At 71.0% G+C, this 230,686-nt stretch carries 184 protein-coding genes and 9 pseudogenes (1 of these 193 cut by a window edge); 98 read left to right on the top strand and 95 right to left on the bottom strand.

Translation table 11 applies throughout. The annotated features are described in order from the left end of the window. Positions 1-132, bottom strand: partial view of a winged helix-turn-helix transcriptional regulator gene (locus tag ACWCPF_RS11855; RefSeq protein ID WP_451044837.1) — the beginning only. Its footprint begins 330 nt before the window's first position; 132 of the gene's 462 nt are visible here — the first part of the coding sequence; it begins with the start codon at positions 130-132; the stop codon falls past the left edge of the window. Positions 133-234: 102 nt separating this feature from the next. Between ACWCPF_RS11855 and ACWCPF_RS11850 the strand changes: the two genes are divergently transcribed. After that, positions 235-1,686, top strand: coding sequence for an MFS transporter (locus ACWCPF_RS11850; RefSeq protein ID WP_451044836.1), 1,452 nt, complete (start codon positions 235-237; stop codon positions 1,684-1,686). Between the two features lie 150 nt (positions 1,687-1,836). On the opposite strand, the gene ACWCPF_RS11845 is transcribed toward ACWCPF_RS11850, so the two are convergent. From ACWCPF_RS11845 to ACWCPF_RS11805, 9 genes are all read right to left on the bottom strand, one after another. Continuing rightward, complete coding sequence (locus ACWCPF_RS11845) at positions 1,837-3,213, bottom strand: 8-oxoguanine deaminase (protein WP_451044884.1); 1,377 nt, start codon at positions 3,211-3,213, stop codon at positions 1,837-1,839. A 93-nt stretch (positions 3,214-3,306) separates the two neighbouring features. Further along, positions 3,307-4,212: a factor-independent urate hydroxylase gene (gene pucL / locus ACWCPF_RS11840; RefSeq protein WP_451044835.1), complete on the bottom strand. Its 906-nt coding sequence runs from the start codon at positions 4,210-4,212 to the stop codon at positions 3,307-3,309. Between the two features lie 3 nt (positions 4,213-4,215). Next, positions 4,216-4,671 (bottom strand): hydroxyisourate hydrolase, encoded by a 456-nt coding sequence (uraH, locus tag ACWCPF_RS11835; RefSeq protein ID WP_451044834.1) that lies wholly within the window; start codon positions 4,669-4,671, stop codon positions 4,216-4,218. Between the two features lie 7 nt (positions 4,672-4,678). Next, positions 4,679-5,188: a 2-oxo-4-hydroxy-4-carboxy-5-ureidoimidazoline decarboxylase gene (uraD, locus tag ACWCPF_RS11830; protein ID WP_451044833.1), complete on the bottom strand. Its 510-nt coding sequence runs from the start codon at positions 5,186-5,188 to the stop codon at positions 4,679-4,681. Between the two features lie 82 nt (positions 5,189-5,270). Further along, positions 5,271-5,957 carry a hypothetical protein gene (locus ACWCPF_RS11825; RefSeq protein WP_451044832.1) on the bottom strand — a complete coding sequence of 229 codons (687 nt, stop codon included), beginning with the start codon at positions 5,955-5,957 and terminating at the stop codon, positions 5,271-5,273. A 118-nt stretch (positions 5,958-6,075) separates the two neighbouring features. Next, the gene (locus ACWCPF_RS11820) at positions 6,076-6,441 is read right to left on the bottom strand and encodes a helix-turn-helix domain-containing protein (protein WP_451044831.1); all 366 of its coding nucleotides are present in this window, start codon (positions 6,439-6,441) and stop codon (positions 6,076-6,078) included. Then, complete coding sequence (locus tag ACWCPF_RS11815; protein WP_451044830.1) at positions 6,438-6,686, bottom strand: hypothetical protein; 249 nt, start codon at positions 6,684-6,686, stop codon at positions 6,438-6,440. The genes ACWCPF_RS11820 and ACWCPF_RS11815 overlap by 4 nt, the downstream gene beginning before the upstream one ends. Positions 6,687-6,786: 100 nt before the next feature. Continuing rightward, positions 6,787-7,731 carry a hypothetical protein gene (locus ACWCPF_RS11810; protein WP_451044829.1) on the bottom strand — a complete coding sequence of 315 codons (945 nt, stop codon included), beginning with the start codon at positions 7,729-7,731 and terminating at the stop codon, positions 6,787-6,789. A gap of 4 nt (positions 7,732-7,735) precedes the next feature. Continuing rightward, positions 7,736-8,146 (bottom strand): hypothetical protein, encoded by a 411-nt coding sequence (locus ACWCPF_RS11805; RefSeq protein ID WP_451044828.1) that lies wholly within the window; start codon positions 8,144-8,146, stop codon positions 7,736-7,738. A gap of 130 nt (positions 8,147-8,276) precedes the next feature. Here ACWCPF_RS11805 and ACWCPF_RS11800 point away from each other — a divergent pair, with 130 nt between their 5' ends. The 6 genes from ACWCPF_RS11800 to ACWCPF_RS11775 all read left to right on the top strand — a co-directional run bounded on the left by ACWCPF_RS11800 (position 8,277) and on the right by ACWCPF_RS11775 (position 17,229). Beyond that, positions 8,277-12,845, top strand: coding sequence for a CHAT domain-containing protein (locus ACWCPF_RS11800; RefSeq protein ID WP_451044827.1), 4,569 nt, complete (start codon positions 8,277-8,279; stop codon positions 12,843-12,845). A gap of 46 nt (positions 12,846-12,891) precedes the next feature. After that, on the top strand, positions 12,892-13,947 hold the full coding sequence (locus ACWCPF_RS11795) for a hypothetical protein (RefSeq protein WP_451044826.1): 1,056 nt from the start codon (positions 12,892-12,894) through the stop codon (positions 13,945-13,947). Between the two features lie 122 nt (positions 13,948-14,069). Beyond that, positions 14,070-14,891, top strand: a complete 822-nt coding sequence (locus ACWCPF_RS11790; protein ID WP_451044825.1) for a TIM barrel protein — start codon at positions 14,070-14,072, stop codon at positions 14,889-14,891. A gap of 25 nt (positions 14,892-14,916) precedes the next feature. Further along, the gene (locus ACWCPF_RS11785; RefSeq protein ID WP_451044824.1) at positions 14,917-15,819 is read left to right on the top strand and encodes a 2-hydroxy-3-oxopropionate reductase; all 903 of its coding nucleotides are present in this window, start codon (positions 14,917-14,919) and stop codon (positions 15,817-15,819) included. 359 nt (positions 15,820-16,178) lie between these two features. Further along, positions 16,179-16,439: a hypothetical protein gene (locus ACWCPF_RS11780; RefSeq protein WP_451044823.1), complete on the top strand. Its 261-nt coding sequence runs from the start codon at positions 16,179-16,181 to the stop codon at positions 16,437-16,439. 139 nt (positions 16,440-16,578) lie between these two features. Next, positions 16,579-17,229: a TIGR04222 domain-containing membrane protein gene (locus tag ACWCPF_RS11775; protein ID WP_451044822.1), complete on the top strand. Its 651-nt coding sequence runs from the start codon at positions 16,579-16,581 to the stop codon at positions 17,227-17,229. Positions 17,230-17,300: 71 nt separating this feature from the next. Here ACWCPF_RS11775 and gcl read toward each other — a convergent pair whose 3' ends face one another. Then, on the bottom strand, positions 17,301-19,085 hold the full coding sequence (gene gcl / locus ACWCPF_RS11770) for a glyoxylate carboligase (protein WP_451044821.1): 1,785 nt from the start codon (positions 19,083-19,085) through the stop codon (positions 17,301-17,303). A gap of 172 nt (positions 19,086-19,257) precedes the next feature. On the opposite strand from gcl, the gene ACWCPF_RS11765 reads away from it, so the two are divergent. Next, the gene (locus tag ACWCPF_RS11765) at positions 19,258-20,112 is read left to right on the top strand and encodes a hypothetical protein (protein WP_451044820.1); all 855 of its coding nucleotides are present in this window, start codon (positions 19,258-19,260) and stop codon (positions 20,110-20,112) included. Positions 20,113-20,223: 111 nt separating this feature from the next. Here the strand turns inward: ACWCPF_RS11765 and ACWCPF_RS11760 are convergent, their stop codons facing one another. Both ACWCPF_RS11760 and ACWCPF_RS11755 read right to left on the bottom strand, forming a co-directional pair. Continuing rightward, positions 20,224-21,873, bottom strand: coding sequence for an AMP-binding protein (locus ACWCPF_RS11760; protein ID WP_451044819.1), 1,650 nt, complete (start codon positions 21,871-21,873; stop codon positions 20,224-20,226). After that, positions 21,870-23,540: an AMP-binding protein gene (locus ACWCPF_RS11755; RefSeq protein ID WP_451044818.1), complete on the bottom strand. Its 1,671-nt coding sequence runs from the start codon at positions 23,538-23,540 to the stop codon at positions 21,870-21,872. The genes ACWCPF_RS11760 and ACWCPF_RS11755 overlap by 4 nt, the downstream gene beginning before the upstream one ends. Positions 23,541-24,620: 1,080 nt before the next feature. On the opposite strand from ACWCPF_RS11755, the gene ACWCPF_RS11750 reads away from it, so the two are divergent. Next, entirely contained in the window at positions 24,621-27,452 is a 2,832-nt protein-coding gene (locus tag ACWCPF_RS11750; protein ID WP_451044817.1) for a helix-turn-helix transcriptional regulator, read from the top strand. Between the two features lie 330 nt (positions 27,453-27,782). Next, positions 27,783-28,574, top strand: a complete 792-nt coding sequence (locus tag ACWCPF_RS11745; RefSeq protein WP_451044816.1) for a S1 family peptidase — start codon at positions 27,783-27,785, stop codon at positions 28,572-28,574. A 110-nt stretch (positions 28,575-28,684) separates the two neighbouring features. Here ACWCPF_RS11745 and ACWCPF_RS11740 read toward each other — a convergent pair whose 3' ends face one another. From ACWCPF_RS11740 to ACWCPF_RS11720, 5 genes are all read right to left on the bottom strand, one after another. Next, the gene (locus ACWCPF_RS11740; RefSeq protein ID WP_451044815.1) at positions 28,685-29,815 is read right to left on the bottom strand and encodes a winged helix DNA-binding domain-containing protein; all 1,131 of its coding nucleotides are present in this window, start codon (positions 29,813-29,815) and stop codon (positions 28,685-28,687) included. 273 nt (positions 29,816-30,088) lie between these two features. Further along, positions 30,089-30,691 carry a copper resistance CopC family protein gene (locus tag ACWCPF_RS11735; protein ID WP_451044814.1) on the bottom strand — a complete coding sequence of 201 codons (603 nt, stop codon included), beginning with the start codon at positions 30,689-30,691 and terminating at the stop codon, positions 30,089-30,091. After that, positions 30,670-31,338, bottom strand: a complete 669-nt coding sequence (locus ACWCPF_RS11730; protein WP_451044813.1) for a superoxide dismutase family protein — start codon at positions 31,336-31,338, stop codon at positions 30,670-30,672. The genes ACWCPF_RS11735 and ACWCPF_RS11730 overlap by 22 nt, the downstream gene beginning before the upstream one ends. Before the next feature lie 161 nt (positions 31,339-31,499). Continuing rightward, positions 31,500-32,363, bottom strand: a complete 864-nt coding sequence (locus ACWCPF_RS11725; protein ID WP_451044812.1) for a hypothetical protein — start codon at positions 32,361-32,363, stop codon at positions 31,500-31,502. Between the two features lie 200 nt (positions 32,364-32,563). Next, positions 32,564-33,205 carry a superoxide dismutase gene (locus ACWCPF_RS11720; protein WP_451044811.1) on the bottom strand — a complete coding sequence of 214 codons (642 nt, stop codon included), beginning with the start codon at positions 33,203-33,205 and terminating at the stop codon, positions 32,564-32,566. Positions 33,206-33,458: 253 nt separating this feature from the next. Here ACWCPF_RS11720 and ACWCPF_RS11715 point away from each other — a divergent pair. Beyond that, positions 33,459-33,704, top strand: a pseudogene (locus ACWCPF_RS11715) (Fur family transcriptional regulator); the annotation flags it as partial. Here ACWCPF_RS11715 and ACWCPF_RS11710 read toward each other — a convergent pair. Both ACWCPF_RS11710 and ACWCPF_RS11705 read right to left on the bottom strand, forming a co-directional pair. Then, complete coding sequence (locus tag ACWCPF_RS11710) at positions 33,674-34,804, bottom strand: HoxN/HupN/NixA family nickel/cobalt transporter (RefSeq protein WP_451044810.1); 1,131 nt, start codon at positions 34,802-34,804, stop codon at positions 33,674-33,676. The pseudogene ACWCPF_RS11715 and the gene ACWCPF_RS11710 overlap by 31 nt on opposite strands. Before the next feature lie 110 nt (positions 34,805-34,914). Continuing rightward, positions 34,915-35,682: a cobalt-precorrin-6A reductase gene (locus ACWCPF_RS11705; RefSeq protein WP_451044809.1), complete on the bottom strand. Its 768-nt coding sequence runs from the start codon at positions 35,680-35,682 to the stop codon at positions 34,915-34,917. A 219-nt stretch (positions 35,683-35,901) separates the two neighbouring features. Between ACWCPF_RS11705 and ACWCPF_RS11700 the strand changes: the two genes are divergently transcribed. Next, positions 35,902-36,468 (top strand): GNAT family N-acetyltransferase, encoded by a 567-nt coding sequence (locus ACWCPF_RS11700; protein ID WP_451044808.1) that lies wholly within the window; start codon positions 35,902-35,904, stop codon positions 36,466-36,468. 22 nt (positions 36,469-36,490) lie between these two features. Here the strand turns inward: ACWCPF_RS11700 and ACWCPF_RS11695 are convergent, their stop codons facing one another. After that, positions 36,491-38,068 (bottom strand): protein kinase domain-containing protein, encoded by a 1,578-nt coding sequence (locus ACWCPF_RS11695; RefSeq protein WP_451044807.1) that lies wholly within the window; start codon positions 38,066-38,068, stop codon positions 36,491-36,493. Between the two features lie 323 nt (positions 38,069-38,391). Continuing rightward, positions 38,392-39,045: a hypothetical protein gene (locus ACWCPF_RS11690; RefSeq protein ID WP_451044806.1), complete on the bottom strand. Its 654-nt coding sequence runs from the start codon at positions 39,043-39,045 to the stop codon at positions 38,392-38,394. A 179-nt stretch (positions 39,046-39,224) separates the two neighbouring features. Here ACWCPF_RS11690 and ACWCPF_RS11685 point away from each other — a divergent pair, with 179 nt between their 5' ends. Beyond that, the gene (locus ACWCPF_RS11685; protein ID WP_451044805.1) at positions 39,225-40,487 is read left to right on the top strand and encodes an NAD(P)/FAD-dependent oxidoreductase; all 1,263 of its coding nucleotides are present in this window, start codon (positions 39,225-39,227) and stop codon (positions 40,485-40,487) included. Positions 40,488-40,516: 29 nt separating this feature from the next. After that, on the top strand, positions 40,517-41,425 hold the full coding sequence (locus tag ACWCPF_RS11680; protein WP_451044804.1) for an RNA polymerase sigma-70 factor: 909 nt from the start codon (positions 40,517-40,519) through the stop codon (positions 41,423-41,425). Between the two features lie 33 nt (positions 41,426-41,458). On the opposite strand, the gene ACWCPF_RS11675 is transcribed toward ACWCPF_RS11680, so the two are convergent. Beyond that, the gene (locus tag ACWCPF_RS11675) at positions 41,459-43,054 is read right to left on the bottom strand and encodes a bifunctional 3-(3-hydroxy-phenyl)propionate/3-hydroxycinnamic acid hydroxylase (protein ID WP_451044803.1); all 1,596 of its coding nucleotides are present in this window, start codon (positions 43,052-43,054) and stop codon (positions 41,459-41,461) included. Between the two features lie 197 nt (positions 43,055-43,251). Between ACWCPF_RS11675 and ACWCPF_RS11670 the strand changes: the two genes are divergently transcribed. From ACWCPF_RS11670 to ACWCPF_RS11645, 6 genes are all read left to right on the top strand, one after another. After that, entirely contained in the window at positions 43,252-44,460 is a 1,209-nt protein-coding gene (locus ACWCPF_RS11670) for a cysteine desulfurase-like protein (RefSeq protein ID WP_451044802.1), read from the top strand. Between the two features lie 154 nt (positions 44,461-44,614). Then, complete coding sequence (locus tag ACWCPF_RS11665) at positions 44,615-45,076, top strand: Fur family transcriptional regulator (protein ID WP_451044801.1); 462 nt, start codon at positions 44,615-44,617, stop codon at positions 45,074-45,076. A gap of 25 nt (positions 45,077-45,101) precedes the next feature. After that, positions 45,102-47,309: a catalase/peroxidase HPI gene (gene katG, locus ACWCPF_RS11660; RefSeq protein WP_451044800.1), complete on the top strand. Its 2,208-nt coding sequence runs from the start codon at positions 45,102-45,104 to the stop codon at positions 47,307-47,309. Between the two features lie 306 nt (positions 47,310-47,615). Beyond that, positions 47,616-49,106: a family 43 glycosylhydrolase gene (locus ACWCPF_RS11655; RefSeq protein WP_451044799.1), complete on the top strand. Its 1,491-nt coding sequence runs from the start codon at positions 47,616-47,618 to the stop codon at positions 49,104-49,106. 95 nt (positions 49,107-49,201) lie between these two features. Next, positions 49,202-50,650 carry a family 43 glycosylhydrolase gene (locus ACWCPF_RS11650; protein ID WP_451044798.1) on the top strand — a complete coding sequence of 483 codons (1,449 nt, stop codon included), beginning with the start codon at positions 49,202-49,204 and terminating at the stop codon, positions 50,648-50,650. A gap of 66 nt (positions 50,651-50,716) precedes the next feature. Beyond that, on the top strand, positions 50,717-51,505 hold the full coding sequence (locus ACWCPF_RS11645; protein WP_451044797.1) for a polysaccharide deacetylase family protein: 789 nt from the start codon (positions 50,717-50,719) through the stop codon (positions 51,503-51,505). Position 51,506: 1 nt separating this feature from the next. Here ACWCPF_RS11645 and ACWCPF_RS11640 read toward each other — a convergent pair whose 3' ends face one another. Continuing rightward, complete coding sequence (locus ACWCPF_RS11640) at positions 51,507-52,814, bottom strand: cytochrome P450 (RefSeq protein ID WP_451044796.1); 1,308 nt, start codon at positions 52,812-52,814, stop codon at positions 51,507-51,509. 107 nt (positions 52,815-52,921) lie between these two features. Here ACWCPF_RS11640 and ACWCPF_RS11635 point away from each other — a divergent pair, with 107 nt between their 5' ends. Next, positions 52,922-53,362, top strand: coding sequence for an SRPBCC family protein (locus ACWCPF_RS11635; RefSeq protein ID WP_451044795.1), 441 nt, complete (start codon positions 52,922-52,924; stop codon positions 53,360-53,362). Between the two features lie 87 nt (positions 53,363-53,449). Further along, positions 53,450-54,745, top strand: a complete 1,296-nt coding sequence (locus tag ACWCPF_RS11630) for a lanthionine synthetase LanC family protein (protein WP_451044794.1) — start codon at positions 53,450-53,452, stop codon at positions 54,743-54,745. Here ACWCPF_RS11630 and ACWCPF_RS11625 read toward each other — a convergent pair. From ACWCPF_RS11625 to ACWCPF_RS11605, 5 genes are all read right to left on the bottom strand, one after another. Further along, positions 54,697-56,103, bottom strand: a complete 1,407-nt coding sequence (locus tag ACWCPF_RS11625; RefSeq protein ID WP_451044793.1) for an XdhC family protein — start codon at positions 56,101-56,103, stop codon at positions 54,697-54,699. The two genes, ACWCPF_RS11630 and ACWCPF_RS11625, sit on opposite strands and share 49 nt — an antisense overlap. Positions 56,104-56,269: 166 nt before the next feature. Beyond that, positions 56,270-57,754 (bottom strand): NCS2 family permease, encoded by a 1,485-nt coding sequence (locus tag ACWCPF_RS11620; protein WP_451044792.1) that lies wholly within the window; start codon positions 57,752-57,754, stop codon positions 56,270-56,272. Positions 57,755-57,862: 108 nt separating this feature from the next. Then, positions 57,863-60,259 (bottom strand): xanthine dehydrogenase family protein molybdopterin-binding subunit, encoded by a 2,397-nt coding sequence (locus tag ACWCPF_RS11615; RefSeq protein ID WP_451044791.1) that lies wholly within the window; start codon positions 60,257-60,259, stop codon positions 57,863-57,865. A 2-nt stretch (positions 60,260-60,261) separates the two neighbouring features. Beyond that, positions 60,262-60,855: a (2Fe-2S)-binding protein gene (locus tag ACWCPF_RS11610; protein ID WP_451044790.1), complete on the bottom strand. Its 594-nt coding sequence runs from the start codon at positions 60,853-60,855 to the stop codon at positions 60,262-60,264. Then, positions 60,855-61,745: an FAD binding domain-containing protein gene (locus ACWCPF_RS11605; RefSeq protein WP_451044789.1), complete on the bottom strand. Its 891-nt coding sequence runs from the start codon at positions 61,743-61,745 to the stop codon at positions 60,855-60,857. The genes ACWCPF_RS11610 and ACWCPF_RS11605 overlap by 1 nt, the downstream gene beginning before the upstream one ends. A gap of 418 nt (positions 61,746-62,163) precedes the next feature. Here ACWCPF_RS11605 and ACWCPF_RS11600 point away from each other — a divergent pair, with 418 nt between their 5' ends. After that, the gene (locus ACWCPF_RS11600) at positions 62,164-64,020 is read left to right on the top strand and encodes a PucR family transcriptional regulator (RefSeq protein ID WP_451044788.1); all 1,857 of its coding nucleotides are present in this window, start codon (positions 62,164-62,166) and stop codon (positions 64,018-64,020) included. Between the two features lie 318 nt (positions 64,021-64,338). Next, on the top strand, positions 64,339-65,124 hold the full coding sequence (locus ACWCPF_RS11595) for a hypothetical protein (protein WP_451044787.1): 786 nt from the start codon (positions 64,339-64,341) through the stop codon (positions 65,122-65,124). A 411-nt stretch (positions 65,125-65,535) separates the two neighbouring features. Here the strand turns inward: ACWCPF_RS11595 and ACWCPF_RS11590 are convergent, their stop codons facing one another. Continuing rightward, positions 65,536-66,414 carry a GntR family transcriptional regulator gene (locus tag ACWCPF_RS11590; protein ID WP_451044786.1) on the bottom strand — a complete coding sequence of 293 codons (879 nt, stop codon included), beginning with the start codon at positions 66,412-66,414 and terminating at the stop codon, positions 65,536-65,538. A 157-nt stretch (positions 66,415-66,571) separates the two neighbouring features. Between ACWCPF_RS11590 and ACWCPF_RS11585 the strand changes: the two genes are divergently transcribed. Next, the gene (locus ACWCPF_RS11585; protein WP_451044785.1) at positions 66,572-67,441 is read left to right on the top strand and encodes a (2Fe-2S)-binding protein; all 870 of its coding nucleotides are present in this window, start codon (positions 66,572-66,574) and stop codon (positions 67,439-67,441) included. A 333-nt stretch (positions 67,442-67,774) separates the two neighbouring features. Next, a complete protein-coding gene (locus ACWCPF_RS11580; RefSeq protein WP_451044784.1) occupies positions 67,775-68,848 on the top strand; it encodes a DUF2637 domain-containing protein in 1,074 nt (357 codons plus the stop codon). Between the two features lie 101 nt (positions 68,849-68,949). Here ACWCPF_RS11580 and ACWCPF_RS11575 read toward each other — a convergent pair whose 3' ends face one another. The 3 genes from ACWCPF_RS11575 to ACWCPF_RS11565 form a co-directional block, all read right to left on the bottom strand. After that, on the bottom strand, positions 68,950-69,357 hold the full coding sequence (locus ACWCPF_RS11575) for an ATP-binding protein (RefSeq protein WP_451044883.1): 408 nt from the start codon (positions 69,355-69,357) through the stop codon (positions 68,950-68,952). A 1,334-nt stretch (positions 69,358-70,691) separates the two neighbouring features. Continuing rightward, positions 70,692-71,231: a hypothetical protein gene (locus ACWCPF_RS11570; protein ID WP_451044783.1), complete on the bottom strand. Its 540-nt coding sequence runs from the start codon at positions 71,229-71,231 to the stop codon at positions 70,692-70,694. Positions 71,232-71,352: 121 nt separating this feature from the next. Beyond that, complete coding sequence (locus tag ACWCPF_RS11565) at positions 71,353-71,985, bottom strand: hypothetical protein (RefSeq protein WP_451044782.1); 633 nt, start codon at positions 71,983-71,985, stop codon at positions 71,353-71,355. 271 nt (positions 71,986-72,256) lie between these two features. On the opposite strand from ACWCPF_RS11565, the pseudogene ACWCPF_RS11560 reads away from it, so the two are divergent. Together ACWCPF_RS11560 and ACWCPF_RS11555 are read left to right on the top strand one after the other, a co-directional pair. Beyond that, positions 72,257-72,421 (top strand): annotated as a pseudogene (locus ACWCPF_RS11560) (helix-turn-helix domain-containing protein); the annotation flags it as partial. A 228-nt stretch (positions 72,422-72,649) separates the two neighbouring features. Beyond that, positions 72,650-73,621, top strand: a complete 972-nt coding sequence (locus tag ACWCPF_RS11555) for a hypothetical protein (RefSeq protein ID WP_451044882.1) — start codon at positions 72,650-72,652, stop codon at positions 73,619-73,621. 63 nt (positions 73,622-73,684) lie between these two features. On the opposite strand, the gene ACWCPF_RS11550 is transcribed toward ACWCPF_RS11555, so the two are convergent. Both ACWCPF_RS11550 and ACWCPF_RS11545 read right to left on the bottom strand, forming a co-directional pair. Then, positions 73,685-75,427: a pyruvate dehydrogenase gene (locus ACWCPF_RS11550; protein ID WP_451044781.1), complete on the bottom strand. Its 1,743-nt coding sequence runs from the start codon at positions 75,425-75,427 to the stop codon at positions 73,685-73,687. Positions 75,428-75,489: 62 nt separating this feature from the next. Then, positions 75,490-77,769: a protein phosphatase 2C domain-containing protein gene (locus ACWCPF_RS11545; RefSeq protein ID WP_451044780.1), complete on the bottom strand. Its 2,280-nt coding sequence runs from the start codon at positions 77,767-77,769 to the stop codon at positions 75,490-75,492. 467 nt (positions 77,770-78,236) lie between these two features. Between ACWCPF_RS11545 and ACWCPF_RS11540 the strand changes: the two genes are divergently transcribed. Together ACWCPF_RS11540 and ACWCPF_RS11535 are read left to right on the top strand one after the other, a co-directional pair. After that, the gene (locus tag ACWCPF_RS11540; protein WP_451044779.1) at positions 78,237-79,220 is read left to right on the top strand and encodes a helix-turn-helix domain-containing protein; all 984 of its coding nucleotides are present in this window, start codon (positions 78,237-78,239) and stop codon (positions 79,218-79,220) included. 72 nt (positions 79,221-79,292) lie between these two features. Then, positions 79,293-79,775, top strand: a complete 483-nt coding sequence (locus ACWCPF_RS11535; RefSeq protein WP_451044778.1) for a DUF456 domain-containing protein — start codon at positions 79,293-79,295, stop codon at positions 79,773-79,775. Positions 79,776-79,922: 147 nt separating this feature from the next. Here the strand turns inward: ACWCPF_RS11535 and ACWCPF_RS11530 are convergent, their stop codons facing one another. The 5 genes from ACWCPF_RS11530 to ACWCPF_RS11510 all read right to left on the bottom strand — a co-directional run bounded on the left by ACWCPF_RS11530 (position 79,923) and on the right by ACWCPF_RS11510 (position 87,009). Continuing rightward, positions 79,923-80,513 (bottom strand): methylated-DNA--[protein]-cysteine S-methyltransferase, encoded by a 591-nt coding sequence (locus ACWCPF_RS11530; protein ID WP_451044777.1) that lies wholly within the window; start codon positions 80,511-80,513, stop codon positions 79,923-79,925. Beyond that, entirely contained in the window at positions 80,510-81,958 is a 1,449-nt protein-coding gene (locus ACWCPF_RS11525) for a DNA-3-methyladenine glycosylase 2 family protein (protein ID WP_451044881.1), read from the bottom strand. Before ACWCPF_RS11525 ends, ACWCPF_RS11530 begins: the two co-directional genes overlap by 4 nt. A gap of 304 nt (positions 81,959-82,262) precedes the next feature. Continuing rightward, complete coding sequence (rsgA, locus tag ACWCPF_RS11520; RefSeq protein WP_451044776.1) at positions 82,263-83,438, bottom strand: ribosome small subunit-dependent GTPase A; 1,176 nt, start codon at positions 83,436-83,438, stop codon at positions 82,263-82,265. A gap of 403 nt (positions 83,439-83,841) precedes the next feature. After that, entirely contained in the window at positions 83,842-85,341 is a 1,500-nt protein-coding gene (locus tag ACWCPF_RS11515; protein WP_451044775.1) for a cellulose binding domain-containing protein, read from the bottom strand. A gap of 348 nt (positions 85,342-85,689) precedes the next feature. Further along, complete coding sequence (locus tag ACWCPF_RS11510; protein WP_451044774.1) at positions 85,690-87,009, bottom strand: radical SAM protein; 1,320 nt, start codon at positions 87,007-87,009, stop codon at positions 85,690-85,692. A gap of 383 nt (positions 87,010-87,392) precedes the next feature. Between ACWCPF_RS11510 and ACWCPF_RS11505 the strand changes: the two genes are divergently transcribed. The 10 genes from ACWCPF_RS11505 (at position 87,393) to ACWCPF_RS11460 (ending at position 99,794) form a co-directional block, all read left to right on the top strand. After that, a complete protein-coding gene (locus tag ACWCPF_RS11505) occupies positions 87,393-88,643 on the top strand; it encodes an FAD-binding protein (RefSeq protein ID WP_451044773.1) in 1,251 nt (416 codons plus the stop codon). Between the two features lie 173 nt (positions 88,644-88,816). Beyond that, a complete protein-coding gene (locus tag ACWCPF_RS11500; RefSeq protein WP_451044772.1) occupies positions 88,817-90,070 on the top strand; it encodes an ROK family protein in 1,254 nt (417 codons plus the stop codon). A gap of 46 nt (positions 90,071-90,116) precedes the next feature. Next, on the top strand, positions 90,117-90,560 hold the full coding sequence (locus ACWCPF_RS11495; protein WP_451044771.1) for a hypothetical protein: 444 nt from the start codon (positions 90,117-90,119) through the stop codon (positions 90,558-90,560). Positions 90,561-90,865: 305 nt separating this feature from the next. After that, positions 90,866-92,128 carry an ABC transporter substrate-binding protein gene (locus ACWCPF_RS11490; RefSeq protein WP_451044770.1) on the top strand — a complete coding sequence of 421 codons (1,263 nt, stop codon included), beginning with the start codon at positions 90,866-90,868 and terminating at the stop codon, positions 92,126-92,128. A gap of 20 nt (positions 92,129-92,148) precedes the next feature. Beyond that, entirely contained in the window at positions 92,149-93,114 is a 966-nt protein-coding gene (locus ACWCPF_RS11485; protein WP_451044769.1) for a carbohydrate ABC transporter permease, read from the top strand. 77 nt (positions 93,115-93,191) lie between these two features. Further along, entirely contained in the window at positions 93,192-94,007 is an 816-nt protein-coding gene (locus tag ACWCPF_RS11480) for a carbohydrate ABC transporter permease (RefSeq protein ID WP_451044880.1), read from the top strand. A gap of 12 nt (positions 94,008-94,019) precedes the next feature. Beyond that, entirely contained in the window at positions 94,020-96,992 is a 2,973-nt protein-coding gene (locus tag ACWCPF_RS11475) for a glycoside hydrolase family 2 TIM barrel-domain containing protein (protein WP_451044768.1), read from the top strand. Positions 96,993-97,189: 197 nt separating this feature from the next. Then, entirely contained in the window at positions 97,190-98,185 is a 996-nt protein-coding gene (locus ACWCPF_RS11470; RefSeq protein WP_451044767.1) for an ABC transporter ATP-binding protein, read from the top strand. Continuing rightward, the gene (locus ACWCPF_RS11465) at positions 98,185-98,988 is read left to right on the top strand and encodes an ABC transporter permease (protein ID WP_451044766.1); all 804 of its coding nucleotides are present in this window, start codon (positions 98,185-98,187) and stop codon (positions 98,986-98,988) included. Before ACWCPF_RS11470 ends, ACWCPF_RS11465 begins: the two co-directional genes overlap by 1 nt. 5 nt (positions 98,989-98,993) lie before the next feature. Beyond that, positions 98,994-99,794 carry an ABC transporter permease gene (locus tag ACWCPF_RS11460; RefSeq protein WP_451044765.1) on the top strand — a complete coding sequence of 267 codons (801 nt, stop codon included), beginning with the start codon at positions 98,994-98,996 and terminating at the stop codon, positions 99,792-99,794. A 341-nt stretch (positions 99,795-100,135) separates the two neighbouring features. On the opposite strand, the gene ACWCPF_RS11455 is transcribed toward ACWCPF_RS11460, so the two are convergent. Continuing rightward, positions 100,136-101,428 carry an MFS transporter gene (locus ACWCPF_RS11455; RefSeq protein ID WP_451044879.1) on the bottom strand — a complete coding sequence of 431 codons (1,293 nt, stop codon included), beginning with the start codon at positions 101,426-101,428 and terminating at the stop codon, positions 100,136-100,138. A gap of 159 nt (positions 101,429-101,587) precedes the next feature. On the opposite strand from ACWCPF_RS11455, the gene ACWCPF_RS11450 reads away from it, so the two are divergent. The 3 genes from ACWCPF_RS11450 to ACWCPF_RS11440 all read left to right on the top strand — a co-directional run bounded on the left by ACWCPF_RS11450 (position 101,588) and on the right by ACWCPF_RS11440 (position 103,729). After that, complete coding sequence (locus ACWCPF_RS11450; protein WP_451044764.1) at positions 101,588-102,673, top strand: endo-1,4-beta-xylanase; 1,086 nt, start codon at positions 101,588-101,590, stop codon at positions 102,671-102,673. 163 nt (positions 102,674-102,836) lie between these two features. Further along, positions 102,837-103,007 (top strand): hypothetical protein, encoded by a 171-nt coding sequence (locus tag ACWCPF_RS11445; RefSeq protein WP_451044763.1) that lies wholly within the window; start codon positions 102,837-102,839, stop codon positions 103,005-103,007. A gap of 125 nt (positions 103,008-103,132) precedes the next feature. Next, complete coding sequence (locus ACWCPF_RS11440; protein WP_451044762.1) at positions 103,133-103,729, top strand: TetR/AcrR family transcriptional regulator; 597 nt, start codon at positions 103,133-103,135, stop codon at positions 103,727-103,729. 7 nt (positions 103,730-103,736) lie between these two features. Here ACWCPF_RS11440 and ACWCPF_RS11435 read toward each other — a convergent pair whose 3' ends face one another. Together ACWCPF_RS11435 and ACWCPF_RS11430 are read right to left on the bottom strand one after the other, a co-directional pair. Further along, positions 103,737-104,543, bottom strand: a complete 807-nt coding sequence (locus tag ACWCPF_RS11435) for an isocitrate lyase/PEP mutase family protein (protein WP_451044761.1) — start codon at positions 104,541-104,543, stop codon at positions 103,737-103,739. Between the two features lie 157 nt (positions 104,544-104,700). After that, the gene (locus ACWCPF_RS11430; protein WP_451044760.1) at positions 104,701-105,072 is read right to left on the bottom strand and encodes a VOC family protein; all 372 of its coding nucleotides are present in this window, start codon (positions 105,070-105,072) and stop codon (positions 104,701-104,703) included. Between the two features lie 207 nt (positions 105,073-105,279). Here ACWCPF_RS11430 and ACWCPF_RS11425 point away from each other — a divergent pair, with 207 nt between their 5' ends. Beyond that, the gene (locus ACWCPF_RS11425) at positions 105,280-106,665 is read left to right on the top strand and encodes a hypothetical protein (RefSeq protein WP_451044759.1); all 1,386 of its coding nucleotides are present in this window, start codon (positions 105,280-105,282) and stop codon (positions 106,663-106,665) included. Here the strand turns inward: ACWCPF_RS11425 and ACWCPF_RS11420 are convergent. Together ACWCPF_RS11420 and ACWCPF_RS11415 are read right to left on the bottom strand one after the other, a co-directional pair. Continuing rightward, positions 106,610-108,397 carry a DUF2264 domain-containing protein gene (locus ACWCPF_RS11420; protein ID WP_451044758.1) on the bottom strand — a complete coding sequence of 596 codons (1,788 nt, stop codon included), beginning with the start codon at positions 108,395-108,397 and terminating at the stop codon, positions 106,610-106,612. The genes ACWCPF_RS11425 and ACWCPF_RS11420 overlap by 56 nt on opposite strands. A gap of 90 nt (positions 108,398-108,487) precedes the next feature. Then, the gene (locus ACWCPF_RS11415) at positions 108,488-109,537 is read right to left on the bottom strand and encodes a rhamnogalacturonan acetylesterase (RefSeq protein ID WP_451044757.1); all 1,050 of its coding nucleotides are present in this window, start codon (positions 109,535-109,537) and stop codon (positions 108,488-108,490) included. 192 nt (positions 109,538-109,729) lie between these two features. Between ACWCPF_RS11415 and ACWCPF_RS11410 the strand changes: the two genes are divergently transcribed. Further along, a complete protein-coding gene (locus ACWCPF_RS11410; RefSeq protein WP_451044756.1) occupies positions 109,730-111,412 on the top strand; it encodes a rhamnogalacturonan lyase B N-terminal domain-containing protein in 1,683 nt (560 codons plus the stop codon). Between the two features lie 7 nt (positions 111,413-111,419). On the opposite strand, the gene ACWCPF_RS11405 is transcribed toward ACWCPF_RS11410, so the two are convergent. Continuing rightward, positions 111,420-112,832, bottom strand: a complete 1,413-nt coding sequence (locus ACWCPF_RS11405; RefSeq protein WP_451044755.1) for an RICIN domain-containing protein — start codon at positions 112,830-112,832, stop codon at positions 111,420-111,422. 1 nt (position 112,833) lies between these two features. Continuing rightward, positions 112,834-113,055: a family 43 glycosylhydrolase gene (locus tag ACWCPF_RS11400; RefSeq protein ID WP_451044754.1), complete on the bottom strand. Its 222-nt coding sequence runs from the start codon at positions 113,053-113,055 to the stop codon at positions 112,834-112,836. 395 nt (positions 113,056-113,450) lie between these two features. Between ACWCPF_RS11400 and ACWCPF_RS11395 the strand changes: the two genes are divergently transcribed. Further along, a complete protein-coding gene (locus ACWCPF_RS11395; RefSeq protein ID WP_451044753.1) occupies positions 113,451-115,706 on the top strand; it encodes an autotransporter in 2,256 nt (751 codons plus the stop codon). Positions 115,707-116,143: 437 nt separating this feature from the next. Here ACWCPF_RS11395 and ACWCPF_RS11390 read toward each other — a convergent pair whose 3' ends face one another. Next, positions 116,144-116,332: a hypothetical protein gene (locus ACWCPF_RS11390; RefSeq protein ID WP_451044752.1), complete on the bottom strand. Its 189-nt coding sequence runs from the start codon at positions 116,330-116,332 to the stop codon at positions 116,144-116,146. A gap of 205 nt (positions 116,333-116,537) precedes the next feature. Between ACWCPF_RS11390 and mmuM the strand changes: the two genes are divergently transcribed. Next, positions 116,538-117,479 carry a homocysteine S-methyltransferase gene (gene mmuM / locus ACWCPF_RS11385; protein WP_451044751.1) on the top strand — a complete coding sequence of 314 codons (942 nt, stop codon included), beginning with the start codon at positions 116,538-116,540 and terminating at the stop codon, positions 117,477-117,479. Between the two features lie 129 nt (positions 117,480-117,608). Here the strand turns inward: mmuM and ACWCPF_RS11380 are convergent, their stop codons facing one another. From ACWCPF_RS11380 to ACWCPF_RS11360, 5 genes and pseudogenes are all read right to left on the bottom strand, one after another. Continuing rightward, the gene (locus ACWCPF_RS11380) at positions 117,609-119,291 is read right to left on the bottom strand and encodes a carboxylesterase/lipase family protein (RefSeq protein WP_451044750.1); all 1,683 of its coding nucleotides are present in this window, start codon (positions 119,289-119,291) and stop codon (positions 117,609-117,611) included. A gap of 185 nt (positions 119,292-119,476) precedes the next feature. Continuing rightward, a pseudogene (locus ACWCPF_RS11375) lies at positions 119,477-119,736 on the bottom strand (alginate lyase family protein); the annotation flags it as partial. Between the two features lie 48 nt (positions 119,737-119,784). Continuing rightward, a pseudogene (locus tag ACWCPF_RS11370) lies at positions 119,785-122,857 on the bottom strand (alginate lyase family protein). Next, positions 122,854-124,361 (bottom strand): annotated as a pseudogene (locus ACWCPF_RS11365) (glycosyl hydrolase family 28 protein). The pseudogenes ACWCPF_RS11370 and ACWCPF_RS11365 overlap by 4 nt, the downstream one beginning before the upstream one ends. A 135-nt stretch (positions 124,362-124,496) precedes the next feature. Then, positions 124,497-124,748, bottom strand: a complete 252-nt coding sequence (locus ACWCPF_RS11360; protein ID WP_451044749.1) for a hypothetical protein — start codon at positions 124,746-124,748, stop codon at positions 124,497-124,499. An 896-nt stretch (positions 124,749-125,644) separates the two neighbouring features. On the opposite strand from ACWCPF_RS11360, the gene ACWCPF_RS11355 reads away from it, so the two are divergent. The 5 genes and pseudogenes from ACWCPF_RS11355 (at position 125,645) to ACWCPF_RS11335 (ending at position 131,497) form a co-directional block, all read left to right on the top strand. Further along, a complete protein-coding gene (locus ACWCPF_RS11355) occupies positions 125,645-126,658 on the top strand; it encodes a hydroxyacid dehydrogenase (RefSeq protein ID WP_451044748.1) in 1,014 nt (337 codons plus the stop codon). 263 nt (positions 126,659-126,921) lie between these two features. Next, positions 126,922-127,965 (top strand): LacI family DNA-binding transcriptional regulator, encoded by a 1,044-nt coding sequence (locus ACWCPF_RS11350; protein ID WP_451044747.1) that lies wholly within the window; start codon positions 126,922-126,924, stop codon positions 127,963-127,965. A 378-nt stretch (positions 127,966-128,343) separates the two neighbouring features. Next, positions 128,344-129,676 (top strand): annotated as a pseudogene (locus ACWCPF_RS11345) (ABC transporter substrate-binding protein). Between the two features lie 10 nt (positions 129,677-129,686). Then, positions 129,687-129,839: pseudogene (locus ACWCPF_RS11340) on the top strand (sugar ABC transporter permease); the annotation flags it as partial. A gap of 611 nt (positions 129,840-130,450) precedes the next feature. Beyond that, the gene (locus tag ACWCPF_RS11335; protein WP_451044746.1) at positions 130,451-131,497 is read left to right on the top strand and encodes a LacI family DNA-binding transcriptional regulator; all 1,047 of its coding nucleotides are present in this window, start codon (positions 130,451-130,453) and stop codon (positions 131,495-131,497) included. Between the two features lie 71 nt (positions 131,498-131,568). Here the strand turns inward: ACWCPF_RS11335 and ACWCPF_RS11330 are convergent, their stop codons facing one another. Then, entirely contained in the window at positions 131,569-132,219 is a 651-nt protein-coding gene (locus ACWCPF_RS11330; protein ID WP_451044745.1) for a ThuA domain-containing protein, read from the bottom strand. A gap of 263 nt (positions 132,220-132,482) precedes the next feature. On the opposite strand from ACWCPF_RS11330, the gene ACWCPF_RS11325 reads away from it, so the two are divergent. Continuing rightward, positions 132,483-133,115: a VOC family protein gene (locus ACWCPF_RS11325; RefSeq protein ID WP_451044744.1), complete on the top strand. Its 633-nt coding sequence runs from the start codon at positions 132,483-132,485 to the stop codon at positions 133,113-133,115. Here ACWCPF_RS11325 and ACWCPF_RS11320 read toward each other — a convergent pair. Next, positions 133,102-133,641, bottom strand: coding sequence for a DinB family protein (locus ACWCPF_RS11320; RefSeq protein WP_451044743.1), 540 nt, complete (start codon positions 133,639-133,641; stop codon positions 133,102-133,104). The two genes, ACWCPF_RS11325 and ACWCPF_RS11320, sit on opposite strands and share 14 nt — an antisense overlap. A 107-nt stretch (positions 133,642-133,748) precedes the next feature. Here ACWCPF_RS11320 and ACWCPF_RS11315 point away from each other — a divergent pair, with 107 nt between their 5' ends. After that, complete coding sequence (locus ACWCPF_RS11315) at positions 133,749-134,144, top strand: VOC family protein (protein WP_451044742.1); 396 nt, start codon at positions 133,749-133,751, stop codon at positions 134,142-134,144. A 171-nt stretch (positions 134,145-134,315) separates the two neighbouring features. On the opposite strand, the gene ACWCPF_RS11310 is transcribed toward ACWCPF_RS11315, so the two are convergent. After that, positions 134,316-135,002: a helix-turn-helix domain-containing protein gene (locus ACWCPF_RS11310; RefSeq protein WP_451044741.1), complete on the bottom strand. Its 687-nt coding sequence runs from the start codon at positions 135,000-135,002 to the stop codon at positions 134,316-134,318. Between the two features lie 373 nt (positions 135,003-135,375). After that, positions 135,376-136,323 carry an AraC family transcriptional regulator gene (locus ACWCPF_RS11305; protein WP_451044878.1) on the bottom strand — a complete coding sequence of 316 codons (948 nt, stop codon included), beginning with the start codon at positions 136,321-136,323 and terminating at the stop codon, positions 135,376-135,378. Positions 136,324-136,427: 104 nt separating this feature from the next. Here ACWCPF_RS11305 and ACWCPF_RS11300 point away from each other — a divergent pair, with 104 nt between their 5' ends. Further along, a complete protein-coding gene (locus tag ACWCPF_RS11300; RefSeq protein WP_451044740.1) occupies positions 136,428-137,357 on the top strand; it encodes an NmrA family transcriptional regulator in 930 nt (309 codons plus the stop codon). Positions 137,358-137,511: 154 nt separating this feature from the next. Here the strand turns inward: ACWCPF_RS11300 and ACWCPF_RS11295 are convergent, their stop codons facing one another. Further along, a complete protein-coding gene (locus ACWCPF_RS11295) occupies positions 137,512-138,684 on the bottom strand; it encodes a YihY/virulence factor BrkB family protein (RefSeq protein ID WP_451044739.1) in 1,173 nt (390 codons plus the stop codon). 123 nt (positions 138,685-138,807) lie between these two features. On the opposite strand from ACWCPF_RS11295, the gene ACWCPF_RS11290 reads away from it, so the two are divergent. The 15 genes from ACWCPF_RS11290 to ACWCPF_RS11220 all read left to right on the top strand — a co-directional run bounded on the left by ACWCPF_RS11290 (position 138,808) and on the right by ACWCPF_RS11220 (position 153,886). Beyond that, positions 138,808-140,457, top strand: coding sequence for an acyl-CoA dehydrogenase family protein (locus ACWCPF_RS11290; RefSeq protein ID WP_451044738.1), 1,650 nt, complete (start codon positions 138,808-138,810; stop codon positions 140,455-140,457). Positions 140,458-140,799: 342 nt separating this feature from the next. After that, a complete protein-coding gene (locus ACWCPF_RS11285) occupies positions 140,800-142,077 on the top strand; it encodes a GAF domain-containing protein (protein ID WP_451044737.1) in 1,278 nt (425 codons plus the stop codon). 166 nt (positions 142,078-142,243) lie between these two features. After that, positions 142,244-143,572: a hypothetical protein gene (locus ACWCPF_RS11280; RefSeq protein WP_451044736.1), complete on the top strand. Its 1,329-nt coding sequence runs from the start codon at positions 142,244-142,246 to the stop codon at positions 143,570-143,572. Between the two features lie 17 nt (positions 143,573-143,589). Continuing rightward, complete coding sequence (locus ACWCPF_RS11275) at positions 143,590-144,162, top strand: GNAT family N-acetyltransferase (protein ID WP_451044735.1); 573 nt, start codon at positions 143,590-143,592, stop codon at positions 144,160-144,162. A 149-nt stretch (positions 144,163-144,311) separates the two neighbouring features. Then, the gene (locus ACWCPF_RS11270) at positions 144,312-144,395 is read left to right on the top strand and encodes a putative leader peptide (RefSeq protein ID WP_309486338.1); all 84 of its coding nucleotides are present in this window, start codon (positions 144,312-144,314) and stop codon (positions 144,393-144,395) included. Between the two features lie 181 nt (positions 144,396-144,576). Further along, a complete protein-coding gene (locus ACWCPF_RS11265; RefSeq protein ID WP_451044734.1) occupies positions 144,577-146,274 on the top strand; it encodes a nitrite/sulfite reductase in 1,698 nt (565 codons plus the stop codon). Further along, a complete protein-coding gene (locus ACWCPF_RS11260; protein WP_451044733.1) occupies positions 146,271-146,450 on the top strand; it encodes a hypothetical protein in 180 nt (59 codons plus the stop codon). The genes ACWCPF_RS11265 and ACWCPF_RS11260 overlap by 4 nt, the downstream gene beginning before the upstream one ends. Next, positions 146,447-147,157, top strand: a complete 711-nt coding sequence (locus ACWCPF_RS11255; protein ID WP_451044732.1) for a phosphoadenylyl-sulfate reductase — start codon at positions 146,447-146,449, stop codon at positions 147,155-147,157. Before ACWCPF_RS11260 ends, ACWCPF_RS11255 begins: the two co-directional genes overlap by 4 nt. Positions 147,158-147,225: 68 nt before the next feature. Further along, positions 147,226-147,762 (top strand): adenylyl-sulfate kinase, encoded by a 537-nt coding sequence (cysC, locus tag ACWCPF_RS11250; RefSeq protein ID WP_451044731.1) that lies wholly within the window; start codon positions 147,226-147,228, stop codon positions 147,760-147,762. After that, positions 147,759-148,700, top strand: coding sequence for a sulfate adenylyltransferase subunit CysD (cysD, locus tag ACWCPF_RS11245; RefSeq protein ID WP_451044730.1), 942 nt, complete (start codon positions 147,759-147,761; stop codon positions 148,698-148,700). Before cysC ends, cysD begins: the two co-directional genes overlap by 4 nt. A 2-nt stretch (positions 148,701-148,702) precedes the next feature. Further along, positions 148,703-150,037: a sulfate adenylyltransferase subunit 1 gene (locus ACWCPF_RS11240; RefSeq protein WP_451044729.1), complete on the top strand. Its 1,335-nt coding sequence runs from the start codon at positions 148,703-148,705 to the stop codon at positions 150,035-150,037. A gap of 235 nt (positions 150,038-150,272) precedes the next feature. After that, positions 150,273-151,394, top strand: a complete 1,122-nt coding sequence (locus tag ACWCPF_RS11235) for an aliphatic sulfonate ABC transporter substrate-binding protein (protein WP_451044728.1) — start codon at positions 150,273-150,275, stop codon at positions 151,392-151,394. Between the two features lie 10 nt (positions 151,395-151,404). Further along, positions 151,405-152,217 carry an ABC transporter ATP-binding protein gene (locus tag ACWCPF_RS11230; protein WP_451044727.1) on the top strand — a complete coding sequence of 271 codons (813 nt, stop codon included), beginning with the start codon at positions 151,405-151,407 and terminating at the stop codon, positions 152,215-152,217. Further along, entirely contained in the window at positions 152,204-153,127 is a 924-nt protein-coding gene (locus ACWCPF_RS11225; RefSeq protein ID WP_451044726.1) for an ABC transporter permease, read from the top strand. Before ACWCPF_RS11230 ends, ACWCPF_RS11225 begins: the two co-directional genes overlap by 14 nt. 6 nt (positions 153,128-153,133) lie before the next feature. Further along, the gene (locus ACWCPF_RS11220) at positions 153,134-153,886 is read left to right on the top strand and encodes a sirohydrochlorin chelatase (protein WP_451044725.1); all 753 of its coding nucleotides are present in this window, start codon (positions 153,134-153,136) and stop codon (positions 153,884-153,886) included. Positions 153,887-154,165: 279 nt separating this feature from the next. On the opposite strand, the gene ACWCPF_RS11215 is transcribed toward ACWCPF_RS11220, so the two are convergent. The 3 genes from ACWCPF_RS11215 to ACWCPF_RS11205 form a co-directional block, all read right to left on the bottom strand. Further along, positions 154,166-154,774: a TIGR03086 family metal-binding protein gene (locus ACWCPF_RS11215; protein WP_451044724.1), complete on the bottom strand. Its 609-nt coding sequence runs from the start codon at positions 154,772-154,774 to the stop codon at positions 154,166-154,168. 26 nt (positions 154,775-154,800) lie between these two features. Then, a complete protein-coding gene (locus tag ACWCPF_RS11210; RefSeq protein WP_451044723.1) occupies positions 154,801-155,841 on the bottom strand; it encodes a ketopantoate reductase family protein in 1,041 nt (346 codons plus the stop codon). A gap of 71 nt (positions 155,842-155,912) precedes the next feature. Next, the gene (locus ACWCPF_RS11205; protein WP_451044722.1) at positions 155,913-156,461 is read right to left on the bottom strand and encodes a DUF1697 domain-containing protein; all 549 of its coding nucleotides are present in this window, start codon (positions 156,459-156,461) and stop codon (positions 155,913-155,915) included. Between the two features lie 348 nt (positions 156,462-156,809). On the opposite strand from ACWCPF_RS11205, the gene ACWCPF_RS11200 reads away from it, so the two are divergent. Continuing rightward, positions 156,810-159,125: an MMPL family transporter gene (locus ACWCPF_RS11200; RefSeq protein WP_451044721.1), complete on the top strand. Its 2,316-nt coding sequence runs from the start codon at positions 156,810-156,812 to the stop codon at positions 159,123-159,125. A 78-nt stretch (positions 159,126-159,203) separates the two neighbouring features. Here ACWCPF_RS11200 and mgt read toward each other — a convergent pair. The 4 genes and pseudogenes from mgt to ACWCPF_RS11180 all read right to left on the bottom strand — a co-directional run bounded on the left by mgt (position 159,204) and on the right by ACWCPF_RS11180 (position 163,429). After that, positions 159,204-160,443 (bottom strand): annotated as a pseudogene (gene mgt / locus ACWCPF_RS11195) (macrolide-inactivating glycosyltransferase). A 9-nt stretch (positions 160,444-160,452) separates the two neighbouring features. After that, entirely contained in the window at positions 160,453-161,121 is a 669-nt protein-coding gene (locus ACWCPF_RS11190) for a hypothetical protein (protein ID WP_451044720.1), read from the bottom strand. Between the two features lie 89 nt (positions 161,122-161,210). After that, positions 161,211-162,659: a sensor histidine kinase gene (locus ACWCPF_RS11185; RefSeq protein WP_451044719.1), complete on the bottom strand. Its 1,449-nt coding sequence runs from the start codon at positions 162,657-162,659 to the stop codon at positions 161,211-161,213. Positions 162,660-162,733: 74 nt separating this feature from the next. Then, complete coding sequence (locus ACWCPF_RS11180; RefSeq protein ID WP_451044718.1) at positions 162,734-163,429, bottom strand: response regulator; 696 nt, start codon at positions 163,427-163,429, stop codon at positions 162,734-162,736. A 140-nt stretch (positions 163,430-163,569) separates the two neighbouring features. Between ACWCPF_RS11180 and ACWCPF_RS11175 the strand changes: the two genes are divergently transcribed. Beyond that, the gene (locus ACWCPF_RS11175; RefSeq protein WP_451044717.1) at positions 163,570-164,541 is read left to right on the top strand and encodes a DUF3152 domain-containing protein; all 972 of its coding nucleotides are present in this window, start codon (positions 163,570-163,572) and stop codon (positions 164,539-164,541) included. A 120-nt stretch (positions 164,542-164,661) separates the two neighbouring features. Here ACWCPF_RS11175 and ACWCPF_RS11170 read toward each other — a convergent pair whose 3' ends face one another. From ACWCPF_RS11170 to ACWCPF_RS11160, 3 genes are read right to left on the bottom strand one after another with little or no spacing between them, the layout of a single operon-like run. Then, complete coding sequence (locus tag ACWCPF_RS11170) at positions 164,662-165,957, bottom strand: ABC transporter substrate-binding protein (protein WP_451044716.1); 1,296 nt, start codon at positions 165,955-165,957, stop codon at positions 164,662-164,664. A gap of 35 nt (positions 165,958-165,992) precedes the next feature. Beyond that, positions 165,993-166,826, bottom strand: a complete 834-nt coding sequence (locus ACWCPF_RS11165) for a carbohydrate ABC transporter permease (RefSeq protein ID WP_451044715.1) — start codon at positions 166,824-166,826, stop codon at positions 165,993-165,995. Beyond that, a complete protein-coding gene (locus tag ACWCPF_RS11160) occupies positions 166,823-167,758 on the bottom strand; it encodes a carbohydrate ABC transporter permease (protein WP_451044714.1) in 936 nt (311 codons plus the stop codon). Before ACWCPF_RS11160 ends, ACWCPF_RS11165 begins: the two co-directional genes overlap by 4 nt. 176 nt (positions 167,759-167,934) lie before the next feature. Here ACWCPF_RS11160 and ACWCPF_RS11155 point away from each other — a divergent pair, with 176 nt between their 5' ends. Further along, positions 167,935-168,798, top strand: a complete 864-nt coding sequence (locus ACWCPF_RS11155; RefSeq protein WP_451044713.1) for a phosphotransferase enzyme family protein — start codon at positions 167,935-167,937, stop codon at positions 168,796-168,798. A 100-nt stretch (positions 168,799-168,898) separates the two neighbouring features. On the opposite strand, the gene ACWCPF_RS11150 is transcribed toward ACWCPF_RS11155, so the two are convergent. The 4 genes from ACWCPF_RS11150 to ACWCPF_RS11135 form a co-directional block, all read right to left on the bottom strand. Beyond that, positions 168,899-169,621 (bottom strand): exonuclease domain-containing protein, encoded by a 723-nt coding sequence (locus ACWCPF_RS11150; protein WP_451044712.1) that lies wholly within the window; start codon positions 169,619-169,621, stop codon positions 168,899-168,901. 157 nt (positions 169,622-169,778) lie between these two features. After that, positions 169,779-171,017 carry an SAV2148 family HEPN domain-containing protein gene (locus ACWCPF_RS11145; protein ID WP_451044877.1) on the bottom strand — a complete coding sequence of 413 codons (1,239 nt, stop codon included), beginning with the start codon at positions 171,015-171,017 and terminating at the stop codon, positions 169,779-169,781. Positions 171,018-171,119: 102 nt separating this feature from the next. Further along, positions 171,120-172,451: a copper amine oxidase gene (locus tag ACWCPF_RS11140; RefSeq protein WP_451044711.1), complete on the bottom strand. Its 1,332-nt coding sequence runs from the start codon at positions 172,449-172,451 to the stop codon at positions 171,120-171,122. A 79-nt stretch (positions 172,452-172,530) separates the two neighbouring features. Then, a complete protein-coding gene (locus ACWCPF_RS11135; RefSeq protein ID WP_451044710.1) occupies positions 172,531-173,349 on the bottom strand; it encodes a Tat pathway signal sequence domain protein in 819 nt (272 codons plus the stop codon). A gap of 204 nt (positions 173,350-173,553) precedes the next feature. Between ACWCPF_RS11135 and glgX the strand changes: the two genes are divergently transcribed. The 3 genes from glgX (at position 173,554) to ACWCPF_RS11120 (ending at position 179,559) form a co-directional block, all read left to right on the top strand. Next, positions 173,554-175,668: a glycogen debranching protein GlgX gene (gene glgX, locus ACWCPF_RS11130; RefSeq protein ID WP_451044709.1), complete on the top strand. Its 2,115-nt coding sequence runs from the start codon at positions 173,554-173,556 to the stop codon at positions 175,666-175,668. An 82-nt stretch (positions 175,669-175,750) separates the two neighbouring features. After that, complete coding sequence (gene treY / locus ACWCPF_RS11125; protein WP_451044708.1) at positions 175,751-178,141, top strand: malto-oligosyltrehalose synthase; 2,391 nt, start codon at positions 175,751-175,753, stop codon at positions 178,139-178,141. Between the two features lie 167 nt (positions 178,142-178,308). Beyond that, complete coding sequence (locus tag ACWCPF_RS11120) at positions 178,309-179,559, top strand: M14 family zinc carboxypeptidase (RefSeq protein ID WP_451044707.1); 1,251 nt, start codon at positions 178,309-178,311, stop codon at positions 179,557-179,559. A 117-nt stretch (positions 179,560-179,676) separates the two neighbouring features. Here the strand turns inward: ACWCPF_RS11120 and ACWCPF_RS11115 are convergent, their stop codons facing one another. From ACWCPF_RS11115 to ACWCPF_RS11105, 3 genes are all read right to left on the bottom strand, one after another. Further along, complete coding sequence (locus ACWCPF_RS11115) at positions 179,677-180,132, bottom strand: SSI family serine proteinase inhibitor (RefSeq protein ID WP_451044706.1); 456 nt, start codon at positions 180,130-180,132, stop codon at positions 179,677-179,679. After that, complete coding sequence (locus ACWCPF_RS11110) at positions 180,129-181,457, bottom strand: M14 family zinc carboxypeptidase (protein ID WP_451044705.1); 1,329 nt, start codon at positions 181,455-181,457, stop codon at positions 180,129-180,131. Before ACWCPF_RS11110 ends, ACWCPF_RS11115 begins: the two co-directional genes overlap by 4 nt. Before the next feature lie 209 nt (positions 181,458-181,666). Beyond that, positions 181,667-182,218 carry an FHA domain-containing protein gene (locus ACWCPF_RS11105; RefSeq protein ID WP_451044704.1) on the bottom strand — a complete coding sequence of 184 codons (552 nt, stop codon included), beginning with the start codon at positions 182,216-182,218 and terminating at the stop codon, positions 181,667-181,669. A gap of 190 nt (positions 182,219-182,408) precedes the next feature. Between ACWCPF_RS11105 and treZ the strand changes: the two genes are divergently transcribed. Continuing rightward, on the top strand, positions 182,409-184,154 hold the full coding sequence (gene treZ, locus ACWCPF_RS11100; RefSeq protein ID WP_451044703.1) for a malto-oligosyltrehalose trehalohydrolase: 1,746 nt from the start codon (positions 182,409-182,411) through the stop codon (positions 184,152-184,154). 98 nt (positions 184,155-184,252) lie between these two features. Here the strand turns inward: treZ and ACWCPF_RS11095 are convergent, their stop codons facing one another. From ACWCPF_RS11095 to ACWCPF_RS11080, 4 genes are all read right to left on the bottom strand, one after another. After that, entirely contained in the window at positions 184,253-185,248 is a 996-nt protein-coding gene (locus ACWCPF_RS11095) for an aminoglycoside phosphotransferase family protein (RefSeq protein WP_451044702.1), read from the bottom strand. Between the two features lie 52 nt (positions 185,249-185,300). Then, entirely contained in the window at positions 185,301-186,428 is a 1,128-nt protein-coding gene (locus tag ACWCPF_RS11090) for a M24 family metallopeptidase (protein WP_451044701.1), read from the bottom strand. Between the two features lie 521 nt (positions 186,429-186,949). Next, the gene (locus ACWCPF_RS11085) at positions 186,950-187,615 is read right to left on the bottom strand and encodes a PDZ domain-containing protein (protein WP_451044700.1); all 666 of its coding nucleotides are present in this window, start codon (positions 187,613-187,615) and stop codon (positions 186,950-186,952) included. Positions 187,616-187,722: 107 nt separating this feature from the next. Further along, entirely contained in the window at positions 187,723-188,589 is an 867-nt protein-coding gene (locus tag ACWCPF_RS11080) for a LysR family transcriptional regulator (protein WP_451044699.1), read from the bottom strand. A 137-nt stretch (positions 188,590-188,726) separates the two neighbouring features. Between ACWCPF_RS11080 and ACWCPF_RS11075 the strand changes: the two genes are divergently transcribed. After that, complete coding sequence (locus ACWCPF_RS11075; RefSeq protein ID WP_451044698.1) at positions 188,727-189,473, top strand: CTP synthase C-terminal region-related (seleno)protein; 747 nt, start codon at positions 188,727-188,729, stop codon at positions 189,471-189,473. Here the strand turns inward: ACWCPF_RS11075 and cyc2 are convergent. The 4 genes from cyc2 to ACWCPF_RS11055 all read right to left on the bottom strand — a co-directional run bounded on the left by cyc2 (position 189,381) and on the right by ACWCPF_RS11055 (position 196,092). After that, the gene (gene cyc2 / locus ACWCPF_RS11070; protein WP_451044697.1) at positions 189,381-191,648 is read right to left on the bottom strand and encodes a germacradienol/geosmin synthase Cyc2; all 2,268 of its coding nucleotides are present in this window, start codon (positions 191,646-191,648) and stop codon (positions 189,381-189,383) included. The two genes, ACWCPF_RS11075 and cyc2, sit on opposite strands and share 93 nt — an antisense overlap. Before the next feature lie 143 nt (positions 191,649-191,791). Beyond that, a complete protein-coding gene (locus ACWCPF_RS11065; RefSeq protein WP_451044696.1) occupies positions 191,792-193,000 on the bottom strand; it encodes a damage-control phosphatase ARMT1 family protein in 1,209 nt (402 codons plus the stop codon). Positions 193,001-193,093: 93 nt separating this feature from the next. Continuing rightward, the gene (locus tag ACWCPF_RS11060; protein WP_451044695.1) at positions 193,094-193,744 is read right to left on the bottom strand and encodes a ScbR family autoregulator-binding transcription factor; all 651 of its coding nucleotides are present in this window, start codon (positions 193,742-193,744) and stop codon (positions 193,094-193,096) included. Positions 193,745-194,286: 542 nt separating this feature from the next. Then, the gene (locus tag ACWCPF_RS11055) at positions 194,287-196,092 is read right to left on the bottom strand and encodes a S8 family peptidase (RefSeq protein ID WP_451044694.1); all 1,806 of its coding nucleotides are present in this window, start codon (positions 196,090-196,092) and stop codon (positions 194,287-194,289) included. A gap of 389 nt (positions 196,093-196,481) precedes the next feature. Here ACWCPF_RS11055 and ACWCPF_RS11050 point away from each other — a divergent pair, with 389 nt between their 5' ends. Beyond that, positions 196,482-197,435: a lytic polysaccharide monooxygenase gene (locus ACWCPF_RS11050; RefSeq protein WP_451044693.1), complete on the top strand. Its 954-nt coding sequence runs from the start codon at positions 196,482-196,484 to the stop codon at positions 197,433-197,435. Between the two features lie 130 nt (positions 197,436-197,565). Here the strand turns inward: ACWCPF_RS11050 and ACWCPF_RS11045 are convergent, their stop codons facing one another. Continuing rightward, positions 197,566-198,207 carry a Tat pathway signal sequence domain protein gene (locus tag ACWCPF_RS11045; RefSeq protein ID WP_451044692.1) on the bottom strand — a complete coding sequence of 214 codons (642 nt, stop codon included), beginning with the start codon at positions 198,205-198,207 and terminating at the stop codon, positions 197,566-197,568. Between the two features lie 824 nt (positions 198,208-199,031). On the opposite strand from ACWCPF_RS11045, the gene ACWCPF_RS11040 reads away from it, so the two are divergent. The 9 genes from ACWCPF_RS11040 to ACWCPF_RS11000 all read left to right on the top strand — a co-directional run bounded on the left by ACWCPF_RS11040 (position 199,032) and on the right by ACWCPF_RS11000 (position 208,123). Then, positions 199,032-199,691, top strand: coding sequence for a DUF6230 family protein (locus tag ACWCPF_RS11040; RefSeq protein WP_451044691.1), 660 nt, complete (start codon positions 199,032-199,034; stop codon positions 199,689-199,691). Further along, positions 199,688-200,152, top strand: coding sequence for a DUF6114 domain-containing protein (locus tag ACWCPF_RS11035; protein WP_451044690.1), 465 nt, complete (start codon positions 199,688-199,690; stop codon positions 200,150-200,152). The genes ACWCPF_RS11040 and ACWCPF_RS11035 overlap by 4 nt, the downstream gene beginning before the upstream one ends. A gap of 301 nt (positions 200,153-200,453) precedes the next feature. Next, a complete protein-coding gene (locus tag ACWCPF_RS11030) occupies positions 200,454-201,437 on the top strand; it encodes a sporulation protein (RefSeq protein WP_451044689.1) in 984 nt (327 codons plus the stop codon). Between the two features lie 180 nt (positions 201,438-201,617). Then, a complete protein-coding gene (locus ACWCPF_RS11025) occupies positions 201,618-202,442 on the top strand; it encodes an SAM-dependent methyltransferase (protein ID WP_451044688.1) in 825 nt (274 codons plus the stop codon). Positions 202,443-202,781: 339 nt separating this feature from the next. Next, on the top strand, positions 202,782-203,822 hold the full coding sequence (locus ACWCPF_RS11020; protein WP_451044687.1) for a substrate-binding domain-containing protein: 1,041 nt from the start codon (positions 202,782-202,784) through the stop codon (positions 203,820-203,822). Positions 203,823-203,925: 103 nt separating this feature from the next. Next, positions 203,926-206,613: a sensor histidine kinase gene (locus ACWCPF_RS11015; RefSeq protein ID WP_451044686.1), complete on the top strand. Its 2,688-nt coding sequence runs from the start codon at positions 203,926-203,928 to the stop codon at positions 206,611-206,613. Between the two features lie 11 nt (positions 206,614-206,624). After that, on the top strand, positions 206,625-207,059 hold the full coding sequence (locus ACWCPF_RS11010) for a roadblock/LC7 domain-containing protein (RefSeq protein ID WP_451044685.1): 435 nt from the start codon (positions 206,625-206,627) through the stop codon (positions 207,057-207,059). 1 nt (position 207,060) lies between these two features. Continuing rightward, the gene (locus ACWCPF_RS11005) at positions 207,061-207,417 is read left to right on the top strand and encodes a DUF742 domain-containing protein (RefSeq protein WP_451044684.1); all 357 of its coding nucleotides are present in this window, start codon (positions 207,061-207,063) and stop codon (positions 207,415-207,417) included. A 151-nt stretch (positions 207,418-207,568) separates the two neighbouring features. Then, complete coding sequence (locus tag ACWCPF_RS11000; protein ID WP_451044683.1) at positions 207,569-208,123, top strand: GTP-binding protein; 555 nt, start codon at positions 207,569-207,571, stop codon at positions 208,121-208,123. Between the two features lie 107 nt (positions 208,124-208,230). On the opposite strand, the gene ACWCPF_RS10995 is transcribed toward ACWCPF_RS11000, so the two are convergent. The 3 genes from ACWCPF_RS10995 to ACWCPF_RS10985 form a co-directional block, all read right to left on the bottom strand. Next, positions 208,231-209,376, bottom strand: a complete 1,146-nt coding sequence (locus tag ACWCPF_RS10995) for an RNA polymerase sigma factor (RefSeq protein ID WP_451044682.1) — start codon at positions 209,374-209,376, stop codon at positions 208,231-208,233. Positions 209,377-209,384: 8 nt separating this feature from the next. Further along, positions 209,385-209,792: a YciI family protein gene (locus ACWCPF_RS10990; protein WP_388386878.1), complete on the bottom strand. Its 408-nt coding sequence runs from the start codon at positions 209,790-209,792 to the stop codon at positions 209,385-209,387. 220 nt (positions 209,793-210,012) lie between these two features. Continuing rightward, on the bottom strand, positions 210,013-210,621 hold the full coding sequence (locus ACWCPF_RS10985) for an ankyrin repeat domain-containing protein (RefSeq protein ID WP_451044681.1): 609 nt from the start codon (positions 210,619-210,621) through the stop codon (positions 210,013-210,015). A 163-nt stretch (positions 210,622-210,784) separates the two neighbouring features. Here ACWCPF_RS10985 and ACWCPF_RS10980 point away from each other — a divergent pair, with 163 nt between their 5' ends. Next, complete coding sequence (locus ACWCPF_RS10980) at positions 210,785-212,155, top strand: glycoside hydrolase family 43 protein (RefSeq protein ID WP_451044680.1); 1,371 nt, start codon at positions 210,785-210,787, stop codon at positions 212,153-212,155. A 312-nt stretch (positions 212,156-212,467) separates the two neighbouring features. Here the strand turns inward: ACWCPF_RS10980 and ACWCPF_RS10975 are convergent, their stop codons facing one another. Then, positions 212,468-213,427 (bottom strand): ABC transporter substrate-binding protein, encoded by a 960-nt coding sequence (locus ACWCPF_RS10975; RefSeq protein ID WP_451044679.1) that lies wholly within the window; start codon positions 213,425-213,427, stop codon positions 212,468-212,470. A 412-nt stretch (positions 213,428-213,839) separates the two neighbouring features. Here ACWCPF_RS10975 and ACWCPF_RS10970 point away from each other — a divergent pair, with 412 nt between their 5' ends. The 5 genes and pseudogenes from ACWCPF_RS10970 to ACWCPF_RS10950 form a co-directional block, all read left to right on the top strand. Beyond that, positions 213,840-216,839, top strand: coding sequence for an ATP-binding protein (locus ACWCPF_RS10970; RefSeq protein WP_451044678.1), 3,000 nt, complete (start codon positions 213,840-213,842; stop codon positions 216,837-216,839). Continuing rightward, complete coding sequence (locus ACWCPF_RS10965) at positions 216,836-217,312, top strand: roadblock/LC7 domain-containing protein (protein WP_451044677.1); 477 nt, start codon at positions 216,836-216,838, stop codon at positions 217,310-217,312. Before ACWCPF_RS10970 ends, ACWCPF_RS10965 begins: the two co-directional genes overlap by 4 nt. Positions 217,313-217,342: 30 nt before the next feature. Further along, on the top strand, positions 217,343-217,786 hold the full coding sequence (locus tag ACWCPF_RS10960) for a DUF742 domain-containing protein (RefSeq protein WP_451044676.1): 444 nt from the start codon (positions 217,343-217,345) through the stop codon (positions 217,784-217,786). After that, positions 217,773-218,372 (top strand): GTP-binding protein, encoded by a 600-nt coding sequence (locus ACWCPF_RS10955; RefSeq protein ID WP_451044675.1) that lies wholly within the window; start codon positions 217,773-217,775, stop codon positions 218,370-218,372. The genes ACWCPF_RS10960 and ACWCPF_RS10955 overlap by 14 nt, the downstream gene beginning before the upstream one ends. Before the next feature lie 87 nt (positions 218,373-218,459). Next, a pseudogene (locus ACWCPF_RS10950) lies at positions 218,460-218,654 on the top strand (RidA family protein); the annotation flags it as partial. Here ACWCPF_RS10950 and ACWCPF_RS10945 read toward each other — a convergent pair. Genes ACWCPF_RS10945 through ACWCPF_RS10930 form a run of 4 tightly spaced genes read right to left on the bottom strand, consistent with a single transcriptional unit; the run spans position 218,614 to position 221,678 of the window. Continuing rightward, positions 218,614-219,042, bottom strand: coding sequence for a hypothetical protein (locus ACWCPF_RS10945; protein ID WP_451044674.1), 429 nt, complete (start codon positions 219,040-219,042; stop codon positions 218,614-218,616). The pseudogene ACWCPF_RS10950 and the gene ACWCPF_RS10945 sit on opposite strands and share 41 nt — an antisense overlap. Before the next feature lie 46 nt (positions 219,043-219,088). Then, complete coding sequence (locus ACWCPF_RS10940; RefSeq protein WP_451044673.1) at positions 219,089-219,757, bottom strand: ABC transporter permease; 669 nt, start codon at positions 219,755-219,757, stop codon at positions 219,089-219,091. Further along, positions 219,754-220,527, bottom strand: coding sequence for an ABC transporter permease (locus tag ACWCPF_RS10935; protein WP_451044672.1), 774 nt, complete (start codon positions 220,525-220,527; stop codon positions 219,754-219,756). Before ACWCPF_RS10935 ends, ACWCPF_RS10940 begins: the two co-directional genes overlap by 4 nt. Next, a complete protein-coding gene (locus ACWCPF_RS10930) occupies positions 220,524-221,678 on the bottom strand; it encodes an ABC transporter ATP-binding protein (protein ID WP_451044671.1) in 1,155 nt (384 codons plus the stop codon). Before ACWCPF_RS10930 ends, ACWCPF_RS10935 begins: the two co-directional genes overlap by 4 nt. Positions 221,679-221,892: 214 nt before the next feature. Between ACWCPF_RS10930 and ACWCPF_RS10925 the strand changes: the two genes are divergently transcribed. Continuing rightward, on the top strand, positions 221,893-222,750 hold the full coding sequence (locus tag ACWCPF_RS10925; protein ID WP_451044670.1) for a dolichyl-phosphate beta-glucosyltransferase: 858 nt from the start codon (positions 221,893-221,895) through the stop codon (positions 222,748-222,750). Next, complete coding sequence (locus ACWCPF_RS10920; RefSeq protein WP_451044669.1) at positions 222,747-224,909, top strand: ArnT family glycosyltransferase; 2,163 nt, start codon at positions 222,747-222,749, stop codon at positions 224,907-224,909. The genes ACWCPF_RS10925 and ACWCPF_RS10920 overlap by 4 nt, the downstream gene beginning before the upstream one ends. Positions 224,910-225,094: 185 nt before the next feature. Here the strand turns inward: ACWCPF_RS10920 and ACWCPF_RS10915 are convergent, their stop codons facing one another. From ACWCPF_RS10915 to ACWCPF_RS10905, 3 genes are read right to left on the bottom strand one after another with little or no spacing between them, the layout of a single operon-like run. After that, the gene (locus ACWCPF_RS10915; RefSeq protein ID WP_451044668.1) at positions 225,095-225,835 is read right to left on the bottom strand and encodes an FAD:protein FMN transferase; all 741 of its coding nucleotides are present in this window, start codon (positions 225,833-225,835) and stop codon (positions 225,095-225,097) included. A 1-nt stretch (position 225,836) separates the two neighbouring features. Then, positions 225,837-226,550: an FMN-binding protein gene (locus tag ACWCPF_RS10910; protein WP_451044667.1), complete on the bottom strand. Its 714-nt coding sequence runs from the start codon at positions 226,548-226,550 to the stop codon at positions 225,837-225,839. Between the two features lie 10 nt (positions 226,551-226,560). Beyond that, positions 226,561-227,898: a ferredoxin reductase family protein gene (locus ACWCPF_RS10905; RefSeq protein WP_451044666.1), complete on the bottom strand. Its 1,338-nt coding sequence runs from the start codon at positions 227,896-227,898 to the stop codon at positions 226,561-226,563. Between the two features lie 152 nt (positions 227,899-228,050). Here ACWCPF_RS10905 and ACWCPF_RS10900 point away from each other — a divergent pair, with 152 nt between their 5' ends. Both ACWCPF_RS10900 and ACWCPF_RS10895 read left to right on the top strand, forming a co-directional pair. Next, positions 228,051-228,743 (top strand): response regulator transcription factor, encoded by a 693-nt coding sequence (locus tag ACWCPF_RS10900; RefSeq protein ID WP_451044665.1) that lies wholly within the window; start codon positions 228,051-228,053, stop codon positions 228,741-228,743. After that, complete coding sequence (locus ACWCPF_RS10895; RefSeq protein ID WP_451044664.1) at positions 228,740-230,245, top strand: sensor histidine kinase; 1,506 nt, start codon at positions 228,740-228,742, stop codon at positions 230,243-230,245. The genes ACWCPF_RS10900 and ACWCPF_RS10895 overlap by 4 nt, the downstream gene beginning before the upstream one ends. Positions 230,246-230,686 lie beyond the last annotated feature (441 nt).

Here is a 230,686-nt window from a genome sequence, read left to right as displayed (position 1 = left end):
GACGGGTCCGTGCGCGGCGGCGACGAGGATCTGCACGCTCCATTTCCCGGAGACCCTGTCAAGAACTTCGCGAACGGGACAGGCGTGTGCGTTCACAAGCTGTGAGGTAACACCAGTGTTCCTCTGCGACATCGAAGTGCCTCCTTACACCGCTCGCCCATGGTTATCCATGATGGCCTCCGTTACAAGCCATGCACCAAGGGTTGCTGAGAAGAATGTGGAGGCCACACCGTCATGACGGACATCGCCGATTCCTCGACGCGGACACCGCGACGAACGCACTCCCGGCGGGCGGCCCTCGTCGTCCTGTGCGCGGGGACCCTGATGACGATCCTGGACGGCAACATCGTCACCGTGGCGATGCCGGCCGTCCAGAGCGACCTCGGGTTCAGCGGCCCGGGTCTGGCCTGGGTCGTCAACGCCTATCTGATCCCGTTCGGGGGCCTGCTCCTGCTGGTCGGCCGGCTCGGCGACCTGGTGGGCCGCAAGCGGATGTTCACGGCGGGCCTCGCGGTGTTCACCGCGGCCTCGGTGCTGTGCGGGGTGGCCACCGGCCAGGAGATGCTCATCGCGGCGCGGGCCGTGCAGGGCGTCGGCGGGGCGATGACCTCGGCGGTGGTCCTGGGCATGCTGGTGGCGCTGTTCCCCGAGCCGCGCGAACAGGCCCGCGCCATCGCGGTGTTCAGCGCGGTCGGCGCGGCGGGCGGCGCGCTCGGCACCTTCCTCGGCGGGGCGCTGACCCAACTTCTCGACTGGCACTGGATCTTCCTCATCAACCTGCCGATCGGCGTGGCGGCCTGGTTCGCGGCCGTCCGCGTCCTCGCCCCCGAGAACGGCGCGGGGCTCGGCAGGGGCGCCGACTACCCGGGCGCCGCCCTGGTCACGAGCGCGCTCATGCTGACGGTGTACGTCATCGTCGGCGCGGGCGAACGCGACGGCTCCGGCACCGCGCTGCTCGCCCTGCTCGCCGCCGCGCTGTTCACGGGGTTCGTGCTCCGCCAGGCGCGGACCGCGCGCCCGCTGCTGCGGCTGCGGCTGTTCGGCTCCCGGCTGCTCAGCGGGGCGAACGCGGTCCAGGTCCTGATGATCGCGACGATGTTCGGCTTCCAGTTCATCGGCGCGCTGTACGTGCAACGCGTGCTCGGATTCGGGGAGTTGGCGACCGGCACGGCGTTCCTGCCGGCGCCGATCGCGATCGGGCTGCTGATGCTGTTCCTGTCCGCGCGGACCGTCGGCCGCTTCGGCCCGTACCGCGTCCTGCTGGCCGGCCTGGTCCTGATCGCCTTCGGAATGGCGCTGCTGAGCCGCGCCCCCGCGGACGGCTCGTACGCCGCCGATTTCCTGCCCCCGATGCTGCTGATGTCCGCGGGCTTCGCCGCCGCGATGCCCGCACTGACCGGGCTCGCCATGTCGGCGGCACGGGAGGAGGACGGCGGACTCGCCTCCGGGCTCTTCAACACCACGCAGGTGGTGGGCGGTTCGCTCGGCCTCGCGGTCCTGTCGACCCTGGCCGCGAGCCGCACCGACGAACTCCTCGACCGCGGAGCGCAGTTGGTCCCGGCCACCGCGGAGGGCTACCGACTGGCGTTCCGTGTCGCCGCGTCGATCGCGGTGGCGGCGCTGCTGCTCGCGGCGGCGACCCTGCGCACGAGGCGGCCGCAGCGGCAGGAGCAGGCCGGGGACTGAGCAAGCCTCCTGCCGACCGGCCTCAGTCCCCTCCGATCGGCGAGGAGCGCGGTCAGGGGGGTGGAGGAACCGTTCCGGGGCGCGCGGGTGTGCGCGCCCCGGTCACGGCTTCCGGGCGAGGGCCGTCCCCCTCGACCGGAGATCTTCAACTCATCGGCTCTGCCCGGCGATCCGCGCCAGCCGCTGCGCTTCCGCACGGGTGGAGCGGGCGATCGCGTCCTCGTCGGCGTGCAACAGGCGTCCGTCCTCGACGATCTGACGGCCGTTCACGAAGGAGGCGGTGACCGGGGCCGCCGCGCCGAAGACCAGGGCGGTCACCGGGTCGGCGATGGAGGCATGGGCGAGGGTGTCCATCCTCCACAGCACCAGGTCGGCGAGCTTGCCGGGCTCCAGGGAGCCGATCTCCCGTGCCCGGCCGAGGACCTGCGCGCCTCCGAAGGTGCCCAGGCGCAGCGCCTGACGGGCGTTCAGGGCGGCTTCCCGGTGGGCCCCGAGGCGGTTGACGAGCAGGGCGTTGCGCAGCTCGGTGTGGAGTTCGCCGGACTCGTTCGACGCCGTGCCGTCGACCCCGAGGCCGACCGGCACGCCGGCCGCCAGCATGTCGGGGACGCGAGCGATGCCGGCCGCCAGCCGGGCGTTGGAGGACGGACAGTGGGCGACACCGGTCTTCGTCCGGGCGAACGCGTCGATGTCGGAGTCGTTCATATGGACGCAGTGCGCCATCCACACGTCCTCGCCGAGCCAGCCGGTGGACTCGAAGTAGTCGGTCGGGCCCATGCCGAACAGCTCGTGGCAGAACTTCTCCTCCTCGACCGTCTCCGAGCCGTGGGTGTGCAGCCGCACGCCGAGCCGACGCGCCAACTCAGCTCCCTGACTCAGGAGTTCGGTGGAGACGGAGAACGGCGAGCAGGGGGCGACGGCGATCTGGGTCATCGCGTCGAAGGAGGCGTCGTGATGCTCCGCGACGGTCGCCTCGGTGGCGGCCAGGGCGTCTTCGAGCGACTCCACCGCGAAGTCCGGGGGCAGCCCGCCGTCCTTCTCGCTGCGGTCCATGGAACCGCGGGCGAGGGTGAAGCGGACGCCCATGTCGCGGGCCGCGCCGATGATCGCGCCGGACAGGTCGCCGGAGCCCTCGGGGAAGACGTAGTGGTGGTCCATGGCGGTGGTGACGCCGCCGCGGGCCATCATCGCCAGGGAGCCCTGGGCGGCCGCGCGGACCATCGGCTCGTCGATGCGCGCCCAGGTCGGGTAGAGGGCGACGAGCCAGTCGAAGAGGTTGTGGTCGGTGGCCAGGCCCCGGGTGATCCACTGGTAGAAGTGGTGGTGGGCGTTGACCAGGCCGGGGGTCACGAGGTGGCCCGAGGCGTCGATGCGGCGGACGACGTCCGTCAGCCCCTCGGGAGCCCGGCCCGCGCCGAGCAACTCGATGCGGTTTCCGGAGACGACGATGTAACCGTTTGCGTACTCGGTGTCCCGGGCGTCGACGGTCGCGATCGAGCAGTTCTCGATGACGATGCGCTGAGCCATCATGCGTCCTCTTCTTTCCGTGGCCGCTTCAGTTTCTTTCTGCGCCCGCTTCAGTTTCTTTCCGCTTTCTTTCCGCTGCTTTCTGTTTCCGCGTCAGAGGTTGGTGAGGTCCGCCGGGATCCGCGCCTCGCAGCCGTCCCGCAGGACGGTGGCCTCGATCAGGCCGTAGGGGCGGTCGGCGGCGAAGTACACCGCCCCGTCCTCGGTGGCGTTCGCTATCCCGAACGGCTCCAGGTCCACCAGGAAGTGATGCTTGTTCGGGAGGGAGAAGCGGACCTCGTCGATCTCGGCGCGCTGCTCCACGATCCGGGAGCCCATCGCGTAGAGGGTCTGCTGGAGCGAGAGCGAGTACGTCTCGGCGAACGCGGCGAGCAGGTGCCGGCGCGTCTCCTCGTACGAGGACTCCCAGTCGGGCGCGGGCTGCGCGTCGTCCGTCCAATTGAACCGCCAGCGGGCGGAGACCTCGGTGGCGAGGATCCGGTCGTACGCCTCGGGGAGGGTCGTGTACCTGTCCTTGACGTACCCCCAGAACTCGGAGTCCGTCGAGTTCAGCACCACGAGGTCCTTGAGGCCGGAAACGACCTCCCACGCCGTGCCGTCGTAGGTGATCTGGGTCAGCCGGGTCTCCTGGCCCTTGCGGGCGAAGGAGTGCGCGCCCTCGCCGCCGTGCTCGATGCGCTCCCAGCCGTACTCCTCGACCCGGATCCGGGCCGTCCTGATCGGCTCCTGCGAGGTGACGAAGTGGCGGGCGAGGTGGATGCCGAACTGCTCGGCGGACTCGATGCCGTGTTCCTTGGCGAACGCGTACACCGTGTTCTTGGTGGTGTCGGTCGGCAGGACGTTGGCGTTCGAACCGGAGTAGTGGACCTCGTCCATGTCGCCGCTCAGCGACACGGAGACGTTGAGGTCCTTGATGTGGTGGGTGGCGCCGTCCCGCGTGATCTTCACGACTCGGTTCTCGGCCTTGCCGTACTGGTTCTGTCCCAGGATCGTCGGCATGAGCTAGCTCCCTCGGTAAACGGAGTAGCCGAACGGGTTGAGCAGCAGCGGTACGTGGTAGTGCTCGCCGGGCGTGACGGCGAAGGTGATCACCACCTCGGGAAAGAACACACCGCTGTCCCGATTCGCGGGGACGTCCTGCTGCGCATCGGCTTGCTTGTGCTGGAAGTACGGTTCGACGGCGAAGTCGAGCCGGACGTGGGTGGTGCCCGCCGGCAGCGCGGGCAGGTCCTTGCACCGGCCGTCCGGGTCGGTCGCCGAGCCGCCGAGCGCCTGCCACTGCGCGGACCGGCCGCTGCGGGCGAAGAGCCCGACGGCGACGCCCGCGGCGGGGCGGCCGACGCTGGTGTCCAGGATGTGCGTGGACACCGAGGCGGCGGCGCCGGCGCCGGTACCGGTATGCGCGCTGGTACCGGTATGCGCGCCGGTACTCGTACCGGAGCTGCTGTGGGTGCTCATGGCGGGCTCAGTCCTCTTCGACGAGTCGGGCGAGGCGGATACGGTTGATCTTGCCCAGTTCGACGCGCACGATCTCGCGCTCCTGCTCCGGCGTGTTGCCGATCCGCTCCTTGACCGCGTCCCGCAGCTGCTCGCCGGTCCGGCCGGTGGCGCAGACGAGGAAGACCTGGCCGAACCGGTCCTGGTAGGCCAGGTTCAGTTCGAGCATCTCCGCCTTGAGCTCCTCGGAGGCGCCGGACATGCCGCGCTGCTCCCGGGCCGAGATCGGGTCGCCCGGCTTCGGGCGGCCGATCGGCGGGTGCCCGGCCATGGCCTCGGCCAGGTCGGCCGCGGTCAGCGCGGCCGTCGCGGCGTCGTTCAGGGCGTAGAGATCGTCGACGGTGGCGTAGGGACGGGCCGCGAGCAGCCGGTCCGCCCAGGCGCCGGAGGCGCACGTCTCGCGGAGTGCGGCACGGGCGTCGGACTCCCCGAGGCCGTTGAACCGGGCCAGGCCGGGAGGCATGGAAGGCGAAGTCACGGGCCCAGCTAACGCCCCACCACGACCCCACGTCAACACTTTGTTGAAAACCCGGCCCGCCAGACCCCCTACACAGACCCCCCTACACAGGGGACAGGATGTAGCAGCCTTTCGATGCGCCCCTGCCGTTCGTGTTCGGCACGTCGTCACGGAAGTCCCGGTGGGTGAACTGGCCGATCTCCTTGAAGGTCGCCGCGGCCTCTGTTGAGATCATCAGGCAGAAACGGCTGACGAGGGGACTGCGTCCGCTACCGCGTGTCAGCGTCAACGTGCCTTCGTAGCGGCCCGTCACAAAGCCCCACCCGACGGCATTGAACAGCATCACCGGTTGTTGAGGTTTGTCTCGGCTCACCACCAGCGGGCTCGGATCGGCCACGCGCTGATAGTTCAGGCCCTTCGCTTGTGGATCGTACGAGAACGAACCGGTCTCATCCCAGAAGAACGAGGGTTTCGTGCCGTTCAGGTCGGCACGTTCCACCTTGAGCTCCGCTCCGGTGATCACCTCGACCTTCTGCGTCTCCAGCCTCGTCGACAGAGTGGGCTGGAGATACAACCAGACGTCATTTCCCTGAGCCACCCGCACGATGTGCGGGAGGGCAACGTCCACGTCCGGATCCCGTTCGAGCTGAACGAAGTTGTAGGCAGACAGTGCGAGGGCAGCGAGCCCGGCGACCGTGTTGGTCCACGCGTGGGCCAGATCGAAGCGCCTTCGTTCATGCGACGAGGGGAGAGGGTCCGCCCCGGGTTCATCAGGCACCATGATTGCCATGGTGGCTTACGCAAGCATCCATGGCGCGAGACGGTGAGCCAGACGAGGGCGAAATGAGGGCGGGATAAGGGCGGGATGAGGGCGAGAGAGAATCCACCCTATGACCGCCGGTCGCCGCTCAGCCCTTCTCCCGGTTCAGGTAGTTGTAGACCGTGAAGCGGCTCACCCCTAGGGCGTTTGCGACGGTTTCCACGCCGTGTCGTACGGAGAAGGCGCCGCGCGCCTCGAGTATCCGTACGACCTCCTGTTTGGCCTTGCGGTCCAGGTCGGCGAGCGGCTTGCCCTTCTTGCGCTCCATGGCGGCCAGGATGTGGTCCAGGGAGTCGGCGAGCTGGGGCAGCCGTACGGCGACGGTCTCGACGCCGTCCCAGCTCAGGACGACGTCGTCCGAGCCGGCCTCGTCCGGCGGGAGCATCTCCCCGCCCATGGCGTCGACCAGCGGCTTCACCGCCGCGATGAAGGCCTCTTCGCCGACGGTGGTCACTCGCCCTCCCCGAGGACGTTGACCTGCAGCGAGATACGGGTGGCACCCGCGCCGAGGGACTTGCGCAGCAGGGCGTCCACCGCGGCGAGCACCGCTTCGGCGGCGCCCTCCACGGTGTTGCCGAAGGGTCCGACGTCCACCGCGTCCAGGTCGGCCGCCTCGATCACCTCACGGGCGGCCAGCGCGTGCGCGGGCGCCTCGTCGAGGTCGAAGGGCTCGGTGGTGAACTCCACTTTCAGACGCATCGCGCCCCACACCTCTCTGAACGTCGGCCGGGCCGTCGACGCCCCGGACCCCGACCCTAACGGACCCGGCGGACGATCACCCCGGACTCGGGATTCCGGCTCAGTCGCCGGGCAGCAGCAGGTCGGGGGCGGGGTCCCGGCCGTCCGCGAGGTAGGCGCTCAGCGCGGCCCCGTGGGCGAGGGTGAGCGGGCCCCGGCGGCCGATGCCGAGCTGCCGGGCCAGGTCCTGCGCGTGCAGGCGTACGGCGGACTCGACGAGGGTCGCGTAGCCGTCGGTGGCGGCCCGGAACCGGTGCCAGGCCGTGCCCGTGATCGCGCCGCAGAGCAGCACGCCCGGCCACCACAGGGCGGCGACGGCGAGATAGAGCAGGCCCCAGCCCGCGAGGGTGGCGGCGCGGAGCATGCTCTCGCGCGCGGCGGTGATCTCGGCGCGGGTGGTGTCGGGGACGTGCAGCCACAAGTGGGGCCAGACGACCGCCACTTGGACGCCGAGGTCGCCGCGCAGCCGGGTCTCCACGGCGTGCAGCCGGTCTCCCGTCCAGGTGGGCCGGGCGGGCGTCGCGTCGGCGACCCGGCGCAGCCGGCCGCCGGCCACGGCCGCCCGGTGCGCCGCGTCCGCCGCGGCGCCGGCCAGGCCCGCCGCGGCCAGGGCGGCGCCCGCTTCCGCCCGACGCCGCTCGAACAGCCGTGCGCGGCGCGCGATCAGCCGTCGGACGACGGGGTGGGTCGCCGTAGGCCACGCGGGCCAGTCGGCGGCCAGCCACAGCCGCTCCACCAGGGAGCCCAGCGCCTGCGCGGCCAGTCCGCAGGCGGCCGCGGCGAGCAGGAAGGCGACGAGGAGCAGCAGCAGGTCGGCGGTGGAGGCGGCGAGCGATCCGGTGTGCCGGTCGAGGCGGACCGGCAGCGTGCCGAGCGCGTGCCAGTGCGTGTGCCCCAGTTCCCGTGCGGCGGCCAGCGCGCCGAGGAAGAGCGCGCCGGGCAGCACGAGCAGCGTCAGCCACCGTTCGGCGAGCTTCTTGCCGAGTTCGGTCAGGAGGCCGTTCACGGTGTCACAGGCTCGTCAACCGCAGGGGGACGCCGTCGAGTTCGCAGGCGGGCGGGACGTCGGGGGCGTCGTCGGCCCAGTGGTAGCGCAGGCAGCGGCCGTGCGGGCACAGGTAGATCCCCGGCTCGCGGCCGGCGCCGGGTACTCCGGCGAGCCGGGCGCCGGGGCCACGGGTGCCGCCGTGCAGCCCCTTGGCGTCGCCCTCGGCGAGGATCCGCCGGTGCAGCCGCCCGACCAGCGCCTCGACGTCGCCCCCGTCGCGTACGGCGGCCAGCAGAGCGTCGACGGCGTCCCGCGACTCCTGCTCGCGCAGGCGACGCCGGAGGTCCTCCGCGTGGGTGAAGAAGTAGACCAGTGCCTCGGACGTGCGCCGGGCCTTCCGGTCGGGGACGCTGCTCAGGTTCTCTGCGGTCATGTCTTCTCCGGACGGGCCCCGCGGGGGTGCGGGGGATGTGCGGTGGTGTGCACGGGTGTGCGGTGATGATGCGAGTACGGTAGGGCAACTCCCGTTTCGGACCCACCGCGTTGCTCTACTGTGCGCAGCCATGACCACTGAACGGGAGGCGGAGCGCGACCGGCTGCTCGCCTCCGCACGGCTGCGTCTCCGGCGGGTCAAGGCGACCGGGGACACGTCGCCGCTGCGGACGCCGCAGGCGCGGGCCGACCTGCGGGCGCTGCACGAACTGCGGTCCGACGGCCGCCGGGACGCCGAGGCCGGCTACCGGCTCGCCTGGCTGCTGTTCCTGAACCTCCAGCAGCCGGACGCCTCCCCGGACCCACCCCCGGACGAATCCGTCGTGGACGTCATCGGCGACGGGTTCGCCGACGCCCTGCTGGCCGGCATCGACGACCTCCCTGCCCGGTTCCTGGCCCAGATCGCGTCGATCGCCGAACCGGCCGCGATCGACCTGCTCCGGCAGGCGCGGTCGTCGTCGTCCGATCCGGCGCTGCTCGACACGGTCGTGGAGCAGCACCGGCGGATCGTGGCCGCCACGCCCGCCGGTCATCCCGGGCGTCCGCAGCGGCTCGCGAACCTGGGCGTCGCCCTGCACAGCCGGTTCGAGCGGCGGCCGTCCGAGGAGGACCTGACCGCCGCGCTGGACGCCCACGGCGAGGCGGTCCGCGCGACCCGGCCGGACGATCCCGACCTGCCGATGCGGCTCAGCGGGCGGGCGGGCGCGCTGTGGTCCCGCCACCGGCTGCACGGCGACCCCGCCGACCTGGACGCCGCCGTCGAGGGGATGCGGGCGGCTGTCGACGCCGCGCCCGCCGGGTCCGCGGGGCAGGCGCTGTGCCTGTCCAACCTGGGGCTGACGCTGCGGGACCGGTTCGGCCGGTCCGGGGATCCGGCGGACCTCGACGCGGCCGTCGCCGCCGGCCGCGAGGCGTGGCGGGCGACCCCGCCGGACGACCCGAACCGCTCGGCGCGCCTGCACCACCTGGCCCGCGCCCTCCTGATCCGCTATCGCGACGTCGAGGGCATGGCGGCGCTGGAGCAGACCGTCGACCGGCTGCGCACGACGGCCGGCACCCCGGCGGACGCGTACGCGCTGTGCTTCTGGGCGGGCCTGGACGACATCCCGCCCGAGGTGGCCGCCGACGTCGCCGCGTCGGCCGCGCTGCTGCTCCTCGCCCGGCAACAGCGGCTCATGACCGCGTACGACCGGGCCGAGCACGAGTCCGTCATCGCGCTGTGGCGGCGCATCCTCGGCATCACCCCATCGGGGGATCGGCGACGGCACATCTTCCTCGCCAACCTCAGCCATGCACTGCTGATCCGCTACCACCTCACCGGCGCGGCGGACGATCTGGCGGCGGCGCTCGCGGCCGCGCGCCGGGCGATGCGCGCGGCCGCGGAGGACGACCCGGAGCGCGGTCTGGGGGTGCTCAACCTGGCGGCCGGGCTCTCGGAGCGGTTTCGGCGCGAGGGCCGGACCGAGGACCTGGATCTGGCCGTCGACCTGCTGCGGGAGACCTCCGCACGGCTTGCGCACGATCACCGAGACCGGGCCCGCCACCTCTGCGAGCTGGGCGCGGTGCTGGGCATGCGGTTCGAGTGGCACGAGGATCCGGCCGACCTCGACGACGCCATCGCCGTCCTGCGCGAGTCCACCCGGACCGTGCCGGCCGATCCGCTGGGCCCGGGGGCCGCTCTGAACAACCTGGGTGAGGCACTGAGGCGGCGGTACGGCGGCACCGGCGACCCGGCCGACCTGGAGGAGGCCGTCGGTCTGCTGCGGGCCGCCGTGGAGGCCACCCCCGCGGCGCATGCGGGCCGGGTCCAGTACCTGGCCTCGCTCGGCGACGCCCTGACGATGCGGGGCGAACAGCTGGGAGACCAACAGGATCTGGCGGACGGGATCGACCTGTTGCGGGCCGCGCTCCGGACCGCTGCGGCCGGCTCCCCGGTGCGATCGCGGATCCTGCTCAACCTGGCTGTCGCCCGCTACCTGTGGCTCTTCCGGACGGGACTGCGCCGGGCCGACCTGGACGAGGCGGTGACGGCGGCCAGGACGGCCCTCGCGGACCTGTCCCCCACGCACCCCTCGCACACCAGCGGCCTCGGTCTTCTGGCGGACGCCCTGCGCATGCGGTACGAACAGACCGCGAACCCCGACGATCTGACCGAGGCGGTCGCGATCGGCCGGGAGCTGCTCCGGCCCGGCTGCGAACTCTCCCCGGCGCGCCGGGTCGAGCAACTGGTCGCCGGCGCAGGGGTATTGCACACCCAGCACCTGCGGACGGCCTCGACGGCGGACCTCGACGAGACGATCGACGCACTCCGAACGGCGCTGCGGGAGCTGTCCCCCAGGGATGGCACACGGCTGGTGATCCTGAACAACCTGGCGCTGGCGCTCATGGCACGCTGCGTGCACTCCCTCTCCGGGCCGGACCTGGACGCCGCGATCGACGCGCAGCGCACGGCGGTGGAACTGGCCGGCCCCCGGCACCGTGCCCGCGCCGAACTCCTCAGCGCCCTGGGCGGCTTCCTCCACGCCAAGTACAGCCACTCGGGTTCGAGAGCCGCCCTGGACGAGTCGATCGACGTCCTCGCCACGGCGGCCGAGGCGGCGCCCCGCGGCCATCCGACGCGGGCCATGATCCTCCCGAACTGGAGCAACGCCCTGCTGATGCGGTCCGAGGCGACGGGAGACCCAGCCGACCTGGACGCGGCGGTGGCCGTCGCCCGCGAGGCGGCCGTCGTGACGCCCGCCGCCGGCATGAGGCGGGTCTGGGCCCTCAGCCGACTCGGCGACGCGCTGGCGCGCCGCCATCGGTCGGACGGTCCGGCCACCGATCTCGACGAGGCCGTCGCGGTGCTGCGCGAGGCCTGCCGCGACGCCCGGGTCGCACCGATGATGACGCCGGTCCTGCTGTATCGGCTGAGCGGGGCCCTGGGCTCCCGCCATGAACGCGACGGCGACCCCGCCGACCAGGCGGAGGCGGTACGGCTGTGCGCGCAGGCCGCTTCGCTGCCCTTCGCATCGCCCACCGCGCGCATCCCGGCGGCGCTGCGTGCGGGTCAGCTGCTGGCCGCGTCCGGGGACGTGTCGCGCGCGGCCGACTTCACCGAGGACGCCGTCACCCTGCTGCACCGGATCGCCCCGCGCCGACTGCGCAGAGGCGAACAGCAGTACCTGCTCGGCCGGTTCCCCGGACTGGCGGCCACCGCCGCAGCGCTGGCCCTACAGGACCCGGCCGGGCCTCCAGGCCAACGAGCCCTGCGCGCCCTGCGGTTGCTGGAGACCGGGCGGGGCGTGCTGATGGGCCAGGCGCTGGACGCGTGGAGCGAGCCCGCGGCGCTGCGCCGCGGGCACCCCGAACTCGCCGCCCGCTTCGAGAGGTTGCGCGACATCCTGGACCGGCCGGACGACGGCGCGGACGCGCTGCTCGGAGGCATCCCCGACGCCGGGGCCGAGCCGGGCGACCGGCACCGGCTCGACGCCGAGCTGGCCGCCGTGCTCGAACGGATCCGCGCGCAGGACGGGTTCGGCACCTTCGGGCTGCCGCCCTCGGTCGGGGAGCTCCTCGCGGCCGCGCGGGAGGGCGCGGTCGTCGTCCTCAACGCCACGACGTCGCGCTGCGACGCCCTGCTGGTCACCGCGGCCGACGTCACCGCCGTGCCGCTGCCCGGGCTCACCCTGTCGTACGCGACGGAGCTCTCCCACGCCTGTCAGCGCGCCGCGCACGAGGCGACGGACGACGACCCGGACGTACGGACAGAGGCCCAGGCGACGCTGTCGACGGTGCTGGGCGCGCTGTGGGACGTCGTCGCCGATCCCGTCCTCACCGCGCTCGGGCACGACCGGGCGCCCCGGGACGGGAGGTACCCGCGCGTGTGGTGGGTGCCCGGCGGGCCGCTCGCCCGGCTGCCGATCCATGCCGCCGGCCACCACGACGGGTCGGGCCGGGCGGTGCTCGACCGGGTCGTCTCCTCGTACGCGCCGACCGTCCGAGCCCTGCGGCACGCCCGCCGCGCCCTGCCGGAAACCCCCGCCTTCGGCCCGCCGCTGGTCGTGGCCATGCCCACCACGCCCGGCCACGCGCCGCTCGACTTCGCGGCGGACGAGGCCGAGGTGTGCGCGGAGCTGCTGCCCGAGCCGGCGGTCCTGCTCGCCCCGGAGCGGCCGCCGACCCGCGACGAGGTGCTGCGCCGGCTGCCCGGCTGCCCGGTCGTCCACTTCGCCTGCCACGGCGACAGCCTCTCGGCGGACCCCGCACAGCACCGGCTGCTGCTGCACGACCACGCCGAGAGCCCGCTCACGATCGGCGAGCTGGCCACCGTCCGGCTCGACCACGCGCGGCTCGCGTACCTGTCGGCGTGCGGGACGGCCGTCTCCTACGACGGCGTCCTGCTCGACGAGGCCGTGCAGCTGACCTCGGCGTTCCAGCTGTGCGGCTTCCGGCATGTCGTCGGCACGCTGTGGCCCGTCGTCGACGGCACCGCCGTCGAGTTCGCCGAGGCCTTCTACGCCGCCCTGCGGCCCGGGCCCGACGCCGCCCCGGACCCCGACCGCTCGCCGTACGCCCTGCATGCGGCGGTGCGGCGACTGCGCGCCGAACTGCCCCGCACCCCGTCCCTGTGGGCGTCCCACATCCACACGGGCGCCTGACCAGCCCACCCCCCGCCCGCCCGCCCGCCCCCACGAGAAGGACAGCATGAACCGCACACCGTTTCCGCCGCACGCGTTGGTCCGCCGCACATGGCTCCTCAACCTCCTCTCCATGCTCTCCGTCGTCGCGTTCTTCTACGTGGGAAGCCGGTTCGGCGCGGGCGCGCTGGGCGCCGCCTTCGTGCTGTGGTTCGCGGCGCTGTTGTACTTCGGCCATCACGACGGGCAGAAACAGTTTCGCGCCGTCGAGCGGGACCGCGCCCGGGCGCTCAAGGCGCACACCGCCTCGATGGCGGAACGGATGCTGTTCGCCTGGCGGGAGGAGGGGTGGGAGTTCGAGGCGTCCTGCCCCGAGACCGCGATGGGGTTCGGCCGCATCCCGCAGGACATCCCCGACCACGGGCTCATGCCGGAGGAACGGGTCGTCGCCCGGCACGCGGCCGACCTGACGGCGGAGGGCGTCCTGCGCACCCGGATCGACGGTTTTCCCGTCACCGCGTTCGATCTGGAGATGATCAATGAGCCCGATGTGTGCGAGCTGCGCAGGCGCGCCCGCTTCGAGCGGGCCGCGGAGGCGTCCAAGGACTATCTGACCGTGGTCGCCGTGCAGCTGCCGGTGCGGCTGCCGTACCTGGCCTCGGTGCATCCCTTCGGCCCGGGGTCGCAGATCGCGTGCACGGCGGACGACGCCTTCGCGGAGTTCCTGCTGTCGGTGCCGGCGGTGCGCGCGGCGGCGCTGGACGTGGAGCGGCTGTGGTCCGTGCAGGGCGATCTGCTCGTCTCCTGCGCGCTGACCGACTGCGGCCTCGATGTGGCGGACGTGGTGGAGGTCGCCCGGCGGACGGCCCTGCTGGCGGGCGCGTTCCCCTGGTCCGAGCTGGAACGCTTCCGCGTCGAAGCGCCCGAGCCCGGGACCGAGCCCGGGGCCGGGACAGGGGCTGGGCAGCACTCGCTGTGGGTGCACGAGTTCACCGACGGCGTGATCGGTCCGCAGGTGCGGCGCTGGGACGAACAGCGCCTGGGCCGCACGGAGTTGCGGGCCTTCCGGTCCACGGAGGAGTGGATGAGCGAGCCGCTGCCGGCCGAGAACCCCGTCGGCTGAGCCGACGCCCCGACGTGCGCGCACCCCCTTCCCCTTGACAAGCCCCGGGACCGAGCGGCAATCTTCCAGTAAGCAGAAAATAACTTCCACAATACGGAAATATAGAAGGGGGCGCGAGAGCCGTGGGCTTCGAGGACCAGCGCTTCAACGTCAACCTGTCGATCCTCTTCACGGAACTCCCGCTCCTGGAGCGTCCCGCGGCGGCTGCCGCGGCCGGGTTCACCGCGGTCGAGCTGTGGTGGCCCTGGCTGGACTCCCCCACCCCCGAGCGGTCCGAGCTCGACGCACTGAAGAAGGCGATCGACGACGCGGGCGTCCAGCTCACCGGCCTGAACTTCTACGCCGGACGGCTCCCGGGCCCGGACCGCGGCGCGCTCTCGCTGCCCGGCGTGGAGTCGGAGCGGTTCCGCGCCAACCTCGATGTGGCCGCCGACCTCGCGGGCGCCCTGGGCTGCACGGCGCTCAACGCGCTGTACGGCAACCGGGTCGACGGCGTGGACCCGGCCGAACAGGACGCGCTGGCCCTGGAGAACCTCGTGCTCGCGGCCCGCGCGGCGGACCGGATCGGCGCGATCCTGCTGATCGAGGCGCTGAACCGGCCCGAGTCGCCGCGGTATCCGCTGGTGAGCGCACCGGCCGCGGTCGAGGTCGCGGACCGGGTCGACGCGGCCTCCGGGCTCGGCAACGCGCGCTTCCTCATGGACCTCTACCACCTGTCCATGAACGGCGAGGACCTGCCGTCGGTGATCGATCGGTACGCGTCCAGGACCGGTCATGTGCAGATCGCCGACAACCCCGGCCGTGGCGCGCCCGGCACCGGCGCACTGCCCCTCGCCGACCTCCTCGACCGGCTGCGGAAGGCCGGTTACGACGGCTGGGTCGGCCTGGAGTACAAGCCGGGCGACCGCCCGAGCGCCGAGGCCTTCGACTGGCTGCCCCGCTGATCCCCCCGTAACGAGAGGCATCCCGATGAGCAACGCGAGCCACCCGCTTCCCAAGATCGCCTGGATAGGCCTCGGCATCATGGGCTCCCCCATGTCCGAGAACCTGATCAAGGCGGGCTACGCCGTCACCGGCTTCACCCTGGAGCAGGACAAGCTGGACCGGCTCTCCGCCGCCGGCGGCGCCGCGGCCGGGTCCGTCGCCGAGGCGGTCCGGGACGCCGACGTCGTGATCACGATGGTGCCCGCCTCCCCGCAGGTCGAGGCCATCGCCTACGGCCCCGACGGCATCCTGGCGCACGCGCGCACCGGCGCACTCCTGATCGACATGTCCTCGATCACCCCGCAGACCTCGATCGACCTCGCGCGGGCGGCGAAGGACAGGGGCATCCGGGTGCTGGACGCTCCCGTGTCCGGCGGTGAGGCCGGCGCCGTCGAGGCCGTGCTGTCCATCATGGTCGGCGGCGAGCAGGCCGACTTCGACGAGGCAAAGCCCGTCTTCGAGGTGCTCGGCAGGACCGTCGTGCGGTGCGGACCGCACGGCAGCGGGCAGACGGTGAAGGCCGCCAACCAGCTGATCGTCGCCGTGAACATCCAGGCGTGCGCCGAGGCCGTGGTCTTCCTGGAGAAGTCAGGGGTGGATCTGAAGGCCGCGCTGGACGTCCTCAACGGCGGACTGGCCGGCTCGACCGTGCTGACGCGCAAGAAGGACAACTTCCTCGCCCGCGACTTCAAGCCCGGCTTCCGCATCGACCTGCACCACAAGGACATGGGCATCGTGACGGACGCCGCCCGCGGCGTCGGCGCGGCCCTGCCCGTGGGCTCGGTCGTCGCCCAGCTGGTCGCGAGCCTGCGCGCGCAGGGCGACGGCGGGCTGGACCACTCGGCGCTGCTGCGCGCGGTCGAGCGCCTCTCGGGCGCACGGCTCTGAGTCTCCCGCCCCTTCCCCCACCACCTCCCCCCCATCCCCTTTCTCCCCATCCCTTCCCATACTTCCGGGCGGCGCCGCCGCTGACATCTGTCCTGTCGCGCCCAGGCGGTGACGCCGCCCGGAAACCCGGCCCACGTACGGATATTGACGGCACGTCAGGATCCGCACGTGCCGAGGGACCGCGGCGGTGTGCGAGCCAGTGCGGTGGTGAAGGAACGGGGCCCCCTCTCGACCTGAGGGAGGAGGCCCGCGTCTCCGTCGTGACCGCCGCGGTCCCTGCCCACGGGAGAGTGAGCCGCCCGGCTCCGCCCGGCTCTGCCCGGCATGCGGATCCCGCCCGGCCGCAGGAGGCTGAAGGCATGGGCAATCCGACGCAGTATCCGCACATCGTGGTCCACCCCCCGGCGCTGGACGGGTCCCGCCGGGTCACCTCGGGCGACACCGTTCTCGGGGTCGCCGCGCATCTCGACGACGTCGTCGAGATCCTGCGCCTGGCCGACCTGGACCGGATCGAGGTGGAGGAGAGCGATCTCATCGAGTGGCAGGGCGGCGGCCCCGACGACTGGCCGGGCCTGTCGGAACACCATGAGAAGCACCATGAGAAGCACCACGAGGCGTAGCGGCTCGGGGCGCGCCAACTTTAAATCAACCTCTGAACGTCGTCCAGCAGGCTTCAACCGCCCCCAAGACAGGACACATTGTCGTCACGCGGGGTCCGCCGACACGGGGGCGGCGGGCTCCGCTTCCGGGGGTGATGACATGAGTGGGAACACGTCGGTCCGGCTGGAGCCCTACGAGGTCGCGCTGATGCGGGGCGGCACCCGCTCGGCGGTCACGGTGGCCGTGCTCGCTCTGCACCTGCGCGGTCTCGTCGACGCGGGCAGGCAGGGACGGATCCGCAGGACGGGGGCGACCGCGACAACGGTGACGTCGGGGACGGCAGGGACAGCGGCAGGGGCAGCGGCGGACTCGGGGGACGGCCTCCCGCCCCTGCCGACGGCCGTGTACGCGGCGCTCCAACGTCCCGCGAGCATCGCGGAGTTGGAGGCCGCGCCGGGCGTGCGCGGCGCGCTCGCCGAGCTGCGGGCCGGGCTCGTCGCGGCCAGGTTGCTGCGCTCGCTCCCGCCGCGCCGGACCCGCGCCGCCCGCCATGCGCTCCGCGCCCTGCTCGCCGGGCATCCCCTGCCGACCGACCGGAAGGGGCTGGCCCAGGACGACGTCCTGATCGCGGCCGCCCTGTACGGGGCGCCCGCCCTGAGCGTCCTGGCCGGGCGCTTCGCCCTGCGGGCGGGGCTGACCGCCCGGGCCGAGGTGGCGGACAAGGGGTTCCACCACAACGCGCCCCGGGGCGGCGGCACGGGCGGCGCGTACTCCTGCGGGGGCGGAGGCGGGGGCGGCGGCTCGGACTGAGCGCCACGCTGCGCGCCGCATTACGCGCCGCGTTGCGCGCCGCACCGAGCGCCGCAATTGCGCGCCGCCGGTCAGGCCTTCAGCGTCCTGATCGACGTCGGCGCGTGCGCCGGCTCGGTGGCGAGGTCCTCGAACTCCACGACGTTTCCTATGTCGTTGGTGCCGCTCATCGAGATGTTCGTGACGCGTTCGAGGATCGCCTCGACGACGACCGGCACCCGGAACTCGGCGGCGAGCTTCTTCGCCTGCTCGAAGGCGGCGCCGAGTTCGGCGGGGTCCGTCACCCGGACGGCCTTGCAGCCGAGTCCCTCGACGACCTTGACGTGGTCGACGCCGTACACCCCCAGCTCGGGCGAGTTGACGTTCTCAAACTCCAGGTTGACCTGGAAGTCGATGTCGAACGCCCGCTGCGCCTGCCGGATCAGCCCCAAGTAGGCGTTGTTCACGAGGACATGGACGTACGGGATCCTGTGCTGTGCGCCGACGGCCAGCTCCTCGATCATGAACTGGAAGTCGTAGTCCCCGGAGAGGGCCACGACCTGCGCCTCGGGGTCGGCCGCGGCGACGCCGAGCGCCGCCGGGATCGTCCAGCCGAGGGGGCCCGCCTGGCCGCAGTTGATCCAGTGCCGCGGCCGGTAGACGTGCAGCAGCTGCGCGCCGGCGATCTGCGAGAGGCCGATGGTGGTGACGTACCGGGTCTCCGGCCCGAAGGCCTTGTTCATCTCCTCGTAGACGCGCTGCGGCTTGATCGGGATGTCGTCGAAGTGCGTACGGCGTTGGAGAGTCGCCTTCTTCTCCTGCGCGGCGGCCGCCCACGCCGAACGGTCGGGGAGGGCTCCCGCCGCCTTCAACTCCCTTGCCACCGCTACGAACTGCTCCAGGGCCGCCTTCGCGTCCGAGGCGATCCCGTAGTCCGGGGCGAAGATCCTGCCGATCTGGGTGGGCTCGACGTCGACGTGGACGAACGTGCGGCCGGCCGTGTAGACGTCGAGGCGGCCGGTGTGCCGGTTGGCCCAGCGGTTGCCGATGCCGAGGACGAAGTCGGAGGCCAGGAAGGTCGCGTTGCCGTAGCGGTGCGAGGTCTGCAGGCCGACCATGCCGGCGTTGAGCTCATGGTCGTCGGGGATCGCGCCCCAGCCCATCAGGGTCGGGATGACCGGGGTTCCGGTCGACTCGGCGAATTCCACGAGGAGTTCGGCTGCGTCGGCGGTGATGACCCCGCCGCCGGCGACGATCAGCGGGCGCTCGGACGCGTTCAGCATCCGGATCGCCTTCTCGATCTGCGCACGGGTCGCAGTCGGCCGGTGGACCGGCAGCGGTGCGTAGGTGTCCGGGTCGAACTCGATCTCCGTCTGCTGGACGTCGACCGGCAGATCGATCAGGACCGGACCCGGCCGGCCGGACCGCATGAGGTGGAAGGCCTGCTGGAAGACGCCGGGGACCTGCCCCGCCTCCAGGACGGTGACCGCCATCTTGGTCACCGGCCGTGCGATCGAGGCGATGTCGACGGCCTGGAAGTCCTCCTTGTGGATCACGGCGGTCGGGGCCTGACCCGTGATGCACAGGATCGGGATGGAATCCCCGAGGGCGGAGTACAGCCCGGTGATCATGTCGGTGCCGGCCGGGCCCGAGGTGCCGATGCAGACGCCGATGTTGCCCGCGCGTGCACGGGTGTAGCCCTCGGCCATGTGCGAGGCGCCCTCGACATGACGGGCGAGCGTGTGCCGGACGCCGCCGGCGGCCCTGAGCGCCGCGTAGAAGGGGTTGATCGCCGCGCCGGGGACCCCGAACGCGCTGGTGACGCCCTCGCGCTTGAGGATCTCGACTGCCGCGCGGGCAGCGGTCATACGAGCCATGGAGTACTCCTCGGATTCGCTCCCCCGTCGCGCCCCGCGGGTGAGAGCTGAGCTTCCCTGCCGTTTTCCAGCTTTTCCGTAATGCGGAAATTACTTTCTACTATCTGGAAGCAATGTAAGTGGACGGACAAAGGTCGTCAAGAGACGGACAAGCGGGGGTCGAAGGAGGACGATGGGGGCCATGTCCGAGAGCGTGCCGGTGCGCTGCCCGGCCTGTCGGCGCGAGCGCCCCTTCACCGTGCCGTCCTATCCGTGCGCGTGCGGCGCCCCTGTCACGCCGGTGCTCGACCGGCGGACGACGCCGACGGCCGTCGCGCACCGGGCCTGGGACGAGGAGTGGATCGCCCTGTGCTGCCCGGCCTGCGGCCGCCGCGACCAGTGGCCCCACCCGGAACTGGGCTGCGCCTGCGGAACGGTGCTGCGCATCCCGGTGACCGCCGAGCCTTCCGCCCCACCGACCGCGCCGGAGACCGATCCGGCACCAGGCCCGACGCCCGGTCAGGCCCCTGGTCAGGCACCCGGTCCGCAGACATCCGCGTCGCCGCCCCCGCCTCCGCCTCTGCCGCCGCCTGCGTCATCGACGACGGGCCCGGGAGCCGCACCGGAGCCACCGTCGACGGCGACCCCGACGCCGACGCGTCGCCGCGCCTTCCGCCCCGCCGTCGCCATCCGTACCGCACGCGACGCGGTCACGGCCGCCGCGCTCTATCTGAACTGGCTCGGGCACGGCGACATCCGGCGGGCCGACCAGCGGCCCACCTCCGGCATCGGCCTCGCCGCGCGCGGACTGCTGGCCCAGGTGGACCCGAGCGTGCACCCGGCCTCGCTGCGGGACGTGGAGTGCCTGTGGCTGACGGCGATGACGGAGTCCGCGGACTGCGTCTACTTCTCCCTCGCCGGCTACGCGGACGACGCCCGCGCCCGCGCCGACCAGCTCCACGTCCCGCTGTTCGTCCTGGACCTCACGGGCGCCCCGCAGCCGGTCAACTCAACGGCCGACGCCCTGAACGCCCGAGGCGTCCGCTGAGCAGGTCGGGCGAAGTCGGCAGCGCCCCTTAAGGGGCGCGGGGAACTGCGCGACCAGCCACGACGACGCCGCACCCGAACGACGGCACATCGCGGCACCCCAGCGGAGCGCTCAGCCTTGCGCGTACTTCTCGCGCAGTTCGATCTTGCGCACCTTCCCCGAGACCGTCATCGGGAAGACCTCCAGGAGCTGCAGTCTGCTGGGGATCTTGTAGTGCGCCAGCCGGCCCTCGCAGTAGACGCGCAGTTCCTCCAGCGTCAGGGGGTCCGTCCCGTCGCCCGGGATCACACAGGCGAGGACCTCCTCGCCGTAGCGCTCGTGCGGGACGCCGACGACCTGGACGTCCCTGACCTTCGGGTGGCCGTGGAGGAACTCCTCGATCTCGCGCGGGTAGATGTTCTCCCCGCCCCGGATGATCATGTCCTTGATGCGGCCGACGATCTCGACGTAACCGTCTTCGCGCATCACCGCCAGATCCCCGGTGTGCATCCAGCGTCCCGCGTCGATCGCCTCGGCCGTCTTCGCGGGTTCGTTCCAGTAACCGAGCATCACGCTGTATCCGCGGGTGCACAGCTCGCCCGCCGTGCCGCGGGGCCGGGTCGCCCCGGTCGCCGGGTCGACGACCTTCACCTCGACGTGCGGCAGGACGCTGCCGACGGTGCCGGTGCGGTGTTCGAGGTCGTCGTCGCGGCGGGTCTGGGTGGAGACGGGCGAGGTCTCGGTCATGCCGTAGGCGATGGACACCTCCGTCATGTGCATCTCGGCGACCACCCGTTTCATCACCTCCGCCGGGCACGGCGAGCCCGCCATGATGCCGGTGCGCAGCGACGAGAGGTCGTAGGCCGCGAAGTCGGGGAGGTTCAGCTCCGCGATGAACATGGTCGGGACGCCGTACAAGGAGGTGCACCGCTCCTGTTGCACCGTCCTGAGCGTGGCCCCCGGATCGAAGGACGGTGCCGGAATGACCATGCAGGCGCCGTGCGAGGTGGCCGCGAGGTTTCCCATCACCATGCCGAAACAGTGGTAGAAGGGCACCGGGATGCAGATCCGGTCCTGCTCGCTGTAGCCGATCGACTCCCCCACGAAGTAACCGTTGTTGAGAATGTTGTGATGGGAGAGCGTGGCCCCCTTGGGGAAGCCCGTGGTGCCCGAGGTGTACTGGATGTTGATGGGATCGTCGCAGGACAGCTCGTCGGGGCGGGCTTCAGCCGCTTCAGGTGCATCAGGCGCTTCGGGTGCATCAGGCGCTTCCCGCGCTTCGGGTGGCGCGGGTGCCGCCCGGGCGAGCAACGCCTCCCAGCTCGGGTCGCCGAAGTACACCACCTCGCGCAACCGCTCGCACCGGGGCCGGACCTGCTCCACCATCGCCCGGTAGTCGCTGCTCTTGTGGCCGAGGGAGGCGAAGAGCAGACGGACCCCGGCCTGGTCGAGCACGTACTCGACCTCATGGGTGCGGTAGGCCGGGTTGATGTTGACCATGATCGCCCCGATGCGGGCGGTGGCGTACTGGACGAGCACCCACTCCGGGCAGTTGACCGCCCAGATCCCCACCCGGTCGCCCTTGGCGACCCCGGCGCCGAGCAGGGCGCGGGCCAGCCTCCCGACCTCCGCGCCGAAGGCGGCGTAGGTCCAGCGGCGCCCCGAGGGGACGTCGACCAGCGCCTCGCGGTCCGGCCAGGCCGCCACCGCCCGGTCCAGGTTGGCGCCGATGGTGTCCCCGAGCAGCGGGGTGTCACTCGCGCCGTGCGCGTACGAGTTCACCGGAAGTCCTCCTCACGGTACTCGTCCGCCGAGCCCGCGGCCGTCGCCTCGCGCAGCTCGATCCGGCGGATCTTGCCGCTGACGGTCTTGGGCAGCGGGGCGAACTCCAGGCGGCGGATGCGCTGGTAGGCGGCGAGGACCTCGCGGGAGTGCTCGAACAGCACCTTCGCGGTGTCGGGTCCCGGCTCCCAGCCCTCGGCAAGGACGACGTACGCCTTGGGCACGGCGAGGCGCAGTGCGTCCGGGGCGGGGACGACCGCCGCCTCGGCGACCGCCTCGTGCTCCAGCAGCGCGCTCTCCAGCTCGAACGGGCTGATCTTGTAGTCGGAGGCCTTGAAGACGTCGTCGGCCCGCCCGATATATGTGATGTAACCGTTTTCGTCACGGCTGCCGATGTCGCCGGTGCGGTAGTAGCCGCCGGCCATCGCCTCGGCCGTCCGGTCGGGTTCGCCGTGGTAACCGGTCATCAGGCCGACCGGGCGGGCGGACAGGTCCAGCGCGATCTCGCCCTCCCGCGCGCCGGGGGCGCCGGACACCGGGTCGAGGAGTTCCACCCGGTAACCGGGGCCGGGCCGGCCCATCGAGCCCGTCTTCAGTTCCTGTCCGGGGCTGTTGGCGATCTGCACGGCCGTCTCGGTCTGGCCGAAGCCGTCCCGGACCGTCACTCCCCAGGCGCGCCGGACCTGTTCGACGACCTCGGGGTTGAGGGGTTCGCCCGCGGCCACCGCCTCGCGGGGCGGGGTGCGCAGCTGGCTGAGGTCGGCCTGGATGAGCATGCGCCAGACGGTGGGCGGGGCGCAGAACGTGGTCACGCCCGCGCGGTCCATCTCCGCCATGAGCCGGGCCGGGTCAAAGCGGGTGTAGTTGTGGATGAAAACGGTTGCTTCGGCGTTCCAGGGGGCGAAGAGGTTGGACCAGGCGTGCTTGGCCCAGCCGGGCGAGGAGATGTTGAGGTGCACATCGCCGGGCTGGAGCCCGATCCAGTACATCGTCGCCAGGTGTCCGACCGGATACGAGGTGTGCGTGTGCTCCACCAGTTTGGGGCGGGCGGTGGTGCCGGAGGTGAAGTAGAGCATCAGCGGGTCGTCGGCGAGGGTGGGGCCGTCGGGGGTGAAGTCGGCCGGGGCGGCGTAGGCGTCCTCGTACGGCTGCCAGCCGTCCACCGCGCCGCCGACCGTGATGCGGGTGTAGTCGCCGGGGACCTCGTCGAACTTGGCCGCGTCCGCGGACCGGGCGAGGACGTGCCGGACCCGGCCGCGCTCGACGCGGTCGGTCAGGTCGGCGGGGCCGAGCAGCGGGGTCGCCGGGATGACGACGGCGCGCAGCTTCATCGCGGCCAGCGCGGTCTCCCACAGCTCGGCCTGGTTGCCGAGCATGACGAGGATCCGGTCCTCGGCGGCGACCCCGCGGCCGCGCAGCCAGTTCGCCACGCGGTCGGAGCGTTCTGCCAGTTCGGCGAAGGTGAGACGGGTTTCGGAACCGTCTTCTTCCACGATGTGCAGGGCGGTGCGCTCGTTGCCGTCGGCGATGACGTCGAACCAGTCGAGGGCCCAGTTGAAGCGATCCGCGCGGGGCCACTCGAAACGCTCGTAAGCGGTTGTGTAGTCCTCGCGGTGTTCCTGCAGGAAGTCGCGGGCTCGGCGGAAACGCTCCGTCGCCGTCGTCATCTGTCCTCCTCGGTGCCGGACCATTGCCGGGCGGCTCTCCGACATCGTGTAATCCGTGATGCAGGTCTCACTACCCCCGAAGGGGGGTGCGCGGCACCACGCCGCGCGGAAAGGGCGAGAACGTGGCAGCAGACGCGGCCGGAACGGCGGAGATTCGCGGTGCGCTCACGCGTCCGCGACGGACGAAGGGGCGGCCCCTCGCCTGCGGCGGCCCGATGGAGCCGGGGCGGCAACGGACGCGCATCAGCGAGCTCGGCGGCGCGCAGGACCTCCTGCCGGCGAACCCGCCGTCGAACCCTCCGGTGACCTCGGGCAACGGCCTCGGCGCCAGGACGGCCGCCCCGCCCCGTCCACGCACCGCGACCGACTCGCGGGGCGCCGGCCCGGCCCTGCGCGTCGAACTCCTCCGCGTCTGCGGGCCGCCGGCCTCGGGGGCGCAGCCGGCCCAGCCGGGCGGTCCGGGCCCGCGCGAGACGGGCATGCCTGGATGCATGGCGGCGGCCGGGCGGTCGGAGCTGCGGCCGGGGACGGGCAACGGCCGGCTCCGGGCGGCGAGGTGCGGAGGCGGCGCGTGCGCGCGGCGAGGGGCGGTGGTCGTGGCCCGCGGGGCGCCGGCCCGGCCCTGCGCGTCGAACTCCTCGGCGTCTGCGGGCCGCCGGCCTCGGGGGCGCAGCCGGCCCAGCCGGGCGGTCCGGGCCCGCGCGAGACGGGCATGCCTGGATGCATGGCGGCGGCCGGGCGGTCGGGGCTGCGGCCGGGGACGGGCAACGGCCGGCTCCGGGCGGCGAGGTGCGGGGGCGGCGCGTGCGCGCGGCGAGGGGCGGTGGTCGTGGCCCGCGGGGCGGGGGTACTGCCGTAGCGCGGGCGGCGCAACATTCCCGTGACGCGCATCGGGCAGGATGCCGGGAGCAGCGATCACATCAAGCCAGGGAGGCCCCTCACGACAAGCGACCATTCACCCACCGCCACCATGAATTTACATATGCGTCATGTTGTTATATCCCTCACCTCGTCATGTCTCCGGATTTCAAAGAGTCGTTGCCTAGAATTTGGCCCGGACACGACACTCGGAGGGGAGCGGTGACCGTGCGACGGGAGTTCAAGGAGCCTGCCAGATGCCGCCCCGACCTGGTCATCGGCCGGGAGGAGCTGGTCACGGCGGCGCGTGACCAGCTGACCCGCGGCGGCAGTGTGCTGCTGCACGGCCCCGCCGGAATAGGAAAGTCGACCGTGCTGCGGGCATTGGCCGTGGATTACGGCGACGCGGCGCGCACAGTGCTGCGCTGCTCGGCGACGGAGTCCGAATCCCATCTCCCGTTCCTGGCCCTGGCGGATCTCTTCGGCCTCGTGCTGGACGAGATCTCGGACAAGCTGCCGGCCGCCCAGCGCACGGCCCTGGAGTCGGCGCTGACCGGCCGCGGCGAGTCGACTCTGCAACGCGACGGCCTCGCCCTGCGGCTGGCCGTGCTGTCGGCCCTGCGCGCCCTCGCCGCCTCGGGCCCCGTCCTGCTCGTCGCGGACGATCTGCAGTGGCTGGACTCGGCCAGCGCCGAGCTGCTCGGCTTCGCCGCCCGCCGCCTCGGCGACACCCACGTCCAACTGCTGTGCGCGGTGCGCACGGAGGGACAGGAGTACGACCGTCATCTACGCGCGTCCCCGCCGGACACCCTCGCCGTCCGGCTGAACCCGCTCTCGCGCGCCCAGGTCTCCGCGCTGCTCGATCACCGCGGCTACACCGCCCTGCCCCGCTCGACCGTGCGGGAGATCCACCGCACCAGCGGCGGCAACCCCTTGTTCGCGCTGGAGCTGGGCCGCGCCCTCGGCGAGAACCCGACCCCGCCGCGGCCCGGCGAACCCCTGCCGGTGCCGACCTCGCTGCGCGCCCTGGTGCTCAGCCGGCTCGACATGCTCTCCGACGACGCCCGCCGCACCCTGCTCGTGGCCAGCGCCGGCGCCCGTCCCACGCTGGCCCTGCTGCACGCGGCCGGCCGCGAGAACGCCGAGGCGGAGACCGCGCAGGCCGCCGCGCTCGGGCTGCTGACGACGGAACCCGAGGGGCCGGCCGTCCGGTTCGCGCATCCGCTGATCTCGGCCGCGCTCTACGCGGAGGCGCCCGCGCAGGAGCGCCGGGCCGCGCACGCCGCGCTGTCCACGGCCGCCTCCGACCCGATCGAGCGGGCCCGCAACCTCGCGCTGGCCACCACCGGCACCGACCCGGAGGTGGCCGCCCGGCTCGCCGAGGCCGCCGCGCTGGCCCGCGACCGGGGCGCCCCCTCGGTCGCCGCCTCGCTCGGACTGCTCGCCGCCCGCCACACCCCGCCGGACGGCGTGCCCGCCCCGGACGACCGAAGACTGCAGGCCGCCGAGGACGCGATCACGGCCGGCGAGGTGGACCTCGCCCGGGACATCGCGCGCGAGGTGCTTACCCGGGCGACCGTGCCCGCCGAGCGGATCCGGGCCTGGGAGGTGGTGATCGAGGCCGCCGGGCAGTCCCTCGGCGAGGTCGACGCCGTCTTCCCGCAGGCCCTCGCCGACGCCGGCGACGACCCGCGGCTGCTCGCCCTGGTCCACTACCGGCTGGCCTGGCGCAAGCTGGTCGTCGAGGGCGACTTCGCCGAGGCCCGGCAGGAGGCCGCGCACACCGCGGAGCTGGCCGCCCGGGGCGGCGACCGCCGCACCGAGCTGTTCGCGCTCTCCTTCCAGGCGTCGACGGAGATCCTGATGGGCCATCCGCTCGCGCCGACCACCATCAAGCGGGCGTTGAAGGAACCCCAGGACCCGTATGTGGCGTGCCATCACAACGGCGCCGGAATGGCCCGGTACCGCTGGCTGCTGATGAGCGATCAGCTCCCCGAGGCCCGCGCCACCATGACCGCGCTGCTGCGCGAGGTGCGCCGGCGCGGGATGGTCGAGAGCGAGGTGCACTTCCAGCGGTTCCTCGCCGACACCGAACTGCGCTCCGGGCACTGCGGACGCGCCCTCGACCTGGCCCGCGAGAGCCTGCGGCTGGCTCGGGACTCCGGCATCGGCCTGGGCGCCTCCGCGATGCTCACCTCGCTGGCCGAGGCCTCGGGCGGTGAGGTGGACCGGGCGCTGGTCCTGGCCCGGGAGGCCACCGACCGCGCCGAGGAGGACGGCGACCAGATGTACCTCTCGCGGGCGCTGGCCGCGCTGGGCTACGCCCAGCTGGTGGCCGGGGACGCGGCGGGCGCGGTCGGCTCGCTGCGCCGGGTGCGGGAGCTGGAGCAGGGCCTGGGCATCACCGACCCCGCGCGGGGCCGTTGGCACGGCGATCTCGCCGAGGCGCTGGTCCGGGTCGGCGAGCCGGGCGAGGCGCAGGACGTCATCGACGTGACCCGCGAGCACGCGCTCAGGCTGGGCCGGGAGAGCGTGCTGGCCGTGCTGGACCGGTCGGAGGCGATGGTGCGGGCCGCGCTCGGCGACCACGAGGCGGCGCTGTCCCGGCTGACGTCCGTTCAGGACCGGCTCGCCAAGCTGGGATACGGCCTGGAGGAGGCCCGGGCGGCGTTCGCACAGGCCCGGCTGCGCGCCCTGCAGCCGGGACCGGGGCCGGGGCCGACGTCGTACGACGAGGCGGCGCGGCTGTTCCGGCGGTGCCGGGCGCTGCCCTGGCTGCGTCAGGTGGAGGCGGCCGCCGCCGAGGGCGCGGCGGAGCCGGCCGCCGCCGTCCCCCCGCAGGCGCTGCCGTCCGACGCGCTGGAGGGGCTCGCCTCGATGGAGCGTCAGGTCGCCGCGCTCGTCATGGAGGGCGCGACCAACCGGGAGATCGCCGCGCGCCTGTTCATCAGCGTCAAGACGGTCGAGGCGACCCTGACCCGGGTCTACCGGAAGCTGGGGATCCGCTCGCGGGTGGACATCGTCCGACTGGCGGCGGGGCGTCACGCGAAGTGAGGAATCCGCGGGTTAACTGCCCCTCACGGGCTACCTGTCCATAGCGGGGCGTCCCGGCCGACGCGGTGGCCGCACTGCGCGGACGCTCGCCGGCGGCTGTGCGCCGCCTGGGACGACCGAGGGTTTTCCCTGCCCCAACTCCCTTAGGGGGTTCCCTCATTGGGAGGAGCGGGTTCCGGGTCCTAGCGTAAGGGACGTGCCGCTCGCCCGGGCACACGGGGGTCGGTCCCTCCCCCACTCTCGGCTTCGCTCGAGCGGGAGGGACCCCCATCCCCGTGCACTCCCCCCACACCCGCGCGACCCCCCACCGGCAACACAGCGAGGAGATCCATGTTCGGGCTCAACCGCGTGAAGAAGACCGCCGCCGTCCTCGCGGCGACCGCCGCCGCGGCGGCGACCGCACTGCTCAGCGCCCCCACCGCTGTCGCAGCGCCCCAGCCGATCGTCGGCGGCACGACGACCACGACCACGACGTACCCGTTCATGATGCAGATCACCGACGCCTCGCAGAACCAGTTCTGCGGCGGCACCCTCGTCTCGGCGACCAAGGTGGTCACGGCCGCCCACTGTATGGTCGGCGAGACCACGAGCAGTGTGCGGGTCGTCGGTGGGCGCACGTACCTCAACGGCACCAACGGCACGGTCAGCCGGGTGAGCAAGATCTGGATCAACCCGGACTACACGGACGCCACCAACGGCGACGACGTGGCCGTCCTGACCCTGTCGACGTCGATGCCGTACACCACGGCGTCGTACGTGTCCTCGTCCCAGACCGGGGTGTACGCGACCGGCGCCACCGCCCGCGTCCTCGGCTGGGGCACCACCTCGGAGAACGGCAGCTCCTCCAACCAGCTGCGGACCGCGACCGTCCCGATCGTGTCCGACTCCAGCTGCGCGAGCTCCTACGGTTCCGACTTCGTCGCGACCGACATGGTTTGCGCCGGATACACATCCGGCGGCGTAGACACCTGCCAGGGCGACAGCGGCGGTCCCCTGCTCATCGGGGGCGTCCTGGCAGGGATCACTTCTTGGGGCGAGGGCTGCGCGCAGGCCGGTTACCCGGGTGTGTACACCCGGCTGACCACCTTCTCCAGCCTGGTCACCACGCAGGTCAACTCGTAGCGTCCGAGTCGACCGCGTGACCCGCGAGAACTCCTGAGCACCCCTCAGGGAACGACCAGGGGGCGCTGCGAGCCTCCACGAGCGGCCCGCAGCGCCCCCTCTCCACACCCTCACCGGCCCCCGGTGGGGGCTTGTCGCGCGATCACCGTGCCGAAGCGGATGTCGTGGCTCGCCTGCGGGTGCATCGTGGCCAGCATCCGCTCGCCCTGCGCCAGGACGTCCTTCCGCTGTGCCCGGGTGAGGGCGCCGAAGGGCTCGACGACGACGGCGTCCGGCTCCAGTTTCCAGACGCCCGCCAGGAAGCCGTCGACGAGGAGGGTGCAGTGGGCCTGGTTGCCCTGCCAGGAGCGGCCCCAGTACTCGGGCGGGACGACGCGGGTGCGGTCGGCGTGGGAGAGGAGGAGGTTGTCGAACTCGGGGAGGAAGCGGGGCGGGGCCGGGGTCTCGGGGTCGGGGCGCGGCGCGTCGGGGAGGTCGAACAGTTCGACGCCCCGCTCGTCGCGGAAGACGAGCAGCCGCGGGCGCAGCCGTTCGAAGGCCGCGCGCAGCCGGGTCAGGCCGGCCCAGGTCTGCATGTCCTTGACGGACGCCGGCCCGAAAGCCGCCAGATAGCGCAGGACGACGGAGTCGGCCGTCGGGGCCGGCTCCGCGGCGCGGCCGAGCCAGTGCTCGGCGGTGGTGAGCGCGACCTGTCCGCTGCTGCCCCACAGTCCGCGCGGGGTGACCTGGACGAGCGGCAGCCGGCAGCGCGCGGCGACGGCGAGGGACTGCGGGTCGGCCTCGGGCCACTCGGCCGAGAGGGCCTCGCGCAGCTGCTTCATGGTGCGCGGCTCGTCCTCGACGAGGTCGCGGGCGAGGGCGGCCAGCCGGTCGAGGTCGACGCCGACGAGTCCCTTGCGGAAGTAGGTCAGCTCGCGGTCGCGGGCGGGCTGGACGAGCGGTCGCAGGGTCAGGCAGTCGTCGGCGGTGTGGGTGTGGATGGTGGAACGCATCGTGACGATACGGACGACGTTCCGCTCGGCCATCGACGTCGACAGCGTCTCGGGAACGAAGCCGTCGAGGCGGGCGGCGAGCGCGTAGTAGGGCGGCTTGACGTTCTGCGCCTGCAGCCCGAGCAGGTGCTCGACGGCCGCCTCGGCCGACAGCGAGGAGGGTCGCAGCAGCGACTGCCGGTCCAGGGTGGCGCGGTTGAGGGCGCGCGCGCCGAGCACGGGGGCGGGCGGGGACGTCGTCTTCGTCATGCCCGCCACGCTAGGCGCTTAGGCGCTCCGCTGGAGGTGCGGCGATGTGCCGTCGTTTCTGCTGCGGCGCCGTCGTAGCCGGTCGCGCAGTTCCCCGCGCCCCTTCAGGGCGCTGCCGAACCGCCGGCGACATCGCCCGACCCGCTCAGCGCTCCGCCGGACGCGCCGCGATGCGCCGTCATCGCGCTGCGGCGCCGTCGTGGCCGGTCGCGCAGTTTCTCGCGGGCGGGTCCGTTGGGCCGTTCCCCGCTCGTGCGGGGAACGGGCCGTGGGTCACTCCGTGGTGTTTCCTTGCGTTGGCTCCGGTCGGCGGAGTGTGCGGGTCATGAGGAACCCTCCGCCGGCCAGGACCGCGAGCCCGCCTGCGAGGACGGCCGCCGCCGTGGTGCGGCCCAGGCCCAGAACCGAGTCCGAACCGCTCGTGTCCGGACCGTCCTTGTCCGGAGCTGCGAGGGTGAGTTTCGCGCAGGCGGGCGGGGTGTCGGCCGGTGCGACGCCTTCGACGGCCTCGAACTGGTAGGCGTTGCTCTGGGCGTCGCCGTCACCCGCGGTGATCTTGTAGGTGAGGGTGATGACGCCCGCGGGCAGCGGGGACACGGCCGCGCAGGCGGTGGCGGCACCAGTGACGACCGGTTTGCCGACCGCGATGGCGGTGCCGTCGGGACCGACCATGCCGATCTGCGGCGGGGTGCCGGACATCAGGTCGTCGAAGGTCAGCGCGACCACGCTGGTCCCGGCGCCGACCTTGGCTCCGGGTCCCGGTGTCGCGGTCTTGAGCGCGGTGTGGGCGGCCGCGGGGGTCGCGCCGAGGAGCAGCAGCGCCCCGACGCACCCGAGCGAGCCGGCCACCGCGGTCAGAAGGGGAAGTCGGCGCATGCGATCCGGTTGTCCTGTGCCTCGTTGGGGTGGACGACGATCGCGACCGCGCCCTTGCCTGTCTTGGTGGAGTTGTTCACCGTCGTCATGCCCATGCCGGAGGTGTCGGCGGTGAACATCAGGTGGATCTCGTTCGGGGGTGTCGTCGCACCGCCCTTCTCGAACTGGAAGTGCGCGCCGCCGTTCTCGGCGGAGCACTGCTGGGCGTGCAGATGGGCCATGTAGACGCCGCCCGGCTTGAGACCGGTCAGGGACACGGTGACCGTGGTGCCCTGCGAGCCCTGGGCCAGCCAGGCCGTTCCCGCGACGTCGTCCATCCCCGGCGGGCGGGTGTCCAGCAGTTGGAAGGCGCCCTTGACGACGGTGGCGCCGGGGATCTTGTCGGCGGGCGTGGCCGAGGGGTCCCCCATCGCCATGCCGTCCATGCCCGCCATGTCGTCCGTGCCGTGGGCGGAGGACGACGCGGACTCGGACGCGGCCGACGTGTCGGAGGAGTGGTCGTCGGACTCGCTGCCGCAGCCGGCGAGGAGCGCGGCCAGGGCCGCGGCGGCTGCGGCGGTGGCGGCGAGCCGGGGGCGCCGGCCGGTGCGGTGGGACTCCGACGGGTCGCCGGACAGGGGTGCGGATACCGATGTGTGGTGGTGCATGGGACTCCCGATCGATGGGCGCGGAGCAGGCGACCGCGCCTGCGCTGGGGCGGACGGGCGCGCTCCGGGCCTGGTTGGACATGCCGGCCGCGTGCACGGGCACGTCGGCCGTGAGCCTGTCCCCGGCCGTCACGTCCCGGGACGCCCGCCCCTCTTGGGGTTCAGGGCCGCACCGCGGACGACTGGCCGGGCGACAGCTGAAGGACTGCCGCACCGGCCCACGGTGGCCCCCTGCGCACGACGGCGTGTCTCAGCAGGACGGCGACGCCCGGCGAACCCACCACGGCCGCCGCGGCCACCGCGGCCCGGCCGGCCCCGGCCCGCCGGTCGGACCCGGGAGAGGCGAGCATCCGCCGGACCCGCCGCAGCGGCGCGAGCAGGAGCACGGCCAGGGCCCGGCCCATCCGGTGGACGGCCGCCTCGCCTCGCCACAGCCACAGGCCGCATCCGACAGCGATCACCAGGTGCACCAGCGACATCCCGGCCGAGCTCTGCCCCGCGACGACGGACTCCAGCACCTCGGCGCCGGAGCTTCGCGGCGTTGTTCCGACGTGCTCCATGACCATGCCCGAACCCGAATGCCCCATGTGCAGGGGCACGGGCAGGTGCAGGTGGATGCCGGAGGACGAGATCGGCAGGTCCTGGCCGGGGCCGGACACCGCCGCCGCCTCGCCGTCCGTCCCGCCGTCCGTCCCGCCGTCCGCTCCGCGGACGAGCACATGGGCCGCGTCGAAGAGCACGTGCAGCAATCCCTGGGCCGCGACCGTGGTTCCCACCACCGTCCACGCGCCACGCTCCCGGCCGGTCAGCCACCAGGTGCCCGCGGCGGCACCGGCGAAGGCCGGGCCCAGCACCCACCACGGCAGGAGGTCGCCGGACATCATGGAGTGCCCCAGCGCCGTGATCACCACGCAGACGGCCGCGAAGACCCCCACCCGCGCCAGGCGCAGGGCGGTGACGTTCCCTCCGACCGGTGTCGCACGGGTCGCCCGGCGTGTTCCGCCGCGGCGGCGCCTCCGGGACATGCAGACAACTCCTCGTACCGTTGGACTACCGGTACTTACGGGCGTGATCGCTCCGGCGTTCACCTCCGCACGGCGGATCGCGGTGAACATGCCGAGGACCCCGGCGAGCAGTCTCGCAGGGGTCCTCGGTTGTGCTGCCTGCACGCGTCGGGTGAGAAGACGATCACGAGCAGGACATCGGTGCGGACGCGGCTACGGCGTCACGAAGAGAGCAGCAGGCTGTCGCCGCGCTCCTTGGCGGCGGCGTAGCGCTTCGCCACGTCCTGCCAGTTGACGACGGCCCACATGGCGTCGATGAAGTCGACCTTCTGGTTCCGGTACTGCAGGTAGAAGGCGTGCTCCCAGGCGTCGAAGACGAGGATCGGGGTGGAGCCCTGGCCGACGTTGCCCTGGTGGTCGTAGACCTGCTCGACGATCAGGCGCCCGGAGAGCGGCTCATAGGCCAGGACGCCCCAGCCGGAGCCCTGGGTGGTGGCGGACGCCGTCGTCAGCTGAGCCTTGAAGCCCGCGAACGAGCCGAACGACTCGGCGATCGCGTCCGCGAGCTCGCCGACGCCGTCCGCCTCCAGGGGCTCGCCGCCGCCGTCGCCGGACATGTTGTGCCAGTAGATGGAGTGCAGGATGTGCCCGGAGAGATGAAACGCCAGGTTCTTCTCCAGGCCGTTGATCGAGCCCCAGGACTCCTTGTCCCGCGCTTCGGCCAGCTGCTCCAGGGTGTCGTTCGCGCCCTTCACGTACGCCGCGTGGTGCTTGTCGTGGTGCAGCTCGATGATCTCGGGGCTGATGACCGGGGCGAGCGACGCGTAGTCGTACGGAAGCTCCGGAAGCGTGTAAACCGCCATGTCCAACGTCCTCCGACGTTATTGCCAATGATATGCAGCTGCACGCTAACAGTACTAGCAACCTCTGATCGATGAGTCGTTGGACCTAGGCCTGCGGACGTGTCGCGGCCGGGCGCGAACTCGCCCGTCCGGGAACCCTCTGTTGTTGCAAGACGTTCGCAACAACCTGCACGCAGGATCCAGGGGAAGGGCAACGCCGTGAGCAGGAACCCGCAGTTGGCGCACTACGACCGGACGCCCCACGACGGTCTACCGCACGCTGGAGGTCCTGACGGCCACCGGTCCGACCCACGCGGTCCACGGCCCCCGGGCGACGCGCTACGGCATCACCGGCGCGCCCCACCACCACACCGTGTGCCAGGAGTGCGGGCAGGTCGGCGCGCCGGCGAGCACGCAGCCGACCGAAGCCGTGGGCCGGATCGAGGAGTTGACGGGGCTGCGCCCCGACGCCTCGGGATCGCTGCTCGCCTACGGCCGCTGCACCGACTGCGGCGCATGAGCGACCGGTGACGACGGGGCGGCCAGGCCCGCCGTCCACTTCTCCTCGATGCGGCCGACCTTCCACACCAGCAGGGCCACCGCCCAGGTCGCGAAGAACAGGCCGACGATGACGTAGCCGATGATGTTGAGGTCGAGGCCGGCGACCCGGTCCCAGAACGGGCCGTGCAGATCCGCCTGTTCGGCGATCAGGCCCAGCAGTTCGACCGTGCCGATGATGAGGGCGACGGCGACGGACAGGCCGGTGATGGTGAGGTTGTAGTAGACCTTGCGGACGGGCTTGGAGAAGGCCCAGCCGTAGGCGAAGTTCATGAACGAGCCGTCGATGGTGTCGAGCAGCGACATGCCGGCCGCGAACAGGACCGGCAGGCAGAGGATCGCGTACCAGGGCAGGCCGGAGGCCGCGCCCGAGCCGGCGAGCACGAGCAGCGCGATCTCGGTCGCCGTGTCGAAGCCGAGGCCGAAGAGCACGCCCAGGGGGTACATCTGCCAGGGCTTGGTGATCGACTTCATCAGTCGGCCGAGCAGGCGGTTCATGAAGCCGCGGTTGTCGAGCTGCTCCTCCAGCGCGGCCTCGTCGAAGTGGCCGGTGCGCATGGCACGGAAGACCTTCCAGATACCGACCATGATCACGATGTTGATGATCGCGATGGCGTAGAGGAACGTCCCGGACACCGTCGTGCCGACCCAGCCGGTGACGCTGTGCAGCGAGGAGTCGTCGTTCTCGACCGGCCCCGCCAGCGCCTTCACACCGAGGGAGAGCAGGAAGGCGAGCGCGAAGACGATGGTGGAGTGGCCGAGGGAGAACCAGAAGCCGACGGACAGCGGGCGCTGCCCGTCGTTCATCAGCTTGCGGGTGGTGTTGTCGATGGCGGCGATGTGGTCGGCGTCGAAGGCGTGCCGCATGCCCAGCGTGTACGCCGTGATGCCGATGCCGATGCCGAAGGTCTTCGTCCCGAGGCTGTAGTGCTCGGGGGCGACGATCACCACGAGCGTGAACCAGCCGATGACGTGCAGCGCCAGGATGAACGCGGCCATCCCGCCGACGCTCGCCCACTCCTTGCGGGTCATCGAGGCACGGATGCGACGGACGGGGGTCATGAGGACATGGGCCTTACTGCTGGGCGAGCGACTGTTTTCAGCCGCACCATCCAGCGTTCTGCACGCTATTTGCAACTACAACCGGAGTGCGGCAAAGCCCGGGTCAGGGTTCAGTCAGCGGTGCGAAAAGCGGCCCGGCCGAGGTGTCGGCCGAGCCAGTCGGCCGCCTCCCGCACGTCAGCGGCCTCGGGCACCCCGTCCGGGACCGGGGGCCGCCGTACGACGATCACCGGCAGCCCGGCTTCCCGCGCGGCCGTGAGCTTCGGGGCGGTGGCCGCTCCCCCGCTGTCCTTCGTCACGACGACGTCGATGCCGTGGCGGCGCAGCAGTTCGCGCTCGCCGTCGAGGGTGAACGGGCCCCGGTCGAGCAGCACCTCCATGCGGGCCGGGTGCGGGAGCTGCGGCGCATCGACGGACCGGACGAGGAACCACAGGTCCTCGGGCAGGTCCGCGAAGGCGGCCAGGCCCATCCGGCCGGTGGTGAGGAAGACGCGCCGTCCGAGCCGCGGCAGCAGGGCGGCGGCGGCCTCCAGCGAGTCCGCCCAGTGCCAGCGGTCGCCCTCGACGGCGACCCAGCCGGGGCGGCGCAGGGCCAGCAGGGGGACACCGGCGGTGGCGGCGGCCTGCGCCGCGTGAAAGCCGATCGTCCCGGCGAAGGGGTGGGTGGCGTCGACGAGCGCGTCGACCGCATGCTCGCGCACCCACGCCGTCAGCCCCTCGGCTCCGCCGAAGCCGCCGACGCGGACCTCGCCGGGCGGCAGCCGCGGACCGGCCACCCGCCCGGCGAGCGAGCTGGTCAGCCGCAGGCCGGGGGTGCCGTCCAGCAGCTCGGCGAGACGGCGGGCCTCCGCGGTCCCGCCGAGGATCAGCACGTGCATGGGGGTCAGGGTCCGTTCATGAGCGCCGGTGAGGCGAGGGGCAGCCGCACGGCCTCACTCAAGCACACGCCGCGCACGGCCCCCGGGCACACACCCCTCTTCTTATTGCATATAACTTGCAATAGCATTGTCGACGCAGGAAGTGCAGGAAACGCGGGAAGTGCAGTGCCGTGCAGTGCCGTGCAGTGCCATGAGTGCGGGAAGGGGGGTGGCGGCCCGATGAGCATCCGGATCGTCAAGGACGACGGGCTCCTCGCCCACACCGTCGCCCTGCACTCCGTCTACGTCGACGCGTTCTGCACACCGCCCTGGGACGAGGGCGAGGAGAAGGCCATCGAGTTCGTCGGCCGGCTGCCGGTGAACGTACGGCGACCCGGCTTCACCGCCGCGCTCGCCTTCGCGGGCCGGGAGCTCATCGGCTTCGCGACCGCCTGGACCACCCTCGCCCCCTTCCCCACCGACCGCTGCTACCCGCAGGCCGCCGCCGGCCTCGGCCACGACCGCACGGTGGAGTGGTTGTGCGGGGCCCGCGAGACCGACGAACTGGCCCTGCGCCGGGACGCCCGCGGCACCGGCCTCGCCGCCGAACTCCTCGAAGCCGTCACCGAGGACGCCCCCGACGGCCGCTCCTGGCTGCTCACCTCCGTGCAGTCGGGCCGGGCGATGACCTTCTACCGCCGCCAGGGCTGGACCCAGGCCACCCATCCCTCCCCCGACGGCAAGGGCATCGTCGTCTTCCTCGGCCCCCGCCATCCGGCCCGTTCGCTGGCGCCTCAACCCCGGTAGGGCCCGCGGGGCGCCGGAACGGTCAGTTCTGCGTTCCGGCGGCCCACAGGACGGTGTCGCCGGACTTGATCAGCACGTTTCCGTCGGCCTGGAAGACGAGGACCGCTCCCGGGTGGCCGTGGGTCCGGGAGGCCCACACGGGCTGCCCGGCGCTGTTGTGGACGACCAGGTTGCCGTCCGTCTGGAAGCGGGCGGAATTGCCGTCGCCGCCGGTCATCGCGGCCCAGCGCGGCTTGTGGTCCTGGTCGTAGATCACCAGGTTGCCGTCCTTCTGCATGATCAGGCTCCGGTCGCCCGCCGCCACGGACGCTCCGGTGGCCAGCTCGAACGGGGCCTGGACGACCTTGAGTTGCGTGTCGGGCGCGGGGGCCGCCGGGGCCGTGGCGGACGGCGTCGCGACCGCCGTCGCCGAGGCGGACGCCGCCTTGCTCGCGGTCGCCGAGGCGGACGTCCGTTCCTTCGCGGAGGGAGCGGACTCGGCCGCGGAGCGCTGGGTGCCGAAGTGGACGGCGGCCACCACCGCCGCCACGACCGCGACCGTCGCGACGGCCGTGGGCACCAGCCAGGCGGGCCGGCGGCGTCGGCCGGGCTCGGCCGGGGCGGCGAGGACGGTGTCGGACCGTGCCGTCCCCGGGGCCGTTTCCTGGCCGGCGAGGGCCGCGACGGAGGTGGGTGCGACGGAGGTGGATGCGAGGTCGATCGCGGTGCGCGTGGAGTGCTCGGCCCGGGTCAGCTCCCCGGCGAGAGCCGCCGGGCCTTCCCGCTGCCAGTCCCCGATCCGGCCGCCCCGCTCCGCCAGCCATCCGCTCAACCGGGCCGCCGTCGGGCGCGCGGCCGGGTCCTTGGCCAGACACGCGGTGAGCAGCGGCGCCAACTCCGGGGGGACGCCGACGAGATCGGGCTCCTCGTGGACCACTCGGTACAGCAGGGTGGCCGCGGGGACCTGCTCCCCCGCGCGGGAGAAGGGGCCGCGTCCGGTCGCGGCGTACACGACCACGGAGGCCAGCGAGAACACGTCGGCCGGTTCGGCGGCGACGCTGCCGACGGCCTGGTCCGGTGCGAGAAAGCCGGGGGAGCCCACGGAGACTCCGAGGCGGGTGTGCCGGCTGTCGTCGGCAGCCCGTGCCACCCCGAAGTCGATCAGCCGTGGGCGGTCCCGGGCCAGCAGGACGTTCCCGGGCTTGACGTCGCGGTGCGCGAGGCCGGCCTGGTGGACGGCCTGCACCGCGCCGCACAGTTCGGCGGCGAGCGAGAGCAGCGCGGGCCGGGTCAGCGGACCGTGCTCCGCGACCCATTCGGCGAGCGACGGCGCGGGCACGTATTCGGTGGCCAGCCACTGCGGGGACTGGCCCGGTGCGCTGTAGTCCACGACCGTCACGGTCCACGGCGAGCGGACGCGGTCGCTGTTGCGGATCTCGCGGGCGAACCGCTCCTCGAACCCCGGCTCGGAGCTGAGATCGTCGCGGATCGTCTTCAGCGCGAGCAGTCGGCCCGAAGCCGTACGGGACAGGAACACCTGCCCCATGCCGCCCGCGCCGAGCCGGCCGAGCAACGGATAGCCGCCGATGGACGTCGGGTCCGAAGGCTGAAGGTTTTTCATGACGACTGTTTCCCCGGAGGTGTGCATCGGCGCTCGAACCACGCGCTGTTGCCTGGGCGTGCGCGGTGGTGAGCAGGGCGGCCCGCAGCTCGCAAGTATGCCGGACCGGCAGGCCCGTCGCGCTTGTCTCCCCCGCATCCGAACCGACCGGAAGACGTGTCTGACCTGCGAATTCCCGGAACGGATCGGGTGCGGGGCCCCCGGGGAAGAAAGCCGCGTCCGCAAGGGCAGGAACGGGGAGACCTCGGGGGCACGACGGCGGGCTGCGGGGGCCGAGAAGGGACGACGGGAAGGGACGGGAACGGGCGGGAACGGAGCCGCCGTCAGAAGTCGTAGGCGGTGAAGGCGAGGCAGACGACCGTGCCGTCCGGCTCGACTGCCTCGTAGCCGTTTCTCTCCTCCGCCTCGACCGGGAAGAACAGGGCGTTGCCGCCGCGGTCCGCGTCGATGACCAGCTCGGCGAAGTTGGCCCGACGGCCCTCCCGGTCGCCTTCCGCGATGATGCGCACGGCCTCGCGCAGACAGGCCTGCGGGTCACGGCCGGGGACGTACCCGGGGTCGAAGGGGTCGCTGCACAAAACGGCGTACCCGTCCAGCGGCGCCGGTTCGTAGCCGTTGTACCCGTAGGCCTCCCACTCGGCCGCGAGGATCCTGGCGGGGTCCGCCAGCGGCAGGACGACCATGCCGACCCGGGCCACCGGCGGCCCGTCTTCGGGCCGGTGCCAGTGGTAGCCCGCGTACACCGGACAGCCGCTCAGCCCGGGCGGCAGGCCCTGGTGGCTCCATCGGCCGGCCGTCGCCATCCCGAACCAGGTGATGTTCTCGGCCACGGTCAACTCCCCGACGTGAGCGAACCATTCGGGCCGCCCCGCGCCCAGCGTGCCGTCGCGGTCGATGTGCGCCACCCACCGCCACAACAGGGCGTCCATGCCGTCGACGGCGCTTGCGGAGTCGGTCGAACTCTGGACTGATGCCATGTCAGCCAGCATGGCACGGGGGTCTGACAGTGCCGCCGAGCAAGGCCCTGACCCAAAGGGCAGTGATCTGCGTCACACCTGTCACAGCGGGCGGTCGGCCGGTGTCCTGTGCGCGAAACCGCGAACCGCGAACCGCGAACCGCGAGACACGGACGCGGAACGACACTGAGGGAGACACCATGACCGGGACCACGCAGGTGATCGTGATCGGGGGCGGCTACGCGGGCGTGATGGCGGCCAACCGCCTGACCCTGCGCGACGGGGTGAGCGTGACCCTGATCAACCCGCGCGCGACCTTCGTCGAGCGGATCCGCCTGCACCAGCTGGTCGGCGGGTCCGACGACGCGGTCGTCGCGTACCGGGACGTCCTCGCCGAGGGCGTCCGGCTGGTCGTCGACTCCGTGACGCGGATCGACGCGGGCGGACGCAGCCTGCTCCTGGAGAGCGGCGACGCCGTCGGCTACGACTACCTGGTCTACGCCGTGGGCAGCGGCAGCGCGGACCCGAGCGTGCCCGGCGCGGCGGAGTTCGCCCTCCCGATCGCCACCTTCGAGGAGGCCCGGCGGCTGCGGTCGGTCCTCGCCGGCACGCCCGCCTCGGCGCCGGTGACGGTCGTCGGCGCCGGTCCGACCGGGATCGAGACCGCCGCCGAGCTGGCGGAGGAGGGCCGTGCCGTGACCCTCGTCTGCGGCGGGGTGCTCGGCCCGTACCTGCACCCGCGCGGCCGACGCTCGGTCGCGGGTCGGCTGGCCGCGCTCGGGGTCGAGGTCCTGGCGGGCCCCGGCACCGAGGTGACGGCCGTGACGCGCGACGCCGTGCGGCTGGGCGACGGCCGCGAGGCGGCGAGCACGGTGACCGTCTGGACGGCCGGGTTCGCCGTGCCGGACCTGGCCCGGCGCAGCGGCCTGAGCACCGACGCCTTGGGCCGGCTGCTCACGGACGAGACGCTGACCAGCGTGGACGACGTCCGTATCGTCGCGGCCGGGGATTCGGCGGCGCCCTCGGACCTGCCGCTGCGGATGAGCTGCCAGGCGGCGATACCGCTGGGCGCGCGGGCCGCGGACACGGTGCTCGCCCGGATCGCGGGCGAGCGGGCCCCGGACCTGAACCAGACGTTCGCCGGGCAGTGCATCAGCCTGGGCCGGCAGGGCGGCATCTTCCAGTTCGCCCACCGGTACGACGTCGCGGTGGGCCTCCACATCAGCGGTCGCCCCGGGGCGCGGCTCAAGGAGTTCGTGTGCGCCGGCATCGTCAAGCACCTGGCGGGTGAGGCGCGCAAGCCCGGTTCGTACCGCCTGCACAACGTCTCGGGAGGCGCCCATCGCCGGAAGGCGCTGGAGGCAGTGGAGGCGCTGCGGACCTCGGGGGCCGGGGACGCCGAGCGCGGCAAGGCGCCGGCCGCCACCGCCGAACAGACCGTCCAGACCGTCCAGACCGTCTAGACCGCACAGGAACGGAAAGAGAACGACACATGAGTGATCACGCCGCCGACTCCGGCACAGACGAGGCGACCGGGATGTTCGTCGCGCACCGCAACCTGCTCTTCACCGTCGCCTACGAGCTGCTCGGATCGGCGGCCGACGCCGAGGACGTCCTCCAGGAGACCTGGCTGCGGTGGGTCAAGGTCGACCTGGCGCAGGTCCAGGACCGGCGCGCCTACTTAGTCCGGATCACGACCCGGCAGTCGCTCAACCGACTGCGCACCATGACCCGCCGCAAGGAGGCCTACGTCGGCCCCTGGCTACCCGAGCCGCTGCTCACCACGCCGGACGTGGCCGAGGACGTCGAGCTCGCCGAGAGCGTGTCGATGGCGCTCATGCTCGTCCTCGAGACGCTGTCGCCGACCGAGCGCGCCGTCTTCGTGCTGCGCGAGGTGTTCGGCGTCGGCTACGAGGAGATCGCCGCCGCCGTCGACAAGACCCCCGCGACGGTCCGGCAGATCGCGCACCGCGCCCGCCTGCACGTCGACGCGCGCCGCCCGCGCGCGGCGGTCTCCGCGCGGGCGACCCGGACCGCCCTGGAGTCGTTCCGGCACGCGACCGAGACCGGGGACCTCCAGGGCTTCCTCGACGTGCTCGCCCCCGACGTCGTCCTCCTCGCCGACGGCGGCGGCGTCAAGCAGGCCGCGCTGCGCCCGATCGTCGGCGCGGACAAGGTGGCCCGCTTCCTGATCGGCACCGCCGGCCGGCACACCGCCGAGCTCACCAGCGCGCTCACCGTGGTCAACGGCAACCCGGGGCTCGTCATGCGGCTGAACGGCGAACTCGACGGCGTCCTCGCGGTCCGGGTCGAGGACGGCCGTATCACCGGCCTCTACTTCGTCCGCAACCCGGAGAAACTGACCCGAGTGGAGTCGGAGGTCCCACTCAGCCTGACGTGAGCGGCCGCGGGTTCGGGCGCCGCCGGGGCGCGGTCACCGCCCCGGAGCGGGGCCGCGCAGTCGTCCGCGGGCGGCGGCGAGCAGTTCGCGGATGCCGTCCGTGGAACCGACGCCGCCGAAGACGTAGTGGTCGGGGCGGGCGAGCACCGCCGCGCAGGACCGGTGGCGCAGCCAGGCGTCCAGGACGGGCCGGTCCTCGCGGTACTCCCGTGTCCCGGCGCGCGGAACGCCGTCCACGAGCCGCACGACCTCGACCCGGAAGCCGCCCTCCGCCGCATGCGCGCGCAACGCGGACTCGGCCGCGGACGGATCCGCGTCCTGCCGCAGCACCAGCCGGAACGTGCTCCCGGTGAACGCGTCCAGGAGGCCGGTGCCGCCCCGGGCGTCCGTCACGTCCGGCTGCGGCAGGATGTCGCCGCGCGCGGCGAAGCCCTCCGGCGCGAGGAACCCGGCGCGCAGCCCGGGGATCAGGGACTGCCGGACGGTCCCCTCGGGCGCCGCGGCCAGCTCCGCGAGCAGCTTGGCGTCGCGTTCGGCGGCCGCGGCCTCGTCGCGTTCGCAGATGACGTGCCCGAACTCCTTGGCGGTGAGCGTGACGTGTCGGACGTGCGGCGCCCGCTCCCGCTGGTAGGCGTCCAGGAGCCGGTCGTCGGCGCCGCCGCGCAGGTGCAGGGCGAGCTTCCACATCAGGTTGGACGCGTCCCTGATGCCCTGGCACATGCCCTGCGCGAGGAACGGAGGGGTCATGTGCGCGGCGTCGCCGAGGAAGAACAGCCGCCCCACCCGCCACTGCTCCAGGACGAGGGCGTGGAAACGGTAGGTGGACGCCCGCCACAGGTCGTACGCGTCGGGAGCCAGCCAGCGCGCCAGCAGGCCGCGGATGAAGTCCGGGCCGACGACGTCCGCGGGCCGCTCACCAGGGTTGATCATGAACTCCCAGCGGCGATGGTCCCCCGGCCCCACCACGAACGTGCTGGGCCGGGCCGGCTCGCAGTACTGGACGTTCGTCCGCGGCAGCCCGGCCCCCGCGCCGGGGCGCAGCCGCAGGTCCACCACCAGCCACGGCTGGTCGAACTCCAGGTCCTCCATCCGCAGCCCCGCCCGTCTGCGGGCCGGGCTCGCGCCGCCGTCGCAGGCCAGCGCGTACCGCGCCCGCACCGCGCGCGGGCGGCCCGCCGGGTCGACCACGTCCACGGTGGCGCCGACGTCGTCGAGGCGGACGTCCGTCACCTCCGTGCCGAGGTGCACGTCGACGCCGTCCGCCCGGGCGAGGCGGTGGCGCAGGGCGGCCTCCAACCGCGGCTGGTCGAAGACGTAGTTCGGCTCCCAGCCCAGGAGATGGGGCGGCGGCGCGGCGCCGATGCGCTTGATGACCCGGCCGTCGGCGTTGCGGTACTCGGACGGCCGGTACGGCATGGTGTGGTCCGCGAGGGCGTCGGCGAGCCCGAGGCCGGCGAAGACCCGCATCGCCTCCTGGTCGAAGCCGATGGCCCGGGGCCGCGGCTCGATCTCCGCGGCGCGGTCGAACGCCATGACGCGCAGTCCCAGGTCGTGGGCGAGGTTGGCGGCCGTGGCCCCGACCGGGCCGAGCCCCACGACGACCACGTCGGCATCGAACTCGTCGCTCACGGGCTGCCCCTCTCGACACCGTCCAGCACCGTCCGGCACGGTCCGGCCCGGCCTGACACGGTCCGGCAGTGTCCGACGCCGTCCGACGCCTTCGGACACGACGGACCGTATTGGTCAAAAGTAAGACAGTCAAGGGTCTAACAATCATTTCGCAGATCCACTGGCAGGCGTCGGTCCCGGGTGCCAGAGTCGGGGCCATGGCCATGGACGTCGCCGCACTGCGCACCTGTTTCCCCGCCCTCACCCACGGTCTCGCCTTCTTCGACGGGCCCGGCGGAACCCAGACCCCGCTCCCCGTCGCCGAGGCCGTGACCAGGACCTTGACCGGCCCGCTGTCCAACCGGGGGCGCGTCAGCGCGTCCGAGCTGAACGCCGAGCGGGCGGTCGCCGACTTCCGCGCCGCGTACGCCGACCTGCTCGGCGTGCCCGCCGGCGCCGTCGTGCACGGCCGCAGCGCCACCCAGCTCACCTACGACTTCTCCCGGCACCTGGCCAAGGAGTGGCGGCCCGGCGACGAGATCGTCCTCAGCCGTCTCGATCACGACGCCAACGTCCGCCCCTGGATCCAGGCGGCCGAGCGCGCCGGGGTCGTCGTCCGCTGGACGGAGATCGACCCCGCGACCACGGAACTCGACCTGGACTCCTACGAGCGGGCGCTGTCGCCGCGGACCCGGCTGGTCGCCGTGACGGCGGCTTCGAACGTGCTGGGCACGAAGCCGCCCGTGCGCCGGATCGCCGACCGGGCCCACGAGGTGGGCGCGCTGGTGTATGTGGACGGCGTGCACTACGCGGCGCACCACCTGGTGGACGTCCCCGCACTGGGCGCCGACCTGTTCGTCTGCTCGCCGTACAAGTTCCTCGGACCGCACTGCGGTGTGCTCGCCGGATCCCCCGAGCTCCTCGAATCCCTCGCCCCGGACAAGCTGCTGCCCTCCCCGGACACGGTGCCGGAGCGCTTCGAGTTCGGGACGCTGCCCTACGAGACCCTGGCGGGCGCCACCGCCGCCGTCGACTTCCTGGCGACCTTGGACGGGGCCGAGCCGGACGCGGGGGAATCGCGCAGAGCGCGGCTGAAGCGCTCGCTGGACTCCCTGCACCAACACGAGAACGCGCTGCGCGCCAGGCTGGACGACGGGCTGCGCGCGCTGGGCGACGCCGTCACCGTCCACTCCAGGGCGGCGGACCGCACCCCGACCGTGCTGATGACCCTGGCGGGCCGGGACGCGGCCGCGGCGCAGACGCACCTTTCCGCCCGCGGGGTCGTTGCCCCGGCGGGGTCCTTCTACGCCCACGAGGTCTTCGCCGCGCTGAAGCTCCCCGACCCCGCGCTGCGGGCGGGACTCGCCCCCTACAACGACACGGAGGACGTCGACCGGTTCCTCGACGGGCTCGCCTCGTTTCTCTGAAAGTCTCTTCCCCATCGGTTTTCCCGTCCGTTCCCCCATCCGTCTCCCCGTCCGGTTTCCTCGTCGTCCCACCCGCCCCCGTCTCCTCCTGTTTCCCAGACTTGTACTCTTCGTTTTCTTGAAGCGTTCGTGTTTATGAAGTAGGTTCGGCCCCATGACAGCACCCCGTACACCGACCACCGCCGAGGAGTTGCGCGGTGTCGGACTGCGGGTGACGGCCGCCCGTGTCGCCCTGCTCGAAACCGTCCGCGACGGCGATCACCTCGGTGTCGAGGCCATCGCCGCCGGAGTGCGCGACCGCGTGGGCCACATCTCCCTGCAAGCCGTGTACGAAGCCCTCCACGCGCTGACCACGGCAGGACTCGTGCGCCGCCTCGAACCGCCGGGCAGCCCGGCCCGGTTCGAGGGGCGCGTCGGGGACAACCACCACCACCTCGTGTGCCGGTCGTGCGGCGTCGTCGTCGACGTCGACTGCGCGGTCGGCCACGCCCCCTGCCTCACCGCGGCCGACGATCGGGGCTTCCTGATCGACGAGGCCGAGGTCATCTACTGGGGCCTGTGCCCCGCCTGTTCCACCGCCGGCACCGCTGCCACCAGCGGTACCGCAGCACTCTGAATTCCCCCAGTTCGGAAGGATCCCCATGTCCGAGAACCACGACGCAATCGTCACCGACGCGAAGGAAGAGACGGGCGGCTGCCCGGTCGCCCACGGGCGCGCCGCGCACCCGACGCAGGGCGGCGGCAACCGCCAGTGGTGGCCGGAGCGGCTCAACCTGAAGATCCTCGCCAAGGACCCCGTGGTGGCGAACCCGCTCGGCGCGGAGTTCGACTACGCCGCGGCCTTCGAGGCCCTCGACCTGTCGGCCGTCAAACAGGACATCGCCGAAGTGCTGACCACCTCGCAGGACTGGTGGCCCGCCGACTTCGGCAACTACGGCCCGCTGATGATCCGCATGGCCTGGCACAGCGCCGGCACCTACCGCATCAGCGACGGCCGCGGCGGCGGCGGCCGCGGGCAGCAGCGCTTCGCCCCGCTGAACAGCTGGCCTGACAACGGCAACCTCGACAAGGCCCGCCGGCTGCTGTGGCCGGTCAAGAAGAAGTACGGTCAGTCCATCTCCTGGGCCGACCTCATGATCCTCACCGGCAACGTCGCGCTGGAGAGCATGGGCTTCACGACCTTCGGCTTCGCCGGCGGCCGCGCGGACGTCTGGGAGGCCGACGAGGACGTCTACTGGGGTCCGGAGACCACCTGGCTCGACGACCAGCGCTACACCGGCGACCGTGAGCTGGAGAACCCGCTCGGCGCGGTCCAGATGGGCCTCATCTACGTCAACCCCGAGGGCCCCAACGGCAACCCGGACCCGCTGGCCGCGGCCCGCGACATCCGCGAGACGTTCCACCGCATGGCGATGAACGACGAGGAGACCGTCGCCCTCATCGCCGGTGGCCACACCTTCGGCAAGACCCACGGCGCGGGCCCGGCGGACAACGTCGGCGCCGACCCCGAGGCCGGCTCGATCGAGCAGCAGGGCCTGGGCTGGAAGTCCACCTACGGCACCGGCAAGGGCGGCGACGCGATCACCAGCGGTCTGGAGGTCACCTGGACCACCAAGCCGACCCAGTGGAGCAACGACTTCTTCGACATCCTCTTCGGCTACGAGTGGGAGCTGACCCAGAGCCCCGCCGGCGCCAACCAGTGGGTGGCCAAGGACGCCGAGGCGATCATCCCCGACGCCCACAGCGACTCCAAGAAGCTGCCGACGATGCTCACCACCGACCTCTCGCTGCGCTTCGACCCGGTCTACGGTCCGATCTCCAAGCGCTTCCACGAGAACCCGGCCGAGTTCGCGGACGCCTTCGCCCGCGCCTGGTACAAGCTGACCCACCGTGACCTGGGCCCGAAGTCCCTGTACCTCGGCCCGGAGGTGCCGGCGGAGACCCTGCTGTGGCAGGACCCGCTGCCGGCCGCCGAGGGCGAGGTCATCGACGCCGCGGACATCGCGGCCCTGAAGGCCAAGATCCTCGGCTCGGGGCTCACCGTCTCCCAGTTGGTCTCCACCACCTGGGCGGCCGCCTCCAGCCACCGCGGCAGCGACAAGCGCGGCGGCGCCAACGGCGCCCGCATCCGCCTGGAGCCGCAGCGCGGCTGGGAGGTCAACAACCCGGACGAGCTGGCGCAGGTGCTGCGCACGCTCGAAGGCGTCCAGCAGGAGTTCAACTCCGGCGCCAAGAAGGTCTCCCTGGCCGACCTGATCGTCCTCGGCGGCGCCGCCGGCGTGGAGAAGGCGGCCAAGGACGCCGGTCACGACGTGGAGGTCCCCTTCACGCCGGGCCGCGTGGACGCCTCGCAGGAGCAGACGGACGTCGAGTCGTTCGCCGCGCTCGAGCCGACCGCCGACGGGTTCCGCAACTACCTCGGCAAGGGCAACCGCCTGCCGGCCGAGTACCTGCTGCTCGACAAGGCCAACCTGCTGACCCTGAGCGCCCCCGAGCTGACGGTCCTGGTCGGCGGCCTGCGCGTGCTGGGCGCCAACCACGGCCAGTCCACGCACGGCGTCCTCACCGACGCCCCGGGCACCCTGACGAACGACTTCTTCGTCAACCTGCTCGACCTGGGCACGACCTGGTCGTCGACGTCCTCCGACCAGACCACGTTCGAGGGCCGCGACGCCTCCGGCGAGGTCAAGTGGACCGGCACCCGTGCCGACCTGGTCTTCGGCTCGAACTCCGAGCTGCGCGCGATCGCGGAGGTCTACGCGAGCGACGACGCGAAGGACAAGTTCGTGACGGACTTCGTCGCGGCGTGGGTCAAGGTCTCGAACCTCGACCGGTTCGACCTGGTCTGATCTCCGACGGACGTCAGCGGGGCGTCCGGTTCGGCCACTGCGGCCGAGCCGGGCGCCCCGCCGCGTTGCGCCCCGCCGCGTTGCGTCCCGATGCGTTCCGCGGGTCGGGGTCCGGGTCCGGGTCCGGGTCCGGTCTGGGTCCGGTCTGGGTCCGGTCTGGGTCCGGGAATTTCGACTGCTTTCCGATACCCGTGGTGCTGCTGAAACCATTGACGAGGACATGCCCGCCCCCTATCTTCTGGCCGAAGTTACGAACCATGTCCGAAATCTCGGACGTGCGGCTTCATGGACAAGGGACGGTCCTGTATGCCTCGGAAATCTCGCCGCAGCCCCCTGCTCGTCTGCGTGTTGGCGCTCCTCGTGGCCCTGGTGGCGGCGACGCAGCCGGTGTCCGCGGCCGACGGCCGCCCGTACACCAACCCGGTGAAGTCGGCCAAGGGCGCCGATCCCTGGCTGGAGTACTACGACGGCGACTACTACCTGATCACGACGACGTTCACGGGCGTCCTCGGCATGCGGAAGGCGCCGACCCTGGCGGGGCTCGCCACCGCGCCGACCGTGCAGGTGTGGTCGGACACCACCGCCACCCGCAACACCAACATCTGGGCGCCGGAGATCCACCGCTTCAACGGCCACTGGTACCTCTACTACTCGGCCGGCCAGGGCGGCGCCGCATGCTGCGACTCCCAGCGCACCCATGTCCTGGAGAGCGCCGGCACCGACCCGCTGGGCCCCTACACCTACAAGGGCTCGCTCACCGGTTCCAATCTCACGCCGGGCGGCTGGCTGATCGACGCGAGCGTGCTGCAGGCGAACGGAAACCTGTATCTCGTCGGAAGCGGTTTCATCAACGGCAGCACGCAGAGCCTGGTCATTGCGCCGATGAGCAACCCGTACACGCTGTCCAGCAACACGTTCACGATCATCTCCAGCCCCACGCTGAGCTGGGAGACCTCGGGCGCGCCCGTCAACGAGGGACCCGAGCCGCTTTACCACGACGGACGCACTTTCCTTTCGTTTTCCGCGAGTTACTGCCAGACGGCGGACTACAAGCTCGGCCTGCTGGAACTGACCGGCGCAGATCCGCTCAGTCCGGCGTCCTGGACGAAGAAACAGACGCCGGTCTTCCAGCGCAGTGACGCGAACGGCGTCTACGGTCCGGGCCACAACGGTTTCTTCAGCTCGCCCGACGGCACCGAGAACTGGATCGTCTATCACGCCAACTCCTCCGCGAGCGGCGGCTGCGGCAACGGCCGGACGACCCGTGCGCAGAAGTTCACCTGGAATGCCGACGGCACCCCGAACTTCGGCGCCCCGGTCGCCCTCGGCACGACGCTCCCGGGCCCGTCCGGCGAGACGGCGGCGACGCCGACGGCGTACACCCTCGTCAACCGCAACAGCGGCAAGTGCCTGGACGTCGAGGGCGGCGCGACCGCCAACGGCACGAACATCCTCCAGTGGACCTGCAACGGCGGGGCCAACCAGAAGTGGCGGATCGAGGACCAGGGCGACGACACCGGCCGCTTGGTGAACGTGGCCACCGGCGGGGTCATGGACACCGCCGACTGCTCCACCGCCGACGGCGCCGATCTGCGCCAGTGGTCGTGGCTGAACAACAGGTGCCAGCGTTTCCGTCCCGTCTTCACCGCGACCGGCGACTACGTCCGGCTCGTCAACGAGAACAGCGGCAAGGTCGCCGACGTCGCGAACTGCTCCACCGCCGACGGCGCGGACGTACGGCAGTGGACCTGGCTGAACAACACCTGCCAGCAGTGGCGTCTCGTGCCCACCACCTGAGCCCATCACCCGAGCCCACCCAACTGAGCCCGCCCCGCTGCGCAGCGCCCCTCCCCGTCTCCTCCTCCATCTCCTCCCTCATCTGGAGAACTCCCTTGAGACATAACGCCGTTCGGCTGTTCCTGGCCGTCCTCGTCGCCCTCGCGGCCGTGCTCGCCGGCGTGGGCGCCCCCGCCCAGGCCGCGGTGCCCGACTCCCCCGCGGTGACGTACACCAACCCGATCGCCGAGAAGCGCGCCGACCCGCACATCTACAAGCACACAGACGGTTACTACTACTTCACCGCCACGGTTCCCGAGTACGACCGCATCGTGCTGCGCCGGGCGACGACCGTCCAGGGCCTGTCGACGGCCCAGGAGGTCACCATCTGGACCAAGCACAGCAGCGGGGTCATGGGCGCCCACATCTGGGCGCCGGAGATCCACTTCATCGACGGCAAGTGGTACGTGTACTTCGCGGCCGGGTCCACGACCGACGTGTGGGCGATCCGGATGTACGTCCTGGAGGGCGCCGGCGCCGATCCGCTCACCGCGGCCTGGACCGAGAAGGGCCAGATCAAGACCACGTGGGAGAGTTTCTCGCTCGACTCCACGACCTTCGTCGTGGGCGGTGTCCGCTATCTCGCCTGGGCGCAGCGCAACCCGTCCGAGGACAACAACACCAGCCTGTTCATCGCCAGGATGGCGAACCCCTGGACGATCCAGGGCACTCCGGCGGAGATCTCGCAGCCGACGCTCTCCTGGGAGACCGTCGGCTACAAGGTCAACGAGGGGCCGGCGCTGATCCAGCACGGCGGGAAGGTCTTCATGACCTACTCGGCGAGCGCGACGGACGCCAACTACTGCCTCGGCATGCTGACCGCCTCCGCGACGGCCGACCTGACCGACCCGGCGTCCTGGACCAAGGGGACCCAGCCCGTCTTCACCTCGAACGCCTCGACCTCGCAGTACGGGCCGGGCCACAACTCGTTCACGGTGTCCGAGGACGGCAAGTCCGACCTCCTCGTCTACCACGACCGCAGCTACAAGGACATCACCGGCGACCCGCTGAACGACCCGAACCGCCGCACACGGGTGCAGAAGGTGTACTGGAAGGCCGACGGCTCACCCGACTTCGGCATCCCGGTGGCCGACGGCGTCACCCCGCAGCGCTTCTCCTCCTACAACTACGCGGACCGGTTCATCCGCCACTGGGAGTACCGCGCCCGCATCGAGGCGAACGTCGCTCCGCTCGCCGACTCGCAGTTCCGGGTGGTGACCGGTCTCACAGGGACCGGCACGGTCTCCTTGGAGTCGGCCAATTTCCCCGGCTACTACCTGCGGCACAAGAACTTCGAGGTGCGGCTGGAGAAGAACGACGGCACGTCGACGTTCGCGTCGGACGCGAGTTTCCACCAGCGCACCGGACTCGCCGACTCGGCCGGGGTGTCCTTCGAGTCGTACAACTACGCCGGGCGTTACATCCGGCACTACAACTACCTGCTGAACGTGCAGACCCCGAGCACGGCGACGGACCGGGGAGACGCCACCTTCTACGCCCAGTGAGGTCCTGAAGGGAACGAAGCCGACCCACTATACATAGTGCGTATACGCGCTATGTATAGTCTCGGCATGTTTGCTCTGACCAGGAAGACGAATAAAACGGGGGCCAGGTTGCGTACCGTCGCGATCTCTGCGGCGGCCGCCTGTCTGACCCTCGCGCTGGCCGGCTGCGGCGGCGCCGACCCCACCCAGCCGAGCGCCGTCCGCGCCGACCCGGCGGCGACCGCCCAGGCCGCCCGCTTCGGCGCCGTCGACTGCCGGGAGGCGAAGTGCATCGCGCTCACCTTCGACGCCGGCCCCAGCGAGAACTCCGCCAGGCTGCTGGACATCCTCAAGGAGAAGCACGTCCCGGCGACCTTCTTCCTGCTGGGCAAACGGCACATCGAGAAGTATCCGGAGCTCGTCAGACGCATGGCCGCCGAAGGACACGAGGTGGCCAGCCACACCTGGGAGCACAAGATCCTCACGCAGATCACGCCGGAGGAGATACGCGAGGAACTCGAACGCCCCAACGACGAGATAGAGCGCCTGACCGGCCGACGGCCCACCCTGATGCGGCCGCCGCAGGGCCGCACCGATGAGACCGTGCACGAGATCTGCCGCGAGCTGGGCCTCTCCGAGGTGCTGTGGACGGTGACCGCCAAGGACTACACGACCACCGACTCCGCCCTGATCCAGCGCCGGGTCCTCGATCAGGCCGACCGCGACGGCATCATCCTGCTGCACGACATCTACGACGGAACCGTGCCGGCCGTGCCCGGGATCATCGACGAGCTGAAAGAACGCGGATACGTTTTCGTGACGGTGCCTCAGCTGCTCGCGCCGGGCAAGGCGGAGCCGGGCGAGGTCTACCGCTGACTCACCAGGCCAGGTCCAGTCGGTGCGGAGAGCGGTGGATCATCGTGGGCCGCATCGCGACCGGCCGGTCCGGATCCGCCAGCCGCAGACCCGGCAGTCGACGCGTCAGCTCCCCGAGGGTCAACCGCAGTTGTTCACGGGCAAGTTGAGCGCCGGGGCAGGCGTGCGGGCCGTGTCCGAAGGCCAGATGGCGGCCAGGCCTGCGGGTGATGTCGAAGACGTCCGCTCGCGGATGCCGCAGCGCGTCCCGGTTGGCTCCGCCGAAGGCGACGAACAGGGAGGCCCCGGCGGGGAGTTCGGTGCCGGCGAGGGTGACGGGCCGGGTGGTGACCCGGCGGAAGCCCTGAAGGGCGCCGTCGTAACGGGCGGCCTCCTCGACCGCCGCCGGAATCCGCTCCGGCTCCGCGCACAGCAGCTCCCACTGACGCGGATGACGCAGCAGATGCAGCACCGTGGTGCCGATCAGCGCGGTGGTGGTCAGATGCCCGGCGATCAGCAGGTTCTGGAGGTGGGAGACGGCCTCGTGCCGCTGCTCCAGGGTGAGCTCGCCGGGGACCGGGGCCACCGAGGCGACGATCTCCGAGCAGAGGTCCTCGCGCGGGTCGGCGGCCCGCTCCCGGGCGTACCGGTCGAGAAGGTGTTGCAGGGCGACGACGTCCTCGGCGGCGGCGATCTGCTCGTCCTGCGCCAGCGGCCGGAACAGCAACTCCTCGGCGCGGTGTCCGCCGCGCACGACGGCGGGCACATCGGCCGGGTCGAGCCCGACGATCCGCCCGACGACCTCCCCGGGCAGCCGCCGCGCATACGCCGCCATCAGCTCCACCCGCCCGCCCCCGGCGACCTCCTTGGCGCCTCCATCGGTGCTCCCTCCCGTGCCCCCTCCGGCGAACTCCCCGACGAGGGCGGCGGCGCGCTCGGCGGCGTACGGCAGGACGGCGGCGACGCGGGCCGGCGACAGGCCGCGCACGATCGGCAGGCGCAGCCGCTGGTGCGCCTCCCCGTCGGAGCCGACGATCACCGGCCGCCCGCCGAACCCGCCGCCCAGCACCGCGAGCGCGGCGGGCGAGGGCAGCACGTCCGGCCGTAACGACCCCGCGGACGAGAAGTCCTCCGCGCGGCGCAGCACCTCGCGCACATCGGCGTCCCGGGCGACCAGCCAGGCGTCCAACTCCGGTACGTGGAGCAGACCTTGGGCGCGGTGGGCCCGTGCGTAGAGCGGATACGGGTCGCGCTGCACCTCGTCGAGCCTGCCGAGCCCTGAGCCGTCCACGAGTCCTCCCGGCCGGTGGTGGTGCGGGGTCGCGCTCATGTTCCCGTACGGGCGTACGGGTGGGTAGGGGACATACGGGATGCGCCAAGTGTGTGAGCCGTCGCAGAACGTGCCGCCGGGTGGCCCCGACTCCCTACGATCACAGTGTGGTCACCTTCCGACTCGAACGCACGGCCCCCCTCTCCCTCGACGAGGCGTGGCGCCGGCTCACCGAGTGGCACCGGCACGGCGACGTGGTCCCGTTGACCCGCGTCACCGTGCTCACTCCCCCGCCGACCCGCGAGGGCACGGTCTTCGTGGCGCGCTCGGGCTTCGGTCCGCTCGCCTTCGCCGACCGGATGGAGGTCACCTCCTGGTGTCCGCCGACCGAGGACGAACCCGGTCTGTGCCGACTGGAGAAACGCGGCCGGGTCGTGCTGGGCTGGGCCGAGATCGAGGTCCGCCCGGGCCCCGGCGGCCGGGCCCGAGTGATCTGGCGCGAGGAACTGCGCGTGCGCCTGCTCCCCTCGCTGTGCGACCCGCTCCTGCGCGCGGCCTCCCGCCGGGTCTTCGGCCGCGCCGTCAACCGGCTGCTGCGCCGCCCCTGACGGACCCTTCGGGCCTGAACTCCGGTCGGGGGGCGGTGAGATGGGCGCTCTGTGCAGCCGTCGCACGCGCGTGTCAGGGTGGGTTCCATGGCAGGAACGGGAGAGGTCGAGGCGCTGGCCGTGGACGGGCTGCGGTGGCTGGTCGGGGCCGCACGGGACACCGGCGGCGGTGGGCTCGGCTGGCCGGTCAGACCCTCGGACGGCGACGTCGACCCGATGCTCTACAACGGGACGGCCGGAGTCGTCCCCGTGCTCCTGGAGGCCTGGCGGCACTTCGGCGACGACGCCTACGCCGACACCGCCCTGCGCGCCGCCCGCGGTCTGGCCGACGCCGTCGACGAACACCCCGACGACTCCCTGTACTTCGGCCTCACCGGCCTCGCCCTCGTACTGCGGACGGTGCACCGCGAACTCGGCGCCGAGGAGGCCGGCGCCGCTGCGGACCGGGCCTTGGCACGGGTGCGGTCGCGTTTCGACGGGACGCGCTGGGGCGATCTGTTCGAGCTGATGGGCGGCAACGCGGGCATCGGGCTCGGAGCCTGGTCGGCGGGGGACCCCGACCTCGCCGTACGGGCTTTGGAGCCGTACCTGAGGACCGCCGAGGCGACCGAGAAAGGCGGTGTCACCTGGGAGTCCCGGCGGGGCATGGAGTCCAGGCTGCACCATCTCTCGCACGGCACCCTCGGGGTCGCCTACGCGCTGGTCCGCGTCGGAGCCGCCGCCGGCCGTGCGGATCTCGTCGACCTCGCGCGGGCCGCGGTCGCGGACGTCGTCGCCCGGGACGAGGGCGGCCCCGACGGTTTCCTGGTGCCGCACTCCGACCCGCAGCACGCCCCCGGGCTGACCGAGCGCCACAGCTACGGCTGGTGTCACGGACCGGCCGGCGACGCCCACGTCTTCCGGCTGCTGCGCGACGCCCTCGGCGAGCCCTCCTGGACCGGCCTCGCCGACCGCTGCTGGCACACCGTGACCCGCTCCGGGCTGCCGCACCGGCTGCGGCCCGGCTTCTGGGACAACAACGGCCGCTGCTGCGGCACGGCGGGCGTCCTGGCGCTGGCCTGCGACCGGATCGCCGAACAGGGCGACTCCCCCGACTTCGCCCGGACCCTCGTCGCCGATCTCGTCTCCCGCGCGATCCGGGACGCCGACGGCGCCCGCTGGTCCAACGTCGAGCACCGGGCCACGCCGAGCGACCTCGAACCGCAGACCGGGTGGGCGATGGGCAACGCGGGCATCGTGCGCGAACTGCTGCGCCATGAGGGATTGAGCAGGGGCGGCGACCCTCGCTACGCCTTCGCCTGGCCGGACCAGCCCGTCGTGCGCGCGGCGGCGGCTCAGGCCACCGAGCCGATCCGGCCCGCCGGCGCCGACGTCACGTCGTGATGGATCGGCGTGTGCGCGCCGGTGAGGGACACCCCGCTGCCGCCGCGCCGGTCGGCGACGATCTCCGCGGCGATCGACAGCGCCGTCTCCTCGGGGGTGCGGGCGCCCAGATCGAGGCCGATGGGCGAGCGCAGCCGCGCCAACTCCAGTTCGGTGACGCCGACTTCGCGCAGCCGGTCGTTGCGGTCGAGGTGGGTGCGGCGGGATCCCATGGCGCCGACGTAGGCGACCGGAAGCCGCAGGGCCAACTGAAGCAGGGGGACGTCGAACTTGGCGTCGTGGGTCAGGACGCACAGGACCGTCCGTGCGTCCACCTCCGTGCGCTCCAGGTACCGGTGCGGCCACTCGACGACGATCTCGTCGGCCTCGGGGAAGCGGGCCCGGGTCGCGAACACGGGACGCGCGTCGCACACCGTCACGTGGTAGTTGAGGAACTTGCCGACGCGCACCAGCGCCGACGCGAAGTCGATCGCGCCGAACACGATCATCCGGGGCGCGGGGACGGACGACTCGACGAGCACGGTGAGCGCGGCTCCGCAGCGGGAGCCCTGCTCGCCGATCTCCAGGGTGCCGGTGCGACCGGCGTCGAGGAAAGCGCGGGCCTCGGCTGCGACGGTGCGGTCCAACTCGGGGTGCGCACCGAAGCCACCACGGTAGGAACCGCTGTCGTAACGGCCGTCGCCGAGGGAACCGGTTCCGTAACGTCCTCCTTCGTGGGAACCGGTTCCGTAACGTCCGCCTTCGCGGGAACCGCTGTCGTAACTACCGTCGGCGAGGTAACCGGTTCCGAAACGACCGCCGTCGTGAGAGCCATTTCCGTAATGGCCGCCATCGGGGGAACCGGTTCCGTAAAGACCGCCATCGGGGGAACCGGTTCCGTAACGACCGCCGTCGGGGGAACCGTTGTCGTGACGGCCGTCTGCGCGGACGAGCAGCGCGCGGCCGACGAGGTCCGTCGGGCCGCTGACGATCCGCGCCAGCGCGGCGGCCTCGCCGGAGGCGGCCGCCGCGAGACCGGCCGCGATCACCGGGCGGACAGGGCCGCCGACCCGCACCGGGGTGACGAGGATGTCGATGATCCCGCCGCAGGTGAGCCCGACGGCGAAGGCGTCGTCGTCGCTGTAGCCGAAGCGCTCGACGACCGCCTCGCCGTCGTCGAGCGCCTGTCGGCACAGCTCGTACACCGCGCCCTCCACACAGCCGCCGGAGACCGAGCCGATCGCCGTGCCGTCGGCGTCCACCGCGAGGGCGGCGCCGGGCCGGCGGGGTGCGCTGCCGCCGACGGCCACCACGGTGGCGACGGCGAAGTCGCGGCCCTGCTCGACCCACCGGTTCAGCTCTTCGGCGATGTCCAGCATGTCTCGGTCTCCTTGACTGCGGTGGTGCGACGGACAGTTGCGGGCGTCGGCAACCCCCTGAAGGGGCGCGGGGCGCTGACATGTGCGGCTCCGCCGCGCGGGCGCGACCAGCCACGACGGCGCCGCGGCAGAACAACGGCACATCGCGGCACATCCAGCGGAGCGCTCACCGCACGCCCAGCCAGCTCTCGATCGGATGGAGCGCGAAGTAGACGAGGAAGATCACCGTCAGGCCCCACATGAACGCGCCGACCTCCCGCGCCCTGCCCTGCGCGGCCTTGATGGCGACGTAGGAGATGACGCCCGCGGCGACACCGGTGGTGATGGAGTACGTGAAGGGCATCAGGACGACGGTCAGAAACACCGGGACAGCGGTTGCCCGGTCGGCCCAGTCGACGTGGCGGGCGTTCATCAGCATCATCGCGCCGATGACGACCAGGGCGGCGGAGGCGACCTCCTGCGGGACGATCGCGGTGAGCGGGGTGAGGAACAGACAGGCCGCGAAGAAGGTTCCGGTGACGACGGAGGCGAGGCCGGTGCGCGCTCCCTCGCCCACCCCCGTCGCCGACTCGATGAACACGGTCTGGCCGGAGCCGCCCGCCACGCCGCCGATCGCGCCGCCCGCGCCGTCGATGAACAGCGCCTTGGACAGTCCCGGCATCCGGCCCTTGTCGTCGGCGAGTCCGGCCTCCGTGCCGACCCCGATGATGGTGGCCATGGCGTCGAAGAACCCGGCGAGCACGAGCGTGAAGACGATCACCGCGACGGTCATCGCGCCGACCTCGCCCCAGCCGCCGAACTGCACGTCTCCGAAGAGCGAGAAGTCGGGCATCGAGACGGCGCCGCCGTGCAGTTCGGGGGCGCCGGCCGCCCACTGTTTCGGGTCGACGACCCCGGCGGCGTTGAGGACGGCGGCGACGACCGTGCCGCCGGCGATGCCGATGAGGATGGCGCCGGGGATGTTCCGGGCCTGGAGCATGAAAATCAGCAGGAGTGTGCCGGCGAACAACAGGACCGGCCAGCCCGCGAGTTCGCCCGCCGGACCGAGGGTGACCGGGGTCGCCTCGCCCTGGTGCACGAAGCCTGACTTGTAGAAACCGATGAGCGCGATGAACAGACCGATGCCCATGGTGATGGCGTGCTTGAGCGCGAGCGGGATCGCATTCATGATCATCTCGCGTAGGCCGGTGACGACCAGCAGCATGATGACCACGCCGTACATCACGCACATGCCCATCGCCTGCGGCCAGGTCAGCTGCGGCGCGACCTGGGAGGACAGCACGCCGGAGACGGACAGTCCGGCGGCGAGCGCGAGGGGCGCCTTGCCGAGGAAGCCCATCAGCAGCGTGGTGAGAGCGGCGGCGAAAGCGGTTGCGGTAATCAGCGCCTGCCGGCCGAGGGTGTCCCCGGCCGCGTCCTTGCCGGACAGGATCAGGGGGTTGAGCAGCAGGATGTACGCCATCGCCATGAAGGTGGTGACGCCGCCGCGCACTTCGCGCGCGACCGTGGATCCCCGCCTGGTGATGTGGAAGTACCGGTCGAGCCAGGACCTGCCGGCCGGGACGCGGGTGCCTTCACCCGCGTCTTCGGCCGTGGTCCTCGGCTCCTGGGACTGCTGGGACTGCTGGGACTGCTGGGACTGCTGGGTCATGGGGCCATCTCCCAAGGTTCATAGGTGCACCCGCGCGACGCCTTCGCGAAGGAGCGCGGGATTTGGGAATGGACGACCCGGGGGACGGCCCGAGACGAACGTCGGTTCTTACGCGGTGCCCGTCAGGTGCTCCGGACGCACCGGTGTGCGGTTGAGCTCCAGCCCGGTCGCGTTCCGGATCGCCGCGAGGACGGCCGGGGTCGACGACAGGGTGGGGGCCTCACCGACGCCACGGAGCCCGTAGGGGGCGTGGTCGTCGGCGAGTTCGAGCACGTCGACGGGGATGGTCGGCGTGTCGAGAATCGTGGGGATCAGATAGTCGGTGAAGGACGGGTTGCGGACCTTCGCCGTCTTCGGATCGACGATGATCTCCTCCATGACCGCCACGCCCAGGCCCTGGATCGTGCCGCCCTGGATCTGACCGATCACGGAAAGCGGATTCAGCGCTTTTCCGACGTCCTGTGCGCAGGCCAGCTCGACGACCTTCACCAGGCCGAGCTCGGTGTCGACCTCGACCACGGCACGGTGCGCCGCGAAGCTGTACTGGACGTGTCCGAAGCCCTGTCCGGTGCGCAGGTCGAAGGGTTCGGTCGGCCGGTGCCGCCACTCGGCCTCGACCTCGACGGCCTCGTCGCCGAGCACGTCGACCAGGTCGGCGAGGACCTCACCGCCGTCGGTGACGACCTTGCCGCCCTCCAGGAGCAGTTCGGCGGTGGCCCAGGCGGGATGGTAGGAGCCGAACGCACGGCGCCCGAGCTCCAGGACCTTCTCGCGCACGAGCTCGCAGGAGTTCTTGACGGCGCCGCCAGTGACGTACGTCTGCCGTGAGGCCGAGGTGGAGCCGGCGCTGCCCACCTGCGTGTCGGCCGGATGGATGGTCACCTGCGCGACGCCCAGCTCGGTGCGGGCGATCTGCGCGTGGACGGTGACACCGCCCTGGCCGACCTCCGCCATGGCGGTGTGCACGGTGGCGACGGGCTCGCCCGCGATGACCTCCACCCGGACCTTGGCGGTCGAGTAGTCGTCGAAGCCCTCGGAGAAGCCGACGTTCTTGATGCCGACCGCGTAACCGATTCCCCGGACGACGCTCTCGCCGTGCGTGGTGTTGGACAGGCCGCCGGGCAGCTGCCGTACGTCCGCGCCCTCGCTGCTCTCCCACTGGCGCTCCGGCGGCAGCGGCATCGCCTTGACGCGGCGCAGGAGTTCGGCGACCGGCGCCGGCGAGTCGACCGCCTGCCCCGTCGGCAGGAGAGAGCCCTGTTCCATCGCGTTGAGCTGCCGGAACTCCACCGGGTCCAGGCCCAGTCGCGCCGCCACCTTGTCCATCTGCGCCTCGTAGGCGAAGCACGCCTGGACCGCGCCGAAGCCGCGCATCGCGCCGCAGGGCGGGTTGTTGGTGTAGAGGGCGATGGCCTCGATCTCGACGTCGTCGACGACGTACGGGCCGATGCCCAGCGAGGCGGCGTTGCCGACGACCGCGGGGGAGGCGGAGGCGTAGGCGCCGCCGTCGAGCACGATGCGGCACTTGACGTGCGTCAGTTTTCCGTCGCGGGTGGCGCCGTGCTCGTAGAAGAGCTTCGCGGGGTGGCGGTGGACGTGACCGAAGAAGGACTCGAAACGGTTGTAAACGATTTTGACGGGTTTTCCGGTGCGCAGGGCCAGCAGACAGGCGTGGATCTGCATCGACAGGTCCTCGCGGCCGCCGAACGCGCCGCCGACGCCGGCCAGCGTCATCCGCACCTTGCTCTCGGGCAGGCCGAGCACGGGTGCGATCTGGCGCAGGTCGGAGTGGAGCCACTGGGTGGCGATGTAGAGGTGGACGCCGCCGTCCTCCTCGGGCACGGCGAGGCCGGACTCGGGCCCCAGGAAGGCCTGGTCCTGCATGCCGAACGTGTACTCGCCCCGGACGATCACATCGGCCCGCCCGGCGGCCGCGGTCGCGTCGCCTCGGACGATCGGCTGGCGGTGCAGGATGTTCGGGTGCGCTACGTGAGCACTGTGGTGGTCGTCGCGGCCCTCGTGGACCAGGACGGCGTCCGGGGCGGTCGCGGAGGCCTCGTCCGTGATGACGGGCAGTTCCCGGTACTCCACCTTGATCTTGGCCGCGGCGCGGCGGGCCGTCTCCGGGTGGTCGGCGGCGACGATCGCGACGGGCTCGCCGTGGTGGCGCACCTTGCCGTGGGCGAGGACCGGGGTGTCCTGGATCTCCAGGCCGTAGTTCTTCACATCGGTCGGCAGGTCGTCGTACGTCATCACGGCGTAGACGCCGGGCGTGGCGAGTGCCTCGGACGTGTCGAGGGAAACGATTTCGGCGTGGGCGACCGTGGAGCGCAGGATCTGGCCCCAGAGCATGTCCTCGTGCCACAGGTCGGACGAGTAGGCGAACTCGCCGGTGACCTTGAGGGTGCCGTCGGGGCGGAGGGTGGACTCGCCGATCCCGGCCTTGGTCCGGGCACCCTGGGTGATCTTGGTGGGGGTGCCGAGGGGGGCGCCGTTGGCAGGCATCGTCAGACCGCCTCTTCCTGCCGGGCGGCCGCCAGACGGACCGCGTCCATGATCTTCTCGTAACCGGTGCAGCGGCACAGGTTGCCCGACAGGGCCTCGCGGATGTCCGCGTCGGTGGGGTTCGGGTTGCGTTCGAGCATCTCGTCGGCGGCGACCAGCAGCCCCGGCGTGCAGAAACCGCACTGGACGGCGCCGGCGTCGATGAACGCCTGCTGGACCGGGGAGAGTTCGGTGCCCTCGCCGGTGCGGGAGTCCTGTCCCCGGGCCGCCCAGTGCTGCGCCTCCTGCAGCGACGTGCCACCGGCGGCGCCGGCGCCGTCGGCACAACTGCCGTGCGCGGCACGCTGTTTGGCGTAGTCGGCGAGCCCTTCGACGGTGTCGACGGCACGGCCCTCGACCTGGCCGGCGGCGACCAGACACGAACACACCGGGACGCCGTCCAGCCGGACGGTGCACGAGCCGCACTCGCCCTGTTCGCAGGCGTTCTTGGAGCCCGGCAGGCCGAGCCGCTCGCGCAGCACGTACAGCAGGCTCTCGCCCTCCCACACGTCGTCGGCTTCCTGCGGGCGTCCGTTGACAGTGAAGTTGACGCGCATTACGCAGCTCCCTCCGAGGTGCGGCGGGCGCCGCGGTAGGACTCCCAGGTCCAGGTGAGCGTCCGGCGGGCCATGACGCCGACCGCGTGGCGGCGGTAGCTAGCGGTGCCGCGGACGTCGTCGATCGGGTTGCAGGCGGCGGCGCACAGGTTCGCGAACTGCTTGGCGACCGACGGGGTGATGATTTTCCCGTTGTCCCAGAAACCGTCTTCTTCGAGTGCCGCGTTGAGGAAGTCCTCGGCGGTCTTCGCCCGGACGGGGGTGGGCGCGGCCGAGCCGATGCCGGTGCGGACCGTACGGGTCGCGGGATGCAGCGCGAGGCCGAAGGCGCAGACGGCGATGACCATGGCGTTGCGGGTGCCCACCTTGGAGTACTGCTGCGGGCCGTCGGCCTTCTTGACATGGACGGCGCGGATCAGCTCGTCCGGCGCGAGGGCGTTGCGTTTCACGCCGGTGTAGAAGGCGTCGATGGGGATGCGGCGGGTGCCGCGCACCGACTCGGCCTCGACCTCGGCGCCGGCCGCCAGCAGGGCGGGGTGGGCGTCGCCGGCCGGGGAGGCGGTGCCGAGGTTGCCGCCGACGCCGCCGCGGTTGCGGATCTGCGGGGAGGCCACGGTGTGCGAGGCGAGGGCGAGGCCCGGCAGCTCGGCGCGCAGGTTTTCCATGATCGCGCTGTACGGGACGGAGGCGCCGAGCCGCACGCTCTCCTCGCCGACCTCCCACTCGTAGAGGTCGCCGACGCGGTTGAGGTCGAGCAGGTACTCGGGCCTCCGGTGGTCGAAGTTGATCTCGACCATCACATCCGTGCCACCCGCGATCGGCACGGCGGAGGGGTGCTCGGCCTTGGCGGCGAGCGCCTCCTCCCAGCTTGCGGGGCGAAGGAAGTCCATGACCGGCTCTCTTCTTCGTCTCGTGAGTCGTTCGGTTCGAGCCAGAATCGGGTGCGGCGGGCCCGGCTCGTTCATGTCCTGTTCACGCGCAGTGAGGTCAGTACACAGCGCCTTGCGCCAACCGGGTCAGTCACGGAAACCATGAAGGAGTTGGCTGGTCGGCCCGCCCATCTTGTAGATTCGTATGAACGGAGGTCATCAGTAACCTCCTCGTTTTCCTGTGGAAACGTAGGAAACAGCCTGGCAATCAAAGAATGCGGTTCCACAGCGGTTTCTGACCGGCCGCCGCGGCGCCCCGGGGCCCGGGGCGGGGCCGGCGGCGGACGGGCGGCGGACCGGCGGCAGGACCGGCGGTGGGGCCGCTCCACCACATCCTTCATTCATCGTAGATTTCGAGACAGAGAACGGCGGCGACGAGATGCGGCTGCGCGCACTGCTGGACACCGATGCGCTGGGCCTGAGGCTCCTCGGCGGCGCGGACGAACTGGACCGCACGGTGCGGGGTGTCATGACGACCGACCTGCGGGACCCCAGCCGCTACCTGTCCGGGGGCGAGCTGGTGCTGACGGGCCTCGCCTGGCGCCGGGACGCGGCGGACTCCGACCCGTTCGTGCGCATCCTGGTGCAGGCCGGGGTGACCGCGCTCGCGGCCGGTGAGGCGGAGCTGGGCGACGTCCCGGAGGATCTGGTGGCGGCCTGTGCCCGGCAGCGTCTCCCGCTGTTCGCGGTGCACGAGTCGGTGGCCTTCGCGACGATCACCGAGCATGTGGTGCGGCAGGTCTCCGGCGAGCGCGCCGGAGACCTCGCGGCCGTGGTCGACCGGCACCGGCGGATGATGATCTCGGGGCCGGCGGGCGGTGGCCCGGACGTGGTCCTGGACCTGCTCGGCTCCGACCTGGATCTGCGCGCCTGGGTCCTGTCCCCCACCGGCCGGCTCATCGCGGGCCCGAAGTCGACGAGCGCGAAGCCGACGGGATCGAAGCCGGCCGGGTCCGTGCCGGCCGGGCCGGCGCTGCCGCCCGACGTGTGCGCGAAGCTCGCGGCGGAGCACCTCGCGGCCGTCCGCACGGGTCGGCGCGGACCGCACCGGGTGCTCGTGGGCCAGACGACGTACTCGCTGTTCCCCATCCGCAGCAACGGCGGCCGCTCTCCTCAGACCACGCAGAAGTCACCGGCGTCCCACGGCTCACCGGCATCGCACGGCTCACCGGTCCCGCCGACCTCCGGAGCATCAAGGGCGTCAGGGACATCAGGGGTGTCAGGGGCATCGGGGCCGTCAGGGGTCTCACCGGTTTCGCGGGATGTGCGCGAGAGCGTTCTGTCGGACTGGCTGCTCGCCGTCGAGGCGGACGCCGGTGAGTGGGAGGACGAGCGCCTCGACCTGCTCCAGGGCGTCACCCAGCTCATCGCGGTCGAGCGGGACCGCCGGGACGCGGCGCGCACGGTGCGTCGGCGCCTGGCGCAGGAGGTGCTGGAACTGGTCCAGACGGGCGCGGCCCCGGCGGAGGTCGCGGCCCGCCTGCGGGTGGCCGCGCCGGTGCTCCTGCCGGGCCTGGGAGCCGCCCCGCACTGGCAGGTCGTCGTGGCCCGCGTCGAGTGGGAGGGCGGCCGTCCGGAGCCGGGCCCGGTCGCCCAGTCGCTCCTGGAGGAGATCCTGGTCGACCCGCTCGCCACCGGCCCCGAGCCCTCCGACCGGATCGCCGTGGCGCACACGGGCGAGGAGGCCATCGCGCTGGTCCCGCTGCCGGCGGTGCCCAACGCGCACGACGGCTCCGAGACGGGCGTCCTCGCCGACGCCCTCCTGGCGGCCGTTCGGGAACCGCTTTCCGCCGGACTCGACGGCGACGGACGGCTCACGGTGGGCGTCAGCGCGGCCGTGCACTCGGCGGAGGGGCTGCGCGGGGCCCTGGAGGAGGCACGGCACGCCCGGCGGGTGGCCGCGGCCCGCCCCGGCCGGGTCTGCGCCGCCGGCCATCAGGAGCTGGCCTCGCACGTCCTGCTGCTGCCGTTCGTCCCTGATGATGTGCGCAGAGCGTTTACCGCACGTCTCCTCGACCCCCTGCGCGACTACGACCGACGCCACCGCGCCGAGCTGATCCCGACGCTGGAAGCGTTCCTCGACTGCGACGGTTCCTGGACCCGCTGCGCCTCCCGCCTGCATCTGCACGTCAACACGCTGCGCTACCGGATCGGACGGATCGAGCAGTTGACGAGCCGTGATCTTTCGCGGCTGGAGGACAAGCTGGACTTCTTCCTGGCGCTGCGCATGAGCTGACAGCGGACCGAACGCTGCTCGCCAGCCGACCGATTGCCGACCGATGGCTGAACGATGGCTGACAGATAGCTGACCGACACCGGTTACTACCCCTTGGTCACCAGGCGTTGAAACCTGTGGGGACGGAGATCCCACGACTTTGTGAAATCCTTCACCCGCCCCCTTGGCCCGGTGCCGCCATTCGTGCTGAGATGCGCGCACCACTCATAGCTCGATGGCGCGCTGGGCCTGTCCTTCGGATCAGGTCGGAGTCGGAGGCACGGTGCCTTGTGTCGCGCCCGCGAGCTGATCCGCAGGACAGGACTTGGGGAGGGCAACGTGGCGTACAGCGCCATGTCCGGTACCGGAACGACCTCAGGTGACGATCCCCTCCAGACCGCGGTATGGCGGTTGCGCTCGCGTGCCTGCTGGGCAGACGCGGTGGCGCTGATCCCGCCCGACACCGCGACAGGCTCGATCCAGCGGGCCGCGCTGCTCGTGGAACGGTGCCTGTACACCGAGCAGGGCTGGCAGGACGCCGAGGACGCGCTGCGCACCGCGGAGGCGCTGGCCCACGACGACGAGGAGCGGGGCGCGGCCGCGTGCGAGCGAGGGCAACTCGCCTACGCGGCAACGCTGCACGGGGTGCGCGACCGGGTGGACGAGGCACGGGCCGCGCTCGGCCGGGCCGCGGCGCTGATCCCGCCGGACGCGGCGGGCCGGGCGCTGCTGGACTTCCGCCGGGGCCTGCTCGCCGAGAACATCTCGCGTTCCCCGCAGGCCGCGAGGGCCGCATACCGGCGCGCCCACACGGCGGCCGCGGCGCACTCGGACTCGCTGCTGCTCTCCTTCACCTGGCGGCACCTTGCCGGACTCGCCCTGCGCGACGGCGAGTTGGCGGAGGCCCGGCACGGCTTCGCCGAATCCCTGCGCATCCGGGAGGAGTTGGGCTACCTGGTGGGCACCGCTCCCGCGCTCGCCTCGCTGGCGGACGCGGAAGTCGAGCCGGAGGCCTCACGGTTGCGGGAGGAGGCAGGCCGACTCTTCCGGCTGCTGGGCGGCGTACCCACCTGGCTGGCAAGGCAGCTGGCACCCCCGACGGCCCCGAGCCCGTCCGGAGTATGAGGAGGGGCGCGCTTCTGCGGCTGGGCTCACGGAGGCCAGTGGAGAGAGCCGCGCAGTGCAGAGGGCGAGTCCACGGCAGGGCGCGGCCGACCGGGTCGCGGGGCCGAAGCGACGGCACTCACAGGCGCAGACGCAGGCGTAGACGTAGACGTGGGGAGGGGCAGGCGGAGAACGGGTCTCTGCGGACGAGGGCGGATCACAGGGCGGGCGCCGCGCGCAACGTGGCCCGACAGGGCCGACAGGGCCGACAGGGCCGACAGGGCCGACAGGGCCGACAGGGCCGAGCGTAACGGGGGACGCCGTATCGCGGCCGGGGCGTCGGGACCTCAAGGTCCCGAGGTCTCGGGGCCTCTGGGCCTCTGGGCCTCTGGGCCTCTGGGCCTCTGGGCGGTAGCCCCGGGGCCGGTCTGTTCAGGCGCCCGCGCCCGCGAAGTGCGCGCGCATCAGCGCCTGCACGGCGTCCAGTTCTCCCGCCGTCAGCGCCTCCAGCAGCGCCATGTGCTCGGCCGCGTCGGCGACGAGATCCGCCCGTCCCCGCCGCTTCGGAGCACCGACCAGCGGCCACTGCGAACGCCGGTGCAGATCCTCGGCGATCCCGACCAACTGCTCGTTGCCGGAGAGGGCGAGCAGCGCCCGGTGGAAGACACGGTCGGCCTCCGCGTAGGTGGCCCGGCAGCCGGAGGCCGCCGCGCGCACGCTCGCCTCGGCGAGGGGCCGCAGCTCCGCCCACCGCTCGGCGGGCACCGTACGGGCGAGCCGCAGCATCACGGGAACCTCGATCAGCGCCCGCACCTCGGCCAGCTCGGCCAGTTCCCGCGTGCCTCGTACGATCACCCGGAACCCGCGGTTGGGGACGACCTCGACGGCGCCCTCCAGCGCGAGCTGCTGCATGGCCTCCCGGACCGGCGTCGCAGAAACCCCGAAGCGTTCGCCGAGCACCGGCGCGGAGTACACCTCGCCCGGCTGCAGCTCCCCGCCCACGAGCGCGGTGCGCAGGGCGTCGAGGATCTGGCCGCGCACGGAGGCCCGCTGGACGACCGGCCGGGGACGCGGAATCGGGATCTCGCTGTGCGTGTGCTCACCGCGCGCGGCGCCCGTCGGGCCGCACCGCTCGCGGTCCGCACCGTCGCCGTACCCGGCGGACTCAACGGACTCGACGGACCCGGCAGGCCCGGAGCCCGGTGATCCGAGCGACCCGCTGCGCGACTGCGCCGGCACCCGGGCACGGCCTTCGACCTGTTGCGGAACCGGTTTCCCCGTACCGGTGGAGCCGTGCGCTCTCTGCTCCACGGGGCCTCCTTACGGCCTTGTCGGTACTTGGGGTCATTACGGCGGGTTGTTACTCGTCCGTCAAGCACCTTAGGCGTAGTGGGCCCCAGTTCAAATCCCAAGGACGCCAGGTAAGGTTAGGCTTACCTTTAATCGCACTCGAAACGGCGGTCCCGGCATGCCCACAGCCCCGTCGATCACAGCCCCGTCGGCCACGGCGGAGGCCTACGCCCGTCTCACGGAGGCCTACCCGGGCCTGACCGTCACGGAGCTGGGTCTTGTGGAACCGTTTCCCCGGGGCGGGGGCTGGGTCTCGGCGGCCGAACTCGCGGAGGGCGGAGCCGCCCTGGAGGCCTTCCTCGCATGGGACGACGAACAGGTCGTCCGCGACTACGGCCGACCGGCACGTCCCGACGTGGTCGCCAGCTTCGGACTGCACCGGTACGCCTGGCCCGCCTGCCTGCTGATCACCGTCCCGTGGTTTCTGCAGCGCCGGGTGCCCCGTTTCCCCGTGACGCACGTCTCGTACGACCGCACCGGCGACGGCATGCAGATGGCCGTCCGCCCGCCGACCTCGTTCGCCTGTCTGCCGGGGGACCCGGCGGCGCTGCTGCCCGGCGCGCGGGTGGTCGCGGACGAGGAGGCGCTGCGGGCGGAGGTGCGGGCGGCGGTGGCCGAGCACCACGAGCCGCTGCTCGCCGGCTTCGGACCGCGGGCCCGGCGGCGCGGCCGGGCCCTGTGGGGCATGGTGACCGACGAGATCGTCGAGGGCCTCTGGTACATCGCCGAGCTGCTCGGCGGGGACGAGCCGGAGCGCGCGCGGCGGGAGCTGGAGCTGCTGCTGCCGGGGGCAACGCAGCCCTACGTCGGTTCCGCGGCCTTCCGTGAGTTGACGGGCCCGGACGGCGAGGCCCTGCCCACCCGGGACCGCGCGAGCTGCTGCATGTTCTACACGGTGCGCCCCGAGGACACCTGCGTCACCTGCCCGCGCACCTGCGACGCGGACCGCGTCAGCAGGCTCACCGCGGCGTCGTCCGCAGGCAATTGAGTAACGCTCAGATACCGCTTCCCCGCAAGTTACCGCTCGTGGGCGGAGGGCCGCGGAGAGTCCCGTAGGATCGCCCCCGAACGAGGCTCCCCAACGGTTACAAGCGATTCACAAATTCCTCACTTGTCACGGGAACTTTCCGTGGAACCACTCGTATGGGTAGTCTTATTCGAACTCAACTCCCGCCCCTCAAGCGGCAGTTCGAGCAGAACGTCGCCTTGGGCATCCCCTTGCACCTCCTTGGCGGCCTCTTGCCCCGAAACCCCCTGAGGGACGGCGGGATTGGGCCACTATGGCGGGCGTTACGCCCTATCCCAATGCAAGGGACCCCAGATGAGACTTACCGACATATCGCTGAACTGGTTGCTTCCGGGCGCCGTACTCCTCCTGGGCATGCTGGCGGCGGTTGCGGTGCTGGCGCGCGGCAAGCGCCCCTCGGGGAAGGACACGAGCGGCGAAGACTCGTGGGAGCGCAGCGAGGAGCGCCGCAGGCGCAAGGAGGCCATATACGGCACAGCCTCCTACGTCCTTCTGTTCTGCTGTGCGGCCGTCGCGGCCGCCCTCTCCTTCCACGGCCTGGTCGGGTTCGGCGAGCAGAACCTCGGTCTGACCGGCGGCTGGGAATACCTGGTGCCGTTCGGCCTGGACGGCGCGGCGATGTTCTGCTCCGTGCTCGCGGTGCGCGAGGCCAGCCACGGTGACGCGGCTCTCGGCTCCCGCATACTCGTATGGACTTTCGCGGGCGCCGCGGCCTGGTTCAACTGGGTGCACGCACCCAGGGGCCTGGACCACGCGGGCGCCCCGCACTTCTTCGCCGGCATGTCGCTCTCGGCCGCCGTCCTCTTCGACCGTGCCCTGAAGCAGACCCGCCGCGCCGCACTGCGCGAGCAGGGTCTCGTGCCCCGTCCGCTGCCGCAGATCCGCGTGGTGCGCTGGGTGCGTGCCCCCCGTGAGACGTACAAGGCGTGGTCGCTGATGCTGCTGGAGAACGTGCGCAGCCTGGACGAGGCCGTCGAGGAGGTCCGCGACGACAAGGCCCGCAAGGAGGAGACCAAGCTGCGCCGTCGCGAGCAGCAGCGGGTCGAGCGGGCGCACCTGAAGGCCATCAGCCGAGGCAACGGACGCTTCCCCGGCCGCGGCGGTGGCGGCGGTGGAAGCCGTCAGGTCGAGGCCCAGGCCGCCCTGGAGCGCGCCACGGCCGAGCGAGTTTCCGCGGAGCCTGCCATAGCGAACTCCGCGGAGCAGCTGCCCCTGCGCTCGCGACCCTCCCTGCAGCCCGCTCGCCACGGTTCCGCTTCCTCCGACTCGTTCACCGTTGATCTCACCGCGGAGGACGACACGATGGCGCTGCCGCGCCTCGACTCCCTGGAGCGCAAGCTCAAGGATCTGGAACAGCAATTCGGCTGATGGACCATCAGATGTGATATGCCGTCAGTCCTAGCGGGAAGGGGGCGCGACCGTGGCGGTCGCGCCCCCTTCCCGTCGGTCGTCAATACGGCGTACGACGCTCACGCGGCCCCGGCGTCCAGCTCGAACCAGACGATCTTTCCGGCGCCGTGCGCCCGAACGCCCCAGGTGTCCGCGAGTGACTCCACCAGGACCAGGCCCCGGCCGTGCGTGCCCTCGTCGGCGCTCTGCGCGCTCTGTGTGCTCGGCCGAGGGCGGCGGGGCGCAGAGTCCCGCACCTCCACCCGCAGACCGGACGGTGAGACGGTGGCCGTCAGGACCGCGTCGTCGTCGGTGTGCACGAGCGCGTTGGTGACGAGTTCGCTGGTGAGCAGTTCGGCCGTCTCCGACCGGCCGGGTTTCCCCCAGTCCCGCAGCAGCTCCCGCAGCGCCCGGCGCGCCTCGGGCACCGCCCGCAGATCCGCCCGCCCGAGTCTGCGGCTCAGCCGGGACGCCCGGTCCTGCTCCACCGTATGGTCGGCTGCGTACTCGGCGGCGCCGTCCGTCGCGCCCTCGCCTGTTTCCCCCGCTGCCCTCGCCGCCCCTGCCGCTGTTCCTGCTGCCCCCGTCTGTCTCGTCGCCGAGGCGCCCGCGATCGTCGTCGGACCGCTTCCTCGTGCCTGCCTCTCCATGACCCCCGCCCGCGTGTCGATGTCGGTTCCCCTCCTGCTCGAACACGTTCACGGGGATCCTTGCCCGGTCGACAGCGGGCCAGTCATGTCGAATCATCAACGACCGGGTGTTCGGCCATGTTCGGCCGGTACTCCGAGACGCTTGCGGGGCGGGCCGTCGGGGCGACCGCAGGGCTGAGGGCACCGTCCGAGCCGCGGTGGAGGTCACCGTCCACGACGACCGGGCCCTGGTACAGGCGTGTCCGGAGGGGTCAACACGCCTGTACATGCGTCGTGTGCGTGGAGTGGGGTGTGCGGCGGATGTGCCGGTGGCCGTGTCCGTTCGGCACGGGCCGGCCGAGCCGGTGCCGCTCGATCCGGGCTCGCCGACGGCGCATCATCCGTCCGCGACCGACTGCAGGTGGAGAACGCCCCAGGTGGACGCGCTGGTCGACGATGGGCGGGGCGAATGCCCGGGGAGCGGACGAGCCGACGGAGGGAAGCGGCGAGCGACTCCGGTCGCCACGGTGAGCGGCCCGGTTTCCGGGCGGAGGGGACGCCGCACGACGGCGCGGGCGTACCCGTGCAGGGCGCGCGCCCGCGCACCCGGCCCCTGACGGGCGCTTCCCCCGCGAGCGGTGGTGAGCCGGCGCATCCGCGCTTCGCGGCGGCCCCCGACCTGTCCGTCCCCCACACCTTCGAGCCTACGCGCCCGGGCCGGACACCGACCGCCGGGCATGGGCCAGTTGAACGATTCGCCCCTGTCGATCCGGCCGTACTCGGGTAAGGGGAGGGGCAGTTGGTGCTGGCATAGGGAGGGAACGGGGTGTCCGCGTGATCACGAGGACGACCCGTCCGACGGTGAGTTCGAGGGGAGTGGTCCGGTCCCCCCGACAGCCAACTCTCGTACAACAAAGCCTCTTTCGTCGAGATGTCGAGGCGTCGACACAGAGAGGCGTCGACGGTCGCGGCGGAGGCGAATCCGGCTGCCGGAGACCTCCGCCGCACCGCACGTCGCGTCTGGCCGCGACTTTGGCCGGAATCCGCCGGTCCTCATCCGGGACCGGCCAAACGGGTCGGAGGAGGTCGGCTGCGGTTCGGCAGCGCCCCGAAGGGGCGCGGGGAACTGCGCGACCAGCCACGACGCCGCCGCAGCGAAAAGACGGCACATCGCGGCACATCCAGCGGAGCGCTCAGCTGCCCTCGGCTCCCGTCGTGCCGATGTGGAAGATCTTGTGGCCGCGGGTCATGTCGACGATGAGCCTGGTCGTCTGGTTGCCGCCCCAGGTGAGGGTGACGACGGCCTCCGTGTAGTTCGCCGTGCCGTTGTCCGTGACCTTCCACGCGAGCGGGACGTTCTGGGCCCGCAAAACGCCGTTGGCGTTGTTCTCGTCCTCCCACGCCGTCAGTTCCTTCTGGAAGGCCGGGGTGAGGTAGTGCTTGCGGAGTTCGTCCTCGAGTCCACTGCCGCCCTCGTCCGTTGCCGCGTCGATGTAGGCGCCGTAGAAGTCCGCGATGCGGGTGATGTTGTCGGACGGCTTGCCGCTGACGCTGCGCGGGCTGCCCGCGGACGCCTGGGCCGTCACCCCGAGGCCGAGCGCCAGGGCGAGGCCGGCGGCCAAGGCGCTGCGCCGAGGGGTGGCGCGGAGACGGGCGGTGCGGAGACGGGTCGTGGGCTTACCGGTCTTGCCGGTCCCGCTGGTTATGCCGGTCTCGCTCGTCTTGCTGGTCATGTGCGTGTTCCCCGTGTGTCTCGAATGACTGTCCGGTGGCTGAATGGGCGCGCGGGGTCGCCGCCCTCCCGACCCCCGTGGCGGGAGGGCGGCGACCCCGGCTTTTCTCAGTGGTCGGTCGTCAGTGGAGCTTGTTGACGGCTGTGACGGTCGTCTTCTTGAATGCCTTCACCGGGGCGTCCCCGAAGTCGCCCAGCTGGCCCCAGTCCACGACGGTCACCGTCGTGCCGTCCCGGCCGACGGAGAGGAGGCGGATGTCGGTCGCGCCCCAGGACGTCTCGGTGTGCAGGCCGTAGACGTGCGCGCCCTCTTCGACCTTCAGTTTCCCGTAGTCCTTCAGCGTGGCCTCGACCTCCGGGTCCGCCTCCTCGATCCATCCGGCGCAGGACTTGATGTCCTGGTTGATCCGTGCATACCGGCCCTTCGCCGCGCTGACGCTCGACAACTCGACGCTGACTTGACGGGCGCTGGTGTCGAGATCGGTACGGAAGTCCCGGTACCAGGAGTCCCGGCCGTCGCCCAGCGCCATTCCGAGGCAGGGGTCGACCTCCACCTCGGGCGACGCGCCGGCGGTGATCGCGCCGGCCGTCCAGGACGAGGCGGCGTGCGGTGGCAGGTCGGTGGCCGAGAGGAAGCCGGGCGGCCGCGGGACGGTGGCGCCGGCCGGTGCGGCGAGCACGGTTCCGAGGGCGAGGCCCGCGGCCGTGAGTGCGGTGAGCCCGGTGAGCATGGCGGCTCGGGTGCGCTTGGGCATGGGTGTCCCCCGTGAGTGAGTGCATGAGTGCTCGGTGCGGATTCAGATACGGGTGCAGATGCGGTGCAGCTGCGGATCGTCGCCGTGGGGGCGGTCGGGTGGTCGGTCCGTCCGGCCTGGTCGGTGCGACACCAAGAGCATCGGCCGTCCGCACCGCCCGCTGCAACGGTCTACGCCCGATCGGCCACGGTGGAACCATCCCAGCCCAGCTGACGTGCAGGTATATGGGCGCCTGGGATGACCGCCCGGGCCGGACGAGCACGGGGGAACGGTGTCGACCGACGACGGTGTGGGCGATGTGACGGAGTTCGCGGCGCTGCTGACAGAGCTGAAGGGGCGCACGGAACGCAGCTATGGCTCCCTCGCGCGGCGGCTGGGCATGAACACCTCCACGCTGCATCGGTACTGCGCCGGGGAAGCGGTTCCACAAGATTTCGCGCCCGTGGAACGGCTCGCCGAGTTCTGCGGGGCGACGCCGGAGGAGCGCCTCGAACTGCACCGGCGATGGCTGCGAGCGGTGGCGGCACGACAGCGACCGCGGGCCACGACTACTACCGCTACGGACGCTCCAGAAACATCTGAGACTTCGGAAACCCCGGAAACATCGGAAGCCCCGAAACCGTCGGAAACATCGGAGTCGTCGTCGGAAACTCCGGAACCGGATGTGAAACAAGCACCGCACCGCCGCTGGTACCGGCGTCGGCGCACCACGGTCCTCGTCAGTGTCGCCTGCGCGCTCCTCGCCACACTCGGCACGCTGTCCGCACTGCCCGGCGGCGGCCACCCGACGGGCTCCGACGATGCGTCGCGGTCCGCGGGGCCCTCCGCCGACCCGTCCGGTACGACGGCCCGACGCGCCTCCCCCACGCCCACCGCGTCCCTCAACCCCCGTGCGGGCGCAGACGTGGGCTCAACCTCACCCGGATCCGGCCAGGGCTCCACTCCCGGCAGAACCTCCCCCTCCGCGAACGCCGCCCCGGGCGGCGGCAAGGCCTCGGCCCCCGTCACGGGCGTACCGCTCACCTGGACCGCCGACTCGCAGGTCTGGGCGCAGGGCTGCGGTCACGACTACGTCATCGACAAGCCGCCGGCCCAGGTTCCGCCGCCCCCGGCGGAGCAGGACGCCGGACCCTGGGCATCGGCCCAGGGCGCGGTGCACGGCCGGGAGACCAACGTGGAGATCTCGGTGCAGGGCCGTAGCTCCACGGCCGTCGTCCTGACGGCGTTGCGCGTGCGGGTCGTCGGCCGTACCGCACCGGTATCGGGCACGGCGTACGCCATGGACCAGGGCTGCGGCGGCTCGCTGAGCAAGCGTTACTTCGCGGTCGACCTGGACAAGGACCGCCCCGTCGCGCACTCGGTCGCCGGAAACGACTCGGGCACGCCGATCCCGGCGGTGAGTCTGCCCTACCGCGTGTCCAGCGAGGACCCGGAGGTGCTGCTGGTCACGGCGCGGACCGAGTCGTGCGACTGCAACTGGTATCTCGAACTCGACTGGTCCTCGCAGGGCCGCACCGGCACGGTCCGCATCGACGACCACGGCCGTCCGTTCCGCACGAGCAGTATCAAGGGCCTGCCCCGTTACTGGTACGGCACGGACAACGGGGAGCGCAAGTGGGTCCCGACCACGGGCTGACCCCGAAACTCCCACCACTCCCGCCCCTCCTCCCCCATGCCTGCCACACCCACCACACCCGCCCTACGGCCGGGGCATGTGGCGCAGGTTGGAGCGGGCCATCTGGAGCATGCGTCCTACGCCGCCGTCGAGAACGATCTTCGAGGCGGACAGCGCGAAACCGCTCACCATGTCGGCGCTGATCTTCGGCGGGATGGACAGGGCGTTGGGGTCGGTGACGACGTCGACGAGGGCCGGGCCCTTGTGCCGAAGAGCATCCTTCAGCGCGCCGACCAGTTGCTTGGGCTTCTCGACCCGCACGCCGTAGGCGCCGCAGGCGCGGGCGACGGCGGCGAAGTCAGGGTTCTTGTTGGTGGTGCCGTACGAGGGCAGACCGGCGACCAGCATCTCCAACTCCACCATGCCCAGTGAGGAGTTGTTGAAGAGAATGACCTTCACCGGCAGGTCGTGCTGGACGAGCGTCAGGAAGTCGCCCATCAGCATGGTGAAACCGCCGTCGCCGGACATCGAAACGACCTGTCGGCGACGGTCGGTGAACTGGGCGCCGATCGCCATGGGCAGCGCGTTCGCCATCGAGCCGTGGGAGAAGGAACCGATCACACGACGTCGGCCGTTGGGCGTGAGGTAACGCGCGGCCCAGACGTTGCACATCCCGGTGTCCACCGTGAACACGGCGTCTTCGTCGGCGAGTTCGTCGAGGACGGAAGCGACGTACTCCGGGTGGATGGGAACGTGTTTCTCGACTTTCCGTGTGTACGCCTTCACCACCCCCTCCAACGCGTCGGCGTGTTTCTTCAGCATCCGGTCGAGGAAACGCCGGTTCTCCTTGACCCGCACCCGAGGGATGAGACAGCGCAGGGTCTCGCGTACATCGCCCCACACGGCGAGGTCCAGCTTCGAGCGGCGGCCGAGGTGTTCGGGCCGGACGTCGATCTGGGCGACCTTCACGTCGCCGGGGAGGAAGGCGTTGTACGGGAAATCGGTTCCGAGCAGGATCAGCAGATCGCACTCGTGGGTGGCCTCGTAGGCGGCGCCGTAGCCGAGGAGCCCGCTCATCCCCACGTCGTACGGGTTGTCGTACTGGATGTGTTCCTTGCCGCGCAGCGCATGACCGATCGGGGACTTGATCTTCCCGGCGAACTCCATGACTTCGGCGTGCGCGCCCGCCGTGCCGCTGCCGCAGAAAAGAGTGACCTTGCCGGCCGCGTCGATCATCTCGACGAGTGCCTCGATCTCGGCGTCGCCGGGGCGGATAGTGGGGAGCGTGGTGACGAGAGCGGTTTCGACGGCTTTCGCGGGGGCGGGCCGGTCGGCGATGTCGCCGGGGAGGGACACGACGCTCACGCCGCCGCGCCCGACCGCGTTCTGGATGGCGGTGTGCAGCAGCCGTGGCATCTGATCCGGGCTGGAGATCAGCTCGCTGTAGTGGCTGCACTCGCGGAACAGCTGGTCGGGGTGGGTCTCCTGGAAGTAGCCCAGCCCGATCTCGCCGGAGGGGATGTGCGAGGCGAGGGCGAGCACGGGCGCCATGGAGCGGTGGGCGTCGTAGAGGCCGTTGATGAGGTGGAGGTTGCCGGGTCCGCAGGAACCCGCGCAGGCGGTGAGCTTCCCGGTGATCTGGGCTTCGGCGCCGGCCGCGAAGGCAGCCGTCTCCTCGTGGCGGACGTGGATCCACTCGATGGCCGAGTTTCGCCGCACCGCGTCCACCACAGGGTTGAGACTGTCCCCCACGACTCCGTAGAGGCGCTTCACCCCCGCCCGGACGAGGATGTCGACGAACTGTTCTGCGACGTTCTGCCTGGCCATGGATCGACGCACCCCTTCGGTCTCCTCGGGTCCATCCCTCCACAGTGGCCGCGACGGCGCGTTCACGCCTCCCAGACGGCCGCCGCAGTGCGGTCGTCGGCGTAGCCCTTCACTCTCACCTGGGTGTCGGCGAGGAAGGCCGCGAGTCCTGGCGGGGTGGGCCCGGACCAGCGATCCGTCAGGTGCGCGGACAGGTCGGGCTCGCCGCGCAGGGGTTCGGCGAGACCGCCGGTGCACATGAGGAGCGTGTCACCCGGTCGGGCTACGGAGGCGCGGAAGCGGAAGGGTTCCCGGGGCGGTTCGGGATCGGGGTCGTAGGGGTTGGGGGGTGTGGGGATGCCCAGGTCCATCGTCAGGCGGTCGCCCTCGGGCGTCTCGGCCGGGAGGGAGCCGAACCCGACGACCGGCTCGCCGACGACCTCGCCCACCCGGGGCTCGATGTCCCGCCACACGCCGCCGCGCAGCCGGAACAGTCCGCCGGCGCCGACGCCGAAGAAGACGCGCGTACGGCAGTCGGGGTCGGCGGGCAGGAGCAGGCAGCGCAGGGTCGCCGCGTACTCGTCCGGTTCCAGGCCCTGTTCGGCGGCGCTGGCGCGGAGCCGTCCGAGGCTGCGGTCGGTGAGCCGGTGCAGGCCGGACTTGAGGTCGCCGCGCCGGGCAGCCCTTATGTCCTCGGCGAGCCGGACATGGCTGCGGCCCACCGCCCGCCCGATCCACCGGCACACCTCGGCGGCCGCCCTATGGGCACCCGGGGTCGCCCTGGCGCCGGTGGCCATGGCGACCAGGATCAGCGCGTGCTCGCCCGAGCCGAAGCGGGCGGTGAGGAGCGAGTCGCGGCGCGGCTCCCCGCGGTACCGCGCGGAGTCCCCGCGCACGGACGCGGCCCGCAGCGCGAGGGCCCCGTACCGGGCGCCGTCCAGAACGGTGTCGGCGACCAGATCGTCCAACTCGTTCGGATCGGCGGGCGGAAGAGCGGTGGGCTCGGCGTCGTAGGTGGGCGGCCCGGACCCGACGTAGTCCTTCGGGTTCGAAAGAGGCGGGTGGGCCGGCAGGGCCGGGAGGGAGGGGGAGGAGGGGACGGAAGGGAGAGCGGGGAGGGCCAGGACGGTGGGGGGATGGTCGTACTCGGAGGCGGGAGCGCGTTCGGGGGCGGGCGGGGTGAAGGGGGCCGCCTCGCCGTGCGTGGAGGCCGTGGGGGCGGTCGGGGGCGGCGGCGCATGGGCAGGAGCAGGCGGCGTCACGGGCACGGGCGGCGGCACGAGGGGTGCGGTCGAGGGCCTGGGGGGTGTGGCCGCCGAGACGACGGGCGGGGCGGACGCCGCCGGTGCGGTCGATGGCCCGGATGCGGCCGGTGGCCCGGGTTCGGAGGTCGCCGACGGTCTCTGCGTGAGCGTGCCGTCGCCGGTCGTGGAGCGGACCGGGCCGTGGGGCGCGCGCTCGGCGAACCCCGGCGGCAGCGGACCGGGCGGAAAGTTCGTGGGCCCGGGCGGCGTATCCGACGGCGGCTCCCAGGGAGCGCGGTGCCGGTGCGGCGGACGGGTGCCCGGGGCGGCGTCGCCGTCGCGGTCGCCTTCAACGTCAGCGTCGGCTGGGGCGGCAGCGGCAGACGCAGCGGCCGCACCCGAGCTGACGCCGATGCCGGTACCGATGCCGATGCCAGCGCCGGCGCCGACGGACCGCTCGGCGTCGTCGGGCTCGGCCCTCCGGCCGACGTCCCCGACGTCCCCGACGTCCCGCCCCGGGCCGGAGCCCGCATGGCGCTCTGCGTCGGAACCGGTTTCCGGACCGGCGCCCCACCCGAGATCCCCCCTGACGTCGTGCCAGGCGACGCCTTCGGGGTCGGCGACGGTGTCCTCGATGTCGTCGGACCCGACAGCGAAGCGGCCCCGAGGTTGCGGAACAGCGCTACCCGACGGCTGTGACGCCACCCCCGGCATCGCGTCCTGCGGGGAACCCCACCAGTCGGTCCGCGCGCCGGGACCAAGCCCCGCCTCGCGCGGCGACGGCACCCTGACGGCGGGGCCGACGGCTTCCTCGTCGTCCGGGTCGCCTGCCGAGTCCCTGGTGACGGCCGCGGTGTCCCGCCGTCCCGCCGGATCTCTGGCACCGCCCCCTTCAGGCGCCCCCGCTCCGACGCCGTCCCCCGCGTCCGCGCCCGCGTCTGCATCCGCGCCGACGCCCGCCGTCCCGTCGCCGGAGCGCACCGCTCCCGCGGCCGAGGCGAAACGGTCGTCCAGGGAGTCGGTGGCGGGCGCGGGCCCCGTGTCCTCGGTGGAGTCGTCGTACAACTGCCCCCACCAGTCGTCCTCGTGACCGGTGGCCCTTCCCCCCTGCTGGCTCATGCCCCTAATTGTCCACCGCACGGGCCATATGAAAACGGGGCATCAGGAAAATGCGTCGCGGCACGGGTATCGCACAGCATGTCGAGCGACGCCCGGAACAGCAGTGCGACGCGCGGTGCGAGAGGCGTCGCCGGACGGTTCCACCCCCCACGGGAGAACCGTCCGGCGACACGGGTGACCCCGGCTCAGATCCCCTGCGCCCCTGCGCGTCATGAGCCCGGATCACGTTCTCGACAGACCTCGGCACCTCGACGTCGTGGTCGATCGGCCCGAGTGTCCCCGGCGTTCCTGGAGATCCGCTGTGGATGATCAGTGGATGATCACATGTTCCCGCCGTGGCCACACCTTGGCAGAGTGACCGGCGGTACGGCGATGATGTACGACGGCGGGTTTACGCCGTGGCTGTTTCCCGCCAATCACGGATGTAGAAAACGGATACAGGACGGATACCGGAGGAACGGCAGCCGATGCTGGGAGCGATAGGGCTCGCCGAAACACATGAATCGGCGTACCGCGCACTGGTGTCCGTGGGCGCGGCCGACGTGCCCGATCTCGCCCGCCGACTGACCCTCGGCGAGCACGACACGGAACGCGCGCTGCGTCGGCTGGAGCGGCACGGACTCGCCGCTCAGTCCTCGGGCCGTCCCGGACGCTGGGTCGCCGCGCCGCCGGGCGTCGCGCTGGGCGCGCTGCTCACCCAGCAGCGTCACGAGCTGGAGAAGGCGGAACTGGCGGCGGCCCTGCTCGCCGAGGAGTACCGGGCGGCCGCGGCCGAACCCTCGGTGCACGATCTGGTCGAGGTGGTGACGGGCGCCGCCGCCGTCGCCCAGCGCTTCCTGCAGATCCAGCTCGGGGCGAGCGACGAGGTGTGTGCGCTGGTCACCGGCACGCCGGTGGCCGTGAGCGGGAGCGAGAACGACGCCGAGGAACAGGCCGCGGCCCGCGGGGTGCGCTACCGCGTCGTACTGGAACGGGCGGCGCTCGACCAGCCCGGCGGTATGACGGAGCTGACCGCCGCGCTGGGCCGGGACGAGCAGGTCCGGGTGGTGGACGAGGTGCCGACCAAGCTGGTGGTCGCCGACCGCTCGCTCGCCCTGGTGCCGCTGACCGGGCGCTCGGCGGAGCCGGCCGCGCTGGTGGTGCACGCCAGCGGGCTGCTGGAGTTGCTGTCGGGCCTGTTCGAGTCGGTGTGGCGGGACGCGCTGCCGCTGCGCCTGGGCGCGGCCGGCGTCGCCGAGCAGGAGCCGGACGCCCCCGACGCCGCCGACCTGGAGATCCTGTCCCTGCTGCTGGCCGGGATGACCGACGCGAGCGTCGCCAAACAGCTCGACCTGGGACTGCGGACCGTACAACGCCGGGTGAAGCGGCTGATGGAGTTGACGGGAGTCACGACCCGACTGCAGCTGGGCTGGCACGCCTACGAGCGCGGGTGGGTGACCCGGGACCGCTGACGGCACCGGCGCGACCCTCCCGGCGGTAGGTCTTGACCTGCGTGTTCTCTCCGGCTCAGGCACCCTGGGCAGATGGGAGTGTGGGAACTCCTGCTGGTCGGACTGGTCATTCTGCTCGGCCTGTGCGGAGTGCTGGTGCCCGGTGTGCCGGGATCGTGGCTGGTGTGGGCCGCGGTCCTGTGGTGGGCGCTGGAGGATCCACGGCCGGTCGCCTGGGCCGTGCTGGTCGGCGCCACGGTCGCCCTGCTGCTGTCCCAGGTGGTGCGCTGGGCGCTGCCGCCCCGCCAGTTGCGCACGAGCGGCGCGACCCCTCGGATGGGGGTGTACGCGGGGCTCGGCGCGCTCCTCGGCTTCGTCGTGCTCCCCGTGTTCGGCGCGATCCCCGGCTTCATGGGCGGCATCTACCTCTGCGAACGCCTCCGCCTGGGCAGCCCCGGCGAGGCCCGGGCAGCCCTGCGCACGGCGATGCGCTCGGGCGGCTGGAGCATCCTGGCGGAACTGTTCGCCTGCCTGCTGATCGCGGGGGCGTGGCTGGGGGCGGTGGTGTGGGGCTGACGTCGGCGTGGAGCTGAGCTACGACCGCTGACGCACGACCGCTGAGGTACGACCGCTGACGTAGGACCGCTGACGTAGGACCGTCCCCGCTGACCGTCCCGGCCGAACGAGTCGGTCCGAACGACTCGGCCGGGACATTCGGCCCTGTCACCTCGCAGAATCCTCCGGAAACGCCCCCAGCGCCCCCTCCAGCGTCAGCAGGCTCACCTTGCGGTCCAGGCCGCCCGCGTAGCCCGTCAGGGAGCCGTCCGCGCCGATCACTCGGTGGCAGGGGCGCACGATCAGCAGCGGATTCGCGCCGATCGCCCCACCGACGGCGCGTACGGCCATCCGCGAGGCGCCGATGCGCGCCGCGACCTCGCCGTACGTCGTGGTGACCCCGTAGGGGACGGAGTCGAGGGCGGCCCACACCCGCTCGCGGAAGGCGGTGCCCTCGCTGCGCAGCGGAAGCCGGAACTCCTTCAGGCCGGCGGCGAAATAGGCGTCGAGCTGTTCCTCGACGGAGCGGAAGGGGCCGGGATCGCGCAGCCAGCCGTCCTGGACGGACCGTCCGCCCTTCTGACCAGGCACGGAGAGGGAGGTCAGCGCTCCGTCCGGGTCGGCGGTGAGCAGCAGGGGCCCGAGCGGACTCGCCACGTTGGTCCAATAGGTCAAGCCGTCGGTCGGCGCGTCGGCCCGGTCGCGGGTCAGGTCGTCGGCCCGGTCGCGGGACCGGTCGTCGGTCAGGTCGTCGGTCATCGTTCCTCCGCGGCGCGCAGGTGGTGCAGGGCGTAGGTGCGCCAGGGGCGCCAGGTGTCGGGGACGTCGGTGCCGGGCGGCGCGACGTCGGGGTCGCCGAGGGCGCGGGCGCGGATCGCGGCAACGGTACGCGCGTCCAGGCCGGGCAGCGCGAGCAGCGCCTCCTGGGCGTCGTCCCGGTCGATGCCCGGGTCCAGCCGGACGGTGCCGTCGGCGAGGGCGGCGGCCAGCGCGCCCAGGGGCCCGGCGGGCTCGGACTGCGCCAGGACGGCCGGCTCGGGGAAGAGGTGGGTGAGGGTGCCGCAGGGCGCGTCGAGGGCCTTGCCGTAGGCGCGGACCAGCCGTTCCGCCTCCACCCGCCCCACGAGCGCCCGCACCGCCTGTTCCTCCGGGTCGGCGGTCCCCGGCGCGCGCAGCCCGGGCCGGACGGCGACCAGCGGGGCGAGCCGCGGATCGGCGCCGAGCCGGTCGTCGACGGCGTACGGGTCGGCGTCGAGGTCGAACAGCCGTCGCAGCCGCTGGACGGCGGTGGTGAGGTCGCGGGGGTCGGTGAGGTGCAGCCGGGCGTCGAGCCAGCCGCCGGGATGGACGGCCGAGGCGGGACCCGAGGCCGCCCGGCCCGTGTCGCCCGCCCGTTCGTCGACGGCGACGATGCCCGTGCCGTACGGCAGCCGCAGCGTGCGGCGGTAGGTGCGCCGGCCGTCCGGCCCGCTCACCTCTTCCACCCCGGCCACGGCCTCCCGCCGCAGCAGATCGAACACGGTGCCCGCGTGGTAGGGGCCCCGGTGGGCGAGCCGCAGCGGGATCCCGGCGGACGGGGTGGCGCTGCGGCGGTCGGCGCGCACGGCGGCCCGCAGTTCGGTGGGGGTCGCCGCGTACACGGCCCGTACGGTGTCGTTGAACTGGCGCACACTGGCGAACCCGGACGCGAAGGCGATCTCGGTGACCGGCAGGGCGGTCGTCTGCAGCAGGACCCGCGCGGTGTGCGCACGCTGGGCGCGAGCGAGGGCGACCGGTCCCGCGCCGAGCTCGGCGGTGAGCTGTCGCTGCACCTGACGGGCGCTGTAGCCGAGCCGTACGGCGAGCCCGGCCACACCCTCCCGGTCGACGACTCCGTCGCCGATCAGCCGCATCGCCCGGCCCACGACGTCGGCGCGTACGTTCCACTCCGCCGAGCCCGGCACGGCGTCCGGACGGCACCGCCGACAGGCCCGGAAACCGGAGCCCTGCGCGGCGGCCGCCGTCGCGAAGAAACGCACGTTGTGGCGTTTCGGCGTCACGGCGGGACAGCTGGGCCGGCAGTAGATGCCGGTCGTCTCGACGGCGAAGAAGAACTCGCCGTCGAACCGGGCGTCCCGGCTGCGCACCGCCTCGTAACGGGTTTCCTGGTCCGCCACGAGTCCCGTCGTCGCTCCCGTGATCACCCCTGTCGTCACTCCCGTCATCAGTCCCTTCATGGGTCCCAGTCTTCGCCCACCGGAGAAACCGTGCTAGCGGAAATCGGACGTGACGCTGGCGTCAGCGCTGGCGCTGACCCTGGCGGTGGCGCGGACGTCGGAATCGGCGTCGGCGTCGGCGTCGGCGCGATGTCGATGACGATGACGATGACGAGGGTGTGAGGGCAGCGGGGTGTGAGGGTGAAGGCGGCGGTAACGAGGTAACCGGTTACCTCGTTACCGACGCAAACTGGTTACCGCCGCACTCGCGGAAAGCGGTTACCGAGTTACCGAGTCACCCGGCGAATCCGCGTTACCAGGAACGCTCGTCAGCCCCGCCGAATTGCCGGGGCGGTTCCGGTCGCCACGGACCCCGCCCCCTCTTCGCCTCGCCCGCCGCCCGGCCTTCCGCCTGCTTGCGCTTCCAGTCCTGACGAACGCCGGCGCGCATACGGGCGTCGGACTTGGCGACGATCCACTGGTTCTCCCGGACGAGCTTGCGGTAACTGTCCAGTCGTCGCAGCGGCAACTCCCCCTCCTCGACGGCCGCCAGCACCGCGCATCCCGGCTCGGACTCGTGCGCGCAGTCGTGGAACCGACAGTCCCGGGCGAACTCCTCGATCTCCGAGAAGACCTGTCCGACCCCGCCGCCGGCGTCCCAGAGGCCGACGCCGCGCAGCCCGGGCGTGTCGATGAGGACGCCTCCGCCGGGCAGCGTCAGCAGGTTGCGGGTCGTGGTGGTGTGCCGCCCCTTGCCGTCCATGTCACGGGTGGCCTGCACGCCCATCACGTCCGCGCCGACGAGCGCGTTCGCGAGCGTCGACTTGCCCGCACCGGACGCGCCGAGGAGCACGGAGGTACCGGTCCCGAGGAGCGCGGCGAGTTCCACGACGCCCTCGCGTTCGCCCTCCCGAGCGCACACGGTGAGCACGGGCACGCCGGGTGCGCTGGTCGCGACGTCCTCGACGAGATAGGACAGCGCCACCGGGTCGGGCACCAGGTCGGCCTTGGTGAGCACGACGACGGGCTGTGCTCCGGACTCCCAGGCCAGGGCGAGAAAACGTTCGACACGGCCGAGGTCGAGTTCGACGGCCAGGGACATCGCGACGACGGCGTGATCGACGTTGGCGGCGAGGATCTGTCCCTCGGACCGCTTGGAGGAGGTGGAGCGGACGAACGCGGTACGGCGCGGCAGGAGTGTCCGCACGTATCGCGGGTCGGCGCTCTCGGGGTCGACGGCGACCCAGTCCCCCGTGCACACGACCTTCATCGGGTCCCGGGGCACGACGAACTCGGTGTCGGCCCGGACGATGCCGGCCTCCGTGACGACGTCACACAGGCCGCGGTCGACGCGAACGACACGGCCGGGCAGGAGACCCCGCTCGGCAAAGGAAGCGAAATCGGTTTCCCAGCCCTCGTCCCAGCCATAGGCGGCGAGAGGGTGCGACGAAACCGAAGAGGAGGAGAGAGACGAGGAGGAGAAAGACAAGGAAAACCCTTCACAGGGCGCAGCCCGGCCATTGCTCACGTACTCGAGACACGCGCATGCGCAAGACGCCCAGAAGCGTTTGCGTACGCACAGTCGAAGAAGTGGTCAGCCGGAGACCGCGGAGATGGAGTGAACGAACGTCTGGTCGCTGCGCACAGCGCCCCTCAAGGCGACAGTCATCGGTCACACCTCCCGGTTCCTCATACGGCTGACAGCGGCGGCCGTCGGCCCCGCTCAAGACTCACTCAGAGTACGGACGCCCCAAGCCGGACGCCACCCAATTCCGGCTTCGGGGAAAGGAAGAAACAACGGGAAAGCGGGTGGCAGGGTCGACCGGTGTCGACCCTGCCACCCGCACCTCTGCGGCTTGTTCCGTCCGGCAACCGGTTTCAGCGGCTGTCGCTCAAGAGCCCGTGCACGGCTGCCCGTTGAGGGTGAAATCATCCGGTTCGGAGTTCTTGGACTGCCAGGATGCGAGGAAGCCGAACGAGAGCGTGCCGTTGGCCGCGACGGACCTGTTGTAGTCGGCTGCGGTCGCGGTGACGCGGGAGCCGTTCTGGGCGACGTTCGCGTCCCACATCTGGTCGACCCGTTGGCCGTCGTGGAAGGACCAGGCCACGCGCCAGGCGTCGAGAGCGTCGACGGTGGTGACGGTGACGGTCGCCTGGAAGCCCTCCGGCCACTGGTTGACGAGGTCGTACGTGACCTCGCAGAGCGCCCCGCCCTCGCTGCCCCCGCTTCCGGTGCCGGCGGTGGCGGTGGACGAGGAGGTGCCCTGGGGCTCGGGATCGGGCTTGCCGGAGTCGGCGTTGCCGGTCGACTCCGGGGTGCCGCTGGCGGAGGGCCGCGGCGCGGACGAGGACGGCGTGGCGGAGGCGGCGGGAGTGACGGTCGGCAGGGAGACGCCGGGTCCGGCCACCGGGGTGCTGTCCGTGGGGCCGGTCTGGGCCACGCTGTCACTGCCGCTGCCGCCGGGCATCATCGAGACGCCGAGCGCCAGCCCGGAGACGAGGACGGCGGCGACGAGAAGCCCGTTGCGCAGCGAGCGTGCCCGGCCGGCGGCGGCATGCGCGGCCGCGCTCTCGGGGTCCGGCGCGTCGGGACGTCCGGCGCCGAGACGCACCTCGGCGGCCCGGCGACGGCGTTCGAGGTAGGCGAGGCCGCCCCAGCCGATCACGCCCTGGGCGAGCGCGGCGGGCAGCCCGCCCCCGTGCAGCCGCAGACAGGCGGCCGCCTCCGCACACCCGACGCAGGTGGCGAGATGCCGGGAGAGGTCGGCAGGCGTGTCGGCGGCGGGCGAGCGGGTGACGGCGTCCAGGAGCCGGACGTAGCTGCTGCACTCCGCGTCCATCGGCGTGTCGAGATGGTTGCGGTGGCAGCGGTCCCGGAACAGCCCGCGGACCTGGTTCAGCTCCTCCACCGAGGAGGTCGGGTCCAGGCCCTGTCGGCGGACCACGGCATGCAGCGGCAACGCCTCCACCTCGGCCAGCCACAGCAGGGCGGCGTCCGGTTCCTGCATGTCGCGCAGGCCGCGCAGGGCGATCGGACGGCTCAGGGGCGGTCCGACGTACCGTGCGGCCTTGCCGGAGTTGAGCCACAGGCGTAGATCGGGGTCGAGTCGATGGCCATGTCCCTGGGCCTCCCAGGCGGCCGCCGTGCTGCGCACGGCGGTCAGCAGCAGGGGGATCCGGGGCAGTCGGGACGAGCGACGGCCGGCGCCGCGCGCGGTATCGTCCTCGGCGGCGCGGGCCTCGCGTATGCCGAATGCGAACGCCTCACGGGCCAGTTGATTCGCCGCGGTCGAGCCGGACGTGCACAGGTCGGCGTACGAGAGGACGGCGTCCCAGCACTCGGAGAACAGTGCGGCCTCGGCGGCGTCCTTCGGGGTCGGCAGGTCGGGCATGAGTCTCCTGCATCCACAAGCGAGGTCAACTCACCATGACGGCAATGGAGTTGGGGGGAACCTCGCGGCAGGGGCAGAGCTTTTCACGTTTCCAACACAACTGACAAGCGCCCTGTTCAGATGTCTTGTCAAGGCGCACAACAGGACAGCAGGACAGAACGACAAGGGCGGCCGCGCCCCGTACTCCGGCCTTCTGTACGGACGCGGACCGCCCTGCGCTCAACGTTGGCACACTGTTTCCACAACGGTTTCGACAACGTCCGCGGAGGCAGCCTCCGACACTCGTTTCGAAACCGGTTCCCAGCCGGTTTCGGGTACTCGGCGACCACGTGGCCTCCGCCCCCGGTACTACACGGGTGCCGCGTCCTGTGCCGGAAGGCTGTCCATGAAGGAGCTCACGGAGAACACCGCGCGGCCGGGTCCGGGCTCGCCGTAGCCGGGCGGCGAGGAGAGACCGAACTCGTCCATCGTGGCGCGATAGGCCTCCAGCAGCCGGATGTGGTACTCCAGCGGCGCACCCTGCGGGTTGGCCTTGCCGAGCGGGGTCGTGGGCTCCGGGCACCAGGTGGTGAAACGGGGCGTGATGCCCTGCGACATGAAGAAACGCAGGCCCTCGGTGGTGGAGGCGATCGCCTCGTCGACGGTCGTGAAGCCGAACGGCTCGGCCATCTCCACCCCCGCGACGAAGTTGGGGATGACATTGCGCGCGCCGAAGATCTCCGCCGAGTCGAGGATCCGCTTGTGCCACTCGTCGCGGCCGACGTAGCGCTCCTTGCCCGGGCAGTACAGCTCGAACAGCCGGCGGTCCCACACCTCGTAGTTGGGGTGGTAGATCTGCACCCCGTAGTCCTTGAACCGCTGCACGTCGTCACGGGGCAGCGCCTGGGCGACGACCTTGCCGATCCAGCGGCCGGGGAAGCGCTCCTCGATGGCCTTGGCGTAGTGGCCGTAGAAGTCGGCCTCGTCGCGGCCGGCGACGGTCTTGGTGATCGCGCCACCGGTGAGGGTGTAGGCGGTGGACGCCTTCTGGGTGTCGTACCGGTCGATGATCTCCAGCGCTTCGAGGACCTCTTCGACGTCCTTCACGCCCGTGTAGGGCCGGCCGGCCGCCTTGTGCTGGCGCCAGTTGTGGTTGATGTCGCAGTACTGGCACTCCTCCTTGGCGCCGAAGTACTGACACACCCGGAAAACGGTCAGATAGATGAGATAGCCCCACTGGATGGTGGGGGCGACCTCCATGACGGACTTCCCGTTGGAGAGCTTGTGCCGGTAGTACTCCGGCATCGGCGGCACACCGACGTCGGCGATGCGCTTACCGTCGAGATAGAGCCCGAGCAGGCCGTCGGCGTCCGCCGCGACCCGGTACGGCGAGGACGGGTTCACCCGCACCGAGACGACCGTGCGCCGCAGGTCGTACGGGCCGCCCGTGAGGATGATCTCCTCCGGCGGGCGACGCAGCGCGGCCTCGCCGAGCTCGGGGAGGGTGCCGTGGTCGAAGGAGAAGATGAAGTACGACTTCGGTTTCACCTCGCCCGACTCGTTGTCGCTGAGGGCGGAGGGGTCGAAGGCCACACCTCCACGCAGCAGGTCCTCCTTGAAGACGGCCTCCCGCGGAACATGCGGAAACCGCTCCATCAGATCCTCGACCAGCGCGGTGCGGCTGCCCATCCGTCTCTCCTCCCAGCTCTGGCCTCCCGGCTCAGGCGTACGACTCCTCACGGTATGCCCCCGGCGGCGCGGCCGTCGTACCGGGGCCCGGTCCGCGTGGCGACGGGGCGGAAGAGCTTCTCCGTGCTCTCACGTCCGGGCGTTCCGCCTTCTGGTAGGGATTGCTGCGCATATGGGGGCTGCCACACGTGCTGCACATATGCACACATGCACAGAAAACACCTCAGGGGTGTCGCGCCACCAACCGAGCACCCTGATCGCGGCCGCCGAAAGCGGCCGCCGAAAGACGACGTCTGACACAGCAGCGCGCATCGGTTTCGCGCGGTTTCACGGATTCCGGCGGCGACTTCCCCGTTTCCGATTCGTCGGGAAAGATCGGCCGTATGACCGAAACCGTTTCCAACTGGGCCGGCAACATCACCTTCGCCGCCAAGGAGCTGCACCGCCCCCGCTCTCTCGACGCGCTCCGCTCGCTGGTGGCCGAAAGCGGTCGGGTGCGGGTGCTGGGCAGCGGCCACTCGTTCAACGAGATCGCCGAGCCGGGCGGCGACGGGGTACTGGTGTCGCTCGACGCCCTCAGCGGTGACGTCGGCGTCGAGGTCGACACCGCGGCCCGGACCGCGCGGGTCGGCGGCGGGATCCGGTACGCGGAGCTGGCGCGCCGGGTGCACGAGCACGGGTTGGCGCTGCCGAACATGGCCTCCCTGCCGCACATCTCGGTCGCCGGGTCGGTGGCGACCGGCACACACGGGTCGGGGGTCGGGAACGGCCCGCTCGCCTCCGCCGTGCGGGAGGTGGAGATCGTGACCGCCGACGGCTCCACCGTCGTGATCGGGCGCGGCGACCGGCGGTTCGGCGGGGCTGTCACCTCGCTGGGCGCCCTCGGCGTCGTCACCGCGCTCGTCCTCGACCTGGAGCCCGGCTACGAGGTCGAGCAGCATGTGTTCACCGAACTGCCGCTGGACGGGCTGGACTTCGAGACCGTGGCCGCGGCGGCGTACAGCGTCAGCCTGTTCACCAACTGGGGTGCGCCGGGCTTTCGGCAGGTGTGGCTGAAGCGGCGCACGGACGAGCCCCTCGCCGACTTCCCGTGGGCCACGCCCGCCGTGGAGGCCCTGCATCCGGTGCCGGGGATGCCTGCGGTCAACTGCACCGCGCAGTTCGGAGTGCCGGGACCATGGCACGAGCGCCTGCCGCACTTCCGGGCCGAGTTCACCCCGAGCAGCGGGGACGAACTGCAGAGCGAGTACCTGCTGCCGCGTCGGCATGCCACCGAGGCATTGTATGCAATCGACGGTATCCGGCAGACGGTCTCCCGTGTACTGCAGATCTGCGAAGTGCGGACCGTGGCGGCCGACGAGCAGTGGCTGAGCCCCTCCTACGGGCGGGACACCGTGGCGCTCCACTTCACCTGGGTCGAGGACACGACCGCCGTATTGCCGGCCGTACGGGCGGTGGAGGCCGCGCTGGAGCCGTTCGAACCGAGGCCGCACTGGGGCAAGGTCTTCGAGATGCCGGCCGGTGCGGTGCGGGCGCGATATCCCCGGATCGACGATTTCACGGCCCTGGCGCGGGTGCTGGATCCCGCCGGGAAGTTCACCAACGCCTTCGTGCGGGATGTCCTGGAGGGCTGACTTCGGGCCGGTTTCCCTCCACTTCGGCCCGACTTTTCCCCGACTTTATAAAGCCCCTTTCCTAACCCCTTGTCGAACCGTGTGGCACCCCATAACCTGACGCGGCGCCGGTGCCGTCGCAGAGCGGGCCCGCCCGGCACGGAAGGGACGGAAGGGATGAGGGGGCACGCTCCATGAAGCGCGGCACATCACGCGACATCCGCACCGCGAACCGCTACGAGGTGCTGCGTCAGATCATCGCCGCCTCGCCCACCTCCCGGCAGGAGCTGGCGGCGGCGACCGGTCTCTCGCTCGCCACGGTCGCGACCCTCGTCGGTGAGCTGCTCGACCTCCGCATGATCACCGAGGTCGGGTTCGAGGACTCGGCGGGTGGCCGCCCCCGGGGCCTCGTGGCCGTCAACGCGTCGGGGGGCGCGTTGATCGGCGTGGACATCGCGGAAACATACGTCCATGTCGAGCTGTTCGATCTCGCGCTGAACGTGCTGGCGCGCGCCGAGGAGAACATGCGGCCCGGCGAGAGCCGTCCGGAGCAGGTGGTCGCCCATGTCGCCGCGGCCGCCGGTTCGGTGGTCGCGCAGGCCGGGGTCGAGGCCGCCCGAGTGCTGGGCGTCGGGGTGAGCGTGCCGGGGCAGGTGGACCGGGCCACGGGCATCTCCGAGTACGCGCCCAACTGGGACTGGCACGATGTGCCGTTGCTCGACCTGCTCTCCGAACACATCGCGTATCCGCTGTACTTGGACAATCCGCTGCGCGCCGGCGCGGTCGCCGAGCTGTGGTTCGGGGCGGCGCGCGGGCACGGGGACGCCGTGGTGGTCAACCTCGGGACCGGCGTCGGCGCCGGGCTGGTGCTGGGCGGTGGACTGCACCGGGGGGTCAGCAACAGCGCCGGCGAGTGGGGGCACACCACGCTCGTGCTCGACGGCCGGCTGTGCCGCTGCGGCAACCACGGCTGCGTGGAGACGTACGTCGGGGCGCCCGGCATCATGCAGAACCTGCGTGAACTCAGCCCGCGGAGCCCGTTGTTGCACCCCGAGGACCAGACGGCCACGATCGACGCCCTGGCCGCCGGGGTCGCCGCCGAGGATCCCGTGGCCGTCAAAGTGGTACGGGACACGGCCCGTTACCTCGGCGCCGGCATCGCCAACCTGGTCAACGTGCTCAACCCCGAGGTGGTCGTCCTGAGCAGCTGGGTCGCGGCCCGGCTCGGCGAACCCCTCCTCGACGAGGTGCGCGAGGCCGTCGCCCGGCATGCGCTGAAACGGCCGCTCGCCGCCAATCGCATCGTCCTCTCCGCGATCCCGACCGACCCCGCCTGTCTGGGTGCGGCGACGTTCGCGCTCGAAGGGGCGCTGCAGTCCGTCGGGCAGAGAAACGCGAAACGCAGCATCCCCGCGCGCGTGAGGAGCCGTACCGCACCGCCCTCATGACCCGGCGAGCCGCACCGCCCGCACGACACCCGGAAGGGAGGCAGTTTTGACGCGCACCGACTTACACGACAGATCCGCCCGCACGGGCACCGCAGACACCTCAGGCACCTCAGGCACCTCAGGCACCTCAGGCACCGCAGCCGACGTGACCGGCTTAACCTCCGTGGCCGTCGTAACCGTTTACGCGATCGTCGCCAACGGGTGTTCCACCGCGGGGAGTTCACGTCGCCCCACGACGACCGGATCCACCGGTAACACCGCCGGTAACATCGCCGGTGGGACCACCGGTGACGCCACCGATGAACCCGCTCAGTACCGACGGCTGAACGTCGATGGCCGGATCGTCGGCGCCGTGACGCGCATGCGCTCGCACGCCACCACCGGCCACGCGTCCTCCGACGCCGCGCCGGGTTCCACCGTCCGCGGCTCGAAATCGATCCCCCACCACAACCGTGCCGCCGAGGCCGAAAAGGCCCAGGCCAGGCCATAGCCGTCCAGGGTTGACCCCTTGGACCGAGGGCCGCCGGACCTGACACCGGCGGCCCTCACCCCCCTTCAGCCCGTCGGCTTCGGCCCTTCAGCGCAGCGGCGTAGGCCCGTCCACCACCGGCCCACGCCCATGCCGTCGCCCCGTCCGTTCGTGATCCCGAACCGATCACAACGCTTCGAACAGACTTCGTCCAACCCCTTGCCGAAGCCTTAGCCGAAGGTTAACGTCCCGCTCCGCAGCGTCATTTGAGCCACCCGGCGCTGAAGTGCTTGAGCCGCAGCCGTACTCGAGACAAGGACGTCACCATGTCGGCACTGAGCAACAACAACTGGTCCCGCCGATCCCTCTTCCGCGCCGCCGCGGGCATGGCCGCAGCCGGCACCCTCGCCGCATGCGGCGGCAACAACGGGAGAAGCAGCGGCGGTTCGGGCAATAACCTCGTCCAGTACTTCCACGCCTACGGCGAGGCGGGCACCGAGCAGGCCATCAAGCGGTACGCAAAGGCCTACAAGGACGCGAGCGTCACCACCCAGTGGATCACCGGCTCGAACTTCGAGAGCAAGCTGTTCGCGTCACTGCTCACCGACAACGCGCCCGACCTGTTCGAGTTCCACCCGCAGATCCAGCTCGTCAAGAGCGGCCAGGTGGCGGATCTGACGGACATCATCGAGCCGGTCAAGGACGACTTCAACCAGGCCGACATCCAGTCGCACACGGTGGACGGCAAGATCTACGGCATCCGGATGATCGACGACCCGCAGTTCTTCTTCTACCGCAAGTCGTTGCTGGAGAAGGCGGGCGTGCAGCCGCCGCAGACCCTCGACGAGCTCATCGAGGCCGCCGCCAAGCTCACCACGGACAAGGTCAAGGGCGTCTACCTCGGAAACACGCTGCAAGCGGTGATCCGTCCGATGATCTGGGCCGCCGGCGCCGACACGCTCGACGACAACAACAAGCCCGCCTACCACACGGACGGCGTCGTCGGCGGCCTCAAGCAGATGCGCAAGCTGTTCACCAGCGGCAACCTGCTCCTCGACGCCCCGGCCGACTACTGGGACCCGTCCGCGCTCGTCCAGGGCCTCACCGCCATCCAGTTCTGCGGCATGTGGGCGATGCCCGCCATGCAGAAGGCGCTCGGCGACGACCTCGGCATCTTCGCCTTCCCGAAGGTCGGCGACGCGGGCAAGCCGTCCGTCTACAACGGCGGTTGGTCGATGTTCGTCAACGCCAAGAGCGACAAGGTCGACGAGGCCAAGGAATACGTGAAGTGGCTGTGGATCGACCAGAAGGAGTACCAGGAGGACTGGTCCCTCTCCTACGGTTTCCACGTCCCGCCGCGCACGTCGATCGCCGCGTCCGCCGAGAAGCTCAAGTCCGGCCTGCCGGCCGAGGGCGTCAAGCTCTTCACCGACTACGGACACTTCGACAAGATCGGCTGGACCCAGGCCATGATCAAGGCGACGGAGGACGTCTTCGCCGACACCGTACGCAAGGACGGTGACCCGGAGGCCGCGCTCGACAAGTGCGACAAGGTGGTCGACACCGAGCTCAAGAAGCTGTTCGGATAGGCCGGCGGACGGACCTCGACATGTCGACGACCACCAAGCTCGACCTCGAGCGCCCCGCCCCGGTCAAGGCCTCCAAGGCCAGGCCGCGGCGGGGGCTGCGGGGCAGCCCCACGTTCAACTTCTGGCTCTTCACCGGGCCGTTCCTCATCGGCCTCCTGATCTTCGTCTATGTCCCGATCGGCTGGAGCGTCTGGCTCAGCTTCTTCGAGGCCCGCTTCACCGTCACGCCCAGTACGTTCGTCGGGTTCGACAACTACCGGTTCATGCTGGAGAACGAGAACTTCACCGGCGCTCTGGTCACGTTCACCGTTTTCGCCGCGATCATCGTGCCCACCACCTGGGCACTGTCGCTGGGGCTGGCGCTGATGGTGAACCGGCTGCGGTTCATGCGGGCGTTCTTCCGGTCGGTCTTCTTCCTCCCGACGGCGTGCAGTTACGTAGCCGCTTCCCTCATCTGGAAGATGTCGATCTTCAATGGCGTCCGCTTCGGTCTGGCGAACACCGTGATCGGCTGGTTCGGCGTCGACAACATCGCCTGGCTCGCCAACCCCGACCCGCCGTGGTACTGGCTGGTCATCGTCAGCGCGAGGCTGTGGCTGCAGTCCGGTTTCTACATGATTCTCTTCCTGGCCGCGCTGCAGAACATCCCGGACGAGCTGTACGAGGCGGCCTCGATCGACGGCGCCAAGCCCGGCTGGCAGACCTTCTGGTACATCACGCTCCCGCAACTGCGGGCGACCTCGACGGCCGTCATCCTGCTGCTGCTGATCGCCGCCTATCAGGCCTTCGACGAGTTCTTCAACCTGCTGTCGAAGACCACCTGGGGACGGCCACCGCTCGTCGAGCTCTACTACACCGCTCTCGGCGACAACCAGGACTACGGCGCGGGTAGTGCGGGCGCGGTGATCCTGACCCTGCTGATCGTCGTCATCACCCTGTTCCAGGGCAAGATCATGGGATTCGGAAGGGGTGACGAGTCCAAGTGACCACCACCGTCGCCAAGGCGAAGGACGCCGCACCACGGCAGTCGCGCACGCCCCGCAGCAGCCGGCGCGGTGGAGTGATGAGCTCCGTCGGCCTGTACATCGCGGTCGGCATCGCCGCCCTCCTCTTCCTCGTCCCGTTCTACGTCCTGCTGCGCAACGCCTTCTCCACGGACCCCGAGATCACCGGAGAGGAGTGGAAGCTCTTCCCCACGGACATCCAGTGGGGCAACATCACCGAGCCCTTCGACGACCCGACGGTCGACTTCGGCCAGTCGATGGTCAACTCGCTGATCGTCGGCGTCCTGCACACCGTCGGCGTCCTGCTGGTGTGCTCGCTGGCCGGCTACGGCCTGGCGCGCATCCCGTTCCGGCACGCCAACAAGGTCTTCTACGCCGTCCTGTTCACCCTGATGGTCCCGACGGCGGTCACGTTCGTGCCCGGCTTCGTGCTGGTGTCGTCCCTCGGCTGGATCGACTCCTACCGCGGTCTGATCATCCCGGGCCTCTTCAGTGGTTTCACCTGCTTCCTGTTCCGGCAGTACTTCTTGGGGTTCCCCAAGGAGTTGGAGGAGGCGGCACGCGTGGACGGACTCGGTTACTGGGGCGCCTACTGGCGGGTCGTCGTGCCGAACTCGCTGAACTTCTTCGCGGCGATCGCCACGATCACGTTCATCAACGGCTGGAACTCCTTCCTCTGGCCGCTGGTCATCGGCCAGGACCCCAGCGCGTGGACAGTGCAGGTCGCACTGTCTTCGTACATGACCAACCAGACCGTCAACTACCACCTGATCTTCATGGCCACGGCCATTTCCATCCTGCCCCTGTTGCTCGTGTTCCTCTTCCTTCAGCGCTGGCTGGTGCAGGGGATCGCGCAGACCGGCATCAAGGGCTGAACTAGGAGACAGATGTCTTTCCGCACCACCTCCCCCGCTCTCGGATCCCCTCGGGCGGGGGAACCCGGATCCATCGGTTACGTAACGGACGTCTCGCCGGGCCGCGGGGCCCTTGCGCCCCGGGCCTGGTACGCGTCGTCGGACGCGAAGTCCCTCTCTCTCAACGGAAGCTGGCGACTGCGGGTGTCGGCGACTGCCGACGCCGAGGACGACTCGTTCGCGGAGGAGGGGTACGACGCCGGCGCCTGGGCGGAGGTGACGGTCCCGGGGCACTGGGTCCTGCAGGGCGACGGCGTTTTCGGCTCGCCGATCTACACCAATCACCTCTACCCGTTCCCGGTCGACCCGCCCCGGGTGCCGACCGAGAACCCGACCGGCGACCACCTGAGGGTCTTCGACCTGCCCGCGGGGTGGCCCGACGTTTCCGAAGGGGTTTCCGGAAGCGTTTCCACCGGCGGCTCTGAAGGCAGCTCCGAGGGCGTTTCCGAAGGCGGTTTCGTTCTCCGTTTCGACGGTGTGGAGTCCTGCGCGCGGGTCTGGCTGAACGGCACGGACCTCGGCGAGTTCAAGGGGTCACGGCTGCAGCACGAGTTCGCGGTCGGGCATCTCCTCAAGCCGAGCGGAAACGTGCTGGCGGTCCGTGTCCACCAGTGGTCGGCCGGCTCGTATCTGGAGGACCAGGACCAGTGGTGGCTGCCGGGCATCTTCCGTGACGTCACGCTGCTGCACCGCCCGGCGGGCAGCGTGGGCGACTTCTTCGTGCACGCCTCCTACGACCATGTCACGGGCGAGGGCGCCCTGCGCGTCGACTCCGACGTCGACGGCCGGGTGACCGTGCCGGCTCTCGACATCGATGTCGCGACCGGGGAAACGGTTGCGGTACCGGTTCAGCCGTGGACGGCGGAGACGCCCACCCTGTACGACGGTGAGCTGGTGACGGAGGGCGAGCGAGTGCCCCTGCGCATCGGTTTCCGTACCGTCGAGCTGGCGGACGGCCTGATCAAGGTCAACGGCCGGCCGATCCTCTTCAAGGGCGTCAACCGCCACGAGTGGCACCCGGAGGCGGGCCGCGCCCTCGACCTGGAAACGATGCGCGAGGATGTGCTGCTGATGAAGCGGCACAACATCAACGCCGTCCGCACCTCGCACTATCCGCCCCACCCGGCCTTCCTCGACCTGTGCGACGAGTACGGGCTGTGGGTGATCGACGAGTGCGACGTGGAGACCCACGGATTCGTCGAGCAGGACTGGCGGGACAACCCCGTCGACGACGAGCGCTGGACCCCCGCGCTCCTCGACCGCGCCGCCCGTATGGTCGAACGGGACAAGAACCACCCGTCGGTCGTCATCTGGTCCCTCGGCAACGAGGCCGGCACCGGGCGCGGTCTGACCGCGATGGCCGAATGGATCCACGGCCGCGACGCCTCCCGCCTCGTGCACTACGAGGGGGACATCAACTGCCGTAATGCAGACGTCTATTCTCGCATGTACGCCTCCCACGACGAGGTCGAGCGAATCGGCCAGGGGCTGGACGGCGGCGCGCTCCGTCGGCGCGAACTGCCGTTCATCCTCTGCGAGTACGCCCACGCGATGGGCAACGGGCCCGGCGGACTGGCCGACTACCAGCGGATCTTCGAGGCGCACGACCGTCTCCAGGGTGCGTTCGTCTGGGAGTGGATCGACCACGGCATCAAGCACCGGGAGCTGGGTTACGCCTACGGCGGCGACTTCGGCGAGGAACTGCACGACGGAAACTTCGTCTGCGACGGCCTGGTCTTCCCCGATCGCACCCCCTCCCCCGGCCTGGTCGAGTTCAAGAAGGTGATCGAACCGGTCGCCCTCGACGGCTCCGCCGACGGCACGGTCCGCGTCACCAACAAGCAGGACTTCGCCGACCTGTCGGCGCTGGCCTTCACCTGGGCGTTCCAGGTGAACGGCGTGACCGTCGAGTCGGGCAGCCTCGCGGTGCCGGCCCTCGCGGCGGGCGAGTCGGCCGACGTGAAGCTCCCGGAGCCGCCGGCCGACACCCCGGCCGGCGCGGAGACGGGGTGGACGATCCAGGCCGTGCTGGCCGAGGACACCGGTTGGGCACCCGCCGGACATCTGGTGGCGTGGGGTCAAGTGCCCGTCAGCTCCCGGGTGTCGTCGCCGTTCGGGGCAGCCGTCGGGCCCGTCGTCGGTGAGCGGCTCATCACCCTGGGCCCGGCCTCCTTCGACGCCCGCACGGGCGAGCTGCGGAGCATCGGTTCGGTGGCGGTGACCGGGCTGCGCCTGGACGTCTGGCGGGCGCCGACCGACAACGACGACGGCGCGGCCTGGCAGTCGGACGTCCGGTACGGCGTCCTGTGGCGCAAGCTGGGCCTGCACCGGATGCGGCACCGGCTGGACGCCGTCGAGGCCGAAGAGGACGCGCTGACGATACGGACCCGGGTGGCGCCGGCCGCCTGGGAGATCGGACTGTCGACGGCGTACCGGTGGACGTCGGACGGAAACCGTGTACGACTCACCGTCTCGGTGACCCCCGAGGGCGACTGGACGGTGCCGCTCCCCCGCCTGGGCGTCCGCTTCGGGCTGTCCGAGGCCGACCGGGTGGCGTGGTTCGGCGGCGGCCCCGGAGAGGCGTATCCGGACAGCAGGACATCGTCCACGGTCGGCCGCTGGCAGTCGACGGTCGACGGTATGCAGACGCCGTACGTCCGTCCGCAGGAGAACGGCGCCCGTGCCGACGTCCGCTGGGCCGAGCTCGGCGGGCTGCGCGTCGAGGGCGACCCCGAGTTCTGGTTCACCGCACGGCGCTGGACGACCGAGCAGTTGGACGCCGCCCGGCACCGCACCGACCTGGTCCCGGGCGAGACCGTGTGGGTCAACCTCGATCACGGTCAGCACGGCCTCGGCTCCCAGTCCTGTGGCCCCGGCCCGCTGCCGCAGTACTTCCTGAACGCCGCGCCCGCCGAGTTCTCGTTCGTGTTCACGGCAACCGAGTGACCGGCCGCCCGATCGACATCGCCCGATCGGCATCGCCCGATCGGGGTGCCCGATCGGGGTGCCCGATCGACGCCGGTCGAGCGGCCGGGACCGATTAATCGATTAACCATGTGATCGACATTCCGACACGGTGACAACGTCTCCCGCGGCCGACCGGCCCCCAGCCGGCCGGCCGCGCTTCACTGGAGGTTGAACGAGTGATCGGCAGCATCGAAGTGCGCGGCCTGTCCCGCACCTTCCACACCACCGTCCGCCGACCCGGCCTCGTCGGAGGCCTGCGCTCCCTGGTCAACCCGGAGCGGGTCGCCAAGCACGCCGTCCGCGACATCTCCTTCGACGTGGCCAGAGGCGAACTCCTCGCCCTGCTGGGTCCGAACGGCGCAGGCAAGTCCACCACCATCAAGATGCTCACCGGCATCCTCACCCCCACCTCCGGCGAGGCACGCGTCGCGGGCGTGGTGCCGTACCGGGAAAGGGAGCGCAACGCCCGGAACATCGGCGCCGTGTTCGGGCAGCGCACCCAGTTGTGGTGGGACCTTCCGGTGCGCGAGTCGTTCGCGATACTGCGGGACATCTACGAGGTGCCGAAGGCAGAACATGCCACCCGGCTACGGGAGTTCGACGACCTTCTCGACCTCTCCTCCTTCTGGGACACCCGCGTGCGCCATCTCTCCCTCGGCCAGCGCGTGCGCTGCGACCTCGCCGCGGCGCTGCTGCACGACCCGCCCGTCGTCTTCCTCGACGAGCCGACGATCGGAATGGACGTGGTGGTCAAGGAGCAGGTCCGCGAGTTCCTGCGCCACCAGGTCGAACAGCGTGGTCGCACCGTCCTGTTGACCACGCACGACATGACGGAGGTCGAGCGGCTCGCCGAGCGCGTGGTGCTGATCAACCACGGCCGACTGGTCCTGGACGGCACCCTCGACGAGATCCGCCGCAAGTTCGGCTCCACCTGGCAGGTGCGGGCCACGCTCGCCGACCCGCACGCCGAGGTCGTGGCGCTGCCGGGAATCACGGTGCTGCGGCACGAAGGATCACGGGTGGTCTTCGGGCCGGACGGATCCGGCGCGCCGACGGTGCATCAGGCGCTGAAGTCGGTCGTCGAACGGTACGAGATCACCGACATAGCCCTGGACGAGGCCGAGTTGGAGGACGTCATGCGGGCCGCGTACGTACAGGCCGGGGACGCCTGATGGCCGTCCTGCGCGCCTGGCGGGCCGCCCGTGTCACCCCGCTCGGCGAGCTGTACACACCGCCCCGGATGACCGCCGCCCTGCTGCGGCTGGCCGTCCAGGTGGTGCTGGTGGCGTCCCTGTGGCACGGCCTGTACGCCCACACCGAAACCACCGCGGGAATGACCCGCGACCAGGCCGTCACCTACGCCGTGCTGGCCGTACTGGCGTCCCGGCTGAGGGAGTTGGACCAGTACACGGGCCGGGACACCGTGATCCAGCACATGCACTTCGGGACCATCGTCTACTGGTACCTACGCCCCCTCTCGCCCCAGCGCTACTACGCCCTGCGCGCTCTCGGCGAGCAACTGTACGGATTGGCCTGGGCGTTGGGCGGATACGTCGTCTGCCTCGCCGCCGGGGTGGTGGAACCACCCGAATCGGCCGCTGCGGCGGGGGTGTTCGCGCTGAGCCTGCTGCTCGGTCAGTGGGTCCTGTACTACGTGATGCTGGCCATCGACCAGCTGTGTTTCTTCACCCTGCGCAACAACGCCGCCATGCTGATCCTGATCTTCGCGCAGAACCTGCTGTCCGGGGTGTACGCACCGCTGTGGTTCTTCCCGGACTGGTTCATCACGCTCAGCAGCTTCCTGCCCTTCCAGGCCACGCTGAGCGTGCCGCTTTCGCTCTATGTGGGCCGCATCCCGCTGTCGGACGCCGGTCCCGCGCTGCTGATACAGGCCGCCTGGGTGGCGGCGCTGGCCCTGTTCACCCGGCTGGTGTGGCGGCTCGCCGCCCGGCAGGTCATCTCACAAGGAGGCTGACGCCCTTGAAGGCCATACGCCTCGCATGGCGGATCACGCGTCTCAACTTCCGCGCCCAGCTGGAGTACCGATCCGAGTTTCTGATGATGGTCGCGATCGGTGCGGTCTGGCAGGTCTCGGTGATCGTGTTCGCAACGGTGCTGCTGACTCGTTTCAGCGGAATGGGCGGCTGGGACAGCTCGGACGTGCTGCTCATCCCGGCGACCCGGATGCTCGCCCATGGTCTGTTCGTCCTCTTCCTGGGACGGGTGCATGGAATCGGTTACTTCATTCAGGAAGGCCAGATCGACGTCTGCCTGGTGCGGCCCATGTCCGTGCATCTCCAGGTCCAGTTGCGCATGTTTCCCACGAACGCCATCGGCGATCTCACGGTCGCGGTGGGTCTGATGGTGGGCGCGCTCAGCCGCAGCCACCTCGACTGGACAGCGGGGCGAACCGCTTACCTGGTCGCCGCCGTGCTCGGGGGCATGCTCCTCGAGGCGGCCCTGTTCACGGCGGTCGCCTCCGCAGCGCTGCGTTTCCCGGCCGCCGACTACTGGAGCCGCTGGCTGGAGGAACTCCTCGGCACGTTCGGCAGCTATCCGCTCAACGTGCTCCCCAAGGCGGTGAGCGGCCTCCTGACCTACGGCCTCCCCCTCGCGTTCGTCGCGTACTTCCCGGCCGCCGTCCTCACGGGCCACGGCGACGACACCGGCGTCCCCTACTGGCTGGCCGCGGCCTCGCCGCTGCTGGGCCTGCTGGCATACCTCGGCTCACGGCTGCTGTGGCGATGGAGCCTCGGGCACTACACGGGGGTGAACGGATGACGCCCGTGCCGGACGCGTAACGGGGGACGACTCATGGCCCCGGCCGCAGACGGCTTCGTTCGGATCACTTCCGTCGGCCGGGGCTGTCGTCGATGATGTCCACGTGACCCATCGCATCAACACGGCAATCTCGGCCTTCGGCGTCCTTACCACCATAATGCTGCTCGTCGGCGCCGTTCGTGAGTACAGGTCCGGGGCGTCAGCTCTCTGGATCGCGGCTGGAGGTGTGCTCTTCCTGGTCGCTTCCTGTGCGCTCATCCGTGACGTACGTCGCCTGCGCACAGCGCAGACCGCTTGACGGGCGGGCGTCGGCTGCCGAGCCCCGCTGCCGCGTTCCGACATCACCCCCGCCCGGCTCTCCGTACCGGTGTCGCCAGCGCGACGACCGCGATCAGCACACAGGCCCCGCCGGCCAGCGCCGCCACCGGCGCGGTGCCGTGCCGTTCCGCCGCCCAGGTCAGGACGGCCGCGCCGACCGGAGCCGCCGCGTACTGGAGGGTCCAGAAGGCCGAGGTGACCCGGCCCAGCAGCGGCTCCGGGGTCACCTCCTGACGCAAGGACATGGAACAGGTGCCCGCCACAGCGGCACCGGCCAGGAAGAGGGCGCAGAGGGCCCCGACGACGGGAACGTCCCGCGCCCACCCGAGTCCCGCGACGGCAAGCCCGCTCACCGCGACCGCAGCCGTCCAGGTCGGCCCGAAGCCGTACCTGCGGTGCACCCGCGCCACGAGCAGGGAGCCGACGATCGTGCCCAGCGCACCGGCAGCCATGACGGATCCGACCGTGCCGTCGTCATGGCCGAGGTCGTGTTTGAGGTGATAGATGACGAGGTCGTTCAGGCCGAGCGTGAGGAAACTGAAGACGAAGAGCAACGCCGTCAGCGCACGCAGCACGGGATGGCTGTACAGAAACACCATCCCGTCCCGCAGGTCCTGCCACAGTCCGGCCCGCTCACCAGGTCGTTGGGCAGAAACATTGCGCTCTGCAGAACGCTCACGCTCCGCAGAGCGTCCAATCTGCCGTTCCTTGGACCTGTCGTCCGGCGGCCGTCCACGGATCCGTACGACAGCGAGACACGCCGCCGACACTCCGAAGCTGGCCGCGTCCACGCCGACGGCGGCGGCCGGACCGGTCCAGGCGGCCAGCGCACCGGCACACACCGGGCCGAGCACGCCTGCCGCAGCGGCGGTCGCGTTGAGCCGTCCATTGGCCTCGGTCAGCTGCCCGGTGCCGACCAGGCCACGGACAACGGTTACGTAACCGACCGCGAACAGCATGCCGACGGCCTCGCACAGCGGCAGCACGGTGTATAACAGCCAGATCCGGGGCCCGAACATCCACACCAGCGGGATCAGCCCGTACAGCGCCATACGGACGAGGTCACAGGCGATGAGAAGTCGGCGCCGGTCGACCCGGTCCACGACCGCGCCGGCGAACACCGCCGCCACGACCGAGGCCGCCCCGCCGACCGCCGTGAGCAGGCCCATGCGGGCGAGCGAGCCGGTGACCTGAAGGACGAGCAGGGGGAGAGCGATCAGGGCGAAGGAGTCCCCGAGGAAGGACAGGGTCTGCGCGACCCAGAAGATCCTGAAGTCCCGCTGCCGCCAGAGCGGGAGACCGGTTTCCGAGGCGATGTCCCGTGGCCGTCGGAATCGACTGCCCCGCGCCTTGTACGCCACCCGCCCGGGCCCCTCTCCTGTACTCGGCGCCTCTCAAGTCCCCGGCAACCTTACGTTCGTCGGCGGCGACACACAGGTGAAGCGTCCGCATCCCCCACCTCTCGAGGAGCAGCCGTGCCCCACGCACCGGGAAGCCCCCGTCACCGGCGTCGCGCTCTGCGCCCCCTGCCGCTCGCCGTCGCGGGCGCGCTCATCGCGACGGCGACCGTAGCGCTGCCGCATCTCACGCCGGAGGCCTCGGCCGCCACCACCTTGCGCGGATACGCCGACGGTCGCGGCGTGAAGATCGGCGCGGCGGTCGGCGACGCCCCGCTGACCTCCGACGCGTCGTACGCATCCGTCCTGGACCGGGAGTTCAACTCGGTCACGGCGGAGAACGCGATGAAGTGGGACGCCGTCGAACCGAGCCGGGGCAGCTTCAACTGGGCCGCCGCGGATCGGCTGGTGGCCCATGCGGCAGCCCACAACCAGGGCGTACGCGGTCACACGCTGGTCTGGTACGCGCAGTTGCCGTCCTGGCTGAAGAACGGAAACTTTTCCGCAGCTGAGCTGAACACCATCCTCAAGAGCCACATCGACACCGAGATGGGTCGCTACAAGGGCAAGGTGTACGCCTGGGATGTCGTGAACGAGGCGTTCAACGAAGACGGGTCGATGCGCAGTTCACTCTGGCAGGACAAGCTCGGAACCGCTTACATCGCCAACGCGCTGCGCTGGGCGCACGCCGCAGACCCGGCCGCGAAGCTCTATATCAACGACTACAACATCGAGGCCGACAACGCCAAGAGCGACGCCCTGTACACGCTTACGAAACAACTCCTCGCCCAGGGCGTCCCCCTGCACGGCATCGGTTTCCAGTCGCACTTCGAGGTGGGCAAACTTCCGGCATCGATGAAGGCGAACCTGAAGCGGTTCTCCGACCTCGGCCTGGAGGTGTCCATCACAGAGCTGGACATCCGCATCCCGCTGCCCGCCTCGGCCGCCGAACTCGCCCAGCAGTCCACCGACTACAAGACGGCGAGTGAGAACTGCCTCGGCGTGCCGCGCTGTGCCGGCGTCACGCTGTGGGGCGTCAGCGACAAGTACTCGTGGGTGCCGGGCACGTTCAGCGGCTACGGTGCGGCCCTGCCGTACAACGAGAGCTACTCGGCGAAGCCCGCGTACACCGGGCTGTCGAACGGCATCAACCCGAACGCGTGAACTCGGACTCGGGTCGGATCCGGAGTCGTATCGAGGTCGGTTCGGTGCCGATCTGGGGCCGAATCGGCGTCCAATCGGGGTCGGACTCCTCCGTCCGAGTGGGCGGCACCGGTGCGGAACCAGGTCCGAAACCGCTCGGCGCAGCTCGTCGACGCCCCTGATCATGCTGAACGCGTCATGGCATGGCAGCGAACTGCCTCCGGAGCGGAGCGCCAGGACCGGCGTCGCGCTCACCGCCGTCACCCTCGCGACGCAGGACACGGCGTCCCGGTGGAACTGGCCGGCCGAACACATCGGCGTGCATCAGCGGACGATCACGTCGACAGGAGCGTGACACGGCGATCCAGGCACCCTGCCCGGTTTCTCCGGCGAAGCCCACCAGCCGTCCGGCCTCCGACCTGCGGAGCCCTTAGGATCCTGCGTGTTACTTCCAGGTCCGAGCGCACAAGGCGGTCCCTCATGCCACGAGTCGGCCTCACCACCGACCGCCTCGTCGAAGCCGCCGCTGAGCTGGCCGATGAAGTCGGTTTCGACAAGGTCAGCATCTCGGCACTGGCCCGACGGTTCGGAGTCAAGGACGCGAGCCTCTACTCACATGTCAGGAACCTCCGCGAGCTGCGGACCAGGCTCGCGCTGCTCGTCGGCGGCGAGATGATCGACCGGATCGCCGCCGCCGTCGTCGGACTCGCGGGCAAGGACGCGCTGGTCGCCTTCGCGGGGGCCTATCGCGATTACGCCCTGCGGTACCCGGGCCGGTACGCCGCCACACAGATCCGAATCGATCCGGAACTGGACCGGGAACTCGCGGCCGACTCCGCCGCCCTACGCCGAACCGCAGACATCACCTACGGGATGCTCCGCGGCTACGGTCTCGACGAGCCAGACCTCACCGACGCCGTCCGCCTGCTGCGCAGCACCTTTCACGGGTACTGCCTGCTGGAGGCAGGCGGCGGCTTCGGTGCACCCCGGGACGTTCAGCACTCTTGGGACAAGGCGATCGACGCTCTGCACATGGCTCTCACCCACTGGCCGCGGGAGCACGAAACCGGTACCTGACGGCCTGTCAGGCTTCCCAGAGATGGCGGGTGACGGCAACATCTGCACCGAGTCTCTCCACGGCTTCGTACGTCGGTGTACGACCAGCCGGTTGACGCCCGGCGCGGATCTCGTCCACCGCATCGAGGGCCGCCCCCAGCGCCCGCCGGTACAGAAACGAGCCCAGGCTGATACGGCTTACACCCAGGTCGGCGAGGTGAGCAATCGTCGGTCCGGTCGGCGAGTAGAGGATGTTGAGCGGCACGTCGAGTCGTGCGACGAGCGCGGCGATCTCGCGCGCCATGGTCAGGCCGGGAACGAACACTCCGTCTGCGCCCGCCTGCTGGTAGGCGTCGAGCCGGGAAAGCGTTTCGGTTTCGTCGTGCTCACCGAGCCAGTAGGTATCCGTGCGCGCGTTGACGAACAGGCCGGGCGCGGCCGATTTCACGGCCGCGATCTTCGCAGCGTGCCGGTCGACCGCACCCAGGCCGTCCTCCAGATTGATACCGACCGCGCCCACCGCCGCAAGGTGACGCGCGAACTCCCCGACCTCGTCCGGATCCTCGCTGAAACCGCTTTCAGCATCGACAGACAGCAGAAAAGGCTGCGAACCCAGGACCAACGCGAGCCTGAGAGTCTCGTCCCGCGTCGCCGAGGCTCCGTCCGGCAGTCCTGCAGCCGCCGCCACAGCGAGACTCGTCGTGCCGATGGCCTGGAAACCCTGGCCTGCCATCGCCACCGCCGAAGCGTGATCCCAGGCATTGGGCAGGAGCAGCGGAGTGCCGGCGTGATGGAGGCCTGCGAACGGGTTCGGAGTCGCACTGCGTACGCGCATACAGCGCACGCTAGAGGCGCATCGCTTCGGCCGCCGCCGAACGGTCTCCGCAGACCCACGCCGACCTGCGCAGACCAGTTGCTGTCGACCGGTTTCTGTCGACCGGTATCCGGCGAAGTCGCCCGATCCGCCGCGGACCCGTCCCGCCACCGCTGCCTCAGCCGGCGGCCCGTTCTCCCGCGCTGCGCTCCACGCAGAACTCGTTCCCCTCCGGGTCGGCGAGGACCGCCCACCCCGTGCCGTCAGGCCTGCGCTGGTCGTCGACGAAGGTGGCGCCGAGGGCCAGCAGACGCTCGATCTCCGCCTCGCGGGTGTGGTCCTGGGGCTGAAGGTCGAAATGGATGCGGCTCTTCTGACTCTTGGCGTCCGGGACGGTGACGAAGAGCAGACCCGCGCCCTCGATCAGCGCTTCCTCGTCTCCCGGGTTGTCGTCCTCATGAAGAGGCTGGCCGAGCACCTCGGACCAGAAGCTGCCCAGGGAGTAGGCGTCGGAGCACTTGATCGTCACGTGCCGGATAGCAGAAGTCATGACTGGATTCTTGTAGACACCGGTTACGCACGGCAACGCAGAATCCCTGTCCATTGGTCCGCGGCGCAGTCCGCTCTAGGCGTCCACCGGGCCGAAACGGGCTGGCCAGGTCCCCAACCTCGCCTCCCCGGCCACGTCCGTCACGTCGGTTTCACGAGCATCCCTGCGGAACGGCAACCTTCCGCTGCCCCGCGGCAACCACAGGCCATGACATCTGCACGACGCACGACGCGCCATCGCCGTATCCGCGCGGCCCGCAAGCCCGCGATCGGAGCGCTCGCGGCCGCCGGGTTGCTCGCCGGCGCGTGGTGGGCCACCGCCGGGGCGGCGACGACCTCCCCGAAGCTCACCCCCACCACGACCGCCGTCACACTCGCCGCCAAGTTTCCCTATCTGTCGGCTGGTTACAACAACACGCGGGAGTGGACGCGGACGACCACCGCGGTGGCCCCGAACGGCACGCTCCGCGTCGCCTGGCCCGCGGCGGACGGTGTCCACGTCACCCCGCTGACCGCAGCCGGGAAGCGTTCGGGTGCCGACACAATCGTCAAGGGCGCCAAGGAGGTGGGCGGCCTCGTCGCGCACAACGACGGCTTCGCGCTGCTCACCCGCGTCACCGACACGAACAAGTGGAAGGAGACGGCGGCCGCGATCGTCCGGTACACCGGTGCCAAGCAGACGTTCCGCACGAAACTCACCGGTACCGCTTCCCATGACACCGCCCCGCTGCTCGACGGACAGCTCACCTGGAACGGCACGAAGTACGGCGCCTACTTCGTCGTGCACGGAGCCGGCGGCTTCGCCGACGGCCACTACGGCGACAAGATGGCGTACGTCAGCGCGAAGGGAGCAAAGCTCAGTGGTGGTTGGAGCTGGGGTTGCAGCCACAACGAGGGCATCGCCCTGCATGCCGAGACCTCCGGCGCCTTCACCTCCGTCTGCTTCGACGACTGGCGCTCGGGGCTGTTCGTGTCGACGGGGATCGGGGCCCCGGACACGGCTCCCGTGGTGCAGCGCGAGCAGTGCTGGGCCGGATACTGCGGCGGTACGTTCCCCGGCCGCACCGGTGACCTCGTAAAGTCGTCCACCGGCCGTTACGTAACCGCTTTCGCCTCCCGCGGCGCCGCGTCGGCAAAGAAGAACCCGGACGACGCCAGCGGCCGCGGCTGGACGGTGAAGCCGAAGACGAGCACTCATCAGGTCGCGCTCGCCTTCATGAAGAACCGCAACTCCGGTCCCGGTAAAGCGGTGTATCTCACCAGCGCCGCCGGGACGGAGAACGTCAACGTCCACGTCGCGCCCTACGGCAAGGACCGTCTGCTCGTCTCCTGGGAGTCCCTGAAGAGCGCGAAGTGCGCGAGCGGGACGTGCACCGGCACCTTCACGGGCACCCACCTGCGTCTCGTCGACTGGAACGGAAAGTTCCAGAGCGCGGACACCGTGGTGAGCACCCGTGTCACCGGCGACATCGCGGTCCTCAAGGACGGGACGCTGACCTGGGCGTACGCCCCGGTGACGCCGACCTATGCGAAGGCGCTCACCGGGGCTTCACCGACCACGACCACGTTGCGGATCGCTCGTCTGAAGCCGTGAAGCGGAAGTGGGACTCCGCCCCCGTCCGCCAGCGGACGCTGAGGTCGTAAGCGCCGCGAGTGTTGTCGGACGCCACCCTCTGTACCTCCACGGAGACCAGTTCCGCGAGGGGCAGGGGGTCCGGCTCGGCCGTGAGACGAGCGAGCGCGACAAGGAGCGTGGCGGGGCCGTCCCCGAGCGCACCCGACAGCGGAGAGGTTCCCGTCAGCCCGTGCACCGGCACCAGGTCGACCCGCAGATCGCCGTCCCCGGGCCCGCGCACGTGCTCGTGCACCTCCCCGCTCGCCACCGGTGCCCAACCCGTGATCTGTACCTGTGTCCCGGGCGCCGCGCCGGCCACCAGATGCGCCCGCACCTCCACCGCGCCGTCGGCGACCACCAGGCTGGTGACCTCGGCGCCGGAGTTCAGGACGTATCGGGAGGCCGCCCAGCCCTCCCCCACCCCGAGGGGCACGATGCCCTCGCGGTGCGGGTCGCCGTCGACCAGGACGGCGTTGTCCGGGGGCGAGTCCAGCGGCCGCGTCACCGTGGAGTACGCGAACCGCGTGTAGTAGGGGTCGTAGCGGACGTCCTCACTGCCGTGGTTGTGCAGGCGCACCAGACCGTCGGAGCTCGTCGACTGCAGCAGCCAGTTGGGAGCGGAAACCGGTGTAACCGCATTCTTCCGTTCCACGGGTCCGGGCTCCTCCTGCGCCGTCCACACCTCGTGTTCCGGCGGAAGCAGCAGGCCGAGGAAACCCTTGCTCGCCCAGTAGGGGGAGGCCGGTCCCGAGTATCCCTGCAGGACCGACTCGTCAGGGCCGTGCCAGCCGAGGGTCAGCAGGCCTCGTTCGTCGACCGCGTCCCGTTCCAGAAAGTACTTCAACGCGCCCGAGGCCAGGCGGCGGGTCTCGCCGGGGGCCAGTGGGGTGTGGCCGGTCAGGGCGCCCAGCCACAGGGGTGCGGTGGTGGCGAAGCGGTAGGTGAGGGAGCGGCCCTGGTGCATGGGGGCTCCGTCGCCGCCGAACAGACGGGCGTAGTCGGCGAGATGCGCTTCGAGTCGGCCGCCGTAGCGGGTGAGCAGGTCGGGGTCGTCGGCCAGCCAGGCGTGCAGAACCGGGTAGAGGTGCATCGCCCAGCCGTTGTAGTAGTCGAAGGCGCGGCCGGCACCGTCGGTGTACCAGCCGTCGCCGACGTACCACTGCTCGATGCGCTCCAGGCCGCGGTCGATCGCCTCGTGGGAGGCCTCCGGCTGGTGGCCGATCGATTCCAGGAAACCGCCTACCGTGACCGGGAAGAGCTCCCAGTTGCAGGGCCAGGGTTCGGCGGTCAGCGCGTCGCCGAGCCAGTCCGCCGCGCGCTGTCGCACACCGTCGTCGAGGCGGTCCCAGAGCAGCGGACGGGTCAGTCGCAGGGCGAGGGCGATCGACGCGGCCTCGACGAGGGGTTGACCGCGGTCCTCGATGCGGGGCCAGACGCCGGAGACGCCGGCCGCAAGACCGTTTCCGTAACGCTCCAGCGCCGTCTCGTCGCGGCGGAAGGCGGCCAGCAACAGTGTGCGGGCGTATCCCTCCAGACCGTCGGAGAGGCGTCCCGACCAGCTCTCTTTGCTGCCAGGAAAGTGGTAGAGAGCGTAATCCTCAGTGGCGTACGGCTCCACCGCGGCGAGCAGGGCGTCGGCGGTCGTCTCCCAGTGGGCGCGGGTGTAGCCGGTACGGGGGCTGCGGGCGGTGTCGGGCGGGGGCAGGTGCATCTGTTGTTTCTTTCGTTCGCGGCCGAGTCGGAGCCTGGGAAGGCCAGGACCTGGGGGCGTCCCGGTTCCGGTCGGGGCGCCCCCAGGCGTTCATCCCACCCGCACGGTGCCTCTCGGCACCAGCTGCTGGGCGACGAGTTCATCGCGGACCAGGCCCGCGTAGACCGTGGCTCCGTTCACGGAGGTGTGCGTGTTGTCGCGTTTCTCGTTGTAGAGGTAGAGCGCCTTGGAGCCCTCCACGCCCAGGGACTCCACCAGTGCCTTGGTCTTGGCGGTGAGGTCGATGAGCGGAACGTCCCGCGCGGCGGCCACCGAGCGGATGACTGCGGGATGATCGACGCCAAGTCCGTTGACCAGCAGGGCTGTTCCGTTGTTCAGCGTGCCGTCGGCGTTGAACCAGCGGCGCACGATGGGGGTCACGAGGACCGGACGGCCGCCCTTCTCCCGTACTCCCGCGACCAGTGTCTCGAGGTTGGCACGATACGTCGCCTCGTCGGTCGTCTTGTCGTTGTGAGCGAGTTGGACCAGAACGAGGTCGCCGGGGCGGATCAGCGGCTTAACCGTGTCCCAGAGTTGCGGGTTTCCCAGATACGTGACCGTACTCTCGCCGGAATCCGCGTAGTTGGCGATCGATACCCCCTTGCGCAGGTACTGAGGCAGCTGCTGCCCCCACCCGGTGTAGGGATCGGTGGGCTGGTCGCAGACCGTGGAGTCGCCGATGAGGAAGATCTGCCGGGCGTGCCGGGCACGGGTGACCCTGATGTCGGCCAGGGCAGGCGCCGAGCCGCCGAGCACCAGGTCCAGGCCGGGAGTTCCGTCGGCTCCCGTCGGCTCGCCCTCGGGGCTGCGGACGTCGACGGTGAAGCTGCGGGTGATGCGTTCTCCGGCGGAAACGGCTGTCTCTTGGAGCAGCGCGCGCCGGGTCTCTCCACTGACCACGGTGCTCGACTCGGAATCGCCGCCGAGGACGACCCGCACGTCGTAAGAGCCGGGCGGGACGTCGAAGTGGCAGGAGGTGGCGGTGCAGTTGTCGATGCCGAGGGGCACACGGCCGCCCTGGGCGTGAGCGGCGGCGGGTACGGCCGTCAGACCGGCGGTCAGGGTCAGCGCCGCCAGCACGGCGATGTTGAAACGTCTCACTTGCGGCTCCTCCGTCACGGCAACAGGGGCTGGCGGCTGGACCGTACATCCTCTGGCAAGCGCTTTCTAGACCTTGGACCGATTTCACAAGATTGCCAACCTCCGGCAAGCGAAAGCCCTTTCGCGAAATCGATTCAACTGTCACTCTCTCAGGCACCCGCACCCCCACACCCCTCCGAAGGAGGCACCCCCATGTCCGGAACCGAGAGCCCCAGGCCGGTCCGACGCCGCACCTTCGTCCTCGGCACCGCAGCCGCCGCCGGCTCGGCCGCGCTCGCCGGGCCGCTCGCAGCCCCGGCCGCCGCGGCGGCCTTCGGCTACACCGACGACGGCTCGAACTACGTCGTCGACACCGGCGCCAACCTGGTCTTCAAGGTCAGCAAGACCACCGGCGATCTGACCTCGCTGGTCTACCGCGGCACCGAGTACCAGGGCTACGGCGGAATGAACTCGCACATCGAGTCGGGACTCGGCAGTTCCACCGTCACGATCACGCAGTCCGGCTCGACGATCCTGATCTCCGTCACGCACGGCACGCTCAAGCATTACTACGCGGCCCGCAGCGGGGAGAACCACGTTTATCTCTGGACCAACAAGGCCGACACGTCCGTTTCGGCAACCCGTTACATCGTGCGCGTCAAAGCAGGCCTGTTCCTCAACGACGAGCCCGACTCCTACACCTACACGACCAGCACCATCGAGGCTTCCGACGTCTTCGCGAAGTCCGACGGCCAGACCCGCTCCAAGCACTACTCCAAGCTGCGCGTCATCGACTACAACTACATCGGCTGGACGACGGGCAGCGTCGGTCTGTGGATCGTGCGCAGTAACCATGAGAAAGCCTCCGGCGGCCCCTTCTACCGCTCTCTCCTGCGCCATCAGAGCGCCGACGGCGGTGGCCTCTACGAGATCCTGTACTACGGCCAGAACCAGACCGAGGACCAGCGATTCGGCCTCCAGGGCCCCTACGTCATCGCCTTCACGGACGGCGGCGCACCCTCGTCGTCACTGTTCCCGGGAACCCTGACCACCTCCTGGGCGGACTCGCTCGGCATCTCCGGATACGTCGGCGCGAGCGGCCGGGGCCGGGTCGCGGGCGTCGGCATCACCGGGCGCAACACGGCCTACCCGTACACGGTCGGGCTCGCCAACTCGGCGGCTCAGTACTGGGGTTCGGCCCGGGCGTCCGACGGATACTTCTCGATCGCGGGGGCACTGCCCGGGACGTACACGCTGACCGTCTACAAGAGCGAGCTGACTGTATTCAGTACGCAGGTGACGGTATCCGCGGGTGGGACGACGACCCTGAACTCGATCGCCGTGCCGTCCTCGAACGACCCGGGCACCGCAAGCGCGATCTGGCGGATCAACGACTGGACCGGCACGCCGAGCGGCTTCAAGAATGCCGATCTCATGACCTACGCGCACCCGTCGGACGTACGGGCTGCCGCCTGGACGGGCAACGTGGTGATCGGCAGCGGCAGCGAGGCCTCGGCGTTCCCCTGCTACATCTGGAAAGACGTCAACAGCGGCCTGCTCGTGTACTTCAGGCTGACGGCGGCCCAGGCCGCCGCCGCACACACCCTGCGCATCGGCGTGACGACGGCCTACGCCAACGGACGTCCGCAGATCGTCGTGAACGACGCGTGGACCTCCGCGATCCCCTCCCCGCCCACCCAGCCGAGCACCCGGTCGCTGACGAACGGGTCCTACCGGGGCAACAACTACACGTTCACCTACAGCATCCCCGCGAGCGCCTGGCTCACGGACACCAGTCAGTACAACGTGCTGAAGATCAACGTGGTGAGCGGTTCGGGGTCGACTTCCTATCTCAGCGCAGGCACGTCGATCGACGCGATCGACCTGCTTGCCTGACGTAACCTCACGTTCCTCGTGTCCACTGCTGGTTGGTCCCTCCGTTGCAGGTGTAGGTGATGACGGCTGCGGAGTTGGCGGTGGACGCGCCGTTCACGTCGAGGCACTCGCCGCTCGCGCGGGAGATGACATTGACGTAGCTGCCCGACGTCGTCAGCGACCACTGCTGACTGGTGGCCGTCGCACTGCAGTTCTCCTGGCTGACCGTGCTCGCGTTCTCCTGCACACAGAGGGAGCTGTTCCTGACGACCAACTGGTAGTAACCGCTTCCGACCGACTTGAACCAGTACTTCTGGTTGTTGCCGCCGTTGCAGTCGTACTGTTTGATCTGGGCGCCCGCCCAGAGGGACTGGCTCGTGACGTCGGCGCACTTGTTGCTGTGCCGGGCGATGAGCGTGTTGTACGTGGCGCTCGTACCGGTAACCGTTCCCACGGCCGTGTCGACGGTGATCTCGGGGAACCAGGACATCGACAACGAGGTGGACGTCGGGAAGGTCAGCGGCAGCCAGACGTACCTGGAGTCGTTGACGGTTCCGCCGAAGGAGTTGCCCCAGCGGTCTCCCAGATACAGGTAGGTAGTGCCCGAAGTCCCCTGGACGGGAAGGACGTACGCGGTCTGGGAGCCGTACGTCGTGGAGTCGCCGACGTTCGTCATGGCGGACCAAGGGCCGGCGAGGGAGGTCGCCGTCGCGTACTGCTGCTGATTGGGACTCCAGCCGGTCGCGCCCGAAGTGAGCATGAAGTAGACGCCGTTTCGCTTGAACAGCGCCGGGGCTTCGCGATGCCCTCCGTGCCAGGGGTCGGCGACCAGACTTGCGATACCGGTGTAGTCGTCGGTGAGCCGATAGATCTGCAGGTCGTAGTTCTCGCGGGCTGCAGAGACCATGTAACCGGCTCCATCGGTGTCCACGAAGACCGTGATGTCACGCGACATGTACTGGCCGAGCGGCTGGAAGCTGCCCTGCCAGGTGTAATTTCCGTCGATGGTGTCCGAGACGGCGACAGCAGCCCGGGCCTCGCTGTAGTCCGTGCCGTTCTCCTTGTGCATCCACATCACGAACTTGCCGGTGGACGCGTTGTACATGACTTTCGGGCGCTCGATGTTGGCGACGGCCAGCTCGGAGTCGCTCGACTGGGTCAGGACATGGTTGCGGAACTCCCAGTTCTTGAGGTCGGTGGAACGGTAGGCGTCCACGTAGCGGAAGGTGTTGTCGGCGTTGCGGTTCTCGCCGAACCAGTAGTAGTAGGAACCGACTTTGAGGAGCCCGCCGCCGTGGGCATGCACCGGGCTGCCCGAAGTGTCGGTGAACTGGGTGCCGTTGGCGATGGTGACGGGTGCCGCGTGGGCCGGTCCCGCGGTGGCGAGGGCGCCCACCAGCGCCAGACAGAGGGCGAGCAGGGTCGCGTACGCACGTCTCATCTCACGCACTCTCCTTCACGGTATCGGCGACGAGGACGCCGAAGTCGAGGGTGCCGTCCGGGTTCCAGCCGACTGTCTGGATCCGGGTGTGGCGGTTGGGGTCGTTCAGTGGGTCGTCGTCGATCTCCCGGTGCCGACTGGCGTGGTGGAGCAGCAGGTCGGTCGCGCCACCCTCGGCCACCGAGAACGACTCGCGGCCCGGCGCCCAGATGTGCGCGCCCACGTCACCGGTGGCGTGCGCCTCCGGATGACGGACTCGGAAGCGGGGCGAGTCCCGGTAGCGCCGGGGAACGACGCAGCACGATCCGGTGATAGTCGGGGTGGGTCGCTGCTAAGTAGTAGAAACCGTTGCCATGGCGGTGGACCTGGGGGCCTGCGGGGCGGGGAACGAGCGGGCTGGGGTACACGCGTTGTCTCTCGAGCGAGGGGCGTTCGGAACATCGAACGAGATATGGAATGCCGAACGCCGAAAAGGTAAGGGCGTGTTACGAGCAGGTCAACGGGTCTGACGAGACTTGATGGAAAGCCCTTTCCGGAGTTCCGGCGGGCGCGCGGTCCGCTGGGCCGCGGGACGCCGGGACGGACTCTCGGATGGAGCGAATTTCTGTTATCAGCGACATGCCCGCGCGTCTCCGATGCGTGCGCAGCCATCTCCACACCTCAGCCGCAGCCGCCGGCGCCCTCGCGGCCGTCGCGGCCCTCCTGGTCACCGCTCCCCCGGCCGTGGCCGCCGACGCCAGGGACATCACCGCCGACGTCCTCGCGAACCGGGACGTGACACTCACCGGCGACACGGTGATCACCGTGCCTGCCGGAGCGACAACATACGAGGGCGTTTTCCGCGGTCAGGGAACGCTTACCGTGCGCGGCGGCGGAACGCTCGTGCTGAGCAAAGACAGCGACTTCACCCTGCCCGAGTCACGTAGGCGCCAGGTGGTGCGCACACAGGGCGGAAACCATCCGTACACGACGGTCAGCAACCCCGACCCGCCCGCGATCACAGTGGAGCGCGGAACGACCCTGCAGTACGGCACCGGTGGAGGTACAGGGCTGATCGGGCACTTCCCCTACGACACCCCCGGGTACCGGCTCAACCAGCTCAACGTCCGCGTCGACGGGACCCTGCGGCTGTCACTGACCCGCACTTTCAACATCGGCACGATCAGCGGGTCGGGCCTGGTCACCCAGCCCCGCAACATGTGGGGCACCCTCGACCTGGCGGGCACACACCTCTTCTCCGGGGTCATCGACAACGGCACCGGCATGGCGGTCGGCCGCCCTGAGTACCCGGTGTCGCTGCCCAACGCCCGGGCGATCCTGAATCAAGGATCCTGGATCATCGACACCCCGCTGCATCAGACGATCACTCTGCGGCAGGACTTTTACCAGCGGGAGTACGGCAGCGACGTCAACGTCCACACACGACCCGGCAGCAAGGTCGTCCTCACAGGGCAGTACAGCTACAGCGACCAGGGCGGCGATAGCGCACCCTCACTTAGCGATCCGGATATCAACTGGCGTGCGGTTCCACACCAGTTGAACAAGCGCGGCACCAACATCGAGGGTGCGAACGTGCAGTGGGGCGACGGCACAACGCACAAGATCTTCATGCCGGGAACAAAAGACACCGTTTACATCAATCTGCACGAAGCCAGCGGACGTCGGTCCCTGCTGACCTTCGACTACAACGGGCCGGTCACCCTGGGCGCGCCGATCGGGGGCGGCAAGTACCACGACACATTGGCCTCGCCCGGTGCCGGCGATGTCGTCATAGCCGGCACCAAGGGCAACGACGTCACCTTCGCAGCCGCGCAGTACTACGACGGTTCGACCACCGTGGAAAAGGGAGCGATCCTGCGACTGGGATCGGCGCAGGGAGACGGTTCCCTGCTCACGGACACGGACCGGCGCCGCATAGTGAACGACGGCACGCTCGTCGTGCACAACGCAAAGAATGCGCTCTCATTGTCCCGACTCGGCGGCGGGGGCTCGCTCGTCCAGTCAGGGACGGCGACGACGACCCTCACCGGCTCTGCCGTGACCTACACCGGAACGACGACGGTCGAGCAGGGAACGCTCGCTCTCAAGGGTGGAGCAACACTCGCCAACAGCCGTGCGATCCGGCTGACGTCGGCGGGGGCGCGACTGGACACCGGCGATATGGCGCTGCGGGTGACAAGCACACTCAGCGGCAAGGGGACCGTGCAGGGTGCCGTGATGAACGAAGGCGTGGTCACGGGCGGGCTGACGGTGGCCGGCTCCTACACGCAGAACGACAAGGGTCAACTGGTCCTGGTGGAGGCACCCTTGAAGGTGGGCGGCAAGGTCTCCCTGGACGGCGGGCTCGACCTGTCCGGCGTAGAGAAGGCCGCGAGGACGGGGGCCGGGGCAGGAACGGCGGCCGCGGAGGAGGAAGGTGCTGGTACCGCTTTCGATAAGTCTTCCGACTCGACCGCTAGTGATACCGCTTCCAGTAACGTCGACGCCAAGACTGGGAAGACCCCTGTACGGGAGATCACCGTACTCAACCACACGGGTAATACATCCACCACAGGCACCTTCGACGGGTTGCACGAGGGTGCCGAGGTGAAAATCGCCGACACCGTTTACCGGATCAGCTACAAGGCCGGCGACGGCAACGACGTGGTCCTGACGGCAACGACCGCGAGCCGCTCGGCAAACGCACACGGGCGAGCCGCATCGGATTCCGTGATGGGCGCACCGCGCAACGTCGGCGCAGCGGAGAGCGGCGCGTTCGGCTGGTGGCCGTACGTCCTGGCTGCCGGGCTGCTCGGTGCACTGCTGGTCCCGGCGACCAAGCGAACTCGGGGCGGAGGACGGCGTCGAGGCGGACGGCACTCGGCGCGAGGGTGACGACTCGACTCGCAGGCCATGGCCCATCACGCGACTTGCTGCTGACCATCCACCCGACTCCCCTGCCCCTGCAACGCCTGCGGTTGCGCAACCATGACATCCCGTCAGCGGGCATTCAGGGTCTGTGTGAAACCTGGCACCGAGGCCAGCATGCGTGCGTCGGACGACACCATGTGCCCACCCCGGTAACCCAGTTGTTCTTCGTCAGTCAAAAAACGACGCTGTCGGCACCGTCCGCACGCACGTTCGCCGACCACGGGTCGAGGTGACTCAAGGCGCGCGCGGGAGGCTCTCGATGGTGTCGAGGAACCACTCGCGATCGTCGTGGAGACGGACCATGGACTACGTGGGCCCGGCGGGAAATGGTCTCGGACCAGGGGCTGTCGCCATGCCTCTTCGTCATCGAGGAGTTCCCGTCCGAGGGTGCTGCTGCCGACCTATTGGCCCAGGCGCCGACGGGAGAGCCACAGTTCGTCGCCCGCCTCGCCGATGGCTCCCTGGGCCGTGCCGAGTCGGCGCGCGTGCTCGACGTGCCTGGCGAGCTGCCAGCGTGTGGCGGGATCGCCCGGCACGTCCTCGAGCCACAACGCCACATCGCCCTCGGGCCGTGCGACACAGTCGAGCAATCTTGGAGCACGGATGCCGTGCGCCTGCCAGACCTGCGCAAGCCCAGACTGGCAAACGTGGGCCTAGCGCCGCTAGTGGTTCCAGTGGCGGGGTCGTCGGAGGCCGCCAGCATCGGTCGGTCGCCCGAAATGCCACATTGTGAGCGACCCTTTCCTTCGCTGGACGCATCAGGCTTTCTGCCGCCGCTGCGACTAGCGTCGGGGCATGACCAGCGACACGCCCGTCCCGCTCCCGGAGACCCCTCTCACCACAGCTCTCGCCGTCGGATCCGTCGTCCTCGACGGCGGCATGTCCAACCAGCTGGAGTCCGCTGGGCACGATCTGAGCGACGATCTGTGGTCGGCCCGGCTCCTCGCCGAGCGACCCGAGGCGATCATCGAAGCGCATCTCGCCTACTTCGAAGCAGGCGCGAACGTGGCGATCACCTCCAGTTACCAGGCCACCTTCGAGGGCTTCGCGAAGCACGGGATCGACCACCGGAAGGCGACCCGACTGCTCCAGCTGAGCGTGGAGCTGGCCCGGGAGGCGGCACGGCAGGCCCGGGACAAGGGGGTCACACACCCGTTGTGGGTGGCCGCCTCGGTGGGGCCGTACGGGGCGATGCTCGCCGATGGGTCCGAATACCGCGGTCGCTATGGGCTGAGCGTCGAGGAACTGACGCGTTTCCATCGTCCCCGGCTGGAGGTGCTGGCTGCCGCCGCGCCCGACGCGTTGGCACTGGAAACGGTTCCCGACGCCGACGAGGCCAAGGCTCTGCTGGGCGCGGTACGCGGTCTCGGGGTACCGGCCTGGCTGTCGTACTCGATCGCCGGTGGCCGCACGCGCGCTGGGCAACCCTTGGAGGAGGCGTTCGCCCTGGCCGCAGACGCGGACGAGGTGATCGCAGTCGGCGTCAACTGCTGTGCCCCCGAGGACGTCGACGCCGTCGTGGCGACCGCGGCGCGGGTGACCGGCAAACCCGTCGTCGTCTACCCGAACAGCGGCGAGGCCTGGGACGCGCAGGCCCGGGCCTGGAACGGCCGGGCCACCTTCACACCCGAACAGGTCCGGGGCTGGCGAGAGTCGGGAGCACGGCTGATCGGCGGCTGCTGCCGGGTCGGACCGGAGGCCGTCGCCTCGATCGCCCGGACGCTGACCTCCGCGTAGGCCTCCTTCCACACGCCCACCGCTGCTAGCCTCCGCTCGGGAAACTGGTTACGGGCGCGCCTCGCAATGGGCCGGGTGTGACACAGGTCTGATCGACATCAAGCTCCCTCGCGGCGCGACGACCGGCGTTCAGCGGCCCCGGACTCCCCCGGCCCGGCGCAGTCGGCGCACGGCCGATCTCAGCTCCGTGCCGCGCACGGTTCTGGCGAGCCGAGGGTCCGGTGTAGCCGCCTCGTCAACGGACTCCCCCGAGAGGACGCGTTCCTCCTCCGCCGTCCAGAGGGCCAGCTCGCGATCCCGTGGACCGTATGCGGTATACGACATACAGTCGACCTCGCACGAAATACCGTCTCCCTCATACCGTCCACCGCCGACCTCGCCGAAGACGCGCACCGGATGGGCTGCGCCCCAGGCCTCCCAGCCTGGATCGCCCGTCGCGACGAACCGCGTCCATGCCCCGTGCATCGCGTCGGCGAGCTCCTGCGGAGTGCCGTCCCCGGCAAGCTTCGCGGACTCGGGCGTTTCGCCGGTATCGAAGACGAAGCCGAGCTCGAGGGCATGGCAGGCGCCGAGGCCGGGCCGGAGCGACGGCCAGGCGAACTCGTACACGTAAGACGTTCCGGGACGGGCGTCGGCCAGCCGATGCAAGGGCAGACGCAACAGATTGTCGGTGACCATCTGACCGACGATCTCCGCCGTGCCGGCGTCGGGGTGCAGCGCCCGGTAGCCGCGCGGCACCTGCTGGCCGCAGTGGCAGCGGGCCATCGCGCCGGCGAGGGCGACGGGCCCCAGCCGATCAACGTGCTCCAGCAGGCCGCCCGGGACCAGCCAGAGCCGGTACTCGTCGCGGGTCCAGCCCAGGAGCAGGTCGATGCCGCGTGCCGCGTCCCCGTCGACGAGGGCCTCCAGGGGGTCGCACGGGACGAGGTCGCCGTCGACGACGATGCCGAAGGCGGGCCCACCCAGCACCGGGCTGCCGAGCCTGCCCACGTCGGCCTGGGTGCGCAGCAGCAGGCCCCGATCGACGCCGGCGAAGGCCTCGGCGGTGGCGGGAATCTTCAGCCGGGCCGCCATGCGGCGCACCATGCGCCGGACCTTGTCCCGCTCGAAGGCCTCCGGTGGGCCGCTCTGCAGAACGGCGCGCCGGAACAGTCCCTGTGCCTGCGGGGTCGCGATCAGGGCCCCGACGCTGATGGCTCCGGCGGACTGTCCGGCCAGGGTGACCCTGTCGGGGTCACCCCCGAAGGCCCCGATCGAACGGTGCACCCACTCCAGTGCGGCAAGCTGATCACGCAGTCCGGGGTTGGCCGGGGCGTCCGGAAACAGTCCATAGCCCTCCACTCCCAGTCGGTAGTTGATCGAGACGAAAACGGTTCCATTACGGGCGAACCCGTGTCCGTCGTACACGGGCACCGCTGAAGAACCCCTGGTCAACGCTCCGCCGTGCAGCCAAACGAGGACAGGCAACCGGGCACCCGGACCGGGCTCGGGCGTCCAGACGTTCAGGTTGAGACAGTCGTCGCCCGGCACGACGGGGTCCGACAGATACGGGGCGAAGGCGTCGGAGTACGGCGGTTTCGGCGGCGTGGCACCGAAAGCGCCAGCATCGCGCACTCCGCCCCAGGACTCGGGCGGCACGGGGGGCCGGAAGCGGCGGGGTCCGAAGGGGGGTGCCGCGTAAGGGATGCCCCGGAAGATGGCGACGCCATGTTCGTATCTCCCGCGTACCGCCCCGTAGGGGGTCCTGACGACGGGATCCGGGTCGGGCTCCGCCTGGCCTTCGCCCACGGGATTCGTCTGGTCTGCTGCCACCTGCTCACCAGCCCTTCGCCGCGCTCGCGCACCGGTAACACCAGAGCACCACAACAGCGCACGGTATTCCGGTGCACGAGCCTGTAGCAGGGCTATTTGGCGTACATCAGGGTGCCGAAACCGAGCTGGTCGTAGCCCCCGCTGGTGGACCCGTAGTCACCGCAACCTCCCTCAGGGGCGACCTGGGAATGGGGGTTGGCGGTCAGTTTGTTCCGGCCGGACAGCCAGGGTTCGGTGCCCGCGGCGACCCTGACCTTGGCGCGGTTGATGTCACCGGCGTTGTGCAGCATGCCGGGGTGGGTGAAGGCGGCGGGCGCGGCTTCCGCCGTTGCCGCAGCGGATGCGGCACCGGTGCCCAGGCGGCTGCGGCGGTGAGACCGCCGGCGGCTTTCAGGAGACTGCGGCGGCTCACATCGTCGTGGTGGTCGGGGGATGTGCGGCTCATGGGGTGGGCTCCCATCGTGAGCGGATCCGTGGGGGGGATCCGGGTCAGCTATGCCGAGGTAACGATCACCTCGCCGAAGCGTGCGGTGCCGAGGGTCAGCGGACTGCGGGAGCAGACCACCAGGCCCACGTAGTAGGGGGCGTCGCCGAAAGCGGGGACCGAGCCCTCCGAGACGGGTGTCCAGGTCACGCCGTCATCGGTGGAGACGGAGGCTGCGAAAACGGTTCCCGTGCGTTTTAGGCGCAAGAGCAGGGGGAGCTGAGCTCTGGCCGTGCCCGAGAAGATGGAAGCGCCAGCGACCGTCGGTCGCAGCATGAGCTGAGCGGTCGTGCCGCCGGTGACGATCAGACCGGCCGCCTGATCGAACGGCGACAGGGACTTGGCCATCAGCAGACCGACCCGGTCGGCCGTCGCGCCCTCTCGTGAGAGCAGACGTGCGGTGATCTCGCTGTCCCCGACGACCGACTGCCGAACGAACTGGGCTGACATCCCTTGCGAGTTGACGTTGAGGTCGGATCCCGCGCCGCGCACCACGAAGGTCCCGCCGTCGTACCACGTGTCGCCGGCGTGAGGACGGCTGCGACGCCGAGGGTTCCGTAGTCACGCCGGTCGAGAACGACGTCACCGAGATCGCCGAACGTCCACGGGGCGGGAAGGGGCTTGAATTCGGCGGGCGTCGCCCTGCCGACTGTTGTGGAAACGGATGGCGCGACGGCGCTGATCGGCTCTGAACGGGGGCCCTGGCCTGAGGAGTTGGTCTTTGCCACAGCGTAGTGGTATGTCGTCCCGGGAGCGCCGCTCACGTCGGTGTACCGGATCCGCGTCCCGAAGCCGACAGGGCCGACGCCGGTGGCGATCGCCCAGTAGGGGCCATGGGCGCGCGAGGCGCGCAGGACGCTGTAGCGCGCGGAGAGGTCGGGATCGGTCCATGTCAGTCGGACACCGTCGCCGCCGGCCGTGGCGCGCAGGTCGGGGGTGGTACGGGTGGGGCGGGGCGTGCGCCAGACGTCCCCGCCGGCACCGGTGACGCTGACGTTGTCGAAGGCTCCGGTGCCCGTATCGGCGTATTCCTCATCTACGCCGAGGGAGGATGTGAAGGCGAGACCGGCGTATGCGGTATGCGGCATACCGTCGACCTCCGAAGTGCCGACCACGGTCCACTGCATACCGTCTGCAGAAATGGAGCCGGTGCAGCGCCGCCCCTTCCTGGTCACCCGTACCCAGTACGGCGCACGCATCCGGTACCCGTCGCCGGCGCCTTCCACGTACGGGGCCTCGATCGGGGTCGCGGACTCCGGCAGCGCACCGAGATCGGAGATCGGGAACGAGGCCTTGGTGGTGATCGCCGTCTGCTGTGAGGGAGGCACGGGCGTGCTCCCGGTCGCCGAGACGAGGGCTCCGGCAGCGGGCCGTACGGTCCACACGCCGCTCCATGTGTGCAGGGGCAGCCCCTGGATCAGCATCGACGCATGAGCCGCGTCCGGGGCGAGGGAGGCACGGACCGTGACGCCGATCTTGGAGTACTGAGAGCTCAGCGGCCACACGATCCGTGCGGTGACCGAACCGTCCCCACGCAGGGGAAGGTGCACGAGGCGGTAGGCGTCCGCGCTGCCGGAGGCCTCCAGCAGGAACCGCTCGCCGTCGAAGGCGGCCGAACCAGCGATCGCGACGGGGCCGACGTCGGTCGTCGACCAGGGCCGGGGCAGCCCGGCGGAGGCCGATGCCACTGTCGAACTTCCACTCTGACCCCGGGAGTTGGAAGCGACGATCCTGTAGTGATACACGCGTCCCGCGCACACGCGGGCGTCGGTGAACACAGGCGTCCCGACCCCGGTCGCGAGCTGTTCGTAGGGGCCCTCGGGAACGGAGGAACGTAGGACCGTGTAGCCGGTCGCCCAGGCGGAGGGCAGCCAGGACACGGTGACGGCTCGCGCCTCGCCCACCGCCGTGACACCGGCCGGAGGGGCGGGGACGGTCGCGGTCGGGGCCGTCGCGCCCGCGCAGGTGAAGGTGCCCCAGCCGGGCACGTCGTCATTGCCGCCCTCGACGACTCGGGCACCGCCGGCACCGCGGAACACGGCCGCCTGGGCATAAGGGGCGTCGAGGCCGCGGACTCCGGCGTAGTGGGCGTAGTACATCTCGTAGATCGGGGGCAGGGCGCCCCGTCCGGTCGCTAAAACCGCTTTCTTGATGTATTTCCCCGTGCGGTCGAGGTCAGGGCTGAACGGGACGTCGCCGCCCAGGTTGTAGCGGGCGGCGTACTCGGCGTTGGCCAGAATGCGGTTCCCGTCGTAGCTCCACAGGTCGACGCCCTGGTTCCAGGCAACCTGGGCGGCGTCGCCCATGAGGCCGACCGCGAGCCGTTCATGTCCCTGGTCGCGACCCGACTCCTGGCCCTGCCCTTCCGCCGTGACGATGCGATGGGCCACGCTGCCGTTACCGGCGCCGGCCGCAACGAAGCGAAGAGCGTCTTCGAACGGGGTCCGTTCCTCGCAGAACACACCGATGGCCAGGATGGTCTGAATAGCCGTCAGGTCCCAGCTCCCGTTGGCGTAGAGCATGTATCCGGAAACCGCCGGATACCAGACATCCAGAAAGGACTCCTCGCAGCGCGCGATGTCGGAGTCCGCCCATCCGTCGTAGTCGGTGTGACGGAGCAGTTCGGCAGCGTTGGCGAACTTGAATGCCTGCAGACCGGCGCCGAGCGGGCCGTCGGCTCCTGTGATCACCGTGAGGGAAGCCGTCCAGGCATTGAGGATGTCGCGAGCCTTGTCGGCGTGGGCGCGGTTGCCCGTGACAGCCCGCAGTGCGTTCCGATAGGCGGCTGCGTGATCTGGCCCGCATTCTGAATGGTGTATGCAGTCTGCGATCGACTGTGCGCGGCAAGCGCGAGATAGCCGTCGTAGACAGGAGACGGTCGACCGTCGACGGCGGACTTCATACGGGCGACGTCGGCCGCGCTGTGCAGCAGCCCGGGGTGGGTGAAGGCGAAGGCGGACCCGCCGTCACCCGTCGTCCCCGCCACCGCTCGAGCCGCAGGCACGAACAAGGTATTGGTGCCCGCGGCGAGCAGCGCTGCAGTCGAGGACGTCAGCAGGCCACGGCGGCTGATCGGGCTCACTGCGCAGCCACCTCGGTCTCGGCCTCGGCGGTGGTGACGAACTTCAGGTTCAGCACATGCTCGTTGTAGAACCACTGCATGGCGTCGGTGGTGTAGTACCAACTGGGCTTTTTCATCGAGTCGGCGATGACCTGCCCGTTGACCACCAGGCTCTCGAAGGTGAAGTTCTTGATGGCGTGCTCGGCGTCGTAGCCGAGTAAGAGCGACGGGTTGGCGTGGGTGCCGGCGTAACTGAGGTTCTTGACGTAGACGTCTTCGATGCCGCGGCCGACCGAGGTGTTGTACTTCGTGTTGTACATGATCCGCATGTGGATGACCTGGCCCTGGCGGACGTCCTCGATCCGGACGTCCTCGATCAGGTTGGAGTCGCCGGGGTTGAGAGCGATGCACCCCTGGTACCCCATCTGCGGCTCACTGTGATCAAGGATGTCGATGTTCTTGATGACCAAGTTCTCGATCGTCTCAGGGGCGTCGGTGTTGCCGTGCGTGCCGACGTTGACGGGGTGAGCGACGTCGGCCCACAGGGTGCAGTTCTGAATGGTGATGTCGCGGGTGTCGCCGTAGTAGTCCCAGCGGTGGGCATAGATGGCGAAGCAGTCGTCCGAGTTGCGCATGAAACAGCCGTCGAAGACGATCCCGGTCGAGGAAAAAACGTCGAAACCGTCTCCATTGCCCTTCGAGCTGAACGAACGGGCCTTACTGACGCGGACGTTCTCGCTCTCGCCGAACGTGCCGGCATAGCCGTTCGGATTCATGATGATGACGTCCTGGACACGGATGTTCTTACTGCCCTCGCAGAGAATCCCGCCGGGGCCGCCATAGAGCATGCCGTGGCCGGCGAGGGCCGCCTTCTCAACGTCCTTGAAGTAGACCTGTGCGGTCAGGACAGCGCCGCCCGCCAGATAGACGGTCTTGCCGCTGGGCACGGTGAGAACGTTCCCAGTGACGTTGTGCACGCCGGGGCCGAAGTAGATGACGTTCGGGTCGTCGGCGGAGGGCGGGTGCGGGTCGATGTGGTTGGTGATGAGGTGCAGGCAGTCGAAGATCTCGTCGTTGATCTGGACGACCATGTCGCGAGGCTCCTGAAGCGTGAAACGTAGGGTGTCACCGAGGAGTTCAGGGGTGATGCCCAGCGCGTCCGGCCGCACTCTGGCCTCGGTGGTGCCGCCCTTGAGGTAGGTGACCTCGACTTCCACGGAGCCGCGGAAGTCGAAGTAGACCATCGAGGTGTTGTAGACCTTGCCGGAACCGGTTGTGGCGTTGATCTCCTCCAGTTGAGGCCGGTAGATGTCGAGGGTCTGCCACTCGCCGTCGGGAGCGGTGCGGACGCGGACCTTGAAACTGGTGTTGGTCGGCAGCGTCGCCGGGCGCGGGTAAGTGACCAACGTTGGCACGGAGTTGTCTTCGTCCGCGTGTGCCGCCGTGGCCGTGAGACCGCCGGACAGCCCGGCCGCCACGGCGGTGACGCCTGAAGGGCGGTACGGCGGGACAGGGGCGTGTTCATGCATGACTCCTTGCAACAGGTCGGAAAAGGGTTACTAGGGCGCCGGACGTCGGGCTACTTGACCGGACGTCGACATCCCTGCGACGCAGCCGCGCTGGGCGACGCGGAAGATGAGCAGGAGCGGCAGGACGTACATCACCGAGGCTGCGGCCCGGAAGCTGGTGGCGGGGTGCCCGCGGGGTTGACGTACGTGGACATTGCGGCGACGGCGAGAGTGGACCGGTCGGCGGAAAGCAGGAGTTGGGGCGCGATGCAGTCACCCCACATCCAGGTGAAGGCGATCACGGGACTTACGGAGAACACCGGCCATGACTGCGGTGGGAAGATCCGCCAGAAGACACCGGTGTAGCCGCAGCCATGCAGGGCGATGGGTTGGGGCAGCATCATCGAGCTGACCAGGATGCCGAACAGCGTTTTCCTGCCGGGCGCATCCAGCAGGGCGAAGCCGAAGCCGACCCAGGCAGAGCCTTGATCAGTCCCGGCGAGATGTCGTAGGGCTTGACCATCAGAGTGACAGCCTCGCCCGGCCCGCTCACTCCGGTCGAGACCTGCAGCGCGCACCCGTTGAGCGCCGCCGAACTGGCCACTGCGCCGCCGGCCGCGAGAGCGAGGAAACGGCGACCGCTGGTGGAGCACGGACATGGGAGCGCATCGGGCCTCGCCATCTGTTTCGGGGCTGGAGCGTTTCCGGACTAAGGGACGCGAGCCCGACGGATCGCGGAAGCCGCTGTAGTAACAGGTAGGAACCGGTTGCTACGACCAGGTGGCCAGAGCTTCTTCCGCTCCAGGTAACCCGTCAAGGATCCTGGCGGACTTTCGAAAACTCTGTGCGTGGCCCGGATGCGTTACACAGCTGCCCGCGACTCGCCTGCCGGACTCCAATGGCATCCATCTGACCTGCGGAAATAAGACCAGCGAGACCGAATCCCGAGCCTCGAAACCTCCGACCGGATCGGGCCACGAGGGTCGGGTGACCGAGAACCGCTTTTCGAGGAAACGGGCAGCAACCGGTTGTCGCCCCCACTTACCCACGCCTGGACCTCTCTCTCCAACGAGCCCGCACACCCAGAAGCCCGGAAGCAGGTTTCGCCAGTGTCCGTCTGCGACGAGACCTACCCGCATCACCAGCTAAACGGCCCTACGGAAGCGCATAGTTACCCCGGAATCCGCCCGGACAGCGCTTCCGCCCCAGCGATCGCTCCGATCGATTGACCATGCCTCCACGCCAGATCTACGGTAGAAGACGCTTTCAGAAAATGTTTCCCACGCACCTCAGGAGAGTCATGCCCAGCGCCCAGTTGCCCAGGGCCGTGTTCGCCATGGATCCGGTGCATCTACCCCTGCTGTTCCCCGCGCCGCTCGTGGCCCGGCTACAGCGAACGGCCGAGATCGACCCAGCGCTCGTCGTGCAGGATTTCTCCGATCCCACCGCCGCGCCGGCGCTGGCCGACGCCGAGGTCCTGATCACCGGCTGGGGCTGCCCCCGCCTCGATGCAGGTGCGCTCGCTTCGGCACCCCGGCTGCACACGGTTCTGCACGCCGCCGGCTCGGTCCGCCCGCTGGTCGGCGAGGCTGTGTGGAGCCGGGGGGTAACCGTCTCCAGCGCCGTTACCGGCAACGCCCTGCCTGTCGCCGAGTACACCCTCGCGATGATCCTGCTCGCGGGGAAGGACACGTTCGTCCACCGTGAGCGTTTCCGTCGCACCCACGCCCAGCCGACAGCGGCCGAAACCGCGTCCATCGGCAACCTCGGCCGTCGGATCGGAGTCATCGGCGCCTCACGTGTCGGGCGCCGCCTCCTGGAACTGCTGCGCCCGTACGACTTCGAGGTCCTCCTCCACGACCCGTACGTGGACACAGCCGAAGCCGCCGATCTCGGCGCGCAGTTGCTCTCCCTGGAGGATCTACTCCGGCGCAGCGACATCGTCAGTCTGCACGCGCCGGACATCCCGGAGACCCACCACATGCTCAACCGAGCCCGGCTCGCCCTGATCCGTGACGGCGGCGTGCTCATCAACACCTCCCGGGGCGCTCTGGTCGACCACGCAGCGCTCACCGAGGAACTGGTTTCCGGCAGGCTGCAGGCGATTCTCGACGTAACCGAACCCGAGCCGTTGCCCGCGGACTCCCCGCTGTACCGGTTGCCGAACGTCTTCCTCACTCCTCACATCGCCGGATCCCTCGGCAACGAGTTGGAGCGCCTCGGCCGCATCGTCGTCGACGAGCTGGAGCGGCTGGCCGAAGGGCTGCCTCTCACTCATGAAGTACGGCACGCCGACCTTGCCAGACTGGCCTGATGTGCACCTCCATTCCGGTGTCCGCGTCGCTCTGGTCGGCCGTCGTGAGGGTTATCCACAGGCCGATCCACCTGGAAGAACATTGGGATACGGTTCCCGCACCGACGCGGGGCCAGGCCTCGCCAGTCCGGTGATCAGGCCACGACGATGTCCGCAACCGTGGCCTCCGAGGTGCCCCACAACGGCACCGACGACGGTGAAGGAGCCGCAACGTGAGTCAGCGCAGGACGACTGATAAAGGCGGTCGGGCGACCATCCGGGACGTGGCGAAACGCGCGGACGTATCCGTAGCAAGCGTTTCCCGAGTCCTGTCGGGCAACTACCCGGTCTCGGACGAGTTGCGCAGCAACGTGATGCGGGCTGTCCGCGACCTCGACTACGTCACCAACGCGCACGCCCGTTCCCTGGCCGGTGGCGGCACCCCGACCGTGGCGATACTGATCAACAACATCACCGGCGCAGCGTTCGCCCACGTGGCGAAGGGGGTTGAGGGCGCGGCCACGCTGCGCGGCTGGCTGTCGCTCGTCGGCACCACCGGCGACGACCCCGAACGTGAGCTCGCCCTGGTCAACCTGATGCGTCAGCAGGGCGTCGCCGCCGTGGTGCTGCTCGGCGGCGCCTACGACTACGACGAGTACCAGCTGCGCATGGCCCGCTTCGCTCGTTCCCTGGACGCGGCCGGCTCGCATCTGGTCCTGGTCGGCAGGCCGCCGCTGAGCGGCGACGTCCCGGCCACCACGGTCGACTACGACAACGAATCGGGCGCCTATGCCATGGCCAGCCACCTGCTCTCGGCGGGGCATCGGCGCGTCCTGGTACTGCCCGGGCCCGCCCGACTCACCACAGCTCAGGGCAGGTTGAAGGGAGCGCGCCGGGCTTTCGAGGCGTACGGGGTGCCGTTCGACCCGGGGCTGGTGCGGCACGGTCCGTACGACGACGAGCACGGGTATGCGGCGGTGGAGGCGGCCCTGCACGAGACGCCGGACTTCACTGCTGTGCTCGCCGGGACCGACATCGTCGCCGCGGGTGCGATGCAGGCGGTACGCGCGGCGGGCCTGAGGGTGCCGGACGACGTCTCGATCACGGGCTATGACGACATCCCGCTGGCTTCCCAGCTCACCCCCCAACTGACCACGGTGCACGTGCCGTACGAGGAGATGGGCCGGGTCGCCCTGCGCGCGGTGGCCGACCGTCGGGAGGGTCCCGGAGCAGCCGGCCGACGCAAGGGCACGGACGCCGAGCACCTGGTGCTGGGCACCCATGTCGTCGTACGGGACTCGGTACGGCCGCCGAAGCGGTCCCGGTGAGCCGCGACGCCGTCTGAGACCGGTCCGTCGATCTAGTTTCGTAAACGTTTTCCCCTCCTGCTTCCGTGGTTGCGGGCCTCCCCGGAGGCCTGGCAGCACGCCTCATCAGTTGGCGGATGGACTTCCCTGACCTGCCCCTATGTGGGCAGCTGCGGCCGCAGTCACCCCGGCGGCGCGGCACCGCCCCATCACCGCGAAGCAACATTTTCCTGCACGGCACTAGATATGGCCGGAGCCTCCGGCCTAACGTCGCAGCAACCGGTTACTACCACTTCTGCTTCGCCGACGTCGTCCGGCCCTCTCGCCCGCCGTTCCCGGCCAGTACCGAGCCGCGCTCTCTCATTCCGAGACGCCCACTCTCCGAAGGATCACCGTCAGATGAACTCGAGCAGCTCCAGGAGAAGGTTCGCCCGCGCTGCCGCAGCCGGCCTAGCGCTGACAGGTGTCTGCTCTCAGCCTGCGGCGGGTCGGACGACGGGGACACCTCTGCGTCCGGCCCGGTCACCCTTCCCTGCTGGGGCTGGGCCAACGGACAAGAGGCGGTCGTCAAGGCGTTCAACGCCTCCCACAAGGACATTCAGCTGAAGTACACAAAGGTCATCGACCAGTTGACGATGCAAAACAGCTCACCAACGCGGTCAAGGCGGGCAACGCGCCCTGCCTCGTGCAGAACAGCGCTGAATACGTGACCAGTTGGGTTGCCCAAGGCGCACTCGCCGACATCACGAAGTATGTCGAATCGAGCAAGGACAAGTTCAACACCGGTGCCTGGGCCGCCGGACAGGTGCAGGGCAAGGTCTACGGTGTGCCGACCAGTTCGGCGCCCGCCTTCACCATCTACCGCACCGACCTCTTCGCCCAGTACGGCCTGAAGGCTCCCAAGACCTGGAACGACTTCATAGCCGCCGGCAAGGAGCTCAAGAAGCACGACATCAAGATCACCAACTATGCCGGTGAGGATCCCAGCACGCTGGAAGTGCTCGCCATGCAGGCGGGCGCTCACTGGTACGCCATCGACGGAAACTCCTGGAAAGTGAATTTCCAGGACGACGGAACGCTCAAGGCCGCGAAGGTGATCCAGGAGATCATCGACAACGATCTCAACTCAACGCTCTCGTTCGCCGACTACGCCGCCGTGCAGCGCAACTACGACAACGGCGGCACCGCCACTCGGCAGATCTCCACGTGGCAGATGGCCGGCATGGTGCAGAACTTCACCAAGTCCTTCGGCAAGTGGGCGCTCACGCCCTGGCCGACGTTCGCGGGCGAGGCGGCCAAGACCCCGGCGGGCACCAACCAGAGCACTGGCGTGACCCTGGTGACCAAGGAGTGAAAGAACCAGCAACAGGCGGCGGAAGCGGCGCTGTGGATGTCCACCGACAGCGGCGCGGTCAAGACGATGGCCAGCCCGACCACGGGCAACGGTGTGATGCCGGCACTGGCCGACAGTAACGCGTACGTCGGCGAGGCGATCTCCGACAAGCTGCTCGGCGCGAACTACGAACCCGCCCAGCAGATCGTGAAGGGCAGCCTGAAAACGGTTACCGCCGACTGGACCTTCGGCCCCGACTGGAAGGCCATGTTCACCGAGCTGCAGGCCGGTTGGGCCAAGGTCGTCAACAAGGACCAGAAAGTCACGGATCTGCTGGCACACATGCAGGAGTGGACGGTCAACGACCTGAAGTCCCGCGGCATCAGCGTCGAAGGCTGAGGCTCGACCGATGGTTCCCTCCCTGCGTTGGAAGGGCGCCGCGTTCACGGTACCGTTCCAGCTCGGCTTCGTGCTTCTGTATCTGGTGCCGATCGGCTACGCCGTCTACCAGTCCCTGTTCCGCACCCAACAGTCCGGACTGGGGCTCGGGGGTGCGACGGATTTCTGGTACATGCGCGAAGGTGTGCGCATACCGGTCGGTCGGCCCCTGGACACCGGTCGACTGTCGGACGACCACGGCGGGCGGCTGCGCTTCACCGGCACCCTGGCGGGAACCACGCTCGTGACTTGGTCGACGCATCCTTCACCGCGGACTTCCGGGACTTCCGGTTGAGCTGCACGCCGACATAGAACCGAACTGCTCATGCCCTCCGGAAACGCCCGCACCGACTCGCCACCCTCGCGGCGACCGACAACCGGCGGCTGGCAGCTGCCAACCGGCGGCCCCCGCCGCCACTGCCGCCACTGCCGCCACTGCCCACGACCACACCCGAACCGCCGGTTTCCCGGATCGGCCGCCCCCGGTGACGGCCCGCCCGCACCAGCTTCCATACAGAGGCGGCCCGGCCCATCCTCGTCCGGCCATCCCATCTGTTCGGAGTTTCGAAAGTTCAGGCGTTCGTGATCTCGCGTTTCCCGGTGTCTTCACGTCACGCTGAGTCGCACCTAGGATAGCAAGCGCTTTCTGCGAGCCGTCCTGTTTCCGGATCGGCTCCGAAAGTGCGCTGGTCGAACTTTCGCTGGCCCTCGGGCGGGCCGGAGAGGTGGTTCCCGATGGTGCGTACGGCGAGTGCGAGCGTGACGGCCGGGCCTACCCTGGCAGTCGTGGCCCGCGAGGCGGGGGTGTCCGTACCGACCGCCTCCAAGGTGGTCAACGGCCGCGAGGACGTCGCTCCCGAGACCCGACGCCGGGTCACGGAGGCACTGGACCGGCTCGGGTACGTGCGCAGACCGCGCTTCGACGCGACGAAGCCGCCCCGGTTGGTCGACCTCGTCGTGCACTCGCTGGACAGTTCCTGGTCTGGAGCTGTGCTGCACGGCGTGGAGGAGGCGGCGCACGACGCAGGTCTGGATGTGGTCGTCTCGGCGGCCCTGTCCCGCACCCGCGTCGGCCGCCCGCAACGCGGATGGCTGGACAAACTGACCGTGCGTGGTTCGGCCGGAGTCCTGTTCAATCTAACGGAGTTGACGGACTCTCAGTACGCCTGGCTGGAGCAGCACCGCACCCCTTTCGTGATGATCGACCCCGTGGTCGAGCCACCGCCCGGGGTGGTGTCGGTGGGCGCGGCGAACTGGCAGGGCGGGGTGACGGCGACCGAGCACCTGCTGGCCCTCGGTCACGAACGCATCGCCGTGATCGCCGGACCGCGCCGCAAGATGTGCAGCAGCGCCCGCGTCGCCGGCTACCGCTCTGCGCTGGCCTCCGCCGGGCTGGCGCACCGCCCCGAATACCTCCGCAACGGCGGCTTCGACGAGTCCGTCGCCCACCGCCGCATGGTCGAACTGCTCGACCTTCCCGTGCCGCCGACGGCCGTCTTCGTCTGCTCCGACCGCATGGCCCTCGGGGTCTACCAGGCCTTGTCAGAACGGGGGTTGAGGGTTCCAGACGACGTCAGCGTGGTCGGTTTCGACGATCTGCCGGAGTCCCGCTGGACCACTCCCGCCCTCACCACCGTCCGTCAGCCGCTCGCCGAGATGGCGGCGACGGCCCTCCGGCTGCTGGTGCGAATGATGGACGGGGAACGTCCGGAAGGAACGCGGACGGAGTTGTCGACGCGTCTCGTGCAGCGGCAGAGCACAGCGCCACCACCGCAACGCTGACGGTCGCGCCCACTTCACACCCACCCACCCAACGGCGTCGCGTGCACGCGAACGTCACTGGGCTCCGGTCCTCAGTCTCGTACTCCGGCCGCCCAGGTGATCCCGCCCCGCAGATGCGCAAGGAAGTCGGGGTCCCGGTAGGCCTCGGCGGCGTGGCCGAGAGCTGTGTAGAAAACGCGTCCCTGCCCCTGCTCACGGCACCACACCAGGGGGTGGTCAGCACCCATTTCTCCACCCTCGTACGACGACTCGTCGGCGACGGCGAGGACGCGTACCTGCCCTCGCGGGTTGGCGCGGAAGTCGTACCACTCGTCGGTGAAGTCCCAGACGGTCGGCAGAGAGCGGGTGGCGGGGTGGTCGCGGTCCTCGATCACCGCCTTGCCAGGCTGGTACTGGGGATGGCGGGCGAAGCGGGCGCCCAGGAGTTCGCCGTAGTACGGCCAGTCGTACTCCGTGCAGGCAGCCGCGTGCACTCCTGCGAAACCGCCGCCCGCCTCGACGTATTCGGCGAGCCGTCGGCGTCCGGCCGGGGTCAACACCTCACCGCTCGTGGAGAGGAAGAGCACGGCCGCGTACCCGTCCAACGAGGCCTCCAGGGCGGCCGGATCCTCGGTGTGATCCACGGCGAACTCGCCCAGAGCGCGCACCGCAGCGACGGCGTCCGGGATGGACTCGTGGCGGTAGGCGGTGGTGCGGGTGTACACGAGCAGGCGATCGAACATGGGAACGAGCCTAGACGGACGGAAGTTCGAGTCCCAGGGATGCGATCAAGCGAAAATTTCGCCCTCTCAGGCGCGCCAGCCCAGCGGTGCACATCAGCGGTGCACACCAGCGCCGGGAGATACCGAACGCCCGCTCAGTGGCGTTGAGTTTCTCAATGGCGTTGAGTTCGAGTCGGATACACCGCTTTCCTAGAGTTTCTGCAGTCGATGTGGAGCTCAAGGATCAGCGGCCACGCGAACCGGGGCGCGTAGGCTCAGGTGGGATGAACACCATTCCCGCACGCCTCGATCACATCGTCGTCGCAACGCCCGATCTGGCGACGACGGTCGCCGAGTTCACCCGGCGCACGGGAGTGGCCCCGGCGCTCGGAGGAGTGCACGTCGGGCTCGGAACCCGTAACCACCTGGTCGGACTGGGTCATGGCGCCTATCTGGAGATCATCGGCCCGGATCCGGAGCAGCCGACGCCTCCCCAGGCCCGTCCCTTCGGGACGGATGCGCTCACGTCGGAGCGGACGGTCAGCTGGGCGATCAGTCCGCCCGACCTGGACGCGACGGTGGCGGCCGCCCGGTCGCGGGGCTACGACACCGGCGATGTACGGGAGATGAGCCGGCGTCGTCCTGACGGCACGCTGCTCCGGTGGCGGCTCACGGACGGCGGCTCACCGCACCCGTCCGGTCTGGTGCCCTTCCTCATCGACTGGGGCGCGACCCCCCATCCTTCGGCGTCGGACCTGCCCGTCGTCCGGCTGTTGGAGCTGACCGCCACCGCCCCGGCGCCCGACGAGATCCGCCCCGTGCTGACCGCCCTGGGCACCGACCTCACGCTCACCGAGGGACCGGCCGCCTTCTCGTTCACCGTGGACACGCCCAACGGCCCCGTTACGTTCGACTGACCTGGGAAGCCGCCCTCAGCAGGCGCAGCTGTCCCAGCTCGGCCACGTTCTTCATCAGCTCGGCGTTGGCCCACGCAAGCAGGTGGGTCACGGTGTGCTCGGGGTCGTTCGGCCAGGGAAACGGTGCGGTCCGGTCGAGGTCGGCGTCGGAGAGTTCCGCGACGGCGGCGGTCCACTCCTCGCGCAGATCGCGCAGCCAGGTGACGGCCGGCTCGCCCGCCCCCGGCCAGCGGATGTCGGCGCGCTCTCGGGGCGGGCGGCCGAGGAGGTGGTCGGTGGCGGTGCCCAGCCACCAAGCGAGGTGCCAGCTCACCCAACCGACGGTCGGGACGGGGACAGGGTCGGGTTCCGTGTCCGCCCAGTCGGGTCTCCACCCTCCGGCGCCGTCCGGGTGGAGAGTCCAGGTGTGCGCGGCGGGCTCCCAGAGGAAGTCCTCCGGTTCCAGGCGGTCGAGGTGGTACTCGAAGAGGGACCAGGTCAGGTCGAACTGCCAGCTCAGGAGCTCACGACGGCCAAGGATGTCCATCGGACCACCCTGGCACGCGCCGGAAACACATGGGGAACGGTTTTCCGGCGCCGGACGTGTCCGTTTCCTTCAAGACCGGCCGCACCGGCTGTACCTACGGTGGCCGCATGAGTCCACGATTCGATGCCATCGGCCTGGTCGTCTCCGACATGGCCGCCTCCGTCTCCTTCTACCGTCGGCTCGGTTTCACCTTCCCCGAGGGTACCGAGGGGCAGCCGCACTCCGAGGCCGAACTCCCCGGAGGGCTACGGCTGTTGCTGGACACCGAGGACACGGTCCGTTCGTTCCTCCCAGAGTGGCAGCCGCCGTCCGCGGGCGGCAGGACCTCGCTCGCGCTACGCTGCGACACACCGGGCGAGGTCGACACGGTCTACGAGGCGCTGCTGAGCGCCGGTCACCACGGCGAGCTGAAGCCCTGGGACGCCTTCTGGGGCCAGCGGTACGCCGTCGTGCACGACCCTGACGGCAACGGTGTCGACCTGTTCGCGCCGCTGGCCCAGTAGACGCCGCCACCGGCGCGGCGGGTCCGCCCCTGCACCGGGAAGTGTCCGTCCGCCCGCCCGCCGGCCCCGTAGGTTCGGTCCTGCCTGCCTCCGACGGGTTCGGTCAGCGCAGCCCCCGTAGACCACGCCCGTCGGTCGGCAGACCGGCCTGACAGTCGGCCGACCGCCCTGTCAGCGCAACAGCTCGCGCAGCGTCAGGCCCGTGAACTCCCGTACGTCCCGGGAGAGATGGGCCTGGTCGGCGTAGCCGGCCCGGGCCGCCGTATCCGCGTACGGCACACCGGCCCGAGCCAGCACGAGAGCACGTTGCAGGCGCAGGATCCGGGCCAGCGTCTTGGGGCCGTAACCGAAGGCGGCCAGGGAGCGGCGGTGCAACTGCCGTTCCCCTAGACCGAGTTCATCGGCCGTGGTGGCTACCGGGCGGCCGGCGGCGAGGGCGGTGACTAGGCGACGCAGTGCGGGGTCAGGATCGGGCGACCGCTCCACTGCGAGCGACTCCAGCGCCGTCGTCGGGTGCGCTCCCGTGGCGATCCGATCGCTCAGTCGCCGTACGTCCGACACGGGCCACAGATCTGCCAACTCGACACGGCGGTCGCGCAGTTCATGGGCCGGTACGCCGAGGAGGGCGGGCGCGGTGCCGGGGAAGAGGCGGATGCCCGCCCAGGGCACGGGCGGTCCGGCAGGGACGTAGGGCCGGGTGTCCGGTCCGGCGACCAGCAGCCTGCCCTCGCTCCACAGCAGGTCCATGCAGCCGTCGGGCAACACGGGAAACGCAGGACGCGTGCCAGGCGCCGACGACGGCGTGTTCGTCCACAGCACCGCCCCGGCCAGCCGGGAGGAGGCCCTCTCCTCATACACATCTGCCAGCCTACGCCGCCGGAAACGGTGCACCGGTGCGGATCCGCGCCCGTCCCCGCCCACCGGCGACGAGGCCGGGCACCCGACGAGGCGACGGCACCGCGACAGCACCTGCTCTGCGACCGGTAACCGATTTCCTCCCGTTACCCACGCCCTCGCGCACCCCTCCCGCACTCCCCCACCGCGCCCCCCTACACCCCCGGCGCCCCCTACGCCCGAGAACAGCCATGAAACCGCTTACCGCGAGCCCCTCAGGGTCATCGCGCTTCCGCGGCCGCGAGCCCGACTCATCCCGCGGCCACACCCGCCACACTTGCCACGCATGCCACACCCGCCACAGTGTCGGCACGCCGCGGCCGAGCCGCAGTCGTCCCTAGGGCACCCGCGTCCGGTGTTCCTGCGGGCTGATCCCGTACACCCGCTTGAAGGCGCTGGACAGCGCGAACGCGCTTCCGTACCCGACCTGGCGGGCGATCGCGCCGATCGTGTCCTGCGTGTCACGCAGTCGGTCCGCAGCGAGGGCGAGGCGCCAGCCGGTGAGGTAGGTCATCGGGGGCTCGCCCACGAGGTCGGTGAAGCGGCGGGCCAGCGCCGCCCGGGAGACGCCGGCCTTGGCGGCGAGCGACGCGACGGTCCAGGCGTACGCCGGGTCGTCCTGGACGAGGCGCAGGACGCGGCCGACGACCGGGTCGGCCAGCGCCTGGTACCAGGCCGGCGCCGCCGCCTCCGGGCGGGAGAACCAGGCTCGCAGCGCGGCGATGACCAGGAGGTCCAGCATCCGGTCCAGGACGACCTCCTGGCCGGGTTCGTCGCGGACGATCTCCTCCATCAGCAGTGGGGTGAGCGGGCACCGCCAGACGTCGGAGGTGAGAGACAGCAGCGGGGGCAGCGCGTCGAGCAGTCGACCGTTGATCTCGCCCTGCATCAGGTACGTGCCGATGAGGACGACCGTGGATCCGTCGAGGCGGTCACCCCAGGTGCGGACGCCCAGGTCCATGGAGCCGTTCAGCAGGCGCCCGTCGGGGTACGCGCACTGTCCGCCCGGGAGGATCAGCGCCTGCGGGGGCGTGCCCGGGGCGTCGGCGCAGGTGTAGGGCCCGGGGCCGCGGGCGATGGCGAGGTCGCCGGCCCGCAGCGGGACGCCGTCCGCCCCGTCCGGCACGACCCATCCCTCGCCGCGCACCATGAGCATCACCGTCAGCGGGGCGCGGTCCTCGACCCGCACGCCCCACGGCGGGTCGAAGCAGGCACGGATCATGAGGGCGCCACGCGCGCGTGGACCCTCCAGAAGGCCTGCCAGGGGGTCCCCCCGCGTGAGCATGTCCGAGCGTGGAGGAGCGTCCATGTGGCCAGCGTAGACGCGCGCTTATGGGAATGAGCCGTTCAGCGATGGGAGCGGGCGGCGCACCGCACTTGACTGGATTCATGACACAGAACACGGCACAGAACACGACAGACAAGACGGCAAACAAAACAGCAAACGAGACGGCAGGGAAGTCCGCAAAGACGACAGCCGCGCCGCGGACGACGGTGCAGCGGACGACCGTGGTGGTGACGGGCGCGTCCGGTCGTACGGGCGGCCGGGTGGCGCGGGCCGCCGAGGCGGCCGGGCTCACGGTGCGGGCGGCCTCGCGGGCGCAGGGCTTCGACTGGTACGACAGTTCGACATGGTCGGACGTCCTGTGCGGCGCCGGCGCGGCGTACCTGGTGTATCCGACGGACGTGGGAGCCCCGGACGCGGCGGGCGCCGTCGGTCGGCTGGCCCGGGAGGCGGTCGCGCTCGGGGTGCGGCGGCTGGTGCTGCTGTCGTCGCGGGGCGAGGAACGGGCGCTGCCGACCGAGGATGCGCTGCGTGCGTCGGGCGCCGACTGGACGGTCGTCCGTGCTTCGTGGTTCGCGCAGAACTTCAGTGAGGGGCCACTGGTGGAGGAGCTGCGGCAGAGCGGTGAGCTGGTGTTTCCGGGTGGGGAGGTGCGCGAGCCGTTCGTCGACCTGCGGGATGTCGCCGATGTGGTCGTGAAGACGCTTACTACGGGCGATCTGTACGTGGGGAAGACGTTGGACGTGTCCGGGCCACGGCTGCTGACGTTTCGGGAAGCGGTTACCGAAGTCGGTCGGGCCACCGGGCGTGCGCTCACGTACACGCCGGTGTCGGCGCGTCAGTACGGCGAGCAGCTGGCCGGGTTCGGCGTGCCGCCGGAGGAGGTCGCGTTCCTGGTGGAGCTGTTCGACTCGCTCCTCGACGGGCGCAACGCCTACCTCTCCGAAGGCGTCCAGGAGGTGCTCGGACGCGAACCGCGCGACTTCGCGGAGTTCGCGAGGGACGCGGCGGCGGCGGGCGTCTGGACGGCGTAACCCCCGCGTCCCGGGGTCACGGCCGCCCAGGGTCACGCCCTCCCGGGGTCCCGCCCTCCGGGGGTCACGCCCCTCCCGGGCTCCCACTCCTAGGGCTCGATCGCACGGGCTCCCCCTCCGAGGGCCGATCGCACGGGCTCGCGCCCCTCAAGGCTCACTGCTCTCGGGGGTGTTCCTCCCCGTTCGCACCGTTTCCTTTCGGGGAGCTCTTCACCTGCGTCCGGAATCGTCCCGTCACGTCCTCCGGCGGAAGGAACCGGGACCATCGCTCCGGGTACTCGGACGGCATGTCGGGGTCGTCCGGGTCGTCGTCCTCGTGGGAGCGGGCGGCGGCCATACGGGCGACGTACTCCGCGGCCTCCTCCTCCCGCAGCCGTTCGTTGGCGGCGCGGGCCGCGGCCGTGGCGGCGGCCGGCCAGACCCGGTCGATCGCGGCGTTGACGGCGGCGCCCACGAGCACGGCGAAGGCGGACACGCCGATCCAGAGCATCACGGCGACGGCGGCGGCGAGGGAGCCGTAGATGGACGCGCCCTCGATGGTGTTCGTCAGGTAGATGCGCAGCAGGAAACTGCCGAGCACCCACATGGCGAGGGCGACGAGCGCTCCGGGCACGTCCTCGATCCAAGGGGAGCGCACGGGTACGGAAACGTGGTAGAGCGTGGTCAGAAACGCGATGGACAGGATGATCACGACCGGCCAGTACAGGACCTGCACCACGGTCGTCGACCAGGGCAGGATCCGCACCACCGCGTCCGGCCCAGCCACCATCAGCGGCAGCGCCACCGAGCCGATCAGCAATGCCGCGATGAAGAGCAGGAACGCCACCAACCGTGTCTTGACGATGCCGCGCACGCCGTCGAGGCCGTACATCACGGTGATGGTGTCGATGAAAACGTTCACCGCGCGCGATCCGGACCACAGTGCGAACAGGAAACCGATGGAGATGACGTCGGGGCGGCCGCCCTTCATGACGTCGTCGAGGATCGGCTGGGCGATCTGGCTCACGCCTTTGTCGGACAGGACCCTGCGCGAGGCGTCGAGGAGATTGGACTCCAGGCTGGTGATGGTGTCGGTGCCGGTCCAGTCGTCGACGTAGCCGAGCAGGCCGATGAGGCTGAGCAGCAGCGGGGGCACGGACAGCAACGTGAAGAAAGCGGCTTCTGCGGCGAGTCCGAGGATGCGGTACTCGATGCAGGAGTTGACCGTGTCCTTCACCAGCAACCAGGCGGTCCGGCGCTTGGAGACGTTCCGGTAAAGGGCACGCGCCCGGTGGAGACGCCCGGTGGGGCTCCCGGGTTGCTCGGGTGAGTGACTTGCTGGCTGCACGCCTTAAAGGTATCCGCCGTTCGGGGCTGCACTCACCTTCGGCCGCACTGCTTCACCGGGTCGGGGAGCGGCGCGCTGGCTCCGGATGGCCATGACCGCCGTACCCGAGGGTAGGTTCGGGCTATGGCAGGCAGCACGCACACCGTGACCAACCAGCCCCCGCCCCTGACCGGGTACGACGTCTACGGCGCCGACCGGGCGCTGGTGGATGCCGTGCAACGGCACCTGGATCCGGAGCTGCTCGTCGAGGCGCGCGGCGAGCTGTCGGAGCTCGGGTGGGCGGCCGGATCCGCGCAGGTGCAGGAGTGGGCGGTGCAGGCGGACCAGCACCCGCCGAGTCTGCGCACGCACGACCGTTACGGGCATCGCATCGACGAGGTCGACTTCCATCCGGCGTGGCACCGGCTGCTCGGCAAGGGCGTCGGGGCACATCTGACGGATGCCTGGGGACGGCCGGGCGGGCATCTGCGCCGGGCGGCGGGTTTCCTGGTGTGGACGCAGGTCGACGCGGGCAACTGCTGTCCGCTGTCGATGACGCACGCGGCGGTGCCCGCGCTGCGCGCCGATCCGGAGCTGGCCGCCCAGTGGGAGCCCCGGCTGACGTCCACGGTCTACGACCGTGTGCTGCGGCCGGCCCCGCTGAAGGCCGGGGCGCTGTTCGGGATGGCGATGACGGAGAAACAGGGTGGCAGCGACGTACGGGCGAACACGACACAAGCCACTCCCCTCGCCGAGGACGGCGCCTACGAGCTGACCGGGCACAAGTGGTTCTGTTCGGCTCCCATGTCGGACGGTTTCCTGGTGCTGGCTCAGGCGGCCGGGCTGAAGGGCGCCGGCGGGCTCACGTGTTTCCTCGTGCCGCGCGTTCTCGAAGACGGTACCCGTAACGTTTTCCGCCTCCAGCGGCTGAAGGAGAAGCTGGGAAACCGTTCCAACGCCTCGGCGGAGGTCGAGTTCGACGGGACATGGGCGCGCCGGGTCGGTGAGGAGGGGCGCGGGGTGCGCACCATCATCGACATGGTGGCGGCGACCAGGCTGGACTGTGTGGTGGGGTCGGCGGGGCTGATGCGGCAGGCGGTGGCGCAGGCGATCCACCACTGCACCTACCGTGCGGCGTTCGGCGGAAAGCTCGTCGACAAGCCGTTGATGCGCAATGTTCTGGCAGATCTCGCGCTGGAGTCGGAGGCGGCGACCACGCTCGCGTTGCGGCTCGCGGCGGCCTACGACGACGGGAGCGAGCAGGAACGGGCGCTGCTGCGGATCGCGGTTCCGGTGGCCAAGTACTGGGTGACGAAGCGCTGTGCGCCGGTGGCGGTGGAGGCGTCGGAGTGCCTGGGGGGAAACGGTTACGTGGAGGAGTCGGGGATGCCCCGGCTGGTGCGGGAGTCGCCGCTGAACTCGGTCTGGGAGGGAGCGGGCAACGTCCAGGCGCTGGATGTGCTGCGGGCGTTGCAGCGGGAGCCGCAGGCGCTCAACGCCTATCTCCAGGAGGTGGGGCGGGCGCGTGGGGCGGACCACCGGCTGGACGGGGCGATCAAGGGCTTGCTGACGGAGCTGGCCGATCTGGACGGGGTCGAGGGCCGGGCCCGGCGGCTGGCGGAGCGGTTCGCCCTGGTGCTCCAGGGGGCGCTGCTCGTACGATTCGCGCCGCCGGAGGTGGCCGACGCGTTCTGCGCCTCGCGGCTGGGCGGGGACGGTGGTCTGGCCTTCGGGACGCTGCCGCACAGTCTGGACCTGGCGGCGATCGTCGAACGGGCCGATCCTCGGCCGTGACCACTGTGACCTGCAGGGATCTGCAGAAACCTGTTACGGCAGGAAGCGGGGGTGGTGCTGCGCCGACACGGCACCACCCCCGCCGCAATGGCCCTGCGAGGCCAGAATCGCCGCTCGGGACGGCTTGACTCAAGTTTCAAACAGCCTGTGGATGTTCACCAGGGTTGCAGGGGGTTGCAACTTGTCGGCGGTTGTGACGGGACTATGCCCCTCCGGCATGTGTGGGCGGCAAGATGGGGCCTTCGGCAAGACCTTCAGACAAGACCGGAAACAAATGGCGCAGGAGCTTGACATCAGGTTGTCCGCCTGTGCTCCGCGGGAGGCCCAGTGGTGATGCCAGCGATGAACGTGCCGCAGCTGGCGGCCGTCGACGCCGCACGGGCGGCGCGGGTCCTCAACGAGGTGCGCGACGCCCGGTTGGCCGGCCAGCGGGCGCGCGTCGCGCCGCGGCCCGTGATCGAGCAGTCCTGGGAGCGCATGCTGCGCAGCGGAGTCGACCCCGAGCACGATTTCAGAGCGGGGCTGCTCAGCTCCGACGAGGTGCGGCGACGGCGGGAGGAGTCGCCGCTGCGCGAGGTGTTGCCGGTGCTGCGCGAGGGGTTGCTGTCGGTCGCGGACGTCGCTCACCACATCATGGTCGTCGCCGACGACGAGGGCCGGGTGCTGTGGCGCGAGGGCTGCAACCCGGTGCTGCGCAAGGCCGACTCGCTCGGTTTCGAGCTGGGCGCGGACTGGGGTGAGGCCGTGGTCGGCACCAACGGCGTGGGCACGCCGGCGGTGGTGCGCAGACCGGTACAGGTGTTCGCCTCCGAGCACTTCGTACGCTCGCACGCGACCTGGACCTGCGCGGGCGCACCGATCACCGACCCGCGCAACGGCCGGCTGATCGGTGTGGTCGACGTCAGCGGACCGCTGGAGACGATGCATCCGGCCACACTGGCCTGGGTGGACTCGGTGGCGAAGCTCGCCGAGTCCCGGCTGCGTGAGAAGCACCTGAGTTCGCTGGAGCAGTTGCGCGCGGTGGCGGCGCCGGTGCTGGCCCGGCTCGGCGGCCGGGCGGCGGCGGTGGACGGGGAGGGCTGGACGGCGGCGGTGACCGGGATGCCGTACGCGAACCGGATCGCGCTGCCCAAGTCGCCGTCCGCGGGCCGCCGGTGGCTGCCGACGCTCGGACTGTGCTCGATCGAGCCGCTGGCCGGGGGCTGGCTGGTGCGGTCGGCGGACGAGGCCGCCGAGCCGCCCGCGCGCGGCGCGACCCGGATCGTGCTGGACGTGACCCGGCCCAGACGCTGGTCGGTGACCGTGTCGGGGGACGCGGGATCCTGGTCGCATGAACTCAGCCCGCGGCATGCCGAGTTGCTGTATCTGCTGGCGGCGCACCGGGGCGGCCGCAGTGCGGCGGGCCTGGCCGAGGACGTGTTCGGTGACTCGGGCCGTACGGTGACGGTGCGAGCGGAGATGTCCCGGGTGCGGCGGTATCTCGGGGGTCTCCTGGAACACCGGCCATATCGTTTCTGCGAAGACGCCGAGGTCGAGGTGCTCGTTCCGGCGGATCCGAAGGGTTTGCTGCCTCATTCGACCGCGCCCGCGGTCGCGCGAAACCGGATGTCTGCACCGTAGCAACAATGCTTCCTCCGAGTTCTTCCGTCGCTATCTTCCGCATATTTGCGAGGTCTTCGTCCTCTCCGGCAGTCGACTGCCGTAGCATCCCTCTACGGGTCACCCCACCTGCTCCTCGGTCAACGTACGGATCATCAGGCGCAGTTGGCCCGCCTCGGGAGGGCGAATGAGACAACGCGGCCGTCATCGCCGGCGCAGGCGAGGCAGGGCACTGCGGGCGTTCCTGTCCGGAACCGCTCTCGCCCTCACCGCTGCCGCCACCATGGTCAGTGTTTCCCAGGCGACGGTGACCGACGACGGCCCCGGGGGTCTGAAACCGCTTACGACATCGTCCGAGACCGGGAAACTACGGCTCACGGAAAACCTGGTGCCGCAGGCCTCCCTGGACCGGCTCGCCGCCGGGATGGGCCGACCCGTCGGCGTGAGTGCGGTACTGGAGGACGCCGACCGCAGCCTGCGGGACGCGATCGACTGCTCGGCCGCCGAGCGCGAGGTTCTGCCGGTCTCCCCCGTGGCCACGCGCGCGTACTGCTGGAACACGAGCGACACCGACGGCTGGCAGCCCGGCGCGGTCACCACGTCGGGGGACGCGGACGACGACGGCGTCTGGGGCGCGAACCGGGTGATCCTCTCCGGCTGGTCGCGCAGCGGGGGCACGGTGGCCGACCGCGGGCTGGCCCGGGTCGGCTTCGTGAACGCGGGCGATCTGAACCACCTCTCCTACACCTGGGCACTGCTCGCCGTCCCCGTCGACGACGGCCGCGACTACCGGGGGCTGGTCTCCCATGTCTCCGGGATGGTCTGGTACCAGGACAAGCTGCTGGTCACCGCCGACGACGGGGACCGGTCCGCGCTCTATGTGTACGACATGAACCGCATCCAGCGCGCGACGGTCGCCGACGACGCGGTCGGCCGGGTGCCGGGCGGCTGGTCGGCAAACGGTTACCGCTTCGTGCTGCCGGCCATCGGCTCCTACGAGCTGAGGGACGACTCCGACGCTCCGCATCCCGCAACCGTTTCCCTCGACCGCAGCACCGTGCCGGACAGCCTGGTGGCCGGGGAGTGGACCCTCGACGAGGGCGACCGGGGCGCGCGCCTGTGGAGCTACCCCTTCAGCACCCTGCCCGGCCGCGGGGGGCTGCTCGCCGCGAGCACGACCGGGCAGGTGGCGGCCTCGGAGGCGTACGAGACGAGCGTCACCGGTGTACGGGGCGTGCTGTCGTACGGCTCGGACTGGTACGTGACCCGCGCCGCCGGCCCGAAGGACGAGCACGGGACGCTGTGGCGGCAGACCGTCGGCACGACGGACGGCGACGAGAACGGCGAGGCCGACGGTTCGAGCGCCGCGGTGTGCGGCGGCGAGGAAACACACAGCTGCTGGAGCACGCAGACCGAGTCCCTTTCCTACTGGGCGGCGACCGGCGAGGTCTGGACCCAGTCGGGACGGGTGCTCTTCGCGCTGCCCCTGGCCTCGATCGACAGAACGACGAAGTAGATGATTCCCTGACGGGCATGACCAACATCCCCGTGACCACCTGGTCCCTGGAGCAGACCGATCCGACCGACCTCCTCCCGGCCGTCGCGCCCGAGGGGGACGTGCGGATCGTGCGCTCCGAGGCCCCCTCCCCGGAGTTCAGCCGGTTCCTGTACGCGTCCGTCGGCGGGGACGTCCGCTGGATCGACCGGCTGCGCTGGACGTACGCGCAGTGGCAGGAGCATCTGGCGCGTCCCGGGGTCGAGACCTGGGTCGCCTACGACCGGGGCACGCCGGCCGGGTACGTGGAGCTGGAGCCGCAGGACGACGGTGTTGTAGAGATCGTTTACTTCGGTCTGCTCCCGGCCTTCCGCGGGCGGCGTATCGGCGGGCATCTGCTGTCGTACGGCGCCGCCCGGGCGTGGGACCTCACGGACCGCTGGCCCGGACTGCCGGCGACCAAGCGGGTGTGGCTGCATACCTGCAGCCTGGACGGCGAGTACGCGATGGACAACTATCAGCGACGCGGTTTCAAGCTGTTCGACACCGAGGTCGAGGAGCAGCCCGAGGTGTCCGCGCCGGGGCCCTGGCCGGGCGCGTTCCCGGTCTGACCCACTGCTCCTATCCGTTCTGACCTGCGTGGACAAGAGGCCGCGCAGCGCATGTGATCGAGGACACCCTCGTCTCGCATACCGGGACAAGGGTGTCCGCATCACGGACGAAGCTGGACTGGGTCCAGATCGCCTGACACGCTTTCGTCATGTCCGGAACTGGAATTGCCTTGGTGAGTCGGCGGCACGTCGACCTCGGCCGCATGTCCAGCGCCATCTGTCCGGCGAGCTGACGAGCCCCAGCACCGCCGACATCTCCGCAGCGCCCCCTCCTGCGCAACGACGCGCACGTGTTTCCCGCTGCGCGCCCGCACGCGCAGGTCAGAGCCTCTCTCCTGCCACCAGACCCGCCGCCCTCATCGACGACGCCACGCGCCGACACCTTCCCGTCGCTGTCCCGAAGGACGTTTAACCATGGCCGCCACCCCGCAGAACCCTGCCGCCGCGACTCCCCGCCGCAAGGTGAGCCGTCACCGCGGCGAGGGCCAGTGGGCAGCCGGACACTTCACCCCGCTCAACGGCAACGAACAGTTCAAGAAGGACGACGACGGTCTCAATGTGCGGACACGCATTGAGACGATCTACTCGAAGCGCGGCTTCGACTCGATCGACCCGAACGACCTGCGCGGCCGTATGCGCTGGTGGGGCCTCTACACCCAGCGCAAGCCCGGGATCGACGGCGGCAAGACCGCGATCCTGGAGCCGGAGGAGCTGGACGACAAGTACTTCATGCTGCGCGTGCGCATCGACGGCGGCCGGCTCACCACCGAGCAGCTGCGGGTGATCGGCGAGATCTCGCAGGAGTTCGCGCGCGGCACCGCCGACATCACCGACCGGCAGAACATCCAGTACCACTGGATCCGCATCGAGGACGTGCCCGAGATCTGGAACCGCCTCGAAGCGGTGGGCCTGTCCACGACCGAGGCCTGCGGTGACACCCCCCGCGTGGTCATCGGCTCGCCCGTCGCCGGCATCGCCGAGGACGAGATCGTCGACGGCTCCCCGGCCATCGAGGAGATCCAGCGGCGGATCATCGGCAACAAGGCCTTCTCGAATCTGCCGCGCAAGTTCAAGTCCGCGATCTCCGGCTCGCCGCTGCTGGACGTGGCGCACGAGATCAACGACATCGCGTTCGTCGGTGTGAACCATCCCGAGCACGGCCCCGGCTTCGACGTGTGGGTCGGCGGCGGCCTGTCCACCAACCCCAAGATCGGCGTCCGGCTCGGCGCCTGGGTGGCGCTGGACGAGGTTCCGGACGTCTACGAGGGCGTCATCTCGATCTTCCGTGATCACGGTTACCGGCGGCTGCGCACCCGCGCCCGGCTGAAGTTCCTCGTCGCGGACTGGGGTCCGGAGAAGTTCCGCCAGGTGCTCGAGGACGACTATCTCCAGCGCAAGCTGGTCGACGGCCCGGCCCCGGACCAGCCGGTCGCCCGCTGGCGCGACCACGTCGGGGTGCACCGCCAGAAGGACGGCCGTTTCTACATCGGTTTCGCACCGCGTGTCGGCCGGGTCGACGGCGCGACCCTGACGAAGATCGCGGAGCTGGCGGAGGCGCACGGCTCGGGCCGGGTCCGTACCACCGTCGAGCAGAAGATGATCGTCCTCGATGTCGAGGAGCCGCAGGTCGAGTCGCTGGTCGAGGCGCTCGAAGCGCTGGACCTGACCGCCAGGCCCTCCCCGTTCCGGCGCGGCACCATGGCCTGCACCGGCATCGAGTACTGCAAGCTCGCGATCGTCGAGACCAAGCAGCGCGGCTCCTCCCTGATCGACGAACTGGAGCGCCGCATCCCGGAGTTCGACGAGCCGATCACCATCAACATCAACGGCTGCCCGAACGCCTGCGCCCGGATCCAGGTCGCCGACATCGGTCTCAAGGGCCAGCTGGTCCTCGACGACCGGGGCGAGCAGGTCGAGGGCTACCAGGTCCACCTGGGCGGCGCACTCGGTCTGGAAGCCGGTTTCGGTCGCAAGGTCCGTGGTCTGAAGGTCACCTCGGACGAGCTGCCGGACTACGTGGAACGTGTGCTGAAGCGGTTCCAGGACGAGCGCGAGGACGGCGAGCGGTTCGCCGCCTGGGCGTCACGCGCCAGCGAGGAGGCCCTCTCATGAGCGAGCGGGCCGCCCCTTTCTACTGCCCCTACTGCGGCGACGAGGACCTGCGTCCGAACGAGCAGGGCCACGGCGCCTGGGAATGCGCGGCCTGCAACCGCGCATTCCAGCTGAAGTTCCTCGGGCTGCTCGCCCGGGGCGTTCAGCGCACCGAACCGGGAGGGGACACCATATGACGACCATTCAGGAAGGCCGTACGACCGACGAGTTGAAAGCGCTGGCCGAGCAGGCGGGCCGCGACCTGGAGGAGGCCTCCGCCCTGGAGATCCTCCAGTGGGCGGTGGACACCTTCGGAGAGCAGTTCTGTGTGACGTCCTCCATGGAGGACGCCGTGGTCGCGCATCTGGCGTCCCGCGTCCGCAAGGGCGTGGACGTCGTGTTCCTCGACACCGGTTACCACTTCCCCGAGACCATCGGCACGCGGGACGCGGTCGAGGCCGTGATGGACGTCAACGTCATCACGCTCACCCCGCGTCGGACGGTCGCCGAGCAGGACGCCGAGTACGGGCCGAAGTTGCACGATCGTGACCCGGACCTGTGCTGCAAGCTGCGCAAGGTGCAGCCGCTGGAGGAGGGACTGCGGGGCTACCGCGCCTGGGCCACCGGCCTGCGGCGCGACGAGTCGCCCACGCGGGCGAACACTGCGGTCGTCGGCTGGGACGCCAAGCGGCAGAAGGTCAAGATCTCGCCAATCGCCCGCTGGACGCAGGACGACGTCGATGCGTACATCAGCGAGCACGGCGTACTGTCCAACCCCCTGTTGATGGACGGTTACGCGTCCGTCGGCTGTGCCCCCTGCACCCGTCAGGTCCTCGAGGGCGAGGACGCGCGCGCCGGCCGCTGGGCGGGGCGCGCGAAGACCGAGTGCGGGCTGCACGGCTGACCGCCATGACCGCGACTTCTCCGAACACCCCTGTCCCCACCCCCACTTCTACGAACCGGGAGAACCACGTGACGACCGGAGCCACCGTCTGGCTCACGGGTCTGCCGAGTGCCGGCAAGACCACCATCGCGTACGAGCTGGCCGGCCGGCTGCGTGAGGAGGGCCACCTCGTGGAGGTGCTCGACGGCGACGAGATCCGCGAGTTCATCTCCGCCGGTCTCGGTTTCAGCCGCGAGGACCGGCACACCAACGTGCAGCGCATCGGTTTCCTCGCCGAACTGCTCGCCCGTAACGGCGTCAAGGCGCTCGTCCCGGTGATCGCGCCGTACGCCGACAGCCGTGAGGCCGTGCGCAAGCGGCATGAGGAGAGCGGAACCGCTTACCTGGAGGTGCACGTGGCGACCCCGGTCGAGGTGTGCTCCGTCCGTGATGTGAAGGGTCTGTACGCCAAGCAGGCGGCGGGCGAGCTGACCGGGCTCACCGGGGTCGACGACCCCTACGAGTCGCCCGAGTCGCCCGATCTGCGGATCCAGTCCCAGGACCAGACCGTGCAGGAGTCCGCGGCGTCGGTGTACGCGCTGCTCAGCGAGAGGGGACTGGCATGACGACGACCGTCGCCAAGGCCGAGGAGGGCAGCACGGCCAGCCCGTACGCCCTGAGCCACCTGGACTCGCTGGAGTCCGAGGCGGTGCACATCTTCCGCGAGGTGGCGGGCGAGTTCGAGAACCCGGTGATCCTGTTCTCCGGCGGCAAGGACTCCATCGTCATGCTGCACCTGGCGCTGAAGGCGTTCGCCCCCGCGGCGATCCCCTTCACGCTGCTGCACGTGGACACCGGGCACAACTTCCCCGAGGTCCTCGACTACCGCGACCGGGTGATCACCGCCCACGGGCTGCGCCTGCACGTCGCCTCCGTGCAGGAGTACATCGACCGCGGCACCCTGCGCGAGCGTCCCGACGGCACCAGAAACCCGCTGCAAACGCTTCCCCTCACCGAGAAGATCCAGGCCGAGAAGTTCGACGCCGTCTTCGGCGGCGGCCGCCGCGACGAAGAAAAAGCACGCGCAAAAGAACGCGTCTTCTCGCTGCGCGACGAGTTCTCCCAGTGGGACCCGCGCCGCCAGCGCCCCGAGCTGTGGAACCTCTACAACGGACGCCACGCACCCGGCGAACACGTCCGCGTGTTTCCGCTCTCCAACTGGACCGAGCTCGACGTGTGGCAGTACATCGACCGCGAGGGCATCGAGCTCCCGGAGATCTACTTCGCGCACGAGCGGGAGGTGTTCCAGCGCGCCGGCATGTGGCTGACCGCCGGCGAGTGGGGCGGGCCCAAGGACGGCGAGACCGTGGAGAAGCGCCTCGTGCGTTACCGGACCGTCGGCGACATGTCCTGCACCGGCGCCGTCGACTCCGACGCCGTCACGCTCGACGACGTCATCGCCGAGATCGCCGCCTCCCGCCTCACCGAACGCGGCGCCACCCGCGCCGACGACAAGATGTCCGAGGCCGCGATGGAAGACCGCAAGCGCGAGGGGTACTTCTAACCATGACCACGATCACCGCCGAGGAGCTCTCGGCCACCACCCTGCTGCGCTTCGCCACCGCCGGCTCCGTCGACGACGGCAAGTCCACCCTCGTCGGCCGGCTGCTGCACGACTCCAAGTCGATCCTCACCGACCAACTGGAGGCCGTGGAACGCGTGTCGGCCAGCCGCGGCCAGGAGGCGCCCGACCTGGCGCTGCTCACCGACGGCCTGCGGGCCGAGCGCGAGCAGGGCATCACGATCGACGTCGCCTACCGCTACTTCGCCACCCCGCGCCGCCGCTTCATCCTGGCCGACACCCCCGGACACGTGCAGTACACCCGCAACATGGTCACCGGCGCCTCCACCGCCGAACTGACCGTGATCCTGGTGGACGCGCGCAACGGAGTGGTGGAGCAGACCCGCCGGCACGCGGCGATCGCAGCGCTGCTCCGGGTCCCGCACGTCGTCCTGGCCGTCAACAAGATGGACCTGGTCGACTACCAGGAGTCGGTGTTCGCGGCGATCGCCGAGGAGTTCACGGCGTACGCGAGCGAGCTGGGCGTCCCGGAGATCACCGCGATCCCCATCTCGGCGCTCGCCGGGGACAATGTCGTCGATCCGTCCGCGGTCATGGACTGGTACGGCGGCCCGACGTTCCTGGAACACCTGGAAACGGTTCCGGTAAGTCACGACCTGGCGCACTGCCACGCCCGTCTTCCCGTGCAGTACGTGATCCGGCCGCAGACCGCCGAGCACCCGGACTACCGGGGGTACGCGGGTCAGATCGCGGCCGGCACCTTCCGGGTGGGCGAGCCGGTGACCGTGCTGCCGTCCGGCCGTACGTCGACGATCTCCGGCATCGACCTGCTGGGCGAGCCGGTGGACGTGGCGTGGACGACCCAGTCCGTGACCGTGCTGCTGGCGGACGACGTCGACATATCGCGCGGCGACCTGATCGTGCCCACCAAGGACGCCCCGGCCACCACGCAGGACGTCGAGGCGACCGTGTGCCATGTCGCCGACCAGCCGCTGACCGTCGGGCACCGGGTGCTGATCAAGCACGGCACCCGCACGGTCAAGGCGATCGTCAAGGACATCCCGTCCCGTCTCACGCTCGACGACCTGTCCCTGCACCCGCACCCGGGACAGCTCGTCGCCAATGACATCGGCCGCGTGAAGATCCGCACTGCGCAACCGCTTCCGGTGGATTCCTACGCCGACTCGCGGCGCACAGGATCGTTCATCCTGATCGATCCGGCCGACGGCACCACGCTCACCGCGGGCATGGTCGGCGAGTCGTTCGCATCGCCGGAGCCGGTCAAGGACGAAGCCGACGAAGACGGTTGGGACTTCTGAAAATGACCACAAACGATTTCTACTCGACGTTCGCGAAGGAGGGCGGCCGTGTCGGCAGCGGCGCCCTCGGCAGCGGGCAGGGCGGGGTGGCGCGATGTGCGCTCTGACGTACGCGCACTGCCTGCGCGCCCGCTCCCCCCACCCGACGTCCCGGAAGCGACGAAAACCCTTTGCCGATTTCCCGGCCACGACCTGAAAGACCGTGACCGCCGGGCCAACGAGAGGAACCCCTCCCGTGCCTGCCAATCGCCCCGCCCGCTCCACCCTTCTTCGCCGCGGCCTCGCCGCCGCAGCGGCCCTTCCGCTGCTCGCCCTCGCGGCCTGCGGCTACGGTTCCGAGGCCCAGGACGACAACGCCAACGAAAAGGTCGCCGCCGGATCGCAGAAGATCGACGGGCTCGACACCGTCAAGATCGGCTACTTCGGCAACCTGACGCACGGGACTGCGCTGGTCGGTCGTGAGCAGGGCATCTTCCAGAAGGCACTGGGCGCCACGAAGGCGTCGTACGCGACCTTCAACGCGGGGCCGTCGGAGATCGAGGCGCTGAACGCCGGTTCCATCGACATCGGCTGGATCGGCCCCTCCCCGGCGATCAACGGTTACACCAAGTCCGACGGCAAGAGCCTGCGCATCATCGGCGGTTCGGCGTCCGGGGGCGTGAAGCTCGTCGTCGACCCGGACAAGATCAAGTCCCTCAAGGACGTCAAGGGCAAGAAGATCGCCACGCCTCAGCTCGGAAACACGCAGGATGTGGCGTTTCTGAACTGGATCGCGGACCAGGGCTGGAAGGTCGACGCGCAGAGCGGCAAGGGCGACGTCACCGTCGTCCGCAGCGACAACAAGGTGACGCCCGACGCGTTCAAGGCCGGTTCCATCGACGGCGCCTGGGTGCCGGAGCCGACCGCGTCGAAGCTGGTCGCCGAGGGCGGCAAGGTACTGCTCGACGAGGCGTCGCTGTGGCCCGACAAGAAGTTCGTGATCACGAACATCATCGTGTCGCAGAAGTTCCTCACGGAGCACCCGAAGGTCGTCGAGGCCGTGCTGAAGGGCTCGGTCGAGACCAACAAGTGGATCAACGCCAACCCGACGGAGGCGAAGGCCGCGGCGAACAAGCAGCTGGCGATCGACTCCGGCAAGGCGCTGCCGACCGATGTGCTGGACCCGGCGTGGACGTCGATCCAGTTCATCAACGACCCGCTGGCCGCCACCCTCAACACCGAGGCCGAGCACGCGGTCAAGGCGGGCCTGCTGGAGAAGCCCGACCTCGCGGGCATCTACGACCTGACGATCCTGAACAAGGTCCTCGAGGCCGAGGGCGAGTCCGCGGTCGACGACGCCGGTCTCGGCGTCGGCTGATCGAGTCCCGATGAGTTCCCAGGAGGTGACGACCATGAGCACGACCCTCACCAAGGCCGCCGAGTCCACCGAGTCCGTGGAGTACGCGGCGCGCCTCGACCACGTCTCGAAGTCCTTCGCGGGACCGGGCGGACAGCAGCTCGTCCTGGACGACATCACCATCGATGTCGCTCCGGGCGAGTTCGTCACCCTCCTGGGGGCCTCGGGCTGTGGCAAGTCCACGCTGCTGAACCTGGTGGCGGGGCTCGACCAGCCCTCGTCCGGCTCCATCACGACGGACGGCCGTCCGGCGCTGATGTTCCAGGAGCACGCCCTCTTCCCATGGCTGACCGCGGGCAAGAACATCGAACTCGCCCTCAAGCTCAGGGGAGTCGCGAAGACCGAGCGGCGCGCCAAGGCCGAGGAACTGCTCGAACTGGTCCGGCTGAAGGGCGCGTACGGAAAGCGTGTACACGAGCTTTCCGGCGGTATGCGGCAGCGCGTGGCGATGGCCCGCGCGCTCGCGCAGGAGAGCAACATCCTGCTGATGGACGAGCCGTTCGCGGCGCTGGACGCCATCACGCGGGACGTGCTGCACGACGAGCTGACCCGGATCTGGGAGGAGACGGGGCTGTCCGTCCTGTTCGTCACGCACAACGTGCGCGAGGCGGTGCGGCTCGCGCAGCGCGTCATCCTGCTGTCCTCCCGGCCCGGCCGGGTCGCGCGTGAGTGGACGGTCGACATCCCGCAGCCGCGCCGGATCGAGGACGCCCCCGTGGCGGAACTGTCCATCGAGATCACCGAAGTCCTGCGTGGGGAGATCCGCCGTCATGGCCAGCACTGAGACGAAGACGACGGATACGACGGAGTCGAAGACGACCGTGACGAAGGCGGTTACTACCGAGCTGGCCGGAGTGGAGGCGGGGCTCGACGCGCTCGACGTGGTCACGCCCGTCGGCCGTACCCCGTTCCGGCGGACCTTCGTCGACAAGATCCTGCCGCCGATCCTCGCGACCGCACTGCTGCTGGTCGTCTGGCAGATCACCTTCAAGATGGTCGACGACCCGACCAAGCTGGTCTCTCCGGTGGACGTCGGGCGGACGCTCCACGACGCCTGGCTCGAGGGCAAGCTGCTCGGCTACATCTGGACCAGCGTCTCGCGCGGTCTGCTCGGCTTCCTCTTCGCCCTGGCGATCGGCACCCCGCTGGGTCTGCTGGTGGCGCGGGTGAAGTTCGTACGGGCGGCGATCGGCCCGATCCTGTCCGGTCTGCAGTCGCTGCCGTCGGTGGCCTGGGTGCCGCCGGCCGTGCTGTGGCTGGGTCTGAACAACTCGATGATGTACGCGGTGATCCTGCTCGGCGCGGTGCCGTCCATCGCGAACGGACTGGTGTCCGGCGTCGACCAGGTGCCGCCGCTGTTTCTGCGGGCGGGCCGCACGATGGGTGCGACGGGTCTGAAGGGAACCGTTTACATCACCTTGCCGGCCGCGCTGCCCGGGTACGTGGCGGGTCTGAAGCAGGGCTGGGCGTTCTCCTGGCGTTCGCTGATGGCGGCGGAGATCATCGCGTCCTTCCCCGATCTCGGGGTCGGTCTCGGTCAGCTGCTGGAGAACGGCCGCAACGCCAGTGACATGTCGATGGTGTTCGAGGCGATCCTGCTGATCCTGTTCGTCGGCATCGCGATCGATCTGCTGATCTTCAGTCCGCTGGAGCGGTGGGTGCTGCGCAGCCGTGGTCTGCTGGTGAAGAGCTGACGTCCCATGTACCTGAAACCGGTTCCTCCCGTGCTCGTGGTCATCGCCCACGGCAGCCGCGATCCGCGGCACGCGGCGACCGTCCACGCCCTGGTGCGGCGGGTGCGGTCGCTGCGGCCAGGGCTGCGGGTAGAGACCGGTTTCCTCGACTTCAACATCCCCTCCGTGCACGGGGTGCTGGAGTCGCTCGCGGCGGAGGGCGTCGTCCGTGATGTCGTGGCCCTGCCGCTGCTGCTGACCCGCGCGTTCCACGCGAAGGCGGACATCCCGGCGGTCCTGCGGGACGCGCCGCCGCAGCTGCGGATCAGACAGGCCGAGGTGCTCGGCCCCTCGCCGTTGCTGCTCGCGGCGCTGGAACGGCGGTTGTCCGAGGCGGGGTTGACGTCCGCCGACCGGTCCTCGACCGGGGTCGTGCTGGCCTCGGCGGGGTCCACGGACCCGGAGGCGATCGCGGTGATCGCAGAAATCGCGCGGGAGTGGCGGCGCACCGGTTGGTGTGCCGTGCGGCCCGCGTTCGCCTCCGCATCTCTTCCGCGCACCGAGGACGCGGTCCGCGAACTGCGGGCGCTGGGGTGCTCGCGGGTCGCGGTCGCCCCGTACGTCCTGGCTCCCGGTTTCCTGCCGGACCGCATCGCGCGGGGCGCTGCCGAGGCGGACGTCCTGGCGGAGGTGCTGGGGCCGGCGCCGGAGGTGGCGCGGGCGCTGCTGGAGCGGTACGACGCGGCGCGGACACCGGCCCTGGCGGCTGTCGGCGCCTGAGCGGCGGCGAGCGGCGAGGCAGCGGGAGGCGGGGCGTTCATGGGCGTCGGGCCGTCGGATCGCGCCGCCCATGTCGACGGCGAGCACGTGCCCGACGCCGACGCCGACGCCGACGGGTCATGCGATCGTCCGAAACCGTTTCCCGGACGGATCCCGCCAGGTTCGGGCCAATCACTCGGGCGTTGGGGCGACGCCGACCCAACCTCAGGTCGCGGGCCCCGGACGGCAGGTCGCGGGCCCCGGACGGCAGGCCGCGGGCCCCGGACCGGCGGCCGCGGCTCAGCCGACTTCCCGGATGATGCCCTGCCGTGGGTCGCGGCCGCTCGCGGCCAATGCCCGTTCGAACAGCGGGGCGTCCTCGGGGACCGGCAAGGCCGCCCCGAAGCCGTCGTACATGCGGTATAGGTCGCCGTGCCGTTCGACGACGTCGAGGACGAAGCGGGCCGCGTCGTCCGAGATGCGCAGCTCCTGGCCGGTGGCGACGGCCACGTCCCACCCGTGCACGGCCATCTCCTTGACGATCATCGAGGCGATGTCGGCGGCGGGCAGCGCGGCCGTCCCGAGCGGGACCTCGCCCTCCCACACGGCCGGGTCCGCCCAGGCCGCGACCGCGCGGTCGAGCTGGTCGGCGTACGCCGTCGCCCACTGCGGGTCGGCGGTGAAGTCGCGGGCGGTCAGCTCGTCGGGGAGCTGTCGGCGCAGGGCGCGGTGCTCCAGGCCGTGGGAGGTGTAGAGGACCCAGTGGTCGACCAGGGCGCGCAGGTCCCAGTCGGGGCAGTGCGTCGGGGCGTTCAGCCGCGCCGCCGGGACGCCGCGGGCGATGCGCGCAGCCTCGGCGGCGCATTCGGACAGGTACTGATGCGCCTCGCGCAGGTCGTCGTACGTCATGCACGGCACGCTAGGCAGTGCGGCCGTCAGGGCTCTTGAACAAACGCGACAGGGCCGACGGCGGCCACAGCTGCGTCGGCCAGCCGGATCAGCTCCGGCAGCGGCAGGGACCCGGGGGCCTTCCGCTCCCGGGCGAACTCGTTCGCGAGGCGCTGCAGCAGTTCGTTCAGCGGGGTCGGCACGCCGTGCAGACGGCCGAGAAGCGCGATCTCGCCGTTGAGGTAGTCGGCCTCGATGCTGCCGGCTCCACGGCTCAGGGACTGCCAGGAGGAGCCGCCGCCGCGCGGGACTCCGTCGAGCGGGACGAGGGTGACCTTGTCGCCGCGCACGGCCCGTTGTTCCTCGGTGCTCGCGTACGCGATCCCGGCTGCCCGGAGTACGGCTGCGCCCTCGGCCCGGACCTGCTCGAACAACGCTTCGGCCGCCGGTTCGCCGATCGGTCCGGTAACCGCTTCCAGGGCGTTTCCGAGGTTGGACAGCAGTTTCGCGTACTGCCAGCGGGAGACGTCCGGTACGACCGGCGCCTCGAAGTGCGCCTTCTCCAGGTCGGCGGCGATACGGCGGGCCGTGTCGTCGGCGCCGTGGGGGTACCGGCCGAGGTGGAGGATGCCGGTGAGCGGGGCGCCCGCGGCGGAGACGACGCCGGGTTCGATGTGGGTCGAGGGCAGCCAGACGCAGACGCCGTAGACGTGCCGGAAGCGGCGCAGGGCCAGCCGCGGGCCCTCCACTCCGTTCTGCGCGCAGACCAGCGGCAGTCGCTCGGCCGCCGTGCCCCCGCCCTCGACCGGGGCCGGGCCCCAGGCCTGGAGTGCCGCCTCGCCGTCCTGGGTCTTGACGGCGAGGACGAGGACGTCGTCGGCGCGCAGGGCGCCGAGTTCGCCCGGTCCGTCGACCACGGGGAGGCGGTGGGTCAGCTCGCCCTCCGGAACCCTGAGGCGCAGTCCGTTTTCCGCGAGGGCCGCCCGGTGCGCACCGCGCGCGACCAGCACGACCTCCTGACCGGCCTGAGCCAGCCGTCCGCCGACCGTGCCCCCGACCGCCCCTGCCCCGATGATGATGTAACGCATGGCACGAGCCTCGCACAGCCGTGCGCTCGCTCCTCACCCGCGTGGGAAAAGTTTCCGGCCGGATCGGCCGCTCAGGGCGCCGTCAGCTCCACCAGTTTGACGACGGTGTTCCAGTTCCGGGTCGTGGCGATGAGGCCCTTGTGCACGCGGGGCCTGGACAGTTGCTCGGCGAGCTTGGAGCGGCCGAGGCCGTCGGGGGCGTACAGGTACAGGACGCGGTCGCCGAGGCGGAACTCCTCGGGGAGGAAGGCGGCGCGGTCGATCCCGGCGTAGCGCTCCTCGTCGACGGGGGCGGAGAAGTAGGTGACGTGGAGCTGCTTGGCCTCCAGCTCGGCGGCCGGGTACGGACAGGCTTCGACAACCGCTTTCAGAAACGCGTGATCGCGCACGATCACGTCGACGACGAAGCCGAAGCGTTTCTCGATCGCCGCCGTGAGCTCGGCAGCGAGTGTTTCCTCGTCGCCGTGCGCGCAGGAGAAGACGGCCTGGCCGCTCTGGAGGTAGGTGCGCACGTCGCCGAGGTCGAGCCCCTGCAGCAAGGTGCGCAGCTCGGCCATCGGGACCTTCCTGCTGCCGCCCACGTTGATGCCGCGCAGCAGTGCCGCGTACGTCGTCGTCATCCGGACACCCTAAGCGGCACTCGTGCCCAACTCGTGCGCCATGGAGGTGGACGCGACGGCCGTCCCTCGGGGTGGGCGGGCGGCCGGAAACACCGGACGGGCGAGGGCCGGGCGGCGGGTGCGGAGCGGCGGCCGTCGGCTTCACCCTGATCGCCGTCCCCGAGACCTCGGGATAGATGTAAGGGGCCGCTGTCCTCCCCAGCGGTGAGACGACGGGGTCCGACGGGAGGAGTCGAGGGCCCCGCACGTCACCGGGCAGCACGACGAGAAGGCTTTATCCAACGCATACCTTCGAATCGAAAGGTGGCGGCAGGGGGCTGTCACCGCATACAAGGGGGCAGGCCCGTCATGGGGAACGGAGACATACGGGTGCGGGGCATCGCCGCGCGAGCCGGCGGCTGGAGCGTCCGGCACCGGTGGGCTGCCGTGGGCATCTGGCTGCTGTTCGTCGTCCTGGCCATGGGGATCGGCTCGGCGGCGGGCACGGTCGAGGTCAAGGAGAGTGACCAGCTCGGCGGCGAGACCCACACGGCCGCCCGGATCATCGAGGACGCCGGCATCGACGAGCCGGCCGGTGAGACCGTCCTCGTCCAGTCGAGGGACGGCTCCGTCAAGGCCACCGACCCGGAGTTCCGGGCCGCCGTCGCCGCGGTCGTCGCGGCCGTCGGGAAGACCGGCGAGGTCACCGACGTGACCTCCCCCTACGACACGGACACGATCTCGAAGGACGGCCGCAGCGCGCTCGTCCAGTTCGACATGAGGGGCGACTCCGAGACCGCGGGCGAGCGGGTCGAGCCGGTGCTCAAGGCCGTCGAGGGCGTCCAGCAGGAACACTCGTCGCTGCGGATCGAGGAGATCGGCGGCGCCAGCATGATGAAGACGTTCGACGACGCGTTCGGCGACGACTTCCAGCAGGCCGAGTACTCCGCGGTGCCGGTGGCGCTGGGCATTCTGCTGATCGCGTTCGGCGCACTGGTCGCGGCGTTGGTGCCGGTGGCGCTGGCGATCACCGCGATCATGGCCACGATCGGCCTGATGAGCATCGTCAGCCACTTCCAGCCGATGGACGACACCGCGAGCTCCGTGATGCTGCTGGTCGGGCTGGCCGTGGGCGTCGACTACTGCCTGTTCTATCTGCGCCGTGAGCGCGAGGAGCGGGCTGCGGGACGGGACCCGGAAACCGCTCTCCGGATCGCCGCCGCGACCAGCGGCCGTGCCGTGATCGTCTCCGGTGTCACCGTCTGCGTGGCCATGGCGGGCATGCTGTTCACCGGACTCGCCACGTTCGAGGCGATGGGCCTGGCCTCACTGATGGTCGTCGCGGTCGCCATGATCGGCTCGGTAACCGTTCTCCCGGCGTTGCTGTCGCTGCTCGGCCATCGGGTGGAGAAGGGGCGGATCCCGTTCCTCCACCCGGACAAGCGCCGCAAGAACGGCAACGGAAACGGCAGCGGAAACGGAGACGGAAACGGCGGCGGCCGGTCGACCGACGAGGGCAGCCGGTTCTGGACCGCCGTCCTGAAGGTCGTCCTCGCGAGGCCCGCGATCTCGCTGGTCGTGGCGGCCGGCGCACTGCTCGCCATCGCCGCGCCGGCGGTGGGCATGAAGACCCAGAACCTCACCCTGGACCAGGAGTTCGGCGACTCGCTGCCCATCGTGCAGACCTACAACCGGGTCAACGACGCCTTCCCAGGCGGCTCCGAGCCGGCCGAGGTGATCGTCAAGGCGGACGACATCAACGCCGCCGAGGTGAAGTCCGCGCTCCAGGCGTTCAAGGAGCAGGCGGTCAGTTCGGGCGCCTCCCGCGGCCCGGTCGAGATCAAGCTGCACGACGCGCAGAACATCGCCTACGTGTACGTCCCCCTGGTGGGCGGCTCCGACCTGGACAAGGCGGGGGCGAGCCTGGACAAGCTGCGCGACGAGGTGCGGCCGGCCACGCTCGGCAAGGTCGACGGCCTCCAGGCGCCGATCACCGGACAGGTCGCCGGTTCGAAGGACTTCAACGACCAGTTGGCCGGAGCGGTGACCCCGGTCTTCGCGTTCGTCGTGGTCTTCGCCTTCCTGCTGATGCTGCTGTCGTTCCGCTCGCTGACGATCGCGATCACCTCGATCGTGCTCAACCTGCTGTCGGTGGGCGCGGCCTACGGCATCCTCGTCGCCGTCTTCCAGCACGGCTGGGGAGCGTCGCTGGTGGGCGCGGAGGGCGTCGGCGCGATCATCACCTGGCTGCCGCTGTTCCTCTTCGTGATCCTGTTCGGCCTGTCGATGGACTACCACGTGTTCGTCGTCTCGCGGATCCGCGAGGCGCGGCTGCGGGGCCGCAGCACGAACGAGGCCATCAAGCACGGCGTGGTCACCACGGCGGGCGTGGTCACCAGCGCCGCCGTCATCATGGTCGCCGTGTTCGCGATCTTCGGAACGCTGTCCATGCAGTCCATGAAGCAGATGGGCGTGGGCCTGGCCGCCGCGGTCCTGATCGACGCGACGATCATCCGGGGCGTGCTGCTTCCGGCCGTGATGGCGCTGCTCGGCGAGCGCAACTGGTACCTGCCGAAGTGGCTCCACTGGCTGCCCGACCTCACGCACGACGAGTCGCCGGAGGCGATCGCGACGTCGACGACGTCCACGACGCGCGACGACGACGGCCAGCGGCTGACGGTCTGAAGCCCAACCTGTTCCACCCAAGGGCCCGTTGACCTCCCGGGGGAGTCAACGGGCCCTTGGAGCACCCTCGTTCGCGAGTCAGCCGGGCAGTTCGGCCTCGATGAGGTCCGCGGCCCGGCAGGTGCCGCCCTCGTGCGCCATGCCGTCCTGGATGCTCTTGAGCCGACGGGCGACCTCCGGGTCGTCGACGAGGGCCAGGGCGGCCTGGCGCAGGGCCTCGGCGGTCGCCTCCGACGTGGGGATATGGCGGGCCACGCCCAGCCCCTCCAGCATGTCCGCGTTGCCGAACTGGTCCACGGCCTGCGGCACGGCGATCATCGGGGTGGCCGTGGCCAGCCCCTCCTGGCTGCCGCCCGCGCCGGCGTGGGTGACGAACAGGTCGGCCTGCCGCAGGATCGTCAACTGCGGTACCCAGGAACGCACTTCGACGTTGTCGGGTACGGCGCCCAGCACGGCCGCGTCGACGTGCCGGCCGATCTGCAGCACGAGGCGCCAGCCGGGCAGCTCACCGAAGGCCTTCACGCACTCCCGGTAGAAGTCCGGCCGGTCGGTGAAGGCGGAGCCCAGGGAGACGAGCACGACCTTCTCCGCGTCGGCGGGCCGCGTCCAGTCGCCCTCGGCGGAGCGATCGCCCTGGCAGGCGCCGACGAACGTGTAAACGCTTTCGTCGACCCGGTCCGCGTGCGGCTGCAGCACCCTGGGGATCAGCACGAGGGAGCGGGCGGGACGGCCGGCGAAGGGATCGGGGTGCTCGGTGATCCCGTTCTCCTCCAGCCAGGCATGGAAATGGGCGTAGTAAGCCTTTCCGCGTTCCGTCTTCCGCGGCTCGGCCCACAGCGGTTCGGCGACCTCCTCCTCGTACCCCTCCCACGCGACGAGGTTCGGCGAGAGGGAGATCGCGGGGACACCCCAGCGGTGGGCGAGGACGCGGGCCGGGTAGGAGGTGATGTCGTGCAGCACCAGGTCCGGCTCGTCCCCGTCGTAGGCGTCGATCAGCTGGGGCAGCGCCTGGACGGCGTCGGCCAGGAAGGGCTCCACGTTGTCCAGGAGAGTGCTCCCCCAGGCGCTGGGGTCGTCGTCGGGCGAGGGCAGCGTCGAGCGCCACGGCTTGACCTCGGCGCCGGTGTCGGCGACCTTCTCGGCGAAGACGGGCGGGATCGCGTACGTCACCCGATGTCCGCGCGCGACGAGCTCGCGGATCACCTCGAGGCTCGGGTTCACGTGGCCGTGGGCGGCGATGGAGAACATGGCGATGTGCGCGGGGCGACCGGTCATGACATCGACGGTAGGCGAGACGAAACGTCTCGTGCAACTTCAATAACGTGGATCAGTGGATCAAAGGATGGAAGGGCCAGCGGGTCACTGGGGCAGCGATTGAGAGGTTCCGTGGTTCAGAGTCGGGACAGCGCTCGTCGGACCCTTCGACGCTCCGGCCGAGCGCGTCCGTCACCGTCACGGTCACCGCCTCGGCTCCGGCATCGAGGGTGCGCCGCGCCTCGACGGCGGTGCAGATCAGCTGCGCCATCGCAAGATCGTCCAACTCGCTGCCGTCATAAGGAACTTGGATCGACACGTCGCCGCTCAGCGCGTTCACCGACACCGACACCGTCGCCGGCTCCGCAGCCCTGGCGGCCGGTTCCTCGGGCATGCCGGTGTCGGGAGCGATGCTCGCGTCGCGGGTCGGGGCAGGTGTCGCTACAGAGGTCGGGGCGAGCTTCAGCGGGGGCAGCAGCGTGGTCAGTCGTGCCGCCCGCTCCGTGTCCGTCGGGCCCGCGAGGAGACCCAGCACGGCCTGCTCGACGTCGACCACCGCGTCGGTGCTGCGCGGGACGGCGATCAATGCGCCGTCGTGGACGAAGTAGATCCGTAGCGTCGGCGCGATCCCGCGCGCGGGTCCGCCCGCCTCCACCACGCCGGTCGTGGGAATACCGCAGGAAACCAGCGCGCACGGTGCCGCCACACACAGCAGCACGGCTCGGCGCACGGCACGGCCCACGGCTCGGTGCACGGCACGGTGCACGGCACGGTGCACGGCACGGTGCACGGCACGGTGCACGGCACGGTGCACGGCACGGCTCAGGGCTTTCACGGTCGTGCCTCCTGTCCCGACTCGTCGCGCCGCAGCGGGAGTTCGACGGTGAAGACGGCCCCGCCCTCCGGCCGGTTCGAGGCCCGGACGACGCCGCCGTGCATCCGGACGTTCTCCTCGGTGATCGCCAGCCCCAGGCCGCTGCCCTCGGTCCGGGACCGGGCGACGTCCGACTTGTAGAAACGCTCGAAGACATGGGGCAGCACGGTTTCGGGGATGCCGGGCCCGGCGTCCAGCACCTCGATGACCGCCCAGCGCTCGACGCCGGGCCGATCGTCCTCGTACAGCCGCAGTCGCACCGGGCGGGCGCCGTGCCGCAGGGCGTTGCCGACCAGGTTGGCGACGACGACGTCGAGGCGGCGCGGGTCGACGCGGCCGCGCAGTGCGTCCGGCTGCGGCAGCAGGGCGTCCACCGTGTCGGTCCAGCCGCGGGAGGCGAGGGTCCGCCGCAGGGATTCGGCGAGGTCGATCTCGTCCAGGTGCAGTACGGCGGCGCCCGCGTCGAAGCGGGAGATCTCCATCAGGTCGTCCACGAGCCGGGCGAGTTTCACGGTCTCCTCGCTGATCAGCCGGACCGCGGTGGCGGTGTCGGGGTCGAGGCCGGCGGCGTCCTCGTCGAGAACGTCGGTGACGGCCGACATCGCGGCCAGCGGCGTGCGCAGCTCGTGCGAGACGTCCGCGGCGAAGCGACGGGCCCGGGCTTCCATGCCGCGCAGTTCGGCCACCGATTCCTCCAGGGCGGCGGCCGTCTCGTTGAACGTGTGCGACAGCTCGGCGAGTTCGTCGGAACCGTTTACTGCGAGGCGGGTGTCCAGTCGGCCCTCGGCGATGCTGCGGGTGGCGTGGCGCAGCGCGCGCACGGGCCGCAGCACCCCGCGGGCGGCCAGCAGCGCGAGCAGCACGGCGAGGGCGAGTGCGGGGACGGCGGCCCGTTGCATGGCGGTGACCAGGGCGTCGACGTAGGCCTGTTCGCTGGTCTGCGGGACCGTCAGGAACACCTGGAGGCCGGAGAGCGGCCAGTTGGGCGATGCGGCGGAGGTGAAGGTGACCGACATGCCGACGACGAGTGCGGTGTGGTCGGCGCGGTTCACCCGCTGGAAGACGGTGGCGGACTTGGCGTCGACGGCCTTGCGCAGGGCGGGCGTCAGCTCCTCGAACGGGTCGCCGGGCTCGGAGGTGGCCTCCTGTCCGCGGTAGGCGGCGAGCACCCGCCAGGCGCCCGAGGGCTCGGCCCCGGCCACCTCTGCCGCGAATCGGGCCAGTTCGGCCCGGCCGGGCGGGAAGGCCAGCTCGGGGGCGAGCCGGGTCACCTGCGTGCGCAGCAGGTCGATCACGGTGTCCTGGCTCTGCTGGAGCACTCCGGTGCGCGCCTCGCGGAAGGTGAGCGCGCCGGTGGTGGCGGCGGTCACCGCGGCGACCAGCGCGAACGCCACCACCAACCGCATGCGCAGACCGCGTAGTTGAGGTGCTCGAAAACGGTTTCTCAGTCTGCTCAGCCTTCTCAGGCTGCTCAGGCTTCTCACCGGGCCGCGAACCGGTAGCCGAAGCCGCGGACGGTCTGGATGTGGCGCGGGTCGCGCGGAGGCTCGCCCAGCTTGGCGCGCAGCCGCTTGACGCAGGCGTCCACCAGACGCGCGTCGCCGTGGTAGCTGTGCTGCCAGACCGCTTCCAGGAGTTGCTGCCGGCTGAACACCTGGCCGGGCGAGGCGGACAGGGTGAGCAGCAGCCGTAGTTCGGACGGGGCGAGGGCGACGGGCTCCCCCTGCCAGGTGACCGAGAGCCCGGCCCGGTCGACGGTCAGGTCCCCGTAGGTGTCGATCTTCGGGATGCCGCCGCCGTCGGCGGTCGGGCCGGCCGCCCGGCGCAGGACGGCGCGGATGCGGGCCTGGAGCACCTGGGCCTGCACGGGCTTGACCACGTAGTCGTCGGCGCCCGCCTCGAGGCCGACAACGATGTCCTCGTCATCGCCCCGCGCGGTCGCGATGACGATGGGCAGCGTCTGGTCCACATCGCGGATCCTGCGGCACACGTCCAGGCCGGTCATCCCGGGGAGCATCAGGTCCAGCACCACGACGTCCGGCCGGAAGGAGCGCAGCCGGTCCAGGCCGGCCTCTCCGGTCTCGGCGGCGGCGACCTCGTGGCCCTGACGGCGCAGCGCGAGGACGACGCCGTCCCGTACGGCGCGATCGTCCTCGATCAGCAGAACTCGTGGCATGCGCCCAGTATCCGTACGCCGTTCACCCGGCCGGGACTCTGTTACCGGATGATCACATGAAACCGCATTGGCCAAGTCGTTAGCATTTCGTTGCCACTTGGGCCCGATCCGATCACATGGCAATTACAATCTGAACAACCATGACCGCGCACAAAGCAACTCCTTCCCACAACCGTCGCCGACGAAGCGGCCCCGCGCACGCTTCCTCCGGCCGGTACGGCCGGAAGGGAGCGCTGTGGTCCGGCGTCGCCGCGCTGACCGTCCTGGGCGTCGCCGGTTTCGCAGCCGCGGGCTGGACGTCACCGGGCACCGGCACGAGCAACACCGTTGCCGGGACCGAGCCCACGAAGCCCTCGGCGTCCAGCGCCGGCCCCACCCGGCCGACGCAGAGCCCGCAGGCCGAGTCCACGCCCGGCCGGTCCGCGAGCCCGTCCACGAGTCCGTCGGCCGGGAAGTCCGGCGGTTCCTCCGCCGGCAGTTCCGCCACCGGCGGTTCGTCCGCCGGCTCGTCCGGGAGTTCGTCGGGCGGTACCACCGAGGCCGACATCCCGGCCACCGGGCCGGGCACGTTCACCGTCGCGGACGGTTCGAGCGCCGGCGTGGGCGAGGGCACGCCGCTGCGCTACCGGGTCGACGTCGAGGACGGCCTCGATCTGTCCGCCGCGGACGTCGCCCGGCAGGTGGAGGTCGTCCTGGCCGACCCGCGCGGCTGGACGGCGGACGGCAGTTCGGCGTTCCAGCGGGTCTCCAGCGGCGCCGTCGACTTCGTCGTACGGGTCGCGACCCCCGGCACGGTGGACAAGATCTGCCTCCAAGGGGGGCTGAACACCGGAGGCGAATTCAACTGCAGCGTGAACCAGAACGTCATGGTCAACCTCAAGCGCTGGCTGCTGGCCACGCCCGTCTACGCCAAGGACGTCACGGGCTACCGCGCGCTGATCATCAACCACGAGGTCGGGCACTTCCTCGGCCACAACCATGTCACCTGCCCGGGTGCGGGCAAACCCGCCCCCGCGATGATGCAGCAGATCAAGGGCATGAAGGGCTGCGTCCCCAACGTCTGGCCCTACGACGACCGGGGGCAGCTCATCACCGGCCCCGCCGTGCCCTGAACCGGCTTCTCTGAAGCGGCCGTTCAGCGGCTGCACGCGTTCGGCTGCGCGCGTTCGGCTGTGGCCGTCGCGGCCGGCGCCCGAGCCAGGGCCGAAGGCCGAGTACCGAGGTCCGACCGTTCATCGCTGGTAGCGCGCCAGCACCAAGTTGCCGTCCTTCTCCAGCCGTTCGCGCAGTTCGCCGAGGTCGATCGCCCCGCTGTAGTACTCCTGGAACGCGGGGGTGGCGACCTTGTCCTTCCACTCGGGGTAGCCGCGCACGGACTGGGCGGGCGCCGGGCGGAGTTGGGCGGCGAGGGCGGTGCCGGTCGCCCAGTCGTCCTTCGTGGTGTGCAGGGCGGGGTCGGCGAGGGCCAGGGTACCGGTCGGCAGCATCCAGTCGCCCAGCGCGAGGCGCACCATGTTGTTCGGCCGGAGCAGGAAGTCGATGAACGCGACGGCCTCCTCGCGGTGCGGGCTGTCCTCGGCGACGGAGAGCGTCTGCGGGCTGACGCCCTGGGCGAGTCCGTCCGCGCCCGCCGGGGCGGGCAGCACCTGCCAGTCGAAGCCCTTCGGCGCCTGCTGCACGATCTGCTGGCGGTAGGAGAAGCCGAGCGGGACCATCGCGTACCGGCCGCCGAAGAAGCCCGGCAGGGTGTCCGAGCCGCCGCTGCCCAGCGTCGTGGGCGAGGCGCTGCGGTCGGTGGCGATCTGCTCGTGGACGGTGCGCGGTACGACCTCGTCGCCGGCCTCGAAGCGGACGGTGACCTTGCCGTCCGCGCCTCGGTGGAACAGCTGCCCGCCCGTCGACAGGGACAGGTTGAGGGTGGCGGAGACGGGTTCCTTCAGCGGCCAGGCCACGCCGTATCGGCCGTCGCCGCTGAGTTCGTCGGTGATCTGCCGGAACTCCGGCCAGCTCCAGGGGTGTTCGGGGGTCGGGATGCGGACGCCGGACTCCCGCAGCCAGGTCGCGTTGGCGACGAGGACGCGCGGCTCCTGGAGGAAGGGCACGCCGTAGACGCCGTCGCCGAAGGTCGTCGTCTCCCAACTGCGCTGCGGGATGTCGGACCTGATGCGGGCGGGCAGGAGGTCGGTCAGATCGGCGAGGTAGCCGCCGTAGGCGAAGTCGGCGAGGTCGTCGGAGGCGTCGTGGATGACGTCGGGGGCCTCGCCGCCCTCGAAGGAGGTGAGAAGCTGGTCGTGGACACTGTCCCAACTGCCCTGCACATACTCGACCTTGACGTCGGAGTGGGTGGCGTTCCACTCCTCGACCAGTTCCTTGTTGGCGGTGACGGACTCCTCCTGCCAGGCCAGGGACTGGAAGCGGAGGGTGACGGGGCCGTCGTCGCCTCCGCCACCGCCGGAGGAACAGCCCGCGAGGAACAGCAGGACCACGGCGATCAGCAGCCTGTTCCACATCGACAGCCTGGTCCGCATCGGCGATCTCGTCCGCATCCGCAGTCTCGTCCGCATCAGCTCTTCACCGCCCCGGCGAGCATGCCGCCCGTGATCCGTCGCTGGATGAGGGCGAAGACGACCAGTGAGGGCAGGGTGGCGAGGAACGCGGCGGCGGCCAGCGGGCCCAGGTCGGCCACCCCTTCCGCCCCGATGAAGTGGGTCAGGACGACCGGAAGCGTCTGTTTCTCCGGCGTTTTCAGTAACACGAGCGCGAAGAAGAACTCGTTCCACGCGGTGATGAAGGCGAACAGCGCCGTCGCCACGATCCCCGGCGCGAGCAGCGGCGCCGTCACCGACACCAGGGTCCGCAGCCGTCCGGCCCCGTCGATCGCCGCCGCCTCCTCCAGTTCGACGGGGACGGCGCGGACGTATCCGACGAGCATCCACAGCGCGAACGGCAGCGCCCACACGACGTAGACCATGACCAGCCCGGCCACCGAGTCGATCAGCCGCAGGTTCTTCAGCACCAGGAACAGCGGGATGATCACCAGCACGAACGGGAACGCCTGGCTGACCACCACCCAGCCGGAGGCGGCCCGCGCGAGCCGGGTGCGCTGCCGGGCCATGACGTACGCCATCGGCGTGGCCAGGCAGACGGCGATCACGGCGGCGCTCAGCGCGGCGAGGAGGGAGTTGAACGCGGCGTGCAGCAGGGGCTGTTCGTCGAAGGCGCGGCGGAAGTTGGCGAGGGTGGGGTCCTTCGGGATCCAGGTGGGGTGCAGACTGCCCAGCTCGCGGGCGGGCTTGAAGGCGACGGAGAGCAGCCAGACGAGGGGGAAGGCGAGGAAGACGAGATAGGCGAGCAGGGCCGCGTACTGGCCGGCGCGGGCGGCGGGGCGGGTCCTCAACGGTCGTCGCCTCCCTTGATCCGGCCCACCAGGAAGAGGGCCAGGAACACCGAGATCACCGCGACCATCACACAGCCCATCGCCGCCGCGTATCCGAACTGGCCGTAGCGGAAGGCCTCTTCGTAGGCGAACAGCATGGGCAGCCGGGTGCGTCCGCCCGGTCCGCCGCTGGTCAGCACATAGACCAGGGCGAAACTGTTGAAGTTCCAAATAAAATTGAGCGCTGTGATCGCGAGGGCGATGGGCCGCACGGCCGGCCAGGTGACCGTGCAAAAGCGGCGCCAGGCGCCCGCGCCGTCCACCGCGGCCGCCTCGTGCAGTTCGCGTGGCGTGTTCTGCAGACCGGCGAGCAGGGTGACCGTGGTCTGCGGCAGGCCCGCCCACACGCCGACGACGATCACCGCGGGCAGCGCGGTCGTCAGACCGCTGAGCCAGTCCCGCCCGTCGCCCAGGCCCAGGTCGCGCAGGGTCTCGTTGAGGATGCCGGCGTCCGGGTTGTAGACGAGCCGCCACATGACGCCGACGACGACCTCGGGCATCGCCCAGGGGACGATCGCGAGGGCGCGGGCCAGCCAGCGCAGGCGCAACTCCTCGTTGAGGAGCAGGGCGAGGCCGAGGGCCAGCACGAACTGCAGGGCCGTCACCGCGACCGCCCAGACCAGGCCGATCCGGAACGACTCCCAGAACAGCGTGTCGTGCAGCAGGTCGGAGAAGTTGAGGGCGCCGATCCACTGGGTGGGGGCGGTGCGGCCCGACTGGGCGTCGGTGAACGCCAGCAGGATCCCGTAGAGCAGCGGGCCGATGCTCAGGACCAGGACGGGAATGAGCGCGGGCAGGACGAGGAACCAGGCGCCGTGTCCGGAGACTCTGCGGGGCGGGCCGGCGGCGGACGCCCGGCGCACGGTCCGTCTCTTCTCGGTCGCAAGCGACACGTGTGCGGCCCCCTTCCCGCGGCTTCGACGGGCCTCGCCATGGTCGTGAAGGTGCTGTACGCCGTCAAGACACCACGCGCGCCCTCCCGTCTGTGCGAATGCGACACTGACCGTCGGATGGCCGGATCCGGACGCCGTCCGGTGCGGCCGGGCGGACAGCGACACGGAGGCGGACGATGGACGAGGCACGGGCCCGGGAGGTACTGGCCGCGGTGGGTATCCCGCCGGGCCCGGCGGCGGACGCGCGGCTCCTCGCCCTGGGCGAGAACGCGGTGTTCGCCGCAAGTGACCTGGTGGTGAAGGTGGCCCGCGACGCCGAACTCCTCGACCGGGCCCGGCGCGAGCTGGACATCGCGGGCTGGCTGGCCGAGGCGGGCGTCCCGGCGGTGCGGGCGGCCGAGCCGAAGCCGCTGCTGGTCGAGGGACACCCGGTGACCCTGTGGCGCCGGCTGCCCGACCCCGTACGGGCCGCCGAACCGCGGGATCTGGCCGAACTCCTGCGCCTGGTGCACGCGCTGCCCACCCCCTCCTTCGGACTGCCCCCGCGCGACCTGCTGTCAGGCGTCGAACGCTGGCTGCGGCTCGCGGGCGACGCGATCGACCCGGCGGACGCGGCGTATCTGCGGGAGCGCCGCGACGGCTTCGCCTCGGCCGCCGCCGCGCTCACCCCGCAGCTGCCGCCCGGCCCGATCCACGGCGACGCGCTGCCCCGCAATGTGCACATCGGCCCCGATGGCCCGGTCCTGGTCGACCTGGAGACCGTCTCCGCCGATCTGCGCGAGCACGATCTGGTCGTCATGGCGCTCTCCCGTGACCGGTACGGCCTGCCCGCCGCGGACTACGACTCCTTCACCGCGGTGTACGGCTGGGACGTGCGGGAGTGGGCGGGCTGCCCGGTCCTGCGGGGCGCCCGCGAGACCGCGAGCTGCGCGTGGGTCGCCCAGCACGCGCCCACGAACCCCGCGGCGCTCGCGGAGTTCCGGCGCCGGGTGGCATCGCTGCGGGACGGGGACGAGGCGGTCCGGTGGTATCCGTTCTGATCCAGGCGCTGCGGGCGTGGCGGGCCGCCGTCCGGCTCCGACGCATGAAGTAGCGGGCCCGCCGCCGCACGACGGCGTCCGAGGCCCTCGCCGCGGCCCGTCAGGCGGGGTTCTGCGCCGGCTCCCGCATCGGCCAGACGCCGTCCACGACCGCGTCCTCGTCTCCCTTGCGGCGCAGGAAGCTCTGGAAGTCCGCCGCCCACTCGGCGTACCACTCGATCTGCCGGCGGTGCAGCTGCGCCGGGCCGAGGGACGCGACCTTGGGGTGGCGGGCGGCTATCGCACCGGCCAGGCGGGCCGCGGCGAGGGCGTCGGCCGAGGCGTCGTGGGCGGATTCGAGCGGGACGCCGTACTCGGCGCAGACCGCTTCGAGGTTGCGCTTGCCGCGCCGGTAGCGGTCGACCGAGCGGTCGATGGTGTACGGGTCGACCACCGGCGCCGGTTCCTGGCCGCCGAGCCGGTCCCGCAGGGACGGCAGCCCGTGGCGGCGCAGTTCGGCGGAGAGCAGGGTGAGGTCGAAGGCCGCGTTGTAGGCGACGACCGGGACCCCGGTGCGCCAGTACCCCACCAGGACCTCGGCGATCGCGTCCGCGACGCGGTCGGCGGGGGCGCCCTCGGCAGCCGCCCGCTCGTTGCTGATCCCGTGCACCGCGACCGCGTCCGCCGGGATCTCCACGCCCGGGTCCGCCAGCCATTCGCGGTGTCCCAGGACCTGCCCGTCCCTGACCTCGATCACGGCTCCCGTGACGATGCGCGCCTCGCGCGGGTCCGTCCCGGTCGTCTCCAGGTCGAAGCCGATCAGCAGCTCCCGGTACCAGGCCATGTCGGCCCCCCTTCTTGGTGGTGCTTCCCCCAGTGGTCTCCACCCTGCCATGCGCCACTGACAATCAGAGGACCGCGTTCCGCTTACCGCCGCGAGGGGACGCCCGAAAGCCCATGAAAGTCATGTGCATACACCATGTCGCCCGAGTCCGGATGAATCAGGACACCGGTCGCGAGTCCGCCCAGGCCAGTTCGAACTCCTCGCGGTAGGCCGAGAAAAGTCCGCTTTCATCCACCTCGCCCGACTTCACCACCCGGTTGCCGTTGCGCAGCACCAGCACCGGGGCCTCCATGCCGCGCATCCGCCGCAGATAGGACTGGATCACCGCGATGCCGTCGGTGCCGTCGCCGTCGACGAGATAGGCGGTGAAGCGGGGCGTCTCGTCGTACACCTGGATCTGGAAGGCGCCCGGGTCGCGCAGCCGGGCGCGGACCCGGCGCATGTGCAGGATGTTCATCTCCACGGCGCGGCTCAACTCGCCCCGCTTCATGTTCAGTTCGCGCTCGCGGCGCTTGACCGCGCTGGAGGCCGGGTTGAGGAACAGCAGCCGGACGCGGGCGCCGGCCTCGGCGAGGCGGACCAGACGGCGGCCGGAGAAGTTCTGCACGAGCAGGTTGAGGCCGATGCCGATGGCGTCGATGCGGCGGGAGCCGTCGAAGATGTCCTCGGCGGGGAACTGGCGCAGCAGCCGCACCCGGTCGGTGTGGACGGCGACCACGTCCGCGTACCGGTCGCCCACGAGGTCCTCGACCGCGTCGACGGGGAGCCGGCGGGCGGAGGGCACGTCGCCGCTGGTGCCCAGCATCTCCAGCAGCCGCGCGGAGGCCCGTTCGGCCTGGTTCAGGACTGCTTCGGACAGGGCCCGGTTGCGGGAGACGACGTTGCGGGTCACCTCCAGCTCGTCCAGGGCGAGTTCGACGTCGCGGCGGTCGTCGAAGTAGGGCTCGAAGCACGGCCAGTGCTGCACCATCAGCTCGCGCAGCTGCGGCAGCGTGAGGAAGGAGATCACGTTGTCGTCGGCCGGGTCGAGCAAGTAGCCCTTGCGGCGGCTGACTTCGCGGACGGCGACGGCGCGCTGCACCCACTCCTGGCCGGCGGGCCCGGCCGCGGCGACCACCCATTCGTCGCCGTGGACGGGTTCGTAGATGGGCCGCAGCACGGCGGCCACCACGGCGCGCAGCCGCTGTTCGACGAGGTTCAGCCAGATGTAGGCCCGGCCGGCCCGCTGCGCGCGGGTCCGTACCTCGCGCCAGGCGTCGGCGTCCCAGTCCAGCTCCGGTCCGATGGCGTTCGTCTCCATCGGCCGGGCCAGGGACACCGTGCCGGGCGGGACGTCTGCGGAGCCTCCCTCGTGACCCTCGTCACCAGGGGGCAGCTCCAGCCCTCCCGAGCCCACCCGCGCACCGCCTTCCGCTCCCCCGAGCACTCCCCGTCCCAACGATCAAGGAAGGGTACTCCGGGAGCGGTGGGCGGTGCAGCCGGATGGACAGGTCGTTTCTCAACTACCGCCGTTCGGTTCGCCGTTCTGTCCGGCGAGGGCGGACGGAGTGAGCGGATTCATAGCGGTGACGTCCCTGGGGGCCAGGGAGAAGCCCTGCCAGTGGACCGGCATGGGCTCCTGGTCCTCGTCCCGGGCGATGTGGTGGAAGCCCACGTTCACCCAGGCCACGGGGTGGGTGAGGGTCTGGCCGTTCACCCATTTGTCGACCGAGTAGCCGTGCAGCGGATTGCCGCAGCTGCGGACGTTGTTGCTGGCGTACTGCTCGCAGTTGTTGTACTGCGTGAAGTAGATGTCGTGCTGGGTGAAGGGGCGCCCGGAGTACTTGGTGGTGGCGCCGGGGACGAACTCGTAGGAGCGCGCGTGGCCGTCCTTGTTCTTGCCGGTCGCGCTGACCACGCGCCACCAGCGCATGTTCGCCGCGTCGCCCGCGAGTTCCTTGGTGACGGCGGTGCGGGTGGTCTTGTTGGTCGGGCCCTGCTGGGCGCCGGCGGGCGGGCTGACGACCGAGTCGTACTGCTCGACCTTGGTGTTCGACGAGCCGTCGAGGCCGAAGTCGAGCCGCCAGAACACGTTGTGGCTGTGGCTGGTGGCGTAGGACTTGGCGCCCTTGCCGATGGGCCAGCCGCGGCCGTCGCCGGCGTCGTAGTCGAAGGGCGAGAGGCTGCCGGTGGCGCCGACGTTCATGTTGATCGCGCCGTCGTCGGAGAAGCGCCACTCGGTGATGTACTCGTACCAGCCGACCTTGTTGACGGTGTAGATCAACAGGTCCTTGCCCTGGGCCTGGAAGACCTTGTTCGCGTCGGACTGCATGCGATAGGCGTGGCCGCGCGAACGGGTGGTGGTGCACAGGCCCTTGACGTTCGCGTTCTCGCCGTTGAACGGGTCGGCGACCTTCACCGTCCTGATGGTGCCGCCGGGGCATTCGGCGGGGGCCATGTTCACCAGGCCCGAGCCGAAGTTGTAGTCGGTGATGTCGTTGTACTCGTTGGTGCCGTCGTCGTACGGCACATGGATCTGGGCGATCTTGGCGCTGTTGAGGACGCGGATCGGCTTGGCCTCGCCGGGCGGCTGGTAGGAGATCTTCTCCAGGATCAGGCCCGACTTGGACTCGAAGCGCCAGCACATGCGCCAGGTCGTGCCGGTGGAGAGCTTCTGTTCGATGCGGTAGGCGGCGCTGCAGTCTGCGGCCGCCGCCGCGGGGGCCGCCTTGGGCTGGGCGGCGGCCGGGCCGGCTCCGGCGGCCGCACCGGTGGCCAGCGCTGCCACGGAGAGGCCGACGAGCGCCCCCGTACGGGCGCGGCGGCCGCTGATCAGTTTCGGAACGCGCATGACGACATGACTCCCTTTGCCTCCCGCTGCGGGAGGCAAGTTCGAGGAACGGACGTGGGGGGACGAGCCTGCGGACGGTTCAGCCGGCGAGCCGGGCGACCTTGCGGGTGCTGAGGTCGACGACCAGGGACCGGGTGTCGATCCAGGGGCCGTTCCTGACCTTTGTCAGCAGCCGGACGCAGCGGTGTTCCCCGCACTTGTCGAGGACGGTGCTCGGGGCGCCCGGCGCCGCCCGGTACACCATGCTGGCGAGCTGCAGCTGGTCCGGGGAGGTGAGCGCCTTGCCGGTGGCGTCCTTGAAGTCGGCCTTGAGGCCCGCGCCCAGCGGGTCGGCGATCAGCAGGCTCGCGGCCTCGTTCTGCTCGGCGGAGCTGAGCGGCGGCTGGACGCCCTGCTGGGCGTCGGCACCCTCGACCTTGCCGGTGTCGAGGTTGACGGTCTTGGTGAGCAGCGTGTCGGTCTTGTAGTCGTAGAACGACACCTCCGCGCGCCGTGGCGCCCGGGGGTCGTCCACCTCGTCGGCCGCGGGTTCGGCGAGGTCGACGCCGAGGCTCTGCGGGCCGCGGTCGCCGTCCACGTTCTCGCTCGCGTTGAACTGCTGCCGGTCGAGCGCGAGCTTCTCCACGCGCGCGATCTCGTCGTCGGTCAGGGGATCGCGGCCCACGCCCTTCTCGCCCTCGGCGGGCGCCTCGGCGACGACACCGGGCTGGACCGCCGCCGTGTCCCCCTGCTGCTGTCCGGCGGCCTGCCGGGCGCTCTGCCCGGCCTTGCCGCCTCCCGTGTCGTCCGCCCCCGCCGTGCCCGGCAGGGTGATCCCGACCATCATGGCCGTCGCGGCCACCGCGATGGCCGTACCCGCCACCACCTTGCCCAGGTGGCGACGCACTGTCGTGCGCACATCTTCCCCCTACTCCCCCTGTTGCCCGGGAGTACGTGTCTGCCCCACAGGTTCCGCACACGACGCATGACGCAGGGCGTCTGGCGTCGTCTGCACCGGTCGTCGGGTAAGAGGCCCGTAAGTCGCAGGCGGTTCCCTCACTTTCCGGGAGACTCGAAGCCAAGGCGCCCCCGGCGGGGCGGCACACCTGAAAGAGTCGAGTCCATGCAGGTCTGGCCTGGAGAGGCGTATCCCCTCGGTGCCACGTACGACGGCGCCGGCACGAACTTCGCGGTCTTCACGGAGGCCGCGGACCGAGTAGAGCTGTGTCTGCTGCACGACGACGGCTCGGAGACGGCGGTGGAACTGCGCGAGAGCGACGCGTTCGTCCGGCACGCGTACGTGCCGGGCATCATGCCGGGGCAGCGCTACGGCTTCCGGATGCACGGCCCCTACGACCCCGCGCGCGGGCTGCGCTGCAACTCGGCGAAGCTGCTGCTCGACCCGTACGCGAAGGCGGTCAGCGGTTCGATCGGGTGGGGCGAGGAGGTGTACGGCTACCACTTCGACGCCCCGGAGCGGCGCAACGACCTGGACTCGGCGCCGCACACGATGACGTCGGTCGTGGTGAACCCCTACTTCGACTGGGGCGACGACCGCAGGCCGCGCACCGAGTACCACCACACGGTGATCTACGAGGCGCATGTGAAGGGTCTGACGATGCGCCACCCGGGGCTGCCGGAGGAGCTGCGCGGGACGTACGCGGCCCTGGCGCACCCGGCGGTGCTCGAACATCTGACGGAGCTCGGGGCGACGGCCCTGGAGCTGATGCCGGTGCACCAGTTCGTCAACGACCACCGGCTGGTCGACATGGGCCTGAGCAACTACTGGGGCTACAACACGATCGGGTTCTTCGCCCCGCACAACGCCTACGCCTCCTGGGGCGACCGCGGCCAGCAGGTGCTGGAGTTCAAGTCGGCGGTGCGGGCGCTGCACGAGGCGGGGATCGAGGTCATCCTCGACGTGGTCTACAACCACACCGCCGAGGGCAGCCACCTGGGGCCGACGCTGTCCTTCCGGGGCATCGACAACCGGTCGTACTACCGGCTGACGAACGACCGCCGCTACTACATGGACACCACGGGGACCGGGAACTCGCTGCTCATGCGGTCCCCGCACGTACTGCAAATGATCATGGACTCGTTGCGGTACTGGGTCCTGGAGATGCATGTCGACGGGTTCCGCTTCGACCTCGCGGCGACCCTGGCCCGCCAGTTCCACGAGGTGGACCGGCTGTCGTCGTTCTTCGACCTGGTGCAGCAGGATCCGGTGGTGTCCCAGGTGAAGCTGATCGCGGAGCCCTGGGACGTGGGCGAGGGCGGCTACCAGGTGGGGAACTTCCCCCCGCTGTGGACCGAGTGGAACGGCAAGTACCGCGACACCGTGCGCGACGTGTGGCGGGGCGAGCCGCGCGCGGTCGGCGAGTTCGCCTCCCGGCTGACCGGCTCCTCGGACCTCTACCAGGACGACGGGCGCCGCCCGCTGGCCTCCATCAACTTCGTGACCTGCCACGACGGGTTCACCCTGCACGACCTGGTGTCCTACGACCACAAGCACAACCAGGCCAACGGGGAGGACAACCGGGACGGCGAGAGCCACAACCGGTCCTGGAACTGCGGCGTGGAGGGCGAGAGCGACGACCCCGGGGTGCTGGCGCTGCGCGCCCGCCAGATGCGGAACTTCGTCGCCACGCTGATGCTGTCCCAGGGCGTGCCGATGATCAGCCATGGGGATGAGTTCGGGCGCACCCAGAAGGGCAACAACAACGCGTACTGCCAGGACAGCGAGCTGGCCTGGGTGCAGTGGCCGTCCGAGGACGGCGACGAGCTGCTGGAGTTCACGCGCGCGTTGGTGTGGCTGCGCAAGGAGCACCCCGTCTTCCGGCGGCGCCGCTTCTTCCACGGCCGGCCGGTGGAGGGCACCCACGACGAGCTGTCGGACATCGCCTGGTTCACGCCCGAGGGGACGGAGATGGCCCAGCGGGACTGGGACCGGGCGCAGGCGTCGGCGCTGTCGGTGTTCCTCAACGGCAACGCGATCTCCGAGCCGGGCGCGCGCGGCGAGCGGATCACCGACGACTCCTTCCTGCTGATGTTCAACGCCTCGGCCAAGACCCTTCAGTTCGTGGTCCCGGTCGACCACGGGCGGCAGTGGCAGGTCGTCGTGGACACCGCGAACCCGGCGGCGGTGGCGGCGGGCGCGGGCCCGAAGGTGCAGGCCGGGGCCCGGCTGACGCTGGTGGACCGGAGCATGACCGTGCTCCAACGGCCGACCACCTAGCAGGGAGGCGAACGGAGGGGCCGCAGGGAGGGATGCAGGGAGGTTTGACACGAAACGCGGCCGGGCGGGTACGTAGGTGGGCATGACCTCTGAGCGACGTGACGCCCGAGTCCCCGTGCCGCCGACGGCGACCTACCGGCTGCAGCTGCAGCCCGGGTTCCCGTTCCGGGCCGCGGCGGCGGCCGTGCCCTACCTGGACTCGCTCGGCGTCTCGCATCTGCATCTGTCCCCGGTCCTGGAGGCCGTCCCCGGCTCCCTGCACGGGTATGACGTCGTGGACCCCACGCGCGTGCGCGAGGAGCTGGGCGGGGAGGAGGGGCTGCGGGCGCTGGCGCGCACCGCGCGGGAGCACGGGCTCGGGCTGGTCGTGGACATCGTGCCCAACCACATGGCGATGGCCCCGCGCCACAACCGCGCCCTGTGGGAGGTGCTGCGGCAGGGCCCCGAGTCGCCGTACGCGCGCTGGTTCGACATCGACTGGGCGGCGCAGGGCGGACAGCTGCTGCTCCCGGTGCTCGGCGGTCCGCTCGGATCGGAGCTGGCGCGGCTGCGGGTGGACGGCGACGTCCTGCGCTACCACGACCACGCCTTCCCGCTGCGCGAAGGCACCGAGGAGCTGCCGCTGCCGCGGCTGCTGGACGCCCAGTGGTACCGGCCGGTGTGGTGGCGGCTGGCCCGCACCGAGCTGAACTACCGGCGCTTCTTCAGCATCTCGGAGCTCATCGGGGTGCGGGTGGAGGACCCGGAGGTGTTCGAGGCCACGCACGGCACGATCCTGCGGCTGCTGCACGAGGGCGTCGTCGACGGGCTGCGCGTCGACCACCCCGACGGCCTCGCCGACCCCGACGGCTACCTGGCGCGGCTGCACGAGGCGAGCGGCGGCCGCTGGACGGTCGTCGAGAAGATCCTGGCGGACGGGGAGCAGCTGCCGGACTCCTGGCCGGTCGCCGGGACCACCGGCTACGACGCCCTGCGCCGCGTCGACGGCCTCTTCACGGACCCCGCGGGGGCCGGGGAGCTCCAGGCCCGCTACCGGCGCTTCGCGGCCCCGCAGACGGACCGGGGCGGCGACTGGGCGGCGACGGTGCGGCGGGCGGCGTACGGGGTGCTCGGCCACGAGCTGGCGGCCGAGACGGACCGGCTGACCCGGGTCGCGTCCCGGGTGTGCGCGGCGTCGGCCGATCCCGCGCTGCGCGACCGGGCGCCGTGGGCGCTGCGCACGGCGCTGGAGGAGCTGCTCGTGCGGGTGGAGGTCTACCGGCCGTACGCCTCGGGCGACCCGGCGGCCGTCGTCACCGAGGCGGCGGCGCGGGCTGCGCGGCAGGCGTTCGTCGTGCCCGAGGAGGCGGGCGCGGTCGACGTGGTGCGGGGCCTGGTGCTCGGCGGGGAGGGCGCGGCGGGGGCGGAGTTCCGCGCGCGGTTCGCGCAGACGGCGTCCGCGCTGCGGGCCAAGTCGGTGGAGGACACGGCGTTCTACCGGTACGTGCCGCTGCTGGCGGCGAACGAGGTGGGCGGCGACCCGGGCGCGCCGGGCGGGTCCCCGGCCGAGTTCCACGCGTACTGCGCGCGCGTGCAGCGCGACTGGCCGGCCGGCGGGACGGTCCTGTCGACGCACGACACCAAGCGCAGCGCCGATGTGCGCGCCGCGCTCGCGGTCCTCACCGAGTGCCCGCAGCGCTGGGCGGACGTCCTGGCGGAGGTCACGCGCGCGCAGGAGCAGGAGGGCGAGCCGGACGCCGAACCGGGCGTGCCGGACGGGCAGCTGGCGTGGGCGGCCTGGCAGACGGTCTTCGGGCTCGGTCCGGCGGCCCCGGAGCGCGTTCAGGAGGCGTTGCTCAAGCACGCGCGCGAGGCGGGGCTGTACACGAGCTGGACGGAGCAGGAGCCGCCCTACGAGGAGGCGGTGGCCGCGTTCGTGGCGGCCGGGCCGTGCGGGCCGCCGGGCGAGCGGATCGCGGCCCTGCGCGGCGAGCTGGGGCCGTACATCCGGGCGAACGTGCTGGGCACGGCGCTGGTGCAGCTGACGATGCCGGGGGTGCCGGATCTCTACCAGGGCACGGAGAGCGAGTACCGGGCGCTGGTGGACCCGGACAACCGGCGGCCGGTGCGGTTCCCGGCGGAGCGTCCGGGCGTCAAGGACGCGGTGACCGCGGGCGCGCTGCGGCTGCGCCGGCGGCGGCCTGAGGTGTTCGGGGAGGCGGCGACGTACGAGCCGCTGGCGGCCGAGGGGGCGGCCGCGGCGCACTGTCTGGCGTTCGCCCGCTCGGGCCGGGTCGTGACGGCCGTGACGCGGCTGTCGCTGCGGCTGGCGGAGGCGGGCGGCTGGCGCGGGACGCGGCTGGCCCTGCCGCCGGGGCGGTGGATCGACGTGCTCGATCCGGCGCGGGAGTTCACGGGGCACGCGCGCGTGGCGGAACTCTTCGCGGGGCTGCCGGTGGCGCTGCTGGAGCGCGTGGAGGACGGCGACGGGTGAACTCCGTTGCCCTACAAAGGACTTGGAGAACCGGGGGGTGAACGGCCGTATCCCACCGCCGGCGTGCGCATCCGAGCGCCCCCTGGAGCCTCCCCCGAGGCCTCCTTGACAGTTCACAGAGACCGTGGGGTACTGCGGATGCGAAGGCCGGGCGGACCGATACGGGGGTGAGTCTCCTGCCGGAGCTGCGCTACCCCACGGTGATCGAAATGACCTCCTTTGCCCAGGCGTTGGCCACACATCAACCCGGCGTGTGCGCGCTGCGGCAGGTGGGGGTCTCCCGTGCGGGCCGCCCTCTGCACCTGCTGTCGGTGGGACACGCCCCGCGGGCCGTGCTCGTCGTCGCCGGTGCTCATGCGAACGAGCCGACCGGGGGTTCCACCCTGCTGGCGCTCGCCGAACGGGTGCTGTACGAGCGGGAGTTGCGCGACGGCACGTCCTGGCACTTCCTGTTGTGCGCGGACCCCGACGGGGCGAGTCTGCATGTGACCCCGGCCCCGCGCAGCCTGCTGGAGTACCACCTCGGCTTCTTCCGGCCCGCCGGTCCGGAGCAGCCCGAGTGGTCTCCCGCCGTGCTGCCGCCGGACCGGCTGCCGCCCGAGACGCGCGCGCTGACCCGGGTCATCGACGAGCTGCGGCCCTACCTCCAGGTGACCCTGCACGGCACCGATCTGGGCGGCAGCTGGGTGCAGTTGACGAAGGACATCCCGGGTCTCGCCGAGCCGTTCGCGAAGTCCGCGGCCCAGTTGCACATCCCGGTGGAGACGGGCGCCTCCGACGCGGCGGGCTGGCCGGCCTCCGGGCCCGGCGTGCATGTGATGCCGGCCGCCGGGGCGGACGCGGCCTACCCGAGCATGCCGGACGACGCACGGCACAGCACCTGGTACCACGCCCATCGCTACGGCGGTCTGACCGCGGTGGTGGAGGTGCCGATGTGGGCGAGCGACATGGTGGACGACCCCGCCCCGCATCCCGCGCCGGCCGCGGCGATCCAGCGGCTGGCGCGACGACTGCTGCGGGACACCACCGAGGTGGAGCGGGTGCTCGTCGAGGCGCTGCCGCGGCTGGAGGGCGTCGACGGCCCCCTGCTGCGGGCGGCCAGATGGGCGCTGGAGCTGGTGCCGGGGCTGGCCGCCGACTGGACCCACACGCCGCCGGCCGGCACGACGATGGCCTACGTCGGCAGCGTGGACGCCTTCGCCCGCCGGCTGCCGCTGCGGGCCGCCGCGATGCTGTGGCGGGTCCTTCAGGAGAGCGACGACCATGCGGCCCCGCGGCTGGAGCAGCTCGTCGAGACCTGGAGCGATGCCTTCGCCGACCGTTTCCGGGCCCGCTGGGTGCCCTTGGAGCACCAGGTCGAGCATCAGTCCCGCACGGTCGTGGCGGCGGCCCTGCACGCCCGTGAACGGGCGGCGTAGCGCCGATCGGCGGCCGCCCGTCCGGGCGGCGGACCGGACGGGCGGCCACCCGGACGGCGGCTGCGTGCACACACGCGTGCCCGCAGCCGCCGCGGCAGCCGTGGCCGCCTCTGCGGCTCAGACCTCGGGCACCTGCTCGTCGTCGAGGGCGAACACGGCCCCCGTCAGCGCCTCCCGCTCGCAGTCGTTGCCGAAGGTGTGCTGGTAGTCGACCGCGCGTCCGTTCCACCGCCCCTGCGCCCGGACGGTCACCGGGGCGTACAGCAGCGGGCAGATGCGGCTGCCGTCCCCGGTGAGGGCGCCGACGTCCCCGTCGGCCGCCGTCAGGACGTCGCAGGCCTCGGCGGCCCGGGAGTGGCCCTGGGGCGGGTCGCACATCAGGAGGGTGCCGCGGCTGTCGCTGGAGCGGGCGTCGCCGCGGACGACGGTGAGCTGCAGCCAGTTGCCGGGGAGGGCGTCATGGGAGGCCGCCAGGGCCGGGGCGGCGCCGGTGGCGAGGAGGAGGGCGGCCGCGGCCGACAGGGTGCGCCGGACGGCTTTCGCCGAGCGGAGGGGGTTGCGGAAGTGCGTCATTCCCGGTGCATCGGCACGGCGGGCTGGGTACCCCAGTCCGACTCACCCGAACGGGCACGGGAGGGTGCCGCGGGCGGCCGTCCGGCCAGCTCGAACGCGGCGAGCACGACGCGCGCCTGGTACTCCGCCTGGCGTGCGACGGGGATCCAGCGCGCTCCGCAGTCGTCCTGGTAGCCGGCGCACCACGCGTCGATGAGCGCGTCCAGTTCGGGCAGCGCGCCGCAGGGGTCGGCTCCGGCGCCGGTGACGAGCTGGTGCAGCAGGCCCGCCGTCCGGACGGCGATGCGGCGGCCGGCGATGCGCAGGGCGGTCAGATGGGCGGTGCTCAGCGGCGGGAGCGGGCGGACCGGGTCGGCGGTGTCGGGGTCCCAGGCGTCGGCGAGACCGGGGCAGACCAGTAAATAGTCGTCGACCGGGGCGAGCAGGCGGTCCGCGTCGGGGAGACCGGCGAGGCGGGGCCGCACCCGGGTGAGGATACGTTCCAGCAGCGCCGCGTCATGGCGCAGGGCATGGCTCACGGCGCGCAGCACCGCGTCCCGGTCGGCGGGCGGGGAGCCGTCCTCGACGGCGGCGACGCCCCACATGGGCGCCTCGACGACCGCGGTGACCGTGCCGTGCCGGTGCGGGTGGTACCAGGTCGACTCGACGGCGGCCTCGGTGATGGCGGCGGCCAGATCGCCCGCGCGCGGGGGCGGGATCCGGTAGACCGCGGGAGCCAGGCGCGGCCAGTACAGGGCGTCGTAGGGGCCGAGCTCGCGGGGGATGCCGAGGCGGGCGGCGGTGTGGGCCACGCGCCGGGAGAGTCCGGGCAGGTCGCGGGTGAGTTCCACGAAGGCGCCGCCGACGTCGACGCCGTGCAGCGAGCACTGGAAGAAAGGTTTCAGTTCGTCCTGGAGGCGGAGCAGCGCACGGGTCTCCGGCAGCGCGGCGGCGGCCGCGCCGTCGGGCAGCCATTCGGGCTGTTCCCGGAAGCCGGGCCGGAAGAAGTTCCGGAAGTAGCGGCCGAGGCTGTAGGGGCCGGACAGCCAGCCCTCGTTGCGGCGCAGGCCGTCGGGGTCCAGGCAGAGCAGCAGGTTCCAGGTGGCGTCGGCGCCGACGGTGAGCCGCGGGTCGGCCAGGACGCGTTCGGCGAGCCGCAGGACGGTGGCGCCGCCGACGGGCTCGTTGGCGTGCGGTCCGGCGACGACGAGGGCCTGGCGGGCGCCCCGGCCCACGGAGAGCAGCCACAGGGGCGTGCCCGCGCGGGAGACCCCGACGCGGCGCAACCGGACGTCCCCGGAGCTGCGGACGGCGAGCGCGGCCGCGCGGGCCGCGAGTTCGTCCACGGTCGGGTAGCGCAGGAGTGGCGGCAGGGCACACCTCCACAAGGCGGCGCCGTCGGTTCACTTGGCGTATCTGGTGTACGCACAGTGAGTCATGGGCCGGGGGATACGTCAACACCGCCGCCCGCGCGGGGACTTGGCCGGGCGGGCCGTTCGCCCCGGACCGGTCCCTGTCCGGCGTCCGGGGCGCGGTCCGGGGCCGCGGTCCGGGGTCAGTCCACGGAGAGGCGGAACCCCATCCGGCCGAAGGCGACCTGGTCGCCCTCACGGACCACGGCCGCGCCGATGACCCGACGTCCGTTGACGGTCGTCCCGTTGGTGGAGCCGAGGTCGCGCAGCACCCACATGCCGCCCTGGCGGCTGAGTTCGGCGTGCACCCGCGAAACGCTGTCGTGGGTCAGCCTGAGGCCGCTCGCGGGGTCGCGGCCGATGCGCAGCGCGTGCGCGGTCCCCGGGTGCGGCAGCAGCAGCTTGGGCAGCCGCTCGGCCTGCCAGGCCCTGCGCAGCCGGACGGTGAAGCCCGAGACGGCCTCGACGGCGCCGAGGACGACCCGTGAGAAGCGCTTCTCCTCGGGCAGGTCGGCGGTCAGGACGGCGAGCTCGTCGGAGCGGCGGGCGGCCAGAGCGAGCTCCATGCGCCGGATGAACGTGTCGTGCGACAGGCGCCCCATGGCGACGCCGTCCCGCAACACCTTCAGCGCGTGGTCGCGCTCCGCGTCCGACAGCCGCGCCGGGTACGTGTTGAACTCGAAAGACGACGTCACGCTGGTGATTGTCGGTCAGTGAACCCCAGGTGTCCAGAAAACGGGAAAACGCCCGCCCCACGCACGCGTGCCGCGACGGGTGTGCCGACGCGTGTGCCAATGGGAGTGTTCCGAAAGCGGATTGATCGCGTGTGCAGCACGATGGACGCGACGGGCTACATCACGGTGAACAGACGAAGGGGAACCGTCCGTGCAGTTCGAGGTGTGGGCTCCGCAGGCCGAACGAGTGACGCTCCGGTGCGGCGACGCCGCGCGCGCGATGGAACGCGATCCGGAGCGGGCGGGGTGGTGGACCGGCGAGGCGGAGGCCGCGGACGGCGCCCGGTACGGCTTCGCGCTGGACGACGGCCCCGTCCGGCCCGACCCCCGCTCGCGCCGCCAGCCGGACGGCCCCGAGGGCCTGAGCGCCGTCGTCGACCAGGGCCGCTACGCCTGGCGTGCGCAGTGGTCCGGACGTCCGCTGCCGGGCGCGGTCCTGTACGAGCTGCACGTGGGCACGTACACCCCCGAGGGCACCCTGGACGCGGCCGCCGAGCGGCTCGGACACCTCGCCGAACTCGGCGTCTCCCACGTGGAGTTGATGCCGCTGTGCGCGTTCCCCGGCCGGCACGGCTGGGGGTACGACGGGGTGTCGCCGTGGGCCGTGCACGAGCCGTACGGCGGCCCGGAGGCGCTGAAGCGGTTCGTCGACCGGGCCCACGAACTGGGCCTGGGCGTCGTCCTGGACGTGGTGCACAACCATCTGGGCCCGTCCGGCAACCAGCTGCCCGCGTTCGGCCCGTACTTCACCGAGACGCACCACACGCCGTGGGGCGCGGCCGTCAACCTGGACGCGCCCGGCTCGGACGAGGTCCGCGCGTATCTGGTGGGCAGCGCACTGGCCTGGCTGCGCGACTACCGGCTGGACGGGCTGCGGCTGGACGCGGTGCACGCACTGGCGGACACACGCGCGTGCCACTTCCTGGAGGAGCTGTCGACGGCCGTGGACGCCCTCTCGGCGGAGACGGGCCGGCGGCTGTTCCTGATCGCGGAGTCCGACCTGAACGACCCACGCCTGATCACGCCCCGCCCGGAGGGCGGCCTGGGCCTGCACGCGCAGTGGAACGACGACTTCCACCACGCCCTGCACACCGCGCTCACCGGCGAGTCCCAGGGCTACTACGCCGACTTCGCGCGCGACCCGTTCGCCGCCCTCGCCAAGACCCTCACCGGCGGCTTCTTCCACGACGGCACGTACTCCGGGTTCCGCGGCCGGAGCCACGGCCGCCCGCTGGACCGCGCCCGCGTCCCCGCGCACCGCCTCGTCGGCTACGGCCAGACCCACGACCAGATCGGCAACCGCGCGCGGGGCGACCGCCTCTCGGCCTCCCTGTCCCCCGGTCTGCTGGCGTGCGCGGCCGCGCTGACGCTGACCGCCCCGTTCACGCCGATGCTGTTCATGGGCGAGGAGTGGGCGGCGGGCACGCCCTGGCAGTACTTCACCGACCACACCGACCCGGAGCTCGCCGAGGCCGTGCGGCGGGGCAGACGACGGGAATTCACGGCGCACGGCTGGGCCGAGGAGGACGTCCCCGACCCGCAGGACCCGGCGACGCGCGAGCGCTCCTGCCTGGACTGGTCCGAGCCGCGGCGCGAGCCGCACGCGCGCGTGCTGGCCTGGTACCGCGAGCTGATCGCGCTGCGGCACACGACGGCGGACCTCACCGATCCCGACCTGGCCGACATCAAGGTCGCCCATGACGCGCAGGCCCGCTGGCTGGCGTTCCGGCGGGGCGACGTCCGGGTGGCCGTCAACCTCGGCGGGGAGCCGGCCGCGATCCCGCTGGGCCCGCGCCCGGCACGGGTGCTGGCCGCCTGGGAGCCGGTGGCCGTACCGGGTCCGGACGGGCTGCTGCACCTGCCCGGGGAGGCGTGCGTGGTGCTGGAGCAGCAGTGAGGCCCGGCCGCACCTCCTGGGCCGGCCGCACCTCTTCGGCCGGCTACCCCACTTCTGCCGGCTACCCCTCTGCGGCCGGCCACCCCTACTTCTGCCGGCTACCCCTCTTCGTCCGCCCCGTTCACCCCGTCCGCCCCGCTCTCGCCGTCCTCGCGCAGCTCCGTCACCCGCTCCAGCAGGATCGCCTCCCAGGCCCGTCGCAGCCGGGTGCGCGGGAGCGAGAGGGCGTCGGGGGCGTCGGGGTCCTGTCGGACCGGAGCGGGGCCCTTGAGGTGGTCCGCGAGGCGGACGACGGTGTCGCAGCGGGCCAGCCACAGGCCGCGCAGACAGGGGCGGGCGCCGTAGCCCGCGAGCGTGGCGGCGCGCACGGCCGCGCCGGAGCCGACCGCGAGGGCGAGCCCGGCGATGTCCTCGGCGGGATCCGCGAGGACCGCTTCGGTCCAGTCGAGGACGCCGCGCACCCGGCCGTCGGCGCTCACCAGGAGGTGCTCGCCGCGCAGGGCGTGATGGACGAGGACCGCGGTGCCGGGCTGGGCGGCGAGCTGCGCCGCGCCGAGCGGGGTGAGCTGGTGCAGACGAGCGGGGTCGAACTCGTCGGCGCGGGCGAGGCGTTCGGCGGCGGCCACGGCCATCCGGCGCAGCGCCTCCAGGGAGCGCGGGGCGGCGCGCGGCACCCCGAGCGCCTCGGCCTGCCGGGGCGGCACCTCGCGCAGCCCGCGGAGCAGTCCCGCGAGATCGGCCTCGCCGACGGCCGACACGTCGTGCTCCTCGGCCGTGTCGCCGGGCAGCTTGGCGTCGAGGGTGTAGGCCAGCCCGGGGGACCACTCGCCGTGCGCGACGCTGACCGGCACGGCGACCGGGACGTGCGGGCGGACGAGGTCGCGCAGCCGCAGTTCGCGGCGGCGGCGCAGGGTGGCCTCGGCGTCGGGGGCCAGGCGCAGCACATGGCGGGCGCCGACCCACCAGGTGAAGGGGGAGCCGCCCTCGGCGACGGGCCGCACCTCCGGTCCCAGAGCGCTCGCGCCGCCCCCTTCCAGGAGCGCGCGGACCAGTCGGCGGACGGTGTCCGGGGTGGGTGTCGGTGCCTGGGTCATGGTCGCGCCGCTGCCGTTCGGGTGGGTGCCGGGAACTCCTGGTGGGGGTGGGTCAGTCCACTATGACCAGCTCGCGGGTGGTGTCGTTGAGCCGGCGGCCGCCGTCCTCGGTGACGGTGACGATGTCCTCGATGCGCACGCCGCACCGGCCGGGCAGGTACACGCCCGGCTCGACGGAGAAGCACATGCCGGGCACCATGGGCCGCTCCTCGCCCTCGATCATGTACGGCGGCTCATGGGTGGTGACGCCGATGCCGTGGCCGGTGCGGTGGATGAAGCGGTCGCCGTAGCCGGCGGCGGCGATGACCGCGCGGGCGGCCCGGTCGACCTCCTGGCAGGCGACGCCGGGCCGCACCGCCCGGAAGCCCGCCTCCTGGGCCTCGCGGACGAGGTCGTGGACCCGGCGCTCCTCGTCGGTGGGCTCGCCGACGTGGACGGTGCGGGAGGTGTCGGAGCCGTAGCCGTCCTTGAGGCCGCCGAAGTCGAGGACGACCATGTCGCCCCGCTCGATGACCCGGTCGCCGACCTCGTGGTGCGGGTTCGCGCCGTTCGGCCCGGAGGCGACGATGGTGAAGTCGACCTGGGAGTGCCCGAAGCGACGCAGCAGCGCGGCGAGGTCGGCGCCGACCTCCGTCTCGCGGCGCCCGGCGAAGGGAACTTTCCGAATCTCCTCGAACGTTGCGTCAGCGGCCGCTCCCGCGGCCGCCATGAGCTCCAGCTCCGCCGCGTCCTTGACCGCCCGCAGCATCGGCAGGGCCTCGGTGAGGGAGGCGTAGGAGGTGGCGGGCAGGGCCTTCTGCAGGCCCAGCAGATGCATCGCCCAGGCGTTGTCGCTGATTCCGAACCGGCCGCCGGCCCCGAGGAGGGCGGCGGCGACCGCGTAGGGGTCCTTGCCGTCGGTCCAGTCCCGCAGGGTGAGCGCCGGAGCGCCAGCCGCCTTCGCGGCGTCGGGAGCCTCCAGGGTCGGCACCACGAGGACGGCGTCCCGGCCGGGCGTGAGGACCAGCAGGGTGAGCCGTTCGGTGGCGGCGGTCGGCGCGTAGCCGGTGAGCCAGACGAGGTCGGGTCCGGGCGCCACGAGCAGCCCGCCGAGTCCGGCGTCGGCGGCCTCGCGCGCGGCCCGCTCCATGCGGGCCCGGTAGTCGTCGGCGGTGAACGGCGCGGCGGCAGTGCCGGTCATCCGGGCCTCCCGGGAAGGACGTGGCGACTGGGGTGTGACGGACGTGGTCGCACGGACGTGACGACCACGGGCAGCATCCTGCCCGTCCGGCGGGGGTCGCGCGAGCCGGTCGACAAGGGTTTCGGCAGGTTTCCGGGCCGCGTCGGCGATCCTTCGGCGCGAACCGTACCGGAAAGGGCGGTGGAGGACGGCGGGGCTCGGGCCGGCGGGGTTGGGGTCGGCGGGGTTGGGGTCGGTGGGGTTGGGGTCGGTGGAGTTCAGGGCGGCGGTCCTCGGGTCGGCCGGGTTCGGGTCGGCAGGGTTGGGGTCGGCGGGGTTCAGGGCGGCGGTCCTCGGGTCGGCCGGGTTCGGGTCAGCGGGGTTCGGCCGCGGCCCGCCCCGACGGGGGCCCGGTCGGCTCGCTGCGCTGCCCGCCCGTCCCGGGGATGGCCTCGGGAACGACCTCAGGGACGGCCTCGGGCCGACCTGGGGCCGAGGTGGGGCCCGGCCCTGGACGACGTCAGGGCAGCCTTGAGCCGCTCTCAGGTGACGACGCCCGGGATCACCGTCAACTGCTGGTACCCACCACCTCGGTGACGGAGCGTCAACTCGATCTCCTCGCCGGGTCGCGCCTCGTCGACCGCCCGCGCGAGGTCGGTCGCCGAGTCGATCCTGGTGCTGCCGAAGGCCAGAAGGACGTCGCCGCGGACCAGGCCCGCCGCATAGCCGGGGCCGGGCACGTGGACGGCGACGATCTCGGCGCCCGCCTTCTCCGCGTCCACGGCCTCCAGGCCGAGGGTGGCCTCGGCGGGGCGCGGGGACGCGGGGGCCGCCTCGGACCGCCCCGAGGACCCGGACGACTTCGACGCGCCCGGGGCGGACGCGATGCCCAGCGCGCCTTGGGAACTCTGGGAGCCCTGGGAGCCCCCGGAGCCCGGTGCGCCCGCCGAGCCCGGTGCGCCCTGCGCCGCCGTCTGCCGCTGCAGCTCGGCCAGCCTGCTCATGCCGATCACGGTCGCCCCCAGGGTGCCGAGTCCGACGCCGGACAGGACCAGGACGGTGCCGGCGAACAGGCCGAGCAGCAGGGTCGTCAGCCGTCGGCCGCGGCGGCGCGCGGCGTGCGGGCGCCGGCCCTGGCCGCCGGGTGTGGCGCCGCCGCCGGGCTCCTGACCCGGCATGGGCTTGGGACGCAACGCTGTGTGTTCCATGGATCGCCTCCGGCTGGTGCTCTACCCGGCGCTCCGGTGCACCACGAGCCACGAACGAGTGAGACTGACCCAGGATCAGGAGCGGTACGGCCGCCCCGTACCGCGTCTCACGCGCGCGTGGAGAGCGCCTCCACCAGTGCCCGCGCGGCGCCCGACGGCGCACCGGCGTACACGAGTTCGACCCGCTGCACGACCCGCGGCGCGGTGACCGGGACGGCGACCGTTCCCGGGACTCCCTCGGCCGCCGAGCGGGGCAGCAGGGCCAGGCCGTGGCCGGCGGCGGCCAGAGCGGTCAGGACGCGGACGTCGGCGCCGTCGTAGCGCAGGGCGGGGCGGAAGCCGTGGCCGCCGCCCGCCGCGCGCAGCTGGTGCAGCGGCAGCCCGGCGTCGGGGGCGTCCAGCCAGCGTGCGTCGGCGAGGTCGCCGAGGCGCAGGGCGGCGCGCCGGGCCAGGGGGTGGCTCGCGGGCAGCAGGACGGCGACCGGCTCCTCGCCGACGCCGCTCGTGGTCAGCGGCGCCACGTCGGGCAGGCGCAGCGGGTCGCTGGGCGCGGCGAGACCGTCGACGAGGCCCAGATCGGCCGTGCCCTCGGCCACGGCGGCGGGCACGTCGTCGCGGCCGAGGACGCGCAGCGTCACGCCGGCCGGCGGCAGCGCGGCGAGAGCGGCGGGGCCGAGGGCGGTCGGCGTGGCGGCCAGCGTCAGCCCGTGCGGGGGCGCCGAGGCGATCCGGACGACGTCCGCGCGGGCCGCGTCCAGGCGCAGCAGCAGCGGGCCCGCGTGTTCGAGGAGCCGCTCGCCGGCCGTGGTGGGGGTGACGGGACGGCGGGTGAGCAGGGCCGCGCCGAGGTCCTGTTCGAGGCTCGCGATGTGCTGGGAGACGGCGGACTGGGTGTAGCCGAGTTCCCGGGCGGCCTCGGAGAAGGAGGCGAGGCGGGCGACGGTGACGTAGGTGCGCAGGAGGTGCGGGTCCATGCGTCCAGGGTCGCAGGGGGGCGGCGGTCTGAATCCCTTCCGCATCCTTCCGCATCCGTTCTGCATCAGTTCTGCTTATGAAGGGTGCAGGAATCATCGTTGGACGTGAAGCGGCGGGCGCGCCCAGGATGAGGGGCATGACCGACACCGCAGCTCAGATCGCGCGGGTCGCCCTGGTCGGCGACCGCTCCCCCAACGTCGTCTCGCACACCCGGATCCCGCTGTTGCTGGATGCCCTCGCCGCGCGGGACCGGCTGGTCCTGGACGCCTATTGGATCCCCTCCGAGGAGGCGGGGGCCGAGGGCGCGGTACGCGGCTTCGACGCGGTGTGGGTGGTGCCGGGCAGCCCCTACCGGAGCGAGGCGGGCGTGCTGTCCGCGATCCGTACGGCGCGCGAGGAGGGCATCCCGTTCCTCGGCACCTGCGGCGGCTTCCAGCACGCGGTGCTGGAGTACGCCCGCACGGTCTGCGGACTGTCGCGGGCGGCGCACGCCGAGACCGATCCCGACGCGGACGACCTGCTCATCGAGCCGCTGGCCTGTTCGCTCGTGGGCCACGAGGGAGTGGTGACGCTGGAGCCGGGCTCGCTCGCCCACTCGGTGATCGGCTCGGAGCGCACGGTCGAGCGCTACTTCTGCGCCTACGGCCCCTCCCGGCACCTGGACACCCTGCGCGCCCACGGACTGCGCTTCAGCGGCCACGACGAGGACGGCCAGGTCCGCGTCGCCGAGCTCCCGGGCCATCCCTTCTTCCTGGCCTCCCTCTTCCAGCCGGAGCTGTCCGGCGACGGCTCACGCCCGCACCCGATCGTCCGGGCGCTCGCGCGGGCCGCCGTCGAACACGCCACCCGCCGCGGCGCTGCGGAAGCTCTGTCTCGTGGATGAGAGTCCGGACGTCGCCAGGTACGGGGCGGGCGCGGCCGGCGCGAGGTCCGGCAGGAAGCCGTGGGTGCGGCGGGCCAGGTAGCCGGACTTGTACCGGTCGACCTCGCGGTGCCAGTGCAGGATGCCCGCCAGCCAGTTCTGGAGGTCGGCGACGTAGTGCCCCATCGCCGCGCGGGCCTCGGGCGAGAGGTCGAAGTCGTCGTAGACGACGGGCAGTTCGTGCGCGATGACATGCTCGAACTGCCGCATGCGCTGGGTCATCAGGTCGTGCACGATGCCGAGCGCGGTCGGATAGTCGCAGCCGAAGAAGTTCTGCACGACGAGGATCGCGTTGTGCATCTCCCCTTCGTACTCGATCTCCTTCTGGTACGAGAAGACGTCGTTGGTGAGGCACGCGTAGTCGACGGCGGCGTTCTCCAGCGCCTGGACGGGTCCGCTGCGGTAGACCTCGGGCGGGACGGCGGGCCCGTGGCCCATCCGGCACATGCTCAGGGTCAGGTCGGAGCCGAAGGTCGCACGGCGCATCTCCAGGTAGTCGATCGGGTCGGGGACGCGGTTCTGGAGCTGGTTGGACAGCTCCCACACCCAGCTCTCGGTCATGACGTCCACCGAGTCGCGCAGGGTGCGCCGCTGGTCGGGGGTCATGGCGGCGGTGGTGCGCGCCCAGAGGTCGATCAGGCCGCGTTCCATGGCGTTGACGGGGACGACGGGCGCCGCCTCGCCGTCGAGGGGCATACAGGCCGACAGCCGGGCCGTGGTGAGGCGGGCCGCCGCGAGATCGCGCCGCCCGCCGAAGACCAGCGGGTAGTAGTCGTCGCCGTAGGTGCCCCAGGCGAGCCACTGGGCGCTGAGGTCGAGGGCCTCCGGGGTGGCGTCCGGGTCGAGGCCGGCCGCGCACAGGGCGAGGTCGCAGGCGGCGAGTTTGTCCTCGTCCCAGACTCCTTCCGCAAGGATGCCCATCCGGTGCGACCACGCGGTGAGGCGCGGGCGGGCCGCCTCCAGGTGCGGGCAGAGCGCGACCTGGTACGGCATGTGGAAGTCGGGCAGCAGGGACGGGCCGACCTTCTGGAAGGGCACGTGCGCGTACGCGCGCAGGCGTTCGGCGGCGGCCGAGGCGAGCAGTGCGCCGACGTCGGCGGCGGAGGTGCCGGGACCCGTCAGCTTCTGCCAGGGCGCGTCGAGGACGACGCCCTTGTTCATGTAGCGGCTGGAGCGCATGTGCCATTCGTGGCCGCCGGACTGCCAGTCCTGCAGACCCTTGGTGTAGGCGGCGACCGAGAGGACCTCGTCGGGCCGCAGGCCCTTCTCCAGGGCGAGCGCGGGCACTTCGGTGAAGGCGGTGTGCTCGAACTGGTGGAGGCGGGAGGTGAGGATGTCGTTGACGGTGTCGGCGGCCTCCTGAGTGGTGCAGCCGAAGAACGTCTCCAGGACGAGCACGCCGTTGCTGTTCTCCCCCTCGTCCTCGACCTCGCGCTGGTAGGAGAACAGGTCGTTGCGCAGGTGCACGGCGTCGGAGAAGGTCTCCATGAGCACCCTGAGCGGCCTCGACCCGGCGACGGCGGCCGGGACCTCGGCGGTCGCGTACTCCACGAGCCCCGCCGACCAAGGCGCGCCGCCCACCTTGCGGCGCATCTCGATGTACTCGACGGGGTTGGCGATCCGCCCCTCGTGGATGTTGGACAGCTCCCACATCGACTCGTTGAGCAGATGCTCCGTCGCGACGGCGAACCGGCGGCGCCAGTCCTGCGACATGACCGGCACGGTGCGCGCCCACAGGTCCCGCAGGCCCGCCTCGACCGGGTTCTGCGGCTCGGGCACCGGGGTCGTCAGGTCCAGAGGCATGAACAGCGGGAGCCGGTCCAGATGGGCCTTGCCCGCGGCGCGGTCCGGGGTGCGTTTGAACATGTCGAGGAAGTGGTCGTCGAAGAAGAACACCCACACGTACCAGTCGGTGATCAGCGACAGCGCGCGGCCGTCGCAGTCGGGGTGGGTGTAGGCGCAGAGCAGGCCGTAGTCGTGCGCCTCCAGGTCGGCCTGCTCCCAGATCCCGGACCCCTCCAGCATGCCCATGTCGCGTGCCCACTGCGTCGAGTGGAGCCGCGCCTGATCGACATGCGGGTTCAGCCGCGCCGGATGCGGCAGGTAGAAGTGCGGGAGTTCGAACGGTTGAGTCATGGCCGGGCCTTACCCGGGGCCGCCGACCGCCATCCGCGGGGCGGCACATGATCACACCATCGCGTGAATCAGCGGAAAGCGGTGAACCTTACGGGAGTTGGCATGTTCGTCGGTGCGCCCGCGAGTCGGCCGCGCCCGGCGCGTCACTCCCGCACTTGGATCAGCGCGTGCGTTCCGCCGGTGCGCCAGCGCTGACCCTCGGCCGCGACCAACGCGGCCTCCGTGCCGGCGTCCAGGCCGGTGATCACGTCGGACTTCAGCGTGCGCAGCGCCGCGACCGGACCGCGGAAATAGGCGGTGACGTCGGCGAAGGGGGTCGTCGGGGCCCAGCGGCTGTCGCCGACCAGGCGACGGTAGTTGAGGTCGCCCTTCACGATCGTCAGGGCGGCCGCCGCGAACTCGGCCCGAAGGTCGTCCGGCGTCTCCGCGTACGGCAGCGGAGCGGCGGAGAACGGATGCGCGCGCACCGTGAGAGTGCCGTCGGCCATCGCGGCCCACAGACGGCGGCCGTAGTCCGCGGCAGCGCCACGCGCGCGCGTGAGTTTCCGGAGCGCGTCGACGACATCGGCCGTCGTGGCGTCGGAGACGTAGTACGGATACGGCTTGACGTGCAGGACGACCCGGCCGCACCGCCCATGGGCGAGGAGATGGGCGGCCAGCAGGAGGTCCGGGATCAGCTCGCGGCCCGCGTTGTCGGCGACGAGACAGAGGGTGCGGACATCCACGTCCACATCCGTATCCGCATCTGCCTCTGCAGCGGGCAGCAGCGTCCACAGCGTCTCGCTGTCGTCGGCGACCAGGCCCGGTACGGCGGCCCGTTCCTCGGCCTCGGCGTCGGACAGCCGGAAGCCGAGGTCGGCGCGGTTGCCCCAGAGCGAGCCGTGCAGCAGAGCGCGGTCCTGTTCCTCGACCGGACGGTTCTCCAGGCTGTCGAGTACCGCCAGTTCCTCGTCGGTCTCGGGCGCGTCGAGCTCGGCGAGCTTGAAGGGGCGGAAGGGGTCGAGGCCCTGCCACGGCCCCGGCCCGAAGTAACCGACTGCTTCGAGGAGTTGGCGGTAGAAGTAGCTCTCCGACCACAACCAGGGCACATCGAACCAGGAACGGCCGGCGTACGCGTCGAGGCCCCAGGCCCGCCACCGATCGCGGTCGTGCGCCTCGGCGGGAAGCGGCTCGATCACGCCCTTGAGGCAGGCGGCCGACAGCGCGTCCAGGCGCTCCTGGACGTCGGGGCCGTAGGGGAAGGCGTCCCGCACCTGCCGGATGATCGCCGGATGCCGTTCGGCCAGGACGCTGTGGGGGAACGAGCCGGGCTCGTTGCCGAGGATCACGGGCGGGGCGGGGGCGCGGTGCATGCGGCTCACCGTATCGCGGGGGCGTACGGCGAACATCGCTCCTGCAGCGGGCGGGTCACGCGGGCCACGCGTCCGTCCGCGGGTGGTCGGCCCTCACGCCATGGCCATGATCTCCCGCTCCAGACGCGCGGCGAGGCTCATGAAGCGCGGCCGGCGCGGTACCGGTACCAGGCCGCGGATGAGGACCTGCCACATCTCGGCCGTCCGGCGGGGCAGCCGGCCGGCGGGTTCGCGGGTGCGCCCGACGACCCGGGTGCCGACGACGAAGCAGACCAGGGAGTGGGCCACGGCGTCGACGTCGACGTCCGGGTGGATGTCGGACTCCTTGACCGCGCCGCCCAGCCGCCGGGAGATCAGGTCCAGCAACTCCGCGAAGGGATGCGGCAGGGGCGGGCGGACGGCCACTCCCCCGGTGGCGAGCCGCAGGCCGGCCCGGGCGATCGGGCCCTCGACCGACAGGCGTGCCAGACCGAACGTCAGGCGGATCAGGGCTTCGAGGGACGCGTAGCCACGCTCGTCGATCTCGCCGGCGATCCGGCGGGCGGCCTGGGACTGCAACTCCATGATGGCGTGCGCCAGGTCCTCCTTCGCCGCGAAGTGGAAATAGAGCGCACCCTTGGTGACATGCGCGTGCGCGACGATGTCACTGAGGCTTGTCGACTCATAGCCATGCCGATCGAACAGGTCGGCGGCTGCCGTGATGATCGTCGTGCGGGTCTGTTCGGCGCGTAACTGCCTCGCCATCGACTGATACTCTCCCGAGCCGGTAAAGAACGGGTCATGCCGTTTTTTCTTACCCCGCGTACACAATAGCTCACCGTACGGCGGTACCGGCCATGTACGTGAATACCGCCGAACATCGCCGACTCCCCCTGTGCTCCCCCGACTTGCCGGTCGACGACGGGCCCGCCGGGACACAGCCTCCCACAGGACCGGCACCCGGGACACGGTCGCGGAGACGATCAAAAGAGACGGGGTGCGCGGTTTCTACGGCGGTTTCCGGAGCGTGAGGCGCCGGAACGGTCGGGATGCACGTGTGACGGTGCGCTTCGGATCCCCTCGGCGCACGAAGAGCCGTCTGTTTCCGGCCGGGTGGAACAGGAGGCGACCGGTCGGCTTTCCATGGAACCAGAAGACGGCCTTCGCTCGGCGGCCGATCGGTCAACTCGCCCCAGGCTAGGGGCACTTGCTCCATGGAAACAGACGCAGGGCGGGCCGGTCGGTGTGCATCCACACCGGCCGGCCCGCCCGTTCGCCCGTCGCACGCGGCGACTGGGAGAGTCCGCTCAGAAGGTCAGCTTCCAGCTGTTGAGCTTGCCGGTGTCCTGCGCGACGGTGTCCTGGACGCGCAGCCTCCAGGTGCCATTGGCCGTCTCGCCGGAGGCGTTCACCGAGTAGGTGGTGCTGACGTTGTCCGCGGAGTCCGAGGAACTGGCCGCCTTCAGCGGGTAAACGGTTCCATCGGGCGCGACGAGGTCGATCACCAGGTCACCGCGGTAGGTGTGGGTGATGTCGACGCCGACCTGAAGGGTGGACGGGGCGTTGCCGGTGCGGCCGCTGACGGCAATCGAGGACTCGATCGCGGAACCGTTGTCCGGGATGGAGACCGCGGTCGTGCTGGAGTAGGTGGTGCCCGTGGAGCCGCCGGAGCCGCTCACCGCCTGCACTGTCTTGGCCGCGTCCGCCAGACCTGCGCCGCAGCCGCCGGAGCAGGCGCCGGGCAGGGCACGGGCGTTGCTCTTGATCGCCGCCTCGATCTGCGCCGGGGTCAGCGTGGAGTTCGCCGACTTCATCAGCGCGACCAGACCCGCGATGTGCGGGGTGGCCATGCTGGTCCCCTGGTAGTAGGCGTACGACTCGCTCGACGCGGTCTTGGCGCCGGAGTTGAGTGTGGACAGGATGCCGTTCGCGGTACCGGTGCTGGTCTGGCCGCCGGGTGCCGAGATGTCCACGAGGGAGCCGTAGTTGGAGTAGGACGCCTTCGCGCCGGTGCGGTTGGTCGCCGCCACCGAGATGACGTTGTTGCAGTTGCCCGGCGAGTGGTTGGCGACGTTGTCGCTCTCGTTGCCGGCGGCCACGACAACGGTCGTTCCGCGGTTCACGGCGGCGGTGATCGCGCTCTGCGTCGCCGAGGTGCACGCGCCGTCGCCGCCCAGGCTCATGTTGATGACCTTGGCGACGTTGGAGTTGGCGGGAACACCGGAAACCGTGCCGCCGGACGCCCAGGTGATGGCGTCGATGATGTCGGAGTCGTAACCGCCGCACTTGCCGAGCACCCGGACCGGGGAGATCTTCGCGCCGTACGCGATGCCCGCGACGCCCTTGCCGTTGTTCGTGACCGCGGCGATGGTGCCGGCCACATGGGTGCCGTGCCAGGAGGAGTTGCCGGCCGGTATGCCGGAGCCGCACTCATTGGCGTTGTACCAGTCGCCCGGGTCGGCCGGGTTGCTGTCGCGGCCGTCGCCGTCGACGGAGACCGCGGTGTCGCCGATGAAGTCGTAACCGCTCACGATGTTCGCGGCGAGATCGGTGTGTGCGACGTAACCGGTGTCGATGACGGCGACGGTGACGCCGGTGCCGGTCGAAGTGGTCCAGGCTCCGGGCACGTTCATGCCGGCGGTGGACTCGAAGAGGTCCCACTGCTTGGCGTACTCGGTGTCGTTCGGGTCCGCCTTCGGCTTGTTCAGCCGGTCCGGGACCACGTAGGCGACCTGCGGGTCGGCCTGGTACTGCGCGACGACGTCGGCGACGTCCGCCTTGGTGAGGTCGTCTCCCAGGTCGACCAGGGCGGCGCCGGTGCCGAGACGGCGCTGGAAGTCGACGTCCTCGCCGGCCTCCTTGCCCTTGGCGACGGCGTCGGCCTCGGCGGCCGGGTTCGAACTGGCCTCGGCGGCACCGGACTTGTAGCCGACGATGAGGCGCTCGGCCGGGGTGCCGGGCGCGGCCTCGGTCTGGGCGGCGGGGACGGCGGAGCCCTGGGAAACGGTTTCCTGGGCGGCGGCGACGGAGGCGGTCGACGCGGCGGTCAGCAGAGCGGCGGAGACCGCGGCGGCGGATATGAGCTTCCGTCTCAGGACGGGTGAGGTGCGCAAGGGCGTGCCTTTCGTGGCCGGCTCCGGACAGTGCGGAGCGGCGGTCGATTCGCTTCTGCGTCGAAGCGGCGGGGGGTGAATCGAAGAGCAGCGCTGAAGGCCGGCCAGACGCGGGCGCCGACCCCGTCGGGGTTACCTGTGGGTCGGCTGTGCTGGAACGATAGGCAAAGGATCAGTCATACGGATACAGGGGAAACCCTTGATCCGGCCGGAAACCCACCCTCGACGAGCAGGATCGGTCAGCACTCGCCCGTTTTGGACAGGCGGCGTGCGCCAGGTCGGACGTACAGCGGTGTCGCGGCGGTGTCACGGCGGTGCGCTGAACGCGCCGGGTCGGGTTCCCGTACTGACGACAGACCGTTACCGCGCCGGCCGAGGAGACGTCCCCGATGCCCCGCACGACCGCACACCGCACCGCAGCCCTGGCGGCCGCCGCCGTGAGCCCGCTCCTGCTGGCCCTGTGGGCCGCAGGACCGGCCCAGGCGCACGGCGCCCCGACGGATCCGACCAGCCGCGTGTACGCCTGCTCCCCCGAGGGCGGCGCCGCCGCCGAGTCCGCCGCCTGCCGGGCGGCCGTCGACGCCAACGGCACCTCCTTCGCCGCCTGGGACAACCTGCGGGTCGCGAACGTGAACGGCCGCGACCGGCAGACCGTCCCCGACGGAGAGTTGTGCAGCGGCGGTCTGGCCGCCTACAAGGGCCTCGACCTCGCCCGCGCCGACTGGCCGTCGACCCGGCTCTCCCCCGGCGGCACCCTGAAGATGACGTACGCGTCGACGATCCCGCACACCGGCACGTTCAAGCTGTATCTGACGAAGCCGGGGTACGACCCGTCGGAACCGCTTACCTGGGCTGATCTGCCGGAACGTCCGTTCGCCCAGATCAAGGACCCTGCGCTGACCGACGGCGCCTACCACCTCACGGCAAAACTCCCGGTCGACCGGACGGGACGTCAGCTGCTGTACACGATCTGGCAGAACACCAGCACGCCCGACACGTACTACTCGTGCTCGGACGTGGTGTTCCCGGAAGCGGTTTCGGAAAACAAGCCGGGAGGCGCGGCGGAGAGCACGCCGACGACGAAAGCACCTGTTTCGGCCACCTCCAAGGCGTCCACGAGCCCGACGCCGACCCCGGCATCGGCGTCCGTCAGCGCGTCGGCTTCGGCGGCCTCGGACGACGCGGCCGCCCAGGCCGCCGCGGCCACATCCGAAAGCTCCCCGGTGGCGTCCGCGACCGGGGCAGGCTCGGGGCCGTCCGCACCGATGCTGGCGAGCGGCGCCGCGGCGGTGTTGGCGCTCACCGGCGGCGCCGCACTGTTCGTGCGCCTGCGCCGACGCTGAACGTCGTACGTCCGCACGGGCGCACGCCTGCACGGCCGCTCCGCCGTCCCCATGCGGCGCGGCCGTGCAGACGTCAGCGATCCGCTGTCCGGACGACAGCGATCAGTCGACAGTCATCGGTCGACGGCGATCAGTTGACGGTGACGACCTCGCCCGCGCCGGTCACCGGGGCGTACTTGGCGGTGAAGTAGCCGGCCGCGGGGCAGAGGATCGAACCGGACGACCGGGCGAACGCCTGGTTGGCGAAGGCGATGCTGTTGTCGGCGTTGCTCGCCGTTCCGACCAGGCCGGAGGACTGGTAGACGCAGGTGACGCTGCCCAGCAGGGTGCGCAGTACGACCGTGGTCTGGACGGCGGAACCGGTCGGCGGGGTGACGGTGACCGTGCCGTCCGAGGCCACCGTGGTGGCCCACGGCAGGTTGTTGACGGTGATGCTGGTGACACCGGTGACGCCGACGACGTTCGAGGTGCAGCTGCTGAAGGTCTGCGCGGTGAGCGACTCGGTGGCGGTGCCGGGCGCGGTGGGGTTGTCGGTGACCGTGGCGGTGAACCCGGACGTGGCACAGGTGATGCCGGTGGTGCCGGTCGCGCTGTTGTACAGCGTTGCGGTGGTGCCGCTGGCCAGGGACGCGTTGAGGACGGTGCCGACGGCGACGTCGCCGCTGGCGGTCGTCAGGACCGCGCCGGCCGCGGAGGCCGGGCTGACGGCCGTGAGGGAGAGGGCTGCGACGGTGCCTGCGAGGGCGAGGAGGGTGCGGGGGCGGGTGCGCATGCGGTGCCTCTTTCTCAAGTGGGGTCTTGCAGAGGGGAGTTGGAATCCCTGGGGACTCAGGGGATTCAGGTATTCAGGGGATTCATGGGATGCAGGGGATCGGTGGATTCACGGGTCTCGAGGAGCCTCGAGGGGTCTCGAGTGGGTGACTCCTCGGGAGTTGCTCGGTACGAGCTGAACCAGCGGATCGCTTGTCGCGGCCTGGAGGGACGCGGGTGGGCGTCCGCCGCTGCCGGCCCGTGACGCCTTCTCCGTACGTGACGGACCGGCAACGGCAGCCTGCCGGTGAACCGGCCGAAGGCACTGGTGAGTGACTCCGGCCGGGGCCGGGCTGAAGGGGCGACCGGTCGTGGCCCGCGGGGGAAGCGGCCGTGCCGGTGCCATGGAGGGATCGAGCTCGGGACCGAGCGGCCCGTACTGGCTGAAATGGGTCCGGGAGCGCGGACAGTGCAGCCGCGCTGCGGATCCGGCGCCACGGATCCGGGCTGAGCCAGGAGAGTTGTAGACCTGCGCGTCAGTCAACGTCAAGGCCTAGAAAGGAAGTTGATGGTCCGACAGATATATGCAAGTGCTGGAGACGGGGGCGAGTGCGGGGCCGGCGGAACCTGCAGCCCACAGGCGGCACATAATGAACACTCTTTTTCCACATCTCCCTTGACCCGCCGATGTAACCATCGGTAACTTCCTCGGCGGCTACTGCTGCGTAACCTGAAAGTCCTTACGGCTTCCGGGAGTTGCGAGGAGGGTGCGCAGCAGCCGCTGTCCGCGCCAGGACAACGTGCCGCTGAAGCCCGACCCGCATCACTTAGCGCATGGGAGCAGACATGGCTTCGTCCTCGGACGTCACGTCGTCCGCAGACAACAACCCTGAAACCGGTTCCGCAGAGAGACGCGGCCAGGTCCGGCTGCGCCGGGCCGCCGTGATGGCGGTGCCCGCCACCTTCGTCGCCGCGACGCTCGCGGTCCTCACCGCACAGGGCGCCCTGGGAGTGCAGTTCGCGATCTCCGGGATGCCGTTCGTGGTCACCGCCGACCGACTCGACGGCGAAGGTTTCGCGCAGTTCGGCACGCTGGACCACATGATCGAGAACAGCCCCAACGAGGGTGACACCGGCGGCCAGGTCCTGGTCGTCACCTCGGTCGTGAAGAACGGCAAGATCACCAACATGTGCCAGAGCGTCGACCTCGGCGGCATCCAGCTCGTCCTCACCGCCGGCGGCGGGTCCACCCCGGTGAGCGTGAAGAACCTGGCGATCGACTCCGACGAGATCTCGGGCGACGCCGAGTTCAACAACATCGAGATCGGCCGGGACTCCAGCACCTTCGACAAGGTCCCGATCCAGGGCTCGCCGGGCGTCTACGGTCAGCAGGCCGACACGGTCGTCATCAAGAACCTGTACCAGCACAACTACGCGGCCACCGCCGCCGTGTTCAAGCTTCCCGGCCTGCACATGAGCTTCAAGAGCGAGGGCTGCCCGCAGTGACCTTCACCCAGTGGCGGGACGGCTTCCGGAAGTGGAGGGGCCAACGGCCCTTCGCGGGCGGCCTGCTGCTCGTCCTGGGCGGCGGCGAGATCCTGGTGACCATGAAGGCACCCCTTCCGGTCATCCTGCACGTCGGCATGCAGGGCCTGGCGGGCTACCTTCTGCCCACCCTGATGATGCTCTGCGGACTGCTGATCATCTTCAACCCGGCCCAACGGCTGTTCTACTCGATCATCGCCATCCTGCTCTCCCTGGGCACCTGGCTCACCTCGAACATCGGCGGCTTCGTCATCGGCCTCACGATGGGCGTCGTGGGCAGTTCCATCGCCTTCGGATGGTTGCCCGACCAGGAGCCGCGCAAGATCCGTCGTCAGCGGCGCAAACAGGCGCGGGCGACGGAGCGGAAGGCGGACGCAGTTCTGCAGGGCGGATCCCTGCCCGAGGCGGGGGGACCCGCCTGACTCGGGGCCGGGGCCACGCCCGGCACGGACGTACGTGAACGACACCGGCGGGGCCGGGACGACCTGCGCACAGCGGGCCGCTCCCGGCCCCGCCGATCTGTGCGCCGCAGGTCTGGGTGCCGCCCGCAGGTCTGGGTGCCTCAGGTCCGGTGCCTCAGAGCTGTGTGCCGCCGTTCTGTGTGCCGCCGGTCTCGATGCCGCTCCCTCACTCGAACAGGTGACTTGGGAACTTCTTTGCCTCCGCGAGGAGTTCAGCGAAAAGATCACTGCAATGGGTTCGACGTGAAGGAGCGACACCGCCATGGTGTTCAAACGGCTGCTCGGGGCTATCGGCATAGGCGGCCCCTCGGTGGACACGGTCCTCGACGGCGGGGCGGTGCTGCCCGGCGGAGCGCTGTCGGGGCAGGTCCACCTCCGGGGCGGCGGTGCGGCCGTGGAGATCGAGGAGATCGGCCTGGAGCTCGTCGCGCGCGTCGAGGCGGAGCACGAGGAGGGCGAGAGCGAGGGCGTCGTCGCCTTCGAGCGATACGTCGTGGGCGGCGGCTTCCGGCTGGGCGAGGACGAAGAGCGCAGGGTGCCGTTCACGGTCGCGGTGCCGTGGGAGACGCCGGTCACCGAGCTCTACGGTCAGCCGCTGGGCGTCGTCCTGGGCGTGCGCACCGAGCTCGTGGTGGCCGACGCCCGCGACCGCGGCGATCTCGACCCGCTCACGGTCCGTCCGCTGCCGGTGCAGGAGGCCGTCCTCGAAGCGCTCGGGCAGCTGGAGTTCGGCTTCCGCTCCGCCGACCTGGAGCACGGTCGCATCGGCGGCACGGGGCAACGGCTCCCCTTCTACCAGGAGATCGAGCTCACGCCTCCCGCGCGGTACGCGCACGCGGTGACCGAGATCGAGCTGACGTTCCTCGCCACACCGTCCGGCCTGGAGGTCGTGCTGGAGGCCGACAAGCGTGGCGGCCCGCTCACCCCCGGGCACGACGCCCTGACCCGCTTCACCGTGCGCCACGAGGACGTCGCCGTCCTCGACTGGAACAGCGAGGTCGACGGCTGGATACGCCGGCTGACCGAGCATCGCGAGGCCTACGGCGCTCAGGCGTACGTCCACGCCGGGCCGCACACCGACGGCGGATCCGGCCTGGGCACGGCCGTTGCCGCGGGCGCAGCGGGGCTGGCCGTGGGGGTCGTCGGCGGCATGGTCGCGGCCGAAGCGGTCGACGAGATCGGTGACTTCCTCGAAGGAGAGGAAGAGGAGGAAGAAGAGGCGGCAGAAGAGGAGCAAGAAGGGTGAGGAACGTGGGCGAGGACTGAGACGGGCCGGCCGACGTCGTCCGGGGCCTTCGGCGCGCGGTCGCGGAAGGCTCCCCGGTACGGGGCTTCCCTCCGCCGCAGGCACCTGCTTCTGGGCGGCCGCGGCGAAGAAATCCCATTCTCGGTTCAACCGACGTCCGACGGTGGGAGGTTGAGACACATGAGCAGCGATGAGACGGAAATCGACGGTCACAACGCCATCGACACCGGGACGGCGCACTCCGCACGGATCTACGACTACATCATCGGCGGCAAGGACCACTTCCCCGCGGACCGCGAGGCGGGCGACTCGATGGTGCGCGAGTGGCCCGCGCTCCCCGTCCACATGCGCGCCAACCGCGACTTCATGAACCGCGCGGTGCGCCACCTCGCCCAGGAGGCGGGGATACGTCAGTTCCTCGACATCGGCAGCGGCATTCCCACCTCCCCCAACATCCACGAGATCGTCCAGGCCGCGGCCCCCGACGCCAGGGTGGTCTACGTCGACAACGACCCGCTCGTGCTCGCCCTGTCCCGGGACCTGGTGCGCAGCACGCCCGAGGGCCGCACGGCGTACCTGAAGGCGGACATGCGCGACCCGGCGGGCATCCTGGCCGCGCCCGAGTTCCGCGACACCTTGGATCTGGACCGGCCCGTCGCCCTCACCGTCATCGCGATCGTCCACTTCCTGCTCGACGAGCACGACGCCGTCGGCATCGTCCGCCGCCTTCTCGATCCGCTGCCGTCGGGCAGCCACCTGGCCATGTCCATAGGCACCGCGGACTTCGCGCCCGAGGAAGTCGGTCGGGTCGCCCGTGAGTACGCGGCCCGTGGCCTGCCGATGCGGCTGCGCACCCACGCGCAGGCGGCGGAGTTCTTCACGGGGCTCGACCTCGTCGACCCCGGCATCGTCCAGGTCCACCACTGGCGCCCGGACGGCACAGGCACGGAGGTGCTCCGCGACGAGGACATCGCCATGTACGGGGCAGTGGCCCGCAAGCCTTGACCACTCCCCCCGGCCGCTCTCGATCCGCTCGGTACGCTCGATCCGCTCGGTACCCTCCCGGCACGCTCTGCGCACCCGTCGCACGCGCACCGCGGAGACCGTAGAGATTGACGATCAGTCAATTCACCTGCGGACATGTACCGCTCCGTCCCGGAGTCCGCGCTCCGGATCACAATGCGGGAGCAGCGCTTCACACCCGGTGGTTGCTCACTTGACTACCAGCGGTCACACACGGTTGGCTCCGAGCCAACGCATATCTCTCTCGCCGGTGCGCACCCCTCGTTCCGGCGGCGCTCGCCCCGTCCTCCTGCTCTGCCGCACAGCGAGGTGCAGCCCCCCATGAACACTCCCCTCCCCGCTCCAGCATCTCCCGCTTTCCCCACCTCTCCCACTTCTTTCGGATCCCTCGGGTCCGTGCGTCTCGCGGCCCTGGCCGCGGCCTGCTGTCTGCTCCTCGCCGGCTGCTCCGGCGGCACGTCGTCCGGCTCGGACGCGGACGGGGCGGGCCGGTCGGGCGACCGGATCAAGATCGCCCTGGTCACCCACGGCGCCGAGGGCGACGCCTTCTGGGAGCTGGTGCGCAAGGGCGCCGAGGCGGCGGCCGCCAAGGACGGCGTCGATCTGACCTACGCCAGCGACTCCGACGGCGCCGGACAGGCCGAGCTGGTGCGGGACGCGATCCGGGACCGGGTCGACGGCATCGCGGTGACGCTGGCCAAGCCGCAGGTCATGAAGGCTCCGGTGAGCGAGGCCAAGGCGGCCGGCATACCCGTGGTCGGCCTCAACTCCGGTATCGACGCCTGGCAGTCCGCGGGGCTCCTGGAGTTCTTCGGCCAGGACGAGAGCGTCGCGGGCCGTGCGGTCGGGGACAAACTCGACGGCCTCGGCGCGAAGCACGCCCTGTGCGTCATCCACGAGCAGGGCAACATCGGCCTGGAAGCGCGCTGCGCGGGCGTGAAGAAGACGTTCACCGGCGAGACGCAGATGCTCTACGTCGACGGAACGGACATGGACGCGATGACCACCGCCGTGCGGGCACGTCTCCAGCAGGACCCGGACATCGACGAAGTCATCGCCAACGGGGCCCAGTTCGCGCTCGCCGCGGTGAAGGCGGCGGGGCAGGCGAGCAGCAAGGCCAAGGTCGCCACCTTCGACCTCAACAAGGACCTGGTCGCGGCCGTCCGCAACGGCAAGGTGCAGTTCGCCGTGGACCAACAGCCGTATCTCCAGGGCTACCTGGCCGTGGACGCGCTCTGGCTCTACAAGACCAACGGCAACTTCAGCGGCGGCGGTGTGGCCCCCGTGCTGACCGGCCCGGCCTTCGTCACGAAGACGAACGTCGCCGAAGTCGCCCGCTTCGCCGCCGCCGGAACCCGTTGACCCGGAACCCGTTGACCAGGCTGCTCCCCCGCTCCCCGCTCCCCCGCTCTCCCGGCCCTCTCCCTCTCCCTCCCCCTCCCCCGCAGATCGCTCTAGGACGACTATGTCTCCACGGACAGGCGCCCGGCGCCGCCGTCTCGGCTCCATACGTCTCTCCCTGATCCTCCTCGCGCTGGTGCCCAGCGTCACGCTCACCGCCATGTGGGGTGTGACGACGACCCAGATGTTCACGGAGGGGCTTCGGCTGCGCGATCAGACCGAACTGAGCCGGTCGACCGGCGCGATGGGCACCGAGGCGACGCTCGCGCTGCAGCAGGAACGCAGTCTGTCGGCCGTCTGGCTGACCTCGCCCGACGGCTCCCGGGCCGCGCTGGAGGCGCAGCGCACGAAGACGGACGCGGCGGTCGCCAAACTGGTCGGCCGGGCGGACGACATCCAGCGGGCGCCCGCCCGCGTCAGGGAACGGCTCTACTCGGTCGTCGCCTCCGCGGGCAGCCTGGAGTACTACCGGGGCCAGGTGGACGACCCCACCGACATCACCGCCGCTCAGGCCCTGGACCAGTACACCTCCATCATCGACGACCAGATCCACGCCTTCCAGGAACTGTCCCAGGTCGACGACGGCGACCTCACCTCGCAGGCCGGCCCGCTCGTCGCCCTGGAGCACGCCGCCGAGCTGGTCTCCGAGGAGGACCTCACTCTCACCCTGGCCGGGCCTGAGGGGCGGATGGACGAGAAGGCGTGGTCCGAGTTCGCGCAGCTGGTGCACTCACGCCGCTGGCTGGTGCAGGACCAGATCGTGCCCTCGCTCACCGGTGTCGCCAAGACGCAGACCGAGAAGATCCTGACGAGCTACCAGTGGCAGATCCTGGAGTCCATCGAGGACAAGGTGCTCGCGGCCCGCGCGAAACCGAGCGAAACCGGTGACATCGTGTTGCCGGACGTGCAGAAACAGTGGCGCGCCGCACTCATCGACGTTTCCAACCAGTACTCGGCGCTGATCCGGCAGCAGACCACGGCACTGCTGCAGCGCAGCGCGGACGACGCGCGCGGTCTGCTGATCACGGCCGCCTCGCTCAGCGCCGGCGGTCTCGTCGCCCTGCTGGTGTGCGTCGGCATGTCCTGGCGGATCACCCGCTCGCTGTCTCGGCGGCTGCGCGGGCTGCGGATGGCGACGCTGAGCCTGGCGCACGAACGGCTCCCGGACGTGGTGGCCCGGCTGGACCGGGGCGAGACCGTCGACGTGGACGCGGAGACCCCGCCGCTGGACTACGGCAGCGACGAACTCGGGCAGGTCGCCAAGGCGTTCAACACCGCCCAGCGCACCGCCGTCCTCACCGCGGTCGAACTCGCCGACACCCGGCGCGGCTTCCAGAAGGTCATCCTGGGCATCGCCCGGCAGAGCCAGAACCTGGTCAACCTCCAGCTCAGCAAGCTCGACGCGCTGGAGCGCCGGCACCAGGACCCGGACGTCCTCAACGGTCTGTACGAACTGGACTCCACGGCAAGCCAGTTGCGCCGCTACGAGGAGAACCTCGTCATCATCAGCGGCGGGCGGCCGGGCCGCAGCTGGGCGGAGCCGGTGGCGCTGATCGACATCCTGCGCAGCGCCGTCGGGGAGGTCGCGGAGTACCGGCGGGTGGAGGTGCACACCGAGGAAGAGGTGTACATCGCGCCGCCCGCCGTGGCGGACGTCATCCATCTGCTCGCCGAGCTCATCGACAACGCGACCTCCTACTCGCCGGCGCCCGGTCCGGTCGGGGTGAGGGCCGCGCTGGTGGCGAGGGGCCTGGCGATCGAGGTCGAGGACCGCGGCCTCGGGATGTCCGAGGAGGACTACGTCTCGTTCAACGCCCAGTTGGCGGTCCCGCCCCAGTTCGACGTGGTCGCGCTCGCCGACGACCTGCGGCTGGGCATGTTCGTGATCGCCCGGCTCGCGACCCGGCACGGCATCGCCGTGACCCTGCGCTCCTCGCCGTACGGCGGGACCACGGCGATCGTGCTGGTCCCGGACGAGATCGTGGTCCGCGAGGCGCCGACCGCCGAAACCCCTGCGGCACAGCTCTCCCGCGGACCGCGAACCGCCGGCCCCCGCACGCCGGAGACAGCCCTCCCGTCACCGGAACCGAACACTCCTGGCGCACCTGGCACATCTGGCACATCTGGCACACCGGACGCGGTGCGGGGGGCCTCGGGCTCCGGCGAGGCGGAGGACATATCCGGTCCGGAGCGGGAGCCCGGCAGCACCGGCCCGGAGCGGGAGCCCGGCAGCTCCGGTCCCGAGCAGGAACACTCGTCCCGCCCGGCGCAGAAGGCCGCCTCCGCCCCGGATTTCGACCCACCCGCCCCGCCGCCCTCCGACTCGCCCTCCAACGGCGAGCGGACGTCCGACACCGCACCCGCCCCATCACCCGCCGCGGCAAGCGGGGCGGCGGCACGCGGTGCGGCGTCGCCCCAGGCCACCGGCGCGCCGACCGCCCGCCGCGACGGCCTCGTCCCGCTCCCCCGCCGAATCCCCCAGACCAGCCTCGCCACCGAGTTGCGCGAGGACTCAACGTCCGCCGCTTCCGCCGCGTCCGTCGAGGAAGACGGTTACCCCGACGACTTCACCGCAGAGCGCGCCGCCTCTTCCCTCGGCGGTTTCCAGCGCGGCACGCTGCGGGCACACGCCGACGCCGACGAGCCGGAGCCCTGCCCGCAGGACGCGACCGCCGAGGACGACGTCCCCGGCCCGCCGGTCGCCGCCGCAGGCCTCCCCCAGACCCCGACACCGCCCGCCGACCGCTCATGAAGGACACCGCGATGACACACTCCGTCCCTGGCACGAACTCCCAGCTCGACCAGCTGCTCACCGGTCTCGTGGACCGGGTCGCCGACGTGAACCAGGCCGTCGTGCTCTCCGAGGACGGGTTGGTGGTCAGCAAGTCCACCGGTTTCCTGCGTGAGGACGCCGAGCGGCTGGCGGCGACGGCGTCCGGCCTGATGAGTCTCAGCAAGGGCGTGAGCATGGATTTCCGCGGCGGCCCGGTGCGCCAGGCACTCATCGAGATGGCCAACACCTATCTGATCCTGACGTCGGCCGGCCCGGGGGCCCATCTCGTCGTGCTGGCCGGTAAGAACGCCGACGTCGGCGTGGTGGCGTACCAGATGAACATGCTGGTGAAGAAGATCGGCGAGCACCTCAGTGCGGCGCCGCGGGCCCATGTCGGTCCCGCCGTCCGCACCAACGGCGGGTGAGGTGAGCGGAGGCGACGAAGCGGGCCGACTCGTCCGGCCGTTCACTCTCACCGGTGGGCGGACCCGGCCCAGCCGCGCCGACTTCACGCTCATCACGACGGTCACCGCGGTCGACCCGCCGCCCGAGCGGGCCGCCCGGCCGCAGCCGGAACACGCCCGGATCCTGCGGCTGTGCGCCCGGCCGGTCGCGGTGGCGGAACTCGCGGCCCATCTCGACCTGCCGGTCAGCGTGGTCGTCATCATGCTCTGCGATCTGCTGGAGGCGGGCCTGATCACGGCCCGGCCGCCGCGTCCCGTCACCGGCACCCCGGACCTGGACCTGTTGCAGAAAGTGAGGGACGGCCTTGGCCAGATCTGATCCCGCCGTTTCCGACACCGTTTCCACTGCCGCTTCCGAAACCGCTTCCGAAACCGCTTCCACAGCCATCTCCGACGCCGGCTCCGACGGCGCTTCCGAAACCGCTTCCGACACCGTTTCCGCCGCCGACTCGGCAGCGGCGCCCGACGCGGTGAAGATCCTCATCGCCGGCGGTTTCGGCGTCGGCAAGACCACCATGGTCGGCGCGGTCAGCGAGATCGCGCCGTTGCGCACGGAGGAGCCGCTGACCGTCGCCGGGCTGGACGTCGACGACCTGAAGGGCATCGAGGAGAAACGGTCCACGACCGTGGCCCTCGACTTCGGGCGGATCACGATCGGCGCCGACCTGGTGCTGTATCTCTTCGGCACGCCCGGCCAGCAGCGGTTCTGGTTCATGTGGAACGACCTGGCGATCGGCGCGCTCGGGGCGGTGGTCCTCATCGACGTGCGCAGGCCGGAGTCCAGCTTCGCCGCGATCGACTTCTTCGAACGCCGGGGCATCCCCTTCGTCGTGGCCGTAAACGGTTTCGACGGACTGCATCCCTATCCCACGGAGGAGATCAGGGAGTCGCTGGCGCTGCCGGAGCACATTCCGGTGCTGCTGTGCGACGCGCGGGAGCGGGAGTCGAGCCGGGACGTACTGATCGCCCTGATCGACCGGCTGATCGACGACGTCACACCGCCTCGACCGAGCCCGACGCACTGATCCCACGCCGCCCGCCGCCTGACCACCCTCACCACTCTCACCGCCCCCAACGCCCTCACCGCTTGGCTGCGCGCCTGGTGCCGCCGGGGTAGACCGAGCGCGACCCGTCAACGGCGCCCGCGGGCGTTGAGTCGGGCGGCCTGGCGCGTCAGGTGGTCGCGCTCGGCGAGGTTGGGTGCCTTGTGGGCCGCCTCGGCGTACAGCCGTGCCGCCGTCGCCAGGTCGCCGTCGCGCTCGTGGAGGTATGCCGCCACCGCGGCGTGGCGAGGCAGTGCGGTGTCCAGCGCGGCGAGCTCCGCCAGGCCGGCGCGCGGTCCGTCGGCCTCCCCGACCGCGACCGCGCGGTTGAGCCGGACGACCGGGCTGTCGGTCAGGCGCGTGAGCTCGTCGTACCACTCGACGATCTGCACCCAGTCGGTCTCCTCGGCGGTGGGCGCGTCGGCGTGGAGGGCGGCGATGGCGGCCTGCGCCTGGAACTCGCCCAGCCGGTCGCGGGCCAGCGCCGCCTGGAGGATCCCGACGCCCTCGGCGATCGACGCCGTGTCCCATCGTCCGCGGTCCTGCTCGGCGAGCGGCACCAGGCTGCCGTCGGGTGCGGTCCGGGCGGCGCGCCGGGCGTGGTGGAGCAGCATGAGGGCGAGCAGCCCGGCCACCTCGGGGTGGTCGATCGCGGCCGCGAGCTGCCGGGTGAGCCGGATGGCCTCGGCGGCGAGGTCGACGTCGCCGGAGTAGCCCTCGTTGAAGACGAGGTAGAGGACGCGCAGCACGGTGGCGACGTCGCCGGGCTGGTCGAACCGGACGTCGGAGACGGTGCGCTTGGCCCGGCTGATGCGTTGCGCCATGGTCGCCTCGGGCACCAGGTAGGCCTGGGCGATCTGGCGGGTGGTGAGGCCGCCGACGGCGCGCAGGGTGAGCGCGACCGCGGACGCCGGGGTCAGCGACGGGTGGGCGCACAGGAAGTAGAGCTGGAGCGTGTCGTCCGCCTCGGGCGCGGTCCCGGGCGCGGGTTCCTCGTCGACGAGGTCCTCCCGCCGGCGGCGGGCGGCGTCCGCCCGCCGCGCGTCGAGGAACTTGTGCCAGGCGACGGTGACCAGCCAGCCCTTCGCATCCCGCGGAGGGTCGGCCGGCCAGACGCGGACCGCCTGGAGCAGGGCGTCCTGCACGGCGTCCTCGGCCGCCGCGAAGTCGGCCCCGCGGTGGACGAGGATCGCGAGCACACCGGGGGTGAGGCTGCGCAGCAGTGCCTCGTCCATGGCTGGGATCACTCCGTGACGGTGGGCGGCTCGGTCAGGAAGGGGCGCAGCTCCAGCCACTCGTGGATGGGTTCCCCGCCCGCTCCCGGGGCGGCGGACAGCTCTCCGGCCAGTTCGAGGGCGCGCTCGTAGGTGTCGACGTCGATGACCATCCACCCGGCGATGAGGTCCTTGGTCTCGGCGAACGGGCCGTCGGTGACCGGCGGGCGGCCCTCGCCGTCGTACCGGACGAACGTGCCGCCGGGGGCGAGCGCCTGGCCGTCGACGAACTCGCCGGTCCCTTCGAGCCGGGTCGCGAAGTCGCGCATGTACTGCACGTGGGCCGAGATCTCCTCCGGCGTCCACTTCTCCATCGGCACGTCGTTGACCGCCGCCGGGGCGCCACGGTAGTGCTTGAGCAGCAGGTACTTGGCCATCGTGTCTCTCCTCGCTGGTGCGACCCCTTGTGGTCGCGTTCATGGCAGGGACGGAGCCGGTCACGGGTTCTCGACATCGCCGTGCGATTTTTTTCTTTCCGTTTCCAACGATCGGCGTCGGGAGCGGGTGCGCAAGGCGACAGGGCCGTCCACCTGCGCGCCGAGGTTCGCGACAGAAGGAAACTCTCGGAACACGAGAGCAGGCGACCTTCAGCACCTGTCAGCGGGCCCCGGCGGCTCGCAGCACGGAAACGGTTTCCGGATGTGGTCCCGCGGTCGCCCATTCGAGGGGTGTCCGCCCGGTGCCGTGGTCCTCGCGGAGGTTGGGGTCGGCACCGTGGGCGAGGAGAGTGCGGACCGTCTCGGTGGAGCCCCAACAGGCCGCCGCGCACAGGGGCGTTCCCTCGGCGCCGACTCCCGCGCTCTCGGCGTCCGGCGGCGCACCGGCCTCGAGCAGTACGCGTGCCATGTCGGCGGCGCCCTGAACGCTCGCCGCGTACAGCGGAGTCGTGCCGTCGGCATCGGCTGCGGCCGGATCGGCGCCGGCCCGAAGCAACAGCTCGACCTCGGCGGCTTCCTCGCACATCACCGCCGCCACCAGACGCTCCGTCAGTTTCTTCTGGCGTTTCTTCTGCCGTCTCCTGTTCACGGACGCCGAGACTAGGCCCTGCCGAGCGGCGAAGGCGTCAGGTTTTCCGTCGGACCGTCCGTCGGACTCTCGTCCGGACTCCCCGTCGGACTCCCCGTCGGACTTTCCGTCGGACTCCCCGTCGACTTTCCGTCGGGCTCTCTGGCGGGCTCTCCGTCGGGTGTTCCATCGGCCACGCACAGACACAGGGCGGAAAACCGCCAAGCGTGTCGCAGTGATTGACCTGTTCCACTCCCGCCCCTACCTTCTGACCGACTCGCCGAACCTAGTTCGAGATTTCGAACCTCTCATGCACTCGAACGATCGGTCGGCGTCAATGGGCCCCGCATCCCCTGGAGCGCACATGACCCCGAACCCCTCCCGTCGCCTCTTCCTCGGAGCGGCCGCTTCCGTCCCCGCGGCTCTCACCCTCGGCGTCCCTGCGGCCCACGCGGCCGACTCCGCGTACGTGATGAGCTACTTCACCGAGTCGACGAGCCTCGGCCTCGGCACCGACTACGGCCTCCACCTCGCCGTGAGCACGGACGGTCTGCGCTGGATGCCGCTGAACCAGAACAACCCGGTCGTCACGCCGACCGAGGGCGCGCTGGGGCTGCGCGACCCGTTCATCCTGCGCAAGCAGGACGGCACCTTCGTGGTGCTCGCCACCGACCTCAAGGGCACCGACTGGAGTTACGTCAGTCAGTACGTCCATGTGTGGAACTCGACCGACCTGCGCACCTTCACCGGATACCACCGGCTGAAGCTGCACGAGCTGAACACCCACAGCTGGGCGCCGGAGGCGTTCTGGGACGCGGGGCGCGGGCAGTACGCGCTCATCTACTCCGCCGTCGACGACAGCGGCCACAACGTGCTGATGGTCAACTACACCACCGACTTCGTCACGGCCTCAGCGCCCCAGGTCTTCTTCGACCCCGGGTACGACGTGATCGACGGCGACATGGCCGTGGGCGTGAACGGCGTGAACTACCTCTACTTCAAGAAGGACCAGACGCTGGTGGGCGCGCGGTCCGCCTCCCTCGACCCGGGCAGCTTCACGGTCTTCAACACGGGCGTCGCGCACGGGGGCACCGAGGCGCCGACCCTGGTCAAGTCCCTCACGTCCGGAAACTGGTGGCTCTGGGGTGACACGTACACCCCCAACGGCGTGTTCTACGCCTGGCAGTCCACGGACCTGTCGGCGGGCACCTGGACGGCTCTCGACCAGAAGACCTACACCCAGCCGGTCAACTCCAAGCACTGCGGCATCACGACGATCACCAGCACCCAGTACAGCAACCTCGTCGCGCACTGGGGCGCTCCGGCCTGGAACCGACTCAAGTCCTACAACTACCCGGACCGTTACGTCCGCCACTCCGACTACGTCGGCCGCATCGACACGTACCCCTTCGACCTGTACACGGACTCGCAGTGGAAGCTCGTGCCCGGCCTGGCCGACAGCTCCGGGGTCTCCTTCCAGTCGGTGAACTACCCGACCCGCTACCTGCGGCACTACAACTACCAGGTCCGACTCGACGTCAACGACGGCACGTCGACGTTCGCCGGGGACGCGACCTTCTCCCGGACGGCGGGCCTGGCGGACGCCGGCTGGTCGTCGTTCCGCTCGTACAACAACCCGACCCGCTACCTCCGGCACTCGAACTACGTGCTGCGCATCGACCCGATCTCGACGGCCACGGAGCAGCAGGACGCGACGTTCTACGTGGGCTACTGACTCGCGCGGGCCCGGCGGACGGGGAGCAGCGCGCCGGCGGTCCGCGAGGATCGGACGGCCCCCTCGCGGACCAGCGAGTCCACAACAGGGCCCGAACAAGGCCCGAACAAGGCCGCACCGTCGGTGAGCGATCGGCTCGCCGACGGTGCGGGTGGTTCCATGCAGGACGATCCGGGCGCCCACGCGGTGCGGGGTGACCCGGTCCGGTCCGTTTGCTGTTGTGTCCGGCAGTCCAGTGGTCCGGCGACGCCGACAGTGTGAGCAGCGCGAGCAGTGACAGCACTGACAGCAGTGCCGGCGCCGCGGGGAGGCTCAGCCCAGGCCGGCCGACTTCAGCCAGGCCTTGGCGACGTCCAGCGGGTCCTTGCTCTCCAACTGCACCTGGGAGTCCAGGTCGAGCAGGGTCTTCGTGTCGAGCTTGGCGGAGACGGCGTTGAGCGCGTCGATGCCCTCCTGGGAGAGCCCGCTCTTGTAGACGAGGGGAGTCACGTTCGCGAATCCGAAGAGGTTCTCCGGGTCCTGGAGGACGACGAACTTCTCCTTGGTGATCGTCGGGTCCGTCGTGAAGAGGTCCGCGGCCTGCACGGTGTTCTGCTTCAGCGCCGCCTGGGTCAGCGGACCGCCCGCGTCGAGCGCCTTGAAGGACTTGAACTTCAGCCCGTAGACCGCCTCCAGGCCGACCATGCCCTGCTGACGGGTCTGGAACTCGGGCGAACCGCCCAGCACCAGCTCCGGGGCGACGTCCTTGAGGTCGGCCAGCGTGGACGCCGCGGTGAGGTTGTACTTCTTCGCGGTCTCCGCGTTGAGCGTGACGGAGTCCTTGTCCTCGGCGGGCGACGACTCCAGCAGCGTCAGCTTGGAGTCGAGCTTGGCCTTCGCCGCGGCGTTCACGGTCTCGAGCGACTTCTGCTCGGCCTTCGCGTCGAGGTAGGCCAGCAACGAGCCGTTGTACTCCGGGAGAACAGTGATGGAACCGTTCTTGAGCAGGCCGTACGTGGTCTCACGGCTGCCGATGTTGGGCTTGTAGGACACCTTGATGCCCTTGGCCTTCAGAGCCTCGCCGTAGATGTCGGCGAGCAGGATGCTTTCGGCGAAGTTGTTGGAGCCGACGACGACGGTGTCGCCCGCCGCCTTGTCGCCGGCCAGCGGATCGGAGGTGTCGTCGGACGAGGAGGAGCATCCCGCCAGCAGGACCGTCATCGCGGCGAGGGCGACGGCCGCTGCACCGGGGTGGTTCCTGAGGGACCTGCTGCTGTGGGCGTTGGAAGTCACGGTTCCCGTTCCGGGCTGGGGAGTCGATAAAATTTCAAACACTGTGGCCTGATCCAATCCAGCCGCTTCTCGGTCAGTCAAGGGTGGCAGGATTACCGATTGGCCTCGATCCGTGATCACTTGTGTGCGGATCGGGAGACCCCCTGTGTACCCCTCCGAAGGCCCCCACCAGGCCCTCGTATGCCGCTTCGTAATCGATTCTTGACGTAGGGCGACGCGCTCGACCGTTCGAATAGGCGATAGTGTCGCCGGAGTTGGCGTCCGCCACAGCAGTCGGCGTCGGCCACGGTTGTGCACGGGGGCCACTCCGGTGTCAGTGAGTTTCGGACACTTGCATGCAGGAAACAGGCAGGAAACAGCACGCATGCAACACCCCCTTGCACGCCTGCAACACCCCTTTGAAGGAGGCCCGGTGTCCACGAAAGAGGTGGACGCGCCCGCCCGGTCGGCACCCTCGGCGCCGTCGTCCGTGCGTCGGAGTCTGCGAAGTTTCGCCGACCGGTGGCCCTTCCAGCGCAAGTTGAACGTACTCGTCGGTATCCCGCTCGCGGTGATCGCCCTGCTGCTGACGTATCTCATCGTCGACCTGGTGCAGGAGTCCAACCGCGCGGAGGACACCGCACGACTGGTGCGGGACAGCACCCAGGTGGCCCGACTCGTCTCCCAACTGCAGAACGAACACCAGCAGGCCATCCTGCTCTCCGTGCGGTACGAGGCGTCGCTCGACGGCGGCGCCCCCTCGACCGACGCCTACCGCCAGGCGCAGGTCGCCGTGGACGCCCAGGTCAGGAAGGTGGCCAGTACCTTCGGCGACCGGCTGCCGGACACCGAGGCACAGGCGCTGCGGGAGATCGAGGGCCTGAACGGGCTGCGCGGCACCGTCGAGCAGGGCTATCTGCCCGCCGACAACATCGACCCCGCGTACTCCGGCGCCGCCAACGGCCTCATCGACGGCCTGGGCCTGGACCGCAACTCCGCGCTGGCCGCCACCTTCACCGGCAACCTGCTCGACTCGCTGCTGCGCGCCGACGCCGCCCACGGCGCCTATGAGACCGGCGTGTTCTCCGCCCGCACCGGCGACAGCAGCGCGCTCATCGAGTTCACCGGCGCGGTCGGCTCGTACGAGCTGTACACCTACCAGGCCCAGCGGTTCGCCCGGTTCGCGACCTCCGCGCAGGCCGAGAAGCTCGGCGACATCGAGCACAACCCCGCGCAGGCCGCCATCAGCCGGCACTTCGCCGAACTGGCCGTCGACCCCAGCACCTTGCAGGCCGAGTCGACGGCCGACATCCGCAGAGCGTTCCGGACGTCCATCGCCTCCTACCCCGACTACAGCGCGCAGGCCGGCACCCGGCTGCAGATCACCACCACGCTCATCGACGAGATCGCCGACCGCGCCGACGACGCCTCGGTCAGCGCCCAGTGGCGCGTGGGCGTGCTGCTGAACCTGACTCTGATCGGCTTCGCGCTCTGGATCGCCCTCTCCATCCTGGTCCGCCGCTCCGTGATTCGTCCGGTGCTGGCACTGACCGGCGCCGCCCAGGAGGTCGCGGACGTCGCCGGCCGCGAGCTGGCCCGGGTCGCCGACGACGACGCCGAGGAGTCCGGCCCCCCGCAGCTGCGCGAACTCCCGGTCACCGCGGACGACGAGATCGGCGAACTCGCCGAGGCCTTCAACAACGTGCAGACCACCGCGGCCGCGCTGCTGGAGCGCCAGGTGCTCAGCCGGCGCAACGTCGCCGAGATGTTCGGCAACGTCGGCCGCCGCGTCAGCAATCTGACGACTCGTCAGCTTGCGTTGATCGACGCGGTGGAGCGCGGCGAGACCGACCCGGCGCTGCTCGAACGCCTCTACTCCATCGACCACATCGCGGTCCGCCTGCGTCGCAACGCCGACAGCCTGATGCTGCTGGCCGGCATCCGCGAGACCGTCCTGGACGGCGGTCCGACCGCCCTCACCAACGTCGTACGCGCCGCGCTGGGCCAGATCGAAGGCTTCCAGCGGGTGCAGCTGCGGGCGTCGACCGAGACCATGGTGGAGCCCGACATCATCGGCGACCTGACGCTGATGATCGCCGAACTCCTCGAGAACGCCGTGGCGTTCTCGCCCGAGGGCAGCCCCGTCGAGGTGGTCGTCGGCACCGACGCCGAGGGCGCGTCGATCACCGTCTCCGACCACGGCCTGGGCATGAGCGTCGAGCGCCTCGCCGAGGAGAACGCGCGTCTGGTGCGCCGCGAACGTCTCGACCTCGTCCCGACGAGGGTGCTCGGCCTGTTCGTGGTCGGCGCGCTCGCCCGTCGCTGGGACGTCGACGTCACGCTGTCGCGCACCCCGGGCGGCGGTGTGACGGCCGAGGTGCTCATCCCGTCGACCCTGCTCCTGACGATGAGCGAGGTCGGCCCGGCGGGCAAGCCCGCCCCCCTCGCCCCGCCGTCCTCCCTCTCCTCCCCGGCCTCCGCCGCGCTCGCCGCCCCGTCGGCGCCCGCGGCCGGCCCCTCCCCCTCCGCCTCGGTCCCGTCCTGGGCCACCAGCGAGGACGACCCGAGCTCGCTCCCCCGCAGAGTGCCCCGCCGCGACCCGGCCCCCGCCGACCACGAGACCGAGCCCTCCCTCATCCCGACGGCCACGGCCGACGACCCGACGACCGACTCGGCCACGATCCACTCCGCTACGGCCCACTCCGCGACGGCCCACTCGGCCACGACGGACTTCGCCGCGGCCGGGGCCGGCACTTCGACCCGTACGACGAAGTCCGAGGCCCGTACGCACGCGGCCGGACCAGGCATCCCGGCCCCCCGCACGGCGGAACCGACGCCGCACACGCGCGTGGAGGAAGGCCCCGAGGCGACCACCCGTACGCCCGAGCCGACAGGCCGCCCCGGACTCCCCACCCGCAGGTCGGAACCGGTCGCGGCAGACGGCGCCGACCGCGCCGACCGCCCCGAGCCCTCCGCCGCGCCGTCACCGCTCGACGGCGACTCCGACGGCGACGGCCCCCGTCCCCTCCGTCGACGCGTCCGCGGCGCCACGCTGCGGACGACCGCCGACGCGGCCGCCCAGCAGGCGGCACGGCAGGCTGTCCGCCCCGCCGACGCGGACGCCGTCCGCAGTGCGCTGGACGAGTTCGAGGCCGCCGTGGCCCGCGCGCACCGCGACACCGTTGGGGACACGGGTGAACACCCGCGCCTCGCCGACGGCCCCACCGACGGCCTCTCCGAAGGCCCCCTCGCTCGCCGGAACGACCGCCGGCGCGACCACCGTCCCGACGAGCACCCCGACCGGGCCGAGCGGACGGAGCGGACACAGCCGTCCGAATCGTCGTCCGAGCGGACCGACCTGATCACCGATCCGATCACCGTCCGGGACACCACGCACCACCAGAACCACCTTCCGGAAGGAGCCGAGCAGTGAGCACGTCGACAGGTGAGACTCCCGCCGGAGACGCCCAGCCGACCGATCTGCGGGCCGCCGCAGCGGACTTTTCCTGGCTGCTCAACCGTTTCGCGATCGAGACCGCAGGCGTCGTGGACGCCATCGCGGTGTCCTCCGACGGGCTGCTGATCGCCGTGTCGGAGCTGCGCGAGCACGCCGACTCCGAACGGCTGGCCGCGATCGTCTCCGGCATGACCAGCCTGGCCGCCGGCGCCTCCGGCAACTACGGCCTGGGCGGACTGAACAAGGTCATCATCGATCTGGAGGGCGGTCATGTGCTGGTCTCCGCGATCGGCAGCGGCGCCGTGCTCGGCGTGGTCACCGACAAGGAGGCCAAGCTGGGCAACATCGCCTACGAGATGACGGTGTTCGCCAACCGCGCCGGCAGCGCGCTCAACCCACAGGTCGTCCTGGAACTCAAGAACAGCGTCGGCGCCACGCGTACGCGTTGACGCGTGCAACCGTAGAGAAAGCGATTTCCGATGGCGGACGGCCGTACCCCGCGCGGGGCAGGCGAGGACGGCGTCGCCCCCGTCGGCCCCGCGCCCGCGGTCCGGCCGTTCCTGGTCACCGCCGGCCGGGTGGCGGGCGGCGCCGGCGAGGCGTCGTCCGGCCGGACGATGCCCGTGGAAACCCAGTTGGTGGCCACCGCCGACGGGCTCGGCGCGCTCGGCCGGCTCTCCTTCGAACAGCACGACATCGTCGCCGCCTGCCGCGTGCCGCAGTCCATCGCGGAGATCGCGGCCAGGCTGCGGCTGCACCTGAACGTGGTGCGCGTTCTCGCCGAGGACCTGCGGTCGGCGGGACAGCTGTCGGTGCACGTGCCCGACTCCGGCGTCACCCACGACGCATCCGTTCTGCGCAGGGTTATCGATGGCCTGCGGGCCATCCCCGACTCCCGGGGGGTACTCCGTGACACCGACTGAACCGCTGGTCCGCACCTCGGCCGGGCAGGCCGCCGTACGGCCGCCGCTGCCGGTGAAACTGGTGGTCGCGGGCGGCTTCGGCGTGGGCAAGACCACCGCCGTCGGCTCGATCTCCGAGATCGAGCCGCTGACCACCGAAGCGGCCATCACCGAGGTCGCGGCCGGGGTGGACGACCTCAGCCACACCCCGCGCAAGACCACCACCACGGTCGCGATGGACTTCGGCTGCATCACCATCGACCCCACCCTGAAGCTGTACCTGTTCGGCACCCCCGGACAGGAGCGGTTCGGTTTCATGTGGGACGACATCGTGGAGGGCGCGATCGGCGGACTCGTCATCGTCGACACCCGCCGTCTCGACGACTGCTACGCCGCCGTCGACTACTTCGAGCACAAGCAGATCCCGTTCGCCGTTGCGGTAAACGCTTTCGACGGCCATGTCGCGCACACGCTGGACGAGGTCCGCTGGGCCCTCGACGTGTCGGACGGCGTCCCGCTCCTGGTCTTCGACGCCCGCGAGCGCGGCTCGGTACGGGACGCCCTGCTCGTCGTGCTGGAACAGGCGCTGGCCCGCTCGGAGGGCTGAGGAACGGGCGCAGGGGTGCGCTCAGGTGCGGCTCGGACCCACTCGGGTACGGAGGGGCAACGGCCTCCCCCGCACCCGAGTCGTCCGTTCATCGTCGACCACGGCCCCGGCAAGATCGAGACGCTCGGGAGGGCACTGCACTCCTGTTTCGGTAACCGGTTGCCGGCCCAGACCCTGAGCGGGGTCGCCGCGCTCTCCCTGCCCGGGATGCTGTTCGAGGTCGACGCGGTCGCCGTCCGGCCTACGCCTCGGGGCCCGGCCCTGTCGCCGTCCCTCGGTTGAGCGACCGGGCCAGCACGGCCGCGCCGACGGGTACCGCGACGAGACTGCCGACGAGGATGCCGATGCCGGCGTCGTCCAGCCCCGGAAAGGCCCAGTTCACCGCTGCGGCGCCCAGCAGGGTCGTCGTGGCCAGCGCCAGGAGGGCGGCCACGACCGCGCGCCGACGCCGGGGCCCCGCGCGGTAGGCGTCCGCCGCGGGCTGGACGGCGAACCCGGCCGCCATCAGAAAGACGAGACCGGGGTCGGGCAGCCGGCCGAACAGCCACATGACCAGGGTGACGACCCCGGCGAACGCGAGGCCGACGAGTTCCATCTCGACGGTGGACACCACCACGTCCCTCGGACGGTGCGGCGCCGGGCGGTTCCCGCTGTCCTCCTCGTCGGCCACGTCGGCAGAGTAGCCGACGACACGGCGAATGCCCCCTGGTGCGGGCTCAGTTGCTCCTGCGCACCCCCGGCGACACCGTCAGCTTCGTCGCCGCCCAGAACAGCGCGAGCGTGGCGAGGGCCAGGCCGGCGACCAGGGTGGCGCCGCCCACGACCTTCTCGTAGTCGTGCTGGTAGAGGCCGTCGACGATGTAGCGGCCGAGGCCGCCGAGGCTGACGTACGCGGCGATGGTGGCCGTGGAGACGATCTGGATGGCCGCCGAGCGCAGCCCGCCGAGGACGATCGGGAGCGCGACGGGCAGTTCGACGCGCAGCAGGATGTCGGACTCGCGCATGCCCATGCCGCGAGCGGCGTCCACCGGGGAGGGATCGACGGAGCGCATCGCCTCGTAGGTGGTGACCAGGATCGGCGGGACGGCGAGGACGACCAGCGGGATCATCACGGGCAGCATGCCGAACCCGAGCACGATGGTCGTGACGACGAGCAGACCGAAGGTGGGCAGCGCCCTGCCCGCGGTGGCGACGAGGGAGAGGACGTTTCCGCCCCGCCCGTAGTGACCGGTGACCAGGCCGATCGGCAGTCCGATCATCGCCGCGAGGGCGAGCGCCTCCAAGGAGTACTGCACGTGTTCCCACAGTCGGGTGGGGATTCCGTCGTAACCCTGCCAGTGCGCGCTGTCATTGAAGAAAGCGTTTACGAAATTGAGTACGTTCACCGGGCTGCGTCCTCCAGGGCGGGCACGGCCGGATCGGGCCGCCGGCCCCCGGCGGGCTTGGACTTTCCGCCGCCCGCTCCACGTTTTCCGTCCTTGCCGCTCTTGCCGCCGTTGCCGCTCTTGCCGCCCGTTCCGCTCGGCATCCAGGGGGTGAGCAGGATGCGGAGGCCGACCAGCGCGGCGTCCGCCAGGACCGCCAGAGCGGCGCTGGTGATCACGGAGTTCCAGGCGAGTTCCGGCCGGTTGTAGATCTGCGCGTCGTGCAGCAGGTTGCCGAGCGCGCCCTGGTTGCCGATGAGCATGCCGACGCTGACGAGGCTGATGCTGGACACGGTGGCCACCCGCAGACCGGCGATGATGGCGGGCACCGCGATCGGCAACTGGACCTGGAGGTAACGGCGTACGGGACCGAAGCCCATGGCGGTCGCGGCGGCCAGGGTCTCCTGCGGCACCGAGCGGACGCCGTCGACGATCGCCGGGACCAGCACGACCAGGGTGTAGATCGTGAGCGGGATCATCACCGTCAGTTCGGTCTGGCCGGTGTAGTCGATGAGGACGACGAAGAAGGCCAGGGACGGGATGGCGTAGAGCACGGTCGTCACCCAGAGCACGGGCGGATACAGCCAGCGCAGCCGCACGCACAGCTGGGCCAGCGGGAGCGCGAGCAGCAGCCCGCCGAGCACCGGCAGCAGGGCCTCGCGCAGATGCAGCCCGACCAGACCGAGCCAGTCGTGCTGGAGGTCGCTGGGGATGTCGAAGAAGCGGTTCACCGGGCGACCTTCTGGGCGGTCTTCCCGCCGGCCTGCTGTTCCTCACGGCCTGCCGCGTGGGCGCCCCGGATGGCCTCGCCGATGGCCGCCTGCGAGACGACTCCGGCGGCCCGTCCCTCGGCGTCCACGGCCACCGCCCAGCCGGTGGGCGACAGCACGGCGCAGTCGAGGGCGGCCCGCAGCGAGTCCTGCCCGGCGACGAACGGCCGCCCGTACGGCAGCAGTCGGTCGACGTCGACCCGTCCGGCCGTGAGCTCACCGGGCTCGCTCCAGCCGAGCGGACGGCCGTCCAGGCCGGTAACAAGGAGGTAAGGGGTTTCTTCCGCACCGCGAGCGGCGATCTGCTCGGCGGTGGCGTCGATCGCGACGATCGGCGCGGTGAGCAGTTCCAGGCCGGCCGAGGAGAAGAAGGACAGGCGTCGGATGCCCCGGTCGGCGCCGAGGAAGTCCTCGACGAACGCGTCGGCGGGGTCGGACAGCAGCTCGGCGGGCGGCGCGAACTGCGCGAGCCGGCCGCCGGTGCGCAGTACGGCGACCATGGTGCCGAGCTTGACGGCCTCGTCGATGTCGTGCGTGACGAAGACGATCGTCTTGCCCAACTCCGACTGGATGCGCAGGAGTTCCTCCTGCAGGCCCTTGCGGACGACGGGGTCGACGGCGGAGAACGGCTCGTCCATCAGCAGCACCGGCGGATCGGCGGCGAGCGCGCGGGCCACGCCGACGCGCTGCTGCTGACCGCCGGAGAGCTGATAGGGGTAGCGCTTGGCGAACGAGGCGTCGAGCCCCACCCGTTCCATCAGCTCACGGGCCCTCTCGCGGGCCTTGTCCTTGCTCCAGCCGAGCAGCCGGGGCACGGTGGCGATGTTGTCGACGATCGTGCGGTGCTGGAAGAGTCCGGCGTTCTGGATGACGTAACCCATCGACCGGCGCAGCGTGTTGACCGGTTGCTGACGGCTGTCGACGCCGTCGATGAGGATCGTGCCCTCGCTGGGCTCCACCATCCGGTTGATCATCCGCAGGGTGGTCGTCTTGCCGCAGCCCGAGGGGCCGACCAGGACGGTGATCGCACGGTCCGGTATGTCGAGAGAGAGCCGGTCGACCGCCACCGTGCCGTCCGGGTATCGCTTGGTGACTGAATCTATCCGTATCAAAACGCCGAATACCCTTCGGGTGTGGCAAGTTCTGCCCGCGCTCGACCACGCGAGTTCGGGCCGTTGCGGGGAGAGTCTAAACCGGTTACCAGATCAACATCCCGCCGCCGATCCCTCGATCCGTTCTGTGCGCAACCTGTGAGTCCGCTGATTCTCACTCTTCCCTCAGGACCGGCTCAGGGATCCCCCAGACACCGCCCCGATCGTCATGGCCATGAACGAAACGAACGCGGGAGGCGTCCGGCAGCGCTCGGTCGAGATCGTGGTGCCGGTGTACAACGAGGCGCATGTCCTCGCCGGCAGCATCGGCCGTCTCCACGCATACCTCGAAGAGTCCTTCCCGTTCCCGTTCCGCATCACGATCGCGGACAACGCCAGCACGGACCGCACCTGGTACGCAGCGACCGATCTGACCCTCCGTCTCCCGCACGTGCACGCCGTGCGGCTGGAGCAGAAGGGCCGGGGCCGCGCCCTGAAACATGTGTGGAACCGCTCCAGCGCCGATGTCGTGGCGTACATGGACGTGGACCTGTCGACGGGTCTGGAGGCCTTCCTCCCCCTGGTCGCTCCGCTGTTGTCCGACCACAGCGACCTCGCCATCGGCAGTCGGCTGCACCGCCAGGCGAGCGTGGTCCGGGGCGCCAAGCGGGAGTTCGTGTCCCGCTCCTACAACCTGCTGCTGAAGGCCGGCCTCGGCGCCCGTTTCTCCGACGCGCAGTGCGGCTTCAAGGCCGTCCGCGCCGACGTCTTCCGCGCGCTCGCCCCGCACATCGAGGACACCGCCTGGTTCTTCGACACCGAACTGCTGGTGCTGGCCCAGCGCAACGGACTCCGCGTCCACGAGGTGCCGGTCGACTGGACCGACGACCCCGACAGCCGCGTCGACATCGTCCGCACGGCCGTGGACGAACTCAAGGGCATGGGCCGGATGCTCCGTTCCACCCTCTCCGGCCGCACCCGGATCCCCGCCGTGCCCCGCCGCGTCGCCATCCCCCAGGCGCCGGCCGCACGCGCCGCCTCCCCCGCCGTCCTGCCCACCGGGGCGACCACCCACCTGGAGTACGCGTCATGACGACCCTCGCCCCGCCGCCCGTACCCGTCCAGGAGGACGGCCCCCGCCACCGGGCGGCGCCGCCGGCCGACGGCGGACCCGCCGCCCGCGCCAGGCGCCTGTTCACCGGCGCCCCCGACGACCCCCGCTGGGCGCGCCCGGCCCTCTGGGCGATCCTCGTCCTGGCCACGGCCCTCTACGCCTGGAACCTCTCCTCGATCACCGGTAACACTTTCTACGACGCCGCCGTCTACAGCGGCACCAAGAGCTGGAAGGCGTTCTTCTTCGGAGCCCTGGACGCCGGCAGTTTCATCACGGTCGACAAACCGCCGTTCGCCCTGTGGGTGATGGGGCTGTCCGCCCGCGTCCTCGGATACGGCACCTGGCAGCTGATGCTGCCGATGGTCGCCGTGGGAACCGGTTCCGTCGCGCTTCTCTACCGGCTGGTCAAGCGGGACTTCGGCGCCGTGGCGGGGACGATCTCCGCGCTGGCGTTGACGCTCACCCCCATCACGGTCGCCATCACCCGGGACACCAACCCGGACCCGGTCCTCGTCTTCCTGATGCTGCTGGGCGCGGCCGCGCTGCTGAAAGCCGTGCGCACCGGTCGGCTGATGCCGCTGGTGTGGTCGGGCGTCGCCATCGGTTTCGCGTTCAACACGAAGATGATGCAGGCGTACGTGGTGCTGCCTGCCTTCTTCCTGGTGTACCTGTGGGCCGCGCACGGCTCGCTGGGCAGGCGGATCCGCAATCTGGCGGTCGGCACGGTCGCGCTGGTCGTCTCCAGCGCCTGGTGGATGGCGGTCGTCGACCTGATCCCGGCCTCGTCCCGGCCGTACATCGGCGGTTCGACCGACAACACGGTCTGGGACCTGGTCATCGGCTACAACGGTTTCGGCCGTATCTTCGGGGCGAGTTCCTCGGTGGGCTCGCAGGGCAACGGCGCGAGCTTCGGCGGCGACGCGGGCCTGTACCGGATGTTGAACGAGATCATGGGCGGCCAGATCTCCTGGCTGATCCCCTTCGCGGCGATCGCGCTCGTGGCCGGTCTCGTCCTGCGCGGCCGGGCGCCCCGTACGGACGCCAAGCGCGCCGCGCTGATGCTGTGGGGCGGCTGGTTCGTCCTGCACTATCTGACCTTCGCGCTCGCCGAGGGCACCTTCCACCCCTACTACGTCACCGCCATGGCTCCCGGCATCGCGGCCCTGGCCGGCGCGGGCGGCGTGATGCTCTACAACGCTTTCCGCAACGGATCTGCGGCGCGCTGGAGTTGGGTGCTGCCGGCCGCGATCGCGGCGAGCTCGGTCTGGGCGGTCGTCCTGCTCCAGCGGGTCTCCGGCTCCGGAACGCTGTACACCGTCGCCGAGGTCGTGACCGGTACGGCGGGAGCCGCCTCGGTGATCGGACTGCTGGTCGGCCGGTTCACGAAGCGCCGGCGGCTGACAGTCGTCGCCGCGCTGGCGGCGGTCGTGGCGCTGCTCGCCGGTCCGGCCGCCTACTCGGCCTCGGCCGCCACCTCCAGCACCAACGGCACCAACCCGACGGCCGGTCCGAGCACCGGCGGCGGCATGGGCGGGGGCGGCATGGGCGGGGGCGGCGGTCAGCGACCCAGCGACACGGCCGACGGTCCGGGCACCAACTCCGGTACGGCGCAGAGCGGTTCGGGCGACGGCCAGGAGACGGGCGAGCCGCCGTCGAACAGCAACGACTCGACGAACAGCGACAGCTCGACGAACAGCGACAGCTCGACGGAGTCCGGTGCGACCGACTCCGGTACCACGGAGTCCGGCACGACCGACAGCGGCACTGGCGGCGGCACCGGCGGTGGCATGGGCGGCGGCGGGACCCAGGTGTCGTCCGCAATGATCACGTACCTGAAGAAGAACCAGGACGGCGCCCTCTGGCTGGTGGCGGTGGCCACGGACCAGACGGCCTCCTCGATCATCCTGGAGTCCGGTGAGCCGGTCATCTCGATGGGCGGCTGGTCCGGCAGCGACAACGCGATGACGCTCGCCAAGCTCAAGAGCCTGGTGAAGGCGGGCAAGCTGCACTACATCGTCGTCAGCGACAGCGGCCAGGGCTCCTCGAACACCGAGATCTCGACCTGGGTCAAGGCGAACGCCACGGCCGTGTCCGACTACAGCGGTCTCTACCGCCTGGACGCGTCCGACGTCAGCTGAGAAACCCCGTGCGGCACAGTGGACAGTCCGTACCCACGCGAAGGGCGGGCCGCCGGATTCACCGGCGGCCCGCCCTTCCCCCCGTTTCCGCGACGGTCACTGACCTCGTCCCGAGGTCCAGGCGACGAGCGTCGCGCCCCAGTCGAGGAGCCATAGGGCCGCGCCCAGGACACCCGCCTCGACGCTCACGCCACCGCCGCTGCTGCCGCCGCCGTCGGGAAACCCCCGGTGCGCAGCACGCGCCCGCCGGGCAGTACGGCGTACACCTCGCAGCCGTCCTGCTCCGCCGCCCACTCGACGCCCTCCGCGCCCATGGCGAACGCGGCCGTGGCGACGGTGTCGGCCTCGGTCAGGGTCGGGGCCACGACGGTGAGGCTGTCGAGGCCGCTGGCCGGGCGGCCGGTGCGGCCGTCGAGGATGTGGTCGCCGCGCTCGTAGCGCGCGGAGGTCGCGACCGCCCCGTCGGTGAGATCGAGGACGGTGCACAGCTTGTCGGCGAGCTCGGGGTGCCGTACGCCGACCCGCCAGGGCCCGCCGGAGACGACCACGTCACCGCCGGCGTTGAGGCAGAACCGGCCGATCCCGGCCCCGGTCAGCAGCTCCGCCGCCCGCTGCACGGACCAGCCCTTGACCACCGCGCAGGGGTCGAAGCCGCGCCCGGGCAGCCGGACGTCGAAGGCGCCGCCGGTGGCCGCCCGATAGCGCTCGCAGATGTCGAGGACCTCCACAAGGTCGGCGCTCAGCTCGTCCGCCGCCAGCTCGCCCCGGCCGTACCGGGACACCTCGCTGTCGGCCTTGAACGGGCTGAACCGTGCGTCGACCTCGCGCAGCCAGGCGAACACGGCGTCCCCGGTCTCGTCGCGGACGACGGTGTCGTCGACCCGCAGCGAGACCGGAAACCCCATGACGTGTTCGACGCGGTGCATGTCAGGCGCCCTTCGCATCGATGGCGGCCTGGAGGGACTCCCGGTAACCGTCGCTCGTGATCGTCGCACCGGAAACCGTGTCGATGTCCGCACTCTGCGCGGTAAGCGTTTCCGCAATCAGCTTCGGCACCGCGGCCGTCGTCTGCGGATGATTCGGCTGCTTCAGCATGTCCACAGCCGTGATCTTGTCGCCCTCGAAGGTGACCTGAACCTGGACGTCGCCCTTCTCGGTGTTCACGGTCGAGCCCGCCACGGTCTGCGAGGCCGCAGCGGAGGCAGAAGCCGAACCAGAAGCCGAAGGGGACGCCGAGGCGGCTGCCGCCTGGGCGTCGATGGCGGCCTGGAGGGACTCCCGGTAACCGTCGCTCGTGATGGTCGCGCCGGAAACGGTGTCGATGTCCGCGCTCTGCGCCGTAAGCGTTTCCGCAACCAGTTTCGGCACCGCGGCCGTCGTCTGCGGATGATTCGGCTGCTTGAGCATCTTCACAGCCGTGATCTTGTCGCCGTCGTAGGTCAACTGGACCTGGACGTCGCCCTTCTCCGTGGTCACGGTCGTACCGGTGAAGGTGGTCGATCCCGAGGCCGGGGCGGAGGAGGACACGGAGGGCGTCGAGGCGGCCTCGCTGGTGGACGTCGTCCCGGTCGACGGCTCGTAGCGCCAGATCGGGATCAGGCCGGCCACGGAGAGGACCAGGACAGGTATTGCTCGCTTCACGTCGTCTCTCTCATCCCGCCAGGCTGAAGCGCTCGAAGTGGATCTGCGGCTTGGGCACGTCGAGCTCGCGCAGGGTGCCCAGGACCGCGTTCATCATCGGCGGCGGACCGCACAGGAAGACGTCCCGCTCCGCGATGTCCGGCACCAGCGCGACGAGTTCGCGCGGCGCCAGCCGGTCGGGCACCGGCGGTCCGGTGACCAGGTGCAGTTCGGCGCCCTTGGCGAGCGCGAGGTCGCGCAGCTCGTCGTAGAGGACGGCGTCGCGCTCGCCCGCCACCCGGTAGATGACGATCGCGTGCCCGTGGATCTCCTCCAGGAGCGCCCGGATCGGGGTCACGCCGACGCCGCCGGCGATGAGCAGGGCCTCCGGTCGGGTGCGGTGCATCGCGGTGAAGGCGCCGTAGGGGCCCTCGGCGAAGACGCGGGTGCCGGGCTTGAGGTGGCGCAGGCCCGCGGAGCCGTCGCCGGCCGCCTTCGCGGTCAGCCGCAGCCGGGTGCCGTCGGGCGCGGCCGACAGGGAGAAGGGGTTCGCCTGCCACCAGCGGTCCTTGGTCAGGAACCGCCAGAGGAAGAACTGGCCGGCCCGGGCGGGCAGCCGGTCCAGGTCCCGACCGGTGATGTAAACGGATACGACGTTGTCCGCCTCCGGTACGACCGCCTCGACGCGCAGCTGGTGGCGCCAGTTGCGCCAGAGCGGCAGGACGAACCGGCCCAGGACCACCGAGCCGAGGGCGACGCCCCACACCCCGTACCAGTAAGCGGTTGCGACAGAGGAAGCGGTGAAGGTCGTGCCGACCGCGACCTGGTGGGTGAAGGCCAGCACCACCGCGACATACGTGTACAGGTGGATGAAGTGCCAGGTCTCATAGGCGAGGCGACGGCGGGCCCAGCGGGCGGAGACGCCGCCGATGACCAGGATCAGCACCATCGCGACGGCGGCGCGCAGCACGCCCTCGACGGTCTCGGCGAGGTCGACGAGCTGGCTCACCGGATTCATCGACGAGGACTCGGCGTAGCCGAAGGTGATGAACACCACGTGGCCGACCAGCGTCCACAGCAGACCGAAGCCGGTCCAGCGGTGCCAGTTGGTCAGCCGGTCCATGCCGATGCGGCGGTCCAGCCAGGGCAGCCGGGCCACCAGCAACAGCTGGAACGCCATCAGCAGGGCGGCGTACAGACCGGCGAATCTGCCGATCACGACGAGCGTGTTGGAGGCGAAGCCCGCCTGGACTGCGAAGAGGGTCACGACGGCCGCGTTCGCGGCCAGCACGGCGTACAGACCCGTGCGGGCCACTACTTTGGGACGTATCGCCGTGGGGGGGACGGGAGGCGATTGGACGGTCGTCACGGACGGAAACTCCTAGATCGGGTCCTCATAACAGAGAGCTTCTCCGTGCTTTGCTGTCGTTTTCCTGTCGTACAACTTTCAAGATCTTATCGATCCGTGCGCGCACGAGACGCGGGTCTGGCGCTTCCGGGTGGGTGGCGCACTATGGGCGGGTGGAAAAAGTACGACTCCTCGTCGTGGACGACGACCCGCCGATCGCCGATCTCGTGGCGACGGTCGCCCGCTACGAGGGCTGGGACGCTATCACCGCGAACTCGGGTGAGGAGGCGCTGCGCCGCGCCGCCGACTTCCATCCCGACATCGTGGTGCTCGACCTGATGCTGCCCGACATCGACGGCTTCGGCGTGCTCGACCGGCTGCGGCACTCCGGAACGATGGTGCCGGTGGTGTTCCTCACGGCGCGCGACGGGGTCGCCGACCGGGTCGCGGGGCTGACCCGCGGCGGGGACGACTATCTGGTGAAACCGTTTGCGGTGGAGGAGCTGATGGCCCGGCTGCGGACCGTGCTGCGACGCAGTTCGGGGCCCGCGTTCCAGCGTTCCGTGCTGCGGGTGGCGGATCTGACCATGGACGAGGACACCCGGGAGGTCAGGCGCGACGGAAAACTCCTCACGCTCACGCCCACCGAGTACGAGGTGCTGCGCTATCTGATGCGCAAGTCCCCGACCGTGCTGACCAAGGCGCAGATCCTCGATCACGTGTGGGAATACGGTTTCGGCGGCCGTTCCAACGTCGTCGAGCTGGTCGTCAGCCGGTTGCGGCGCAAGCTCGACGCGACGGGCGACGACCCGCTGATCCAAACGGTTCGCGGTTTCGGATACGTCCTGCGGCAGGCGGCCGAGTGATCCGCCGCCTCTGGCAGGCCTACCGCAGACTGCGGCTGGGCACGCGGCTCGCCCTCGGTCTGGGCGCGCTGTCGCTGGTCGTGTTCGCCGTGGTCGGCGCCACGCTGACGATGTACATGCGCGACTATCTCGACCATCAGCTGCGCGACCAGATCAAGCTGGTGCAGGTGGTGCAGTCCAAGGACGCCAAGGCGCACGGCATCGTGGAGCGCAAGCCGTACTACGGCTGGTACACCGCCGTGTACGACGTCTCGGCGGGCTCCGCCGTGCTGCGCAAGCCGGCCGACGTGCCCGCGGACACCACCGCGCTGACCGCCCTCGCCCAGCGCATGCAGAACTCCACCAGCGAGGTCACCCGGACGGTACGGATCGACGGCGAGGGCGACTATCTGCTGCGCGCCTGCGAGGTCTCGCCCGGCGTGGTGCTGGTGAGCGCCGCGCCGACGGGAAACATCGACGGCACCGTGCGCCGGCTGATCACCACGCAGGTGGTGGCCTTCGGCCTCGCCCTGCTGGCACTCGTGGTGTTCGGCCGACGGATGCTGAAACGCGGTCTGAAACCGCTGAGCGACATGGCGCACACCGCGCACGGCATCGCCTCGCACGACCTGACCGAGTCGGCGTCCCGGCTGCACCTGCGCGCGGACGCGCCCGGCGGCGGCCCCGAGGTGGAGGAGCTGCGCACGGCCTTCAACACGATGCTGGAGCACATCGACGACTCCCTCGCCGTGCGCGCGCAGGCCGAGCAGCGGCTGCGTCGTTTCGTCGCCGACGCCTCGCACGAGCTGCGCACGCCGCTGATGTCGGTACGCGGTTACGCGGATCTTTTCCAGTACGCGGCGGCCAACGCCCCCGAGGAGCGTGACAAACACCTGGCCCGGCTGCGCGCCGAGGCCGCGCGGATGGGCGTCCTCCTCGACGATCTGCTGCTCCTGGCCCGGCTCGACGCGGCCGAGGTGGAAACACCGCTGCGCATGGAGAACGCCGACCTGGTGGAGCTGGTCGAGCAGGCCGCCGACGCGTTTCGCGCGAGCCATCCCGGCCATCCGCTGACGGTGTCCCCGGCCCCGGCCGCTGTACTCCTTCGGATGGACCCGCACCGCATCCGCCAGGTGCTGGACAACCTCCTGACCAACGCGGCCGTGCACACGCCGGCCGGCACCCCGGTCCGGGTCGAGGTCACCGTCTCGTCGGGCACGGCCCGGGTGCATGTCTGCGACCGCGGTCCCGGCATACCGCCCGAGGACCGCGACCGCGTCTTCGACCGCTTCTACCGCGTCGACAAGGCCCGCAGCCGCGACCGCGGCGGCAGCGGCCTCGGCCTGTCGGTCGCCCGCTCCCTGGTGCGGGCACACGGCGGCTCGCTGGAGCTGGACGCCACGACGGCGGCCACGGTCTTCACCATGACGCTGCCACTGGTCCCGTCCGCTGACCGACGAACGGGCCCAAGCGCTCAACGGACAACACCCGGCGACACCTCGACACCAACGCCGACGCACTGAAGACGGCGGCCCGCCTCCGCTCCGCCCACCCCCACCGAACGCCGACAACCTGACGACACACCTCCCCGCCAAGCGGCCCACAGTCTGCCGCGTCACCACCTGGCGGCCCACGGTCTGTCGCTTCACCACCGAACAAACCGCCGCCTGCCATCTCATCGCCAAGCGGCGCGCACGTCCGCTCCGCCCACCCCCGCCGGACAACGCACCGCCGGGCGACCACCGTCTGGCGTCCCGCAGGCAGGCAGCACACCACCACCCGCCCGGCACCCAAGCGGCCCACCGCCACCGCCCCGCAGCCAACCGACCCACCGCCCGCCGACTCGCCGCCCCGGTGCCAAGCCACCGGGCCACCGCGCCACCGCGCCACCGCGCCACCGCGCCACCGCGCCACCGCGCCACCGCGCCACCGCGCCACCGCGCCACCGCGCCACCGCGCCACCG

The organism is Streptomyces sp. NPDC001858 (genome assembly GCF_053594615.1).
The sequence above is the reverse complement of the archived record's forward strand: the minus strand, read 5'-3'. Positions and strand labels throughout refer to the sequence as shown.

Bases quoted from the DNA above. Each gene is read 5' to 3' on its own strand.
- ACWCPF_RS11850 (WP_451044836.1), top strand. From the start codon at position 235: ATGACGGACATCGCCGATTCCTCGACGCGGACACCGCGACGAACGCAC.
- ACWCPF_RS11845 (WP_451044884.1), bottom strand. From the start codon at position 3,213: ATGGCTCAGCGCATCGTCATCGAGAACTGCTCGATCGCGACCGTCGAC.
- pucL (WP_451044835.1), bottom strand. From the start codon at position 4,212: ATGCCGACGATCCTGGGACAGAACCAGTACGGCAAGGCCGAGAACCGA.
- uraH (WP_451044834.1), bottom strand. From the start codon at position 4,671: ATGAGCACCCACAGCAGCTCCGGTACGAGTACCGGCGCGCATACCGGT.
- ACWCPF_RS11825 (WP_451044832.1), bottom strand. From the start codon at position 5,957: ATGGCAATCATGGTGCCTGATGAACCCGGGGCGGACCCTCTCCCCTCG.
- ACWCPF_RS11815 (WP_451044830.1), bottom strand. From the start codon at position 6,686: ATGCGTCTGAAAGTGGAGTTCACCACCGAGCCCTTCGACCTCGACGAG.
- ACWCPF_RS11805 (WP_451044828.1), bottom strand. From the start codon at position 8,146: ATGACCGCAGAGAACCTGAGCAGCGTCCCCGACCGGAAGGCCCGGCGC.
- ACWCPF_RS11800 (WP_451044827.1), top strand. From the start codon at position 8,277: ATGACCACTGAACGGGAGGCGGAGCGCGACCGGCTGCTCGCCTCCGCA.
- ACWCPF_RS11795 (WP_451044826.1), top strand. From the start codon at position 12,892: ATGAACCGCACACCGTTTCCGCCGCACGCGTTGGTCCGCCGCACATGG.
- ACWCPF_RS11785 (WP_451044824.1), top strand. From the start codon at position 14,917: ATGAGCAACGCGAGCCACCCGCTTCCCAAGATCGCCTGGATAGGCCTC.
- ACWCPF_RS11780 (WP_451044823.1), top strand. From the start codon at position 16,179: ATGGGCAATCCGACGCAGTATCCGCACATCGTGGTCCACCCCCCGGCG.
- ACWCPF_RS11775 (WP_451044822.1), top strand. From the start codon at position 16,579: ATGAGTGGGAACACGTCGGTCCGGCTGGAGCCCTACGAGGTCGCGCTG.
- gcl (WP_451044821.1), bottom strand. From the start codon at position 19,085: ATGGCTCGTATGACCGCTGCCCGCGCGGCAGTCGAGATCCTCAAGCGC.
- ACWCPF_RS11765 (WP_451044820.1), top strand. From the start codon at position 19,258: ATGGGGGCCATGTCCGAGAGCGTGCCGGTGCGCTGCCCGGCCTGTCGG.
- ACWCPF_RS11755 (WP_451044818.1), bottom strand. From the start codon at position 23,540: ATGACGACGGCGACGGAGCGTTTCCGCCGAGCCCGCGACTTCCTGCAG.
- ACWCPF_RS11745 (WP_451044816.1), top strand. From the start codon at position 27,783: ATGTTCGGGCTCAACCGCGTGAAGAAGACCGCCGCCGTCCTCGCGGCG.
- ACWCPF_RS11740 (WP_451044815.1), bottom strand. From the start codon at position 29,815: ATGACGAAGACGACGTCCCCGCCCGCCCCCGTGCTCGGCGCGCGCGCC.
- ACWCPF_RS11735 (WP_451044814.1), bottom strand. From the start codon at position 30,691: ATGCGCCGACTTCCCCTTCTGACCGCGGTGGCCGGCTCGCTCGGGTGC.
- ACWCPF_RS11730 (WP_451044813.1), bottom strand. From the start codon at position 31,338: ATGCACCACCACACATCGGTATCCGCACCCCTGTCCGGCGACCCGTCG.
- ACWCPF_RS11725 (WP_451044812.1), bottom strand. From the start codon at position 32,363: ATGTCCCGGAGGCGCCGCCGCGGCGGAACACGCCGGGCGACCCGTGCG.
- ACWCPF_RS11720 (WP_451044811.1), bottom strand. From the start codon at position 33,205: ATGGCGGTTTACACGCTTCCGGAGCTTCCGTACGACTACGCGTCGCTC.
- ACWCPF_RS11710 (WP_451044810.1), bottom strand. From the start codon at position 34,804: ATGACCCCCGTCCGTCGCATCCGTGCCTCGATGACCCGCAAGGAGTGG.
- ACWCPF_RS11705 (WP_451044809.1), bottom strand. From the start codon at position 35,682: ATGCACGTGCTGATCCTCGGCGGGACCGCGGAGGCCCGCCGTCTCGCC.
- ACWCPF_RS11700 (WP_451044808.1), top strand. From the start codon at position 35,902: ATGAGCATCCGGATCGTCAAGGACGACGGGCTCCTCGCCCACACCGTC.
- ACWCPF_RS11695 (WP_451044807.1), bottom strand. From the start codon at position 38,068: ATGAAAAACCTTCAGCCTTCGGACCCGACGTCCATCGGCGGCTATCCG.
- ACWCPF_RS11690 (WP_451044806.1), bottom strand. From the start codon at position 39,045: ATGGCATCAGTCCAGAGTTCGACCGACTCCGCAAGCGCCGTCGACGGC.
- ACWCPF_RS11685 (WP_451044805.1), top strand. From the start codon at position 39,225: ATGACCGGGACCACGCAGGTGATCGTGATCGGGGGCGGCTACGCGGGC.
- ACWCPF_RS11680 (WP_451044804.1), top strand. From the start codon at position 40,517: ATGAGTGATCACGCCGCCGACTCCGGCACAGACGAGGCGACCGGGATG.
- ACWCPF_RS11670 (WP_451044802.1), top strand. From the start codon at position 43,252: ATGGCCATGGACGTCGCCGCACTGCGCACCTGTTTCCCCGCCCTCACC.
- ACWCPF_RS11665 (WP_451044801.1), top strand. From the start codon at position 44,615: ATGACAGCACCCCGTACACCGACCACCGCCGAGGAGTTGCGCGGTGTC.
- katG (WP_451044800.1), top strand. From the start codon at position 45,102: ATGTCCGAGAACCACGACGCAATCGTCACCGACGCGAAGGAAGAGACG.
- ACWCPF_RS11655 (WP_451044799.1), top strand. From the start codon at position 47,616: ATGCCTCGGAAATCTCGCCGCAGCCCCCTGCTCGTCTGCGTGTTGGCG.
- ACWCPF_RS11645 (WP_451044797.1), top strand. From the start codon at position 50,717: ATGTTTGCTCTGACCAGGAAGACGAATAAAACGGGGGCCAGGTTGCGT.
- ACWCPF_RS11640 (WP_451044796.1), bottom strand. From the start codon at position 52,814: ATGAGCGCGACCCCGCACCACCACCGGCCGGGAGGACTCGTGGACGGC.
- ACWCPF_RS11630 (WP_451044794.1), top strand. From the start codon at position 53,450: ATGGCAGGAACGGGAGAGGTCGAGGCGCTGGCCGTGGACGGGCTGCGG.
- ACWCPF_RS11625 (WP_451044793.1), bottom strand. From the start codon at position 56,103: ATGCTGGACATCGCCGAAGAGCTGAACCGGTGGGTCGAGCAGGGCCGC.
- ACWCPF_RS11620 (WP_451044792.1), bottom strand. From the start codon at position 57,754: ATGACCCAGCAGTCCCAGCAGTCCCAGCAGTCCCAGCAGTCCCAGGAG.
- ACWCPF_RS11615 (WP_451044791.1), bottom strand. From the start codon at position 60,259: ATGCCTGCCAACGGCGCCCCCCTCGGCACCCCCACCAAGATCACCCAG.
- ACWCPF_RS11610 (WP_451044790.1), bottom strand. From the start codon at position 60,855: ATGCGCGTCAACTTCACTGTCAACGGACGCCCGCAGGAAGCCGACGAC.
- ACWCPF_RS11605 (WP_451044789.1), bottom strand. From the start codon at position 61,745: ATGGACTTCCTTCGCCCCGCAAGCTGGGAGGAGGCGCTCGCCGCCAAG.
- ACWCPF_RS11600 (WP_451044788.1), top strand. From the start codon at position 62,164: ATGCGGCTGCGCGCACTGCTGGACACCGATGCGCTGGGCCTGAGGCTC.
- ACWCPF_RS11585 (WP_451044785.1), top strand. From the start codon at position 66,572: ATGCCCACAGCCCCGTCGATCACAGCCCCGTCGGCCACGGCGGAGGCC.
- ACWCPF_RS11580 (WP_451044784.1), top strand. From the start codon at position 67,775: ATGAGACTTACCGACATATCGCTGAACTGGTTGCTTCCGGGCGCCGTA.
- ACWCPF_RS11570 (WP_451044783.1), bottom strand. From the start codon at position 71,231: ATGACCAGCAAGACGAGCGAGACCGGCATAACCAGCGGGACCGGCAAG.
- ACWCPF_RS11565 (WP_451044782.1), bottom strand. From the start codon at position 71,985: ATGCCCAAGCGCACCCGAGCCGCCATGCTCACCGGGCTCACCGCACTC.
- ACWCPF_RS11550 (WP_451044781.1), bottom strand. From the start codon at position 75,427: ATGGCCAGGCAGAACGTCGCAGAACAGTTCGTCGACATCCTCGTCCGG.
- ACWCPF_RS11545 (WP_451044780.1), bottom strand. From the start codon at position 77,769: ATGAGCCAGCAGGGGGGAAGGGCCACCGGTCACGAGGACGACTGGTGG.
- ACWCPF_RS11540 (WP_451044779.1), top strand. From the start codon at position 78,237: ATGCTGGGAGCGATAGGGCTCGCCGAAACACATGAATCGGCGTACCGC.
- ACWCPF_RS11535 (WP_451044778.1), top strand. From the start codon at position 79,293: ATGGGAGTGTGGGAACTCCTGCTGGTCGGACTGGTCATTCTGCTCGGC.
- ACWCPF_RS11530 (WP_451044777.1), bottom strand. From the start codon at position 80,513: ATGACCGACGACCTGACCGACGACCGGTCCCGCGACCGGGCCGACGAC.
- ACWCPF_RS11525 (WP_451044881.1), bottom strand. From the start codon at position 81,958: ATGACGGGAGTGACGACAGGGGTGATCACGGGAGCGACGACGGGACTC.
- ACWCPF_RS11515 (WP_451044775.1), bottom strand. From the start codon at position 85,341: ATGCCCGACCTGCCGACCCCGAAGGACGCCGCCGAGGCCGCACTGTTC.
- ACWCPF_RS11510 (WP_451044774.1), bottom strand. From the start codon at position 87,009: ATGGGCAGCCGCACCGCGCTGGTCGAGGATCTGATGGAGCGGTTTCCG.
- ACWCPF_RS11505 (WP_451044773.1), top strand. From the start codon at position 87,393: ATGACCGAAACCGTTTCCAACTGGGCCGGCAACATCACCTTCGCCGCC.
- ACWCPF_RS11500 (WP_451044772.1), top strand. From the start codon at position 88,817: ATGAAGCGCGGCACATCACGCGACATCCGCACCGCGAACCGCTACGAG.
- ACWCPF_RS11490 (WP_451044770.1), top strand. From the start codon at position 90,866: ATGTCGGCACTGAGCAACAACAACTGGTCCCGCCGATCCCTCTTCCGC.
- ACWCPF_RS11485 (WP_451044769.1), top strand. From the start codon at position 92,149: ATGTCGACGACCACCAAGCTCGACCTCGAGCGCCCCGCCCCGGTCAAG.
- ACWCPF_RS11480 (WP_451044880.1), top strand. From the start codon at position 93,192: ATGAGCTCCGTCGGCCTGTACATCGCGGTCGGCATCGCCGCCCTCCTC.
- ACWCPF_RS11475 (WP_451044768.1), top strand. From the start codon at position 94,020: ATGTCTTTCCGCACCACCTCCCCCGCTCTCGGATCCCCTCGGGCGGGG.
- ACWCPF_RS11465 (WP_451044766.1), top strand. From the start codon at position 98,185: ATGGCCGTCCTGCGCGCCTGGCGGGCCGCCCGTGTCACCCCGCTCGGC.
- ACWCPF_RS11445 (WP_451044763.1), top strand. From the start codon at position 102,837: ATGCTGAACGCGTCATGGCATGGCAGCGAACTGCCTCCGGAGCGGAGC.
- ACWCPF_RS11440 (WP_451044762.1), top strand. From the start codon at position 103,133: ATGCCACGAGTCGGCCTCACCACCGACCGCCTCGTCGAAGCCGCCGCT.
- ACWCPF_RS11435 (WP_451044761.1), bottom strand. From the start codon at position 104,543: ATGCGCGTACGCAGTGCGACTCCGAACCCGTTCGCAGGCCTCCATCAC.
- ACWCPF_RS11430 (WP_451044760.1), bottom strand. From the start codon at position 105,072: ATGACTTCTGCTATCCGGCACGTGACGATCAAGTGCTCCGACGCCTAC.
- ACWCPF_RS11425 (WP_451044759.1), top strand. From the start codon at position 105,280: ATGACATCTGCACGACGCACGACGCGCCATCGCCGTATCCGCGCGGCC.
- ACWCPF_RS11420 (WP_451044758.1), bottom strand. From the start codon at position 108,397: ATGCACCTGCCCCCGCCCGACACCGCCCGCAGCCCCCGTACCGGCTAC.
- ACWCPF_RS11410 (WP_451044756.1), top strand. From the start codon at position 109,730: ATGTCCGGAACCGAGAGCCCCAGGCCGGTCCGACGCCGCACCTTCGTC.
- ACWCPF_RS11405 (WP_451044755.1), bottom strand. From the start codon at position 112,832: ATGAGACGTGCGTACGCGACCCTGCTCGCCCTCTGTCTGGCGCTGGTG.
- ACWCPF_RS11395 (WP_451044753.1), top strand. From the start codon at position 113,451: ATGCCCGCGCGTCTCCGATGCGTGCGCAGCCATCTCCACACCTCAGCC.
- mmuM (WP_451044751.1), top strand. From the start codon at position 116,538: ATGACCAGCGACACGCCCGTCCCGCTCCCGGAGACCCCTCTCACCACA.
- ACWCPF_RS11360 (WP_451044749.1), bottom strand. From the start codon at position 124,748: ATGATGCTGCCCCAACCCATCGCCCTGCATGGCTGCGGCTACACCGGT.
- ACWCPF_RS11355 (WP_451044748.1), top strand. From the start codon at position 125,645: ATGCCCAGCGCCCAGTTGCCCAGGGCCGTGTTCGCCATGGATCCGGTG.
- ACWCPF_RS11335 (WP_451044746.1), top strand. From the start codon at position 130,451: ATGGTGCGTACGGCGAGTGCGAGCGTGACGGCCGGGCCTACCCTGGCA.
- ACWCPF_RS11330 (WP_451044745.1), bottom strand. From the start codon at position 132,219: ATGTTCGATCGCCTGCTCGTGTACACCCGCACCACCGCCTACCGCCAC.
- ACWCPF_RS11325 (WP_451044744.1), top strand. From the start codon at position 132,483: ATGAACACCATTCCCGCACGCCTCGATCACATCGTCGTCGCAACGCCC.
- ACWCPF_RS11320 (WP_451044743.1), bottom strand. From the start codon at position 133,641: ATGGACATCCTTGGCCGTCGTGAGCTCCTGAGCTGGCAGTTCGACCTG.
- ACWCPF_RS11315 (WP_451044742.1), top strand. From the start codon at position 133,749: ATGAGTCCACGATTCGATGCCATCGGCCTGGTCGTCTCCGACATGGCC.
- ACWCPF_RS11305 (WP_451044878.1), bottom strand. From the start codon at position 136,323: ATGCTCACGCGGGGGGACCCCCTGGCAGGCCTTCTGGAGGGTCCACGC.
- ACWCPF_RS11300 (WP_451044740.1), top strand. From the start codon at position 136,428: ATGACACAGAACACGGCACAGAACACGACAGACAAGACGGCAAACAAA.
- ACWCPF_RS11290 (WP_451044738.1), top strand. From the start codon at position 138,808: ATGGCAGGCAGCACGCACACCGTGACCAACCAGCCCCCGCCCCTGACC.
- ACWCPF_RS11285 (WP_451044737.1), top strand. From the start codon at position 140,800: ATGAACGTGCCGCAGCTGGCGGCCGTCGACGCCGCACGGGCGGCGCGG.
- ACWCPF_RS11280 (WP_451044736.1), top strand. From the start codon at position 142,244: ATGAGACAACGCGGCCGTCATCGCCGGCGCAGGCGAGGCAGGGCACTG.
- ACWCPF_RS11275 (WP_451044735.1), top strand. From the start codon at position 143,590: ATGACCAACATCCCCGTGACCACCTGGTCCCTGGAGCAGACCGATCCG.
- ACWCPF_RS11270 (WP_309486338.1), top strand. From the start codon at position 144,312: ATGTCCGGAACTGGAATTGCCTTGGTGAGTCGGCGGCACGTCGACCTC.
- ACWCPF_RS11265 (WP_451044734.1), top strand. From the start codon at position 144,577: ATGGCCGCCACCCCGCAGAACCCTGCCGCCGCGACTCCCCGCCGCAAG.
- ACWCPF_RS11260 (WP_451044733.1), top strand. From the start codon at position 146,271: ATGAGCGAGCGGGCCGCCCCTTTCTACTGCCCCTACTGCGGCGACGAG.
- ACWCPF_RS11255 (WP_451044732.1), top strand. From the start codon at position 146,447: ATGACGACCATTCAGGAAGGCCGTACGACCGACGAGTTGAAAGCGCTG.
- cysD (WP_451044730.1), top strand. From the start codon at position 147,759: ATGACGACGACCGTCGCCAAGGCCGAGGAGGGCAGCACGGCCAGCCCG.
- ACWCPF_RS11240 (WP_451044729.1), top strand. From the start codon at position 148,703: ATGACCACGATCACCGCCGAGGAGCTCTCGGCCACCACCCTGCTGCGC.
- ACWCPF_RS11230 (WP_451044727.1), top strand. From the start codon at position 151,405: ATGAGTTCCCAGGAGGTGACGACCATGAGCACGACCCTCACCAAGGCC.
- ACWCPF_RS11225 (WP_451044726.1), top strand. From the start codon at position 152,204: ATGGCCAGCACTGAGACGAAGACGACGGATACGACGGAGTCGAAGACG.
- ACWCPF_RS11220 (WP_451044725.1), top strand. From the start codon at position 153,134: ATGTACCTGAAACCGGTTCCTCCCGTGCTCGTGGTCATCGCCCACGGC.
- ACWCPF_RS11215 (WP_451044724.1), bottom strand. From the start codon at position 154,774: ATGACGTACGACGACCTGCGCGAGGCGCATCAGTACCTGTCCGAATGC.
- ACWCPF_RS11210 (WP_451044723.1), bottom strand. From the start codon at position 155,841: ATGCGTTACATCATCATCGGGGCAGGGGCGGTCGGGGGCACGGTCGGC.
- ACWCPF_RS11205 (WP_451044722.1), bottom strand. From the start codon at position 156,461: ATGACGACGACGTACGCGGCACTGCTGCGCGGCATCAACGTGGGCGGC.
- ACWCPF_RS11200 (WP_451044721.1), top strand. From the start codon at position 156,810: ATGGGGAACGGAGACATACGGGTGCGGGGCATCGCCGCGCGAGCCGGC.
- ACWCPF_RS11185 (WP_451044719.1), bottom strand. From the start codon at position 162,659: ATGCGGTTGGTGGTGGCGTTCGCGCTGGTCGCCGCGGTGACCGCCGCC.
- ACWCPF_RS11180 (WP_451044718.1), bottom strand. From the start codon at position 163,429: ATGCCACGAGTTCTGCTGATCGAGGACGATCGCGCCGTACGGGACGGC.
- ACWCPF_RS11175 (WP_451044717.1), top strand. From the start codon at position 163,570: ATGACCGCGCACAAAGCAACTCCTTCCCACAACCGTCGCCGACGAAGC.
- ACWCPF_RS11170 (WP_451044716.1), bottom strand. From the start codon at position 165,957: ATGCGGACCAGGCTGTCGATGTGGAACAGGCTGCTGATCGCCGTGGTC.
- ACWCPF_RS11155 (WP_451044713.1), top strand. From the start codon at position 167,935: ATGGACGAGGCACGGGCCCGGGAGGTACTGGCCGCGGTGGGTATCCCG.
- ACWCPF_RS11150 (WP_451044712.1), bottom strand. From the start codon at position 169,621: ATGGCCTGGTACCGGGAGCTGCTGATCGGCTTCGACCTGGAGACGACC.
- ACWCPF_RS11140 (WP_451044711.1), bottom strand. From the start codon at position 172,451: ATGCGCGTTCCGAAACTGATCAGCGGCCGCCGCGCCCGTACGGGGGCG.
- glgX (WP_451044709.1), top strand. From the start codon at position 173,554: ATGCAGGTCTGGCCTGGAGAGGCGTATCCCCTCGGTGCCACGTACGAC.
- treY (WP_451044708.1), top strand. From the start codon at position 175,751: ATGACCTCTGAGCGACGTGACGCCCGAGTCCCCGTGCCGCCGACGGCG.
- ACWCPF_RS11115 (WP_451044706.1), bottom strand. From the start codon at position 180,132: ATGACGCACTTCCGCAACCCCCTCCGCTCGGCGAAAGCCGTCCGGCGC.
- ACWCPF_RS11095 (WP_451044702.1), bottom strand. From the start codon at position 185,248: ATGACCCAGGCACCGACACCCACCCCGGACACCGTCCGCCGACTGGTC.
- ACWCPF_RS11090 (WP_451044701.1), bottom strand. From the start codon at position 186,428: ATGACCGGCACTGCCGCCGCGCCGTTCACCGCCGACGACTACCGGGCC.
- ACWCPF_RS11085 (WP_451044700.1), bottom strand. From the start codon at position 187,615: ATGGAACACACAGCGTTGCGTCCCAAGCCCATGCCGGGTCAGGAGCCC.
- ACWCPF_RS11080 (WP_451044699.1), bottom strand. From the start codon at position 188,589: ATGGACCCGCACCTCCTGCGCACCTACGTCACCGTCGCCCGCCTCGCC.
- ACWCPF_RS11075 (WP_451044698.1), top strand. From the start codon at position 188,727: ATGACCGACACCGCAGCTCAGATCGCGCGGGTCGCCCTGGTCGGCGAC.
- cyc2 (WP_451044697.1), bottom strand. From the start codon at position 191,648: ATGACTCAACCGTTCGAACTCCCGCACTTCTACCTGCCGCATCCGGCG.
- ACWCPF_RS11065 (WP_451044696.1), bottom strand. From the start codon at position 193,000: ATGCACCGCGCCCCCGCCCCGCCCGTGATCCTCGGCAACGAGCCCGGC.
- ACWCPF_RS11060 (WP_451044695.1), bottom strand. From the start codon at position 193,744: ATGGCGAGGCAGTTACGCGCCGAACAGACCCGCACGACGATCATCACG.
- ACWCPF_RS11050 (WP_451044693.1), top strand. From the start codon at position 196,482: ATGCCCCGCACGACCGCACACCGCACCGCAGCCCTGGCGGCCGCCGCC.
- ACWCPF_RS11045 (WP_451044692.1), bottom strand. From the start codon at position 198,207: ATGCGCACCCGCCCCCGCACCCTCCTCGCCCTCGCAGGCACCGTCGCA.
- ACWCPF_RS11040 (WP_451044691.1), top strand. From the start codon at position 199,032: ATGGCTTCGTCCTCGGACGTCACGTCGTCCGCAGACAACAACCCTGAA.
- ACWCPF_RS11030 (WP_451044689.1), top strand. From the start codon at position 200,454: ATGGTGTTCAAACGGCTGCTCGGGGCTATCGGCATAGGCGGCCCCTCG.
- ACWCPF_RS11025 (WP_451044688.1), top strand. From the start codon at position 201,618: ATGAGCAGCGATGAGACGGAAATCGACGGTCACAACGCCATCGACACC.
- ACWCPF_RS11020 (WP_451044687.1), top strand. From the start codon at position 202,782: ATGAACACTCCCCTCCCCGCTCCAGCATCTCCCGCTTTCCCCACCTCT.
- ACWCPF_RS11015 (WP_451044686.1), top strand. From the start codon at position 203,926: ATGTCTCCACGGACAGGCGCCCGGCGCCGCCGTCTCGGCTCCATACGT.
- ACWCPF_RS11010 (WP_451044685.1), top strand. From the start codon at position 206,625: ATGACACACTCCGTCCCTGGCACGAACTCCCAGCTCGACCAGCTGCTC.
- ACWCPF_RS10995 (WP_451044682.1), bottom strand. From the start codon at position 209,376: ATGGACGAGGCACTGCTGCGCAGCCTCACCCCCGGTGTGCTCGCGATC.
- ACWCPF_RS10990 (WP_388386878.1), bottom strand. From the start codon at position 209,792: ATGGCCAAGTACCTGCTGCTCAAGCACTACCGTGGCGCCCCGGCGGCG.
- ACWCPF_RS10980 (WP_451044680.1), top strand. From the start codon at position 210,785: ATGACCCCGAACCCCTCCCGTCGCCTCTTCCTCGGAGCGGCCGCTTCC.
- ACWCPF_RS10960 (WP_451044676.1), top strand. From the start codon at position 217,343: ATGGCGGACGGCCGTACCCCGCGCGGGGCAGGCGAGGACGGCGTCGCC.
- ACWCPF_RS10925 (WP_451044670.1), top strand. From the start codon at position 221,893: ATGAACGAAACGAACGCGGGAGGCGTCCGGCAGCGCTCGGTCGAGATC.
- ACWCPF_RS10920 (WP_451044669.1), top strand. From the start codon at position 222,747: ATGACGACCCTCGCCCCGCCGCCCGTACCCGTCCAGGAGGACGGCCCC.
- ACWCPF_RS10915 (WP_451044668.1), bottom strand. From the start codon at position 225,835: ATGCACCGCGTCGAACACGTCATGGGGTTTCCGGTCTCGCTGCGGGTC.